Genomic DNA, 181,193 nt, shown 5'->3' with positions numbered 1-181,193 from the left:
GTTTAGAATTAGTATTCTAAATTTTGTTTGACAAGAAGCGGTTAATGATTTTAAATAATCAAACCGCTTTTTTTTACCCCTAAAAAACCTCAAGATTAAGTTCTTGAGGTTTTTTTGTTACTTTTAAATAGCTTTAATTTTTCTTTATATCTGGTGGAAATCTTGAAATAATTTCTTTTACAAAAAGCTTAATTCTTTCTTCTTTCTTTTCTCTATTTTGAATTTTTAAAGCCCCAGTTCCAACACCTTGCCAAACCAATTCTTTCTTTTCTTTATCTATAAAATCAACAAATAATGTTCCTTCTGTAAATTGAGATACGTTTACGTTATTATTCATTCCGCCCATCATCCAAGGATTCCATCCCCATCCCCAACCCCAGCCAAAACCAGCGTTATTTTGATTTACATTAACACGTTCTCTAGATTTTGTAAAAATACTAACCAAAATATCAGGATTTTCAGATTTTGTTAAACCTTGTGCTAAAAGTTCTGCCTCTATAGCTTTTAAAATACGTTTTTTATCTAAATCAGAAATATCTGCCTTATCTATTCCTGTTTTGTAAAATGCAAATGTTTTGTATTGAGTAAAATTGACTTCAGAATCATAATCTGTAACAACTTTTACAGAATTACAAGAAATTAAAGCGAATACTAATAAAATAAGAAGTGATTTAAATACTTTCATAATTTTAGATTTTAAGATTTTCAATTAAAGCATCATCAACAGTATTTGGGAGTGTAACTTTTAATTTTTTTTCAGATTTCATTGCTCTTTTAATTGCAAAAATTGCTTCATCATTTCTTGCCCAACTTCTTCTTGAAATTCCATTGTTTACATCCCAAAAAAGCATTGATTTTAAACGCTTTGATGCTGCTTTAGTACCATCAAGAAGCATGCCAAATCCTCCATTAATTACTTCTCCCCAACCAACTCCACCTCCATTATGAATAGATACCCAAGTTGCACCTCTAAAACTATCACCAATTACGTTATGTATGGCCATATCTGCTGTAAATTTAGAACCATCGTAAATGTTAGAAGTTTCTCTATAAGGAGAATCTGTTCCAGAAACATCATGATGATCTCTACCTAAAATTACTGGTCCAATTTTTTCTTTTTTAATTGCTTTATTAAACGCTTTTGCTATTTCTATTCTACCTTCTGCATCAGCATATAAAATTCTTGCTTGAGAACCCACAACCAATTTGTTTTCTTGAGCTCCTTTTATCCATTGAATATTATCAGCCATTTGCTGTTGGATTTCTTTAGGAGCATCCTTTTTCAATTTTTCTAAAACTTTACAAGCAATTTTATCAGTTTTAGCTAAATCTTTTGGTTTATTAGAAGCACAAACCCATCTAAATGGACCAAAACCATAATCGAAACACATAGGCCCCATAATATCTTGTACATAAGATGGATATTTAAAATCAATATTATTATCAGCCATAATAGCTGCTCCTGCTCTGCTTGCTTCTAATAAAAAGGCGTTTCCATAATCGAAAAAGTAGGTTCCTTTTGCAGTGTGTTTATTAATAGCAGAAGCATGTCTTTTTAATGTTTCTTGTACTTTTTCTTTAAATTTCTTCGGGTTTTCAGCCATCATTGTATTGGCCTCTTCAAAAGAAATATCAACAGGATAATACCCTCCAGCCCAAGGATTATGCAATGATGTTTGATCACTTCCTAAATCTACATAAATATTTTCTGTATCAAACTTTTCCCAAACATCAACAATGTTTCCTATATAAGCTATGGAAACAGTTTCTTTAGTTGATTTTGCCAATTTTACTCTTTCAACTAAAATATCTAAATCTGTTATTTTTTCATCTATCCAGCCTTGGTTTAAACGAACTTGAGCAATTTTTGGATTTACCTCTGCACAAACTGTAACACAACCTGCAATATTACCTGCTTTTGGTTGCGCTCCAGACATTCCTCCTAAACCAGAAGTCACAAATAAATTCCCTTTCGGTTCTTTTTTAATTTTTCTGAATCCATTTAAAACCGTAATTGTAGTTCCATGAACAATTCCTTGTGGGCCAATATACATATAGCTTCCTGCTGTCATTTGTCCATATTGCGAAACGCCTAAAGCATTCATTTTTTCCCAATCATCAGGTTTAGAATAATTAGGAATTACCATTCCATTGGTAACCACAACTCTTGGTGCATTTTTATTTGATGGAAATAATCCTAAAGGATGTCCAGAATACATGACCAACGTTTGTTTATCTGTCATTTCAGATAAGTATTGCATCGTTACCAAATACTGTGCCCAATTTTGAAAAACAGCACCATTTCCTCCATAAGTTATCAATTCATCAGGATGTTGTGCAACAGCATCATCCAAATTATTTTGAATCATCAACATAATTGATTTTGCCTGTAAAGATTTCCCTGGATATTCTTCTAAAGCTCTTGCATATATTTTATAATTAGGTTTAAATCTGTACATATAAATTCGCCCATATTTTTCAAGTTCATGTGCAAATTCTGGTAATAACTTTGCGTGATGTATATCATTAAAATAACGCAATGCATTTCTTAATGCTAACTTTTTCTCTTCGTTAGATAAAATTTCTTTACGTTTAGGAGCATGATTTCTTGAAACATCATAAGCTTTTGAGACAGGTAAAACATCTGGAATACCTTGAGATATTTGTTCTTTAAAAGTCATTTTTATTTGTCTTTGCTAACAAAAGTAAGTAATTTGGTAAGATATTTGTTTGATGATACAAAATGATTTTTATTTCAAAATTTATGGTTCCTAAAGGTTATACTGGTATTACACTATACCCTTTTATATTTCTAAAAAAGAAACATTATAAGAAAAATAAGATACTCATCAATCATGAAAAAATACATTTAAGACAACAACTAGAGTTACTTATTTTTCCATTTTACGTTATTTATGGATTAGATTATCTAGTAAAACTTATTGTTTACAAAAATCATTTAATTGCATATAAAAATATAAGTTTTGAAAGGGAAGCATATCAAAATGAATCTAATTTAAATTATCTGAAAAACAGAAAACTATGGGCATTTACAAAATACTTAAAACAGCAATTCTTTCTTTATTTTTTATTGTAACTGTTTTTAGTTGTAAACCCAAAAAGGCACAAAATGAAAATCTTTTACTATCTAAAAAAAATCAACTTAAGAAAGCGTTTAGATATCCAAATTATCTGAATAAAAATTATATTCTAGGAAAGTTTGATTACATGAATAGTAATAACTTTGTAATAGTACCTAAAGATTTATCGAACAAAAAAATCTATATCAGAAAAGAAGTTTTAGTAGCTTTTTTAAAAATGCAAACTGCTGCAAAAGAAGATGGAATCAGTTTTAAAATTATATCTGGAACAAGAAGTTTTGCACATCAAAAACGAATTTGGGACTACAAATGGAACAGTAAATATAAAGACTTGCCTCCATTAGAAAGAGTACAAAAAATACTTTTATTCAGTGCTATGCCAACAACTTCAAGGCATCATTGGGGAACTGATATCGATTTAAATAACCTAACTAATTCATATTTCACAAAAGGAAAAGGTTTGAACGAATACAACTGGCTCTTGAAAAATGCTTCAAAATTTGGATTTTATCAACCATATGCTTCAAAAAAGGAGGGTAGAACTGGTTATGAGGAAGAAAAATGGCATTGGTCTTATAAACCACTTTCTCAATTGTATTTAAAATATTATAATGAACATATTAGTATAGAAGATATTACTGGTTTTGATGGAAGTAAGTATTCAAAAAATCTTCAAATTATAAATAAATATGTGCATGGAATTAATTCAGAGTTAAAATAGTTAAGACTTCATTAAAATATATCATTATTTTTTAAGAATTCCGTAAATTGCAAGCCTAAAATCAAACATTTATTACGAATGGAACAAATTCCACCTTACAAACCGAAACACAAAGTACGAATTGTAACTGCTGCTTCACTTTTTGACGGACACGATGCTGCCATAAATATTATGCGTAGAATTATTCAATCTACAGGAGTTGAAGTCATACATTTAGGACATGATAGGTCTGTGGAAGAAGTTGTAAACTGTGCCATTCAAGAAGACGTAAATGCAATTGCAATGACTTCTTATCAAGGAGGACATAATGAGTACTTTAAATATATGTACGATTTATTGCAAGAAAAAGGTGCTGGACATATCAAAATTTTTGGTGGTGGAGGTGGTGTAATTCTTCCAGAAGAAATTAAAGATTTGATGGATTATGGAATTACAAGAATTTATTCTCCTGATGATGGACGTGAGTTAGGTTTACAAGGAATGATAAATGATTTGGTCAAAAAAGCTGAATCCCATCCTAACCTTCCCAAAGGGAAGGAACTCCAATCTGACTCTTTAAAAAAAGCAAAAGTTTGTAATGAAGATGGAGATTGGTTGTTGGATTTGGGAAGTGAAAAGGTTTTAGAGAATCTTAAAAATAAAGACGTAAATACTATTGCAAGATTAATTTCATTAGCAGAAAATAACCACACAGATTTCACACAGATTTTTTCCCCTTTGGGGAAATTAAAAGGGGATTCACCAGTTTTAGGAATTACAGGTACAGGTGGTGCAGGAAAATCTTCTTTGGTTGATGAATTGGTTCGCAGATTTTTAATTGATTTTCCAGAAAAAACCATTGGTTTAATTTCTGTTGATCCATCAAAAAGAAAAACAGGAGGCGCTCTTTTAGGAGATAGAATTCGTATGAATGCCATTAATAACGAACGTGTGTATATGCGTTCTTTGGCAACTCGTCAATCTAATTTGGCATTGTCTAAATATGTTAATGAAGCTGTACAAGTTTTAAAAGCTGCTGAATTCGATTTAATCATTTTAGAAACTTCTGGAATTGGACAATCTGACACCGAAATTATAGAACATTCTGATACTTCTTTATACGTAATGACACCAGAATTTGGTGCAGCAACACAGTTGGAAAAAATTGATATGCTTGATTTTGCTGATTTGGTTGCCATTAATAAATTTGATAAAAGAGGCGCTTTAGATGCAATTAGAGATGTAAAAAAACAATATATGCGCAATAACAATTTGTGGGATGTGCATATGAATGATATGCCTGTTTTTGGCACAATTGCCTCTCAATTTAACGATTCTGGAATGAATACGCTGTACAAACGTATTATGGATAAATTGGTTGAGAAAACTGATGCAGACTTACATTCTAAAATGGAAATTACCAAAGAAATGTCTGAAAAGATATTTGTAATTCCGCCAAAAAGAGTTCGTTATTTATCTGAAATTGCTGAAAGTAACAGAAGTTATGATGAGCAAGTTGATGCACAAGTTGTAGTTGCTCAAAAATTATATGGAATTTTCCAGACTATATTATCGCTTACGAATGTCATTTCGAGCGCAGTCGAGAAATCTCTATTAATAAAAACTGGGCTTGATAATGATGAGATTTTTCGACAAGCTCAAAATGACAGTGATAAAGAATTCATCAAACTACTTTTAGCTCAATTCGAAAAAGTAAAACTAAATCTAAATCCTTACAATTGGGAAATCATTTTAAATTGGGCAGAGAAAGTTCAGAAATATAAAGAACCAATTTATACATTCAAAGTTCGTGATAAAGAAATAAAAATACAAACCCATAGCGAGTCGCTGTCACATCAACAAATACCGAAAGTTGCGTTACCCAAATACCAAGCTTGGGGAGATTTATTACGTTGGAACTTGCAAGAAAATGTACCAGGAGAATTCCCATTTACAGCAGGTTTATACCCTTTTAAAAGAACTGGAGAAGACCCAACAAGAATGTTTGCTGGTGAAGGTGGCCCAGAAAGAACGAACAGAAGATTCCATTATGTGAGTTTAGGAATGGATGCAAAGCGTCTTTCTACAGCTTTTGATTCGGTTACTTTATATGGAAATGACCCTGGACACAGACCAGATATTTATGGTAAAATTGGAAATGCAGGTGTTTCTATCTGTTGTTTAGATGATGCTAAAAAACTCTATTCTGGTTTCGATTTGAGTCACAATATGACTTCAGTTTCTATGACAATTAATGGACCAGCACCAATGTTGTTAGGCTTCTTTATGAATGCAGCCATTGACCAAAATTGTGAGAAATATATCAAAGAAAATGGTTTAGAAGATAAAGTTGAAGCAAAATTCAAAGAAATCTATGATGACAAAGGTTTAGAAAGACCAAAATATCAAGGAAAATTACCAGAAGGAAATAATGGTTTAGGTTTGATGCTTTTGGGTTTAACTGGAGATTTAGTTTTACCATCAGAAGTTTATCAACAGATAAAAACAGACACTTTAGCGCAAGTTAGAGGAACTGTGCAAGCAGATATTTTAAAAGAAGATCAGGCTCAAAATACCTGTATTTTTTCTACTGAATTTGCCTTACGTTTAATGGGTGATGTGCAAGAATATTTTATCGAAAAACAAGTACGTAACTTTTATTCGGTTTCAATTTCTGGATATCATATTGCAGAAGCTGGTGCTAATCCAATTACGCAATTAGCGTTGACATTGTCTAATGGTTTTACATATGTAGAGTATTATTTATCACGTGGAATGGACATTAATAAATTTGGTCCAAACTTATCTTTTTTCTTTTCAAACGGAATTGACCCAGAATATTCAGTAATTGGTAGAGTTGCTCGTAAAATTTGGGCAAAAGCGATGAAAAACAAATACGGAGCCAACTCAAGAGCACAAATGTTAAAATATCATATTCAGACTTCTGGACGTTCTTTACACGCGCAGGAAATCGATTTTAACGATATTAGAACTACGTTACAAGCTTTGTATGCAATTAATGACAATTGTAACTCTTTACACACAAATGCGTATGATGAAGCCATTACAACTCCAACAGAAGAATCTGTTAGAAGAGCAATGGCTATTCAGCTGATTATCAACAAAGAACTTGGTTTATCTAAAAACGAAAATCCAATTCAAGGTGCTTTTATTATTGAAGAATTAACAGATTTAGTGGAAGAAGCTGTGTTAACAGAATTCGATAGAATTACAGAAAGAGGGGGTGTTTTAGGTGCTATGGAAACGATGTATCAACGTTCTAAAATACAAGAAGAAAGTTTGTATTATGAAACGTTGAAACACAATGGAGAATTCCCAATTATTGGTGTAAATACTTTTTTGAGTTCTAAAGGTTCTCCAACAGTTCAACCTGCAGAAGTTATTCGTGCAACTGAAGAAGAGAAGCAATATCAAATAAAAACTAAAGAATTGTTGAATAAAGCAAATCCTAATAAAGTTGTAGAGCAAATCGCAATTTTACAAGAAGCTGCCATTCAGAATGAAAACTTGTTTGATAAATTAATGGAAGCTACCAAAATTTGTTCTTTAGGACAAATTACAGAAGCTTTGTTTAAAGTTGGTGGGCAGTATCGTAGGAATATGTAACTTTAAATAAGATTTAAAATAGTACTTTTGTAAAAAGAAAATAAAAAATGAAAAAATATACCACCATTATAATCTTGTTATTGTTTGTAAGTTTTAAATACAATGCACAAAATATTACTATAAAAACAGTTGATGAAAATAATAAACCTGTAGTTGGTGCAGTTATTCTTTTTGATAATATCAAACAAAAAAGATGGACAAACTCTAAAGGTGTACTTAAAATTAGTTTTAAAGCTCAACCAAATGTTATAAGTGCATTTCATCAAAAAATAGGTATAACAAAAATAAATTACAAAGGTGAAAAAAAAATAACAATTAAAATCAAGAAGGGAAATGATAAAATTATCTCTAAAAACTCTCCTAAACAAAAACATCTAAATTCAAATCAATTCAATACTATTTATGATTACATAAGAGGTAATGTACCTGGTGTTAATATATCTACAAACAATATAATTACTATTAGAGGTGTAAACTCTATTAATGGTAATATTTCTCCTCTTTTTGTGTTAGATGGTAATTATATAACACAGGATGCTTTTGGGGTAATCCCAGTTTTAGAGATTAAATCTATTAGCGTGTTAAAAGGTCCGGAAACTGCAAGATATGGTGTAAGAGGTGCTAATGGAGTTATTATAGTCAAAACATTTTAGCATTTTCAGTGTGGCTTTTATCTATAACATTATTTTTTTGGAAAATATATAAAGTAATGCTTAAAAATAAATATTAATGGTTCTTAAGGCAAAACTTAATATTTAAAAACAAAATCATTCAAAACTGTTTATTAGCTGTAATTATTGATTTTTGACTAAAATATAACCCGCATAAAAATCATACTATTCTTATTAAATCAATTTTGAGATACTAATGTACTTAACCTAATAGCTACTGGTAAAAATGCAATGTAAACGATTGATTAATTCTAATGAAGTGTTCAATTTATTGATTTTAAAGTTCTTTTGTCATTTTTCCTAAATTGATTTTCTCCCCTCTAGTAAACTTAATTTCTCTAACCATACTCGTATCTTGCCATAAATATTTACTTCCTTTAAGCCTTTTCGTTTCCTAATTCTTCTTTGAAAAGTTCTGTATTCTTTTTCTGTTACATCTCTTTTAATGCTTAATTCTCCATATAATTTTATAGCTGGATAATCTGAAAATTTCATTTTAAATAATGATTTTACCTAAAACATTTATTACTATTCACTACTAAAACACAGATTTTTTTATTGATTTTAGAATTAGTATTTAACGTGAGTTCGATATAAAAAGTGAGGATTTTATTATGAAAAAAGCGAAAAATTCAGTAAATAAAGTTCTGATTTTCATTTTTATAACTAAATTTTTCACTATGATTTCCGATACTATAATTACACAAATTTTCTGTGCTATTGATGATTTTTGTAAAGAATTTACTTCTTTTTGGCAGAAAAGCCTCATTTCTAATTGTAAAAAACGAATTCGAAATTCTAAAATGTCCCTATCTGAAGTAATGACTATTCAAGTTTTATTTCATTTCTCTAGTATCACAAATTTTAAAGATTTTTATTTAGGGTAAGTATCTACAAAGTGGTTTTCCAAAAGTAGTTTCTTACAATAGCATGGTTGAACTAAAAAAGGAAAGTTTTTTGCCATTAGCCATTTATCTAAAATCTAAAGGATTATCTGATTGTTTAGGGATTAGCTTTATAGATTCTACTCCACTTCGCGTGTGTGATAAAAGGAGAATAAATCAACATAAAACTTTTAAAGATATTGCTAAAAGAGGTCAATGCTCTTTAGGTTGATTTTTTGGTTTTACGGATTTAAATTATACATCATCACTAATGATACAGGTGGAATCATTGATTTTATGATTACTAAAGGAAATGTTGATGATAGAAAGCGGCTACGTTTTAAAACATTTATTAAAAAATTATATGGAAAACTCTTTGGAGATAAAGGCTATATATCAAAATCACTTTTTACACACTATTCTCTAATGAAATTCATTTGATTACTAAATTTCGTAAGAATATGAAAACAAAATTAGTAACACCTATGATAGATACCTATCATTTGAGAAAAAGAGCAATTATAGAAACTATTTTTGACCAATTAAAAAACATTTGTCAAGTCGAACATTCTAGGCATAGATCTGTGGCCAATTACTTCAATAACATATTTTCTGCATTAATTGTATATAACTTTAGAGATAAAAAACCTTCTTTAAAAAAGAACTTTGTTGACACAAACAACTAATTCTTTTCTAAAGTTATATCGAACTAACGTTAGTTAACTTTGTTACAAATTTTTCAAAATAAAATCCTGTTTGATTATCATTTAAAAACAAAGAACCAATTGAAGTTATAGTTGGTTGATTATCTTTATTAACTGATGCAATTGAAACGTGCATATTTGCTCCAAAAGATTTCCTAAAATGAGTTCTGATTTTTTGCCAGTTTTCTACTAAACTAATGTTCATGATTTTTACTTTTTTATTGAAAATAAATCATTGTGAATAATATACTCATGTATATCCAAAAAATGGTAAACACTATGTGCATTACTGTTTCAAATTTTTTACCTTTCCAAAGTTTAGGAGAATAAATAAATAGTTGAAAAACCAATCTTATTAACCAAAATACTCCAAGACCAAAAGAGATTTTCTTGCCTAAATTAGTTTCTATTAATTCATTTGCTGAAGTTAAGCATAATAAACCAATCAAAAAGACTACCAAAGCAATAAAAAATGTATGCACAGTCATCATTTGTTGATTGATTAAACTCATCGATTTAAGCTCAATTTTCCAGTTAAAATATTTTGGAAAACCTATGTGGATAAAAGCTAGTATTGATAATAGAATTCCTATAATTTTAAGTTGTAGTTCCATTTTTATTTAATTATTAATTGCACTAAAAATTGACATAAAAGGGGTGAATTTTGTTTCTAAAATTGACTTAAATTCTGCTTTTCTAAAAACATTTTTCCAAGTTTTACTAGAAAAAAAATGAGTAAATCCCACAGAGAAAGCAAAGAAGTTTGGAATATCCCTTAAATGCTCTACCATAATTACTTTTCCACTTGGTTTACAAATTCTTTTGCATTCTTTTAAAAATTCTGCTTTTTCAGTGTAATTTCTAATTTCGTGAACTGCAGATAATAGAAAAACTACATCCACAGAATTCTCTTTCATAGGAATTGAATTATGCGTTATTTGTTTTGTTTCTGGATACACCAAACTTACTTTTCTTGCTCTTACAATTGCAGGTTCAGTATGTTTATCAGCATTATAAAAATCAAACACTTTTAAATCAGATTTTGGGAATTTATATTTTAGGATAAAACTTGTTTCATCAAAACCTGCATTAATATTTACAAAAACATTCTCTTTAGCATCTTTAATTTTAAATTGATCTAACCAATTAAAATGATAATATCCAGAAAAATCATATACATAAGCAGATACAATTAATGGCATTAAAAGTCCATACAGAAAAGCACTAACAATTATTGAGATTAATAAATTAGATAGATTAAAATGGAAACAAATTGCAATAATCAAAAATAAAACCAACAATCCAATCACATAAAAATGACTGTTAAAACTTAAAATATTTAAAACTCCCTGAAACTTTTTTCTCTCTATTCCCATACTTCTTTTTTTGCTTTTTTCCATTGATATGGAACATTTTCAATAATAAAACAATTCGCTAAAACACAATTCTCTAATTGTAAATCTTCTAGAAATTGAAAATAAAAACTTTCAACTTTTAACGGTTTTGGTTTCCAATTTGTAAGGACTCCTTGAATAATTAAAACTTCTTTTGTAATCTCATTATAAGTAAATGTAAATGGTAAGGGACCAGCAAATCTTCTGGCTTCTTTCCAATTTTCAAATGGAGATTTTATAGGGATTTCAACCTGATTATCACTTTTATTTACTTTGATATTAAAGTTTGATTTTTTAGAATATATATTCAATTCCTCTCCTACTTCTTTTATTTTTATATCTGTAGTTGTGTAATTGTAATGTGTAAAAATATTTCCTTTAAATGTCATTTTTAGCGAATCTGTTTCAGATTTTAAAATATACAATCCACGTAGTCTTTTTCCTTTATTATTTGTGTATCTAACAAAAACACGATATCCTATTAGAAAAAAGTTATTCCTCATAAATTTTGGAAAACCTTTAGGTCGTAAATCTTTTGTTTGTACCATAGCAACTGCAATAAATGCCCATTTGTCTTTAAAAAGATCTAATTCTAAACATTCTGGAATGAATTTTTCTAACTGTTCTTTAGGAATAGCAAATGTGAAAACGATAGAACTTTTAAAATGAGTTTCTACAGCAAAAGGATGATTTTTGAGTGATTTAAGCATAACATTTTTCTTTTAAAATGAATTCTTGATAGTTGATGATTCCGCAAAATAAAGTTGCAAATATTAAATTTAAGCTACCAAAAAGTAGTATCTCTTTTGCGAGAATAAACTCGATAATATTCATTGTAATTATGATAATAATTTGTGAAATTGCATTAAATTTTGATTTATAATTACTCAAAATCCAAACTACCATAAATACTTCTAAAACTCCGATTGTAAATGTAATTTCTCGTGCATATTCATCACTCAAAACTCTACTAACAATTTCTTGATGTCTTGGAACTTGGTTTAAGATTTTACAGTAGAATCCGTTTATAAACCAAACTACTAATATTAAAATAGTTAATAACCAATACCTTCTATTCTTATCCATCATTTTTTCCCTTATTAATTGATTTCAAAATGCTTATAAAGTACCAAGCAATACATAGAGGGATTAAACCTATACCTACTAAATATATAATCCAATCATTCAAAAATTTCCAATCAAATAAAAACCATAAGATGAAATAAACTATAACCATTTTCCAATATATAAAAATCTTTCTCTGATTTTCCTTTCCTATTCTTTTCCAAACAAATAACAAGCAAAATGAACTTAAAACCTGAATGAATCCTAATAGAATTTCAATTAAAAAACCCAAGTAAATTGTTATCATTAAACTAATAGTAATTACAAATACAACTAAATTAATGGTATATAGTTTTTTTGCTAATCTAATTTCCATAATATCTGTATTTAAAACTTTCAGAAATTTTTGAAAGTTTGTATTCAAATTTTTTTACTTTTTTACCATTTTTGTAAAGTTAGACAATAGCCAATGTTCATCAGCTTTTATAGCCTTATCTAAAATTCCATTTACAGTTGTGGTTACTTTAGATAAATCATTTAAAACTTTTTTAAAAGCTGTAGCTTCATCAGTAGTCTCTTCCACAATTTGTAAGTCAGCTAATATTTTTAACACAGGTTCAATCTCTCTTTTTTTACGTTCTTTAGTAATTTGCTTAAACAATTCCCACATATCTTTATTTGCAACAAAAAACTCTTTACGCTCACCTATTACCAATTCTTTTTGTACAATTCCCCAATCAATTAGTGCTCTAACATTCATATTTACATTTCCTCTAGAAATTTGTAATGTTTCCATAATATCTTCTGCAGATAATGGTTTTGTAGAAATAAGCAACAGAGCATGAACTTGAGCCATAGTTTTGTTAATTCCCCAAGAAGTAGCTAAACTTCCCCAAGTCTGAATGTATTTATTTTTTGCTTCATCTAATTTCATATGACAAATATACAATTATTTTCTAAACTTTCAATAATTATTGAAAATAAAATAATTTGATAGAATAGAGAAGTTATTTATCTTCCCTAAAAATTAAAATACTAAAATGAAATTATTAGGAATAGGCTCGAGAATTGAACATTCAGAATTTGGTAAAGGTGTAGTTACAAATGTTACTTCTAAACATTATTGGGTAACTTTTTTAGAAAATGGATTAGAAACCATTGATATTGGCAGTGATTTCGAAGTGATTGAAGCTGTTGAAGATGAAGTAGATACTGTTAGTTTTTATGAAGTGGAAAAATCATTAAAAGAGATTTTACAAAAATGGTCTGATGTTACTCAAATTACTCCAATAGCAGACAGATGGAAAAAAGGATCTTTAATTTTAAGACCTGCAGATTCTAATTTAGCAGATAAAGAAATTCCCATTGATACGTTTTTCCATAAAATTGTAATGGTTAGAGACAGAATTCGAGTGATGGAGCAAAAAATTAATTCTAGTAAAACTTTAGACGACCAAGATAAAATTGATTTACAGCAATATATCACAAGAATCTATGGTAGTTTAACCACTTTTAATGTGTTGTTTAAATTGAAATCAGATCAATTTGTGGGTTCTCGTTCAAAATAAAATACATATCCTTTGCATCTTTTTTAAATTTTGTTTGTCTATTATATGAACATTAAAACTAATAAAATGAAAAACTATAAAAATGAATGTACTTGTACTTGTGAAGCTTGTAAAATTGATAATTGTAAAAACTGTACTTGCATAAGTTGTACTTGTACAAATTGTAATTGTTAAGGATGACAACAAAACAAGTTTGGACATCATATTCTGACGATTTAAAATATTTTATCATCAGCAAAGTAAAAGATAAAACTATTTCTGATGATATTTTACAGGATACTTTCATTAAAATACACACCAAGCTGCATACTTTAAAAGATATTACCAAACTAAAATCTTGGTGTTTTAGTATTGCTCGAAATTCAATTATTGATTATTGGAATAAAACAAATAAAACATTTGAAATTGCTCATTTTGAAAGCGAAGAATCAATAACAGAAAACATTCATACAGAAAAAGATTGTTTAAGAGGCATCTTAAAAAACTTACCAAAAAAATATAGAGATCCTCTATTTTTATCAGATATAAAAGGATTAAAACAACAAGAAGTTGCTTTTCAGTTAAAACAAAGCTTATCAACTACAAAATCACAAATTCAACGTGCAAGAAAACTTATAGCTAAAGGATTTATGGATTGTTGTGGGTTTCAACTAAATTCTGATGGTAATTTAGTTGGAGAAATCAAAGAAAAAGAAGATTGTAAGGTTTGTAATTAATTTAAGAAAACGAATCATCAATTTTTAATTATATTAGAGGAATTAATAATTTATTATAACCTCAACAATGATTCAACTTAAAAAAGAAGATATAAGTCAAGAAGTATTTGATTTATACGATGACTATGCACACAATAAATTAACAAGAAAACAATTTCTTGAAAAACTCTCTTTATATGCTGTTGGTGCAATAACTTTACCTGCTTTGTTAAGTTTTATTTCTCCAAATTATATAGATTCTATCACTGTTCAAGATGATGATCCTAGAATAGATTCAGAAATGATTACTTACGATTCTCCTAAAGGAGGATTAAAAATTGATGGCTTATTATCTATTCCAAAAGATACTACTGGTAAACTCCCAGGAATTATTGTTGTTCATGAAAATAGAGGTTTGAATCCATATATAAAAGATGTAGGTAAAAGAGCCGCTTTAGAAGGTTTCATTTCTTTAGCACCAGATGCTTTAACTCCTTTAGGTGGTTATCCTGGAAATGATGATGAAGGAAGAACAATGCAAAGAAAAAGAGATCGTTTGGAAATGTTAGAAGACTTTATTGCTGCCTATAATTATGTAAAAAATCATAAAAACTGTACAGGTAAAGTTGGTGTAGTTGGTTTTTGTTTTGGTGGATGGATTTCTAATATGATGGCTGTTCAAGTATCAGGTTTAAGTGCAGCAGTTCCTTATTATGGAAGACAACCTAATGATGAAATGGCTGCACAAATTAAATCGCCTTTATTATTACAATATGGTGAATTAGATAAAAGAGTAAATGCAGGTTGGCCAGCTTTTGAAAAAGTATTAAAAGAGAATAAAATTGAGCATACTGCACATTTTTATCCGAATGCAAATCATGGTTTTCATAATAACACAACTCCAAGGTTTGATAAAGAAGCTGCAGATTTGTCTTGGGAAAGAACCATTGCTTTTTTTGATAAACATTTAAGAGGATAAAATTTAATTTATTATTTCTAAATAAATGAAGAGGTCTCATTAATACATAAAATGAAAAGAAAGCCACTTATCAGTAAAGAATTAGACGATTTTTACAACAAAGCTTCAGAAGAGACTCGTCTTGAGAAAGGAATGGGGATTTTTGAATTTGAACGAATAAAAGAACTCATTCAATTACATATATCTAAACCAAATTTAATTATAATTGATGTTGGTGGTGGTACAGGAAAATATAGTGAATGGCTTGCTAAAAATAATCATACTGTACATTTAATAGAACCTGTTGTAAAACATATAAAACTTGCTGAAAAAAGAGCTAATAAATTGAATAACCCATTTTCTGTAACGAAAGGAATTGCTCAAAAATTACCCTACAAAAATGAATTTGCTGACTTAATTATTCTGCATGGCCCTTTATATCATTTACAAAATAGAGAAGATAGAATTTCTGCTATTTTAGAAGCAAAAAGGGTTTTGAAAAAAGGAGGGATTATTTTAGGATTTGCCATAAATGCAACAGCATCAACAGTAGTAGGTTTAATGAATGGAATGATTCACGCCAATTCCTTTTTTGAAATGTGCAAACAAGAACTAACCACTGGAATTCACAATGCACCAAAAGATTTTCCTTTTTTATTAGCTGATGCTTTTTATCATAAACCACAAGAATTAAAAGAAGAGTTTTTAGAGCAAGATTTAGAGTTCATCAATTTATTTGCAGTAGAAGGTATGATTTGGTTAGACAACGAATATTTTGCAAATATGTTAGACAAGAAAAAGTCGAAAACCTTAAAAGCGTTACAAAATTTAACTCAAAACGATGAGTATTTGTTACCTTTTAGTCCTCATATGATGATTGCTGTTAAGAAATAGTTTAGCAAATTTTTATGCATAAACCTAAAAAACATTCCTATTTTTATTTAAGCTTTTCAACTATTTTTGTGCTATGGTAAAAGAGGTTCAATTTAGAGTAAAATTACAAGAAGAAACAAAAGCAAATATTCTAGAAATTAAAGCTGCACAGTTTTTAAGCATACCAAAATCGGATATTAGTGCTATTAAAGTTTTGCGTAAATCTATTGATGCTCGAAATCCGAAAATATACTTTAATTACAAAGTAGCTGTTTATATTAAAGAACCAGCTCCAGAAAATTCTGAATATCAATTTAATTATAAAGATGTAAGTAACAAACCTGAAATTCATATTGTAGGTTTTGGTCCTGCTGGAATGTATGCAGCTTTGCGATGTATAGAATTGGGCTACAAACCTATTGTTTTAGAACGTGGTAAAGATGTTAGAGCAAGACGTAGAGATTTGCGTGAAATTAATCAGTTTCATAACGTGAATGAAGATTCTAACTACTGCTTTGGTGAAGGTGGTGCAGGCACATATTCTGATGGTAAATTATATACTAGAAGTTTAAAACGTGGAGATGTGCGTAGAATTTTTGAAAACCTTGTTTATCATGGGGCTACAGAGCAAATATTAATTGATGCACACCCACATATAGGAACAAATAAATTACCGAAAATTATTGCAAAAATTAGAGAAAACATCATAAAATATGGTGGTGAAGTTCACTTTGAATCTAAAGTTGTTGATATTACTATCAAACAAAATAAAGTACAAGCTGTTGTATTAAAAGATGGTCGTGAGTTTTCTACAAAAGCTTTAATTCTTGCAACAGGCCATTCTGCAAGAGATATTTTTGAATTGTTACACAAAAAGAACATAGCACTACAAGCAAAATCATTTGCTATGGGAGTGCGTGTGGAACATCCTCAACAAATTATTGATAGCATTCAGTATCATTGTAAAGGAAATCGTCATGAATTATTACCTGCTGCAGCTTATAGTTGGGTTGAGCAAGTAAAAGATAGAGGCGTATACTCTTTCTGTATGTGTCCAGGAGGTTTTATAGTTCCTGCAGCTACTTCTAATGGAGAGGTTGTTGTTAATGGTATGTCACCTTCTAAAAGAAATAATGCATTTGCAAATTCTGGTATTGTAGTAGAAATTAATGCTGATAAAGATTTGTATAAATACGAAAAATTCGGGCCTTTGAAAGGGTTACAATATCAAAAGGATTTAGAGAGATTGGCATTTACAGCTGGTGGAAGATCACAAACTGCACCTGCACAAAGAGTTACCGACTTTATTAACGGAAAATTATCTCCAGAATTAAATCCAACTTCATACCAACCAGGCTTAAAATCGTCTCCTCTACACTCACTATTACCAAAAGCAATTGGAGGAAAACTACGTAAAGGATTTGCTCAAATTGGTGAAAAAATGCACGGATATAATACAAACGAAGCTAATATTATAGGTGTTGAATCTAGAACTTCATCACCAGTAAATATCCCTAGAAAAGAAAATTTAGAGCATCCAGAAATTAAAGGTTTATTTCCTTGTGGAGAAGGTGGTGGTTATGCAGGTGGTATTATTTCTGCAGCTATGGATGGCGAACGATGTGCAGAAGCAGCTATTGAAAATTTAAAAATATAAATGAATAGTTTTGTAGTTTTCATAAAAGTTTAAATAGTTGTTTTTAAAGGTAAGTATTTTTTTAAAACAAGAAATAGTTTGGTTTGTTTCTAAACTTAAAAAAATATAACTTCGCTAACTTCGAATATAAGTCATTAAAACGACACATATTCGTTAACACGTTGTAGCACATTAACCCAAAAACGAAAAACTATGAAAAAATTATTATTATTTGTTGGAATTATCACACTATTATCTTGCTCTTCAAACGAAGAAGAAACTAAAACTAAATTAGAAGTCATTTTGAATCCCCCTGCTTGGATAAACGGAACTTGGTATTCAGAATCTATTGGAAACAATGATTATGGTTGGATTTTTACAGATGGAAATGCAATTAGAATGAATCAAGGTAGTGAACAAGTAAATATAAAGGAAAGCACAACATCAAGTTTGAATGGTCGTGATTACTTGAATCAACAATCTGATTTTGTAAAAGAAATAATTCTTGACAATAGATATTCAATCGAAATAGAATATCATGATCCAGCACGTCCAAGTATTGACCACGAAGTTCTTTATGAATTTATAAAAATTTCAGACACAGAAATTGAATGGACTACAGCACCAACTTCAGTCAAGCCTTTAATAATGAAAAAACAGTAATATAATTATGAAAAAAGATTACTCTGAAAGAAGTGATTTAGAAAAAATTAAATCAAACTGGAATAAAGTAAATGGACTTTATGAAAGAAAAGAATGGTCTACTGTAATTTTACGTGCTTCAACATCAGTTGAATTGAGTGCAAACCTTGTAATTCGGAATGAGCTGCAAAACAATAAGAATAATGATTCAGACTTTGTCTCTCATCTATTAATTTGGGCAAATGGAATTAGAGGTAAATTTGATAAACTTCTAATTCCAATTTTTAAAGGTTCTGATTTTGAGAAAGAATTAAAAAAATTAAATACAAAAGCTCAAAACATAAATCAAGAAAGAAACAGTATTGCACACAGTGGTCAGTTTAAAGAGAAATCAACGGCTGAAAAAATAATCAAAGAAAGTCAATTAATAATTGAAACTTTAATTAAGCAATATCACAAAGATTTTGAACTAAAAAAAATATTAGAAAAATAACGTGCTACAACACCGTATATAATTTATTGCTGGCTTCTTGCCTACTTACGAAAGTCCTCGTGGACTTTCTTGGTCGGTAATTATTTACTAAATTAGGTGCTTGAAATACGCAACAAACCATATACATAAACGTTAGCGAAAAATTAAAATTACCTTCTTTTTTTTGGAGCTCTACTCACTTTTTTCTTTCTTCTATTAAAAGGAACAGCATCATCAAAAGTGTTTTTTGCCGCTTTTGCTTTTTTATTTTTCTGCCAAGATTTATTTTCTGGTAATAAAACTTTTAATAAATCTTGTCTTCCAACTTTGTTCAATGTTCTTTTAATCCAATCTTTGTTTTCTTTTTTATACCAAAAGAAAAATTTATGCTGGTCTTCTTTCTCCTTTTTTGTTTTTGGAGTTCTTGTAGGTTTTAACGTGTAAGGATGATATCCTGAATAATAAATCACAGTTGCAACTGTCATTGGAGTTGGTGTAAAACCTTGAACTTGTTCTAACTGAAAGCCCATATTTTTAGTTTCAGCTGCCAAATTTGCCATATCTTCTACTTCACTTGCAGGATGGCTTGATATAAAATAAGGAATCAACTGTAAGTTCAATTTTTTCTTTATGTTGATTCTGTCAAAACGCTCTTTAAACTTATGGAAATAGGTAAAAGAAGGCTTACGCATCAACTTTAAAACAGGATCAGACGTATGTTCTGGAGCCACTTTTAAACGCCCAGAAACGTGTTTGGTCATTACCTCTTCTGTATAAGCATCCAGTTCTTTTGCATCTGCATTTTTATTAAATTCAGGCACTAGCATATCGTGTCTAATTCCACTTCCAATAAAAGATTTTTTAATTTTTGGATGTTTATCTACTGCTTGATATAACTCTGTTAAAGGCTTGTGAGACGTGTCTAAATTAGAACAGATTACAGGCGAAATACAACTTGGTGCAACACATTTATCGCAAATAGATTGTACTTTACCTTTCATCTTGTACATATTTGCAGAAGGTCCACCAATATCAGACAAATAACCTTTAAAATCTGGCATATTTGCCACTTTATCAATCTCTTTTAAAACCGATTCTTGACTTCTACTTGCTATAAATTTTCCTTGATGTGCAGAAATGGTACAAAAGCTACAACCACCAAAACACCCTCTGTGAATATTTATAGAGAATTTTATCATTTCAAACGCAGGTATTGGCCCACGTTTGTTGTATTTTGGATGAGGAAGTCTTGTGTAAGGTAAATCAAAAGAACCATCAATTTCTGCTTCTGTCATTGTTGGAAAAGGTGGATTTATAACTAAAGTCCTCTCTCCTACTTCCTGAAAAATTCTTCTTGCTTTTAATTTATTTGATTCTTGTTCTATCGTTTTAAAATTCGATGCAAATGTTTTTTTATCAGCTAAACAAGCTTCATGAGAATTGATAGTTACATCATCCCAATTGTTCACAACAGGGATTTTTTCTTCTTTTTGATTGATTAAAACTGCAGTTTGTTTGATGTTTTTTAAACTTGAAAAAGGAACACCTTTTTGCAACAATTCTACAATTTCGCGCAAAGGTTGTTCACCCATTCCATAAACCAACATGTCTGCTTTCGAAGTCTCTAAAATGGTTGGCAAGAGCTTATCAGACCAATAATCATAGTGTGTTACACGTCTTAAAGAGGCTTCAATTCCACCAATTAAAACAGGTACATCTGGGAACTTTTCTTTTAATATTTTACTATAAACAGAAGTTGCATAATCTGGTCTAAAACCTTTGTCTCCATTTGGAGTGTATGCATCTTTATCTCGTCTTCTTTTACTGGCTGTATAATTGGAAACCATAGGATCCATACAGCCTCCAGTTGCTGCAAAAAATAATCTGGGTTTGCCTAATTTTTCAAAATCTTGCAAATTATCATTCACACTTGGTTGTGGTACAATTGCCACTTTTAAACCATAACTTTCTAAAATTCGTCCAATTACAGCAGGTCCGAATGATGGGTGATCCACATATGCATCTCCACTGAATAAAATAACATCTAATTGTTCCCATCCACGAATCTTTACTTCTTTCTTTGTGGTTGGTAACCAATCTGTTAATTGATGTTTTTTCGTTTCTTGCATAGTTTGCAAAAATAATAGTTTTAAAGTTGACTTTCACTTTTTTTTTAAATCAAAAAATAAGCTTGTATTTTCTGCCAAAGTTTTGTTAATTCCTATGGTACACCTTAAAAATCTAATACTTTTGCAAAAATTAAAATCAAAAAAATGAAAAAAATAATTGTTGCCATTATTACTATCGCTTTTTTAGGGAGCTGTGCTTCATCAAAAATAGCTGGCAAAAAAGATAGTATTGAAGTTGCTATCGACTTGAATACAGTTGTTGATGATAAAGTAAAAGTGGAAGTAAATCCAACAAAAATTAATGAACGAACTATTATATATCAGATTCCAGCAATTGTTCCAGGAACTTATGCTATGAGTGATTATGGTCAATTTGTCTCTGATATAAAAGCGTTTGATTATGATGGTAATGAAATGAAAGTAAGCAAATTAAATCCCAATTCTTGGTTAATTACTGATGCTACAAAAATGGATAAAATTACCTATTGGGTTGATGATACTTTTGATTCAGAAAAAAAACATGGAATTTATGTAATGGCTGGAACAAATATTGAAGAAGGAAAAAACTTCTTTTTAAATCTACCTGGTTTTGTAGGTTATTTTAAAGGAAAGAAAGAAATGCCTTATAATTTAACAATTTCTCATCCTGCAGATTTGTATGAAACTTCTTCATTAATCAATAAAAACACAACTAAAGAAGATAATACCAAAGATGTATTTTACGCTTCTAGATATGATGAGATTTCTGACAACCCAATTATGTATGCTCCATTAAATACTGTAAATTTTATAGTAAATGGTGTTGAAGTTTCTTTAGCTGTATATTCTCCAAATAATAAACATTCAGCAAAAGATATGGAGGCTGATTTAAAGAAAATGGTTGAAGCCCAAACTAATTTTCTAAAAGATTTTAAAACTACAAATGAATATAACATTCTAGTGTATTTATTTGATCCAACAGTTTATAAATGGAGAAGTTTTGGTGCTTTAGAGCATTTATCATCAACAACTGTGGTTTATCCAGAAACATATACAAAAGAGCAATTAGCAAATGGAATGATTAATGGAACCATTTCTCACGAGTTTTTTCATATTGTAACGCCTTTATCTGTGCATTCAGAAGAAATTCATTCGTTTAATTTTAGTGAACCAAATATGTCTAAACATTTATGGATGTATGAAGGTATTACAGAATATTTTGCAAATCTTTTTCAAGTAAATCAAGGTTTAATATCTGAACAAGAATTTATTGATAAAATGAAAGGTAAAATTGCAAATTCAATGCGTTTTAATGATACAATGTCTTTTACAAAAATGAGTAAAAACATATTGGAAGATAAGTATGCTAAAAATTATGGAAACGTATACCAGAAAGGAGCTTTAATAGGAATGTCTTTAGATATTTTATTAAGAGAAGAAAGCAAAGGTGCTTATGGTGTACGTAATTTAATGAAAGATTTATCAGATAAATTTGGTAGAAATATACCATTTAAAGATGATGAAATTTTAGCTCAAATTGTGGAGATGACCTATCCTTCTATAGGTACTTTTTTCGACAAACATTTAACAGGGAATGTTGCTATAAATTATGACGCATTGTTACAAAAGGTTGGGGTAGTTAAAAAAATTGAAACAGTTGATACTGGATATTTTTTAGATAGTAACAGACAAATATTTTTATCTGCTAACAGAAAACAAGAAATATTTTTTACGAAAAGAAAAAATACAGCTTTAGCAGCTTTAGGTGTTAAAAGTGGTGATGTTTTAAAATCTGTAAATGGACAAGAAGTAAACTTAAAAAATATTAGAAACTTTATAGGACAATCTATGCAGTGGAAAGCTGGAGATAAAATTTCTTTTGAAGTTTTAAGAAATGGAGAAAAACTAAAATTAGAAGGCGATTTTATGAAAGGTAAAACAGAAGTAGAAAAATTAGTGATTGAAGACTTACCTGATACAAATCCAAAGAAAAAATTAAGAGATGCTTGGTTAAAAGCTTTATAATATTCTTTATTAAATATTTTAAAAGACTCTCACTTTGAGGGTCTTTTTTGTTGAATTCATGTATCATTTCTAATGAAACGAAGTGGAATTGAGAAATCTCAAGTTTGGTTATAAAGATTTCTACACAAGGTCGAAATAACAAATTAACTTACCTGCTCAACAATTTTCACAGCCTCAACAGCTTCTTTTACATCATGTACACGTAAAATGTTTGCACCATTTAAAAGTGCAATTGTATTTGCAGATGTGGTTGCATTTAAAGCTTCTTGTGCAGAAATATCTAAAGTTTTATACAACATCGATTTTCTAGAGACACCAGCTAAAATTGGTGCTTCTAAACTTTTAAATAAAGACAAATCTTTTAATATTTGATAATTATGGGCAATGGTTTTTCCAAATCCAAAACCAACATCAATAATTACGTCGTTCAATTTTAGTTGATGTAATTCAAAGATTTGTTTCGCAAAAAATGAAATAATATCTTTTACAATATCATCATAAACAGGATTTTGTTGCATATTTTGTGGAGTCCCTAACATATGCATCAAAATGTATGGCACTTGCAAATTAGCAACTGTTTTAAACATATTTGCATCCATATTTCCTCCAGAAATATCATTTACAATAGCTGCTCCAGACTTTATCGTAACATCAGCAACTCTACTTCTAAAAGTATCTATAGAAAGTACAATTTCAGGAAAATTTTTAAGCAACAATTCAACTACAGGAACAATTCTTTTTAACTCTTCTTCTTCAGAAATATGTTTGGCTCCAGGTCTTGAAGAATAAGCTCCAACATCAATAAAAGTGGCACCTTCTGTCAACATTTTTTCAACTTGATTTAAAATAGCTTTTTCATTTTTATATTTTCCTCCATCATAAAAAGAATCTGGAGTAATATTTAAAATACCCATCACTTTTGGCGATGATAAATCAATCAATATTCCTTTACAATTTATAGTCATTTAACTTACTACTTTATGAATTACGTGACTTATTTCTGGTGCTTTATAATTATTCATTTTTTCTAATAAATCATCAACTGTATTCGCAACAATTAATAGTTTTTTGTTTGCTGGTTTTACATAACCTTCCTCAACCATTTTATCAATCTGAACTAAAATAGCATCAAAAAAACCATTGATATTTAACAACCCTACTGGTTTTTGCTCAATGTGAAGTTGATTTAAAGTGAGAGCTTCAAAAAGTTCATCTAAAGTTCCAAAACCTCCAGGCAACGTAATGTAACCATCTACTAATTTGCTCATTATTACTTTGCGTTCGCTCATTGTTTTGCAAACAATCATTTCCTCTACTCCAGAATGCACAACTTCTTCTTTCTCTAATAATTTAGGAATTACACCAATCACTTCTCCATTTTTAGCTAAAATTGAATCCGCTAAAACTCCCATCATTCCTATTTTTCCTCCACCATAAACCAATCCAATTTCTTTTTCTACAAATGCATTTCCTAACTCAATTGCAGCCTGTTTATACACAGGATTAAATCCTAAACTTGAACCACAGAAAACAACAATTCTTTTCATCTTATTCGTTGATAAATTCACAGTAAAAATAAATGAATTGCGTTTAAGTTTTACTATTTTTGAAGAAATAGTTTTACCAAAGAAATGCAAGACACCTCAAAACAATACGATGCTGTAATAGAAGATTGCAGAAGTTTATTTATCAAAAAAATGTCTGATTATGGCTCTGCTTGGCGTATTTTACGTTTACCTTCTTTAACAGATCAAATTTTTATTAAAGCACAAAGAATTCGTCAACTGCAAGAAAATGAGGTTCGAAAAGTAGATGAAGGCGAAAAATCTGAATTTATTGGGATTATAAACTACTCAATTATGGCTTTAATTCAATTAGAATTGGGTGTTGTTGAAAACCTTGATTTATCAACAGAAAAAGCCACTAAATTATATGATAAACATAGTCAAATCACCAAAGATTTAATGCTAAATAAAAATCACGATTATGGTGAAGCTTGGAGAGATATGCGTGTATCTAGTTTGACTGATTTGATTCTTCAAAAACTATTAAGAGTAAAGCAAATTGAAGATAATAAAGGAAAAACGTTAGTTTCTGAAGGTATTGATGCCAATTATCAAGATATGATTAATTATGCAGTTTTTGCGATGATACATTTGGAGTAATAAAATGAGCTTACCTCTTATCTAAAAATTTCTAAAAATGAAAAAATCAAAAAACAAACTTACATACAATTTAGTACAAATAGCAAGAATAATAGTAGGTGCCTTATTTATATTTTCGGGCTTTGTTAAATTGGTAGATCCTATTGGTTCTCAATATAAATTTGAAGAATACTTTTCTGAAGGTGTTTTAAATATGGAATTTTTAATTCCTTATGCTTTGCATTTTGCCATCTTTTTAATTATCGCAGAAATTGTTTTAGGTATTGCATTATTGGTAGGTTGGAAGGCGAAATTTACCATAAACAGTTTAAAATTAATAATTTTACTTTTCTTATTTTTAACTTGGTATTCTGCTTATTACAATAAAGTTACAGATTGTGGTTGTTTTGGCGATGCAATTAAACTAACACCTTGGCAAACCTTTACCAAAGATGTGATTCTAACGATTCTCATCTTTTTTATTGGTGCAAAAATTAAATATATTAAACCAATTACAAGCACAAGTTTGCCTAGTTTAATAGTATTTATAAGCTTACTTTTATCAAGTGGAATTACCTATTACGTTTTAAATCATTTACCAATTATAGACTTCAGAGCGTATGCTATTGGTAAAAGTATTCCTGAAGGAATGGAGTATAAAAATGATGGAGAATTGCCTCCTGTACACGATTTCTTTTTAGAAGATGCTCAAAATGATTTAGCTCCACAAATCTTAAAAATGGATAAAGTAATGCTTGTCATTATATCTAGTATTGATAAATCTGATTTTGAAGGGTTAAAAGAAATCGAGAAAATAAGTAAGAAAGCGATTAGCAAAGGCTACAAAGTTTATGGTGTTTCTGCTTCTTTTTCTGATCTTATTGATTTAACAAAAAAGAAATTTAATTTTCCATTTGAAGTTTTATTTTGTGATGAGACTACTTTAAAAACAATGATTAGAGCCAATCCAGGTTTTATGATTTTAAATAAAGGAGTTATAGTTGACAAAAAAAACTGGAAAGACGCTGATGATTTAGAACTAAAATGAAAAATTTAATTCTCGTTTTTATTGGTGGTGGTTTAGGAAGCGTTTTACGTTTTTTAGCTGGCAAATGGCTAAACAACTCTGAAAATGGAATTCCTTATGGAACTTTTGTTGCAAACATTTTAGGTAGTTTGTTAATTGGAATAATATTAGGATATGCTGCAAAAAGCGAAACCTTAAATCAAAGTCAAACATTGTTATTAGCAACAGGGTTTTGTGGTGGTTTTACTACATTTTCTACCTTTGCTTACGAAAATCATGTATTCTTAAAATCTGGAGATTTTACCTCTTTTGCTTTCTATACAATTGCTAGTTTTGTAGTTGGGTTTTTAGCGGTTTTTGCAGGGATCTATTTAGTTAAATTTATATAAATGTCAAGTTCTAGTATAATTAAGAACGAATTAAATTAAAGAAAATGAACGAATTTGTAACCTATAAATCAGAAGAAAATTATTCAATCATCACAATAAATAACGGAAAAGCAAATGCTATTTCCCATGAAGTAATTGATGGGATAAATAATGCTCTAGACCAAGCCAAAAAAGATCAAAATGTAGTTATAATAACAGGTACTCCAGGAATTTTATCTGGTGGTTTTGATTTAAAAGTGATGAAAACTTCACCAAAAGCTGCATTAGAATTGGTTACAAAAGGCTCGAAACTTTCTTTACGAATGTTGTCTTTTTCGATGCCAATAATTATGGCTTGTAATGGGCATGCTATTGCTAAAGGTGCATTTTTACTATTAAGTGCAGATTATAGAATTGGTACTCAAGGTGATTTTAAAATTGGTTTAAATGAAGTATTAATTGGCATGACCATGCATTATGCAGGTATTGCCATTGCAAAATCTCGTTTGTCTGAAGTTTATTTAAACAGAAGTGTAAACAATGGCGAGATTTTTAACCCAAAAGATGCAATAATAGCTGGCTTTTTAGATACTATTGTACCTGAAGATTTACTTTTACCAACTGCTATAAAAGTTGCTCAATTATTTAGCCAAGTTAATAAAAAAGCACATGCAGAAACAAAACTTAAAGTTAGAAAGCCTCATTTAGATAATTTAGAAAAAGCGATTGAATTAGATTTAGCTGGCAGTATTTCTTTAGATGTTTAAAATGATGTAAAATTCATAGTTTCTTTTTGAGTAAAATGAAACGAAATCAAGAAAGGTCTACAAATCCTCAAACCATTTCTGAAAAATAAAAAGAGATTTCTCAATACTACTGCGTTTCATTCGAAATGATACAAGTAAACTTTAATGCTTCTCAAAAACTTGAACCCCAGCTTTAACTTCGATATCTAAATGATTTTTTCTTGGTACTAATGGGCAAGAATATCGATCATTATAAGCACAATATGGGTTATAAGTATTATTAAAGTTTAAAAGTATTGTATTATTATCTTTAATATCTGTTGTCATTACATCCATATAACGTCCTCCACCATAAGATTCATTACCAGAAGTATTATCTGTAAAAGGCAAAAAGAGATAGTTTTTGTATTTTTCATCACGTAAATCATCTTGACTTTGATAAATAGTTAGCTCTAAATCTTTTCCTTTTAGATTAAATTTTAGCACTCCATATTCTTTATATAAAGGTTTTCTATCTGTTGAAGTTGCCATCTGAAAAGTTGGTGCATTTTCAGTTCTAATTAATGTTGCAGTTACCATAAAAGAACTATCAACAGGAAAAAAATCTAATCCTTTAAAGTTTTTTAAATCTTTCTTCTTTAAAGGCGATGTTGATGCGTCTTTATAACTTGCATTCAATTTTTGTTGATATTCAGTTTTACCAACTAATGGTCTTTTATCTTGTGAATTGCAAGATAATACCAATAAAAGGGTTAAGGAAATTATATTATTTTTCATGTAGTAAAAATACCGAATTAGTTTCTTTTTTTTAAAATCAAAAAATGATTATCCATTACATTCCCTGTAAAAATTAAATCGTTAAAAGGAGCTGCAACTGTTGAGCCAGACATTTCAGAACCATCTTCCATATAAACTTGTTGAATAGAATAATCACCTTTATTTTTGTATTGTATTTTAATAATTTCAGATGGCGAATATTGTTTCTTTCCTTTTGCATAACTTGCAAAATGCAGCAAATTAGGGTGAGCGCCAATCCAAAGTTGATTGTTTTCATCAAGTTCTATATTATCAACTCCTGTTCCACAATCTATATCTTCTATAAAATCTAAAGTTCCATCTTCATTTTTTTTATACACTTTTATTAGGAATTTTCGAGGAGAAGCAACAAAAAGTAAATTTCTATTTGTATCAAAATTAATTCCATTTGCATAAGCAATTCCGTCTGCGACTTCAATATAATTTTCACCATCAAAATAAACAACGTTAGACATTGGTAACCCCAAATAATCTTCAAAAAGTCTTCCTAGTCCTTTTTTATATTTATGGTCGTTGGTAAAATAAAAACGATTCTCATCAATTAAAACAATATCATTTGGACTAAAAATCAAATCGTTTTTTAATGTTTTTTGATGTGTTAGTTTTTCATTAATTAGAGTAAAAAACTCAATGAATTCTCCTTCTAATGTATGGCTGATACTTGCAATTGTAGTAACACCATCTTTTTGAAAAATAGAGATTCCATGAGGTGCAAATGGTCTTTTAAAATCTTTGGTAAGGTGAATTGGTTTAAACCCATCTTTTTTTAAATCTATCAGATATAAACCTCCTATTTCTTGTTTTTCATTTGGGAGATGATTTCTTACTGTTGAAGAAATAATAGCAAAACTATCTTTTCTACTGATGGTAATGTCTTCTGCTCCTGGAATCTTTATTTTTTGAAGGATTTCTCCTTCAAATTTATTTTCTATAGTTCTAAAATAACCAGTACTTATAAAAATGTTAGCAACAAATAGTAATAGTAGAATTAGGACTGCATAAAAAAATCGTTTTTTAAATTTCATTTTTTAAAAATACAACTTTCAATTATTTTATGTAGTTTTACAACGTAAATAAAAGAAAAATGAGAACTGTCTTAACATGTATTACCCAAATTTCGTGGAAAAACCACAAAAATCGGTCTGTAATTCTGTTTTGATATCATCAATATAACACTAAATAGTAGAAAAGTCCGACTCAAAAAGTCGGACTTTTTATTTTTTAAAATCATTATACCAATTAAAAATGAAAAAGTTATTCAATAATTACATCAATACCTTTAAAGGACTTTCTATAGAAGTTTGGTGGTTATCATTAATCACTTTTATTAATAGAGCAGGTACAATGGTAATTCCTTTTCTTACAATTTATTTAAATGAAAGTCTTGATTTTACATTTAAAGAAATTGGCTGGATTATGCCTTTTTGGGGATTAGGTTCTGTAGTTGGCACATGGCTTGGAGGAAAATTAACTGATAAAATTGGTTATTATAAAGTAATGTTTACAAGTTTAATATTAACAGGAGTTTTCTTTTTTCTTCTTCAATATGTAAACACTATTATTGGGTTTTGCACTGGTATATTTTTAGTGATGTTAGTTGCTGATACTTTTAGACCAGCTATGTTTGTGGCTTTAAGTGCTTACAGTAAACCAGAAAATAAAACACGTTCTGTAACCCTTATTCGTTTAGCGATTAATTTAGGTTTTTCTGCTGGACCTGCTATTGGTGGTATAATTATTACCAGTATTGGATACTTTGCATTATTTTGGATTGATGGAATTACTTGTGTTTTAGCAGCAATTTTACTACTACAAGTTTTACATCCGAAAAAAGCAAAAGTATTGGATACTGTTAAAGTTGAAAACCCTGTATCTGTTTACAAAGACAAGGCATTTTGGGTGTTTTTTATAGCCATGTTTATTTTTGGGTTTACTTTTATGCAATATTTTTCTACTATGCCTTTGTATTATAAAGACGCTCGTTTTTTAACTGAATTTGAAATTGGTTTATTAATGGGTTTTAATGGGTTTTTTATTTTTCTTTTTGAAATGCCCTTGACTAAATGGCTAGAAAATAATGTTAATTCTAAAATACGATTAGTTACAACCGGCTTATTTTTAATAGCTATTAGTTTTATTGTATTAAATTTCACAAATTGGATAGGTATTTTAGCAATTGGAATATTACTCATGACAATTGGAGAAATGATTGCATTTCCGTTTTCTAATTCTTTTGCGATTGAAAGAGGTAAAAAAGGAAACCAAGGTGAGTATATGGCTATGTATGCTATTTCGTTTTCTTTAGCTAATATTTTCTGTCACTATTTTGGGATGCATATGATAGATAAATACGGTTTTGAATTTACTTGGAATGCAATGACAGCTTTTGCTTTTGTAGGAGTATTTATTTTGCTGATTTTATTGCAAATTCTCAAAAGAGAAAAAGCTCAACAAAATCTATAATGTTAAGTAGATAAAAGAGCAGTATCCTATGAGTAATAAAACACCGTCTTTAAAACTCAAAACATTTTTTTTTGGTAAAAAAACTAAAGGCAAAATAATGAATGATATTGCCAACATCCAATAAATATCATTTGTTAGCAATCGCTCATCTGAAACAGAAACAGGAGTTATAATTGAGGTAATACCTAATACAGCTAGGATATTAAAGATATTGGAGCCGATTAAATTACCTAAAGATATTGCTTTCTCCTTTTTTATAACTGCAATAATTGATGCAGCTAATTCAGGAATACTTGTACCAATAGAAACTAAAGTTACAGCAATAACACGTTCTGTAACACCAAAATCTATGGCTAAAGCAGTAGCTCCTTTTATCAGTAATTCAGAACCACCCCAAAGCCCAAATGCTCCAAGAATTAAATACATAGTTATTTTTAAACCTCTAACTGGTACTTCATCATCCTCTAACTCATCTAAATCTACCTTACTTTGAGTTTTTAAGAGATAAATTAAAAATGCTACTAAAAAGCCAAATAATAATACCCCTTCTATTCTAGAAATAACTTTATTGTTTGATAAAAAAAGAAATAACATCAAAGAAGCTATAATCATTACTGGCCAGTTGATTTTAGAAAAAGAAGCTTCAACATTCATTTTTCCAAAAAGGAGTGTAATTCCTAAAACAAGTCCTAAATTCGCAATGTTAGAGCCAATTACATTACCTAATGCTAAATCTGAAGATTCATTTAATGCAGCATTAATGCTAACTATTAGTTCTGGTGCAGAAGTTGCAAAAGAAACAACAGTCATACCAATAACAACTTTAGAGATATCAAGTTTTAATGATAAAGCAACCGCAGATTTCAGCAACCAGTTTCCACCAAAAACTAATAAAATTAAACCGCCAATAATTAGCAAAAAATTCATTTATTTTCTTTTTTACGAAGATACATTTTTTATCACTTTTTATTGATACTGAAAAATGAAAACTGTGTTTTAATACATTACAAATAATCGATTTCCCTTTACAAAACAAAAATCAACAAAAACCATCCTTTACATACTAACAATATTTACAATAAATATAAAAATTAATATTAATATGAAACTAAATTAAAGTATTTAATATTACACATTAAAACTAAATTTACTTTTTTAATTATATATTATAAATCACTTTAAAAGATAATAACATTATTATTTGGTAGAGGCAGTTCAATCATCATATATTGACAAAATAATTACGTAATTCACTTAATTTACTAACATTTAAAAACTATTTTACTATGATTATTGTTGCTTTAAAATTTATTAAATTTATTTCAGAAATCATTTATATCATTCTATTTTAAAAATATAAATGGGAATTATTGCCATAACTATTCATTCAAAATTGGTTATTAACAATTGAAAAAGAAACTACCAACCACAACAACTCATTTGAAAAAGTGAGTTGTTATTTTTCATTAAATTTGACGACTAATCAAACCGTAATGAAAAAACAATTTTTTAAAACATTAGCAAAAGTTAATAAATTCATCTTACCCTCTTTTACAAAAAGAGAACTCGATATTTCTAAAGCCTCAAAATTTCAATTAGCCATTATTGGTTGGAGAGCTTTTGTAACTATAAATTCACTTGATTAAAAACAACAGCTTATGGAGACATCATATACCAAAGTCTTTACCAATAGTACTATAATTGTGAAAAGACTTCAAAATATTTTAAATGAACGTAATATTCACAGTAGAGTAAAATCAGATAAATTGCCTGGTTATGAAATTACAAATTTTATTGATGAACTGTTTGTTTTAAATGAAGATTTAAACAAAGTACAACCAATTATTGAGCAATATGAAAAAGAAATAAATTTATAAAACCTTTTATTTTATAAATTAAAAAAATGCTACTATATTTGCACCCGCTAAATGGCCATGTGGCGCAACTGAATAGCGCATCTGATTACGGCTCAGAAGGTTGCAGGTTTGAATCCTGCCATGGTCACAAAACTCATCTTGTAAGATGAGTTTTTTTATTGTAATAAAACGTCTAAAATTTTTCCCTTATATAATTTAATTTTGATAAAATCTACACTTAACTATATTATAACATAAAATTATAGTTTATTTATTGATATTTTCTTTATATTTGATATTCATTTATCTCTAAATATATAGATAATTAGTAATTAAGTAAATCCTATTTCCCCCAATGATGGATAAAATAAAAGCTAATATTGTTTTTTCTTGTGTTAAAAATTTCTTTTTTAACATAATCCCCAATTTATACTTCTTAATAGATATAAAGCATTTATTCAATGGTTTAATTATATTCTACCATATACCTTTTTTGTTTAACCCCCAAAATAAAAAAGTATGAAAAAGTTAAGTTTAAAATCCAAACAAATTCTTTTTACAGTTAGTAATTTAGAAAAAAAACATAAGATAATTACTTATGCTTCACTTTTATTTTTAACGGTATCTACTTACTTTTTAAGAACTGAAAATCAAGAAATAAAAATTGATTTTGCAACACTTCAACAAAGGAATGCTAATCTTAAAAACAACATGATTCTTTTCAATAGAAATTATGAAGGTTTTCCTTTACCTGTTTGGCAAAAAGTAAAAAGAGGTGATAAGTTTATTATACAATACATTAATCCTATTTATGTAGATTTTTTTGGACATGATTTTAAATACAGCCAATACGAAATAATTGGTAAAACTAATTTTGATTTGTTTCCACGTTCAATTGCACAAATCTATTATGAAAATGATGTTACTGTATCAATTACCGGTAAAAAACTAGAGAGTACTGAAAAATTTAAAGACAAATCTGGTAAAACTCTTGATTTAAAAGTAATAAAATGGAGAGAGATTAAAGACAATCAAGACACTTTAATATATGGTATGGTAAAAGAAGTTATATTTCCTAACAAAAATACTAACTAAAATGAAAGCGTTAGTCTTAAAATCGAAACAACTCTTACTTACATTTTCTAGTTTAGAAAAAAATCATAAACTATTAACTTATATTTCTTTATTGATTCTTACTACTTCAACTTATTTTTTAAGGAATAACAGCGAAATACTTAAAATTAAATTTGCAGCACTCAAAGAAAGAAACAGAGGAGTGAAGCAAAGTATGTTAATTTTTAATAAAAATTATGAAAGTTTTCCTTTACCTGTTTGGCAAAAAGTAAAAAGGGGTGAGCAATTTATCTTGCAATATGTTAATAATGCTTTTGTAGAACAATTTGGACATTCTTTTGATAATGACAGATATAATTTAATAGGTAAAAATAATTTTGAAGCTTTTCCAAAAAAAATTGCGCAAAAGTATTATGAAAATGATATAGTAGTTTCAATTTCTGGAGGTTCTGTAGAGAGTTTTCCTCAATTTGTTGACAAAAACGGAATTACCCAAAATATAAAAGTCTTAAAATGGAGAGAAATAATAAAGAATAAAGACACGTTAGTATATGGAATGGTAAAAGAGGTTTTACCATTAAAAACAAACCAATAGAAAAGACCTTGAATTTATATTCAAGGCCTTTTCGTCTAACCAAACTTAGTATAAAAACTAACTACTACTATCTTTTTCTTTTTCTAAACGTTTATAACTTTAAAGTTTTCTAAACTGATTTTTAGATTATTCTTTATTTTTTTATTGCTTCCTATTTATTTGACACAATTAAACTTAATAAGTCACATCTTTTTTAAAAAATAAAAAAACTCAAGAAATTTCTTGAGTTTAGTTTAAATATTGTTTGATTGCTAATCTATGTTCTGGAATACTTTTATCGTAATTTTCTATAAGCATCTCTAGAATTTCTGGTGGTTTTACACCAATAGCTTTTTTAGACTCATATTTAGAAACATATAAATTATACGTTTCTTCTTTTTTTTCGAAGATTAAAAAATGGGTAGTATTTAATTCAGCATAAGAAATTTCATTTCCTGAAAAAATATCAGAATTATCTATGAAAAATGATGAAAACTCGTAGTATTTTAATACATTTTCCATGTATTAGACCAATTCTGCTGATAAACCTAGCTCTAATAATTTAGAACATCTTGGTTCTAAATCTTTGTATTCTCCAGATTTTACAGTGCATTTGCCTTTATAATGCACAAGAATAGTGCATTGTTCTGCTTGTTCTAAAGTATGATCGCAAACATTAACTAATGAGTCTATGACAAAATCAAAAGTATTTACTTCATCATTATGTAACACTATTTCATGTTGATGAGTTTCTTGCTCAAGCACATCAACCTCTTCCTGAATTTTTTCTTTCGTACTCATACTACAAAAATAATGATTATTTTTTACTCTTACCATATTTTAAAGCTACCCAATTATTTCTTTCAATAATTAATAGTTGTGATAGATTATTTTTAACAGCTTCACTTTCAATTAACGAAATATCTTCTTGATAAAACCCACTTAAAAGTAAAATACCATTGTTATTCAAACATTTGGCAAATACATTAATATCTGCTATTAAAATGTTTCTGTTAATATTGGCTATAATTACATCATAATTTTTATTTTCCAATAAACCAACATCTCCCTCTAAAACAGTAATATGTTTACAATTATTTTTACCTACATTTTCTATAGAGTTTTGATAACACCAATTATCAATATCAATGGCATCTATAGGTTTTGCTCCTTTCATTTCAGCAAAAATTGCTAAAATTCCTGTACCACATCCCATATCTAGCACTTTTTTATCAGTTAAATCTAAATTTAGAAGATGTTGAATCATCATGTGTGTAGTTTCATGATGTCCTGTACCAAAACTCATTTTTGGTTCTATTACGATATCATATTTTAAGTTTGGATTGTCATGAAAAGGAGCTCTAACACTTACTAAATTATCAACTTGAATTGGAGAAAAATTCTTTTCCCATTCTGCATTCCAATTGGTTTGAGCTACTTCCTTTTTACTATATTTAATATCAAACTCGTCTGAATTTAAAACAAAAACATCCTCTAAAATTGAAGCATTCCAATCTTGTTTTTGAATATAAGCAGTAACTCCATTTTCATTTTCAACAAAGCTTTCAAAACCAACGACACCCAATTCTGCTATCAAAATTTCTGTAGCAGGTTCTTTGGGTAAAATTGTAAAGTTGTATTCTATATAAATATTATCCATAAAAAAAACATCAAGATTAAAACCTTGATGCAAATTTATATTTTTAAAAAAGAATAACCCTTTTAAATAGCTTTAATAATTGCAGTAAAATCTTCCGCTTTTAAAGAAGCCCCACCAACTAAACCACCATCAACGTCTGGTTGAGAAAAAATTTCTTTTGCATTAGCTGGTTTTACACTACCTCCATATAAAATAGATACGTTATCAGCAATTTCTTTACTATATCTTTTTGCAATAGCATTTCTTATAAAAGAATGCATTTCTTGAGCTTGCTCTGGTGTTGCTGTTTCACCTGTACCAATAGCCCAAACTGGTTCGTAAGCAATGATTATGTTTTGCCAGTCAGCATCTTTTATGTGAAATAATCCATTTCTTATTTGGCTACCAACTTCTAATAGATAGTTATCAAGTTTTCTTTCTTCTAGCTTTTCGCCAATACAGAAAATCACTTCCATGTCATTTGCTAAAGCTGTATTTAATTTTGTAGCTAATAATTCATCATCTTCACCAAAATATTCTCTTCTTTCAGAGTGTCCTAAAATTACAGTGTTTACATCAATAGATTTAAGCATATCAGCAGAAATTTCTCCTGTATATGCTCCACTTTTTTCTTGATGCATATTTTGTGCTACAACTTCAATTTTAGAGTTTTCTGCTGCTTCATTTGCTATTGTTAAATTAACATAAGAAGGAGAAACTATAACTCTTGTATTATCTAATGGTAAATCTTTGATTGATGATTTTAAGTCGTTGATAAGAGATTTTGTCTCATTCTTACCATTATTCATCTTCCAATTACCTGCAACTATTTTTTGTCTCATTTTAATTCGCTTTAATTATAATTGCTAAATTAAGAAATGAATTTTAAAAATACTTTCAAAATAAAAATACTTACTACAACGTTTTATTTACTTTTTTCTAAAGCTTTTAAAAGGTCTTTATCAGTCACTTTTGTGGCTTTAAAAAGTTCTATTCCTCCTTTTTCATCAACAACTAAATATCTTGGAATCCACCCTAAACTGATAAAATCTACAAAATCACCTTCGTTTTGACCTTTAGGAAAATTGTATTGATCTCCTATTAAATTGTATTTTTTTACAGCTCTTTTCCATGATGGATTACTTCTATCTACGGATAAAAAAACATATTTAATTTTTGGAAACTTTTTTTGTAATTCTTTGAGTTCTGGGAAACCAACAATGCAATCTTTACACCATGAAGCCCAAACATCAATCAGAATTTTTTCTCCTTTATGTTTATACAAAACCTCTCTAAATGTCATTTTAGCATCATCTATTGTAAGCACCATGTCTTTTAAAGCTTCTTCCGAAAATTGTTTTGGATTATCAGAACAGCTTATTAGTAAGAAAATAGATAATATTAAAAAGATTTTTCTCATAAAGATTTTGTCTGTATATAGATTGATTACTTACAAAGATTGCAAAAATGCTTCTTAAAAATAAGTACTTTTGTATAACTTTAACTTTTAATAATGACAACAACACAGTTAGTTACTCAAATAAAGCAAAAAAAATCTTTTTTATGTATTGGTTTAGATGTTGATTTAAATAAAATTCCATCTCATCTTTTAGAGTTAGATGACCCAATTTTTGAGTTTAACAAAGCCATAATTGATGCCACACATCACTTATGTGTTGCATACAAACCAAACACAGCTTTTTATGAAGCTTATGGTATAAAGGGTTGGCAATCTTTAGAAAAAACAATTACATATTTGAATACCAATTACCCAGAAATCTTTACGATTGCTGACGCTAAAAGAGGAGATATTGGCAATACATCTACAATGTATGCCAAAGCATTTTTTGAGGATTTAGCTTTTGATTCGGTGACAGTTGCACCTTATATGGGTAAAGATTCTGTAGAACCTTTTTTAGCTTTTAAAGATAAACATACTATTATGCTTGCTTTGACCTCTAATGAAGGTGCTTTTGATTTTCAAACAAAAAAAGTTGACAAAAAAGAATTGTACATACAAGTTTTAGAAACCTCTAAAAATTGGAAAAATTCAGAAAGCTTAATGTACGTAGTTGGTGCTACAAAAGCTGAATATTTTGCTGAAATCAGAAAAATTATACCTAATTCTTTTTTATTAGTTCCTGGAGTTGGAGCACAAGGTGGTAATTTGCAAGATGTTTGTAAATATGGGTTATCAGAAAATATTGGCTTGTTAATTAATTCTTCAAGAGGAATTATTTATGCATCAAAAAATAAAGACTATGCATTAGCTGCTACTCAACAAGCAAAAAAATTGCAAGTTGAAATGGAAACAATTCTAAATAAATGAAACTTATAGATCAGATAGGTAATGAACTTTTACTCGATACTATTCCTAAAAGGATTATTTGTCTTGTACCAAGTATTAGTGAGTTACTAGTTGATTTGGGTTTGCAAAATGCTATTGTTGGTGTTACTAAATTCTGTGTTCATCCAAAATCATTAAGAAAAGAAAAGACTGTTGTAGGTGGAACAAAGAACATTTCAGTTGATAAAATAGCAAAACTAAAACCAGATATAATCATCTGCAATAAAGAAGAAAACACCAAAGAAATTGTTGCCAAATGCAAAGAAATAACAACTACTTATGTTTCTGATATTTATACTATTGCAGATACTTTACAGTTAATTCATGATTTTGGAAGACTTTTTTCTTGTGATGTTAAGGCTAAAACATTGATTCTAGAAATTCAACAAAAAAACAATGACTTTCTAGAATTTATTAGAGATAAAAAACCTAAAAGAGTGGCATATTTTATCTGGAAAAATCCATGGATGATAGCCGCGAACAAAACATTTATCAATCATCTTTTAGAAAATAATAATTTTGAAAACGTTTTTAAAGAAAGAATACGTTACCCTGAAATACAATTATCAGAATTAAAAGAAATACAAGATTTAGATTGTATATTTTTATCCTCTGAACCATATCCTTTTAAAGAAAAAGACCTTACAAGTTTACAAGAAGAGTTTAAAAATGTAGAAATAATTTTGGTTGATGGCGAATATTTTTCTTGGTATGGTACTCGATTATTATATGCTTTTAATTATTTTAAACAATTACATACCAGTTTATTAAATAGTAACTTCTCTATCTAAATAACTAACTTTATTTAATTTTTGCATAAGCTTCATTGCTTTAAAAGCTGCTAAATCACTTAAAGGCTCATCTAAAAACTTGTAGCTTTCAGAGATTTCGATTAGTCTAGAATATTGATTTTGTAAACGGTTCTTTAGGGTAGCAAATTGCTTTTTGTAGTACATAATATTAGGGGTTTTATTATGATATAAATATATGGTATTTTATATTACCAGATAAAATTCATTTTCATAAAGTCTTCTTAAAAGAATAAAGTTAATAAAGCGTAACTTCTCTATTTAAATAGCTAACTTGATTCAATTTTTCTAAAAGTTTCATTGCTTTAAAAGCTGCTAAATCACTTTTAGCTTCATCTTCAAACTTATAATCGTTCGATTTTTCAATTAACTTAAGATATCTTTCTTTAAGATGCCTTTTATAATTGTCTAGTTGGTTAATTGTGTACATAATATTTGGGGTAGTTGCTTACAGTAAATATAATAAAAAAAACGAAACAAAAAGAGAGGAGATTAAATTAATCTCCTCTTATTCAAATAAATAAATGTAAACTTATTTTATCTTTTATCTTGTAAAGCAAAAACTTGTTTTAATAAAGCTGTATTTCGTAAACCTACTTTTTCACGAATTCCTTTTTCTTCAACTTCAATCATCGTAAAAACTCCTTTTAAAGCTTCTGTAGTAACATACTTCGTTAAATCAGTATCCACTTTATTTACAAACGGAATTCTATTATACCTGCTTATTAAATTACTCCATATTTTGTCTGCACCTACTTTAGCAAAAGATTGATCAATTACTGGGCTAAAACTTTCATATAGTTTTTGTTCAGTTTTAGTTTGTAAGTAACTTGTAGCTGCATTTTTATCACCTAATAAAATATTTTTAGCGTCATTAAACGTAATTTCTTTAACTGCATCTATAAAAATTGGTGTTGCAGTTTGTACTGCATCTTCTGCAGCTCTATTTAGTACTTTAATACCTTCATCTGCCATATTGCTTAAACCAATTTTACGAAGTCCCTTATCTACAGCCTGTAATTCTTTTGGTAATACTATTTTAACCAATTCGTTTCTGTAAAAGCCATCTTTAGAAGTTAATTTAGAAACTTGATTTTTTATTCCATTATCTAAAGCCTGTCTCAACCCATTACCAATTTGCTCTTGACTCAAACTCCCTCCATTTGGCAGTTGACTCACTACTTTTTGTAATTCTGCACAACCTGCAAACTGAACTGCTATTACTAAAACTAATATTCTTTTTATCATTTTTATCGATTTATTTTCTTCTTTTTTTTGACCCAAAATTTAATGAAAAGTCACGTTTATTTGAAACTATCTGTTTTTTTATCATATCCATAAGGGCAATGTTTGCAACCACTTTTACAGCAATAACCACGCTTTAAATGGTATTTTTCTGTAAAAACTTTATAACCTTGTTCATTCGTATAAAAATCTTCAGGTTTTAATTCTATTCTTGGTTTAAACATATTGCAAAAATACGTGATTTATAGCTTATTTGAACTCCAATCTTTTATCTTTTACAGAATTGATGCGTAAAACCTTGTAATCTAAAATATAATTTTGATACAATCTCCAAGGAAATTTATCACCTTGTTTTGGCAGAATATTCTTTGCTCTATGAATATACCCTGAATCTAAATTAATCAATGGTAATTCACCTAAATCCTCTTCGATTACTCTTGCTTTTATAGCTTGATATTTATTTTTCTCCATAAACTTTAAAACTCGTGAAATATATTCACTCGTTAAATCGCTTTTTAAAGTCCAAGAAGCATTTGTATAACCTGCAAAAACAAAGAAGTTTGGCAAACCACTTAACATTAAACCTTTGTAAATAAACTCTTTTGTAATATCAAAAGGGTTGCCATCTAAAGTAATTTTAGCACCACCAAAAGGCAGTAATTTTAATCCAGTAGCACTCACAATAATGTCAGCTTCTAAAATTTCTCCAGAAGTTAATTGAATTCCGTTTTCAACAAAAGTTTTGATTGTGTTTGTAACTACATCTGCTTTTCCTTTTTTAATTGCTTTAAAAAAATCACCATCTGGCACCAAACAAAAACGCTGATCCCAAGGTCTGTAATTTGGAGAAAAATGAGGCTCTAAAGGAAATTCATTACCCAATTCTTTTTTAATTCCTTTTAAGATGAATTTTTTCATCGTTTTTGGATATTTTCTGCACAAATTATAGAAAATCATATCTGCCAAGATATTTTTTGCTCTAACAATAGTGTGTGCTATTTTGCTAGGTAATACTTTCTTAATAAATTTCGCAACTTTATCTCTATTGGGCAAAGCAGCAATATAGGTTGGTGTTCTTTGTAGCATGGTAACTTTTGCAACCTCATCAGAAATTTTAGGTACAATTGTTACAGCAGTTGCTCCACTACCAATAACTACTACTTTTTTGTTTTTGTAATTGAGATTTCTGTCCCATTTCTGTGGATGAATAAACGTTCCTTTAAAATCTTTAAGTCCTTTGAATTCTGGAGTATAACCATTGTCATAATTGTAATACCCACTTGCATTAAAGATAAATTGAGAAATATAAGATTGCTCTTCTTTCGTTTTAGGATTGATGGTTTTAACTGTCCATAAATTTAGTTTCGTATCAAAATTATAAGAAATTACTTTTTGATTGAACGTAATTTTATCTTTTACTTGATACTCTTCTGAAGCTTCATTTAAATATTTTAAAATTGATGGAGCATCTGCAAAAGATTTATCATCATCCCAAGTTTTAAAAGAATACCCAAAGGTGTACATATCTGAATCTGAACGAATTCCTGGATATTTAAACAAACTCCAAGTACCTCCAATTTCTGCTCTAGCTTCTAATATTTTATACCTTTTATTTGGGTTCTTTCGTTGCAAATGACAAGCAGCACCTATACCAGATAAACCTGCTCCAATAATGATAATATCGTAACTCATCAATTTTTATTGTTTCTTAATTCGCTTCTTCTCATTGGCATTCCATCAATAATTGCAAATAATTTTTCTGCGGATAAAAGAGTAGTCTGTTTCATTTTTATTCCTCCATCAAGACCAATTAAAACGATTTTAAAATCTTCAGACTTCTTTTTATATTTTCTTATTTTTAAGGTTGATGAAAACCAAATTGTATTAAAGTTAGTTGTAAAAAATCCTTGAGAAAAACGATAAATAAGTAGCTTCATTTCTGCTAGTCCTTCTTTTTCTTTTGATAAAATATTAATTTGATTTTGTAACTTTTCATCATCTTTACTATCAGAAAAAATCAATACTACCCTATTTTTCCATCGATGCTTTTGCAAATCTTGACTGTAAGATTTAAAAAAAACCAAGAAGATACAGCACAAAAACAAACTATTTTTCAGCATTAAAAATGAATCTTCTTTAATCAATTGCTTTTTTAAACGCATCTACTCCACCAACAATCGGAATTGTAATTGTAGTACCTTCTAAATCTACTGTTAATTCAGTTCCTGGTTCTGGTAGTAATGTATAATTGTTATCACTAGAAAAAATCATTAAGCCTATTTGTTGTCCCTTTTTTATAATTTGGTCATCTGGTTGAAAATCGAAAGTCATTTCATAAAATTTTCCCACTTTTAAAGGTTTACTTTCTGTTAAAGATTTATAATTCTGTAAATCTGCCCAACCACGCGTAATTATATTATCTGTTATTTTTACTCGTCTTCCTTTGTTCCATGGTAATGAAACTAAATACACAGATAAATTTACAGCTTCTTTAGAACTTGCTGCTTTTATGGTAATTGTAGGAACCCCAGAAATATGCACATCTTCTTTTAAAATAGGAGAAACATACAAAAGACGATGATTGGTATGTTCAGCTTGAGCTAGAGCTTCTGAAGAAAAAGAATGATTGTCTACTAGAGTTTCTTTTCCTTTTGCGTTGTTATTTTCTAAAGATAAGCCTCCAATTTTAGGAGCTCCTGAATTTAAGAACATCGTAACATTTTGTGCTGCTGGATTTGGATAATTATCATAAGCAGTTGGCTCATTTCTTTTATCATTTTCTCTAACAATCCAAGCTTTTGCATCATTTTCTACGCCATTATCAATTCCGTGTAAATATTTTGTAAACCAGCGATTCATCATTTTTATTGGTGGTGGACCTCCATGACCATTTTGATGATAATACACTTGAGTTGGTAATCCCATTTCTGAAGCCTTTTTATAAATACGATAACTATGTTCTGGCATCACATTCCAGTCATTAAAACCATGAGACATTAATAATGCTGCTTTCATCGGTTTCATATCATTGATATAATCTCTACCTGCCCAAAAATCGTTATAATCTCCAGACGCTCTGTCCATTCCATTTGCCAATTCTGTATCTCTAACAACTTTATTATTTCTTGCTCTATTTTCTTCTTTTCCACTATGGATAAAATCATATAAAACATCAATATCTTCACCTAGATAACCTCCTGGAGAACGTACTAAACCATTTGAACGATAGTAATGGTAGTAAGATGTATTTGGTGCTACAGGAATAATTGCTTCTAACCCCTCAACACCTGTTGTTGCTGCAGCCAATGGAATTGTTCCATTGTAAGAAGTTCCTGTCATACCCACTTTTCCTGTAGCCCAAAATGCTTTTACTTCTTCAGTTCCTGTTCTTTCTTTATATCCTTTAGCTCTTCCATTTAACCAATCTATAACTGCTTTTGGTGCAAGAGACTCATTATCTCCACCAACAGTTGGTGCACCATCAGACAATCCTGTTCCTGGAGATGAAGAATGCACTACAATATAACCTCTAGGTACCCAAGTTTTTATTTGTGAATTCGAAATTATTGGGCGTTTTCCTCTTCTTTGTACATTAGATCTGGTAGGTTCTGCTACTTTTTCTCCTAATTCGTGCTTTACATTCCAAAATAATTCTTTACCTCCACTTGCAACTCCTGCATAATAAGGACTAGATTCATAAACAACTGGCAGTTTTAAACCATTTTCTGTTTGTGCTGGTCTAGTTACATCAACATGCATTCTATCCATTTTTCCATCTCCATCTGTATCGAAAGTAGTTTCTACCCATAAATCGTGACGAATCCATTTTGTTTTATCGCTAAACGCTTCTACTATTTGTGCTTCTCCGTCTTTAAAAACTGGTTTTGCATCTTGTGCATTGAATTGAAATGTAAATGCAACTAAAAATATGATAATTATTTTTTTCATTTTTTTTACTTTAATACTGAAAATTGAATTTTAGAATCTGTAAAAACCGTATGCGTTTGGGTTTTAAAATCTTTTTCATCTGCTTTATAGATATTATCTACATACGTTTGCGGATTTAAATCTATTAAAGGAAACCAAGTGCTTTGCACTTGAATTTGAAGCTTATGTCCTTTTTTGAACGTGTGAAAAACATCTTGTAATTTGATATTTACATCTGTTTTTCTGTTTGGTTTAAAAGGTTCTGGCTTTTCAAAACTATTTCTAAAACGCCCACGTAAAACTTCACTTCTAACCATTAAATGATAATTACTCATTTTTAAATGATCTTGCAAACCTTTGTTATCTTCAGCAATATCTGAAGGATGTACATCTATTACTTTTACAATCCAATCTGCTGCAGTTCCTGTTGTTGCCACTTTTAATTTGGCTAAAATATCGCCAGCCAATGTGTAATCTTCAGTTAAAACATCCGTTTCAAAAACCAAAACATCTGGTCTTCTTGCTGCAAAACGTTGATCGTCTGTCATATATTTACGAGGTGTAAAAACAGTTTTAATGTCTTCTGAATAAGGCACAGGTCTTTTAATATCACTTATAAATTGTATTCCTTTTGATGATTTTTTATCTGCAGTCAGTTCTTGATTTTCTGATAAAAACCAATCTTGTTTTACTATATTTTTTGGTGGCCAACTGTCATAAGATTTCCATTCTTTTTTACCTGAATCAAAAACATAAGCTTCTGGCAAGCCAGAGTTTTTATCGCCTTTTCCTTTTAAGAAATGATTAAAAAACTTTGTTTCAATATCAGACTGAAATTTTAGAGAAATTGAATCGCCAAAATAATAATTCCCAACAGTATTTTTCACAGTATTTCTTGCCCATTTTCCATGATCCCAAGGTCCAAAAACCATGGTATTGTAATTTCCTTTTCCATGTTTTTCTATGCCTTTGTAGGTTTCTAAAGGTCCATATAAATCTTCTGCATCAAACCAACCACCAACAATCATAGTTGCTACAGTGCTTGGTACTTTGTCCATGTGTTGTATAATCCCTTTACTTTTCCAAACTGAATCATAATTTGGATGTTCTACAATTTCTTTCCAGAAAAAATCGTCAATCTTCTCTTTTGATGCTGTTCCATTTACGTCTAATTTGTCATATTGAAAATACTCGTTCAAATTTTTTAAAGGTCCTTTATCTAAAAAGAATTGGTATTGATCTTGAGAATTCATCTTTGGAAAAGAGTACCAAGAAGTGTCAGTTGGTGTGTCTTTGTAAGTTCCGAACAAAGAAATCGCTCTAAAGTAACTCAACAAAAACGCTCCATTGTGATGAAAATCATCAAAAAAGAAATCGCCAATACAAGCTTGTGGCGAAGCTGCTTTTAGTGCTGGATGTGCTTCTATTGCAGAAACTGTTGCATAATGCCCTGGATACGAAATTCCCCAAGTACCAACATTCCCATTGTTATTTTCTACATTTTTCACCAACCAATCAATAGTATCATACGTATCTGAAACTTCATCAGATTCGTTTTCTTTTTTGTTTGGATTGTATGCTCGCATATTATCGTAAACTCCTTCACTCATCCATCTTCCTCTAACATCTTGATAAACAATGATATTCCCCTCTTTCATCAAATGCATATTAGGCCCAATTCTGGTTCGCATACCTTCTCCATAAGGTCTTGAACTGTAAGGTGTTCTTTGCATTAAAATAGGATATTCTTTAGAGGTATCTTTTGGAGAATAAATAGTTGTATGTAGTTTAGTTCCATCTCTCATAGTAATATCTACCTCTTTTTTTGTATAATTATCAGCTACATAGGTATCTTTTTTAGCTTCTTTTTCTTTAGGTACTTTACAAGCAGTTAAAAGAAAAAGGTTTGCTAACAAGAATAAAAATAGATTCTTCATAATTCAGTTTTGATAGTTTTTATAAAATTAAAATAATATCTGTTTAAAATAGCAATTTTAGATTATAAAAATACAATTTATTTACTCTGTTTATATTTAAATTAGATTTTTTGAAAAAAAATTATTTTTATTATTTTTGTGATTCCAATAATTTATTAAATAATTTATTATGAAAAATTACATTATTACAATTTTATCCGTATTTTTTTTATCAATTTCAAATTTTTCACAAACATCTAATTCTAATTTTAAAGTTGGTGATAAATTTTTAGTAGGAAAAACTGAAATGAACAATTACGAGCATATTAAATTTCCTAGAAAAAACTTTATTATCAAAAAAGGAGGTATTGCAACTTATAAAAATATAATTGGTAGAGAAGTAACAATCACATCTCTTAAAGAACACAAAAATGGAACTTTACTTGCTATTATAAAATTAACTTCTAACAAGAAGTTTTTTAATAGCCATAAGTTTATTAAGGTAAATATTAGAAAGGCAATTTCAGAAAAAGAGTTATTAAGGATTTAACAGCATAAGTTTTGTAAAATGCAAAAACTGCCTCAATTTTTATGAGGCAGTTTTTAGTTTTAATTATATTAATGAATAAATGACTAGTTAAAACCAAATTTATTTCATCATTTGTAGATTGTTAATCTCTAACTGTGTTAACTCTCTCCATCTACCTCTTGGTAAATTTTTCTTTGTTAACTCTGCAAAAATAACTCTATCTAACTTGATTACTTTATAACCTACGTGTTCAAAAATTTTACGAACGATTCTATTTCTACCAGAATGAATTTCTATACCAATTTCAGTTTTTGGTTGCCCATCTATGAAAGAAACTGCATCAATAAAAACCTTTCTACTTTCTATAATCACTTCTCCTCTTAACTTCTCTAAATCTTTTAAATCTAGCTTTCTATCTAAAGTTGCATGGTATAATTTACGAACATTATGTTTAGGGTGCGTTAATTTTTTTGCTAAATCTCCATCATTAGTAAATAACAATAAACCAGTTGTATTTCTATCTAATCTTCCAACAGGATAAATTCTTTCTTTTGAAGCATTCGCTACTAAATCCATTACAGTTTTACGACCACGATCATCATCCATAGTAGTAATGTAATTTTTGGGCTTATTTAAAAGGATGTATCTTTTTTGTTCTGGAGAAATAGTAGTACCATCAAACTTCACAACATCAGTTGGTTGTACTTTGTAGCCCATTGCTGTTACCAACTTTCCATTTACTTCTACACTACCATGTTCTATGTAAGTATCTGCTTCTCTACGTGAGCAAATTCCTGAATTAGCTATGTATTTATTTAAACGGATTCCTGCAGATTCATCTGCTTTTGGAGTTTGCTTTATTTTCTTAAAGTCTTTTTTGGAGTTTTTTCTGCTTTGAGGTTTGCTGTTTTTACCTTCTTGTCGTCTTCGCGACGAGTTTTTATTTGAATTCATTTTAAAAATTTTTGCAAAGTTAGTAATTTGAATTGCTAATTCAACCTATCAATAACTTTTTCTAGTAATAATGAAGTATCAATAAAAATTAAGCTAAAAACACCTACTAATAAAAGTATTTTAAGAATGTTGTGTAAATATCTATATTCTCTAATTTCTGTTGATTTCCATAGTTTATAACCAATATAAATCAAGATAAAAAGTGCTATATAAAAATAATATCTCATATAACTAATGTCTTTGTAGCTAAACAAAAAAACTGCTGGAAAAAAGGTAGATATTAATAAAACTGATGATAATTGTTTGGTTTTTCGCTCACCATACACCACAGGAAATGTTTTGTAATTATTAGCAATTGAACCTTTTAGACTCTCTAAACCCTTTAACAATTCTCTTACCATAATTACTAGAAATAAGAAAATTGCATGTACAAAAATTATTTTTGAGAAGTTTTTATAATATACAAAAACCGTAAAAAAAGGCAGTACTGTTAATACTGTTGCAGATATTAATCCTGTAAAAGGATATTTCTTTAATTTGTGTGAATAAAACCAAATACCAAATATATATAGAGAGAAAAAAACTGCTGCTCTCCAAGAAACTAAAAATCCAAAAAGTACTCCAAGAAAATTAAGTGAAAAATATATGGTAAGTTTTGTTTCTTGCTTTACATAGTTGTCTATACCAGTTTTTAATGGTCTGTTTATTCTATCAATTTTAACATCATAAAAATTATTAATAATATAACCAGCAGCTACTACACAAACCGAAGCTAAAATAATATAGTGTAAATGATAGTCAAATAGAATTGTCTTTAACGATTTTTCTGGAGAGAAAATAAATATAGATGCTAAATACTGTGCTAAAAGAAGCACTAAAATATTATAGCCTCTTACAACGGATAATAAACTGAATATTTTTTTTAATAAAGTCTTCGATTTTGAAGAACTCATAAGGGGGAATTTTAAAATCTATAAACCAACTCTAGTTTATAGTCTTTTAAACTTTCTTGGGCTTTTTTATAATCTTCAGTAAAACCAAGAATATAACCTCCACCTCCTGAACCACATAGCTTTAAGTAATAGTCATTTGATGCAATCCCTTTTTCCCATACTTTATGAAAAGCATCTGGTATCATTGGTTTAAAGTTCTTTAAAACAACTTTAGATAGTTTTTTAACGTTACCAAATAACGATTTTACATTGCCTTGCAAAAAATCTTCAATACAGGCATCTGTATGTGTTGCAAATTCTTTGCTTAACATATTTCTAAAACCTTCGTTTTTCATCTTATTCATAAAGATGTTAACCATGGGTTCTGTTTCGCCAATTTGTTCTGAATCTAATAAGAACACAGCTCCTTTTCCTTCTTTTTGAGATGGAATACCTGCTGGCTCAATATTTTCTTTTGAGTTAATTAAAATTGGTAAACTTAAGTAAGAGTTTAATGGATCTAAACCAGAGCTTTTACCATGAAAAAAAGATTCCATTAAAGAAAAAACAGCTTTTAGTTTCAATAATTTATCTCTTGTTAAATTCTCTAAAACTGTAATTTTATCATTTGCATATTTATCATAAATAGAAGCCACTAAAGCACCAGAACTACCAACTCCATAACCTTGTGGTATTGAAGAATCGAAATACATACCATTATCTAAATCAGTTTTGAATTCTTTTAAATTAAAAGAAACTAAATCTGAATCTAAATTGGAGATATATTTGTAAAATTGATATAAGTTTTCATTAGATTTTTTAGATGCATTATCCAAATTATCTGAAGTTTTTAATGCTCCTCTATACGCATTAAATGGTATGGCTAAACCTTTGGAATCTTTGATAATTCCATATTCTCCAAAGAGAAGAATTTTAGCATAAAATAATGGTCCTTTCATTTTCTGTACAATTGCTTTGCAAAGATACTGATTTTAATATTAAGCTGCTGTTAATAAACGTTTTTGTAGAATATCTTCCAAATACCAACCTTAACTCCTCTAGAATATTTTCCTCTTTTCTTTATTTTACCACTTTTATAGTATTCTTTCCAATTGCCTTCTCTTAATCCGTTTTTGTATTTACCTACTTCTCTTAATTCGCCAGTTTTGTAGTATTCAGAAAATTTTCCATTTAATTTTCCTTTGTTGTAAAATAATTTTCTGTAAACAGTTCTGTTTTTGTAAAAGATAGCAACATTACCCTCTAACTTTTTTCCTAGTTTGTAATATTTTGCTTGTGATTGAGTTGTCGTATTTAAGTTCTCATCTAGCCAAATAGTTTCTTGGATAGTAAAAGACATTCCTAAAAACCCAACAATTGCTACCAAAAGTAGCGCTGAATTTTTCATAAATTTAAGTAATTTTAAGTGCTGAAGATTTTAGATTTGTTTAGCTCCTAAACCTACAGTATCACAAATATACTGTTTTTTCTGACAGTAGTTAGATAATTCATTATCAATAAATTGAAGTACTTTTTCTTTTTCGTTTTCAGGGAACAGCACATGTACGTTTGCGCCAGCATCTAAAGTAAAACAGATATTACTTTTATTTTCTTTGCGATAACTCCAAATTTTATTAATAATTTCTAACGTGTTCGGTTTCATCAAAATAAAATAGGGGTTACTAGTAAGCATCATTGCATGCAATGTTAATGCTTCGCTTTCTACTAAATCGATAAATTCTTTGATGTTTCCATCTTGTAAAATTTTAGAAATCTTACTCAAATTTTCATTTGCCTGCTGAAAACGATTTTCTGCATAAGGATGATTGTGCATTAACCCATGACCAATTGTACTAGAAACTTGCTTTTCTCCTTTATCAACCAACAAAATTACATCTTGATAATTGTTAAAAATAGGATGCACTTTATTTGAAAATTTTACACCAAACAAATCAGAACTTCCTTCAATTTCTGGGTGATTTCCCCAAACAACTAAAGGGCCTTCTATACTTCTACTTGCACTCCCAGAACCTAATCTTGCTAAAAAAGAAGTTTTTTTATTGATAAATTCTGATGATAAATTTGGATTAATTTTACTTTCTAAACTCATTAAACATCTTGCAATAGCACTCAACCCACTTGCTGAAGAAGCTATACCACTAGAATGTGGAAAAGAGTTTTCTGAATTTATAGTCATTTTATATTCGAAAATGTACGGACAATATTCTTGAATTCTTTTAAAAAATGATGCAATTTTAGGCTTGAATTCCTCTTTTTCTTTTCCTTCGAAAAATAAATCAAAATCTACTTTTTTGGATTCTGAAAAACGTTTGCGTTCAAAATCGATAGTTGTAATTGTATGACAATTATTTAAGGTAAAACTGATTGATGCATTTTTAGGGATTTGAGGATTACTTTTACCCCAATATTTTACCAAAGCAATGTTGCTTGGAGTTTGCCAAGTATAAGAAACTTTATCTATGAATTTTAAATCGGATTTTACTAAAAATTGAGCTGTATTCAAAGTCTGAAAATTTTAAACAAAGATAAAACTATTCCTTTTTTAAATTATCATAAATTTGAATTGGATTTTGTTTTGTAAGTTAACAACAAATAAATACATCTTTTGAAATTTAAAATAGATACAGATACTTGGTTTATTTTTTGCCTTATTTTTTTTGGAATTTTATCCATATTTATTTTTTTATATGTGTATATTCCATACAGTACTAGAAAAAGAAATACCAAAAGAAGAAATAATAGAATTTCGCGTAAACTTGAAAATTTTGAACGAGTAGAAAAAAAATATATTCAGCATAAAATTATCGATTTAGAGAGTAAAAACGAACAATTAAAAGTTACTTTAAAAGAAGATATTACCAAAATTATAAACTCAAAACAGGATGCTGATTTTGAAGCTTTTTTCTCAAATTTTGAAAAATTATATCCCGATTTTAAAACATCAATTTATCAAATTGCTCCAAACTTAACATCAAACGAATTAAAACTTTCTGCATTTTTAAGGTTGAATTTATCTTCTAAAGAAATTAGTAATTTATTAAATATTACACCAGAAAGCGTAAACAAAGCAAGGTATAGATTAAGGAAAAAACTATATTTATCTGCAAATGAAGATTTATCAACCTTCATTTTAAAAATCTAATTCACAATCACTTACACCTCTGTCTATTATTTGTCCATTAGCATTTTTTGGGCTTTAGTCTACAATTAATTTCTTTTACCCTAAACTTTACAAACTGCTTAAACAAATGAGAACATTAGAAATTATTTTATTAGTATTTGCATTATTTTCTGTCATTTTTATTTCAATTCAAAATAACAAAAAATACAAGAAACCTCATCTAATAGTATTATTAGGTATTCTTATTATTCAGTTACTTTTTGAGGGTTATAGATGGCAAATGATACCTAATTACCTTCTTCTATCTGCAATTGCATTTTTTGTTTATAAAGAAAATTTACTTTTAAATGGTAGCTGGTTTTTTAAAATTTTTAAAATAATTGTTCTGGTTATTCTACTTTTTATTGGTTTTGTATTACCAACAGCTTTACCCATTTTTGAACTACCAAAACCAACAGGAAACTATAAAATTGGCTCAAATTATATCCATTTAAAAACAGAAAGAGACGAATTAATTACTCAAAATCCTAATGATAAAAGAGAATTGATGATAAAAGTTTGGTACCCTGCAATCATAAAAAATGAAAAAAAAGAACCGTATTTAAATAATGGAGATAGAATTGGTTTTGCTACAAAATATGGGTTGCCAAAATGGACTTTTAATTATTTAGATTTAGTAGAAACCAATACTTATATAAGTCCAAAAATTGCTGATGAAAAATTCCCTGTTTTAATTTTTTCTCACGGTTCGTATTCCAAAGCTTCTGGCTATTATGCCATTATTGAAGAAATTGTAAGTAAAGGTTATATCGTTTTAAATATTAACCACACTTATGAAAGTGCAGGTACTTTATTTCCTGATGGAAATTTAAAATTATACAATCAAGAATATGATAAAGAATACATAAACACTCCAAAAATGGCACAAATGGCTTGGAAAAGTCAACAAGATTTTAATAATGCTAAAACTGAAGAAGAACAACTTTTGATATCTAAAAATATTTTAAAAAATTACATTGCAGCAGATATTGCAAAAAGATGGTCTCAAGATATTTCGTCAGTGATTAACAAACTTGAAACTTGGAATACTTCCTCTTTTTTAGCAAATCATATAGATACCAATAAAATTGGTGTTTTTGGGCATTCGCAAGGAGCAACTTCAGCAGGGCAAGCACTTTTGGATGATAAAAGAATTACTGCTAGCGTTGGTTTAGATGGTGTTCAATGGGGGAATATGATTGATACCAGTTTAACCAAACCTTTTCTTATCATTTCGTCAGATTGGAAACCTCCACATCCAAATTTTAATAAATATGCTTTCAGAAATGGGAGTTCAACCGTTTTTTATGATGCAAAAATTAAAAATACAGGACATGCCAGTTTTATGGATATACCTTTAATGATAAATATTCCTCAATTAAACGAATCTGGAACCATAAATCCAAAAGAAGGATATCGAATTATAAACACAACTATACTTTCTTTTTTTGATAATCATTTGAAAAATAAACAAAATGATTTACTGAAATTGAAAGAAAAACATAGATTATTAGAAATAAAAATCAAAAACAATAACCACTAAATTTATACTGATGAGAATGCCAATTTTAGAGTTTTTAGCAAATGGAGATTTAAAATTCGTAATTATCTTTTACGCGTTATTAATCACAGCAATTATTTATTTTTTTAAAAAATTAAAAGCAAGAGAATGTCAAGAAACCTACAATTCAAAAATTAAAAAACTATTTTATTGGTGCATTTTATTAAGTATTTTTTCACTTTTATTAGGCTTACTACATAGTTTCTATTTTATTTCTAAAACCAATAATATAGCAAACAATTTACTTTTTAGAGGTTTCGCTAACATGCTAATAACACCCACTCATGGAGTTATAATTGCTATTATTATTATTAAGTTTTTTAATATTAATTTAAATTCGAAAGTAAAAAAATCAAAACTACAATCTTCATAAAAATTATCCTTCTTTATTAAAAATGAATAGCTATTTTTACATTCAATGAAAACAAAAAAAGTTTTTTTATTATTGAATGGAGCATTTCCAAAAAAGTTACCTAATTTAAGTAAATACGATCTAGTTTGTGCTACTGATGGTGCTTATAAATATTTAAAAAAACATAATATAGTTCCAGATTTTATTTCTGGTGATTTTGATTCATTAAAAAATATCCCAAAAGATATTGAAGTCATTAAAACTCCCAATCAAGATTTTACAGATTTTGATAAAGTACTCCAAATTTTATTTGATAAAGAGTTTACAACAATTGATGTTTGTGGAGCAAGTGGAAAAGAGCAAGATCATTTTTTAGGGAATTTACACACTGCCATTCAATGGAAAGAAAAATTAAAACTTACTTTCATCGATGATTATAGTTATTATTTTCTCGCTGATAAAAACACAAAAATTGCTGGTTGTAGAGACCAAATTGTTTCTTTAATTCCTTTTCCAGCAGCTAAAAACATTATTACAAAAGGACTACAATATCAATTAAATAAAGAAGATTTAGTTTTTGGATCAAGAATTGGCACACGAAATAAAGCGATTAAAAATGAAGTAAATATTACTTTTGAAAGTGGAGAATTATTCATATTTGTAAATTATTAAAAATGATTAGAAAAATTAAATTATTATGGGACTTTAGAGGCCCAGATGCTTTAGAAACTGCAAAACATCACACCATTCATTTAAAAGAATTTTCTACTTTAGAAAACTTAACATATCATCAGATTAACATTCACGAAAAAAACCCAATGTTATGCTCTGCATTTATAACTGTTGATGAAAAAGATATGAAAATATTCAGAGACTCGTTAAAACCTCATAGGGGAGAACTTGGGTAATTTAGTTTGTTTCTAAATTTAATTTCATCTAACTTCGTTAACGACGATTATAAGTCATTAAAACGCACATCATAATCGCGTAAAGTTGTGTGTCATTAGAAAAAATCCGTAAATGATTGAAAAACCAGTAATTGAAGAAATATTAAGAATATCCGATTCTGGTTATTTATTTCACAGAGAAGGACAAGAACTTGAGTTTAAAGAACAATTTAATTTTTCTTCTCTTGCTGACTATTTTAGAGACTTTTCAGCATTTTCAAACAATAAAGGTGGCTATTTAGTTTTTGGCGTTCAAGATTCACCAAGAATTCCAAATGGACTTTCTGCGAATGCTTTAGACCAATTTGAAAAAATAGACCCTGAAAAAATCACAGGGTTTTTACTGAATATATTTTCAGGAAATATAAATTGGGAACAAGCAGTATTTAAAATTGACAACAAAAATTTTGGAGTGTTTAGAATTTATAAAGCACAAACGAAACCAATAATTGCTAAAAAAGACGAAGGAAAAGACCAAATAATTAAAAATGGAGAAATCTATTTCAGATATGGAGGAAGAACGCAGAAAATTCAATTTCCTGAATTAGAGGCTATAATCAATAAAAGAGTTGAACAGAATAATAACCAATGGCTTGATTTAATGTCAAAAATAGGAAAAGCTGGACCAGAAAACGCAGCAATTTTGGATACTGAAAAGTCAGTTATAGAAAAAGAAAACTCTAAAATATTAGTCGTTGACGAAAAGTTAGCTTCACAATTAAAGTTCATAAAAGAAGGAGAATTTGTCGAGAAAAAAGGAGCAACTACATTGAAATTAGTTGGAAATGTAACACCAATTGACCACGTAGAAGTAGTTAAAAAAGTAAAAGAAGATTTAATAAAACAGTTTCCTTTTTCTGCTACTCAATTAGCATCAGAAGTTAAAAAAGTAATTCCATCAAGTAGCAAGCAAGATGTTTGGAGAATTATTAGAGAAAATGATTTGAAAAATAACTTTGATTATTCAGCATATAATTTTAGGAACAAACAACAGGAAGATAATTATAAAGAAAGTGGAATAATACCTTCCGGTTGTCCAAGCATATACAATAAAAATGCAATTGAATTTATTGCTAATATTTTAAGAATAGAAATGAAATAACGAAAGCATAATAACGTATAAAATTAATTGCTAGTAAAAGCCTACTTACGAAAATCCTCGCGGACTTTCTAACTGTGATATATTTGCTAAATTTAGTGCTAAAACACGCAACGAAATCATACACAAACACGTTAACGAAAGTCCAAAATTTACTTCCATTTAATACCACAACCAACACTTGGTTTTTGGTTTTCTAAAGCTGGTTTATTATCCAGTAAATTGTCTAAAGCATTTCTAATATCCTCACCTGTAATTGGTTTTCCATTTCCAGGTCTAGAACTATCTAATTGCCCATGATAAACAGATTTTAAATTGGCATCAAAAACATAAAAATCTGGAGTACAAGCAGCATCATACGCTTTGGCTATTGCTTGGGTTTCATCATACAAATAAGGGAAAGGATATTGATTTTCTTCTGCAACTTTTTTCATTAAATGTGGAGCATCTTGTGGATAATTTTCAATATCATTTGCGCTTATGGCAATACAATTTATTTCTTTCAATTTGTAATCATTAGCTAATCTTACCAATTGTTCGTTTACATGAATTACAAACGGACAATGATTACAAATAAATAGTATTATTGTTCCTTTTTCTCCTTTTAAATCAGTCAAAGTATAGTGTTTATTATCAACTGTATTCAGTAGATTAAAATCAGGAGCTTTTGTGCCTATTTTAAATTCGTTTGATTCTGTTCTTGCCATGTTTTATATTTTTTGTTTGCGTCTTTGCGAATGAGAAACGAATGAAGCAATCTGTCTTTTTATAAAGAGATTGCTTCGTAAACTCGCAATGACACTTTAATTATTTTTTATTTTCTGCCAAAGCTTTAGCACAAATATAACCTCCTGTCCACGCATTCTGGAAATTAAATCCTCCAGTAACTGCATCAATGTTTAAAACTTCACCTACAAAAAAGAGGTTTTTATGCTGTTTACTTTCAAAACGCTTAAAGTTTATTTCTTTTAAATCAACACCACCTGCAGTTACAAATTCATCTTTAAAAGTAGTTCTTCCATTTGCATTATACACTCCTTTTGTGAGTTGATTGGCTAAATTTTGCAATTGTCTAGTATTCAAATCTGCCCAATTTTGATTTTTAGAAATATTTGAAAACAGTACAAATCGTTCCCAAAGTCTTTTGGAAATTTCTGTAAAAGGCGATTTTAAAATCACCGTTTTTCGAGGTTCTTTCTTTTTTAAATTCAGTAAAACATTCAACACTTTATCAGTGGGTCTAAACAACCAATTTACCTCAATATTATATTGATAATTTTTATCAGCTAAAATTCGAGCACCAAAAGCAGACAGTTTTAAAACTGCTGGCCCACTCATTCCCCAATGTGTAATTAACAAAGGCCCAGAAGCTTCTAATTTTGTATTTACAATTTTTATAGTTGCATTTGGTACAGAAATTCCGAGTAAATTTGTGATTCGTTTATCATTAATATTAAACGTAAATAACGAAGGCACAGGTTTTATAATAGAATGATTTAGTGTTTTACACAACTCCCATACTTTTTTAGAGCTTCCTGCTGCAACAACCACTTTATCTGCTTCAAAGTCTTGATTCTTTGTGTTGATAACCCATTTATTTTCTTGTTGATAAACAGAATTCACACCACAGTTTGTGAACACTTTTATACCAAGGTTATCAACAGCATTTTGAAAACAATCTATAATAGCTTGACTTGTATTTGCTTCTGGAAAAACACGGTTATCAGATTCAATTTTTAGCGGAACTCCTCTATCATCAAACCATTCAAAAGTATCACCAGTCATAAAGGTGTGGAAAGGACCTAGCAATTCTTTTTCTCCTCTTGGATAAAACTTCACCAATTCTTTAGGCTCAAAACAAGCGTGTGTTACGTTACATCTTCCACCACCAGAAATTTTTACTTTTTGTAAAACGTCTTTACCTTTTTCAAGAATGGTAATATCTAAATCAGGATTTTTTTCTTTTGCATTTATAGCTGTAAAAAAACCTGCAGCTCCTCCCCCTATAATTATTATTTTTTTCATATTTCTTCGTCAAACTGAACTTGTTTCAGTTTCTCATTCTAATTCTTATGTGATTCTGAAACAAGTTCAGAATGACGTTCTATAAAATCATATCTGAATAAGAAAAAATTGTTTCATACCCTTTTTCTTTGAAATAGTTTGGTGTTTGTTCGTTTCCTGTTGCTAAAACAAAATCTCCTCCCCAAGCTCCAAGGCTTTTTATTGCTCCAATATAATCTGAAAACAAGTTTTCTTTGACTGGTTTTAGTTTGATGATTTCACTAATAATCTGTTCGTGTTCTTCTATTAATTCTTCAAATTTTGATAATGATTTTGCTGTTAAAAACTCATCAGAAATTTCTGAAATTCTTTTTATTTCTCTATCAAAATTATTTCTACTTTCTCTAAATTTAGCTATTCCTTCTTTAGAATCTTGTTTTTGATTTAGAAATACAAAAAATAAATTTTCTTTAAAACTAGGATTAAATGCTGCTTTTTCAACTTTCGGCGTCATTTCGAGTACAGTCGAGAAATCTCGTTCAATTTTATAGAAAATAGGCGAATTATTTTGAGCACAAGCAATATCATAACCACTTCCCTTAAAAGAGTTCCAAAGTAATTGAAACGCATCTACATTAGCCCAATTTGCAATTGAATTTATTAAGGTTGATGAACTTCCTAATCCCCAATTTCTGGGAAAAGTCAATTTTGTTTTTACTACAAAACCTCCATTAGTTTTTAAAAATTCTGAATTTAATCTTTTAGTTTCTCTTAAAATATTAAATAACGTTTCTGCAATCATTTCTGCACTGCCTTCTTTATCAGAATTAAAAGTCGCTGACTTTAATCGAAACTTTGGCAATTCAAAAATAGCTTCAAACCAACATTCACCTGTATTTGTAAAACTACCCCAAATCAATTCTTTTTGTTTGATCGGCGTTACTATTAAATCCTGTCCAAATTTTGTTGGTACTGCTAATGCTTTGGCTCCATCTAAAACCAAATATTCTCCTGTTAATAATAATTTTCCATTTGAATAAAAATTCATTACAACAAATTAAATTGTTTAAAATGATGTGTAAAATGCTTCACTTGAAACTTTTTCCAATAGTCAAAATCTAATTCTCCAAAAAATGGATGAACTACAGCTCTATCTGAATCTTTTTGAAATTTTTCAACAAAATATTTTACTTGATATGTCAAATCTTCAATAGCCTCATCTATAGAGTTAAATTTAAAGTCATTTGGCTCTTCAGATAAAAAAGAAGGCCTAAAGCCCTGTGTTAACTCATTTCTAGTATCTAAAAAAGGTTTTCTTCTAGCAGTTTTATCATCAGAAACATATGCATTTACTTTCCAATTACCATTAGCAATTTGTGTAACTGCACTTAAATGCTCTATCATTTGTTGAGCATTCATTTTACCAAAAACTGGAACTGAATTTTCATCCAGTTGAGCTAGTTTTTCACGCACTAAATCTTCATCTAAAAAATCAATCCAGTTGATAGTTGATTTTCTAATCGAGTTTAATTTTTCTACAACAGCAGAATGTGTTACTGTTACATTTTTAAAGTATGTTTCTATTTGTTTTTTTTCAGTTTTAGTAGCATTATACTGATTTAAAATATTTTGCAGGTGCATTTTCATATGCCCATGTTGAATACCTTTGGTAGTTAAAGCTCGTAAAGCTGCAAAGTTTTGCGCTAAACCTGCTGCTGCTATAATCTGCATTAATTCTCTTGCAGTTGGTTTTTGCAATAATTCTAAAGATAATTTTGCAAGAGGATGTAGAGCTGTTAAACCGCCTACAGTTCCTAAAGCAAGTGGAATCTCTATCCAAAATTTAAAAACTCCATTATCTATTGAACAATAAGACAAACTTGAATACTCACCATTTCTGGATGCATAAGCATGTGCACCAGCTTCGACCGCTCTAAAGTCGTTTCCAGTTGCTAAAACTACAGCATCAATTCCGTTCATAATACCTTTATTATGCGTTACAGCTCTATAAGGTTCTACTTTGGCAATTTGTACTGCTTGGTAAAATTTCTCTGCAAATCTTTGAGGATTTTCTCCTCCTAATTCATCAATCTTACAACTTACTTCTGCTCTTACTATACATTCTGGAACATAGTTAGAAAGTATGCTCATTACAATTTCTATCTCATCATTCTTAAATTGATTAGCAATAGCTTCTAAACAAGAATTGATGAAATTTGCACCCATTGAGTCTTTGGTTTCAAAAGTAACGTGCAATTGATAATAATTGGCTAGTTTATCAGTTTTATCAACCAAAACAATATCTAAAATACCTCCACCACGTTTTTCCATATTTTTTGTTATGGATGCAGTTGCAGCTAATAATTCAGTTTTATTTGTATTAAAATAGTTTTCAAGATTAGTTTTTTCTCCAGCAAACATAAAATGAACTTGCCCTATTTTTGTTGTTCCTAAAACTTCGGTTTTAAAACCACCTCTTGTACTCCAAAATTTTGCAACCAAAGAAGCAGCTGCTACCACAGAACTTTCTTCAATAACCATAGGAATAGTGTAATACTTATCGTTGATGATAAAATTGGGTGCTACACCAAAAGGTAAATAAAAGTTAGTGATGGTATTTTCTATAAAATCATCATGAAGTTTTTGCAATGTTTTATCATCATTCCAGTATTGATGAATGATTTTTTTTACTTCTTTAGGGTTTTGAAAAAAATTATTAGTAAGCCAATCTATTTTTTCTTGTTTGGTAAACTTTGAAAACCCCGATATAATTTTGCTCATCTATTTGCTTAAAATCTATAAAACAAAGATACATCAAAGTAATAAAATGTATATAAATAACATTAACTATATAAGAAATTTTCATCAAAAGATAAAGAAAAAAAGATATTAAGTTCTAATCTATTGATAAGAAATCTCAATTTAGAAAAACAAAATATGGCATTGATATTGTTGTTAATATTTTTATAAAATAACCTACAAAACCATTATAATTATGAAAAAACTATTTACACTATCATCGTTAATTTTATTATGTGCAAGCTGTGCTGTAATTAGACCAGGAGAAGTTGGTATTAAACAAACTTTAGGTAAATTCTCTAGTGATGTAAAAACTCAAGGAACAGTTTTCTACAACCCTATAACAAGTAAAGTTGTAAAAGAATCTACTCAAACAAAAAACATTAGGTTAGTTTTAAGCTTACCTAGTAAAGAGGGTTTGAGCGTAAATTCAGAAATATCAATATTACATAGATTAGATGGTTCTAAAATTGCTTCAGTTCTACAAAATTTAGGCCCTAATTATGAAAATGTAATTACTAGTGTGTTTAGATCTGCTGCTTCTGATGTTTGTGCACAATTTTTTGCGAAGGATATGCACTCTGGAATGAGAGCGAAAATTGAAAGCGAGATTTTAGACAAGATGAAAATTAATTTAGAGAAACAAGCAGAAGGTATTGAATTGATTGCTGTTTTAATGAAAAGGATTCAATTACCAAGAGGTTTAGCAAGTTCTGTTGAAAGAAAACTACAAGCAGAGCAAGATGCTATGCGTATGGAATTTGTTTTAAAACAAGAAAAACTAGAAGCACAAAGAAAAATTATTAACGCAAAGGGAGAAAGAGATGCTCAAATAATTATTTCTGAAGGTTTAACTGATGGCATTATTAGAATTAAAGCAATAGAAGCTTTTAAATCTCTGTCTAATTCGCCAAATGCAAAAATTATTATTACAGATGGTAAAACGCCTTTAATGGTAAATGAAGATACTAAAACATCCTCTAAAAAAGAAACAAAAAAAGAAAAGACAAAAAACAAATAAAAAATTCTTTTCTTAAAATATAGTAAGCCTAGCATGAAAATTGCTAGGCTTTTTTGATATAATTTACACCAGTAAAATTTATGGTAAATACTTTTTTTATATTATCAGAATCTTTTTTTAACCTTTTTTTTGACAATAATTTCGTAAACTTGACAAAGTTTTACGAAAATCTGAATATATATGAAAAAAACACTTCTTTTATTAATAATCTTAACAATTAGTTTATGTAAAAAAGCTTATGCACAAACTTCAAATATAGACTCACAAAATAAAGAAATAACTTTACAAAAAATTTGGAATGGTACATTTTCTTCTGATAGAATGAATGCCTTAAATTCCATGAATGGCGATTTTTATTCGCTTTTAAATAGAGATAACCAAGGTAATACAACTGTTGATAAGTATAGTTATGCTACACTAGAAAAAGTAGAAACAATTGTAAATAGTAAAGATTTATCAAAAATACGTTACTTTCAAACCTACAGTTTCAATAATGATGAAACTAAAATAATTCTAGGATTAAATTTCAAAAAAATCTACAGACGTTCTTATAAAGGTACTTTTTATGCATATGATGTTGCATCAAAAAAAATATCTTTAATTGGTGAGGATATTCAGGAACCCATTTTTTCTCCTGATAATAAAAAAGTAGCCTATGCTAAAGACAATAATTTATTTATAAAAGATTTTTCTAAAAATACGGTTACTCAAATTACCAAAGATGGAGAAAAAAACAGCATTATAAACGGAATTACAGATTGGGTTTACGAAGAAGAGTTTGCTTTTGTAAGAGCTTTTGAGTGGAGTAATAACAGTAAATATTTAGCTTTTTTACGTTTTGATGAAAGTGAAGTACCAACATTTTCTATGGACATAGTTGGTAAAGATTTATACCCAAATCAACAAGTTTTTAAATATCCAAAAGCAGGAGAAAAAAATGCTGATGTAACATTACACATGTATTCGGTTTCTTCAAAAAATAGTAAGAAAATTTCTTTGGGTAACTATGAATATATTCCTAGAATTAAATGGTCTAATAACAATAATGTATTGGTTGCTACAACATTAAATCGTCATCAAAATGATTTAAAATTACACAAAGTAAATGCGTTAAATAATTCATCATCCTTACTATTAAAAGAAACTGATAAAGCATATATAGATATTACAGACAACCTTACTTTTTTAGCAGATAATTCTTTTATTTGGACAAGCGAAAAAGATGGATTCAATCATATTTATCACTATGATTTTAATGGAAAACTCATCAACCAAATTACTAATGGAAAATGGGAAGTAACAAATTATTATGGTTTTAATGATAAAAAGAAAACTATTTATTACCAATCTGTAGAAAATGGATCTATTAATAGAGGTGTCTACTCTATTGGTTTAAATGGAGAAAATAAAAAGCTATTAAGCAATAAAAAGGGTCAAAATAGTGCGTCTTTTAGTACGAATTTAAACTACTTTATCAATACATTTTCTTCTTCTGAAATTCCACCAATTTACTCTTTATACAATGCAGAAGGCAAAATGTTGAAAATAATCAAAGACAATGCAGCACTAAAAGAAGAATTAGCAGATTACAAAATGAGTCCTAAAGAGTTCTCCACCATTAATATCAATGGAAACGACTTGAATATGTGGATGATAAAACCAATGGATTTTGATGAAAATAAAAAATATCCAATGTTACTATTTCAATATTCTGGTCCAGGTTCACAACAAGTTGCAAACAGATGGAATGGTGCTAATGACTATTGGCATAATATGCTAGCACAAAAAGGAATGATTGTAGTTTGTGTTGATGGACGTGGAACCGGTTTTAAAGGAGCATATTTTAAAAAATCTACCTATTTAAATTTAGTAAAATATGAAACCGAAGACCAAATTGCTGCTGCAAAAAAATTAGCTGAACGTTCTTATATTGATAAAGATAATATTGGTATTTGGGGATGGAGTTTTGGAGGACATATGAGTACAAATTCATTATTGAAAGGAAGTGATATTTTTACCACAGCAATTGCTGTTGCACCTGTTACTTCTTGGCGTTTTTACGATACAGTTTACACAGAACGTTTTTTAAGAACTCCACAAGAAAATCCTGCTGGTTATGATGATAATTCTCCTGTAAATTATGCAGATAAGTTACAAGGAAATTACTTGTTAGTTCATGGTACAGGAGATGATAATGTACACGTTCAAAACAGTTATAGAATGATAAATTCTTTAATAGAAGCCAATAAGCAATTTGATATGTTTATTGTACCAGACAGAACTCATGGAATTTACAAAGGAAAAAATACCCGATTAAATTTATATACAAAAATGACAAATTTTGTAGAAGAGCATTTAATTAATAACTAAAATTTTAATTTAAAGAAATTCAAATATAATTATGAATACTATATCTAAATTACCACATCAAAAAGAGTTATTTGGACATCCAGTAGGTCTGTTTGTTTTATTTTTTACAGAAATGTGGGAACGCTTCTCCTATTATGGAATGAGAGCACTTTTAGTATTATACCTAACCTCAAAAACTACTGATATAAATCCTGGTGTTGGATGGAGTCAAGGAGAAGCATTAGCACTTTATGGTTGGTACACTGCTTTAGTATATATTGCTTCTATTCCTGGTGGAATTCTAGCTGATAGAGTTTTAGGACAAAAGAAAGCTGTAATTCTTGGTGCAATTTTATTAGTTATAGGTCATAGTGTTTTAGCTATTGAAGCAATGTGGGCTTTTTATACTGGATTAGGTTTCATTATTGCTGGAGTTGGTTGTTTAAAACCAAATATTTCTACAATGGTTGGTGGTTTGTATAAAAAAGGAGATGTTAGAAGAGATAAAGGTTTCACAATTTTCTATATTGGAATTAATGTTGGTGCTTTTTTATCTGGATTAGTTGTGGGTTATGTTGGAGAAGTTCACGGTTGGCATTATGGTTTTGGGCTTGCAGGCATTTTAATGGTTTTAGGTTTAATTCAGTTTTTAGCAGGACAAAAATATCTAGTTCATGTTGGAAATTATTTAGGAAAATCTGAAAACAAGGAAGATCAAGAAGAATATAAAAGACCTTTAAATAAAATTGAAAAAGATAGAGTTGTTGTTTTACTGATTTCTTTTTTATTGATTATTGCATTTTTTGCAGCTTTTGAACAAGCAGGAGGATTGATGAATATTTACGCAAGTGAAAAAACAGATAGAATGCTGATGGGTTGGGAAGTTCCTGCAACTTGGTTTCAATCTTTAAACTCATTTTTCATAATTACGTTAGGAGTAGCTGTTGCTGCTTATTGGGCAAAAAGAAAGATAAAAGGAAAAGAAGCTTCATCTTTATTTAAGATGATAATAGGTTTAGGAATTACTGGACTTGGTTTTTTCTTTATGTCTGCTGCTGCTAATGAATATGATTCTACTGGAAGCTCAATGATGCTTTGGTTAGTTTTAGCGTACTTATTTCACACAGTTGGTGAACTATGTTTATCTCCTGTTTCATTATCATTTGTTACAAAATTAGCACCTGCAAAGTATGCATCAATAATGATGGGAATTTACTTTGCAACTACAGGTTTAGGTAATAAATTTGCGGGTTTATTAGGTGAATCTTCTTCTGTTTACGGAGAATTTACCGTATTTACGGGTATTGCTATCTTCTGTGTAGCTTTCTCACTTTTAGTATATTTATTTTTTAATAAACTAAAAAAACTAACTCATGGAGCTGAAGACAATGAAACTGATTTAAGAACTAAAGAAACAGAAGGTTTTGAATTGGCAAATGAAGATTTAGTAAATTAAAAGTATTATAATATCAACCTCATAAATCAAAATTTATGAGGTTTTTTATTTTATAAAAAATACCAATTATGAGTACAGCAACATCTAAAGAATTTAGTTTACTAAATCATAAACCAGCCCTATTTGTTTTATTTTTTACAGAAATGTGGGAACGTTTTTCGTATTATGGAATGCGAGCTATTTTTGTACTTTTCTTAACAGATTCATTTGCTGATGGTGGTTGGGAATGGTCTAGAGAAAGAGCTTTAGGCTTATTGGCAATCTATACAAGTTCCGTTTACATAACACCTCTAATTGGTGGAATTTTAGCTGATAAATTATTAGGCTATCAAAAGGCAGTGGCTTTAGGTGCTTTAGTGATGACATTAGGTCACGCCTCAATGGCTTTGGAAACTGAAACTACGTTGTATTTAGGAATTGTTTTTTTAATTATTGGTAATGGATTATTTAAACCCAATGTAACTTCTATGGTTAGTGGTTTGTATGATAAATATCCTGAACGTAAAGACGGTGCTTTTACTATTTTTTATATGGGTGTGAATTCTGGCGGATTTTTAGGGGTTTTGTTATGTGGCTTTTTAGCTAATAATTTAAGTTATTCTTGGGGATTTGGTTTGGCAGGAATTTTTATGTTTTTAGGAACAATGCAATTTTGGTTTGGAAGAACTATTTTTGAGAATGTTGGAGTTGCTCCGTCCAAAAAAGTAGATTTGACTGATGCTGTTGCTAGAGTCGAAATTAATGCTGATAAAACCCCTGATAAAATTCAGAAAGACAGATATATTGTTGTTGCATTGTTAGCTTTTTTTACAGTTTTCTTTTGGTGGGCTTTTGAGCAAGCCAGTGGTTCTATGAACATTTTTGCTAGAGATTACACCCAAAGAGCTTTAACAGGTAACTCTGCATTAACTTTTAAAATTGTTGATGTTTTAGTATCCACAGTTCCATTATTGATTATTTCTTGGGTTTTAATAAAATTATTTAAGCAAACAATTTCTAAAATTACATTATCTAATATTGTTTTAGGAATTAGTTTTTTAAGTATTTGGGGATTTGTAATTTGGAAACTATCTATTATTTTTTCTTCAGAATCTGCAGAAATAGAAGCTTCTTGGTTTTTAATTTTAAACTCATTGTTTATCATCTTTTTAGCACCTTTATTTTCTAAATGGTGGGAAAGTAAATTCAATCCTTCAGCTGCTGTAAAATTTGGAATTGGAATGATTCTTTTAGGAATTGGTTTTGGAGCTTTAGCATATGGCTCAAGTAATATTCCACAAGGTGCAAAAACAGCTTCTGTTAGTTTAATATGGTTGGTTTTAGCTTATCTATTTCATACAATGGGAGAGCTTTGTGTATCTCCAGTAGGCTTATCTTATGTTTCAAAATTAGTGCCTGCAAAAAAGATAGGAATGATGTTTGGTATTTGGTATTTGGTAAATGCAGTTGGTAACTATATGGCTGGTAAAACAGGAGGCTACATTGATCTAATTGTTGAAAAATACTCAATGTCTTTCTTCTTTTTAATTTTTACAATTATACCTGTAGCAGTTGGTTTGATATTTTTTATACTAAACCCATTAATTAAAAAATTGATGCACGGTATTAGATAATTCGTAAATTTGGCACATCATTTGTAAGAAAATAAATATGAAAAAAACATTATTATCACTTATACTTATTGCATTTTTTGGTATATCACTAAATGCACAAAAAATCAATTGGCTTACTTTAAATAAGGCTTTAGAGCTTCAGAAAACTAATCCAAAAAAGATAATGGTTGATGTCTATACAAATTGGTGTGGCCCTTGTAAAATGTTAGATAAACAAACTTTTCAAAACAAAGATGTTGCTAAATATGTAAATGAAAACTTTTATGCTGTAAAGTTTAATGGCGAAGGCAATGAAACTATTACTTATAAAGAAAATAAATTTAGCAATCCTAACTATGATCCTTCTAAAGCGAAAAGAAGAAATAGCCCTCATCAGTTTGCAGATTATTTAGGTTTAAGAGGTTATCCGACTATTGCTTTTTTTGATGAAGATGCTAATTTTTTATATCCTCTAACAGGTTTCTACAAACCAAATCAGCTTGAATTTTATTTAAAATTATTTGTAGCTGACAAGCACAAAGAACTAAAAACGAAAGAGCAGTTTCAGGAATATTATAATAGTTTTAAGCCAGAGTTTAAAGTGAAGTAATTTAATCCAATCAATATTTAAAAGCTCCATCTTCTCCTGTATAATGAAATGGAGTTTTTTGTTTTTTGGCTATTTCTTGCCATCTTTTCACATAACTTTTATAGTTAGAACCATCTGCAACAATTTTTTTAGGTTGAATGGTTTTTATCATTCTCTCTAAATTGATTTTAGGTGAATATTGTAAAATAACTATTGATGATTTAACATTGTTAAGTTGATATACACCTAGACTATCAATAACTAAAATGTTTTCATTTTTAAATCTATAAATATTTTGATGTTGTCTTTTGTAAGATTGATGGACATTTTCGTCAATTCTATAAGATTGAATAGCATTTAGTTTTACTATTTTTGGTGTATCAATATCGTGTAAAATCAATTGATTTTTACCAAATCTTTGACCCAATATTGAACTACGGCTTTTATGAAAAACAATAAATTCTTCTACAGAATTCCTTTGATGATTTTCATATAAAACTACACTTTGTACTATCACAAATGCTACAAGAAAATACAGTAATCTTTTAGCTGTTTTTTTGATGAAGAAAGAAATACTAAAAATGATGAGCACATACAATGAAATCAGCATTAAAAAAGAAAGTGAAATCTCTGAAAATAAAAACTGTTCTTGTTTAGAAATCCAAGCTATAAAATTATTCATGGTAGCAATTACAAATCCATAAGCACTAGCTAAAAATTGTGGTAAAAACCCAATTAAGGATAAAGAAATAATTACAATTCCACCAATTAAAATAGCCGATAAAAAAGGAATAATAAATAAATTAGCAAGAAAAAATAAACCTGGAAATTGATGAAAATAATACAAACTTAATGGCAAAACACCAATTTGAGCGGCACAAGAAACACATATAATTTCCCAAGCTTTTTTATCTATAAAAAAACGAGATTTGTAGAGTTGATGTATGCTTGGATACACCCAAATAATACCAAACACAGCTAAATAACTTAATTGAAAACCAATATCAAACAAAAACATAGGTTTACAAATCAAAAGTAAAAACATTGATGAAATTAATGAAAACTCATTTACTTTTTTCTTTTTAAAACTAGCCCCTAAAGCAATAAAAGTAAACATGGTAACAGCCCTAACTACAGAAGCAGAAAGCCCAGCAATAAAAGCGAAACTCCATAATAAGATTATAATAAGAATTGCCTTAAAAACCTTGCCATATTTTATTCTTTCTAAAGGTTTAAGAAGTTGAGTTAAAATCAACAAAATAATACCAACATGTAAACCTGAAACTGCCAAAATATGAATCGCTCCTGCCTTTGAGTAATTAGAGATTAATTCTTTAGAAGCTTCTTGTCTTTGCCCTAATAATAAAGCATTTATTATGGCAAATTCATCTTTTGAAAACCGATGTTCTTGTAAAGATAATTGTATCTTGCTTCTAAATTTTGCTGATAATCCAGACAAAGAAAAACCGTTATTGTTTATCCTTTTAAATTCATTTGATTGAATATATATTTGTTGATATATCCCTCTCTTTTTCAAATACAATTTATAATCAAATTGATGAGGATTTAACGATTTAGGCACTTCACTAAAATTTGTTTTTAAGAATATAAACTCATCAACTTGCAAAGGTTTTTTTATGCTATCTTTTGCTACGTTTAATAAAACTTTACCTCTCGTTTTTTGTTGATTTATTTGTCTGACTTCTACTTCATATTTATAATGATAATTCCCTGTTTTTAATACTTTATTAACCTGTAGAACAAGAACATTATTATCGCTTGAAAAATTTTGGTAGTAATCTTTATAATTTGAATCATTATTGATGTAAACACTAGATATACCAATGAAAAAGAAAATAATAAAAGCTAGAATTGTTCTTATAATTTTTTTACTAGTCAGTAATAAAACTGATATAAGTAATACAACTAATACTAGTAGTTCTAAAAATCCAAAATGCCAAAATTGAAAAGAAAATTGGGTGTAAATTCCTAAAATAAGATATACCACAAAGTGGAGAGGTAAGTAGTTTTGTAACCTTTTCATAGCGAAATAAAGTTACAAAAAAATACAATACTAAAGTACTTTAGTTGCTTTTACATAAGATTTATACCAATATTTTTCTGATAAAGAAGATATTATAACACCTCTAGAAGTTGTAGAGTGTATAAATCTAATCTGCCCTTTTTTAGTAGAAACAATCAAACCAACATGATTAATTCTTCTACTATTTTTATCTGTTTTAAAAAATAACAAGTCACCTTTTTGAGCTTTTTTTAAAGAAATTTTAGTTCCTTTTTTTGCCATATCTCTAGAAACTCTTGGCAATGAAAAGTTCTCTTGACCAAATGCCACATATATAACTCCAGAACAATCCATACCTCTTCTAGTAGTGCCTCCAAACTTGTATTTAACACCTTTGTATCTTAAAGCATTTGCCACAATTTTATCTGCCTTTGTAATAGATTTATTAGAAGAGACTACTTTTTTAGATGAAGAACAAGACAATATTAATACTGAAAAAAAGATACAAAACAGTGTTCTTTTCATCAATTTAAGTGTTTAAATTTTCGATAATTAATTTAGCCGTTTTTTCTGAAGCTCCTTTACCTCCTAATTTTTTTTCTAAATCGAAATAGGCTAAAAACAATTCTTGACGATGTTTATCGTCTAAAATTTTAGTCAATTCTTTTTTTAGATTTGATCTGGTAAAATCATTCTGAATTAACTCTGTTACCACTTGTTTATCCATAATTAAATTAACAAGTGAAATGTATTTTAAAGTAATAATTCTCTTCGCTATTTGGTATGATATAAAACCTCCTTTATAACAAACAACTTGAGGTATTTTAAACAGTGATGTTTCTAAAGTTGCAGTACCTGAAGCGACTAAAGCTGCTGTTGATATGGATAGTAAATCATATGTCTCATTATTAATAAAACGAACAGATGCATTGCCAATAATTTGTTTGTAAAAAGAAAAATCTTGGCTTGGTGCACCTGCAATGACAAAAGTATAATCAGAAAAATCTTGTGCTAAAGATACCATCACAGATAGCATTTTGGTAATTTCTTGCTTTCTACTTCCTGGTAATAAAGCAATAATAGGCTTAATACCTAAATTATGTTCTTTTCTAAATTTTTCATCATCAACAAGTGTTCTATCTGCAATTGCATCAATTAAAGGATGTCCTACAAAATCAACATTATAATTGTATTTTTTATAGAATTCTTTTTCAAAAGGCAGTATTACAAACATTTTATCAATATCTCTTTTAATACCTTTAACTCTACTTGCTCTACTCGCCCAAACTTGTGGAGAAATATAATAATTAGTTCTAAAGCCTTGTTGTTTTGCCCATTTTGCAACTCGTAAATTAAAACCAGAATTATCAATAAAAACGATGACATCTGGTTGAAATTGTTCTATATCTTTTTTACAAAATTTAATAAATACTAAAACCTTATTCAGGTTTTTAATCACTTCAAAAAAGCCCATAAAAGCTCTTTCTTTATAATGACTTACTAAAGTACCACCAACAGCTTTCATTAAATCTCCACCCCAAAAACGAATAGTTGCATCAGCATCATTTTTAAATAAGGCTTTCATTAAATTTGAACCATGTAAATCTCCAGAAGCTTCACCAGCAATAATGTAGTACTTCATTAGAAAAATTTTAAAATTAACGTGGTTAAAGCTATAACAATTGTTGTTAATAAGACTCCTCTAGCTCTATAATCTTGTTTCTTTTTAATAAAAACAAAAAACACAAATAAGTTTGGTATGGCTGCAATAGATAGTACTTTACCATATAAATCTCCTTCTTTTATAAGTTGTAAAGTTTCTGTAAAACCTACTTTAGAAAAATATTCTATATAGATAAATCCACCAGCAAGAGTTGCAATAATTGAAATTAAAATTCCAAAAAATATTTCTTTATTTATAGCTCCCAAGAATTCAGTTTTTGAATCATATGATGTGCAGTTAAATCAAACTGAACTGGTACAATTGAAACATATCCATTTTCTAATGCGTAAACATCAGTATCTTGACCTTTATCTTTATTTACAAACTCGCCAGAAAGCCAATAATATTCTTTTCCAAAAGGACTTTTTCGTTTATCGAAATCTTCTTTCCAAACCCCCATTGCTTGTCTACAAATTTTAGTTCCTTTAATTTCTTCTTTCTTTAAATTTGGGATATTTACGTTCAATACAACTCCTTCAGGCAATCCATTTAATAATGTATTTAATGTAATATTTTTTACAAAATCTTCACAAGGCTTAAAATCTGCATGCCATTTAAAATCTAACAATGAAAAACCAATTGCAGGTATGCCTTCTATACCAGCTTCTATAGCTGCACTCATTGTACCAGAATAAATGACATTTATTGATGAATTAGGTCCATGATTAATACCAGAAACACACAAATCTGGTTTTTTATTTAAAATCTCACTCACAGCCATTTTAACACAATCTGCAGGTGTACCAGAACAAGTATATTCTAATTGAGGCCCATCATCAATAGTTATAGGATTACAAGTCAAAACATTATCAACGGTAATAGCATGCCCCATTCCACTTTGAGGGCTATCTGGTGCAACAACAACAACTTCGCCAATCTTATTCATTATTCGTATTAAAGCCCTGATACCTGGTGCAGTAATTCCATCATCATTTGTAACTAAAATTAAAGGTTTTTCTTGCATAATTAGATGTAAAGTTTGCGATTTAAAATTCAGAATTAAAAGTTAATTTCATCATATTTTTAACTTTTAAGTTCAAATTTTTAAATCTTGAATTTCTATAACAAATGTAATCGATTTTAATCATTTTCTTTTTAACATTTTGTAAAGAATAATCCAGTTGATTTTTGAGTATTATTGTATAACTTAAAATACTGTTGTACAATGCGTTTTATTTTCTATTTGATAGCATATTTAATGCTATTTTTTTCATCGATTCTAAAAGCTCAAACTACGCAAAAACAACCTTGTTCTGGTGAAAAATATAGTCAATTCGATTTTTGGCAAGGATCTTGGAAAGTGTATGATACCAAAGGAAAGTTAATAGGTACTAACAAATTGATAAAGATGCAAAGCAACTGTGTAATGCAAGAAAACTGGGAATCTAAAACCAGTTCAAATAAAGGTACTAGTTATAATTATTACAACAAAACAGATGATTCATGGAATCAAGTTTGGGTAGATAATACCGGGTTTTCTTTAGTATTAATAGGTAATTTAATTGATGGTAAAATGGTTTTAAAGAGTGAGTTAATCAAAACTAAAAAAGGAAACTATTATAATAGAGTAATTTGGTCTAAAAACACAGATGGTTCTGTAACTCAAGTTTGGGATTATTTAAATGAAAAAGGTAAAGTAATTTCCGAAGCATTTAGAGGCATTTACAAAAAAAGTTAATAAAATTTTTGGCACTATTTTAGCAGTTTAGTAAACAGAAGTAATTAGTAAAATAAAATAACGACACTAGATATATGAAGACGAATTTAAGAATTAGTACATTTTTTTTAGCATTTATAGTATTTATAAATACCATTTCTGTAAATGCAAATGAAAAAAATAATTATATAGATCCAGATCCAGAAAAGGATAAAGTATTAATCTATGTTTTAAAAAATATTTTAACACGTGGGCATTTTGTGGTTAAAGATATGAATGATGATTTTTCTGAATTGGTGTTTAATGGCTTTGTTGATGGTTTAGACCCTAGCAAACGCTATTTTACCCAAGAAGATATTAAAGAATTTTCTCAATATAAATATCAAATTGATAATCAACTTTTACAAGATGATTTAACATTTTATAATCTAGTTTATGGACGGTTTTTAGACAAAATTAAAAATGCAAAATCATTTTATGGTGATTTGCTAGCACAACCTTTCAATTTTAAAAAGAACGAAAGCATTGATTTAGACTACGATAAAATGCCATTTGCAAAAAATGATAATCAATTAATAGATTATTGGAGAAAGCAACTAAAATTACAAACCTTAAGCAGAATTCAAGAACAAACAGATATACAAGAAGACAAACTAAAAAAAGATAAGAACTTTAAAACGAAGTCATTTAAAACTCTAGAAAAAGAAGCAAGAGCAGAAGTGTTAAAAAACATGGAAGAATTGTACATAAGAATTGAAGAGCTTGAGCATGATGATTGGTTTTCTACGTTTTTAAACTCTGTAGTTGGTGCTTTTGATCCACATACAACCTATATGGATCCTAGTATTAAAGAACGTTTTGATCAAACCATGTCTGGTAAATTAGAGGGTATAGGTGCTCGTTTGCAAAAAAAAGGAATTTACACCCATGTTTTTGAACTTGTGGCTGGTGGACCAGCGTCAAAACAAGGAGAATTAGAACCAGGAGATATTATTTTAAAAGTAGCACAAGCAGATGAAGAACCTCTAGATATAGTTGGGATGCGTTTAGATGATGCTATAAAATTTATAAAAGGAAAAAAAGGAACAGAAGTAAGACTTACTGTTAAGAAAAAATTAGATGGTTCTATAAAAGTAATTTCAATTATTAGAGATGTAGTTCAATTAGATGAAACTTTTGTAAAATCTAGTATCGTAGAAAAAGAAGGTAAAAAATATGCCATTATAGATTTACCAAGTTTTTACATTGATTTTTCTGATAATAATTACAGAGATTCTGCAAAAGACATGGAAAAGGAAATTGAAAGACTAAAGGCTGAAGGTGTTTCTGGTTTAATTGTAGATTTAAGAAATAATGGTGGTGGTTCTTTAAAAACTGCTATTGAAATATCTGGTTTGTTTATTGACAAAGGACCAATAGTACAAGTTAAGTATAGAGGAGAAAGCCCAATTGTAAAAAGCGATATTGACCCAAAAGTACAATGGGATAAATCTGTAGTAGTTTTAGTAAATGAGTTTTCTGCATCTGCATCAGAGATATTCGCGGCTGCCATGCAAGATTATAAAAGAGCTGTTATTTTAGGTGGAAACCAAACCTATGGAAAAGGAACTGTACAGAATATACTACCTATAAACCAATTTTATCCAAAGTATAAAAAAGATTTAGGTTTCTTAAAAATGACCATTCAAAAATTCTACAGGGTAAATGGTGGTTCAACCCAAAAAGAAGGTGTGTATTCTGATGTTGCTATGCCAAGTAGGTATAGTTATATGAAATTTGGTGAGCGTGATTTAGATGGTGCTTTAGCATGGGATAAAGTTGCTCAAGCAAATTACTCACAAACTAATACGTATTCAAATTTTGCTGATGTAGTTTACAATAGCAAAGAAAGAATTGCCAATGATAAAAACTTTAAATTGGTAAACGAATATGCAAAATGGTTAAAGAAAAATCAAGATGACTCCACATACTCTTTAAACTATAAAAAGTTTTTTAAAGAAAATAATGAGAAAGACAAAGAAGCAGAAAAATTTAAATCTGTTTTTGATTATAAATCTAGTTTAACGTTTAAATCACCTAAATATGAAGTTTCACTTTTTAACAATAATCAAGACTTAAAAGATAAAAGAGTGGCTTGGCATAAAAACTTATCTAAAGACATGTATATTTCTGAAGCTTTAAATGTTTTAAATGAATTAAAACTGAAAGAAAAAACAGAAATTGTAAAGAATTAACTTTTTTCTTTTATAAAAAAATCATAACTTCATCAATAAATTAATGAATATCAAAAACAGCATCTTAAATTTTATAGGATTATTTACTATTGTTTTCGTAATTACAAGTATAATTAGGAAAATTAACAGGAAAACCGAAACTAAAATTATCTCTGAAAATGCTTTAAAAGTAATTAGTGACAAACATAAAGCAGAAAAAATAAGAGAATCTATTGAGCAATATCATAAAAATAATAAGTGGGACGAAACGAAAATAAATACTTATTTATAAATGGAAGTTACAATAGGCTTCATAAGTATTTTCATAAGTATTATAATACCAGGTCTTCTTTTTAGAAGATTTTTTTATTTTGGGGAATTCTCAAAGCAATTCAGTACTAAAGAAACAGTATACCAATCAATATTTTATAGTATAATTCCTGGAATTGTAATACAAATTACGGGAGGTGTTTTGTATTTTATACTTCGAAATACAAATCTTCAAGTAAGTTCAATATATATTATCTATACTGATATTTTAAACGGAAATATTATTTTAAACGCAAACACTACAAAGTTCATGAATTCAAACTTTGTGTACTTTTTAATACACATATTTAACACTTATGTTCTTTCTATATTATTGGGAGTTATAACTTCAAAACTCATAAGATATTTCAAGTTAGATATTAAAAATAAAATTTTTAGATTTAAAAATCAATGGTATTATATATTTAGTGGCGAGATTCTCCAAATGAAAAAATTTAAATCCACCATAAACTTTACTGGTAATCTATATGGAGAAAAGAACTCGATAACCTCTACTACTTATGCTGATATTCTAATCGAAACTTCTTCAGGTATAAGAGAACTTTATACCGGTTTCGTAATAGATTATGATTTAAATAATCAAGATATAAGTATTCTTGAAAGAATTTATTTAAAGAATACTATTCGATACAAAAAAACAATTAATAATAAAAAAGGAAAAAATAAAACAAAAACTAAAAAAGTAGAGATCCCAGGAGAAATATTTATTTTAAGTGGTAAAGATATAATAAATATAAACTTAACTTATTTACCCAAAACTAAAGACTTGGTTCCCAGTTGGTATGACAAAAAACAAAAAATATACAAGAAGGTCTTAAATATATTTTCAATTTCAATCTTTTTAATTTTACCTCTAGTTTTCATTATTAAGAAAGATTACATAATAAATTTTTCAGATTTGTTATTTTCTTCTAACCTCAAACCTGAAAATTTCAATTTTTTGACAAGACTTTTAACTTATATTATCTTTACACAATTTCTATCTCTTTTTCTACCTAACAAAACTGAAACTAAACTTACCTACAAATTAAGATTTTTTCTTTTTAAACTATTGATTTTTATAATTTTAATACTTATTTATTATTTCATTTTTTATTTTTAAATATGTCATTTATAATTTGCTTTAACACAAAATGGTCTGATTTTGATCCAAACAGACACATGCGCCATACAGCATACAATGAATATGCTGCAGAAGTAAGAATACGTTATTTTGCTGCACAAAACTTTTCAATTGATGAATTTACCAAACATAATATTGGTCCTATTCTATTTGAAGAATACACATCTTTTAGAAAAGAAATTCATTTAGGTGAAAACATAAGTGTGAATTTGAAGTTATCAGGACTTTCAAAAAATAATAAACGCTGGAAAATTACTCATGAAGTTTTTAACCAAACTGGGCAATTATCAGCAATCATAAAAGTATATGGTGCTTGGATAGATTTAACCAAGCGTAAATTAACCACCCCTCCAAAAGAAGCCAACCACTTATTTTTAAATGCTGATAAAACAGATGATTTTAAAGATATTACTTAAATAAAAAAGCTTCTCAATTTCTTGAAAAGCTTTTAAAAGTACAGGCGGAGAGACTCGAACTCTCACACCTCGCGGCACTAGATCCTAAGTCTAGCGTGTCTACCAATTCCACCACGCCTGCATTTTGGTTTGCAAATATAAACAATCAATAGAAAATACAAAGTGCTTCAGTATTATTTTTCTATTTTTGATTTAAGATTAAAACGCTAAAAAATGAATAATATAAAATCATATTTAAAAGAGAACAAAAAACAATTCTTACATGAATTAATAGAACTTTTAAAAATCCCTTCTATAAGTGCAGATTCTGCTTATAAAAAAGAGGTTTTAAACACTGCTGATTTTATTTTAAAAAGTTTAAAAAAAGCTGGATGTAGTCACGTTGAATTGTGTGAGACTCCAGGTTACCCAATAGTTTATGGAGAAAAAATAATTGATAAAAATTTACCAACTATTTTGGTTTATGGTCATTATGATGTTCAACCAGCTGATCCAATAGATTTATGGCACTCCCCTCCTTTTGAACCTATAATTAAAGAAACAGAAATTCATCCAGATGGAGCAATTTTTGCAAGAGGAGCTTGTGATGATAAAGGGCAAATGTATATGCACGTTAAAGCATTAGAATATATGACATCTACTGGTAATTTACCTTGTAATGTTAAGTTTATGATTGAAGGTGAAGAAGAAATTGGATCTGAAAGCTTATCTTGGTTTGTACCTCGAAATAAAGAAAAGTTAGCCAATGATGTGATTCTAATTTCTGATACAGGAATGATTGCAAATGACATTCCATCAATAACAACAGGTTTACGTGGTTTAAGCTATGTAGAAGTAGAAGTTACTGGACCTAATAGAGATTTGCACTCTGGTTTATATGGAGGTGCTGTAGCGAATCCTATCAATATTTTAACCAAAATGATAGCTTCTTTGCATGATGAAAATAATCATATTACTATTCCTAGTTTTTATGATAAAGTTGAAGATTTATCCATAGAAGAAAGAGTTGAAATGGCAAAAGCACCATTTTCTTTAGAAGAATACCAATCTGCTTTAGATATTAATGATGTTTATGGTGAAAAAGGATACTCTACAAACGAAAGAAATTCAATTCGTCCAACATTAGATGTCAATGGAATTTGGGGAGGTTACACAGGTGAAGGAGCAAAAACGGTTATAGCAAGCAAAGCTTATGCAAAAATTTCTATGCGTTTGGTACCTAATCAAGATTGGAAAGAAATAACAGAATTATTTAAGAATCACTTTGAAAGCATTGCACCAAAATCTGTAAAAGTAAAAGTTACCCCACATCATGGAGGCCAAGGCTATGTAACACCAATAGATACTATCGCATATAAAGCTGCTAGTAAAGCTTATGAAACTACTTTTGGTAAAACTCCTATTCCTCAAAGAAGTGGAGGTAGTATTCCAATAGTTTCTTTATTTGAAAAAGAGCTAAAAAGTAAGACTATATTAATGGGGTTTGGTTTAAATTCTGATGCGATTCATTCTCCGAATGAACATTTTGGAGTTTGGAACTACCTAAAAGGAATAGAAACTATACCTTATTTCTATAAATATTTTACTGAATTATATATCTTAGAACTTAATACCAAAAGATTTAACTATTAAAATGAACAATTGAACGAAGATTAATAACACTTTACAAATTATTCAAGGATAAGTTAAAATAATTCTTAAATTTGCATATCATTAATAAAAAAAATCATTGGGGGATGAAAATTTTAAAAAATACTTTATTATCAACTGCATTGTTATTTATGACATTTTGTATCAATGCGCAAGAATACAACAAATGGTCATTAGATTTCGGACTAGGAGTGCATGATGTAATATATCCATTAAGCCCTGGCTTAAGGACTAGTTCACCAGGTTTTGGACAAGTAAATCTAGGAATTAGACATATGTTTAATGATAAATTTGGATTAAGGCTTGGTTTGGGTTACCAAGAATTTAGCGAAGCAGATGGCACACAAGCATTTAAATCTAATTACTACAGAACTTCTATTGAAGCTGTTGTAAACGCAGGTAATATTTTAAAGTTTGGTAATTGGACAGAAAGATTCAACTTATTAATGTATGGAGGTACTGGTTTTTCAATGCTAAAGGTTATCTCACCAACAGCTGTTGATGATCCTATGTTAAACTTTATTTTTGGTTTCACACCACAGTATAAACTATCTAACAGAATTTCTTTATTTGCAGATGTTTCAACAATTTTTCATCATTTTCAACATAATACTTATGATGGAGCAATAAGCCCAGGTTTAAAACAAACTAATGTAAGTTTATATAATATTTCTTTAGGTGTTAATGTTTCTCTAGGTAACAAAAGAGCTAATGCAGATTTCTGGAGAGAAGAGTTAGAAGATGATGCCCTAATTGACACTGAATTAGAATCTTTGAAAAATCGTTTAGCGACAGCTGAAAAAGAAATTGCAGCACTTAAAGATAATACTTCGTCTCCTAATAAGGAATTAATAATGACAGAGCTAGATAACAGATATGTTAAAAAAGAAGATTTAAAATCTAATAAATACGCAAGTACAGTTACTGCTTCTAATGTTGATTTTATAAAAGAATTATTAAATAGAGGCTATGTAAATGTTTATTTTGATTTAAATAAAACTAGAATTCAAAAAGAATCTTTACATGCTGTAAACTATATTAAACAATTTATGATGGATAATCCTTATGTAAGAGCTTCTTTAATTGGTTTCACTGATGAAACAGGAAAAGAGGGTTATAACAAAGATTTATCTATAAAAAGAGCCAAAATGGTATATGATGTTCTTGTTTCTGCTGGAATTAGCCCAGGAAGATTATCTTATGGAGGTGTTGGAGAAGACAAATCTATGGGTAAAGAAGCTAGACAATTGGCTAGAAAAGTTGCTTTTAGAATAGAGTAATATTATTAAACAAAATATTTTAAACCGCTAACTTTTTTAAGTTAGCGGTTTTTTTATAAAGAAATATACCAAGTTACTCTGAACCAAATATCATTTTCAATTGGGTTATTTATTGTATTTCCAATTCTGTAATCTAGCCCAAATTCAATTCTATCTTTTTTTGATGCTCTATAACCTAAATAAGGTGTCAATCTGATTTCTAAATCTTCGAAATCATATAAATATTCATTTCCTAATTTTATATAAAATTCTTTCACGTCCGTTTTTTCTCCATTTAATGGTTTTTCAAAACTTACTCTGTATCTTGTTCTGAAGGTGGTTTGCTTATTCGATTGATAAAACTGTTCAAACGCAAAACGTTGTCCCATTTTTAAACTGGAAAACTGATTTACAAAATTATAGTGCTGAAAAGTTCTGTGTATCGTTTCTTCATTTCTAAATCGTAAAATATAGCCAAAATTAAAAGATTGATTTAAGTCTGTTTTGAAAGATAATATTGATGAAATATCCACCAAGCTATGTGTAAACTGATATTCTTCATCATAAAAAATAGTTCTAGATTCAAGACTATTTACCCATTTTATTTGGTTTGATAGTTTTTTTGATAGTACAACTTTTGGTAAAAAACCTGCATCAAAATTCTTTTGACTAAAGACAATTAATGATGTAAAAAAGAAAAATATTAATAGATATGTTTTCATTAAAATTCAAGATTTAAAGAATTACTAGATTTGAATTTTAATTCCTTTAAAAAATTTCCTTTCTCATCAAAAGTCATTTCATATAATGCATGCTGCTTATCTTTTTTACCTTTTACAATAATTTCGTAAAAAACTCTTACTTTAATTTGATCTCTAGATATATTCTGAAAAACCTTATTAACTTCACTTTTTAATCCTTTATATTGAATTTGAATTTTCTTAAACTTAAATTTTTTAAATCTTTTCGAAATCTCTTTTTTAAGTTTTTGTTGAACTTCTTTGCTTAATTCTTGTAAACGAACTTTCTTTTCAACATCAATTAAATTCCCTTGTTCATTAAACTCAATACTATAGAAATATTTTAAATGACATGTTTTTGCTTCGAAAGATTTACCATCATTACTTTCTTCTACATACCATTTTATTTTGTTTTTAAAATTGATATTATTTATAAAATCTATAGAATTTTGAGGTGCTTCATTTTGTTTTATTCTGTATTCCTTTTCAAATTTTTGTTGAGAAGTTGCTAATCCAGAAAAAATCAACAATAAAATTAAAAGTATTTTTTTCATATAAAATCTATCTAAATGTTACTATTCTGTATTATTTCTACAATCTTTTTTGCAGGTTCTCTAATTTCTAAAGCTTTGCTATTTAAATAACCTTCTGTATCTTTCTCTAAAATTGCTTTGATAGCTACATAATAAGGAGCTAGAATAATATCAAAATCATTTTCTTTAAGAATTTCTAACAACCATTTTCCAAAGCCTTGTTTTAAGGTTACACCTGCAAAACGAAACCAATCATCTTGAGTGTTTGTTGGTAATTTATTATTTATAATATTTAATGCTTTTAATAAAAATTCTGATGCTGTTCCTTGGTTCTTTTTATAGAGTTCAAATAGAGATTTATTTAGCCAATAAGAATCCTTTAAATCTTTATTTATAATTAAAGTACTAAATAGTTCTTCTGCCTCTTTTTGTTTATTCATTTTATCTCTATACAGAAAAACTAAATTATATTTTACACTATAAATTTCTGTATCATTAATTTGTAATGCTATCTTATATGCTTTTTCAGACTTACTATATTCTCTTAAATAATCTTGGTACAAATTACCCAAAACATTGAAAAGACTACTTGTTCGAGTACCTAAATCAATAGCTTTTAAAAATGCTTTTTCTGCTTTAGCATATTCATATAAATTATACAGGTAATTTATACCGATATTAATATAAGTCATTCCATTATTTCGATTAATATTGATAGCTTTTTCCAAACATTCCTTTGCTTTTTCTCCATTTCCTTCATTAGTGTAAATAATACCTAGGTTATTCCAAGTTGCATCAATATTATTATCTAATTCACTACTTTTGATAAAAGCAATTTTTGCCTTTTCTATTTCTCCTTTTTCGTGATAAAAGTACCCTAATCTAAACCAGTTAAAATAATTTTCTGCATCATTTTTTATTTTTTCCAAATACTCTTCTTCTATCCTAGAAATCTTATTTCCTTTGTTTTTATTTGATATTTGGGTTATATATTTTCCAAAATCTTCAAAAACTATTGGATTCGTTTTAGCCTGCTCTCTTATATCTATATCACAAGAATCATAAAGTTTTCTCTTCAACTCCTCATCAGTAGTTACTTCAGCTAAAGCTAACTTGTATGTAATTTGATTTACATTTTTACTCTTTAAACTAATACTTTTTTTAGCCACATCATTAATATCATCTCCATAAAAAGTCTCTAAAAATTTAGACAAGCAATAGAGTTCTTTTTTCTGTCTTCTGCTACTTCTTCGCATTAAAAACCAAATGTTAAAAAAACGTTCACTTATTTGATATGCATTTCCTTTGGCTTTATAGGCATCTAATTTTTCTAACCAACCTAATTCTACTAATCTTTTTAATTGTGGAGAAAGTTGCCCATTGCTTAATTTAGTTTCGTTTCTTAATTGTTCTAAATTTATAGGATCCCAATTTAAAGCAACAGCATCTACAATTATTTGCAGTTGTGTAGATAATTCCTCAAAACGTGCTTTATATAAAGGAGTAATTTCATCAAGCAAAGCTTCTAAATCGTCATTTATTTCTTTAGAAAAACCTTTTACAATTATTTTAAACAACATTACTGCTGTTCTTGGATTTCCTCCCGTTAATTGATGTATGGTTTTTAGTCTTGCAATTTCGTCATGAATGTTATCTAAAACCTCTTTTGCATTGGTTAATCTGGCTAAATTATTTAACACTTCAATTAACTCTTGGAATGTTAACTTTTTTAAATGACTTACCTGAAAAGCATCATAAAAAGGTGCTTCATAATTAAAAGTTTCTTCAATCTCTACTGCACTTGCACCAACAACTATTGGAGCTTTGTTTTCCATTAACCAAGAACGTAAAGTATGTTGTTCGCTTTTATCCAATCTATCAAAAACAAAGTTCATATTATCAATCAACAATACAGGTCGTAACTTTAATTGTTGAGACATTTTAATCAAAAACTGATAAGCACTTCTTGCTAAATCATCTTCATCAGAAATGGTTTGTAGTTCTTTTATTTTTGAGTCAATTAACTTTACTTCTTCAGTTTTTTGTTCAACCTCTAGAGCATCAGCCATAGCATCTAAACTATTTAACCAAAATTCTGATAATTTGTTTAAGTTATATTGTTCTTCTGGAAAAAGTAGAGGAATAAATTTAGAGGCTTCTTTTCTGAATTCCACCTCAATTCTTTTCAGCAAAGTGCTTTTACCCATTCCTCTTTGCCCAATAACTAAATAATGTTGAGGAATACTATTTGGAGTTTCTTTATTAATTTTTTTAATTAAAAATTCAAAAAACTTTTGCCTTACCACAAACAAACGTTCAACAGTATCATCATCTAATCTTTGTGGATTGTAAACGCCTAACTGACTTAAAGTGATGTATTTTTCTTTATCCATTATTTCACAAATCTATTAAACCAAAAATCTCTTAAAAGCGGAGATCTAAATGCATATTTACTTTTAATCTCTATAAGATAGCCATCATTTTTTAGCATATATAAAAGTTTGCTTACTATTTCTTCTGTTTTATCAGTATCATTTATATTCGTATTTAAGTAAGAAAAAATTGTTTTTCTAGAAGCTCCTTTTTTATTTTCTGATAATTTTTTAAGCAACTTACGTGCATAATTCTCATAAAGATTATACTCTTTTAACCTTTCTTCCCAAGTATTCAAATACCTCTGACTAATTAATTTACCATAAGCTTCATCTATTGTTTTTGTTGATGTTGGTTTTTCATCAACTTGAATAAGTTGTAAAAATTCTGAATATAACACCTGAATAAAATAAGGCAACAACCAACCAATTTTATTTAACATATAGTTGATAGTATCATCAGGCAAAGAAATATTATCAGATTTTGAAAGTTCTATAATTAAGTTTTTTGCAGTCTCATTTTTAAATTCGTCTATTTGATATGGCTTTACATCATTAAAAGTGTAACTTAAATTATATTGACTCAAAAAATTATCTATACCTATAGAACTACAAAATATCCATCGTATTTTTGTGCCACTTGTTTGTCTAAAACTACGTAACCAGTTTAAAAAGAATTCTACATCTTTTCTTCCTTTTTCAGTATCGTTTTCAATAAAGCTATTCAGTAAAACTGTTAATTCATCAACCATAATTAAAGTTTCTTTATTATGGTTTAGTAATTTTTTTAATTGATCATATACATCTGCTTTATTCGATTTCCATTCAAAAGAAGTTTTAACACCTTCAAACTCTACAGTTGGCTTTAAACTTTCTAAAATTTGAGATACTTTTTTATTTGAGTCATCTTTTAGTTTGCTCCACCAACTTTGACTGGTAATTTTCTCAACAAAAATTTTAACAAAACCCTCTTCTGTTTTTATTTCTTCAAGATTGATTTCTAAAACATTCCAATCTTTTCTTTTAGCCTTGTTTAAAATCTTTTTCGCAAGTGAAGATTTACCAACTCTTCTTGGTGCAGATAAAATTAATGAGTTTCCTTTTTGAATATGATTCCAAGCGAAAATTAATTCTTTTTCTCTACCGAAAAAATCCTTCCCTTCTACTGGTGGTCCTGTTATATTTCTTATCATAGTTAATTATTTTAACAAAACAAATATATATACAAAGTTACATATATGCAAATTTGTATATATAATTAAAAATTAAGTTAATTAATTGTGACTAATAAAATATTTAGTAAGAAATTATTTTAGAATATATGCTTTAATAATATAATCAACCTTTGGGTAATTCTCTTTTAAATATGCATTTCCCCCTTTAGCAATTTCTCCTTGTTTTCTGCCCAATTTATCTCCATAACCATCATAAAATTTCATTACATTTTCTTCTCCTTTTATAACTTTAGCTATCACAGGGAATCCTGTTACTCCAGAATAAGCTAATTTATCTAATCTATAATTATCTTTAAGGTTGATAAATATTTGATTAGATCTCGTGTTTACTCCTCCTCTTGCAAAAGAAATGGTCATTTTTGCGTTTTTTTCAGTTACAGGTTCATCTTTAATTCCTCTTTTTTGCCAAGCATTGTTGATTAAAGTATCATTATGAATCCCAAATTGTGCCACAAAATTAGGTACTACTCTAAATATGGCAACGTCTTGATAATATTCATTTTTTATCAACTGATACAATCTATCTACACCATTTGGAGACCATTCTCTAACTGCTTCAATATCAAAATTACCTTGTGTAGTTTCAAAGCGTGCTTTAAAAGTTTCTGGTGCTTGTTTCTCTAACCATTTTTCTTTAAACTTTTTTGTAGCACAAGATGACAGCAAAACCACCAAACTCAATAAAATTATTTTCTTCATTTATTTTAATTTATAAATACAAAAATAGTTAAATCTGAAATAAACTTTCACTCTACATTTGTAGAATTAAAATTTTTATTCTATGTTTGTAGAGTAAAATATAATTCTATGCAGTTATCAAAAACAGAAGAACAATTAATGCAATATTTATGGAAACGTAAAAAAGCTTTTTTAAAAGATTTATTAGAAGATTTTCCTGAACCTAAACCAGCAACAACAACAGTTGCAACACTATTAAAAAGAATAAAGGATAAAGGTTTTATTGACTATAAATTATTTGGAAAATCAAGAGAATACTACCCAATTATTAAAAAATCTGATTATTTCTCTAATCATGTAAATGGATTGATTAAAAACTTCTTTAATGATTCTGCTAGCCAATTTGCATCTTTTTTTACTAAAGAAACCAACTTAACTACAAAAGAATTGGAAGAATTAAAAAAAGTAATTGATAATCAAATAAAAAAGCAACAAAGATGATTATTTACTTATTAAAATCTACAGCCTGTTTAGCTTTTTTACTTGCATTTTATCATTTTATATTAGAAAAAGAGAAGATGCATATTTTTAATCGCTTTTACCTATTAGGCAGTCTTTTATTCTCATTTATTGCTCCCTTAATCATTTTTAAAACGATTGTTCCTGTTGAAAAACTTGAATCTGTTATGTATTTTACAGAACCTACCAATATTAATCATACTCAATATACACTTGTTGAAAATTCATTTGACTATACTCAATTAGCTATTATAGCATACTCTTTTATCGCTTTAATATTCTTGTTTAGGTTTACAAGAAACATTTACATTATAGTTGATAAAATCAAAAGAAATAAAAAAATTTCTTACAAAAGTGCAGTTTTGGTTTTAGTAGAAGATAAAATTCTACCTCATACTTTTTGGAATTATATTTTTATAAATAAAAGGGATTATGAGACAGAAAATATAGAACAAGAACTATTTACACACGAACTGTCTCATGCTTCACAAAAACACACATTTGATGTGCTATTTATAGAATTTTTACAAGCAGTTTTTTGGATAAATCCTCTTTTTATTTTTCTTAAAAAAGCGATACAGCTAAATCATGAGTATCTAGCAGACGAAACCGTAATTAATCAACATAAAAACGTATTCCAATATCAGCATTTATTAGTAAATAAAGCCGCTTGGAAAAACGAATATTACTTGGCCAGTAATTTAAATTATTTAGTAACTAAAAAAAGATTAAAAATGATGACAACAAAAAGTTCACCGACAAAAATCTTACTAAAAAAACTGGCGGTAATTCCGTTATTAGCAGGATTTATTTTCCTCTTTGCAGAAAGAGTTGAAGCACAAGAAGTTATAATTGAAGAAAAGGAAGAACCTATATATGAAAAGGGTTCAAATAATCAATTAGATTATTCAAAAGATGAGTTATATAAAGAATATGTTTATAATAAAGGGCATTTTACTTTTAAAGATAAAAACGGTAAAAAAGTTTTAAAAAAATACAATGAGTTGACAGATGAAGAAAAGAAAAAATTAATTCCTCCTCCGCCTTTAAAATCAAGAAAGAAAGTCCCAAATAAAAAATTAATTGAAGATTTAAAAAATAGTAAAAAATATGCTCTTTGGATTGATGGAAAAGTAGTAAAAAATAGGACTTTGGTTAATTATTCTAATTCTGATTTTTCTGATTATTATGTAAGTTTTACACATAAAAATGCCAGAAGCAAAAAGTTTCCTCAAGAATATCAAGCAAATTTATCTACTCATAAATATTTTAAAAAACAAAATAAAAAGAGAGTAGATAATTTTCTAAAATACTTAAAAGAAAAACACAACATTGAAGAAATTAAAGAGCAAGTAAAACCAAAAATAATCGAGATTAAAGAAAAGAAAAAGTATAATACTCCTAGTAGTAATGGTTCTAAACAGCATATTACAAAAAAACTATCAAAAGTTAATTTTAAAAATTTAAATACTAAAGTTAATACAGGTTTTAAGAGAATTAACGGAACTGTATTTTACTTTGTAACTATAAATGATAAAACCCAATACTATAATAAAGAAGGAAAATTATCAAACAAAAACGGAATCCAAATTTCAACTAAAAAAGCAAATGCAAGTGAAATAGTCCCAGAAATCTACGTCAAAAAAGTATATCATAAAGGAAGTATTTTTTGCGAGTTTATTGATGATAAACCAAAATCTCATATTAAAAATGATGATAATGTAAGGGAAATGATGAAAGAATTAGGAGAACAACATGGTTTAAAATCATATATAGATTTAAATAAAGAATATGAAAATAAAAGAAACAAAAAACCTCATTTTGTAAAAAGTTCTAAAAAAAGGCAACAAGAATTAAACGAAATATTCTCAAAGCTTGGCAGTATGTATTTTAATCTTTCAAAAGAAAGTAAAAGAAAAGCTAAAAGACCAATTCATCCGTTTAAACCTTATGTACGTCTTAAAAAAAATGGAGAGATTTTTTATAAACTAAAAGAAGATTTAACTGAAGATGATAAAATGTTATTGCCTCCAAGACCTCTTATGTCAAATGCAAGTGATAAAGAAAAAAAGAAATTTCTTAAAGAACTTGAAAAATGGGAAGTAAGAACAGGCAAAATACCTCATGGTAATAATCAAACTTTAAAGTTAATTGAAAAACTAGCTAAAAAAGATGCAAAATTCTATTTTGAAAACAAGCATATATCTGCTTTTAAAGCTTTGAAACTAGCAGAGAACTATAAAATAAGAGTTGAGTCAGAAAGCACAAACAATGGTAATTATATTGCAACCCTTTATAAAAATAATGATAAGAAATTAAAACAAAAAAAGACTGCAGAAAATGAACAAGAACAACAAAAAAGAAACCAACTAGATTTAATTATTGATATGGCTAAAAACGATGCCCTATTTTATTATGAAAAACAGGTTATCAGTTCTGATAAAGCCATTGAACTTCTAAAAAAGAATAAGAATTTAAATGTCCATTCAGAAGTTACAGATTTTAATAGCTATAAAGTTTGGATATCAAAAAAAAGAAAATCTGAATCAAAATTAAAAAATAAATATTAACAAAACGTTTAAAATTTTAAATTATGAAAACAACAAAAAATCTATTATCAATTATTGCGTGTTTATTTTTAATGAACTGCTCTACTAAAGAAGAAAATGAGGTAATAATGAATTCTAAAAATGAGAATTTAGAAGAAATCTTTGAAGAAAAAAAGTCAAATGCTAACGAAATTATAGAGCAAGACGTAAAATTAGTCTTTGAAAATAGCAAAAACCAATTAAGGTCAAACATCGATAAAAAAACTTTAGAGGAACTTGAAGAGATTGTGGAAGAAGGAACTAAAATCTCTGGAGGAATAATAGAACAAAAAGAAGCCTTAATTGAAATAAAAGAAATCGTTAGTAAAAAGAACTAATATTTAGAAAAAATAATCTTATAAAACCTTGAATTTAAATACTAATTCAAGGTTTTATAATGTAACAAAATCAATTTTAAAGCGTTGTATTTAAAGAAATAAATACAAAACTGTGCTCAAAAAATTTTTCCTTACCTGTTCTGGAGTAGATAAAAACTTAATTAATGAATGTTCTAACGGTGAACAAAACAAATATGTAGGTATTGGTGCCACTGTATTTTTTACAGCAGTTATGGCAACCATTGCAGGTTCTTATGCTTTATATACTGTTTTCGATAATAAATATGCAGCTATTTTCTTTGGATTAATTTGGGGCTTGCTAATCTTTAATTTAGATAGATTTATAGTTTCTACTATAAAAAAATCTGATTCAAAACTAAAAGAAGTATTACAAGCCACTCCTAGAATTATTCTAGCGATTATCATTGCTGTGGTTATTTCTAAACCTTTAGAACTAAAATTATTTGAGAAGGAAATCAATCAAGTTTTATTGACCAAGAAAAACCAGATGACTTTGGATAATAAAACACAAATTGCACAACAATTTACACCAGAAGTTGCAAAAATTAATTCAGAAATTGAAGTATTAAAACAAGAGATTGTAACTAAAGAAACAGAAACTAATGCTTTATATCAAACTTATATCTCTGAAGCAGAAGGCACAGCAGGAACAAAAAAACTAGGAAAAGGACCTGTTTATGAAGAAAAAAGAGCAAAACATGATGCTTCTTTATTAGCCTTAAACAAACTGGAAATAGATAATTCAGAAAAAATAAAAAACAAAGAAACTGCAATTGCTACTTTAGTTGAAAAACAAAAGTCAGCAGAAACAAAATCGCAACCCATTATTTCGAATTTTGATGGTTTAATGGCAAGAATAAATGCTTTGGGAGAATTGCCATTCTTTACTTCATTCTTTATTTTCTTGTTGTTTTTAGCAATTGAAACTTCACCAATTATTGCAAAATTATTAGCTCCAAAAGGCGAATATGATTTTAAATTAGAAGAAAAAGAATCTGCCATAAAAACTTGGGCAACTCAACAAATGCAGCAAAGAGAACAAATGTTGCAAGCCGATATTTCCATAGACAATAAAGTATATAAAGATATTACTGCTGATGAAGAACTTTTCAATTATAAACAAAAAATGGCAAGAGAATTGATGAAGTTACAAGCTGATTCGTTTTATAAGAAACAACAGAAAATGCTTTAAAAATAATAGGTTTACAATAAGTAATTGTTTTTCAAACAAGTTTAGCCCAGATTGAATGGCATGTTTGAGCTCTTTTTGAGGTACGAAAAAAAGCGAGTAATGAAAGCTGGAAATGGCTTCTAAAAAATACAGAAACAAATTGCTTAAAACAAAAAAAGCGTCCCAAAACTGGGAAGCTTTCCATTGGTTAACAAAACCATAACACTTTTACGAAAGTGTCAAAACAACACAACTATTATCACTCTAACAAAAAGTGATGTGCAAATATACATTCTTTTTGAAAATCTTGAAATAATTATCGCTTTTTTTACATTTATCTGAATTGTCTATTAGAGCATTACTTGTATCTTTACGAACTTTAATAAACACAAGAAATTAGACAGAAAATGCAATTATCAGAACAAGAAGTTGTACGTAGAGAAAAGTTAGCAAAATTAAGAGATTTGGGTATCAATCCTTATCCTGCAGATTTATTTCCTTTAAATTCTAATTCAAAGGAAATTAAAGAAAATTTTGCTGAAGATAAACAGGTTACAATTGCTGGTCGTTTAATGTCTAGAAGAATTCAAGGAAAAGCTTCTTTTGCTGAATTGCAAGATGGAGAAGGTAGAATTCAAGTATATTTTAATAGAGACGAAATTTGTACTGGAGAAGACAAAACCTTGTACAATGATGTATACAAAAAATTACTCGATATTGGTGATTTTATTGGGATTGAAGGTACTTTATTTACTACAAAAGTAGGCGAAAAAACAGTAATGGTAAAAGATTTTAAATTGCTTTCTAAAGCCTTAAAACCTTTACCATTACCAAAAGTTGATGCAGAAGGAAATACATATGACGCTTTTAACGATCCAGAAATGCGTTACAGACAACGTTATGCAGATTTGGTGGTAAATCCGCATGTAAAAGAAGTGTTTATAAAACGTACAAAATTGTTTAATGCCATGCGTTCTTTTTTTAATAATGCTGGGTATTTTGAAGTAGAAACTCCAGTATTACAACCAATTCCTGGAGGTGCAGCTGCAAGACCTTTTATTACACATCACAATTCTTTGGATATTCCTTTGTATATGAGAATTGCCAATGAATTGTATCTAAAAAGATTAATTGTTGGTGGTTTTGATGGTGTGTATGAATTCTCTAAAAACTTCAGAAATGAAGGAATGGATAGAACTCATAATCCTGAATTTACAGCCATGGAAATCTATGTTTCTTACAAAGATTACAACTGGATGATGGATTTTTGCGAGCAATTGTTAGAGCATTGTGCAATTGCTGTAAATGGAACTTCTGAAGCTACTTTTGGCGAGCATCACATCAATTTTAAAGCACCTTATAAGAGAATTACAATGCGTGATTCTATTTTAGAGTTCACAGGTTTTGATATTTATGATAAAACTGAAGATGAAATAAGAGCTGCTGCAAAAGAAATGCATATTGAGGTAGATGAAACTATGGGTAAAGGAAAATTAATTGATGAAATTTTCGGAGAAAAATGTGAAGGCAATTACATTCAGCCAACTTTTATTACAGATTATCCAAAGGAAATGTCTCCACTTTGTAAAGAACACAGAACAAACCCAGAACTTACAGAACGTTTTGAGTTGATGGTTTGTGGTAAAGAAATTGCAAATGCATATTCTGAATTGAATGACCCCATTGACCAACGTGAACGTTTTGAGCATCAATTAAAATTAGCTGCAAAAGGAGATGATGAAGCCACAGAATTTATAGATCAAGATTTCTTGAGAGCTTTAGAATATGGAATGCCTCCAACTTCTGGAATGGGAATTGGTATGGACAGGTTAATTATGTTTTTAACCAATAACCAATCTATTCAAGAAGTATTGTTTTTTCCGCAAATGAGACCAGAGAAAAAAGCTCCAACTGTAGAATTGAATGACGATGAAAAAGCAGTTTTAGAACTATTAACAAAAGTAGAGAAAATTGAATTGACAACTCTAAAAACGCAATCTGGTTTATCTAACAAAAAATGGGATAAAACCATTAAGGGTTTAACCAAAAAAGAAGTTGCCAAAGTTTCTAAAACTGATGATGGTTTGTTTGTAGAAGCTCTATAAATATTTAAAACATAAAAAAATCTTACTTACCTTTGGGAAGTAAAGCAATCTTTTTTAAAGGTTGATTATTAATTTAAATATAACTAAATGAAAAATTTAAAATCAATTACCATCAAACTACTATTTACATTTTTTATCATAACAGGAGGTCTTTTTTTAATTTCTTCTCATTCGTCAGAAAAAGTTGAAAAAGAAACACTTTCTCAATTAAATTCTGAAATTGCTAAATTGAAAAAAGAAATACAAAATGTAAAATCAATTAAAAAAAATGAAATATTTTCAAATGATCCATTTTTAGGAGAAGTAATACTTTTTGCAGGAAATTACGCTCCAAGAGGTTGGGCTTTTTGTAAGGGTCAATTACTACCAATTTCTAAAAATAATGCTCTATTTGCCATATTAGGTAATACTTATGGAGGTGATGGAAGAACTACATTTGCACTTCCAAACTTAAGTAAAAACAAACCTAATGGAGTTAATTATATTATAGCCTTACAAGGTACATACCCTTCAAGAAGCTAAAACAAATGCTTATAAATTGAAAAAATGAGCATTACTTTCTCAATAATTATAAAAAGGAATTACAGAATGTGATTCCTTTTTTATTTCATTATTTTCCAATAATTTTAATAAAACTAAAATATATCGATGAAAAGCTATCATGAAATAATAGAAACTACTTATAAAGAGGTAAAAAAAACAAAAGATAAAGGTAAAATTGCTACATACATTCCTGAACTTGGCAACGTTTCTTCTGATAATTTTGGAGCTAGTATTTCTACAATAGATGACAAAACTTTTGGTGTTGGTAATTGTGATGAAAAATTTTCTATTCAGAGTATTTCTAAAATTTTGACGCTAACACTAGCCTACAAACTTGAAGGTGAAAAACTTTGGGAAAGAGTAGATGTTGAACCTTCTGGAAATCCATTCAATTCTTTACAACAGTTAGATGCTGATAAGGGGAAACCAAGAAATCCCTTTATAAATGCTGGTGCAATCGTTATTTGTGATGTATTAGTAAGCCGTTTAGAAAATCCAAAAGAAGATTTTTTAAAATTTTGCAGAGAAGTTGCAGACAATGATACTATAAATTATTGTGAGAAAGTAGCTCAATCAGAAAAAGAAACTGGTTTTAGAAATTTTGCATTGTGTAATTTTATCAAGTCTTTTGATAATATAAAAAATGATGTTGATAAAGTGTTAGATTTTTATTTTTACACATGTTCACTAGAAATGAGTTGTAAAGAACTTTCAGAAACCTTTTTATACCTAACAGAAGATAATTTTTCAACTTGTAAAGGCAACAGAGTTTTATCAAAATCGGAAGCAAAAAGAGTAAATGCAATTATGCTAACCTGTGGTTTTTATGACGAGTCTGGAGAGTTTGCTTTTAGAGTTGGTTTACCTGGAAAAAGCGGTGTTGGTGGTGGAATTATTGCAATTCATCCAAATGAATATTGCATTGCAGTTTGGAGTCCAAAATTAAACCCGAAAGGAAACTCTTACAAAGGAATGTTATTTTTAGAAAAATTTACTTCTGCAACAACTTCTTCTATTTTTTAAAACTTATTTGGTAGGTTATTAAAAATTGATGAACTTTCTGCTTTCAATCAAAACCAAATGACATGAAAGTTCATAAAGTTTTACCTTTTTTATTTTTACTGATGCTGATGATTTCTTGCTCTAAAAGACAAACTGTTTTTTCATCTTTTGATGATTATCCAACTACTGATAAAAATTTATGGTTAACATATTCTAAAGATGCTACAACTTTTAAAATTTGGTCTCCTAAAGCCACAGCTGTAAAACTAAATTTATACAAAACAGGCAATAATTCTACTGTTTTTGAAACACATGTTTTACAAGATGATACTAATGGTGTTTGGTCGAAAACTATCAACAAAGATTTAAACGGAATTTACTACACATATCAAACTTACATTAATGAGAATTGGAATGCAGAAACTCCAGGAATTTATGCAAAAGCAGTTGGCGTAAATGGAAACAGAGCTATGGTTTTAGATTTTGAAACTACCAACCCTACTGGATGGAAAGAAGATAAACATGTGAAACTAAAATCACCAAATGATGCTATTATTTATGAATTGCATATTAGAGATATTACCATTCAACAACAAGCAAATTCTAGTTTTGCTGGCAAATATTTAGGTTTAGTTGAAAAAGGAACAAAAAGTAGCTTAAATGTAGCAACTGCAATAGATCACATTAAAGAACTAGGAATCACTCACGTTCATTTATTACCCACTTTTGACCATTATTCCATTGATGAAACCAATTTAGACAAACCACAATTCAATTGGGGTTATGACCCAAAAAACTATAATGTTCCAGAAGGTTCATTTTCCACAAATCCTTTTGATGCAGAAGTACGAATTAAAGAATTTAAAACGATGGTAAAAGCGTTTCACGATGCTAATATTGGTGTAATTTTAGATGTAGTTTACAATCATACAGGAAGAACTGAAACCTCGAACTTCAATTTAGAGAATCCTGAATATTATTATAGATTTAAAGAAAATGGTACTTATTCTGATGCTGCTGCTTGTGGTAATGAAACAGCTTCAGAGCGTAAAATGATGCGAAAATTTATGATTGAATCTGTTAAATATTGGTTAGAAGAATATCATTTAGATGGTTTTCGATTTGATTTGATGGGCATTCATGATGTTGAAACTATGAATTTATTGGCTTATGAAGTCAAACAAATCAACCCAAATGCACTTATTTACGGAGAAGGTTGGACTGCAGGAGATTCGCCACTTCCTGAACCAAAAAGAGCTTTAAAAAAACACACCAAACAGATGCTAAAAATTGCAGCTTTTTCTGATGATATTAGAGATGCAATCAAAGGTTCTGTTTTTGAGGATAAAAGTACAGGTTTTGTAAGTGGTGCAAAAGATACGTCAGCATCTATCAAATTCGGAATAGTAGGTTCAATACAACATCCACAAATAAATTACAAAAACGTAAATTATTCTAATGAACCATGGGCGAACGAACCTTGGCAAGCCATAAATTATGTTTCTTGTCACGATAATCACACATTGTTTGACAAACTTAAAATTTCGCAACCAAAAGCATCAGCAAAGAAACTAAAAGCGATGCATAAGTTGGCAACAGCTATTGTTTTAACATCACAAGGAACACCTTTTTTGCATGCAGGTTCAGAAATGATGCGTACCAAATTTGGCGAACATAATTCATATAAATCTCCTGATTCTATTAATCAAATTGATTGGAGTTTAAAAGTAAAAAATGCTGATGTAGTTACATATTACCAAAATCTCATTAAGTTAAGAAAACAACATCCTGCATTTAGAATGCCCACTGCAAAAATGGTTCAAGAAAATTTGGAGTTCTTAAAATCAGAAAATAGATTAGTAGCTTATCAGCTTAAAAATAATACCAATAATGATTCGTGGAAAAATATTTTTGTTATTTACAATTCGAATACAAAACCTATAAATTACAAATTAAATACAACTTGGAATATCGCAGTTTTACATGATGATTTTTCTTTTGATGAAGAAAAATCAATCTCAAATCAAATAAAGATTCCTGCTGTTTCTATGGCTATTTTATATCAAAAATAAATTGTAATATTAAACAGTTAAATCAACAAGATCTATGTACACCCGAAAAGTCTTTAAGGTAAAGGATATGATAAAATGGACACGTTTTGAGACCATTTTGTTTTTTATCATTATAACCATAACAGTTGCTATTTATTTTCTCTTTGATTTGCATTGGTTTAAAATTCCATGGACACCTATTGCTTTAATTGGTACAGCAGTTGCATTTGTTATTGGTTTTCAGAATAATTCTGCTTATGGGCGAATTTGGGAGGCTAGAAAAATTTGGGGTGGTATCGTAAATACATCTAGAACTTTTGGAATGTTTGTACAAGATATGGTTACCAATGAACATGCTTTCGAAAAACAAACTGAAAAGAAGTTGAATAAAGAGATACAAATCCTAACTTACAGACATATTGCTTGGATGACAGCTTTACGTCATTCTATGAGAACCAATAAACCTTGGGAAACCATAATGAATGAAAAAGCGAACCAAGATTGGAGTAAAATGATTAAACCTCCAGAATGGAAAACTACTTTAGAAAAAGATTTAGAACCGTATTTATCAAAATCTGATATGGAATATGTATTGAGTAAAAACAACAAGCAAACTGCATTGCTATACTTACAATCTCATCACTTAAGAAACTTGAAAGAAAAAGGATTAATATGGGAATTTTCATTTTTAAATTTAGAAACTGTTGTTCAAGAATTATTTACACTTCAAGGAAAATCAGAACGAATTAAAAACTTTCCTTATCCTAGACACTTTGCAACCTTAAATCACTATTTTATGTGGGTTTTTGTGTTGGTTTTACCATTAGCAATAGTTCCTCAATTTGCAGAAATTGGTCAAGAAATCAATAAATTTAATAGCTTTATTGGTAGTTTTTTTGTTTGGCTAGCTGTTCCTTTTTACGTAACAGTGGCTTGGATTTTTCATACTATGGAAAAAATTGGTAGAACAGGAGAAAATCCGTTTGAAGGTTCTGCAAATGATGTTCCTATATCTACTATTGCAAGAGGTATTGAAATTGATTTACGCCAAAATTTAGGAGAAACTGCAGATGAAATTCCAGCTCAATTCCCTGTAGTTTATGATACACAGATGTAAATTCTACATATAACTTACTATTTGGTTTCTTATCTTTGGCATCATGAATTGTAAAAACTGCAACCAACCTTTAAGTAAAGAAGCCCATTTTTGTAATAATTGTGGTGCAAAAGTAGTTTTGAATAGAATCGATTTTAAAAATTTACTTTTAGATTTCTTTATTGTAAATTTTGGAGTAGACAGTCGTTTTTTCTTAACTATAAGAAAAATGGCAACACACCCAGAAGATGTTCTTAATGAATATTTAGAAGGAGTTAGAAGACGTTATGTAAATCCGTTTGCTTTTTTGGCTGTTGGTGCTGCCTTGTCTCTTATTATCTTTAATTATTTTGCTGATGATTTTATTGCGATTCAAAGTAATGTAAATTCAGAAAATATTGAACATTTAAAAAAAGCTGCTGAAAAAGATGTTGAGAAAACTGAAGGTTTATCTGAAAAAGAAGTAAAAAAATTGAAAATTGAAAAAAAGACTGCTCAATTTCAATTAGATTTAATGGAAAGCATGTGGGATTTTATGCTACGTTATTTTAACTTATTAACCTTTGTATTTTTATTAATCTACGCAGTTTTAAGTAAATGGACTTTTTGGAAACCTCATAATTTTGGAGAACATATTGTAATGAATGGTTATATCTATGGTTTTACAACCTACATAACATTAATAGCTTTTTTCTTTGCGATAGTTATTCACCCAACAATATATATTGCAACTTTTTTTATATCAATAGTTTACTACATGTATGCTTTTGGTAGATTTTACAAACTCTCTATTGGTAGAAATATTATAAAGTTGTTTAGATTTTTTATTGGTCTAATTATTTTATTTATTTTGTTTGTAATTATTACTGTTGTATTAGGTATTATTGCTGGTGCTACAGGTTTAATTAAGTTTTAAAAAATTTATCCCTTAAATTTCATAGGCAAATGCACCACTTTTTTAGTTTCAAAAAAAGGCTCGTCAAAATAGTTAGGTAAATCATAAATTGTTGCTGAAGTATATTTTTTAAGTTCTTCTGATAAATCTCCACCTTTTAAATACAAAATTCCATTTTTTAAATCGTGATTTTGCTTTTTAGCGATTTTACCTTTGTTCCACCTAACAAAAGTCTCCATTTGTGCTACTGCCCTACTCACAATAAAATCGTAAGTATCTTTAACGTCTTCTACTCTACAATGTGAAGTTTTTACATTCTCTAACCCTAAACCCTTAATAACTTCATTTACTACTTTTATCTTTTTGCCAATAGAATCTACCAAATGAAACTGGGTTTCTGGAAATAAAATTGCTAATGGAATTCCAGGGAAACCACCACCTGTACCAACATCCATCACTTTTGCATTCGGTTTAAATTGAATCACTTTTGCAATCCCTAAAGAATGTAAAACATGTCGTAAATACAACTCATCTATATCTTTTCTTGAAACTACGTTTATTTTTAAATTCCAATCTTGATACAAATCCTGTAATTTATTTAGCTGTTCAGTTTGTTCTTTTGATAAATTTTTAAAATATTTGTGAATAATGTCCATCAATAGTAAAAGTTAGAATTGCAAAAATAGTTATTTGAGGTTTACAATTCTTCACAAAGTTTAGCGTTTATTATTTACATCAATTTTAAATAGCTTATTTTTGTAATCTTTACATCATTATATGAAAACAATAAACTTCTCTAGAGTAGATAAAGCAAAGTTCTTTAGAACTTTAAATAAAAGAGTAAATACTTACTTTAAAGAGAATAATATTAAACGAACTGGTAACTGGAAATTATATAGCAAAGCTATATTAATGTTTTCCCTGTTTTTAATTCCGTTTATTTTGGTACTTACTATTTCTATGCCTCAATGGACCATGGTTTTATTGATGATACTTACTGGTATAGGAATGGCTGGTGTTGGAATGAATGTAATGCATGATGCCAACCACGAATCTTTTTCTAAAAGAAAATGGGTAAATAAATTGATGGGGAGTAGCATTTACATTTTAGCAGGGAATGTATATAACTGGAAAGTACAACACAATGTGCTTCATCATACATTTACCAATGTAAAAGATCATGATGAAGATATTGATGCTGGTAGAATCATCCGTTTTTCTTTGCATTCAAAATGGTTGAAAATTCATAAAATACAGAAATATTATTCTATTTTTTTATATGGTTTGCTAACTATAAATTGGGCAATAACTACAGATATTAAACAAATGCGTAGGTATTTAAAAAGAAAGCTTTCTTATGGAACGTTTCCTAATCCAACAACAGAATGGACAAAATTAGTCATTTCAAAAATTGCCTATTATGCACTTTGGATTGTACTACCCATTGCAGTTTTAGATGTTGCTTGGTGGAAAGTTTTAATTGGTTTTTTTGTGATGCATTATACTGCTGGTATGATTTTAAGTTTAGTTTTTCAGCTGGCACATATTGTACCCAATACAGAAATGCCTATTCCAGATAAAGAAGGAAATTTAGAACATACTTGGGCAGTCCATCAATTATATACCACAAGTAACTTTGCACCAAGCAATTGGCTCGTAAATTTTTATACAGGAGGGTTAAATCATCAAGTTGAACATCATATTTTTCCACATATTTCTCATGTGCATTATGGTAAATTAGCTAAAATTGTAAAAGAAACAGCTAAAGAGTTTAATTTACCTTATAATGAATACAAAACTACTAGAAAAGCAATTATAGAGCATTTTAAACATTTGGGTGTTTTGGGTAAAAAACCTGAATTAGTATAACAAAAACTAAACAACTTACAGTAAAATGTCACATCCATTATCGGACAGAATTAACAGCCTACCAACCTCACAGACTTTGGCAATGGCAGCAAAAGCAAGAGAATTAAGAGCAGAAGGTAAAGATATTATTGGTTTAAGTTTAGGAGAACCAGATTTTAATACGCCAGATTTTATTAAAGATGCTGCAATTGAAGCCATTAATCAAAACTACAATTCTTATACTCCTGTTGATGGGTATTTAGAATTAAAAGAAGCAATTTGCACCAAATTTAAACGTGATAATGATTTAGAATACAAACCCAATCAAATTGTGGTTTCCACTGGAGCAAAGCAATCTATTGCTAATGTAGCTCAAGTTTTATTAAATAAAGGAGATGAAGTTTTATTACCTGCTCCTTATTGGGTAAGTTATTCTGCAATAGCTACATTGAGTGAAGCTACTTATGTAGAAATTCCTTCTTCTATTGAAAGTGATTTTAAAATTACACCAGCACAACTAGAAGCAGCAATTACGCCAAAAACTAAAATGATTTTCTTTAACTCGCCAAACAATCCTAGTGGAACTATTTATAGTGAAGCAGAATATAGAGCATTGGCTGCTGTTTTAGAAAAATATCCGCAGATTTATATTTTATCTGATGAAATCTACGAACATATTAATTATGACTCAAAACCATTTAGTTTTGCTGCCATAAAAAGTATGTATGATAGAACAATTACTGTAAATGGTTTAGCAAAAGCATTTGCGATGACAGGTTGGAGAATTGGTTACATAGGTGCTCCACAATGGATTGCAAAGGCTTGTAACAAAATGCAAGGTCAGGTTACTTCTGGTGCAAATTGTATTGCTCAAAGAGCAGCAATAACAGCAGTTTTAGCACCTGTTTCTAAAATACAATATATGGTAGATGAGTTTAAAACTCGTAGAGATATTGTTATTAATTTATTGAGAGAAATTAATGGATTTAAGGTAAATGTACCTGATGGTGCTTTTTATGTTTTTCCAGACGTTTCTGACTTTTTTGGTAAAACCATAAATGGAGTTACAATAAATAACGCAAGCGATTTTTCTTTATTCTTATTAGAAAAAGCAAATGTTGCTACTGTTACAGGTGATGCTTTTGGAACACCAAATTGTATTAGATTATCTTATGCTGCATCAGAATTACAAATTCGTGAAGCTATTAAAAGAATTAAAGAAGCTTTAAAATAGTACTTAAATATTTTTATTATATTTAAGGGGCTGTCTGAAAAGAGTTAAATTTTGTCATTTAGAGCGAAATGTAATGAAATCGAAAAATCTATTCAATTAAAATTCAGTAGTTTAGATTTCTCCACAAGGTCTAAATGACAGGTTTAAAGACTCTTTAGACAGCTCTTTTTTTGTATCATTTATTTTTCTGATAGCCCTAAATTTTTAAGGTGCATCTTATATGTATAAGTCTATAACATTTTTAGTGCATAATTTTAATACTGCTACTTATATACAACTCCCAGAAAGTGTTGTTACACTAAAAAACAATACAGATTTACCAAGTTTAATTTTAGGTGTCTTCTTTGGTTTAATGATAGTTATGGCTATTTACAATCTGTTAATTTATTTTTCATTAAGAGATAAAGCATATTTATTATATGTAGCCACCACACTTTTTTCTATTCTTACAGCAGTGTCAACTAACAAATTAGGAGATCAATTTTTATGGCCAAATTATAAAGGTTTAGATTCTTGGATTTATATCACTTTTGCAGGAATAAGTATGTTTTTTTCGAGCAGATTTGCGTCAGTTTTTTTAAAACTTAATGAAAATTACAAACGTTTGGATAAATTTATGTGGGTAATTGCTGGCTTAAGCATTTTACTCTCATTTTTAAGTATTTTTTTAACATTAGAGCAAGTAACCCCTTTTGGTAGGTGGCTTGTTCTGCTATCATTTCCATCTTATATTGGGGTAGCAATATATGTTTATTCTAAAGGATTTAAATTTGCTAAATATTATATTATTGCTTGGATACCTTATGTTTTAGGGCTTGTATTAATGACTATGTTAGGGGCAGGTTGGCTACCAATTAATCCTTTTATATACTATTCTATGGAAATTGGTGGAGCATTAGAAATAATGCTATTGTCTTTTGCACTTGCCTACAGAATTAAAGGAATGCGTATAGAAATCGCAGAAAAAGAACTCGAAAAACAACAGTTTAAAACCAAACTTTTAGAAGAACAAAAAATTATACTTGAGCAAAAAGTAGAGGAAAGAACTGCAGAATTGTCTGAAGCAAATGCCACAAAAGATAAGTTTTTCTCCATTATTGCACACGATTTAAGAAGCCCAATGATTGGTTTGCAAGGTGTAGGTAAAAAATTAGATTATTTTATCAAAAAAGACAAGCGAGAAAAATTGCTAGAAATGGGAAGTCAGATTGATAAATCTATAGATCAACTAAATCATCTTTTAAATAATTTATTAAACTGGGCTTCATCACAAACGAATAGAATACCATATAATCCAAAAAATATTGACGTAACTCAACTAGTTATAGAAAATATAGCTTTGTACAAATCTCTAGCAGATGCAAAAAATGTTGAGATTAAAAATAAAATTACTTCTGGAAAGTTGTTTGCAGATAGCAATGCTGTTTCCACAATCTTAAGAAATTTGTTAAGTAATGCTATTAAATTTACCAAAGAAAACAGTTGTATTAAAGTAACTTCTGAAGAAACAACTACTAGTTTTTCTATTTCTGTAAGTGATCAAGGAGATGGAATTCCGTTAAATAAAATAGAGCGTTTCTTTGAAAAAACAAATTTTAAAAGTACTTCTGGCACAAGTGGTGAAAAAGGTTTTGGACTAGGTTTACAATTGTGTAAAGAATTTACAGAAATGAATTTAGGTACCATAACTGTACAAAGTGAACTCGAAAAAGGCACAGTATTTACAATTAATTTTCCGAAGAACAATAAATAGTATTTTGTGGACAAAATTCAGTCGTTTGCGATTTTTATGATTTAAAAAACATTATTTTATCGAACTTTATGCATAATAACAAACAAAAAGAAAGGCAATTGAAAATTTTAATCGTTGAAGATGAGCAAAATTATGCAGACACTCTAGAAATGTTTGTAGATGAATTGGGGTATGAAACAGCAGGCTTAGCTGACAATGGTAAAAAAGCATTAACCCTTTTTGATGAAAAAAACCCTGATTTAGTGTTGATGGATATTCATTTAAAAGGAGATTTGACAGGTATAGATTTGGCAAGAATATTTCAAGGAAAACGCGAAACACCTATTATTTTTATCACTTCTTTTGATGACAAAGTAACCTTTGCTAAAGCAAAACAAACGGGCCCTTTTGCTTATTTAATAAAACCTTTTGATCCAAAAACTTTACAGCGAAGCATAGAATTGGCTTTTCAGCATACTTTTGCTGATGGGGAACAAGTATTTGAAAGTCAAGAAGAAGTAGTTTTAGCTAGCGATTCTTTTTTTGTAAAAGAACGTAGTAAACTTATAAAAATTACTATTGAAGATATTTTATGGATTGAAGTAGAAGATAAATACTGTATGTTACACACCTCTGCTAAAAAATTTGCTCTAAGAACCTCTTTAAAAGAAATGGCTAATAAACTAGATACAAGTATGTTTGTGCAAACACATAGATCATTCATTGTAAATGCTACTGCTATTGAAAACATAGATTTAGGGCTTTTTGTAGTAAGGGTTAATGGAAAGGAAGTTCCTTTGGGAAGAGCTCATAAAGATGAATTTTTAAAAAGATTACAAATGCTTTAAAATATTAGTATGAAAAAACTACAAGAATCAGATTTACAAATTGGTGATATCCTAATCTTTGAAGATTTTGATTTTAATCCCGAAAAAAAAGAGAAATTAGAACAAGATATTCAAGATATTTTAGATGATTCGAACTTGAGTTATTTGGAAAAACTTAACAAAATTTACTCCACTACATTTAATTCACTTTTACACTACTTAATTGCATGGTTTGATCCTGGTAAAGAAGGTAATAACTATAGAAATATTTATCATGCAGGAATTTGGGGAAATGTCAATATAAATAGAGATAAAAAATTGCCCCCAAAATTCGAAAATTGTATTGTACAAGCAGGTGGAAATGGTATTAGTTGTTCTAGTTTAAGAAATAATTTAGAACATCAACAAGTAATGAAAATTTATGTTTGTAGATTAAAAGAAAAGGGTGACGATTTTGAAAATAAAATAACAGCTTCTATAAGAGATTTTTATAAAAATAAAGGGCATTATTCCAATACTACAGCATGGTTGTTAGCGTTAATTTGTTCTTTACGTTACTCAAAAGGAACTTTACACACACTTCTTGAACAAAAATTTGGGTTACTGAAAGCTGATCTTTTAGTCTATGGAATTTTAAACCTAATCAATAGTTACAATAATAATCATCAAAGAAACATGATTGCCTGTAGTACACTTGTAGCCATGATGTATAAAAATGCAGGTTACGAACTACCTGTTGATGTATTTCAAGGACATTTACTACAAAATGAACTACCAAAACCAAATTTTGATTTAAAAAATATTACTTTTGATGAAAATATGGTAACTTCAGATAGTTCTGATAAATGGCCTCAACTAAAAGAGATTATTGTTACTCCAAGACAATTAATGGAATCTGAAGATGTTAAGGTTGTAGGTTATTTTGAACATATCGATTCATAGATATCAGAATGTAAAATCATCATTAAATTGTATTTATTCACTACTAAAACATAAATTTTTTAACGTTCTTTTTTGAGAAACAAGATTCCATATTTATTTTTTTCTTTGATTAGTGTATTACTTTTTATAAGCTGTAATAATACATCACAAAATTTTATAAAAGACATCTCATTCTATCAAGATGAATTTAAGAACCTTACTATTGAAGATGTTTCTCAAAAAAACTTTAAAGATTTAAAAAAGAATTCACTTGGTTCTAATAATGGCAATTACTGGTTTAAATTAAAACTTGAACAAAAAGCATTAAACGAAAAAATTATCATTCAGCTAAAAGAAGCGTATTTAAAAGAATTAATAATTTATAATAGTCAACTAGAAAAAATACAACGTTTTAATGACTATGAAAATGCTACGTTTTACATTAATTTAGAAGCACATAAACCTATTTTTTATTTTAAAGTTAAATTTGATAGAAATCCTTATTTAATTATTAATTCCTTTAGCGAAAAAAATCTCGCAAACGTAAAAAAAAGTGAAGCATTTAAAAGTACTGGCTATTATATTTTTGTAATTTTAGTACTAATTATCAATTTAATTTTAGCCTATTTTTTTAAAAACACTATTTTTTTATGGTATGTATTTTTTGCGGCCTCAATAAACGTTCTTATCGCTTTATACGATAATACGCTTACAGGTTTTATAACAAATACTAAAGCTTTAAATACTTTTATTGGTATTGTTTACTTAATTGTGCCTTTAAGCACAACAATATTTTGCGTAAAACTTTTAAAAGTAAACCTATTTTACCCAAAATTGACTCATTTCTTAAAATTGTTATTTGTTCCTGTTATCATTTTAAATATCTCATTTCATATCACTCATAATTTTGAAATACTTGCTTATCAAGATTTATTTAGCTCCATTTTTTATATAATTACCTTAACACTTGGTTTTCTACTAATTAGAAAAAGTATGTATGCAAAGTATTATGTAATTGGGTATTCCATTTTATTTACAGTAGGCATTTTATATTCTATAATCATAAATTTTGGGCTTACCTACATTCCTGTAAGCATGAATATTTTAAAATTAGGAGTTATCGCAGAAATTACGTTGCTAACATTTGCTGCTATACTTAAAGCAAAAGAAGTATTTAGAGAAAATGAAAAAATAAAACAGGAATTAGTTTTACAATCAAAAAATATCGACTTTTTAAAGCAAAAGAATCAAAATAAAAAGATTTCTGATGAAAAATTAGATTTTATCTCAAAAAAATATCAATTTACTAAAAGAGAAAAAGAAGTTTTTCCAATGATTTTAAAAGGGAATAATAATCAGCAAATTGCAGACGAACTCTTTATTTCTATCAATACTGTAAAATATCATTCGAAAAATATTTACGAAAAATTACATGTAAAATCTAGATTAGAATTAACGGCGCTATTTGTAAAAAAAGACCTGTAAATTCCTATAGTTACTTAAATACTACCCACAAGGATAGGATAAACATCAAGACACTTCTATAATTTTGTTATCCGATTACTGGAAATTTAACTTTTGAGGAAATTACTTTTTTTACTGCTTATTATTTGCTTTGGTTGTTCTTCAATACATAAAAATATTGATTCAGTTTTTTACTTAAAAAACGACAGTAAAAACGTCAATAGCATTAAAAATAAAAAATTTACACTTTTAAAAGATGATAGAATATCTTACAAAAATGGCGTATACTGGTTTAAAGTATTATTAACAGATAAAACAAAAGGTGAAGAAGAATTAATTTTTCAAGTAGAAGAACCTTCAATAGCAACTGTAGCTGTTTACAATAAAAATGAATTATTAACATCAGAAAAAAGTACTCAAGGAAATACAGTAATTATCTTAAAATTAAAAAACCCAAAAGAATCCCTTTATTATGTAAGAGTTCATTTTAAACGCCAAGTTCATTTTCCGTTAAACGTTTACACAACAAGTCAATTTTATAAAACAGAAGAAAAAAAGAATTTAGGTTTTGGCTTATACTATGGTATTGCTATCATGGTCTTTATCTTAAATATTATTTTTTATATTTCTCTAAAGGACAATACTTTTTTATACTACTCCATTTTTATGGGCTGTATCAACATCTCTTTTACTGCTTTTGATGGTGTAGCTTATTTGTACTTTTCACAAGTTTTCTTTGATGATTACATTGCTGTTTTTCATATTTTAATTCAAATTTTTGGAGCTTTGTTTGCTTCCAACTTTTTAGGACTTAAATTTTTCTATCCTAAATTAGATCTTTTTGGCAAGCTATTTATTGTTGTACCTACTACTTTTTATGCCATTTATTATTTTACAAATAACTTCTTATATTTTGCAATTGCAGACTTTTTAGGGCTTTTGGTTTTAGCTTATTATTGGTTTATGGGAATACTAATGTATAAGAAAGAAGAATTTGCTAAATTTTTTGTGATTGGCTATTGCATGGCACTTTTTGCGGCTATCTTTTATTTGACTCCATTAAATTTTGGTCTTACATCTATTACAGCCACTTTTAATCAATTAAAATTTGGTAATATTATAGAAATGTTGGTCTTAACTTATGCTATTACCTATAGAGTTAAAAAATTACAAGAAGAAAACAATAGTTATAGAAATGAATTGCAATTGTATTTAAATGAACTTTATGGTTTAAAGGAGCAATTAAAAAATGCGACTACAACAGAGAAAGAAAATTCGTTAAACGCAAAAATAGAAGAAATAAAAATCTCCTATAACTTAACAGAGCGTGAAGTAGATATTCTTATAAAAATTACAGAAGGTTTTACAAATAAACAAATTGCAGAAAACTTATTTATTTCTGTAAATACTGTAAAATATCATACTAGAAATCTGTACGAAAAATTAGATATAAAAAAACGCACAGAAATCTCATCTAAAATTATTTTCGACAAATAATTTTTTGAATATCTGTAATAAGTAAAAGTCTTAACGTCAACCTGAACTTGTTTCAGGTTCTCATCCAAATTATTGCTTATCAGCATAATGAGATTCTGAAATAAATTCAGAATGACGCAAGTAGATATCATTATTACATAAAAACGGACAAACAGTAATAATTTTCTAAAAAACTTAAAAAAATCGATATAAAATGACACATACTATACCTTTAGGTGGGCAAAACTACCCAAAAGGGTGGGGTAATTTTTTACAATATCTACTACTATTGCAAAGAAATTAATAGCAAATGATTAAAAACATTCATAAAGCTTCTTTGCAAACTTCGTTAGAAGAACATCAGCTAAAAATAAATAACAGCATTCAAAAAATAATACTACTATCTTTTATTTTAAGTGTGGTTTTACTTGTGGTTTGTGCTGTAGCAACACAAAAAATATTTCTCATTATTGCGCTCCCATTAAGTATGTATTGTTGTTATACCTGCTATCAGTTTATTTATTTAAATAAAATTAAAAAACAGATTAAAAATAAAATCAACACGAATTAGTATAGCTATGTTAGAAAATTAACAAATTTCAGCAGTTTACGACACCATTTAGTTGTTTACGCACATTTTAATTTTACTACAAGGAAAAGCACCTAATTTTAAAATGATAAAATAAAAATTAAACAAGAAGAATTCGGCTACCTAATAGAAAACAAAAAAGCAACCCAAAAATTACTAAATGAATACTGGAATAAACTTTGGGAATATTCCAAAAGAACCGTATACAAACCATAATATCACTTTTTAAAACAAATATTTATGAAAAAAATTATAATTTTTTGCTTCTTACTTATGAGCATAACTACCTTTTCTCAAGCACCAGATGTTGTATTCGTTTCAGGAGCTGGAAGCACTAATGTAAACGGACTTTATACAAAACAAGGATTAAATGGTGGAGTAAATTACTACTCAAAAGGTTCATATTTTATATATAGAAGATCTGATTTTGCTACAGCATGGTATATAGGAACTGTATTAAATAGTATTGATGCAGGTGATATTTATTATAATGATCATTCAACTTCTAATACTCCAGTAGGAGTTAATTTTGGTAAAAGTAGTAATAATTTTCAAGGAAGTTCACCATTTCCAACAGTTTCTTTAGCAACAGCTTCTATCGCTACAAATACTGCAACAAACATTACCACCAATTCTGTTGAGTTAGCAGGAAATGTTATTTCAGATAGTGGTCTTACAGTTACAGAAAGAGGTATTGTGTATTCAACCACAAACCAAACTCCAGAAATTGGAAAAACAGGCGTTATAAAAGACACTAATGGCACAGGTTTAGGTGTTTTCTCTGAAACTATTAGTAGTTTAAACCCTGAAACAACTTACTATTATAGAGCGTATGCCATAAATAGTGCAGGTACAGGTTATGGTGTAGTTAGAAGTTTTACCACTTTAGGTGTTTCCATAAGTAGCATTACAAGACAAAACCCATCAATAGAAGATTTATTTGATACTTCTGCTACTTATCAAGTAACCTTTACCAAACCTGTAAAAGATGTAGATATTACCGATTTTACCAGTAATAGTACAGGAGCTACTGTAAATAGTGTAACATCAGTTTCTAATACGGTTTATAACGTAGCACTAAATAACATAAACACAAATGGAGATGTTTTTCTACAAACCAAAGGTGTAGCTGGTGTTGCTGGCTCAAATGATATTACTACGTTAGCAGTACCTACAGAAACCACAACTGTTGACCAACAAAATACTAATGACTGGTTAGGCCAAGCAGAAATAGGGCAAACATTTACTGCGAGTACTTCTGGAATTATAAAATCGGTAACGTTTTATCCAAATGATGGAAATCACACTTTCTCTGGAACTGCAGATTTAAAATTATATTCAGGAGTTTCAAATGATGGAGGTACTGAAATTGATAGTGAAAGTGTAACCGTAACAAATTCATCAACAAGTGCAGGACAAACATTTACATTTGCATCACCTGTAACCCTATCATCTGGTCAAACCTATACCATTACCTTATCTAACTTTTCAGGATCTGGTTCTCATGCTTTAAACGCTAACACTTCAAATGTTTATAATGGTGGTCATGTCATATTTGCAGGAATGAACAGCTCCTCTCATTTAAATTTCGATTTAAAAATAAAAATTGTAGAAGAAGCAACTCTTGTTGGCGATGTTGCCTTATCTACAACAGCACCTGCAACCAATGAAAAGTTTATTAAAAAATCACCACCTGCATTTCCTGTATTAACAACTGCTGATGCTTCTACTGTTTCAGAAACTAACGCCACTTTAGGAGGAACCATTGTTTTATCTGGAGCAAGTGCTATTACAGAAAGAGGTATTGTGTATAGTACTACAGATAGCTACCCAAAAATTGGGGAAACTGGTGTTACAAAAGTAGTAAGTGCTGTTAACACAAATACATTTAGTGATGTTGTAAGTAGTTTAAATACCAAAAATATTTACTTCTATAGAGCGTATGCAATTAATAGTAATAGCACTGGTTATGGAGCAGTAAAGCGTTTTTCGTTAAACAATGCTTTTCATTTTGATGGGGTACATTCTGCATCAGTACCTAACCATAACTACACCAACGGTTTTTCTATGGATGTTTTGCTAAAGCCAGATCAATTTAGTGGAAGTCAATGTTTTTTAGCGCGTTTTGTGGGTGGTAAAGTATTTGCTTTTATAATAAAATCTGATGGTACTGTAGAATCTACAATAAGTACTGATGGTGCTGCTGAAACTTATTTTACAACAGTGAATTCTTTAACAGAAGATGTTTGGCAACATGTCGCATTTACTTATAATAATGCAGATGGTGCCATGAAACTTTATATTAATGGTGTAGATGCTGGTGGTAGTGGTTCTGTTACAAACCCTACGTCAGGAGCTTTATTTCATGAGAGTTCAAATCAAATAAGTATTGGATCCAGAAATGGCAGTCCTAGATACGAAGGAGCAGTAGATGAATTACGTATTTGGAATAAAACATTATCATCTACAACTATTAACCAAATAAAAAATAAAACAGTACCCTCTAATGCTGATGGTTTATTGGCTTATTATCAATTTAATCAAGGTGTGGCAGGAAATGATAACACAAGTATTTCACAACTATTTAATTCCAAATCAAATAGCTTTGAAAGTTTATTAAACAATTTTACCAGAAATGGTTCAACCTCTAATTTTATAGCGGGTGCTTCAGGAGATTTTGATAACAATACTATTGCCAAAAATGCTTTTATGGCTTCTGGTAATTGGTCAGACCCTACAAAATGGAGTTTAGGAAAAGTACCAACACAAATAGAAAATGCTATCATAGCAGAAAATCAAACGGTTACTATAGATGTAGATGATTTAGAAATCGATGATTTTGAGTTAGAAACTGGTGCAACCTTAAATATTCCAAATGATAAGGAAATAACTATCAATAATACCTTTACTTCTAGTGGTAACTTATCACTAGCTTCTGATAAAAATGATAGTGGTGTTTTACTTGTTAATGGTTCAATTTCTGGAAATGTTACTTATGTTAGAGGTGGCTTATTAGCCAACAAATGGAGTATAGTAACACCACCAGTTTCTGGGCAAACCATAAAGTCTTTTGCAGAAAACAATGCAAATGATATTCGTCAAAATACAGGAATATCTCCAGTTCGTTATGCAATAGCTTATTATGATGATACCAAAGCTGTAGGTAGTAAATGGGTCTATTATGACACTACTGTAAATGCTACTGATACTTTTACAGCTGGCACAAGTTATTCTATGAGCAGAGCAACTGATGGTAGTGTAACTTTTGTGGGTACTTTAGCCGTTGATGATATCAACAAAACACTAAATGCTGATGAATGGCAAGCTATTGGAAATCCGTTTACGACTTATTATCCAGCAAATAAAAACAGCAACAACAGTTTCTTAAATGAAAACTTTGATGCGTTAGATGATAGTTTTAAAAGTTTATATGTTTGGGATGCTATACAGGAAAAGTACGTAGCTGTTAGTGAAGTGGATGCTAATGATCGTTCTTTACCTCCAGGACAAGGATTTTTTATTAAAATGAAAACAGGGCAAACCAATGTAAGTTTTAACAAAGCAAAAAGAACGACAAAACCTGCAAGTGGAATAACCACTTTTGAGAAAGGAAATGTTACTCCAAATATTGTGGTAAATGTTTCAAAAGGAAAAACTACAGTAAAAACACGTATTAAGTTTTTTGATAATACAACCAATGGTTTTGATACTGGTTTTGATATTGGAAATTTTGATAGCCATTCATTAGACATCTATTCAAGAATTGTTGACAATAGTGTTGCCACAAACTTGACGATACAGTCTTTACCAAAAGACAATTATGAAAATATAATAATTCCTTTAGGTATTGTTGCTAAAAAAGGTGATAATATTACCATTGATGGGATTTTAGAAAATCTTCCACAAAGTGTATATGTCTATTTAGAAGATAGATTACAAAACAGCTTTACCGATTTAAAAACAAGTAAAAAACAATGGACTGTTGAAAATGATATTTCTGGTGTTGGTCGTTTTTATTTGCGCCTTTCAGGAAAAGCTTTAAGCACAGCAACCAATGAATTAACAGGTGTTAGTCTATTTGAAAGCAACCATCAACTCCATATTTATGGTTTACAGAATGATGCTTCATTGCGTTTGTATTCAATCTCTGGAAAAGCCATTTTATCATCAAAAGTAGAAGGAATTATCAAAACAACTATTGATTTACCTGAATTGGCTACTGGTGTTTACATTGCTAATCTGCAAACTGAACAAGGCACTATTTCTAAAAAAATCATTATCAAATAAATGAATTGCAATGAAAAATAAAACTCAAAATAATCTTACAAGAAAAGAAGCCATTAAAAAACTAGGAAATTATGGTAAATATGCTGCATTAACTGCTTTGGGTACGTACTTAATTTTGAATCCAAAAACGGCTCAAGCACAAAGTCCCGAATCTCCAGGAACTGGTTTTTAAAAGTGTCTCAAAACTCGAAGTTAATAGCTTCGAGTTTTTTTAAGATTCTTTGAGGCAAAGAAGGGAAAATTTTAATATAATTTTTGATAAATACCAGAAAAAAACCACAATTTAAAGCAAAACTACCCAAAAGGGTGGGCTACTTTTTTACAATATCTACTACTATTGTAAAGAAATTAATAGCAAATGATTAAAAACATTCATAAAGCTTCTTTGCAAACATCGCTAAAAGAACACCAACAGAAAATAAATAACAGTATTCAAAAAATAATACTGCTATCTTTTATTTTAAGTGTGTTTTTACTTGTGGTTTGTGCTATAACAACACAAAAAATATTTCTCATTATTGCGCTCCCATTAAGTATATATTGCTGTTATACCTGCTATCAGTTTATACACTTAAATAAAATTAAAAAACAAATTAAAAATAAAATCAACACGAATTAGTATAGCTATGTTAGAACATTACCAAAAATCAATGGTTTACACCTATCAAATTGTTGTTCACGCACATTTATAAAAACCACATCAATTATTAAAAGAATTTTACACAAAATAATTCTACAATTATGAAAAAAACAAAACTATTATTCGCATTACTACTCATTTGTTCCTTACCTATATTTTCTCAAGTTAGCTTTATAGAAGTTACCACACCTTTTGATGATGTTGATGATTCTTCAGTTGCGTTTGCAGATATTGACGGAGATGGTGATAAAGATGTATTAATTACTGGAAAAAATAATTCTTTTTCTGAAATTACTAGACTTTACACAAATGATGGTAATGGAAACTTTGCTTTGGTTAACGGTACTCCTTTTGATAATGTTACCAGCTCTTCAGTCGCATTTGCAGATATTGACGGAGATAACGACCAAGATGTGTTAATTAGTGGTAATAATGGTTCTACACAAATAAGTAAATTGTATAAAAACGATGGTACTGGAAACTTTACGTTAGTTACTGGTACTCCTTTTGATGGTGTTTTACTTGGCTCTATCGCTTTTGCAGATGTTGATGGAGATAACGATCAAGATGTTCTAATTACTGGTCATGATAGTTCTTCTTCAAAAATAAGCAAACTCTATACAAATAATGGTAGTGGAACCTTTACTCTAGTTTCAGGTACTCCATTTGATGGTGCATCAGACTCTTCAGTAGCGTTTGCAGATATTGATGGAGACAATGACCAAGATGTATTAATTACTGGTAATAACGGTTCCTCATTTGAAAGTAAACTTTATACAAATAATGGTAGTGGAACATTTACTCTAGTTTCAGGCACTCCTTTTGTTAATATTCGTAAAGGCTCAGTAGCGTTTACAGATATAGATGGAGACAACGATCAAGACTTGTTAATTACTGGTCAAAGTAATGGTTTTGGAAGAAATACTGAACTCTATAAAAATAACGGAAGTGGAAGCTTTACCTTGGTTACTGGCGTTCCTTTTGATCGTGTTGATAATTCTTCAGTCGCTTTTGCAGATGTTGATGGTGATAATGACCAGGATGTATTAATTACTGGTTTAGTTGGTTCTTCTGCTATAAGTAAACTTTATATAAACGATGGTAATGGAGACTTTACTTTGGTTACAGGTACTCCTTTTGATGGTGTCAATAGAGGTTCAATCGCTTTTGAAGATATTAATGGTGATAACAAACAAGATGTACTAATTACAGGAAATAATAATTCGTTTTCAAAAACAAGTAAACTTTATAAGAATACTACTTCTTATGCCCCTACAACTATAACAACTGCAGCAACATCTATAACACAAAACACTGTACTTATAGGTGGTGATATTACTAAAAACAATGGTTTAACTGTAACTGAACGTGGTATTGTGTATTCTACTACAGACCAAACCCCAGAAATTGGAGAAACTGGGGTAATTAAAGATACTAATGGTGCAGGTTTGGGTATGTATTCTAAAACCATTAGTGGTTTAAATTCTGAAACCATCTATTATTACAGAGCTTATTCCATAAATAGTGATGGTATTGGTTATGGTAATGTTATGGCATTTGCTACTTTAGGGCTTTCTATAAGCAGTATCAGTAGGCTAAATCCAACAGCTCAAGATTTATACGACACTTCTGCTACATACCAAATTATCTTTTCTAAACCTGTAAAAGATGTAGATGTTAGCGATTTTATAACCAATAGTCTAGGAGTAACTATAAATAGTGTGACTGCTATTTCCAATACCACCTATAATGTAGCCCTAACTAACATTACCACAAGTGGTGATGTTTTGTTACAAACCAAAGGTGTTGCTGGTGTTACTGGCTCTAATGACATTACTACATTAGCAGGACCTGCACAAACAACCACAGTTGACCAGCAATCTAAAGATGATTATTTAAACCAATCAACTTTAGGGCAAACCTTTACTGCAAGCACTTTTGGCAGTATTAAGTCTGTAACATTTTATTTAGAACCTGGGCAACATACTTTTTCTGGAACAGCAGATTTAAAATTATATTCAGGAGTTTCAAATAATGGCGGTACAGAAATAGATAGTGAAAGTGTTACTATAACTTCTTCAACAGATAGTGCTGGGCAAACGTTTACTTTTTCAACGCCAATGACTTTATCCGCAGGTATAACTCATACCATTACTTTAGAAAACTTTAGTGGTTCAGGTAGTCACGCACTTTCTTCTAATAGAAACGGTGGTTATAATGGAGGTCATATTATTTTTTCTGGAATGAATAATTCTTCACATTTAGATTTCGATTTAAAAATAAAAATAATTGAAGAGGAAACAACTATTGGTGATATTGCTTTAAGTACTGTAGCTCCAATAACGAATGAAAAATATATAAAACGCTCTAAAACTCCTGAAACCGCTACTGTAGATGCCACTATTGTAAATAATACAAACATAACTTTAAATGGAGATATATCTTTTCAAGGGTTGAGTACTGTTACAGAAAGAGGCTTTTTATATTCGACTACAGATACCAATCCAAAAATAGGAGACACAGATGTAACTAGAGATATTAATGGTGCTGGTACTGGTGTATTTTCTAAAACGTTTTCAGGCTTAACACCAAATACCACCTATTTTTACAGAGCTTATGCTATAAATACACAAGGTGTGGGTTATGGAGAGGTAAAAAAGGTGTTTTTTAATCACGCTTTGCATTTTGACAAATCTAATGACTATATAACTATTCCAGACAATGCTGCTTTCGATTTTTCCAATGGTTTTAGTATAGAAGCTTGGGTTAGAGTAACCTCATTTTCTGGTAATCCAGTAATTTTTAGTCAATATGCTAGCAATCAAAAAGCGTTTGCTACAATCGTAAAAACAGATGGTTCTATAGAAAACACCATTTCAACTGATGGAAGTTCAGATACATATTACACAACAGCTAACAAAATAACACCTCATATTTGGCAGCACGTTGCTTTTACATACGATGGCACTACTATGAAGTTCTATATTAACGGAACTGAAGCAGGTATAGATGGATCAGTCACAGGAAGCACAGGAACAGTATTCAACAGTACTGCACCTATAGAATTAGGTGCTAGAAATGGTAGTTTATTTTATGGTGGTGATATGGATGAAGTACGTATTTGGACTAAAACATTAACAAATACAGAAATTAATAATCAAAAAGATAGTCGAATTGACCCAAGTACAGCAAATTTAGTAGCGTATTATAATTTTAATAATGGCGTATTATTTGGTGATAATACCTCAATAACTGAAATTAAAGATGTAACAAGTAATAATTTAGTCGGAACACTAAATGGTTTCAATAGAATTGGTGCTACTTCAAACTTTGTGGAAGGAGTTACTAGCGGAAGTTTTGGAACTAATGGCATAAAAACGAATTTTTTTAATACCACAGGTAATTGGAGTGCAGCAAGTAATTGGAGTTTAGGTACAGTACCTACTCAAATAGAAAAAGCTATAATTTCTTCAGGTAATACAGTAACCATTGATGTAGATGATTTAGTTATTGATGATTTTACTTTAGAAAATAATGCTACACTTTCTATTCCTGCAGACAAAGAAATTACTATTCAAAATGAATTTTCTACTTCTGGGAATTTAGAATTACTATCAGATAAAAATAATTCAGGTGTTTTGTTTTTAGATGGTACAACTTCAGGAAATGTAACCTATACTAGAGGAGGTTTATTAGCCAATGAATGGTATATTATTACCCCACCAGTTTCTGGGCAAACTATAAAATCTTTTGCAGAAAATGTATCTAATGATATTAGAACTAACACTTCTGTATCACCCACCAGATATGCCATAGCTACTTATGACGATTCTAAAGCTACAGGAACAAGATGGGTATATTTTGATGCCAATGTAAATGCAACAGATACCTTTACTGCTGGGCAAAGCTACTCCATGTCTAGAGCTACAAATGGTGGTGTTTCTTTTACAGGTACTTTAACTGTAAATGATTTAAACAAAACCTTAACTGCTGGTGCTTGGAACGCGATTGGAAATCCTTTTACCACCTATTACCCAGCCAACAAAAATAGCAGTACTAGTTTCTTAAATGATAATTTAAGCAAGTTAGATATAAATTTCCCAAGTTTATACATTTGGGATGATACACAAAATAAATATGTTGCAGTAACCGAATTAGATGCAACTGCAAGATCTTTACCTCCTGGACAAGGCTTCTTTATTAAAATGAAAGCTGGTGAAACAGAAATTCTTTTCAACGAAGAAAAAAGAACTCTAAAGCCTGCAACTGGCACAACAGATTTCTCTAAAACTGAAACAACACCAAATATAACGTTAACAGTAACCCAAGGAAAAACTGCTGTACATACCAGTATTAAGTTTTTTGATAACACCACTGCTGGTTTTGATGCTGGTTATGACATTGGAAATTTTGATAGCGGTTCTTTAGACATTTACTCGCATTTAGTTGATAATAGTAATACAAATAATTACACCATTCAATCCTTGTCAAATAGTAATTTTGACGGTGTTGTAATTCCTATTTCTATTAATGCTAAAAAAGGAGATCAAATTACGCTTTCTGGAGTTTTTACAAATATCCCAAGTGAAATTAACGTGTATTTAGAAGATAGAAATACCAACTCATTTACAGAATTAACAGCAACTTCTCAAAAAGAAATTGTCATTGAAAATGAGGGTGCAACAAAAGACCGTTTTTACATCCATCTTTCTCAAAAAGCATTGAACACCAATACTACTTTATTAACAGATGTTGCTTTATACAGCAACCATAAAACAGTGTTTATTCACAATATAAAAGAAGCTGGAACCTTCACATTACACTCCATGTTAGGTTCACAAGTGTATCAACAAAAAGTATCTGTAAGTGCTAAAACTGAAATTCCTCTAAAAGATTTATCAATAGGAATTTATTTAGCCACTCTAAAAACTAATAGTGGAACCATTACAAAAAAAATCATATTAGAATAATTTAATGCAATTACAAATGAAGCTTGAATAGGAATCTCATCAGTTTGAGATTTCTTTTCACTCATTTCTCAAACTTTCTAAATCGATAAAATTAACTCAAAATATTATGCAAAAAAATAAAAATAATACTCAAGAAATCAACAGAAAAGAAGCTCTAAAAAAAATTGGTAATTATGGCAAATATGCTGCTTTAACTGCTTTAGGTACGTACTTAATTTTGAATCCTCAAAAAGCCCAAGCACAATCACCTGATATAGATGGTGGTGGAGAAGGTTTTTAAATATAAACGGCTCTTTTAATAGTCTTTTATTAACATCCAAATTATTAGATTTCTCCATTTCAGTCGAAATGACAGCAAAATTTACTTTTTAGGCAGTTTTAGTTTTTATAAAACTATTAATACGATTGCTATAGCAAACAAGGAAACCTGTATAATAGTACCTGTTTGGCTCTGTACTTTTGCGTGATGGTTTTCTATTCTAGATTTAATGTTTGATAATGTTGCTCTTTTAGAAGTTGCAATATTTTGCCTAATTTCTCTTTTGTAAGATGATGTTAAAATTCCTCTTTCTAATGTGTTTGTGTATGTAGTTTTCATAATGTTTAATTTGATTTGATTACACTAGATAGACGAGAAATAAAATATTTTGTTACATCCTAAACAGCTTCATATCAGCACTAAATATTCATTTTTCTAGCATTGATGGTTTACGACAATCGGTAAAAAAAATTAAAAAAAGTTTAAAAAAATAAAAAATCGCATCATTTCTGATGCGATTTTTAATACTAATCTGAGGAAAACTTAATCTACATTATCATGAAAAAAAGAATTATTTGATCTTAAATTTAAATCATCATTCTCTTTTTTAATTACAACCTCTTTTTTACTAATAACTCCACCTTTCTTTAAATCTACACCTTGTCTTTTATAAGCGGGTTGTTTTTCTATTTCATCTATATTTTTATTTAAGTTTTCGTTAAAACTATAGTTGAACTTTTTCATGTTCTTACGTCTTTCTTCTGCTCTTTTTTGCAACTCATTAATCGTTAAATCTAGAGGAGATATTTCTTCGCTAGTAGTTGGTATCTCATTAATTTCTGATTGAGGTGTAGTCGTTTTTAACTCGAACTCTATCTCTTCTTCAATTACATTTTTTTCAATAATTTTAGAACTTTTGTTTATTGTAGGTTCAACATCAAAATCTTCTAAAACATATCTAGTTTCTTTTTTAGATACAATTTCTTTAGCTTCAAAAACTTCTATTTCATTTACTTTTTTGTCGTTTTTGTTCTCAAAAGTTACTTCTTCATCTTTTTTAACTTCAGAATAAGAGTTTAGAGGTAAATCAAATAATAAATCTGCTTGCATTTGATTTTCTGAATTATCAACTTGCTCTTCAACTTTTTTTATTTCTGTGATAATAAAATCTTCTTCTACAGTATTTTGCAAAGTAACTTCTTCATATTGAACAGGAATATTTGCAATAATTTCATTAGTTGATACTAAATCCATTTTTGGCAAACTATCTTCAGTATCATCTTCTAGCACATGAATAACTTTTTGTGCTGCTTTTGGTTCATTTTTAGTATTGTTATCTATAATTGATGTTTTCTGTATTCCTCCTTGATTTCCAAAATTGTAGGTAGCTTTTTGTTCATCCTCAAGAGTATGGATAATTTTTTTTACCTCTGTATTTGTGATTGTACTTTGTTGATCTGCTGCAAAGCCTGTAGCAACAATTGTAACAGCAATAGCATCACCTAAGTCTTCATCTTCACCTATACCCATAATAATGTTTGCATCATAACCAGCCTCATCTTGAATATAATCGTTTATTTCTCCTATTTCATCTAAAGTTACTTCACTTGTACCAGATACAATTAATAACAATACATTTTTAGCTCCTGTAATTTTATTATCATTTAACAATGGAGAATCTAATGCTTTTACAATTGCATTTTTAGCTCTACTTGTACCTTCTTCTTTAGCAGAACCCATAATTGCTGTTCCACTATTAGATAATACAGTTTTAGCATCATGTAAATCTATATTTTGTTTATAGTGATGTGTAATTACTTCTGCTATACCACGTGCAGCTGTAGATAAAACTTCATCTGCTTTAGAGAAACCAGCTTTAAAACCAAGATTTCCATAAACTTCACGCAGTTTGTTATTATTAATTACAATTAAAGAATCTACATTTTGACGTAATTGATCTATACCTAATTGAGCTTGTTTGGTACGTCTTTTTCCTTCAAAAGCAAAAGGCATAGTAACAATACCAACAGTTAACACATCCATATCTTTTGCAATCTTTGCAATTATTGGGGCTGCTCCTGTACCTGTTCCACCTCCCATACCTGCAGTAATAAATACCATTTTTGTTTGGGTATTTAGCATCTGCTGAATTTCTTGCATACTTTCTTTGGCTGCTTGGGCTCCAACTTCAGGATTTGCTCCTGCACCTAAACCTGATGTTAAATTTGCTCCTAATTGAATTTTATTGGGTATAGGACTGTTTTCTAGTGCCTGTGCATCTGTATTGCAAATAACAAAATCTACTCCCTTAATTTGTTCAGTAAACATGTGATTTACAGCATTGCTTCCTCCACCACCAACACCAATTACTTTTATGGTATTAGATTGTGTTTTTGGCATGTCAAATAAAATGTTATCAAATTCTGCGCTCATAATAACGTTTATATTTTTAGTGATTGTTTATTTTTATTCTAATTTTTAACTTCTATTTTTTCTTCACACTTCCTCCAGCTTCATACTTCATACTTCTTACCTCCAACTCTAAATTTCTTATTCAGCATTGTCTAAAAACTCTTTTAAGCTTTCAGTAAATTTTTCAAAGAAAGATTTCTTTTTCGGTTTTGGTTTTTCTTCAATAATTGGTTGTGGTTCTTCTTGTAAACCTTCATCGACAACTTCATTAACTTGCTCAACAATTTCCTCAACTTTTATTTCTCTTTCTAAACCTTCCATTAACAATCCAACTGCAGTTGCATAAGATGGGCTTGATAAAACTTCATCAGAATCGCCAGCTAAATGTTCATTTGGATAACCAATTCTAGCATCCATACCTGTAATATATTCTACCAATTGGCGTAAATGTTTTAATTGAGAACCACCACCTGTAAGCACAATTCCTGCAATTAGTTTCCCTTTTGCAGTTTCATGTCCGTAATTTTTAATTTCTAAATACACATGCTCAATAATTTCTTGTACTCTAGCATGTATTATTTTCGATAGATTTTTTAGTGTAATTTCTTTTGGTTCTCTTCCTCTTAACCCAGGAATTGATACAATTTCTGTTTCTTTATTTTCTCCAGGCCAAGCAGAACCAAATTTTATTTTCAGCAATTCCGCTTGTTTTTCTATAATAGAACATCCTTCTTTAATATCATCTGTAATAACATTTCCTCCAAAAGGAATCACAGCTGTATGCCTTATAATGCCGTCTTTAAAAATGGCTAAATCTGTTGTACCACCTCCAATATCAATTAAAGCTACACCTGCTTCTTTTTCTTCTTGGCTCAATACTGCTGATGCTGATGCTAAAGGTTCTAACGTAATTTCATTTAAGTCTAGACCTGCACTTTTTACACAACGTCCAATATTTCTAATCGATGAAACTTGCCCAACTACCACATGAAAATTCGCTTCTAAACGACCACCATACATCCCAATGGGTTCTTTAATATCTGCTTGAGAATCAACTTTAAATTCTTGTGGTAAAACATGAATTATTTCTTCTCCTGGCAACATTACCAATTTGTGTACTTGGTTTACTAAATTTTCGATATCATTTTCATCGATAACTTCATCTGCATTATTTCTGGTGATATAATCACTATGATGTAAACTTCTAATATGCTGCCCAGCTATACCTACAACTACTTCTTCTATCTTAACCCCAGAAACACTTTCTGCTTCATCAACAGCTTGTTGAATAGACTGTATAGTTTGCGTAATATTACTTACTACCCCTCTTTTTACACCCAAGCTTTTTGCCTTACCAATACCTATAACCTCAATTTTGTCGTACTCGTTTTTACGACCAATCATGGCTACAATTTTTGTTGTACCAATATCTAAACCAACAGCTATTTTATTGTCTTCCATTTTAGTTTATTTAGCGCACACAACTTGGTTGTGATATTTTATATTAATTGTTTTATAATTTTGAATGGTTTGGTCTTCAAATGTCTTATTATAAAACGCTTTTAATTTTTTAAATTTTATATCCATTCTAGTTTTTTTACCAAAATCGATTTTGTAATCTCCACTTCTTACCGCAAATTGATACTCATCTGTGTTAGATTTTTCGATTCCGATAATCTCTTTTTTTAGAAAACCATCACTTAAAATTTTTTTTACAAGAGGTAAAATTTCTTTTATTTCTTCTTTTTTGATACCTGAAATCAATAATACTCTTGCAGAATAATTTGTTGACAATGGCACAACAACTCCCTCTTTATCAAAATAATAAGAATCTTTACCACTTATAACTCTAGCAATAGGTGTGCGTTGTTTTATAATTGTTTTTAGCCTACCACCTACTGTTAAAAAAACAGATGCTTTTTCTACATAAGGATTTTTTAAAACCTTATTTTCTAAACTGTATAAATCTATTACAGATTTTGTTAGGTTTTGTACGCTATCAGTATTTTGTATTAACAATTTATCAACCATTGCATGCGTTAAAAAACCATTATCTCCTTCTTCAAAATTTATAACTGGTGCACCAACTATTTTAGTACTATTTCTTTTTAAAGTAAAGCTATACAAAAACGCTAAACTCCCTATTAATAAAAGGAATGTTATATATTTTAGTACCTTTTTAAACTTCATAAGCTGTAGTTTTTAAAAGTTCTTTAGTTACCTTATTTATCAATACTCCAATGTCTCCTGCACCTAACATTACCACTATTTTAGATGACGAATTCTTAATATCTTTTATAATATTATTTTTTTGTGTCATTTTTTTCTCTGGATGTGATATTTTATCCAACAACCATTCAGAAGTAACTCCTTTTATTGGTAATTCTCTAGCAGGATAAATATCTAACAACAATACTTCATCAAATTTTGATAAAGCTCTAGCAAAATCTTCTACAAAATCTTGTGTTCTAGAAAACAAATGAGGTTGAAAAACCACAAGTACTTTTTCATTAGGATACATTTCTCTAACAGAATTTTCTACTGCATTTATTTCAGTTGGATGATGTGCATAATCATCAATCAAAACAAAATCATCTGTTTTAATTTTGTATGAAAATCTGCGTTTTACACCTTTGAAAGTTGATAATCGATTTTTTATAACTTGTAATGAAATACCATAAACATCTGCCATAGCAAATGCAGCTAAAGCGTTCATTACATTATGTTTTCCTGGTAAATGAAACTCAATATTTTTAATTTCTGATGAGGGTGTTTGCACATCAAAAATGTATATTCCTTTATCAATTTTAAGATTAAAAGCCTTGTAATCAGCTTCATCATTAATAGCATAAGTTAAGCCTTTTAATGGCAAACCTTTAGCCACAATTAAAGTATTAGATACTTTATTTGCAAATGCAAAAAAGGATTCTTCTAGTGCTTCTGCTTTTCCATATATATCTAAATGATCTGCATCCATAGAAGTTACACAAGCAATATTTGGACTTAACTGTAAAAAAGATCTATCAAACTCATCTGCCTCAACTACAGCAATTTTATCTTCTCCTAGAATTAAATTTGAATTGTAATTTTCAGCAATTCCTCCTAAAAAGGATGTTGCTTTTTCTTTAGCCATAATATGACCTAAAATAGATGATGTTGTGGTTTTGCCATGTGTACCTGCAACTGCTAAACAAAAAGTTGTCTCTGTGATTTTACCTAAAATTTCAGCTCTTTTTAAAATGATAAAATTATTGTCTAGAAAATAATTGAATTGCGTATGATTTTTAGGAATTGCAGGTGTATAAACTACTAATGTTTTTTCTTTATTTAAAAAAGAAATAGGAATTTTCTTTAAGGCGTCTTCAAAATGAATCTCAATATCTAATCCTTGTAAATCTTCAGTAATTTTAGAAGGTGTTTTATCATAACCAGCAACAATTTTACCATTGGCAGCAAAATAACGTGCTATTGCACTCATTCCTATGCCTCCAATACCAATAAAATAGACGTTATGTATATTTTTTAAATTCACTGATTTAATAGTTTTTCTACTTCATTTACAATATTTATTGTTGCACTTGGTAAAGCCAATTCTTTAATATTTTCAGATAAATGCTCTTGTTTGCCTCTGTCTTTTATTAATGTTTCAAATACAATTGGAAAAGTATCTAAATCTGATTCTGGCAATAAAATTGCTCCATGTTGATCTGCTATAGATTTTGCATTTTTAGTTTGATGATCTTCTGCAACATTAGGTGATGGTATAAAAATAACAGGTTTGCCAACGATACATAATTCTGATACTGAACTTGCACCTGCTCTTGAAATTGTAATATTTGTGGCTGCATACGCTAAATCCATTTTATTGATAAATTCATGTACTTGTACATGAGTTAACTCATCGTATTTTTTATATTCATCAAAATATAATTTTCCACATTGCCAAATTACTTGCACATTTTGATTCTTGAAAAAATCTAAATTGCTTTCTACTAATTGGTTTATTTTTCTCGCTCCAAGACTCCCTCCTAAAATTAAAATCGTTTGTTTTTTTATATCTAAATTAAAATGTTCAATAGCTTCATCAACTTTATTATGGATTAATAATAAATCTTCACGAACAGGGTTGCCTGTTTTTACAATTTTCTCTTTAGGAAAAAATCGCTCTAGATTATCATAAGCTACACATATCTTTTGCACTCTTTTTCCTAATAATTTATTAGTGATTCCTGGGAAAGAATTTTGCTCTTGAATTAATGTTGGAACACCTCTTTTATTTGCCATAATTAATGTTGGCCCACTTGCAAAACCTCCTGTACCAATTGCGATATCTGGCTTAAATTGTTTTATAATTCTTCTAGCTTTTAACAAGCTATCAATCATTTTAAAAGGAAAATTAAAATTTTTCGCCAACTGTTTTCTTTGGATTCCAGATATCCATAACCCTTCAATTTCATACCCAGCTTTAGGTACTTTTTCCATTTCCATTTTATCTTTTGCACCAACAAACAGAAATTTAGCATTTGGATAACGCAACTTAATTTCATTAGCGATAGCTATTGCAGGATAGATATGACCTCCTGTACCTCCTCCAGAAATAAGAATATTATATTGTTTCATGCAAAATATCTAAAGGGTTATCATCTAAAATATCTTCTTCTGTTTCTTCTTTTGATGCACTTACACTCAAAATCATACCCAAAGCAAAACAAGTCATCCAAATAGATGTTCCTCCACTACTAATTAGTGGTAAGGTTTGCCCAGTTACTGGAAACAAATTTGTTGCTACTGCCATGTTTATTGTAGCTTGAAAAACAATTGGCACACCAACTCCTAAAACTAATAAAGTTCCAAATATGGTGGTGGTTTTTCTTACAACTACAAAAATTCTAAATAGTAATAAAAAATAGATTAATACAATTAAAACTGCTCCAAATAAACCATATTCTTCGATGATAATTGCAAAAATAAAGTCTGATGTAGATTGAGGTAAAAAGTTCTTTTGTACACTTTTCCCTGGACCAACACCTGCAATCCCTCCAGTTGCAATCGCAATTTTTGCCTTCTCTACTTGATAAGCTTCTTTTTGGTTTTTATCAGAAAAATTCTCTATTCTATTTTGCCAAGTTTGTACTCTGTTTGGCATTATATCTGGGAAAGCTTTTGCTACCAAAACAAAAAATGCGAGTGCTAAAATACCAGCTCCTAAAATTAATCCAATGTATTTTAATGGATAACCTCCTAAAAATGTCATCATTAAAACCATTACAAAAATGATGGCTGTAGTAGAGAAATTGGCTGGTAATATCAATATTAAAACTGTAGCTACTGGTAACCACAATTGCCATAAACTTTCTTTAAAATTGATTTGTTTTTCCTTATTTTTTGCCAGATATCTAGCAACGTATGTCATTAACACTAAACCTGCTAAAGTAGAAGTTTGAAAACCTATGCCTCCAATTCTAATCCATCTACTTGCATTAGCTCCTCCTATTGTTGTACCTTGTGATAAGGTAACTATCAATAAAACGATAACTATTGGAAGCATTAAAACTGAACCTCCAGAAAAATATCGGTAAGGTATTTTATGAACTCCATAAATAATTCCAAAACCCATTAACAATAGCATAATATGCTTGGCTAAATGCCCTAAAGTTGAACCAGAACCCACAACATATACCAAATTTGTGCTTGCACTATACACAGGCATAAATGAGAGTATTGCCAAAATAGCAACAATTGCCCAAATGGTTTTATCTCCTTTTATATGTTGAAAAATGGTTTTCATAAGCCTCCGTTAATCCTTCTAAACAAGGGAAACATTCTTGTGTTTATCTTTACTTTTTCACATTACTCTTTTTACTATACTATATTGTAATTCAACCTCAAACCTGCTAACTTCTTCACATTGGAAAGGTTGGGATGGGTTTTTCTTAAAGATTCCTAACCGCATTTTTAAACTGACGACCTCTATCTTCATAATTATCAAATAAATCAAAACTTGCGCATGCAGGAGACAATAAAACAACTTCTCCTCTTTCTGCTAATTTATAAGATACTTTTACTGCTTCTTCTGCACCTGCAGTTTCAACAATAATATCAACCACATTTCCAAATGTGCTTTTTATTTTTTCATTATCCACTCCTAAACAAACAATTGCTTTTACTTTTTCTCTTACCAAAGGCAACAAATCTGTATAATCATTACCTTTATCTACACCACCAACTATCCAAACAGTTTGTTTATCCATACATTCTAGAGCATAGAAAGTAGCATTTACATTTGTAGCTTTTGAGTCATTTATATAATGTACATCTTTAATTTTAGCAACATTTTCTAATCGATGTTCTGCACCTTCAAAGCTTGACAAACTCTCTTTAATAGATTGCTTTCTAACTTTTAATAATTGCGCTGCCATTGTTGCAGCCATTGCGTTTTTTGTATTGTGTTTTCCTTTGATGGATAGTGCTGATAATGGCATTTGTATAGTATCTTTATTTAGGTTGATTATTATATTTTTATCTTTTATATACGCTCCATATTTCAACTCTTTTTCTAGTGAAAAAGGAACTAATTTTGCTTTTGTTTTATTCTTTTTTAACCAATTATTAATTACTTCATCGTCTGCATCATAGATTAGATAATCGGTTTCAGTTTGGTTCTTTGTAATTCTAAATTTTGAGGCGATATAATTTTCAAATTTGTAATCATATCTATCTAAATGATCTGGAGTAATATTGGTTAAAATGGCTATATGACTATTAAAACTTTCTATTCCATCTAATTGAAAACTACTGATTTCTAATACGTAATTTTCATAGTCGTTTTCTGCAACTTGCAGTGCAAAACTATCCCCAATATTACCTGCAATGCCAGCATTTAAATCTGCATTTTTTAAAATGTGATGTGTTAATAATGTTGTTGTTGTTTTTCCATTTGAACCTGTAATACCAACAATGGTTGCATCTGTGTATTGAGCTGCAAATTCAATTTCTGAAATAACAGGTATATTTTGCTTTTTCAACTTTAGAATTAAATCAACTTTATCAGGAATACCAGGACTTTTCATTACTACATCAGCATTTAAAATTTTGCTTTCTGTATGTTGATTTTCCTCAAAATCTATATTATTACTTATAAGAACTTTTTTATACTTTTCCTTTATATTTCCTTTATCAGACACAAATACATTATAGCCTTTTTGCAAACCTAAAACTGCTGTTCCTACACCACTTTCTCCTCCACCAAGAATTACGAGTTTTTGTTCCATTATCTTAACTTTAGAGTAACAATTGTAAATACAGCTAGTAAAATTCCTACAATCCAAAAACGCACTACAATTTTACTTTCATGGTATTTTAATTTTTGATAATGATGATGCAAAGGAGACATCTTAAAAATTCGTCTTCCTGTACCATATTTTTTCCTTGTGTATTTAAACCAAGACACTTGTAAAATCACAGATAAATTTTCTACCACAAAAATCCCTGCTAAAATTGGTAGTAATAATTCTTTTCTAATAGATATTGCAATTACTGCTATAATTCCACCAATAGTTAAACTCCCTGTATCACCCATAAACACTTGAGCAGGAAACGTATTGTACCATAAAAAGCCTATCAACGCTCCAGCAAATGCGAGTATAAAAACTGTCATTTCTCCAGAGTTTGGGATATACATCACATCTAAATAATCTGCAAAAATGATATTACCAGAAACCCAAGCAAAAACTGCTAGTGTGATGACCATTATTGCTGATGAACCTGCTGCTAAACCATCGATTCCGTCTGTTAAATTAGCTCCATTAGAAATTCCAGTTACAATAAATACTGTAATAAAAATAAAAGTTATCCAACCATATTTTTTGTAATCATCACCCAAAAAACGTAAGGCTTTTGAATAATCTAACTCATTGTTTTTAAAGAACGGAACCGTTGTTTTTGTTGATTTGTGTGCTTCTCCAAAAACTTTTTTTCTACCATTTTTTTGAACCACTTGTTCTGCTATTGGGAGTTGCTCTTTAATTGTTACATTATCATTAAAGTATAACATAGCTCCTACAAAAACTCCTAAACCAATTTGGCCTAATACTTTAAACTTACCTTTTAAGCCTCCTTTGTCTTTTTTAAATACTTTTATATAATCGTCTAAAAAACCAATTAAACCCATCCAAACTGTAGTCACTAATAGAATAATGATGTAAATATTATCTAGTTTTGCTAGAAGTATTACAGGAATTAAAGTAGCCATTATTATAATTAATCCTCCCATTGTTGGAGTTCCTGATTTTTGTTTTTGACCTTCTAAACCTAAATCTCTAACAGTTTCTCCAACTTGCTGTTTTCTTAAAAAATTGATAATTCTCTTACCATAAATAGCAGATATTAATAAGGATAATATAAAAGCTGATGCTGCTCTAAATGTGATAAACTGAAACACACTTGCCCCAGGAAAACTAAACTGACTTTCTAAATATTCGAATAAATAATACAGCATTCTAGTTCTTTTTTAGTTGATTAAAACAATTGGTAACTTCCTCTAAATCATCAAAATGAGAACGAACTCCATTTATTTCTTGATAATTTTCATGCCCTTTTCCTGCAATCAAAATAATATCTCCAGTTTCTGACAGCTTACATGCTGTTTTTATAGCTTGTCTTCTATTTAAAACAGTTAATGTTTTTCGATAATTTTCTGGTGAAACCCCAATTTCCATTTCATCTAAAATGGTTTGTGGATTTTCTGTTCTTGGGTTATCTGAAGTAAAAATAGCTTGGTTGCTTAACTGTGAAGCTATATGTGCCATTTTTGGTCTTTTGGTTTTATCTCTATCACCTCCACAACCTACAACTGTGATTACTTTTTCGTTACCAGTTCTAATATCATTAACAGTTTCTAACACATTTTTTAAAGCATCTGGAGTGTGTGCATAATCAATAATAGCAGTAATTCCATCATCTGAAATAGTGTATTGAAAACGACCACTCACGCTTTCTAATTGACTTACAATAGTTAAAACTTCTAACTTTTCTAACCCTAATAATTCTGCTGTGGCTACTATTGCTGTTAAATTATAAATATTAAATACTCCTATTAACTTCGTCCAAACTTCAGTTCTGCCAATAGAAATTAACGTCCCTGAAATTTGTTTCTCTAAAATTCTAGATTTGAAGTCAGCTAGTGTTTTTAGGGCATAAGAATATTTTTTTGCTTTGGTATTCTGCAACATGTAGTTGCCATTTTTGTCATCTATATTTGTTAACGCGAAAGCTGATTTTGGTAAACCATCAAAAAACTCCTTTTTAACATTTCTATATTCTGCAAATGTTTTGTGATAATCTAAATGATCGTGAGAAAGGTTTGTAAAAATTCCACCAGCAAAGGTTAACCCTTGTGTTCTTTTTTGATGAATTCCATGAGAACTCACCTCCATAAAACAATACTCAACACCAGCTTCTAACATCATATCTAAATACTTATTGATAGCGATAGAATCTGGAGTAGTATGTGTAGCTTTATATTCAGTTTCATCAACCAGAATTTTAACTGTTGACAATAAGCCAACCTTGTATCCTGCTTTTGTAAATAATTGATATAATAGTGATGCAATTGTAGTTTTTCCATTTGTACCAGTTACACCAACTACAGGAAATTTAGCTGAAGGATTATTATAAAAATTAGAAGCCATTATTGCCAAAGCTGTATTTGCATTATCAACTTTTATGTAAGTAACTTCTTCTTTCTTATCGAAAGAAAAATCTTCACAAATTATAGCTTTAGCTCCCAAAGAGATAGCTTTATCAACATATGAATGACCGTTAACATTAACTCCTTTTTGAGCTATAAAAACATCATTCTTTGAAACTTTTCTAGAATCAAAAACAAGTTGATTTATAGCAATATTTGTATGACCAAATACTTCTTTTATGGCAACTTTATATAATATGTCTTGTAAATTCTTCAGTTTAAGATAATTTTAAAATAATAGTAGATCCTTTTATTAGTTTTTCTCCTTTTTCTATAGATTGATGCTCTACTTTACCAACACCAGAAAACTTTACTTTTAAACCTATATTTTCTAATAAAGACACAGCATCCATTCCATTCATTCCTTTTACATTAGGTATTTTACTATATTCTTTGTTTATAATATTTTGATACTTTTTGTACTGATTATCAATCTTTGTAAATTCAGTTTTATCATCTACAGATTGGTTATCAACAGGAGTGGTTGTGTAAATTTTTTGAGCAATTTCTTTAAATACAGGTGCAGCAACAGTTGCTCCATAATATCCTTTCTTTTTATCTGGATTATGAATAACCACAATACACGAATATTTTGGTTTATCAGCAGGAAAAAAACCTGCAAAAGAAGCTACATACTTTTTATTAGAGTAGTAACCACCTTCCCATTCTCCTTTTTTATTCTTTGTTCTAGGAATATATTTTTTTGCTGTACCAGTTTTACCAGCCATAGAGAAATTAGAAGAGTAAATATTATCTGCAGTTCCTTTAATTACTACATTTTCCATTACTTCTCTTATTTTACTTAGTGTTTCTTCTGATGCAATTCTTGGGTTTATAACTTCAGTTTCAAACACTTTTTCAGTATTATTTTGTCTTCTCAATTCTTTTACAAAACGAGGTTTTATCATCACCCCATTATTGGCTACAGCATTATAAAACATAAGCGTTTGCATTGGCGTAACAGAAATTCCATAACCCCAAGACATCCATTCTAAAGAAATTTTATTCCAGCTTTTATCAGATGGTTTTGGTACAATTGGTTTCCCTTCTCCTTTTATTTTAAACCCAACTGGTTTTGTAAAACCGTATTTTGCTATTTTATTGATGAATTTTTCTGGTTGATGATCGTAATGTTTTTTAATCAACTTAACAATACCCACGTTTGATGAAACTTCAAAAACTCTTGCTGCAGAAATTTTACCATAACCTCCTCGTCTAGAATCTTCAACTTTTCTATTATGAATAAATATTTTTCCTTTTTCAGTATCTACAACAGTAGATGTATCTATTACTTTATCGTCTAAAGCTGCCATTAAACTTGCTAGTTTAAATGTAGAACCTGGCTCATGACTCTCCCAAACTGCGTAGTTTCTTTTTTCGTAATATTTTCCTTTTGTTGTTCTTCCTAAATTAGAAATTGCTTTTATCTCTCCAGTTGATGTCTCCATTACTACTGCACATCCATGATCTGCTTCAAAAGTTTCTAACTGACGTAGTAAAGCATGGTGTGTAATATCTTGAATATTTACATCTATGGTAGTTATTACATCATGACCATCAATTGGCTCTTTTTCATTAACATCAGAAATTGGTTTCCATTGATTTTTTGCAATTTTCTGTTTCCATCGCAAACCATTTTCACCTTGCATAAAATCTGCAAAAGCACCTTCAATACCTGCTTCACCTCTAAAATCATCATAACCTATTGTGCGTTCTGCAATTTTGCCTATCGGATGTTCGCGTACAGTTTTATGTTCTGCTATAAAACCACCTCTATAAACCCCTAAATTGAATATTGGGAATTTTTTCATTTTTAGATAATCATTATAACCTACATTTCTAGCTATTAACAGATATCTATTCTTACGTTTTTTGGCGTTTCTTAATTTATTTTGATAATAGTTTTTAGATTTACCTAGCATTTGAGACAATGCTTTTGACAAGCCTGCTATGTTTTTTTCAAACACTTTACTATCAACAGCTACAACATCCATTCTAATAGTATATTTAGACATTGATGTTGCCAGTAAGTTACCATCAGCTGCATAAACATTTCCTTTATTAGCAAAAATGGTATCTTGCTTTATAGTTAATTCTGTTGCTAGTTTTTTGTATTTTTCTCCTTGTACGTATTGAATGTTGACAACTCTAAAAATTATAGCCAACAAAAAAAGTGCAAGTAAAGCAGCTACTAGGTAAAATTTGTTAAGTATGCTCTTTTTATGAGTTGCCAATTGATTAATCTTTATACGTTATTTTTATTTTTTTTGGGGGATTTTCTGAAGGTTTCAACCCTCTATTTATTGCTTTTTCTCTAATATTAGATTCCATTTTCATTCGCATTAAAATGGTACCTGTATCAACATATTCTGCCCTTAACTCTCTTTTCTTTTTATTAAGTTCTGCAATAGTTATTACTTTTTTATCTGCACTGTGTGCACTTGTTATCATTATTAATAGCAATAAAACCACAAATAGAATTATTCGCCAGTTTTTGTAGGAAGATTCATTTGTTAGAAAACTCCCTTTTAAAATATCATAAACCCCTTGTTTAACTTTTGCCATTATCCAATTACTTTAAAGTTGCAATTCTTAATTTTGCACTTCTAGCTCTGTTATTTATTTTGATTTCTTCTTGCGATGGAATTATCAACTTACCTACTTTTTTTAAAGGTTCATTAGAATTACCAAACACATCTTTTTCTGGTTCGCCTTCAAACAAACCGGTTCTTATAAATCTTTTTACTAACCTATCTTCTAAAGAGTGATAAGAAATGACACTTAATCTTCCTTCATCATTTAACAAATTTGGAATTTGTTGTAAAAACTCTTTTAACACATCTAACTCTTCATTTACCTCAATTCTAATAGCTTGAAAAATTTGAGCTAATATTTTATGTTCTCTATTTTTAGGTAAATAAGCTCTCAAAACTTCTTTTAATTGAAAACTAGTCGCTATTAGATTACTAGATCGTTCATGAACAATAGTTCTTGCTAATTTTCTTGAGTTTCTCAACTCTCCATATAAAAAAAAGATTTCAGCAAGCTTCTCTTCAGAATATTCGTTAATGATTTTTTTAGCAGATTTTTTCGACTTCTGATTCATTCTCATATCTAAATCTGCATCAAAACGAATTGAAAACCCTCTTTCTGCTTCATCAAATTGATGTGAAGACACACCTAAATCAGCTAAAACTCCATCTACTTTTCTAACTCCGTTAAATCTTAAAAACCTAGTGATGTACCTAAAATTTTCAGGAATTAATGTAAACCTATCATCCTTAATGATATTATCTAAAGCATCAGGATCTTGATCAAACCCAAATAGCTTTCCATTCTTACCCAGCCTTTTTAAAATTTCTTTTGAATGACCTCCTCCTCCAAAAGTTACATCAACATAAACGCCATCTTCTTTTACAGCCAATGCATCAATACTCTCTTTAAGTAAAACAGAATCGTGATAACTACTCATCATCGTCATCTTTACCCATTACATCTTCAGCTAACGCTGCAAAATTTTCAGATACAGCTTGCACAGCTTTATGATACTTGTCTTTATCCCAAATTTCAATAATATTTACAGAGGCAACCATTATCACTTCTTTGCTAATCCCTGAATGAGTGCAAAGTGATTTTGGCAATAAAACTCTACCTGTACCATCTAATTCTACTAACTTTGCTCCAGCAGTAAAACCTCTTATAAAATCGTTATTCTTTTTTATGAACTTATTCTTTTTATTAACCTTTGCCATTGCTACATTCCATTCTTGCATAGGATACAACTCTAGACAGGGTTCGAAAATTGATTTTTTTAAGACAAAACCTTCTTGTAAGATTGAGGCAAGCTGCTTTTTAAGAGCTGATGGAAACATCACTCTGCCTTTAGCATCTGCTTTACAATCATATTCGCCAATTAAACTTATCACTTAAAAATATTTATTGAAATCAAAAATATGTAAATTTTACCACTTTTTACCACTTTTTACCACATTGTTAATAAAAACAAAGATTTCTCTTTGTTTCAAAGGAATTTAACCTGTTAACAACCCTTATTTACTGTTTTTTAAAAGTATTTATATGTAATAAAAAAGAATTACATTTGCCCTTTGAGTACAATCAAACTAAAAATCAATGACTGACAAGTTAAAAACTGAAGGTAAGTTTACGTATGCAGAAGCTGGAGAAGGACCTGCAATCATTGTTTTGCATGGTTTAATGGGAGCTTTAAGTAATTTTGGTGATACTTTTGAGCATTTTTCAAAAAATGGTTATACTGTGTTAATTCCTGAACTACCTCTATATACCTTGCCACTTATTAAAACTAATGTCAAGAATTTAGCAGCCTACTTAAAGGATTTTTTAAATTATAAAAAAATTGATAGTGCTATTCTTTTGGGAAACTCTTTAGGGGGTCATATTTCTTTATATTTTACCAAACACTATCCAGAAAAAGTAAGTGCTTTAGTACTTACAGGAAGTTCTGGTCTGTATGAAAATGCGATGGGTGGTAGTTTTCCTAAAAGAGGAAATTATGAGTATATTGAACAAAAAGCGAAAGACGTCTTCTACGACCCAAAAATTGCCACAAAAGAATTGGTTGACGATGTATATGCTACTGTAAATGATAGAATGAAAGCTTTAAAAACCTTATCTATTGCCAAAAGTGCAATAAGGCACAATATGGCTAATGATTTACCAAACATGAAACAACCTAGTTGTCTTATTTGGGGAAAACAAGATGGAGTTACACCTCCTGAAGTTGCTGAAGACTTTCATAAATTATTACCAAATTCTAAATTGTTTTGGATTGATAAATGTGGGCATGCTGCAATGATGGAAAGACCTAAAGAATTTAATACAATTCTGCATGATTGGTTAATTTCTAATAAAATTTAAAAACTCTTTTTCGTGAAAATTACCTCTGCTGAATTTGTAATGAGTAACAGCAATGTTATTAATGCTCCAAAAGATAGAATACCTGAATATGCCTTTATTGGGCGTTCTAATGTTGGAAAATCTTCATTGATAAATATGTTAATGGAGCGTAAAGATTTAGCAAAAATTTCTGGAAAACCTGGTAAAACACAGTTAATCAATCACTTTAAAATAAATGATTCTTGGTTTTTAGTAGATTTACCTGGTTATGGTTATGCAAAGGTTTCTAAAAAGAAACGTCAAATTTTTCAATATTTTATTGAGAACTACTTTAAAGAGAGAGAACAGCTGGTTTGCACATTTGTTTTGATTGATTCTAGACACGATCCTCAAAAAATAGATTTAGAGTTCATGCGTTTTTTAGGAGAGAATCAACTTCCTTTTTGCATTGTTTTTACCAAAGCAGATAAACTGGGTAGCTCAAAACTCAACAAACAAATTACTTCTTACAAAAAGAAACTTTTAAATCATTGGGAATCTTTACCTACTTCTTTTATTACCTCTTCTTCAACAGGAATGGGTAGAGATGAGTTTTTGAATTTTATTGATGATGTAAACGAAGATGTAGCTAAAGATTTTAAATAGTCTTAAGATGCACTCAAACAAACAGAACTTACAAGTTTTACATGAAGATAATCACATTATCATTGTTGACAAACGCTCTGGAGATATTACACAAGGTGATAAAACTGGTGATACACCTTTAAGTGATGTTGTAAAAGAATACATTAAAGAAAAGTATAAGAAAACTGGCAATGTTTATTTAGGTGTTGTACATAGATTAGACAGACCAACTTCTGGTGTGATTATTTTTGCACGAACCTCAAAGGCTTTAGAGCGTTTAAATAAAATGTTACGTGATAAAAAAATCAACAAAACCTATTGGGCTATTGTAAAAGGAACTCCAAAAAAAGAAAAAGATACTTTAATTAATTTCTTAAAAAAGAATCCAAAAAATAATAAATCTTCAGTTTATCAACATGAAATTTCGGGTTCTAAAAGAGCAGTTTTACATTATCAAATAATACAAAAATTAGATAATTATTCTTTGCTAGAAATAGATTTAAAAACAGGCAGACATCATCAAATAAGAACACAATTATCTGCTATTGGATATCCGATAAAAGGAGATTTAAAATATGGATTCAATAGAAGTAATAAAGATGGAAGTATTCATTTACATGCTAGAAAAATTGAATTTATTCATCCTGTTTCAAAAGAAAATATTTCTATTGTTGCTCCAACTCCAAATGATGTAATTTGGAACGCTTGTAACTAATTCCTATCTTTAGAACTCAATTTTAGTTAGGTTTATGAAAGCTTTTAAATATTTTTCAATTCTAATTCTGCCAATTGTGGTATATATCTCCTTTACAAGCAAGGGCTGGCTAACTCATTTACCTGCTATTGTATTTTTTGGGCTGGTTCCTTTTCTAGAGTTTTTTATAAAACCAAACAAAGAAAATTTTACAAAAGATCAAGAAAAAATTGAGAAAGAAAACAAATTATATACATACCTTTTGTATTTAACCTTACCTATTCAAATTATTTTTTTGATTTTCTTTTTTTATATAATTCAAGAGCCTAACTTAACAGGTGGAGAGCTTGCAGGAAGAATTTTTGGAATGGGAATTATGTGTGGAGTTATTGGTATAAATGTTGGTCATGAATTAGGACATAGAAATAATAGATTTGATGAACTCATTGGAGAAATATTATTGCTAACTTCATTAAATACACATTTTTTACCTTATCATAATGGAGGCCATCATTATAATGTAGCCACACCAAAAGATGCTGCAACTGCTAGAAAAAATGAATGGATTTTCTTTTTCTGGATTCGCTCTCATTTTACTAGTTACATTCAAGCTTGGAAGTTAGAAAATAAGAGAATGAAAGAAGCCAATCGTTATTGGTTTCATCACCAAAACAGAATGGTTATTTATACAATTTGTAATATCATTTTACTAACGAGTATTTATTTTATTTTTGGTCAGTTTGTGCTTTTAGCATTTTTGGGCGCAGCAATTTCTGGTATCATTTTGCTAGAAACCGTAAACTACATAGAACATTATGGTTTATTAAGAAAACAAAATGATCATGGGCGTTATGAACGTGTTAAAAGAAATCACTCTTGGAATTCAGACCATCAAGTAGGGCAAGTACTATTGTTCAATTTATCTCGCCATTCAGATCATCATTACAATGGAAGTAAACACTATCAACTTTTAAAAACATTGCCTGAAAGTCCACAAATGCCTACAGGTTATCCAGGTATGATGCTACTTTCACTTTTCCCTCCTATTTGGTTTTGGGTGATGAATAAAAAACTAAAAAACTTATCATAGATATTTATGTTAAAAGAAAAAACAGTATCTGAAGCTATTAATTATAGGCGTTCAGTAAGAGTTTATGATGCAGAAAAACCAATTGAAACTAAAATTGTAAAAAGATGTATTGAACAAGCTTCTTTAGCACCAAATAGTAGCAATATGCAATTGTGGGAGTTTTATCATATTACTTCAAAAGAGACTATTGCTAAACTAGCACCTTTTTGTTTTAACCAAAATGCTGCAAGAACTGCACAACAGCTAGTAGTTTTTGTAACCAGAAAAGATTTATGGAAACAGAGAGCTAAAGCCAATTTAAAATTTATTGATGGTAATTTTGGTGCAAACAATCCAAAATCTAAACAAAGCAACAGGGAAAAAGTAGCTCGTAATTATTATGGAAAAATTATTCCTTTTGCATATGCTGATTTTCTAGGTATTTTAGGTTTTTTAAAATACATTATGGTTTCTATTATCGGACTTTTTAAACCTATTTATAGACAAGTTAGGCAATCTGATATGAGAATTGTAGCTCATAAAACTTGTGGTTTAGCAGCACAAAATTTTATGTTATCGATGGCTGCAGAAGGTTATGATACTTGCCCTATGGAAGGTTCTGATACGTTTAGAGTAAAACGATTATTAGATTTATCTTCTGGAGCAGAAATAAATATGATAGTTTCTTGTGGCATCAAAAAACCAGAAGGTGTTTATGGTAAACGTTTTCGAATTCCTTTTGAGGATGTTTATAAAGAAGTTTAGCTGTGGGTGATTTTTTTGGTTATGAATTGTTTTATTTAATTTGTAATATTATTGGTGGTACATTAAGGTGGATTTATGGCTCAATTTGGAGAACTATTTTTAAAAAACCTAAATTCAAATATAAAGAGTAAGTTTTTGGTATAGAAAAATCAAAAGACTATTTTGACATACATGGACATCATTTTAATAATATGCTTATTACAATAATATTTATAATTTTAATTGTCAATATTTTATCTTAATACTATCTTCTTGGTTTCAAAACCAAAACATTTTCACTTTGTTTTATATCTGCCTCATTGAGGCTCATCTTTACAAACTCACCATCTACAAATTTTTGAGCTTGGTCTTTGTAATATGGACTAAATACTCTACCAGATTGTCCTGTAGGTAAAATAGATAGAGAATTTTCTATATCAGAAAAATCAATAATTCTTCTTGTAGAAGGACCAGCTGTAATTTTATAAATACCTGTGCTATTTAATTTAAAAATCTGATTATTTATGACTTCATTACCTCCAATAGTTTCGAAAGGACCTACATTAAATAATTTTCTTAAAACACCACCAGCTTTTCCAATAGCATGCTCATGCTCTAGAGAGATTACTCTTTTCCATAGCCAATTATCAACATTTGCACCTAACTGGTTTTCTAAAAAAACATAAGCACTTTTAAATGATTTGGTCATAATTTCCTCTCTACTTTCAGTTTTTTCTTCTGTTGAAATATCATCCCACCAAACAGAATTTTCTCTTTCAATTTGACTTGGTAAAGCTTGATCTTGTAATTGTGAGTTGATAAATAAATCAAAACCCTCACCTAATTCGTCTTTGTAAGTATTCACTAAAAATTCATATAAAAATCGATTGTAAATTGTAGCACCAACTGCATCTTTAGCATATTTTCCATCCCAATTATTTAACATTTCAAATGCTTTCTTTTCTGAAGGATTAAAATCAGTTTTGTTTATATACTTCAACATATTATTTGCTATTTCTGGTACTTTTGATGAAGTAACATCATAAATCATTTTTGCTACATCTTCTTTTGTAAAATCATTTTTAGCTTCTAATAAATCTACAATTCTTTGAGATCTATCTTGTGGCTGATAATAGCCAGGATATAATTTTCCTCTTACAGAATCTGGTTGATGATTTGCAGAATACACATAATTTTGCTTTGGATTAATGGCTTGTGGATTCTCATCAAAAGGTAAAATCTCTAAAATATCATCTTTTCCAGAAGCACCATCTAAATACGTTTTAGAAGACACACTATCTCTTAATTGATATAATTTGGCTGCAGCAAACCAAGCAATATTATCTTTAGCATCACCATACATTACATTTAAACCTGGAGCATGAATTTTAGATACAGATTGTTTAAAATCAGCTAAAGATTTTGCATGCGAAATTCCATGAGAAACTTGTAACATTTGGTTTTCTAATTGCGTATAAATCCAATTCATTGCTATTGGTCTGTCATTTGCTATATTTTTATTAATCCCATTCATAATAGGACCATGGTTACTTACTTTCACTTGAAAAGTGGTGTCTTGTGCATCTTTTATTTTTATAGTTTTGGTTTTTATTTCGTAGTTTTTAAATCCTTCAGGGGTTGTATATTGGTTTTCGTTTTCAGGATTATTTTCTTCGATATAAAAGTTTAAATCATCGTTAGCTAACATTGTTAATCCGTAAGCGTATTCTTTATTATGACCTAAAAGTGGAAAAGGCATCAAAGCAATATTGTAACCGTAAATTTCATAATCTGGTGTTTTAATATGGTTTTGATACCAAACAGATGGTTGTGCAAAACCAATATGTGGGTCATTTGCAAAAATAACTTTACCATTTTTTGTCTTTTCTGGAGCTATCACCCAAGAGTTGCTACCTATTAAAGTTGGTACAGGTAATTTATCCATCAAACTAGAAACTGCTTTTGAGTATTCAGCTTTTATGGGTTGAATATCTGTTTTATTTATTGTTAGATTTTTAGTAAAAGCATTCATTAATTCATTAAGATAAGAAGCTCCTAAATTTTCTTTAATTTCTGTTAATAACGGGTCTGTTTTATGAGCAACAGCAAAGCTAAAAGACATATAACCAAACACATTGTAAATATCCTTTAAAGTGTAGTTTTCTTTTTCAATACCTATTAATGTAAACTCTAAAGGTGTTGCACCTTCATTAATATATTCATTGACACCTTTTAGATAAGCGATGCTCATTCTATATGCATCGCTAGTTACATCTAACTTCTCAATTGTTTTTTTTGCAGCATCTTCGATACCTAAACCAGCAAAAAAGACATCAGTTTTAATTAAATCTTTTCCAAAAATCTCTGACAATCTTCCAGGAGCAATTCTGCGAATCAATTCCATTTGCCACAATCTATCTTGAGCATGTACATAGCCCAAAGCTTTGTATGCATCTTCCTGATTATTTGCATTGATGTGTGGTACTCCATTATCATCAAAATAAACAGTAACTTCTTCAGATATAATAGCTAAATCAATTTCTCCAGAATAATTAGGCTTTAAAGTATAAGAATATAACCAAGCTCCAATTAATACTAAAACCATCAGCAATAAAACAAATTTTAAAAGTTTTTTTAGAAATTTCATTTGAAAATATTTAGACTTACCAAAGATAACAGATTTATATTGTATTTTTGAAGTCTTAATATTTATGCTTTTATGAAAAAAATACAAATGGTTGATTTAAAAAATCAATACGAAAAAATCCAAGAAGAAGTTGATTCGGCTGTTTTAAATGTTATTAGATCTACACAATACATTAACGGTCCAGAAGTACAAGAATTTAAAAAAGAACTTGAAGCATATTTAGATGTAAAGCATGTAATACCCTGTGCAAATGGAACAGATGCTCTGCAAATAGCTATGATGGCTTTAGATTTACAACCAGATGATGAAGTAATTACTGCAAACTTTACCTATGTTGCAACTGCTGAAGTTATTGCTTTATTAAAGTTAAAACCAGTTTTAGTAGATGTATACCCTGATACTTTTGATATTGATGTAGAAGCTATTGAAAGAGCTATTACACCTAAAACAAAAGCTATTGTACCTGTACATTTATTTGGGCAAGCTGCTAACATGGAAGCTATTATGGAAGTTGCCAAAAAACATAATCTTTATGTGGTAGAAGATACTGCACAAGCTATAGGTTGTGACTATACTTTTAAAGATGGAAGCAGTCAAAAAGTTGGTACTATTGGCACTATCGGATGTACTTCTTTCTTCCCTTCAAAAAATCTAGGATGTTATGGTGATGGTGGTGCAATTTTCACAAATGATGATGAATTGGCTATCAAACTAAAACAAACTGCAAATCATGGTCAATCTAGACAATATATACATGATAGAGTTGGTGTTAATAGTCGTTTAGATTCTATACAAGCAGCAATTTTAAGAATAAAACTACGTCATTTAGACGATTATTCCGTTGCAAGAAATAGAGCTGCAGATTTTTATGATAATGCTTTTGCTAACCATCCAAAAGTAAAAACACCAAAAAGAGTTGCTTTTTCTAATCATGTCTTTCATCAATATACGCTTCAATTAATTGGTGTTAATAGAGATGAAATGAGAGCATATTTATCAGATAAAGGGGTACCTGCAATGATATATTACCCAATTCCCTTACATTTACAAGAAGCTTATACAGATCCTCGTTATTCTAAAGGAGATTTCCCAATAACTGAAAAATTATGTTCTAGTGTTATGTCTTTACCCATGCAGACAGAGCTAGATGATGAACAACTTAATTTTATTACACGAAATGTTTTAGATTACTTAAATAATTAACCCTTAAACAAACAACAATTAAATAATGAAAAAAATTTTAGTAACAGGAGGTCTTGGTTTTATAGGATCACATACAGTTGTAGAGCTACAAAATGAAGGTTTTGAAGTAGTAATTATTGATGATTTATCAAACACTACTATTTCTGTTTTGGATAATATTACCGAAATTACAGGAATAAAACCTACTTTTCATAAAGTAGATGTTCGTGTAAAAAGTGAAGTGAAAAGTGTTTTTGACGCTCATCATATTGATGGAATTATACATTTTGCAGCCTTTAAAGCTGTAGGAGAAAGTATGAGTAAGCCTTTAGATTATTATGAAAATAATTTAGGAAGCCTAGTATATTTATTACAAGAAATAAGAAACAGAAAATTAGATAATTTTATATTCTCATCTTCATGTACAGTTTATGGACAAGCTGATGAGTTACCAATAACAGAAAAAGCACCTGTAAAAACAGCAGAATCTGTATATGGTAATACAAAACAAATTGGAGAAGAGATTATTAGAGATGCAAGTAATGCTCATAATATTAATACAATTGCCTTACGTTATTTTAACCCAATAGGCGCTCATCCATCTGTAAAAATTGGAGAATTACCTTTAGGAGTTCCTGCTAATTTAATTCCTTTTGTTACACAAACTGCTGCTGGAATTCGTAAGGAATTATCTGTTTTTGGAGATGACTACCCAACAGAAGATGGAACAGCTGTCCGAGATTACATTCATGTAGTTGATTTGGCAAAAGCTCATATTGCAGCTTTAAAAAGACTAATAAATAAAGATAATAAAAAAGCTTTTGAATTTTTTAATGTTGGTACAGGTAGAGGCAGCTCTGTTTTAGAAGTTATTAATACTTTTGAAAAAGTAAACGGTATAAAACTAAACTATAAAATTGTAGGTAGACGTGAAGGTGATATTACTGCTGCTTTTGCTGATACTACAATTGCAAATAAAGAACTAAAGTGGAAAACTGAAAAAACTCTAGAAGAAGCTTTAGAAGCTGCTTGGAAATGGCAATTAAAACAGAAGTAAAAGATTAATTTTAAAATAAAAAAAACTTCAAAAAATATTTTTTGAGGCTTTTTTTATTATATTTTTCTATATTATTTTTTAGCAACAGGGACACTAATTATAGTATTTGCCCACCCCAAATGCATTGTAGCTTCATCTTCTTCTCCAGTAAAAACTATTGAAAAAGATTCAAGAGATTTTTTAGATTTTGACACTTTACCAGTAACCCTAACTACATCTTCATCTTTTTTGTAAAAATAAGATCCCCAAACATTTTTTTGGTTACTTAAAATTATTGTCCATTCACCATCAGCTGGGATAGTAAATAGTGTATAAGTACCTTTTTTTACTTTGCTACCTCCAAAAATAACATCATTATAAAAAGTAATTTCTGCAGCTTCGTTTGCACCTGTTCTCCAGACTTTTCCTTTTGGTGCTAATTTGTCTAAATCTCTTCCTTTTAGTTGTGGTCTGCTATAGATTACTTTTACTAGCTTGTCTGCATTTCTCCAATTTACTGGGTAAGAAGCTGCATCCATAGGGCTTACATCCATTTTAGGAAAATCTTGAGCTGTTACTTCTGTAGATGTCGTTAAAGTGATTGCAAAAATTGCAATTGATAAGATAGCTTTTTTCATATTTCTAAAAATTATTGTAATAATTTGTGTGTCATCAAAATTAAAAAACCTTACTTTCAGAAATCTTAATGTTGTGTTAAGGTTTTAGTGACAGTTGCAATCTGAATTACAATTTTTATCACTTTTTGATGGAAAAATATATTTTTTAATAAAAAAAATTATTGCTAGCAAAACTAAAACATATACGATTATTTCTTGCATTAGCTTAATATTTGATATGTAATTAATGATGATATATAGGCTAGCAAACCCATTCCAAACAATTGAATAATAGGCCATTTCCATGATTTGGTTTCTCGTTTTACAATGGCTAAAGTTGCCATACATTGCATTGCAAAAGCATAGAAAATTAATAGTGACATTCCAACTGGAAAATTAAAACGTTTAGCTCCAGTATCTGGATTCATTTCAGATGCCATTTTTTGTTTTATGGTTGTTGTGTCTTCATCATCAGCTTCAACACTGTAAATAGTTGCTAAAGTACCAACAAAAACTTCACGAGCTGCGAAAGAAGTAATTAAAGCAATACCAATTTTCCAATCATAACCTAATGGTTTTATTACAGGTTCTATAGTCTTGCCAAGCATACCAATGTAAGATTTCTCCAATTTTTTAGATGCTACTTTTTGTTGTAATTCATCATCATTCAAATTTTGATTAGCAACATTTTCAACAACTATTTTTTCAGCATTTTTAAAATCACTGCCTCCATTAGAAGCTAAAAACCAAAGTACTATTGAGAGTGCTAAAATTATTTTACCTGCACCAAATACAAAGGCTTTTGTTTTTTCTACGACTTCAAAAAATACATTTTTAAAAGAAGGTACTTTGTAGTTAGGCATCTCTACCACAAAAAATGATTTTGAGTTTATTTTGAGCGTTTTGTGTAAAATATAAGCTGCTAAAATAGCTGTTAAAAAGCCTAAAGCATACAATAACAATAAAACCAATCCTTGTAAATTTAAAAAACCTAATACCTTTTTATTAGGAATCACTAACGCAATAAGAATAGCGTAAACTGGTAAACGTGCTGAACAAGTGGCGAATGGGGTTACTAAAATTGTAATTAAACGTTCTTTCCAACTGGCAATGGTTCTTGTTGCCATAATTGCTGGAATTGCACAAGCAGTTCCCGAAATTAAAGGAATTACACTTTTACCATTCATCCCAAAACGTCTCATAATTTTATCCATCAAAAAAACTACTCTACTCATATAGCCAGTTTCTTCTAAAACAGCAATAAATAAAAATAAGATTGCTATTTGTGGAATAAATATAATTACTCCTCCTATTCCAGGAATTATACCTTCTGTTAATAAGTCAGTCAGTACTCCATTTGGTAAATTTGATTTTGCAAAGTTTGATAGTGATGCAAAAGTATTGTCAATAAAATCCATTGGGTAAGAAGCCCAGTCAAAAATAGATTGAAAAATGACTAATAAAATCAAGAAAAACAACACATAACCGAATATTTTATGTGTAAATATTTTATCTAATTTACTTCGTAAATCTGTAGCTTTAGATTTATCAATACTATAGGTTTTATTGAGTATTTTATTTATTTCTTGATAGCGATAAATAGTCTCTTTGTGCTGATACTTTTTGAGTTTAGAAATATCTTGTTGAAAAGCTAATAGTTTATCCTTTTCCTTTTTTGTTATTTCATCAGGAAAATTATTTTGAGTTACCATCAACCACAATTTGTATAAAGAGTAGTTTGGGCTTATCTTTTTTAGCTCATCAAAATACTCTGGGTCTACTTTATAATTTATTCCACATAAAGGAGAAGATTTAGCAGCTAGATGACAGCATATTAAAGCTTCTTTTAATTCATTAATACCTTCATTTTTACGAGCACTTATTAAAACAACTTTAGTATTTAATTCTTTTTCTAACAAGGAGATATTTATTGAAATCCCTTTTTTAGCCATTTGATCTGCCATGTTTATTGCTAAAACTGTAGGTATTTCTAAATCTTTTATCTGTGAAAAAAGCAGTAAATTTCTTTTTAAATTCTCTACATCAGCTACAACTAAAATTACATCTGGAGATTCTTTTATATCTTTTTTTAAAAGCGTTTTTAAAACAATACTTTCGTCTAAAGATGTTGGGTTAATAGAGTAAGTGCCTGGTAAATCAGTAATAATTGCGTTTTGAGTTGCTGATAATTTGCTAATCCCTTGTTTTTTATCGACAGTAACTCCTGGATAATTTCCTACCTTTTGGTTTAAACCTGTAAGTTGATTAAATAATGATGTTTTACCAGTATTTGGATTTCCTATTAAAGCAACCTTTATCGTATTTTTCGACATTTATAAATTGCTTTTTAGGATTTGAATTTGAGAAGCAGTTTCTTTTCTAATTGCCAAATGACTACCATTAACACAGATGTAAAGTGGGTCTTTTAATGGTGCAATCTGTATTAATTCAATTTCTGCACCTGGCAAACAACCCATTTCTAATAATTTTAAAGGAATAAAATCTAAAGATTCTTCAGAGATATATCCTGTTTCACCAACTTGTAAAGAAGCAATTGTACTCAATTAATTTATATAAAAATATTCCTGCTTTAGTGAGTTAAGTTCAACATAAATTACAGGAATAAAAGTTTTAACAAATATAAGAATTTAGAATGATTCTAAACAAATTATTCACTTGTATATTCGTCTTTTAACAAAGCAACATCTTTCTTTAACTTTTCCATATCTTCTTTATCAGTGCCATCGTAAAAGCCACGAATTCTTCTTTCTTTATCAACTAAAATAAACTGTTCTGTGTGGATAAAATCATCTTCACCCCCATCACCTTCTTCAATTACAGCCATATAGCTTTTTCTAGCTAACTCGTATATATGTTTTTTAGAGCCAGTAGTTACATTCCATTTACCATCAATTACTCCCTTATTAATTGCATATTCTTTTAATACAGAAACACTATCCATTTTAGGGGTTACTGAATGAGATAAAAATAGAATATCATCATCACTTTTATAAAACTCTTGTAACTCACTCATGTTGTATGCCATGGCTATACAAATATTGGTACATCTTGTAAAGAAGAAATCAGCTATATAAATCTTATTTTTATAATCTTTGTTAGTTATAAATTCTCCATTTTGGTTGATGAGTTTAAAATCTGCAATTTTATGGTCTTTAGTGATATGTTTTATAGATTGATGCACTAAACTAGGGTTAACATCTGCTGGGTTATAAATTTTCAATTTTTTATCAACCTTTAATAAATGATAAAAAACAGGTATTGAAATTGCAGAAAAAACAATTAAAAACAGTATTGTTGATTTACTTTTTTTGAAGAATTTAAAATCCATTAAACAATTAATTTTTGCAAATTTAAAGCTTATAAAAATTGTAAAGAAGTTTATCATAGCTAAAATGCTCTAAAATCTTTGTTAAAATAAAAAACGAACTTATTTAGTTCTTTTTAAACTCTTTGTAAAAACGTACATTTGTGCGTTTAAAAATTATTTGATTTAACGCTGAATGGAAATACTAATAAGAGCATCACAATTTATTTTAAGTTTATCTTTATTAATTGTATTACATGAGTTGGGGCATTTTATCCCTGCAAAACTATTTAAAACAAGAGTAGAAAAATTCTACTTATTCTTCGATTATAAATTCTCTATTCTAAAGAAAAAAGTTGGTGAAACTGTTTACGGAATTGGTTGGATTCCTTTAGGAGGCTATGTAAAAATAGCAGGTATGATAGATGAAAGTATGGATAAAGAACAACTAAAACAACCTATACAACCTTGGGAGTTTAGGGCAAAACCAGCTTGGCAACGTTTAATAATAATGTTAGGTGGTGTTTTTGTAAACTTTGTACTCGGTATTTTTATTTACATCATGTTAATGTGGGCTTATGGTGAGCAATTTTTACCAAACGAAAATGTGAAAGATGGAGTTTGGGTACAAGATTCTTTGGCTGTAAATTTAGGGTTGCAAACTGGTGATAAAATTTTATCAGTAGATGGAGAAAGTGTAAAACAATTTTCTAGTTTATCTCTTGAATTTGTGAATGGCGATAAGTATCAAATAGAAAGAAATGGGCAAATAATTGATAAAAAAATACCAACTAACTTCATATCTCAATTAATGGATAGAGGTAAAGATGCTGGTCCTTTTTTATACCCAAGATATCCTTTTACAATCGGTAAAATTTCTGATGATTCTCCTAATGTTGATTCAAAATTAAAGGTAAAAGACATACTAACTAGTGTTAATGGAGAATCTATAAAATATTATGATGAAGCCAAAACTATTCTAGGAAAATATAAAGGACAAAAAGTTAGTGCTACAGTTTTAAGAGGCAAAGAAACAAAAAATATTGATTTACAAATAACTGAAAAAGGTACACTTGGTGTTGTATTTACAACTGTAACTTTCAAAAATTTAGAAAAGTTAGGGTATTATCAATTGGCTAATAATAAATATTCTTTTGGAGAGGCAATACCAGCAGGATTAAATAAAGCATGGGAAACACTTACCAACTATGTAAAGCAATTAAAGAAAATCTTTAATCCAAGTACAGGTGCTTACAAAGGTTTAGGTGGATTTAAAGCTATTATGGATATTTTTCCAAATACTTGGAGTTGGCAAGCTTTTTGGGAAATAACAGCTTTATTATCTATAATGTTAGGTTTTATGAATTTATTACCAATACCTGCTTTAGATGGTGGGCATGTAGTTTTTACCCTTTGGGAAATGATTACTGGTAAAAAGCCTGGAGATAAATTTTTAGAATATGCCCAAGTAACTGGTTTTATCATTCTAGTTGCATTACTTCTCTTTGCTAATGGTAATGATTTATATAGATGGATAAAGACGTTATAAAAACGTTAGTACTTAATAATAATCAAAAATCCTCGCAAAATGCGAGGATTTTTTTAAACTCTTAAAGAACGATTGATAAAAGAAAACCAAGTGTATTGTGTGTTACACTTATCACAAGCATAAGATTTTGTACCTGGTATTAATTTAACAACTGCCTTTCTTTTCATTCTGTGCCTAGACACAGATTTACATCTTGGACAGGCTTTCATAGTTAGAATAGTTTGTTTGACGATGCAATATACTCAAAATCAACTATCTATTATAAAAAATGTTAAATTTATTTAATTGCCTGCTCATTTTTCCAGTCAATCCATTTTTGACCTCTTATTCTTCTCATAATATTATCTATAGTCCTCATTACAAAAACATTATACACAGCTTTGCCAAGATTTTTAGGATTTCTAGCTATGGCTCTTAAACTCATAGAAAAACCAGGTGTTAAGTATTTCATATAATGCCAATAACCTTCAGGCATATATAAGGTGTTTCCATGTTCTAAATTTGCAATATACCCTTTTGCGTTTTTTAATGTTGGCCATTTCTCAAAATCTGGGTTTGAAAAATCGATATCTTCTCTTGTAATTAATGAAAAAGGAATTTTATAAAGATGTTTATTCTGTTTTTGATCAAATAAAATTACCTCTTTTTTTCCTTCAAAATGGAAGTGGAAAATATTTGCTAAATCAATATCATAATGCATAAACGTGTAGGAATCTGTACCCCCAAAAAACAACATAGGTAAACCTTTCATCAAACGTAAACCAAAATCTGGATACTTAAAATCTTTTTGTAAAATAGGCACTTCTTTTAAGATATTCCAAAGAAAAATTCTAAATTTTGTTGGCTCTTTTTTTAATAAATCTACATAATCAGCCATTTTCATTGTGGCATGAGGCTCATTAAAACCATCTTTGTAATCTACAGGTCTATCATCATATAAAGGCACAACTTTTTCACCTGCTACTTCCTTCATATAAGCTAAACTCCATTTTTTATATGCTGGCCAATCTTCAATAAAATTCTCAATAACTACAGGTTTTTGAGGTTTGAAGTAGTTGTTAATAAAATCTTCTTTCGTTATTGTTTTTACACGATCTATTTGAGATAAATCTAAACTCATTGATTGAAAAATTAAAATACAAAGTTAACAAATTGTAAGAAAAAAGTTACAAAAAAAAGAAAACCATCCTCTAAAAATTAGACGATGGTTATCATATAAAAGTTGTATCTTTTTAGATCTTTACTGCTTTCCCTTTTTGTTTAGCAGCTTCGTTTCTTTCAATTTTATAGTCTGGTCTTGTCCATTTGGGTTTTTCTCCTAACGCTTCAAGTTGAGAATCTTTAGCTTCTACAGTTTGTGGTTGTACCTTTTTAGTAAAGGGTTTCTGCGGATTTAAGCCAAGTAACTCAAACATTTTCATATCCTCATTTACATCAGGATTTGGAGTTGTCAATAATTTATCTCCTGCAAAAATAGAATTTGCTCCTGCAAAGAAACACATCGCTTGTCCTTCTCTACTCATTTGCGTTCTTCCTGCTGATAAACGAACTTGTGTTTCTGGCAATACAATTCTAGTTGTAGCTACCATTCTAATCATATCCCAAATTTCTACAGGTTTTTCATCTTCTAAAGGTGTTCCTTCAACTGCAACTAAAGCATTAATTGGTGTAGATTCTGGTTGCGGATTTAAAGTCGATAAAGCCACCAACATTCCTGCTCTATCTTCAGCAGATTCTCCCATTCCAATAATTCCACCTGAACAAACAGTTACGTTTGTTTTACGCACATTATCAATAGTATCTAAACGATCTTGATAACCTCTTGTAGAAATGACTTCTTTATAATATTCTTCTGATGAATCTAAATTATGATTGTATGCATACAAACCTGCTTCTGCCAATCTTTGAGCCTGATTTTCAGTAACCATACCAAGTGTACAACAAACTTCCATTTCTAGTTTATTGATACTTCTTACCATTTCTAAAACTTGATCAAACTCTGGCCCATCTTTCACATTTCTCCAAGCTGCACCCATACAAACTCTAGAACTTCCAGATTCTTTGGCACGTAAAGCTTGAGCTTTTACCTGATTAACAGTCATTAAATCATTACCTTCAACATTGGTATGATATCTTGCTGCTTGTGGACAATACCCACAATCTTCAGAACAACCTCCTGTTTTTATTGATAATAAAGTAGATACTTGAACAACATTTGGGTCGTGTTGTTTTCTATGAATTGTTGCTGCATCATACAGCAATTCCATTAAAGGTTTATTGTAAATTTCTAATATTTCTTCTTTCGTCCAGTTGTGTCTTACTTCGCTCATAAATATTGTCTAATTGATAAATCAAAAATACATTATTTCGTTTATTTCTCTAATCCTTTTCGTAAAACTTCTTGAATTCCCTCCAAATTTTCGCTAAACTGCATCATCTGTGCTAAAACTTGAGCCATTTCATTGGCATTACCAAAACCTTTTAATTTGTTGTTTTTTACAAAAGTAGCTTTAATGTTTTCCCAACGTTGTTTTTCATCTGAAGTTAATAAACCACCCAATTCTTTGTATTTCAATAAATTGGATTCAGCTGCACTAGTTAAGGTTTGCGATTCGTTTTCATAATGAGATAACAATAAAATTTCCAGCTCTTTGTTGTTCATAATCGGAACAATTTTTGCCACCAATTTATTCATATCTCTATAAGATCCTTGTAATTTAAAGGCTGGTTCTGTTCTGTTTTGCTCATCCATTGCAGCCGATTTTATATACGCTGCATTCACTTCCATTACTCTATCTCTTACAATCATTACTTTTTCTAAAACAGACAAGTAATCATTCAATTCTTGTTTGGTATAATTGCCTTTTAACTCAATTCCTTCTCGATTTCCTGTTTCTACAATTTTCATCAATTGATAAATATCCTCAAAATGCGTATTGGATATCTGATTTAAAATAGGATTTGAAGTCAACGAGTTTTCAATCAAACTCATTTTAAATAAAGATTCAGTATCACCAATAATATCTCCCAAATTGTAAATATCTGCTCTGTTGGCTAACATATCTGGAATTTGAAACTTATCTCCACTTTCTGTGTATGGATTTCCAGCCATAATTACACAGAACTTTTTATCTCTAAAATCGTATGTTTTAGGTTGCCCATTATAAACACCTTCAATTTTACGTGTTCCGTCTGCTAAAGAAATAAATTTTTGTAAAAACTCTGGATTACAATGCTGAATATCATCTAAATACAACATCACATTATTCCCCATTTCAAAAGCAAGATTCAGTTTTTTTAACTCTTCACGAGCAGCAATATTGTTGGCAGACATTGGATCTACAGAAGTAACTTCGTGACCAATTGCTGGCCCATTTATCTTCATAAAAATAAAACCTAATCTGTTTGCCAAATATTCCATCAACGTAGTTTTACCATAACCTGGAGGCGAAATCAACAACAACATACCCATTCTGTCTGTACGTTTATTGCTACCTACACTTCCCAATTGTTTGGATAAATTATCGCCAAAAAGTGGCAAATACACTTGATCTATCAATTGATTTCTCACAAAAGAAGTCAAAACTCTTGGCTTGAATTCTTCAAGCTTTAAAGCTTCTTTTAAATCTTCTGTAACTTGGTGTTTTTCTTTTTTATATTGATTGAATCCTGCAATTTCCACAATAGCAAAATGCTCTAATTGTTGTACAAATTGATGATAATCAAACAATAATTCTTGATTTTTTATAGAAGGATGACTTCCTGATAAATTTGTAATGATTTCTTCTGCTTCAACATTTACAATATTTCTGGCAGATTTATCTTCATATAAAAACAAACAAACCACTTCATACAAATAGTTGATGTCTTCTGGATGTTCAGCTTTTATAAATGATGAAACCCATTCTGTTGCTAAATCAATTTTATATGATTCATTTTCAATCAATTGAATTTCGGTTCTTAAATTTTGAACATTCTTCTTGTCATTAATTACTTTGGTAAATTCATCAAATAAAGAGATGGACTTCTGACTTACAGAAAATGAAACTTCATCACTCAATTCTTTAAATAAATAGGTAGCAATTTCAGTTTGATTTGAAGCCTCGTATTCAGAAATATTTTTCAAATGTTCTTTAAAAACTTTATGAATGGATTTCCCTAAATCTTCTACTAATTGTAAATGACTTTTACTTTTCATAAACACACGCAACACTTCCGCAGAAGCTTTGATTTTGTCTCCATAAAATGTGCTTTTTTCTTCTGATAAACAATGCCAAAATAATTGTGCAAAAGCTCTTGTTTTCGGAGAGAATTTCAACAAACCTAAAGAGGTTTCTTTAACAATAAACGTCTTTAAAACCTTATAAGCATCTAAATCGTGAACTCCTTTTGTGTAACCTTCTGTATAACTTTTAGAAGCTACACTTTTCACCAATTCCAGTAAGGCTTCATCAGAAGTGTTATACAGTTTTTCGATGGAATTTTCTTGGGTAATTCTGTAAGCTAAATACGAAGCTCTGTATATATTTTCATTTTCTGAAACAAAAGATTGATTCCAGTATTTTTCTGATTTTAGTAAGATTTCATTGTCAATTTCTTGGTAAAAATCAGTTCCTGTTAAATGATAAAAAAGTGATTTATCTTTATAAACAATCGTTAAATCTAAAACCTGTTTGTTGACTCCAAATTTATGTTTTCCAAACTTAATTACATTCTCTCCATCTTCATATAAATCTTGCTTGTCTTTAAGCTTTCTTGTAGCATCTTCTTTGGCGGTTTTTAAACCAGTTTCAATCATTTCTGCTTTTCCACCATCATCTAAATCATACAATTGTTTGATGATGTCTCGCAGTTTATTAATCATTAAATCTGATGCGAAATACCCATTGATTTCATTCTGAAATTTAAAGCTTTCTGCCTTTTTTACAACTCCGTTTAAAATTCGTTTTGCAGCCGTTTCTAAAGCAATCGCTTTTTTATTTCTAGCTTCAATAATGCTACTTTTCTTTGCCTGAAATGCATTGTAAACTTCTTCTCTTTTTTCAAGAATATCTGCAATAAATTGGTCATAATCTGCAAACCTACCTTCCAAATCTTCTAATTGGATTGCCACTTTATTCAGTAGTTCATCTGTTTTTTCTGGAGTAGTTGCAATATCTAAATAGTTGACGATACTTTGGTCTATCAACTTAATTTTGGCAGCAAAATCGGCATTGGCTTCTTCTGCACTTAGCGACTTTATTTTATTTTTAATGCCCGATTTTAACTGATTTATAGTTGAAAAAATCAACGAAATGGCATCAATAATTTTGGTAGAATGTGATGTATCCTCAATTTCTAAATTAGAAACAATATCAATCAGCAATTCTAAATCTGCCACAATCTGATTTACCTCATCTTCTAAAGCTTTACCTGCAATTACTTTTTGAATATTTTCTAATGCAGTTTCCTTTTCTGCTACTCTTTTATGATAAGGCAACAAGGCTTTTTCATCTAACAGAAAAGCAACACATCTTTGCGAAATAGTGTCTGATTGTGCTGTAAGTTCTTCTTCTAGTTTTTCTAAATAATCAACATCTACATAACGTACTTCTTTAAAACCAATGATTTCTCCTCTCAAGGTTCTTAACTCTGATAAGGCTTGTACAAAATCATCAATTATTTTAAAAGAGGTACTTTTTATTTTACTGAAAAAACGATTGGTTTTACTCGAAATTTCTTCGGTAATTTTTGCTGCATTTTTTCGCAGTTGTACTACTTTATCAAACTCATCAATTGCAGCATTTGCAGCTTCATTTATGCCTGATAAAGGGATTGATAATTCGTAGGTTTTTGGTTCTTTAATCCAATAATAACTATCAATAATATCTAAAGAAGTCTTGGCAATATCTTCATACAAACCATCATAATTATCTTCTTTATTTAACAATGTAATCAGCACTTGACATTCTGCCATTGCTTTTACAATATCCTTATTTCCAACTTTATAAAGGAATGAATCTTTATGTTCTGATGGAACTTCTGCCCCTTGAATAAAGGGAGTTTGCCAAATTTGAATTACGTGATGTCTGGTTTGATCTTCGCCATCTTTAAAATAACACAATTCGCCATTTTTTAAGAACGTGAATCCGTTACAAATGATTGGCGTTTTTACTTCTTGCTCAATCACATTGTAAGACATCAGTACATATAATCCGGTTTTTTCTTGATAAAAAACATAGAAAAAATCTTCGCCATTTTGCGAAGTAATTTTGTCTTGAAATTTTAAATCTGACAACTGATTGTCGAAGATTTTAAACGCTCCAGATTGCAAATAATATCCGTTAGAAAAAATAATTCCTTGATCATTTGGCAACAAAACAGCTGCATCTTTAACAGTATCAATCTTTTTAACCTCTTGAATTTTATGATTGTACACAAAATAACGAGCATCTTCTTGAAAAGGTTTGATTTCTAAAACAATCAGATTTCCTAAATCTGCAAATCTATATTGTCCATCATCTAAAGTTTGATCTGGGTGCGTAACTGGCTCATCATAAATTCCTTTACCTTCTTCTGTATTATTCTCAATTTTAATGGTTAAATCGCCTCCAACAGTTTCTACAAAAACCTTGTCTAAAATACCAATATGAGGATGTTTTCCGTAAAAATGCATCTCTCTTGTAACTTCTTGCCATTTGAATTCGTGCTGATTTGGAAACACGTATTCGTGTTCGCTTCTATTATCAACATAGGTTAAATTACTGTCAGCAATTAACCATTTAAAGGTTTTAATATCACTTGGACTTTCACTCAACTGAAAAACCATATGCAAATAATTGCCAACAATGGCGAACTTGCTAAAAATAGTATTTCTGTAATATTTGTAAAGATTAGTAAAATCTGTAATGAAGGTTTCGTTTTGTAAAAGGTCTAATTTTTTATTGACAAATTGAGAACCATCATAAGAATATATACTGAAAACATCATCTAATTTCACTTCGGTTCTTAACCCAAAATGTACATTGTACCCAAAAACACTAACCTCTCCAATCGTAATAATGTCTCTAGCAATGCAGTTATTTTCTGTATTGATTCTGTTGTTTGCAATCAGCTTGGTTTCTACACTACCAAATACTTTTGCACGTTCTTGGTTTAGCTGCCCAAGTCTATTTTGAAGTGCTTCTTTTTGTTTTTGAAGACGCCCTTGAATGATTTCGTAGGTGCCTTCTTCGAGAATAGTATTGTTATTTTTTTCTTCTTTTTGCATTTGAATATTATTACTAGGTTTAGCTTTTTCCTGCAAGGTTTCTAAAACCTTGTAGGTATACATCTGAATTCTTATAAATACCTACAAGGTCAAGAAAAGACCTTGCAGGATATTTTGTGAGATTAGAATTAACCTAGTTTCTTATTATCCAAACCTAAACCTTTTGCCAAGTTTAATAAGTTAGAAAACAAATTGCTTTCATCTTTACTAGCGGTTTTCGATTTTAAATCCATTAAAATACTTGCTACAGAAAGATTCTTTAAGTCTTCTGATGAAACATTATATTTATCAGCAAAATCTCTTACTTTTTCAAGTAGATTCCCTTTTACATCATTGCTTCCTAAAATGGCATCTTTTACTTCTTGGATATTATCAGAATGATTTACCAATCTATCAAAGCCTTTTGCCTTGGTAATTTGCCCAATAATTTGATCAAAGAACATCGTTTCTCCACCAACAATATCAATATTAGCAGCTTTTAAAGCTTCTGCAATTACACTTGCTTGCGCATCTGCAATTTCTTTCTGAATATTAATTTCTGCTAAATCAACTTTTAATTCTTTGTCTAAACGCAACTTGAATTCTTCGTGCTCTTTACCAACACCATCTAATTTCTTCATTGCATTTGCTTTTTCTTCAATTCCTACAGCATCAGCCATTGCTTTTTCTTTGATAACAGCTGCTTCAGCCATTCCTTCTTTTTCAATTGCTGCTGCTTTGGCTTCAATTCCTAATGCTTCTGCTTTCGCTTTTTTCTCAATGATTAATGCTTCAACCAAGCCTTCACGTTCGTGAGCATCTGCTTTTGCGTGCATTACTTGTGCTTCAGACATACCAATAGTCGCTTCTTCTTTTGCTGTTGCTTCTGCTAATATTTTACGAGCTTCAGCCTCTTTTTCACTGGCTTGCTTTTTCGCTAAAGCTTCAATATTAATTTCTTCAGCTTGCTGAATTGCAGCTTGTTTCTGTGCTTCTGCTGCTTTGGTAGTTTTAATTAATGCTTCTTCTGCTTCTGCTTCTGCAATAGTTATTTTTACTTGTTTTTCTCTATCTGCAGTTTTAAAAGCCTCAATATCTTTCATATTTTCTTGCTCTTGCACTACTCCTTTTTCTAAAACAACACGATCACGAATTACATCTTGAATGTTCTTTTTCTCTACCTCAACAACTTTCTCTTTTTCTATTTGTGCCAATGTTACAATTCGCTCTCTTTCAGTAGCTTCTAACATTCTGTCTTTCTCAACTCTTTCTGTTTCAACAGCATCTGTTCTTTGCTTATTTTTAGCAGCCACTATTACTTGACGTTGCATATTTTCTTCGGCTACTTGCAATTTTTCTTCTGTTGAAATTCTTGCTGTTTCAGATTTCAATCTTTCTTCTTCTGAAACTTTTAAAATATTGGCTTCTTCTCTAGATTTGATATTCGCAACTTCTCTTTTCTGTTGCTCTTCTTTTTCAGCTAATTGCTTGTCCAATTCTAAAATAGCCTCACGTGCTTCTACATCTTGTTTGCGGATCGTTTTTTCTTCATCACGCATTATTAAGTTCGACTTTACGTTTTGAGCCGCAGTTAATTCTGTAATTTTCTTGATTCCTTCTGAATCTAAAATATTATCAGGTTTTAAGAAAGAAACTGGAGTTTGTTCTAAATAATCAATAGCACAATCCTCTAAAGTATAGCCATTTAAATCTGTACCAATAATATCTACAATTTCGTCTCTAAATTCTCTTCTAGCTTCATAAAGTTCCGTGAATTCAAACTTTTTACCAACAGTTTTTAAGGCTTCAGAAAATTTTGCTTCAAATAAATCTTCTAACGTTTTAATGTCTGACGCTCTTGCACAACCAATAGTTTGTGCCACTTTTTTGATGTATTCAATTTCGTTATTTACCCGTACAAAAAAGGCAACCTTAATATCTGCACGCATATTGTCTTTACAAATCAATCCTTCATTACCTAATCTTTCAATTTGGATTTTCTTCACAGAAATATCCATAATTTCTACTCTGTGAAAAACTGGTACCACATACAATCCTTTGTCTGTTGCCACTTTAGTTCCTCCAAATCCTGTTCTTACAAGAGCTTCTCCTTGAGGAATTTTCTTGTAAAACATCGCAATAATTGCGAAATAAACAATAACAAGGAATAGAATTAATCCTAAACTGATTCCTATAATTGGTAATAATCCTTCTGCCATAATTTTTTTTATTTTTAGTTAGTTTTGTATGATTGTACGTAGTAATAATTCTTGTCTTTACTCTGTTTGATGATGAGAATTGGCTCTCTAAATTCAATTAAATTTCCATGCATTGATTTTACATAAATGGATAATGGTGTGCTATCCACAACTACTTCTGCAGAACCCATCTTATCATCTTTAATTTTTGATAAACAAATACCTCTTCTTCCAATAATTTCTATTGGAGCATCTCCATCTTTATTTAAATTCTTAAAAAATCCTTTAAATGGAGTTGTAAAAATTTTGGTTAAAATTAGTGCTGGAAAAAATCCAACTAACATAATAATGTACCCAAAAGTGTTTTCATAACTTACTGTTAATGTAGTTGTAATGGTAGTTATCATCCACCAGAGAAAAATCCAACAGGTAAATGTGAACATAAATGGTAAGCCTACAAAATTGAAATAAATCAACACCACTTGCCACCATTTTAAAGGCTTTTTTCTACTTTTTACAACGTCGTCTTTAGTAAGTTCTGTACTAGACATATCCTCAAAATCAAGGTTTCCACCTTCTATATTGGTATCAAAATCAGCATCAATGTCAGCATCAATATCAATATCCACATCTACATCAATGTCAACGTCAAAATCTACTCCAGAAACCATTGTTACTAGCCAATACAACACCAATATCAACATTAAAATAGTTAATGTGATGTTTACTGGAGAGAATAATATGTCTATTAAATTGCTCAATATTATGATTTTAATTCGTTAGGGAATCCTAACTGTTGTTTTAATTTTATTAATTCGTTTTCTGCTGTATCTTTTGTAAAATCGATGGCTTTATCAATTTCAAAATCGATAGTGGTTTTATTGTTCGCGATATTTCCATACGCTTCTGCCAAGGCTTCTTCTTGACTCACTTTTTGCTTCATTCTTTCTAGCATGTCTACTGTGCTAGAAGCATCTACACCAGCCATTTGTCTGTTCATTTTTTTTGTTGCATTCGAAACTTTTACACGAGCTTTAAGCGTTTTTAGTTCGTTTTCCCACCTGCTAATGTTTCTTTTGATTTCGGTAACATTTGCTTCCATTTCTATAACTGAACTCTCATATTTAACAGCTTCTTCTTTGGCTTTTTCAGCAGCTTTTACATTTTCTTCTTTTTTAATTAAAGCCGCTTTTGCCAAACGTTCTGCTTCGTCTAAATCTAAATTACCATTTTTAGCCTTATTTAGTAATAACAATGCCTTTTCTTGATAATTTTCTATGTTTGTTAAAAACTCTTTATGTTCGGTTTTAGAACGAATTTCTAATGCTTTTACTTGAGCCAAAGACGCTACACTTTCTTTGAGTTCTTCTTTTAAATCTCTAATGCCTTGTTCTGTAATTTTAATTGGATCTTCCATACTATCTAAAGTAGCATTGGCTTCAGCCTGACCCATTTTGTACAATCGTTTGAAAAAATTCATACTCTAATATTTTGAAAAGTTTATAATCTGTTCTGAATATTCGCTTAATAACAAGCTCAACGAATTTAAAGAAGCCTCTAACTCATTTAAATCTAGATTTTCTATCTGCAAAGTATCTCTGAAAATTACTTTTTGACCAGTTTCATCTAACACAAAAGCACCATGAATAATATCTCTATTTTTTTGCAATAATTTCTTAAAAACTTCTTCGTTTCTATTTTTTATATTGAAGATATGTTGTTCCATTATTAAAATAGGAGGTGCAATACCTAAAATCAAATTTTTAATACCTTCTGTTTCTTTACTTATCATTAAAACACCGTCTTTTACACTTTCGTAAACGATATTAAAATCAAGCTCCATTAAGTAATTTTTGATTTTTTTATTGTGATTTTTCATAGTTAAATTGATTGCCTTTTTGAGTATTTATTTTAAAAACACAAACATTCAATATTACAAAAAGTTACACAGAATTACTACAAGTTTTAATGTAAAAATAACAGCTCTAGATATAAATAAAATCATATTTTTAGGTTTAAGTTGGTTGATACTTTGCTAACAATATTAGTTTTAAAATAAATTTATGTAAAAACACTAAAGAAAAAACTAAATAAATTAGCATAAACAAAAACTATTTGCTAATATTGTTAGCGTAAATATACAAATAAAATTCAATATTGCAAATATAATTAGCAAAATATGTCGTTTTTTGGTAAAAACATAAAAAAGATAAGAACCGTAAAAGGATTAAGTCAATCAGCTTTTGCTGAACTTTTTGGCTTAAAACGTGCCACTTTAGGTGCTTATGAAGAACACAGAAGTGAACCAAAGATTGAAACTATTATTAAAATTGCTAATTATTTTAGCATAAAAATTGACACTTTGCTAACGAGCGAAATTACAGTAAATGAATTACTTCAATTTAAAGAGAGTTTAACCACGCTTTCTGATGAAATTCAAAAAGAGCAATTTGCAAAAGTGCCTTGTATTACAGAAAATAATACTATTGATTATGTAGCACATTTTAAGAATGATATTTTTGTAGATGAAATGCCTTATTTACAACTCCCAATAAACCCAACAAAAAATTTTAGAGCGTTTACTGTTTCTAATTTAGAAATGACCAATCAAGACAAAGGTTTTTACCCAAAAGACATTGTTATTGGAGAACAAACTCCTATAAATGTTATTCCTAAATTAACAAATGGCACTTTGGTTTTTGCGATTATTAATGATGCTATTATTTTTAGAAGATTATACATCACTCAAAAAATTGTGATATTTAGAGCTGATCATAAAAACATAGAAGACGCCATTTTTAAAATTACTGATGTAAAAGAATTATGGAAAGTGCGTTATGTTTTTTGTAGAAGAATCCCTGATTTTTCTACTTCTTTTGAAGATAAACTTCTTACAATGGAACAAGAAATTTTAAAAATGAAGGCTAAATTTGAGTAAAAAAACTCACAAATAAGCGAAAGCGAAAAGAAATTTTAAAACTCTGTAACTTTGCGTGATTTATTATTTACTCAATAGAATAGAAACTGCATTTCCACCAAAACCAACCGCATTTACTAATACTTTTTTAATTTTAGCAGGGTGTTTTTGCTTTTTAGCAAAAGGCACTTCAATTACTTGCTGATGTTGCAACATTAAAATTGCCAATTCTAAATTTAGCATTCCAGATGCTCCAAAAGTATGTCCTAATTTCCACTTGTTTGTAGTTAAAAAAGGTTGATGATTCTCAAAAACTTTTTCGATAGCATTTACTTCTGATAAATCGCCTTTTATTGTGCCTGGAGCGTGCATTACAATTGCATCAATTCCATTAGGATTGATTTCTCCTAGTGCCATTTTCATTGATTTTTGAAAACAGATTGCATTTGTAGAAATAGAAGTATTGTGTTTTAGCACTTCAGTTGCGTAACCTATTCCTGAAATAAATGCCAACGCATTTTTTATTAAACCTTTCTCCAAACAAATTGCTGATGCCCCCTCACCCAAGACCATAGTATTTTGTTTTTTGTTTACGTCGAAAGATTTGCAGGGATATTTTTCAATAGTATGAGATTCTGAAACAAGTTCAGAATGATGCTTCGCGTACACTTTTAAAGCCTGCATTTGTGCAATGGTAAAATTGGTTAAAACAGCTTCGCTCCCACCAACTAAAAATTTATCAGCCATTCCTGAACTTATCCAAGCAACTCCATTTAACAGAGAATGTAAAGCTGTAGAACATGTTATGGAATGTGATATTTCTGGCCCACTTGTTTGTAAATCGTGAGCCACCCAAGAGGAAATATTTCCTAAAGTTGTGGTGGGCGAACTTAAGGTTGATGACTTTTGAGTTTCTAAAAATTCTTGATGGTATTTTTCAAATAAAGCAGTAGCACCTCTTGACGAACCAAAATTAATTCCGAAGTTTTTTTCTGAATTCCAATTTGCATTTTTTATAGCTTTTCTTGAAACATAGATTGCAAATAGAACAGTATCATCAAGATTTTTGTACTTGGAATCTGACTTTCTTAATTCGTTAATTTTTTGTTTATTTTCTTTTGATAGTTGTCCTACAAAAACACTTTTTTTGTCATTTCGACCTTGTGAAGAAATCTCTTTTTCAGACAAAAAATGCTTGTCTAACAAATAGTTTTCCCAAATTTCTTTGGGTTTACTCCCCAATGCTGAAATAGAGGCTAAAGCTGTTATTGATATAGGTTGATTCAAAAAAAATATTTTTAGCAAAAGTAAAACTCTTCATTTTAATTAATGACTTATCTTGCTAAAAAAACAAGAATGGAAGAAATTAAAGAAAAAAGCTGGTTTCAAAGAAATTGGAAATGGGCAGTACCTGTGGGAGGTTGTGGATGTGGGTGTATTGTTCTAATACTAATTTTTGTTTTTGGAATTGGCACTGCTTTTTTTGGAGTTTCAAAAATGTTTAATGAATCTACACCAATAAAGTATGCTACAGAACAAGCGTTTAACCACCCTAGAGTACTCGAACAACTGGGAAATGATTTAGAGAAAACAGGAATTCCTTCAGGTAATATCTCATTAAGTAATAATGATGGTGAGATAGACATGTCTTTTTCTATTAAAGGTTTAAAAGGAAGAGGAACTGTTATTGTAAAAGGGATAAAAACCAATGGAATTTGGGCTTATGAAGATTTATATGTATTAATTAAAGATACACAAGAACAAATTAACTTATTAGAAAAAACTACTGAAGGTTTTTAGTTTTTAAAAAATTCTAATTCTCATTAATTTTTAAACAATTTCTAAAGATTCCTCAATTGTACTGTACACTTTTTGCAACTGTTCTTGAGTAATTACAAAGGGAGGTTGAATATAAATTGTGTTGCCTAAAGGACGTAAAAAAACACCTCTCTTCATAAAAAAATTAAGTAATTTGTCTCGCAAACTTCCATAACGTTGCATTTTTGTATCTAAATCTAGAGCAAAAATTACGCCTTGAAAACGTGCTGTTTTTACTTTTGGATGTTTGCTAATCTTATCTTTAAACTGTTGATGCGAAGCTGAAATTAATTTGATATTTTGTTGAATTTCATCGGTTTGTAATAATTGGATTGTAGCATTTGCTGCTGTACAAGCAATTGGATTTCCTGAATAGGTATGACAATGAAAAAAACCTTTCGCCATTTCGTTGCTCAAAAAAGCTTCATAAATTTTTTCTGTACAACTTGTAATTGCCAAAGGCACTAAACCGCCTGTTAATGCTTTGCTCAAACAAATAATATCTGGTTTTGTCTCGATAAAATCGGATGCAAAATTGCGACCTGTTTTGCCAAAACCTGTCATTACTTCGTCTGCAATTGTTAAAATATTATGATTCTTACAGAATTTTAAAATCTCATTCAGGCCTTCTGTGTCGTGAATTTTCATTCCTGCAGCTCCTTGCACTAAAGGTTCATAAATAAAACCGGCAACGTTATTTTCTGAAACAATCTTTTTTAATTGCTCTAAAATTTCTTGATGATTCTCTCCATTTGGAACTGAAATTCTTTCTACTTGCATTAAAAAATCTTCGAAAGGACCATTGTAAACAGATAATCCAGAAACAGACATTGCTCCAAATGTATCTCCATGAAATCCATTTTCGAAAGCAATAAATGTGCTGCGTTTTTCACCCAAATTAAAGTAGTATTGTAATGCCATTTTAATGCCTGCTTCTACTGCTGTGGATCCATTATCATTAAAAAATATTCGATTTTGATTATTGGGCAATATTTTAATCAGATTTTCTGATAATTCTATAGCAGGTTTGTGCGTAAAATCGCTAAACATTACTTGATCTAACGTTTGCATTTGCTCGTAAACTTTACTTGTAATAAAATCATTACAATGCCCAAACATACAGGTGTACCAAGAAGAAATCGTATCTATATATTCGTTGCCATTTTCATCGGTTAAAATGCATCCTTTTGCTTTTACAATCGCTAAACTTTCTGGATGCGTTTTATGTTGTTTTAATGGATGCCAAAGGTGTTTTTTATCTCTTTCTTGGAGTGTCATTTCTGTTCTTTTCGTCATTTATTTTACAACCAAAACTTCATTAATATTTGTGGTAAATTTAGGTGACAATCTTTCTTGCTTCATTTTCCAAGTGCGTTTTAAATCTTGATTTCCTAACTTTATTTTATCTGCTTTGTACTTTCTGTTCAAATGATCTATTGCAGACATTAAAGGTTTGTGTTTTGGGTTTTCGTGCTCGAATAAATTGAGTTGAAAGTTATCATTAGGTACTAAACCAGAAATAATGACTCCTGCTTTTTTATATTCTACACCTTTTTGAAAAATAGTTTCTACTGCAGTAACAGCAGCTTTAGCGATTGTTAATGTAGAATCTGTTGGATAGGATAGAATAACTGTTCTATTTTCTTTTTGATATTGTTGACTTTTATCAAAACGATTGCTTCGTAGAAAAACATAAATAACGTGACAATTAGAGTTTTGTTCACGTAATTTTTGAGCACAGCTTGATGCAAAAGTTGAAATCCGTTCTTTAATATTATCTAAATCAGAATAAGTGTTTTCAAAACTTCTTGTTGTAGCAATCATCTTTTTTGATGAAAGTTCTTCTAACGGAATTTTAGAAATCCCCTGCAAATCTTTTTGCAATCGCCAACCCACTATAGATAGTTCTTTTAGAACCCAATCACTTGAAATTTGTGTAAAATCATAAGCAGTTGTACAGCATTTAGTTTTTAATCTTTTTTGTAAACCACTACCTATTCCCCAGACTTTTTCAATAGCTGTTTTTTTTAGTAACTCAATTCTTTTTTCATCAGAATCGATTATACAAACTCCTTTTGTCTCTTTGAGGTTTTTTCTTGCAATTTTATTGGCAACTTTACTCAACCCTTTTGTTGGGGCAATTCCCACACAAGTTGGTATACCTGTCCATTTTAGAATTCGATTTCTAATTTTAGTTGCATATTCTTCAAAATTATAATTATCAAAACCTTTAAATTCCAAAAATGATTCATCGATAGAATATATTTCTATATCTGGAGAAAAATCTGCTAAAATACTCATCACTCTTGCACTCATGTCTCCATATAATGGATAATTAGAGGATAAAATAGTGATATTTTTTTCTTTACAAAACTGTTCCCATTTAAAGATTGGAGCACCAAAAGGCAAACCAATTTTCTTGGCTTCATCACTCATAGAAATAACGCAACCATCATTATTGCTTAAAATAGCAACAGGTTTATTTTGTAAATTCGGGTTAAAAACCCGTTCACAAGACGCATAAAAATTATTACAATCTACTAATGCAAACATCAATGTAAAGGTATATAATTTTGTTATTTTTGTAATGATGAATTTGCCAAAGAAGTTAACAAATCAATTAAAATCTCGTAAAGAGCAGAATGCTTTGCGTGGCTTAAAGTCATCATCAAATTTGATTGATTTTTCTTCTAATGATTATTTAGGGTTTGCCAAATCTGAAATTATTTTTGATAAAACACATCAATTTTTAGTTGATAAAGGCATCAAACAGAATGGAGCAACAGGCAGTAGATTATTGTCAGGAAATCATCAATTATATTCTGAAATTGAGTCCTTTTTAAGTACCTTTCATCAAACTGAATCTACAACTATTTTCAATTCAGGTTATGATGCCAATATTGGTTTTTTCTCATCAGTTCCACAACGTGGAGATATTATTTTGTATGATGAGTTTATTCATGCATCTATAAGAGATGGAATTAAATTAAGTAATGCCAAAGCGTTTAAGTTTTTGCATAATGATTTGGAGGATTTGGAAAAGAGATTGCTAAATTTTATTGATAAGAATGAGATTTTTCGACAAGCTCAAAGTGACAAAGAGCGTGATTCTGAACTTGATTCAGAATCACATCAAACAATATACGTTGTCACAGAATCTGTTTTTTCTATGGATGGAGATTCTCCAGATTTAGTTGCAGTTACTAAAATCTGTAAGAAACACAACGCTTTTTTAATTGTTGATGAAGCACATGCAGTTGGTGTTTTTGCAGCTGGTTTGATTCAGAAACTCAACTTACAACATGAAGTTTTTGCAAGAATCATCACTTTTGGGAAAGCTTTAGGTTGCCATGGAGCAGCTATTTTAGGAAGTACAGCTTTGCAAACCTATTTAGTGAATTTTGCACGGAGTTTTATTTACACAACAGGACTTTCTCCTCATTCTTTGGCTACAATTAAAGTTTCTTATGATGAATTACAAACACCTTTCGACTGTAATCAAGATGACAGTCAGAATACGACTAAACTTCAACAAAATATTCATCATTTTATAAAAGAAGTAAAAAGATTAAACTTTCCGACTTTTCTTTTTGGGGAAATGTCTGAAAGACAATGGGGATTTATTCCAAGTTGTTCTGCCATTCATTGTTGTATAATTCCTAGGAATGAAAAAGTGAAAGCAATTGCTGAAAAACTACAACAAAACCATTATGATGTAAAAGCCATTTTATCACCTACAGTTCCTCAAAATAAAGAACGTTTGCGTTTTTGTTTGCATGGTTATAATTCTAAAAAAGAAATTAGCGAAGTTTTAGAGTTCTTAAGTATTTTTGTAAACCAACATTTGTTTATGAATGATAATTATAAAATTTTAGCTGTTTTTGAATATTCAGCAGAAGCCCACGTTACAAAATCTAGATTGGATGCTGATGGTTTTGATACAATGTTAATGGATGAAACTACTATAGATTCTGATCCTTTAATTAGCGGTGCTATTGGTGGTGTAAAATTGTTAGTTCATAAAAATGATTTTGAAAAAGCAGTTGAAGTTTATAATGAAATAAGAACCTATCAAAAAGATAAAAACGGAAATGATATTTATTGCCCTAAATGCAATTCTAATAAAATTTTAGTAGCACCTCTTCACAGAAAAAATTTCTTTTATATGTTATTTCCTTTTTTTGAAGGTAGAAAACTAATCTGTAATCATTGTAAAACGCTTTTTAAAAATTAAAATGATAAAAATAATGAGATGCTGAAATACTGAAACAAGTTTAGCATATCAAAACAGAATTTTAAAATGAAAACATATTTTATAACAGGCATATCTACAGAAGTTGGCAAAACAGTAGCTGCAGCAATTGTAACAGAAGCTTTAGAGGCAGATTATTGGAAACCTGTGCAAGCAGGAGATTTAGAAAATTCTGATACCCATAAAGTACAACGCTTTATTTCGAATAAAAAATCAATATTTTACCCAAATTCATATGCCTTACAAACACCTATGAGTCCTCATGCAGCTGCAGCAATTGATGGAATTAAGATTGACATAAATAAGATAAAAATTCCAAAAACTAATAATAATTTAGTAATTGAAGGTGCAGGAGGTTTGTTAGTTCCTTTAAATGATACAGATACAATTTTAGATTTAATACAACCCGATTATAAAGTTATTGTAGTTTCTCGTCATTATTTAGGAAGTATCAATCATACCCTATTAACTGTAAAATTATTACAAGAAAAAGGATTTGATGTATCAATTATTTTTTCTGGTGATGAGCATCCTACTACAGAAAGCATTATCAAAAAAATGACAAATGTAAACGTGATTGGTAGAATTGATGAAGAGCCTTACTTTGATAAAAATGTAATTAAAGAATATGCAGAAAAGTTCAGAGAAAAATTGTAATTTGCAGTATGATAGCTTCTAAAACTCTTACTTTTTTTACACCAAAAACATCTTCTGGAATTGGAGCAATTTTAGTTGATGTTGGAATTTCAGCTGGTTTCCCATCACCTGCAGATGATTTTAGAGAAACCCGAATTTCTTTAGATGATGAACTCATCAGAAATAAAGATGCCACTTTTTTTGCCAAAGTAAAAGGACAATCTATGATTAATGCTGGTTTAGATGATAACGATTTATTAGTAATTGACAGAAGTTTAGAGCCTGCCAATAATAAAATAGCAGTCTGCTTTTTAGATGGTGAATTTACTGTAAAACGTTTACGAGTAGAAAAAAATGAAGTTTGGTTACAACCAGAAAATCCTAATTATCCAATTATCAATATTACAGAAGATAATGATTTTGTAATTTGGGGAATTGTAACTAATGTAATTAAAAAAGTATAACTATACTTAACAAATATTTTATTAAATAGATACTGAAACAAGTTCAGTATAAAATTAAAACCTATGGAAAACACTTTTGAAAACAAAACCTTATTAATTGAATCTACAGATCAAGTTCGTGTAGAATTTTATAAAAAAACCTACAAACATGTTGCAGGTGGCGTTTTATTATTTGTTCTTTTTGAATACCTCCTTTTACAAAGTGATACAATTGTAAACTTTATGATGTCTATGACACAAGGTTGGCGTTGGCTAATAATGCTGGGAGGTTTTATGTTGATTACCAACTATGCAGAAAGTACAGTTTTAAAAACAGCTGATAAGAACATACAATATATGGCGTATGCACTATACGTTTTTGCACAAGCTATTATTTTTATACCTCTTTTAGCAATTGCAATGATTTATACTGAAAGTGGAGAATTAGTTCAGCAAGCTGCTATAGTTACTTTGGCATTATTTACAGGAATTTCGGCAATTGTATTTATCACAAAAAAAGATTTTTCATTTTTAAAAGCTGGTTTAACTATTGGTTTTTTTATTGCAATTGGTTTAATTATAGCAGGAGCTTTATTTGGTTTTAATTTAGGTTTATGGTTTTCTGTAGCAATGTGCTTGTTAGCAGGAGGCTCTATTTTATACCAAACCTCAAACTTGATTAATAAATACGGAACAGAAGATTATATTCCTGCTTCTTTAGGTTTATTTGCTTCTTTAATGTTATTATTTTGGTATGTTTTACAGATATTTATGTCTAGAGATTAGATTAGGTAAAAAACATCATATTTTACAAAAAATCAGAAGTAAGTTACTTCTGATTTTTTTTTGCTCAAAACTTAAAATATTACTAATTTTTGATAATTTATTATTGATAAACAATAATTTTAATATATTTGTAGTGTCAAAATATATTAAAATATGCGAAAAATTCACATCTTAAAAGCCATCATAGATTTAGTATGGATTATTTCTATGCCTGCTATACTTTTAGTGATAGGTTTAGTTTTAGCTGTATTATTTAGAGATTTAAGTGGTCTTGATATAAAGATAAATTCAGTTAATTTTAATGCAAATGATTGGCTTTCTAAAACACTTTTAATCATTTCTGCTTTGAATTATTTACTAATTCTTGCAGCCTTATATTTTTTTAGAAAAACATTACGCTACTTTATAAATACTAAAATATTTGATATTATAGTAATATCTTCTTTTAAAAAAATTGGAAATTTATTAAGTATCTCTGGTATTGTTTCTATAAGTATCTCCTTTATTATTAGGATATACTATCAACAGAAAATAAGCTTTGAACTTGGTTTAAATGAACATATTGTACTTATATGTTTGGGCTTATTCTTTTTGATTTTAAGCGAAGTTTTTAAAATAGCGAAAGCTCATAAACAAGAAAACGATTTAACTATATAATTATGAAAAAAATAATAGTATCAAGTCTATTTTTAATCTTTTTATGTATTACTGGTATTGTTGGTATGAGTCTTTTCAATAAAATGATGACCAATAAATTTGATAATGCTGAACCAAAAGAATATGCAATTGAAAAAGCAAAAAATAATGATGAATTAAAAGAAATTATAGGTAACAATATTGTAATTGAAAAAAATTCTGATAAACAGAAAAAGAAAGGCAGTTTTACATTTAGTTTAGGAGGAAATGGTCTTAACATCAATCAAAATTCTGTTGATTTAAAAATTGGCTTGATAGGAGAAAAAGGTTCTGCTATATTAAATGTAGTAGCATTTAAAGAAAATTCAAAGTGGATTTATAAAAATATATATGTTACTATACCAAATTCAAATAAAAAAATTAAACTCCTAAATAACAAAAAGATATGAAAAAAATAGCTTATCTATCATCAAAGATTTTCTTCTGGGGCTTTGCCTTGTTTGCAAGTTTTGTGTTGTTATTCTCTATTTTATCTTTTTTTGAATATTTTTTCGAATGGAATATTCCAATGGTTGAAATTTCTAAAAAAGGAGAAGATAGTTATGCGTCATTAAAAGTACCTTTCATTCAACTTTTTGTAAAGTTTTTACTTTCTTATACAGTAATTCTACTATGGTTTACTATGATTTTTTATGCCATATACTTTTATGTTTTACAAACTTTTTTTCAAATTTTTATTGCAGAAAAAACATTTACTCAAAATTCAATAAAAAAACTAACTCTGTTTTACAAGCTAAATTTTATACCAGTAATCATAGGCTTTTTAGGTGTCATTTTGAGATATATTATTTATGGAAATTTATATTTTGATGAACCTCATTTCTTTGTTTTAATTCATTTAATAGTCGCATTCTTTTTATACCTGTATTTAGATTTGATTAAAAAAGGTAACAGTATTCAACAAGAAAACGATTTAACAATATAATATGGCAATCATTGTAAACCTTGATGTAATGCTTGCCAAACGCAAAATGCGGAGTAAAGAATTGGCAGAAATTATTGGCATTACCACAGCAAACTTATCCATCTTAAAATCGGGTAAAGCAAAAGCCATTCGCTTTTCCACTTTAGAAGCAATTTGTAAAGCTTTAGATTGCCAACCTGCAGATATTTTAGAATACCAAGAAGATTAATTATCAATTTAAAAATCAATATTATGAAAACAATTTTATCTACCTTTTTACTCTTGTGCACAATCTCTATTTTTTCTCAAGAGATTTCTTCAAATATAAAATATGCTTTGAAAGATGATGATGCTACATCCTTAAAAAAATTAATTACGAATGATAATAAAAATACTTGTTTTGAAGCAGGAAACTCAAACTACACTTTACTAAATCTAACTATAAAATTTAACGCTTTATCTTGTTTTAAAATGCTTATATCAAAGAACATAGATGTAAATAAAGCATGTACAGGCAAAACACCTTTATTATATACAGCTAAATATGGACGTTTAGAAATGGCAAAATTATTAATTAAAAATAAAGCCGATATTAATAAAACTTATAAAGGACGCTCTGCTTTAGATTATGCAAAAAAATATAAAAAAGAAGATGTCTATAAGTATTTAAAATCCTTATAGTTAAACTATTACTTTTTATTAACCTATAATCATACCTGCTATTGTTGCAGACATTAAAGATGCAATTGTACCACCTATTAAAGCTTTAATTCCAAATTCTGATAACGTTTTACGTTGACCAGGAGCTAAAGAACCTATACCTCCTATTTGTATTCCTATAGATGCAAAATTTGCAAAACCACATAACATATAAGTAGCCATAATTATAGATTTATTATACGTTAAATGTGTTGCACTTGCTATATTTTTTAATTCAGCCAATTGTATATAGCCTACAAATTCACTTGCAGCTAATTTAATACCTAATAGTTGCCCCATTAACGCCATATCTGTTGTTGGCACACCTATTAACCACATTAAAGGTGCAAAAATATATCCTAAAATAAATTCTAAAGATAATTTTTCATAACCAGTATTTGATGAGATAATCTCGTTTAATGAAGTAACACTACCTATTAAATCTAAACCGCCATTAATCATTGCAATTACTGCAACAAAAACCAACAACATTGCTCCTACATTAACCGCTAAACGTAAACCTTCTGTGGTACCATTAGCAATTGCGTCTAAAACATTAGAACCAATTTTTTCTTGAGATACAGTTACATCTGTATTTACTTTTTCAGTTTGTGGATATAGTATTTTTGAAATTACAATAGCACCTGGAGCTGCCATTACTGAAGCTGCTAATAAATGTTTTGCAAAAACCAATTCTAATTCTTTATCTCCACCACCTAAAAAGCCTATGTAAGCCGCTAAAACAGCACCTGCAACAGTAGCCATTCCACCAATCATTACTAATAGCATTTCAGATTTATTCATTTTTTCTAAATATGCCTTTATTAATAATGGAGCTTCGGTTTGACCTAAAAAGATATTACCTGCTACTGATAAACTTTCCATACCTGAAATTCCTAAAAACTTTGATAAACCTATGGCTAAAATTTTAACAATCCATTGAATAATGCCTAAATAAAATAGTAGTGATGTTAAGGCTGAAAAGAAAATAATTGTTGGCAATACTTGAAAGGCAAATATGTACCCAAATTTATCCATATCACCCACAAAACCAGCAAATAAAAATTCACTCCCAGCTTTAGTAAACTCAAGAATTTGAATAAAAAGTTTACCTACTAATTCAAATCCTTTTTGAATAAAACCAACTTTTAAAACACCAATTGCAATAACTAATTGCAAAGACAAACCAATACCTACTTTTTTCCAATCTATAGCCATTCTATTTGCACTAAACAAAAATGCAATGATAATCAGTGAAATCATTCCTAAAACACCTCTCCACAAAGTAGTTATAGAAAAACCCTTACTTTCAATTATTTTATCATTTTTTTTAATAATGTCGTCTTTAACAACATCTACATTTGTTGTTTCTGGTGTTCTATCATTTTTAAAAGCATATAGAACATCGTTTTCAGAAAAAACTAAATTATTTTCTGTTAAAGAAACTATATTATAATATCTAATAGTATCTTTTGGCGTTTTGTAATTAAATATTAATAAATTGTTTTGTCTTATGTAGTTTCCTGATGCTTTTAAATCATTTTTATTTTTAAGAGAATATGAAAATTTTCCTTCTTTTAGAGAAAAACTATCAGTAGAATCAATTTCAAATAATACTGTTCCATCTGCTTTTTTTATTGATGAAAATTTCCAATCTTGCTTTAATTCTTGCGAAAAAAAAGTTGTTGAAAAAAGTAAAAACAGAAATATAAATAGTTTTTTCATGAAAATATTTTAGGAACGTTTGCTTATTTCGTCTCGTATTTTTGCTGCTAACTCATAATTTTCATTGGTAACAGCATTGTTAAGTTTATTGTGTAATTCTTGTAACGTTAAGCTAGAAAAATTAGTGCTAGTTTTCTTCTTTTCATCAGAAATCTCAATGGGTACAATATCTGTATCCATATTACTTTCTAGAGCCATTTCTTCTTCCGCTTTCAGATAAATTCCTGCTTTATCTAAAATATTTTCATACGTAAAGATTGGAGCATTAAAACGTACAGCAATAGCAATGGCGTCAGATGTTCTAGTATCGATAACCTCTTCATTACCATCTTTTTCACAAATTAAACTAGAAAAGAAAACACCATCTACTAATTTATGGATAATTACTTCTTTTACACTAATGTTAAAAGTATCTGAAAAAGTTTTGAATAAATCGTGCGTTAAAGGTCTTGGAGGTCTTATTTCTGTTTCTAGAGCAATTGCAATAGATTGTGCTTCGAAAGCTCCAATAATAATAGGTAATGTTCTTGTGCCTTCGATCTCACTCAAAACTAAAGCATACGCTCCACTTTGAGTTTGACTGTAAGAAATACCTTTAATGGTTAGTTGTATTAAACTCATATATCTTTCTACAAAAAAGAAAAAACATCACAAAAATTTGTAAAATAGAGATGTTTTTAAAAACGCACAATTTACTAAAAAAATAGTTTATAGCTTTTTATTTATTAGTTTTTGATAAAAGAAAAACCTATTAGTGTTTAAACTAATAGGTTTTCATTTTAAAAATAATATTTGAATTAGGCTTGTTTAAACGCTTTCAGTTTTTCAATTAATGTTGGTACAACTTCAAAAGCATCACCAACAACCCCATAATCTGCAGCTTTAAAGAAAGGTGCTTCAGCATCTGTATTGATTACTACTTTAACTTTAGATGCATTAATACCTGCTAAATGTTGAATTGCTCCAGAAATTCCGATAGCAATGTATAGGTTTGATGCAACTGGCTTACCTGTTTGACCAACATGCTCTCCATGAGGTCTCCAACCTAAATCTGAAACTGGTTTAGAACACGCAGTTGCAGCTCCTAAAACATCTGCCAATTCTTCAATCATTCCCCAATTTTCTGGTCCTTTTAGTCCTCTACCAGCAGAAACTACAGTATCTGCATCTGCAATAGTTACCTTACCTGTAACTCTTTCTACTTTTTCTGATGATACTCCAGAATCAGCAATTGTGGCATTAAAGACTTCTGTTACTCCAGACACTTCATTTTCGTGAATACCGAAAGAATTCTTTGCTAAACCAATTACTTTTTTATCTGTAGAAATTACTGTATTTGAAAATGCTTTGTTCGAAAATGCTTTTCTTTTTACTGTAAATGGATTTGTACTTGTTGGCAAAGCAACTACATTAGAAGCATAACCTGCATCTAAACCAACTGCTACAATTGGTGCTAAATATAAACCGTCTATACTAGAATCTATAATTATAATATCTGAACTTTCTGCATCTACAACCTGGTTTACAATTGATGCATATTTTTTTGCATTAAATGTATCTAAAGAATCATTAGTTACTGTTACAACTTTTTCAGCTCCATAAGTATATAATTCTGAAAGCTCATTGGCATTTATTGTCAGTACTACTAAATTAGTACTCAATTGTTCTGCTACTTTTTTTCCGTAAGAAACAACTTCAAAAGCAGTTTTTTTAAACTTTCCTTCTGTTGAATCTGCAAAAACTAAAACTGACATATTTTTGTTTTGTTTAATTATTTATTTGATTATTCGTGTAATTGTAGAATTGTAAGTTTAACAATTCAACCTTTAGACAGTTACACCTTATTTAAATCACTTTTGCTTCTGTATGCAATAAATTTATTAATTCATCTATGTTGTCTGCATCAACTAATTTCACAGCTCCTTTAGGTGCTGGTTTTTCGAATGATTCTGTAGACGTTGCAACTACAGTTGATTGTGCCTCAACAACATTTAATGGTTTTTTACGAGCCATCATTATTCCTCGCATATTTGGTATTCGTAAATCTTTCTCTTCAACAATTCCTTTTTGCCCACCAACAACTATTGGCAAGTTAGAAGAAAGTGTTTCATTTCCTCCATCAATTTCTCTAACAGCAGTTACGTTAGTTCCATCAATTTCTAAACCAACACAACCATTTACAAAATTAAAATCAGTTAAAGTTGCTAACATTCCTGGCACCATTTGACCATTATAATCAGCGGATTCTTTTCCAGCTAATACCAAATCATAACCACCTTCTTTCACTATACTAGCTAACTCTTTTGCTACTTGCATACCATCTTTGGCATCAGTATTAACTCTAATTGCATTATCTGCACCTATAGCTAATGCTTTTCTCAATGTAGGTTCTGTAGAAGATTCACCAACATTTACAACAGTTACAGATGCACCTTGCTTTTCTTTAAACCACATGGCTCTAGTTAAGCAAAATTCATCATAAGGATTAATTACAAACTGAACTCCATTTATATCAAATTTTGTATCGCTATCTGTGAAGTTAATTTTTGATGTAGTATCTGGAACGTGACTAATACATACCAATATTTTCATAAAATCTTAATTTTTATACTTATTTGTTACCACAAAATTACGTCTTTTTTTTAAAAAATACTATGCACGCATAATAAATTTTCAAGAATTTAACATTTTCTCGAAAACGATTGCGTTTAAAGTTCTACAAAAAGTTATTGTTTCTGAAAGTAGTATTTAATTAATGACAATTAATTCCTTATTTTTGCTCTGCAAAATTAACAACTAGATTAAAATACATGAAAACAGTTCAATTCAGAGAAGCTATATGTGAAGCCATGAGCGAGGAAATGCGCAGAGATGAAAGCATTTATTTAATGGGTGAAGAAGTTGCAGAATATAATGGTGCTTACAAGGCCAGTAAAGGAATGCTTGACGAATTTGGTGAAAAGAGAGTAATAGACACACCTATTGCTGAACTTGGTTTTGCTGGTGTAGCTATTGGATCTGCTATGAATGGTAATAGACCAATTGTTGAGTATATGACATTTAACTTCTCTTTGGTAGGTATAGATCAAATTATAAACAATGCTGCTAAAATTAGACAAATGTCTGGTGGACAATTTAATTGTCCAATCGTTTTTAGAGGACCAACTGCTTCTGCAGGACAATTAGGTGCAACACACTCTCAAGCATTTGAGAATTGGTTTGCAAACACGCCTGGTTTAAAAGTAATTGTTCCTTCAAATCCTTATGACGCAAAAGGTTTATTAAAAGCGGCTATTAGAGATGATGACCCAGTAATTTTTATGGAGTCTGAACAAATGTATGGTGATAAAATGGAAATTCCAGAAGGAGAATACATTATACCAATTGGAGTTGCTGATATTAAAAGAGAAGGTACAGATGTAACTATAGTTTCATTTGGTAAGATTATTAAAGAAGCTTATAAAGCTGCTGATGAATTAGCAAAAGAAAATATTTCTGTTGAAATTATCGATTTAAGAACTGTAAGACCTATGGATCATGCTGCAATTTTAACATCAGTAAAGAAAACAAACAGATTGGTAGTTTTAGAAGAAGCTTGGCCATTTGCTAGTGTTGCATCAGAAATTACGTATAGAATACAAGATGAAGCTTTTGATTATTTAGATGCTCCAATAAAAAGAATTACAACTGCAGATACTCCTGCTCCCTATTCTCCTGTTTTATTAGAAAAATGGATTCCAAATTCTAATGATGTTATTAAGGCTGTGAAAGAAGTAATGTATATATAAATACGAATCAAATACTTAAAGAATCCTTCTTGATAAACTTCATGAAGGATTTTTTATTTTATGATAGTTTAAAAATCGAAAACCATTGCGTAAATTATTTATTGAATCTTTCACTAGAGCTAATCTATTCATTATTTTTGTACAATAACTAAAAGAAATTTTATATGGTTGGAAAAGATGAATTAACCTTCGATGTTTTAATAGAAATACCAAAAGGGAGTAGAAATAAATATGAATACGATTTTGATTTAAACAAAATTCGTTTCGACCGAATGTTGTTTTCTTCTATGATGTATCCAGCAGATTATGGTTTTGTACCAGAAACTTTGGCATTAGATGATGATCCTCTAGATGTTTTAGTTTTAGGACACGAACCAACTTTCCCTATGTGTGTTAGCGAGGTAAAACCAATTGGGGTTTTTCATATGACTGATGAAAAAGGACCTGATGAAAAAATAATTTGTGTACCAGTTTCCGATCCTATTTGGAATGATAAAAAGGATATTTTCGATTTAAACCCTCACAGACTTAAAGAAATAGAGCATTTTTTTCAGGTATATAAAGATTTAGAAAAGAAAAAAGTTGATGTAGGTGGTTGGGGAGATGCTTCAGAAGCAATTAAGATTTATAAAGACTGTGTAAAAAGATATCATAAAAGTGACTATAAAAAGACTGGTAAATTTAAGATTTAATAAAATATAGATTATCAAATTATCAACCTCTTAAAATTAAACGTTTTAAGAGGTTTTTTATTTCTATTGATTTTCTTACTTTTGCATCCGTTTTAAACTAATCTAAATAAGAGAATTATATGGAATCATTAATGATTTACATGCCAATTGCTTTGGCAGTTTTAGGTTTAATCTACATGTGGATTAAACAATCTTGGGTAATGAAACAAGATGCTGGAGATGGTAAAATGAAAGAAATTTCAGATTATATATACGAAGGTGCTTTGGCTTTTTTAAGTGCTGAATATAAACTATTAGCAATATTTGTTGTTATAGTAAGTGTTGCTTTAGCTGCAGTTTCGTTTATTGTACCTACAACACATATTTTAATTGTAGTTGCATTTATTTTTGGAGCTGTTTTTTCTGCTTTTGCAGGAAATATAGGAATGAAAATCGCAACCAAAACAAATGTAAGAACTACACAAGCAGCAAGAACTAGCTTACCAAATGCTTTAAAAATCTCTTTTGGAGGTGGAACAGTAATGGGATTAGGAGTTGCTGGTTTAGCTGTGTTAGGATTAACTGCTTTCTTTATTTTCTTCTTCCACTTTTTTATGGGAGGAGAATGGACAAACACAATGGACATGACAATTGTTTTAGAAACATTAGCAGGTTTTTCTTTAGGTGCTGAATCTATTGCTTTATTTGCAAGAGTTGGTGGTGGTATTTATACAAAAGCTGCTGATGTTGGTGCAGATTTAGTAGGTAAAGTTGAGGCTGGTATTCCTGAAGACGATCCAAGAAACCCTGCTACTATTGCAGATAATGTAGGTGATAATGTAGGTGATGTTGCAGGAATGGGTGCTGATTTATTTGGTTCTTATGTAGCAACTGTATTAGCAGCAATGGTTTTAGGAAACTATGTAATTAATGATATGGGAGGAAGCATTTCTGATGCTTTTGGTGGAATAGGTCCAATATTATTGCCAATGGCAATTGCTGGTGCAGGAATTATTATTTCTATCATAGGTACAATGTTGGTAAAAATTAGCTCTAATGATGCTAAAGAAGACCAAGTAATGGGCGCTTTAAATAAAGGAAACTGGACATCTATTGTTTTAGTTGGTTTATCTTGTTTTGGTTTGGTTACTTGGATGTTACCAGAAACTATGAAAATGGAATTCTTTGGAGAAGGCTTACAAGAAATCTCTTCAATGAGAGTGTTCTATGCAACTTTAGTTGGTTTAGTTGTTGGTGCAGTAATTTCATCAGTAACTGAATATTATACAGGATTAGGTAAATCTCCAATCTTAAAAATAGTTCAACAATCTTCCACAGGAGCAGGTACAAATATAATTGCAGGTTTGGCAACAGGTATGATTTCTACTTTTCCATCAGTATTATTATTTGCTGGTGCAATTTGGGCTTCTTATGCTTTTGCTGGTTTTTATGGTGTAGCTTTAGCAGCTTCAGCAATGATGGCTACAACTGCTATGCAATTAGCTATTGATGCTTTTGGTCCAATTTCTGATAATGCAGGTGGAATTGCTGAAATGAGCGAACAAGAACCAATTGTAAGAGAACGTACAGATATTTTAGATTCAGTAGGAAACACGACTGCTGCAACTGGAAAAGGTTTTGCAATTGCTTCTGCAGCCTTAACATCTTTAGCTTTATTTGCTGCTTATGTAACATTTACTGGTATAGATGGAATTAACATTTTTAAAGCACCTGTTTTAGCAATGCTATTTGTTGGTGGAATGGTTCCTGTAGTATTTTCTGCTTTAGCAATGAATGCTGTTGGAAAAGCGGCTATGGAAATGGTACAAGAAGTTAGAAGACAATTTAGAGATATTCCAGGAATTATGGAAGGAACAGGGAAACCTGAATATGATAAATGTGTTGCAATTTCTACACAAGCTTCTTTAAGAGAAATGATGTTACCTGGTTTGTTAACCATTGGATTTCCTTTAGTTATTGCATTCTTACCATTAGCTTTTGGTATGGATAGATTAGCAATCGCAGAAATGTTAGGTGGTTATATGGCTGGGGTTACAGTTTCTGGAGTTTTATGGGCTATCTTCCAAAATAATGCTGGTGGAGCTTGGGATAATGCTAAAAAATCTTTTGAAGCTGGAGTGGAAATTAATGGAGAAATGACTTACAAAGGTTCAGACGCACATAAAGCTGCTGTAACAGGAGATACTGTTGGAGACCCTTTTAAAGATACTTCTGGACCATCTATGAACATTTTAATTAAACTAACCTGTTTAATTGGTTTGGTAATTGCGCCAATTTTGGGTGGACATTCAGATGAAGGAACTGCAAAAGCAAAAGAAACTAAAAAAGAGATTAAAGTTGCTACTAAAAAAGTGGACAATAAATTAGCTACAAAAACAAAAGTAGTTCCTTTAAAATAGTAGCACTTTTTTAAAAAAATTAAAACCTATTAAGCTAGTAACTTAATAGGTTTTTTGCTTTTTAGAGTTTTTTTTAGAATAAAAAATTGATTTTACAATTGTTGTAAAAAAGTTACCTTTACAAGATAACAGTAAAACAAAAAAAGCATATCAAGTTAAATTTAAGGGATATGCGTAATAAAAGTTGTTATATAAGGAGTTGTAGGCAATTAAAACGAACCACATCCAAGAAATGAAAATTTGCATTGCACAAACAAAATCTGAAAAAGGAAAAGTTCAAGAGAACATTCAGAATCACTTGCGAATAATTGAACTTGGAGTCAAATCAAATGCTGACTTAATCATCTTTCCAGAATTATCAATAACTAATTATGAACCTGATTTAGCTAAAGAACTTGCAACAGAAATTGAAAATAGTATTTTTAATCCATTTCAAGAACTTTCCAACAAGAAAGGAGTGACAATTGGAATTGGAATGCCGACAAAAGCGAGTGACGGAATAAATATCAGTATGCTGATTTTTCAACCGAATAAAAAGAGAGTTGTATATTCCAAACAAATGCTACATTCTGACGAGCAACCTTATTTTGCTTGTGGAAATAACCAAGTAATTCTGAACATTAAAGGAAAGAGAATTGCAATTGGTATTTGTTATGAAACTCTACAACGTAAACACTTTTTGAATAGTATTCACAAAGGTACAGACATTTACATTGCAAGTGTTGCGAAACCAAAAGACGGAATTGAGAAAGCATACAAACACTTTCCAAAAATCGCAAAAGAATTTAATACACCAATTTTAATGTCAAATTGTGTCGGTAATTGCGACAATTTTGTAAGTGTTGGTCAAAGTGCAGTTTGGAACGAAAATGGAGAGCTAATTGAACAACTTGACAGCGAAAATCAAGGAATTATAATTTATGATACAGAAAATGAATTAGTAGATATTAATCAATTGAAAATAGAAAAAGGGCAACTTTTTGATTTAGAAAAATTATTTCAAATTTATCTAAATGGTAAAATCGATTTAGAAAATAATGGAATTTATCAATGGACAGATAATTATCCAACTATATCAATCATTGAGGATGATTTAAAAAAAGATATTCTTTACACATTAAAAAACAATGAAAAAATTATCGGAGCAATTAACATAAGTGAAGAACAAGAAACAGAATATAGCTCGATAAAATGGGAATTTGACAACTCAAAAATTTTAGTCATTCATAGACTTGTAATCGACCCAAAATATCAGAAAAAAGGATACGCACAAAAACTAATGGATTTTGCCGAAAAATTTGCGAAAGAGAATAATTACACTTGTATAAGATTAGATGCTTATAGCCAAAATTTGAGAGTAATTGAATTCTATAAGAAACGAAATTATGTAATACGTGGAACTGTCAATTTTCCAGAAAGAGAACACGAATTTTATTGTATGGAAAAGGAGATAATAACTGCCTACAACACCGGTAATCGTTGCACAACCCTCTAAAAAATCAAAAAAATATTTTTATTGAGCT

168 protein-coding genes, 2 tRNA genes and 2 pseudogenes are annotated in these 181,193 nt (G+C 29.4%); 88 read left to right on the top strand and 84 right to left on the bottom strand.

The features are described from left to right. Positions 1 to 133: 133 nt before the first annotated feature. Together BTO18_RS17365 and hutU are read right to left on the bottom strand one after the other, a co-directional pair. A complete protein-coding gene (locus BTO18_RS17365; protein ID WP_105017624.1) occupies positions 134 to 685 on the bottom strand; it encodes a DUF4136 domain-containing protein in 552 nt (183 codons plus the stop codon). Positions 686 to 689: 4 nt separating this feature from the next. Next, positions 690 to 2,681: a urocanate hydratase gene (hutU, locus tag BTO18_RS17360; protein WP_105017443.1), complete on the bottom strand. Its 1,992-nt coding sequence runs from the start codon at positions 2,679 to 2,681 to the stop codon at positions 690 to 692. Between the two features lie 62 nt (positions 2,682 to 2,743). On the opposite strand from hutU, the gene BTO18_RS18090 reads away from it, so the two are divergent. From BTO18_RS18090 to BTO18_RS17340, 4 genes are all read left to right on the top strand, one after another. Continuing rightward, positions 2,744 to 3,097, top strand: coding sequence for a hypothetical protein (locus BTO18_RS18090; protein ID WP_105017442.1), 354 nt, complete (start codon positions 2,744 to 2,746; stop codon positions 3,095 to 3,097). Continuing rightward, on the top strand, positions 3,043 to 3,822 hold the full coding sequence (locus tag BTO18_RS17350) for a M15 family metallopeptidase (protein ID WP_105017441.1): 780 nt from the start codon (positions 3,043 to 3,045) through the stop codon (positions 3,820 to 3,822). The genes BTO18_RS18090 and BTO18_RS17350 overlap by 55 nt, the downstream gene beginning before the upstream one ends. 78 nt (positions 3,823 to 3,900) lie before the next feature. Continuing rightward, positions 3,901 to 7,428 carry a methylmalonyl-CoA mutase family protein gene (locus tag BTO18_RS17345; RefSeq protein WP_105017440.1) on the top strand — a complete coding sequence of 1,176 codons (3,528 nt, stop codon included), beginning with the start codon at positions 3,901 to 3,903 and terminating at the stop codon, positions 7,426 to 7,428. 47 nt (positions 7,429 to 7,475) lie between these two features. Next, positions 7,476 to 8,081, top strand: a complete 606-nt coding sequence (locus BTO18_RS17340; RefSeq protein WP_105017439.1) for a TonB-dependent receptor plug domain-containing protein — start codon at positions 7,476 to 7,478, stop codon at positions 8,079 to 8,081. A gap of 318 nt (positions 8,082 to 8,399) precedes the next feature. Here the strand turns inward: BTO18_RS17340 and BTO18_RS17335 are convergent, their stop codons facing one another. Next, a complete protein-coding gene (locus tag BTO18_RS17335; RefSeq protein ID WP_105017438.1) occupies positions 8,400 to 8,594 on the bottom strand; it encodes a hypothetical protein in 195 nt (64 codons plus the stop codon). A 185-nt stretch (positions 8,595 to 8,779) separates the two neighbouring features. On the opposite strand from BTO18_RS17335, the pseudogene BTO18_RS18230 reads away from it, so the two are divergent. Further along, positions 8,780 to 9,669: pseudogene (locus BTO18_RS18230) on the top strand (IS982 family transposase). 13 nt (positions 9,670 to 9,682) lie between these two features. Here the strand turns inward: BTO18_RS18230 and BTO18_RS17325 are convergent. Genes BTO18_RS17325 through BTO18_RS17295 form a run of 7 tightly spaced genes read right to left on the bottom strand, consistent with a single transcriptional unit; the run spans position 9,683 to position 13,080 of the window. After that, the gene (locus BTO18_RS17325) at positions 9,683 to 9,892 is read right to left on the bottom strand and encodes a hypothetical protein (protein WP_105017437.1); all 210 of its coding nucleotides are present in this window, start codon (positions 9,890 to 9,892) and stop codon (positions 9,683 to 9,685) included. Between the two features lie 13 nt (positions 9,893 to 9,905). After that, positions 9,906 to 10,301, bottom strand: a complete 396-nt coding sequence (locus BTO18_RS17320; protein ID WP_105017436.1) for a hypothetical protein — start codon at positions 10,299 to 10,301, stop codon at positions 9,906 to 9,908. A gap of 6 nt (positions 10,302 to 10,307) precedes the next feature. Further along, positions 10,308 to 11,087: a class I SAM-dependent methyltransferase gene (locus BTO18_RS17315; protein ID WP_244905145.1), complete on the bottom strand. Its 780-nt coding sequence runs from the start codon at positions 11,085 to 11,087 to the stop codon at positions 10,308 to 10,310. Next, a complete protein-coding gene (locus BTO18_RS17310; RefSeq protein WP_105017435.1) occupies positions 11,054 to 11,791 on the bottom strand; it encodes a DUF2071 domain-containing protein in 738 nt (245 codons plus the stop codon). Before BTO18_RS17310 ends, BTO18_RS17315 begins: the two co-directional genes overlap by 34 nt. Continuing rightward, on the bottom strand, positions 11,784 to 12,170 hold the full coding sequence (locus BTO18_RS17305; protein WP_226789053.1) for a DoxX-like family protein: 387 nt from the start codon (positions 12,168 to 12,170) through the stop codon (positions 11,784 to 11,786). The genes BTO18_RS17310 and BTO18_RS17305 overlap by 8 nt, the downstream gene beginning before the upstream one ends. Further along, positions 12,160 to 12,522, bottom strand: coding sequence for a hypothetical protein (locus tag BTO18_RS17300; protein ID WP_146106976.1), 363 nt, complete (start codon positions 12,520 to 12,522; stop codon positions 12,160 to 12,162). Before BTO18_RS17300 ends, BTO18_RS17305 begins: the two co-directional genes overlap by 11 nt. Before the next feature lie 54 nt (positions 12,523 to 12,576). After that, positions 12,577 to 13,080, bottom strand: coding sequence for a GbsR/MarR family transcriptional regulator (locus tag BTO18_RS17295; RefSeq protein ID WP_105017432.1), 504 nt, complete (start codon positions 13,078 to 13,080; stop codon positions 12,577 to 12,579). A gap of 106 nt (positions 13,081 to 13,186) precedes the next feature. Between BTO18_RS17295 and BTO18_RS17290 the strand changes: the two genes are divergently transcribed. The 7 genes from BTO18_RS17290 (at position 13,187) to BTO18_RS17260 (ending at position 19,011) form a co-directional block, all read left to right on the top strand. Next, the gene (locus tag BTO18_RS17290) at positions 13,187 to 13,714 is read left to right on the top strand and encodes a DUF8685 domain-containing protein (protein WP_105017431.1); all 528 of its coding nucleotides are present in this window, start codon (positions 13,187 to 13,189) and stop codon (positions 13,712 to 13,714) included. Positions 13,715 to 13,890: 176 nt separating this feature from the next. Continuing rightward, entirely contained in the window at positions 13,891 to 14,430 is a 540-nt protein-coding gene (locus BTO18_RS17285) for a sigma-70 family RNA polymerase sigma factor (RefSeq protein WP_105017430.1), read from the top strand. Positions 14,431 to 14,497: 67 nt separating this feature from the next. Further along, the gene (locus BTO18_RS17280; RefSeq protein ID WP_105017429.1) at positions 14,498 to 15,388 is read left to right on the top strand and encodes a dienelactone hydrolase family protein; all 891 of its coding nucleotides are present in this window, start codon (positions 14,498 to 14,500) and stop codon (positions 15,386 to 15,388) included. 51 nt (positions 15,389 to 15,439) lie between these two features. Further along, complete coding sequence (locus BTO18_RS17275; RefSeq protein WP_105017428.1) at positions 15,440 to 16,261, top strand: class I SAM-dependent methyltransferase; 822 nt, start codon at positions 15,440 to 15,442, stop codon at positions 16,259 to 16,261. A 73-nt stretch (positions 16,262 to 16,334) separates the two neighbouring features. Then, entirely contained in the window at positions 16,335 to 17,897 is a 1,563-nt protein-coding gene (locus BTO18_RS17270; RefSeq protein WP_105017427.1) for an NAD(P)/FAD-dependent oxidoreductase, read from the top strand. A 192-nt stretch (positions 17,898 to 18,089) separates the two neighbouring features. Next, complete coding sequence (locus tag BTO18_RS17265; protein ID WP_105017426.1) at positions 18,090 to 18,539, top strand: hypothetical protein; 450 nt, start codon at positions 18,090 to 18,092, stop codon at positions 18,537 to 18,539. 7 nt (positions 18,540 to 18,546) lie between these two features. Beyond that, entirely contained in the window at positions 18,547 to 19,011 is a 465-nt protein-coding gene (locus tag BTO18_RS17260) for a hypothetical protein (RefSeq protein ID WP_105017425.1), read from the top strand. A 149-nt stretch (positions 19,012 to 19,160) separates the two neighbouring features. On the opposite strand, the gene BTO18_RS17255 is transcribed toward BTO18_RS17260, so the two are convergent. Then, positions 19,161 to 21,119 carry a YgiQ family radical SAM protein gene (locus tag BTO18_RS17255; RefSeq protein WP_105017424.1) on the bottom strand — a complete coding sequence of 653 codons (1,959 nt, stop codon included), beginning with the start codon at positions 21,117 to 21,119 and terminating at the stop codon, positions 19,161 to 19,163. 144 nt (positions 21,120 to 21,263) lie between these two features. On the opposite strand from BTO18_RS17255, the gene BTO18_RS17250 reads away from it, so the two are divergent. Further along, positions 21,264 to 23,123 (top strand): M61 family metallopeptidase, encoded by a 1,860-nt coding sequence (locus tag BTO18_RS17250; RefSeq protein WP_105017423.1) that lies wholly within the window; start codon positions 21,264 to 21,266, stop codon positions 23,121 to 23,123. Between the two features lie 143 nt (positions 23,124 to 23,266). On the opposite strand, the gene folP is transcribed toward BTO18_RS17250, so the two are convergent. Further along, the gene (gene folP / locus BTO18_RS17245) at positions 23,267 to 24,088 is read right to left on the bottom strand and encodes a dihydropteroate synthase (RefSeq protein ID WP_105017422.1); all 822 of its coding nucleotides are present in this window, start codon (positions 24,086 to 24,088) and stop codon (positions 23,267 to 23,269) included. Next, positions 24,089 to 24,670 (bottom strand): LOG family protein, encoded by a 582-nt coding sequence (locus BTO18_RS17240; protein ID WP_105017421.1) that lies wholly within the window; start codon positions 24,668 to 24,670, stop codon positions 24,089 to 24,091. It lies immediately after the preceding gene. Between the two features lie 84 nt (positions 24,671 to 24,754). Between BTO18_RS17240 and BTO18_RS17235 the strand changes: the two genes are divergently transcribed. Genes BTO18_RS17235 through BTO18_RS17220 form a run of 4 tightly spaced genes read left to right on the top strand, consistent with a single transcriptional unit; the run spans position 24,755 to position 27,429 of the window. Continuing rightward, positions 24,755 to 25,288, top strand: a complete 534-nt coding sequence (locus tag BTO18_RS17235) for a DUF1599 domain-containing protein (protein WP_105017420.1) — start codon at positions 24,755 to 24,757, stop codon at positions 25,286 to 25,288. 37 nt (positions 25,289 to 25,325) lie between these two features. Further along, positions 25,326 to 26,315 carry a DoxX family protein gene (locus tag BTO18_RS17230; protein WP_105017419.1) on the top strand — a complete coding sequence of 330 codons (990 nt, stop codon included), beginning with the start codon at positions 25,326 to 25,328 and terminating at the stop codon, positions 26,313 to 26,315. Further along, positions 26,312 to 26,683: a fluoride efflux transporter CrcB gene (crcB, locus tag BTO18_RS17225; protein ID WP_105017418.1), complete on the top strand. Its 372-nt coding sequence runs from the start codon at positions 26,312 to 26,314 to the stop codon at positions 26,681 to 26,683. Before BTO18_RS17230 ends, crcB begins: the two co-directional genes overlap by 4 nt. A 44-nt stretch (positions 26,684 to 26,727) precedes the next feature. Continuing rightward, entirely contained in the window at positions 26,728 to 27,429 is a 702-nt protein-coding gene (locus tag BTO18_RS17220; RefSeq protein ID WP_105017417.1) for a crotonase/enoyl-CoA hydratase family protein, read from the top strand. 141 nt (positions 27,430 to 27,570) lie between these two features. Here the strand turns inward: BTO18_RS17220 and BTO18_RS17215 are convergent, their stop codons facing one another. Together BTO18_RS17215 and BTO18_RS17210 are read right to left on the bottom strand one after the other, a co-directional pair. Then, positions 27,571 to 28,185: a DUF1684 domain-containing protein gene (locus BTO18_RS17215; RefSeq protein WP_105017416.1), complete on the bottom strand. Its 615-nt coding sequence runs from the start codon at positions 28,183 to 28,185 to the stop codon at positions 27,571 to 27,573. A 17-nt stretch (positions 28,186 to 28,202) separates the two neighbouring features. Further along, a complete protein-coding gene (locus BTO18_RS17210; RefSeq protein ID WP_105017415.1) occupies positions 28,203 to 29,249 on the bottom strand; it encodes an SMP-30/gluconolactonase/LRE family protein in 1,047 nt (348 codons plus the stop codon). Between the two features lie 220 nt (positions 29,250 to 29,469). On the opposite strand from BTO18_RS17210, the gene BTO18_RS17205 reads away from it, so the two are divergent. Beyond that, a complete protein-coding gene (locus BTO18_RS17205) occupies positions 29,470 to 30,687 on the top strand; it encodes an MFS transporter (RefSeq protein WP_105017414.1) in 1,218 nt (405 codons plus the stop codon). Here the strand turns inward: BTO18_RS17205 and BTO18_RS17200 are convergent. Further along, positions 30,682 to 31,614, bottom strand: a complete 933-nt coding sequence (locus BTO18_RS17200; protein WP_105017413.1) for a calcium/sodium antiporter — start codon at positions 31,612 to 31,614, stop codon at positions 30,682 to 30,684. The two genes, BTO18_RS17205 and BTO18_RS17200, sit on opposite strands and share 6 nt — an antisense overlap. Before the next feature lie 566 nt (positions 31,615 to 32,180). Here BTO18_RS17200 and BTO18_RS17195 point away from each other — a divergent pair. The 5 genes from BTO18_RS17195 (at position 32,181) to BTO18_RS17175 (ending at position 34,212) form a co-directional block, all read left to right on the top strand. Beyond that, positions 32,181 to 32,333, top strand: a complete 153-nt coding sequence (locus tag BTO18_RS17195; protein ID WP_105017412.1) for an SsrA-binding protein — start codon at positions 32,181 to 32,183, stop codon at positions 32,331 to 32,333. Positions 32,334 to 32,345: 12 nt separating this feature from the next. Next, positions 32,346 to 32,564 carry a DUF2007 domain-containing protein gene (locus BTO18_RS17190; protein ID WP_105017411.1) on the top strand — a complete coding sequence of 73 codons (219 nt, stop codon included), beginning with the start codon at positions 32,346 to 32,348 and terminating at the stop codon, positions 32,562 to 32,564. Positions 32,565 to 32,617: 53 nt separating this feature from the next. After that, positions 32,618 to 32,691: transfer RNA gene (locus tag BTO18_RS17185), tRNA-Arg, on the top strand. 371 nt (positions 32,692 to 33,062) lie between these two features. After that, positions 33,063 to 33,638, top strand: a complete 576-nt coding sequence (locus tag BTO18_RS17180) for a hypothetical protein (RefSeq protein ID WP_105017410.1) — start codon at positions 33,063 to 33,065, stop codon at positions 33,636 to 33,638. 1 nt (position 33,639) lies between these two features. Continuing rightward, positions 33,640 to 34,212, top strand: coding sequence for a hypothetical protein (locus BTO18_RS17175; RefSeq protein ID WP_105017409.1), 573 nt, complete (start codon positions 33,640 to 33,642; stop codon positions 34,210 to 34,212). 228 nt (positions 34,213 to 34,440) lie between these two features. On the opposite strand, the gene BTO18_RS17170 is transcribed toward BTO18_RS17175, so the two are convergent. From BTO18_RS17170 to BTO18_RS17150, 5 genes are all read right to left on the bottom strand, one after another. Beyond that, on the bottom strand, positions 34,441 to 34,713 hold the full coding sequence (locus BTO18_RS17170) for a hypothetical protein (protein WP_105017408.1): 273 nt from the start codon (positions 34,711 to 34,713) through the stop codon (positions 34,441 to 34,443). A 3-nt stretch (positions 34,714 to 34,716) separates the two neighbouring features. Next, positions 34,717 to 34,992, bottom strand: coding sequence for an ATP-dependent Clp protease adaptor ClpS (locus tag BTO18_RS17165; RefSeq protein ID WP_105017622.1), 276 nt, complete (start codon positions 34,990 to 34,992; stop codon positions 34,717 to 34,719). Positions 34,993 to 35,008: 16 nt separating this feature from the next. After that, positions 35,009 to 35,851, bottom strand: coding sequence for a 50S ribosomal protein L11 methyltransferase (gene prmA, locus BTO18_RS17160; protein ID WP_105017407.1), 843 nt, complete (start codon positions 35,849 to 35,851; stop codon positions 35,009 to 35,011). 62 nt (positions 35,852 to 35,913) lie between these two features. Then, positions 35,914 to 36,672 (bottom strand): triose-phosphate isomerase, encoded by a 759-nt coding sequence (tpiA, locus tag BTO18_RS17155; protein WP_105017406.1) that lies wholly within the window; start codon positions 36,670 to 36,672, stop codon positions 35,914 to 35,916. A gap of 83 nt (positions 36,673 to 36,755) precedes the next feature. Next, positions 36,756 to 37,250 carry a TlpA family protein disulfide reductase gene (locus BTO18_RS17150; protein ID WP_105017405.1) on the bottom strand — a complete coding sequence of 165 codons (495 nt, stop codon included), beginning with the start codon at positions 37,248 to 37,250 and terminating at the stop codon, positions 36,756 to 36,758. A 93-nt stretch (positions 37,251 to 37,343) separates the two neighbouring features. Between BTO18_RS17150 and pyrF the strand changes: the two genes are divergently transcribed. Then, positions 37,344 to 38,159, top strand: a complete 816-nt coding sequence (gene pyrF / locus BTO18_RS17145; protein WP_105017404.1) for an orotidine-5'-phosphate decarboxylase — start codon at positions 37,344 to 37,346, stop codon at positions 38,157 to 38,159. Beyond that, the gene (locus BTO18_RS17140; protein ID WP_105017403.1) at positions 38,156 to 38,968 is read left to right on the top strand and encodes an ABC transporter substrate-binding protein; all 813 of its coding nucleotides are present in this window, start codon (positions 38,156 to 38,158) and stop codon (positions 38,966 to 38,968) included. The genes pyrF and BTO18_RS17140 overlap by 4 nt, the downstream gene beginning before the upstream one ends. On the opposite strand, the gene BTO18_RS17135 is transcribed toward BTO18_RS17140, so the two are convergent. The 8 genes from BTO18_RS17135 to BTO18_RS17105 form a co-directional block, all read right to left on the bottom strand. After that, positions 38,945 to 39,133, bottom strand: coding sequence for a hypothetical protein (locus BTO18_RS17135; RefSeq protein ID WP_105017402.1), 189 nt, complete (start codon positions 39,131 to 39,133; stop codon positions 38,945 to 38,947). The two genes, BTO18_RS17140 and BTO18_RS17135, sit on opposite strands and share 24 nt — an antisense overlap. Positions 39,134 to 39,224: 91 nt before the next feature. Next, the gene (locus tag BTO18_RS17130) at positions 39,225 to 39,416 is read right to left on the bottom strand and encodes a hypothetical protein (RefSeq protein WP_105017401.1); all 192 of its coding nucleotides are present in this window, start codon (positions 39,414 to 39,416) and stop codon (positions 39,225 to 39,227) included. Between the two features lie 107 nt (positions 39,417 to 39,523). Further along, entirely contained in the window at positions 39,524 to 40,234 is a 711-nt protein-coding gene (locus tag BTO18_RS17125; RefSeq protein WP_105017621.1) for a DUF4197 domain-containing protein, read from the bottom strand. Between the two features lie 56 nt (positions 40,235 to 40,290). After that, positions 40,291 to 40,455 (bottom strand): C1orf53 family protein, encoded by a 165-nt coding sequence (locus BTO18_RS17775; protein WP_170063311.1) that lies wholly within the window; start codon positions 40,453 to 40,455, stop codon positions 40,291 to 40,293. 25 nt (positions 40,456 to 40,480) lie between these two features. After that, entirely contained in the window at positions 40,481 to 41,923 is a 1,443-nt protein-coding gene (locus BTO18_RS17120; protein WP_105017400.1) for a flavin-containing monooxygenase, read from the bottom strand. After that, on the bottom strand, positions 41,923 to 42,285 hold the full coding sequence (locus tag BTO18_RS17115; protein WP_170063310.1) for a DUF4174 domain-containing protein: 363 nt from the start codon (positions 42,283 to 42,285) through the stop codon (positions 41,923 to 41,925). The genes BTO18_RS17120 and BTO18_RS17115 overlap by 1 nt, the downstream gene beginning before the upstream one ends. Before the next feature lie 82 nt (positions 42,286 to 42,367). Continuing rightward, entirely contained in the window at positions 42,368 to 44,179 is a 1,812-nt protein-coding gene (locus BTO18_RS17110) for a Xaa-Pro dipeptidyl-peptidase (protein WP_105017398.1), read from the bottom strand. A 5-nt stretch (positions 44,180 to 44,184) separates the two neighbouring features. Beyond that, positions 44,185 to 46,095, bottom strand: coding sequence for a CocE/NonD family hydrolase (locus tag BTO18_RS17105; protein WP_105017397.1), 1,911 nt, complete (start codon positions 46,093 to 46,095; stop codon positions 44,185 to 44,187). Between the two features lie 169 nt (positions 46,096 to 46,264). Between BTO18_RS17105 and BTO18_RS17100 the strand changes: the two genes are divergently transcribed. Further along, positions 46,265 to 46,624, top strand: coding sequence for a dihydroorotase (locus BTO18_RS17100; protein ID WP_105017396.1), 360 nt, complete (start codon positions 46,265 to 46,267; stop codon positions 46,622 to 46,624). 99 nt (positions 46,625 to 46,723) lie between these two features. Here the strand turns inward: BTO18_RS17100 and BTO18_RS17095 are convergent, their stop codons facing one another. Genes BTO18_RS17095 through BTO18_RS17075 form a run of 5 tightly spaced genes read right to left on the bottom strand, consistent with a single transcriptional unit; the run spans position 46,724 to position 51,013 of the window. Continuing rightward, positions 46,724 to 47,557, bottom strand: a complete 834-nt coding sequence (locus BTO18_RS17095) for a pseudouridine synthase (RefSeq protein WP_105017395.1) — start codon at positions 47,555 to 47,557, stop codon at positions 46,724 to 46,726. A gap of 35 nt (positions 47,558 to 47,592) precedes the next feature. Then, positions 47,593 to 48,510, bottom strand: coding sequence for a geranylgeranylglycerol-phosphate geranylgeranyltransferase (locus tag BTO18_RS17090; protein ID WP_105017394.1), 918 nt, complete (start codon positions 48,508 to 48,510; stop codon positions 47,593 to 47,595). 11 nt (positions 48,511 to 48,521) lie between these two features. Beyond that, complete coding sequence (locus BTO18_RS17085; protein WP_105017393.1) at positions 48,522 to 49,448, bottom strand: mevalonate kinase family protein; 927 nt, start codon at positions 49,446 to 49,448, stop codon at positions 48,522 to 48,524. Between the two features lie 50 nt (positions 49,449 to 49,498). Continuing rightward, on the bottom strand, positions 49,499 to 49,897 hold the full coding sequence (locus BTO18_RS17080; RefSeq protein ID WP_105017392.1) for a toxin-antitoxin system YwqK family antitoxin: 399 nt from the start codon (positions 49,895 to 49,897) through the stop codon (positions 49,499 to 49,501). Positions 49,898 to 49,927: 30 nt separating this feature from the next. Beyond that, positions 49,928 to 51,013 carry a diphosphomevalonate decarboxylase gene (locus tag BTO18_RS17075; RefSeq protein ID WP_105017391.1) on the bottom strand — a complete coding sequence of 362 codons (1,086 nt, stop codon included), beginning with the start codon at positions 51,011 to 51,013 and terminating at the stop codon, positions 49,928 to 49,930. 102 nt (positions 51,014 to 51,115) lie between these two features. On the opposite strand from BTO18_RS17075, the gene BTO18_RS17070 reads away from it, so the two are divergent. The 6 genes from BTO18_RS17070 (at position 51,116) to BTO18_RS17045 (ending at position 55,632) form a co-directional block, all read left to right on the top strand. After that, the gene (locus tag BTO18_RS17070) at positions 51,116 to 51,652 is read left to right on the top strand and encodes a helix-turn-helix transcriptional regulator (protein ID WP_105017390.1); all 537 of its coding nucleotides are present in this window, start codon (positions 51,116 to 51,118) and stop codon (positions 51,650 to 51,652) included. Between the two features lie 106 nt (positions 51,653 to 51,758). Further along, positions 51,759 to 53,213 (top strand): alpha/beta hydrolase family protein, encoded by a 1,455-nt coding sequence (locus BTO18_RS17065; RefSeq protein WP_105017389.1) that lies wholly within the window; start codon positions 51,759 to 51,761, stop codon positions 53,211 to 53,213. A gap of 10 nt (positions 53,214 to 53,223) precedes the next feature. After that, positions 53,224 to 53,604 carry a hypothetical protein gene (locus BTO18_RS17060; protein ID WP_105017388.1) on the top strand — a complete coding sequence of 127 codons (381 nt, stop codon included), beginning with the start codon at positions 53,224 to 53,226 and terminating at the stop codon, positions 53,602 to 53,604. Positions 53,605 to 53,649: 45 nt separating this feature from the next. Further along, positions 53,650 to 54,255, top strand: coding sequence for a thiamine diphosphokinase (locus BTO18_RS17055; RefSeq protein ID WP_105017387.1), 606 nt, complete (start codon positions 53,650 to 53,652; stop codon positions 54,253 to 54,255). Positions 54,256 to 54,257: 2 nt separating this feature from the next. Continuing rightward, on the top strand, positions 54,258 to 54,491 hold the full coding sequence (locus BTO18_RS17050; protein WP_105017386.1) for a hypothetical protein: 234 nt from the start codon (positions 54,258 to 54,260) through the stop codon (positions 54,489 to 54,491). 112 nt (positions 54,492 to 54,603) lie between these two features. Then, the gene (locus tag BTO18_RS17045) at positions 54,604 to 55,632 is read left to right on the top strand and encodes an ATP-binding protein (RefSeq protein ID WP_105017385.1); all 1,029 of its coding nucleotides are present in this window, start codon (positions 54,604 to 54,606) and stop codon (positions 55,630 to 55,632) included. A gap of 149 nt (positions 55,633 to 55,781) precedes the next feature. Here BTO18_RS17045 and BTO18_RS17040 read toward each other — a convergent pair whose 3' ends face one another. The 4 genes from BTO18_RS17040 to BTO18_RS17025 form a co-directional block, all read right to left on the bottom strand. Beyond that, entirely contained in the window at positions 55,782 to 56,336 is a 555-nt protein-coding gene (locus tag BTO18_RS17040; RefSeq protein WP_105017384.1) for a thioredoxin family protein, read from the bottom strand. Positions 56,337 to 56,436: 100 nt separating this feature from the next. Next, the gene (locus tag BTO18_RS17035; protein WP_105017383.1) at positions 56,437 to 57,654 is read right to left on the bottom strand and encodes a BaiN/RdsA family NAD(P)/FAD-dependent oxidoreductase; all 1,218 of its coding nucleotides are present in this window, start codon (positions 57,652 to 57,654) and stop codon (positions 56,437 to 56,439) included. Positions 57,655 to 57,733: 79 nt separating this feature from the next. Further along, complete coding sequence (locus tag BTO18_RS17030) at positions 57,734 to 58,681, bottom strand: GYDIA family GHMP kinase (protein ID WP_105017382.1); 948 nt, start codon at positions 58,679 to 58,681, stop codon at positions 57,734 to 57,736. Further along, positions 58,681 to 60,414 carry a hydroxymethylglutaryl-CoA reductase, degradative gene (locus BTO18_RS17025; RefSeq protein ID WP_105017381.1) on the bottom strand — a complete coding sequence of 578 codons (1,734 nt, stop codon included), beginning with the start codon at positions 60,412 to 60,414 and terminating at the stop codon, positions 58,681 to 58,683. The genes BTO18_RS17030 and BTO18_RS17025 overlap by 1 nt, the downstream gene beginning before the upstream one ends. 214 nt (positions 60,415 to 60,628) lie before the next feature. On the opposite strand from BTO18_RS17025, the gene BTO18_RS17020 reads away from it, so the two are divergent. The 5 genes from BTO18_RS17020 (at position 60,629) to BTO18_RS17000 (ending at position 67,460) form a co-directional block, all read left to right on the top strand. Continuing rightward, entirely contained in the window at positions 60,629 to 61,453 is an 825-nt protein-coding gene (locus BTO18_RS17020; RefSeq protein WP_105017380.1) for a prohibitin family protein, read from the top strand. 180 nt (positions 61,454 to 61,633) lie between these two features. Next, positions 61,634 to 63,823, top strand: a complete 2,190-nt coding sequence (locus BTO18_RS17015) for a S9 family peptidase (RefSeq protein WP_105017379.1) — start codon at positions 61,634 to 61,636, stop codon at positions 63,821 to 63,823. Between the two features lie 31 nt (positions 63,824 to 63,854). Further along, entirely contained in the window at positions 63,855 to 65,258 is a 1,404-nt protein-coding gene (locus BTO18_RS17010) for a peptide MFS transporter (RefSeq protein WP_105017378.1), read from the top strand. Positions 65,259 to 65,326: 68 nt separating this feature from the next. Then, positions 65,327 to 66,871: a peptide MFS transporter gene (locus BTO18_RS17005; protein ID WP_105017377.1), complete on the top strand. Its 1,545-nt coding sequence runs from the start codon at positions 65,327 to 65,329 to the stop codon at positions 66,869 to 66,871. A gap of 37 nt (positions 66,872 to 66,908) precedes the next feature. After that, positions 66,909 to 67,460, top strand: coding sequence for a thioredoxin family protein (locus tag BTO18_RS17000; RefSeq protein ID WP_105017376.1), 552 nt, complete (start codon positions 66,909 to 66,911; stop codon positions 67,458 to 67,460). 10 nt (positions 67,461 to 67,470) lie between these two features. On the opposite strand, the gene BTO18_RS16995 is transcribed toward BTO18_RS17000, so the two are convergent. From BTO18_RS16995 to surE, 5 genes are read right to left on the bottom strand one after another with little or no spacing between them, the layout of a single operon-like run. Beyond that, positions 67,471 to 69,483, bottom strand: coding sequence for a ComEC/Rec2 family competence protein (locus BTO18_RS16995; RefSeq protein ID WP_105017375.1), 2,013 nt, complete (start codon positions 69,481 to 69,483; stop codon positions 67,471 to 67,473). A 30-nt stretch (positions 69,484 to 69,513) separates the two neighbouring features. Continuing rightward, the gene (locus tag BTO18_RS16990; protein ID WP_105017374.1) at positions 69,514 to 69,987 is read right to left on the bottom strand and encodes a C40 family peptidase; all 474 of its coding nucleotides are present in this window, start codon (positions 69,985 to 69,987) and stop codon (positions 69,514 to 69,516) included. A 4-nt stretch (positions 69,988 to 69,991) separates the two neighbouring features. Further along, the gene (gene lpxB / locus BTO18_RS16985) at positions 69,992 to 71,104 is read right to left on the bottom strand and encodes a lipid-A-disaccharide synthase (RefSeq protein ID WP_105017373.1); all 1,113 of its coding nucleotides are present in this window, start codon (positions 71,102 to 71,104) and stop codon (positions 69,992 to 69,994) included. Beyond that, on the bottom strand, positions 71,104 to 71,391 hold the full coding sequence (locus BTO18_RS16980) for a hypothetical protein (RefSeq protein ID WP_105017372.1): 288 nt from the start codon (positions 71,389 to 71,391) through the stop codon (positions 71,104 to 71,106). The genes lpxB and BTO18_RS16980 overlap by 1 nt, the downstream gene beginning before the upstream one ends. After that, positions 71,379 to 72,149 (bottom strand): 5'/3'-nucleotidase SurE, encoded by a 771-nt coding sequence (gene surE, locus BTO18_RS16975; protein WP_105017371.1) that lies wholly within the window; start codon positions 72,147 to 72,149, stop codon positions 71,379 to 71,381. Before surE ends, BTO18_RS16980 begins: the two co-directional genes overlap by 13 nt. A 201-nt stretch (positions 72,150 to 72,350) precedes the next feature. On the opposite strand from surE, the gene BTO18_RS16970 reads away from it, so the two are divergent. From BTO18_RS16970 to BTO18_RS16950, 5 genes are all read left to right on the top strand, one after another. Then, the gene (locus BTO18_RS16970; protein ID WP_105017370.1) at positions 72,351 to 72,863 is read left to right on the top strand and encodes a hypothetical protein; all 513 of its coding nucleotides are present in this window, start codon (positions 72,351 to 72,353) and stop codon (positions 72,861 to 72,863) included. A 74-nt stretch (positions 72,864 to 72,937) separates the two neighbouring features. Further along, complete coding sequence (locus tag BTO18_RS16965) at positions 72,938 to 75,076, top strand: carboxy terminal-processing peptidase (RefSeq protein WP_105017369.1); 2,139 nt, start codon at positions 72,938 to 72,940, stop codon at positions 75,074 to 75,076. 43 nt (positions 75,077 to 75,119) lie between these two features. After that, complete coding sequence (locus BTO18_RS16960) at positions 75,120 to 75,347, top strand: hypothetical protein (RefSeq protein WP_105017368.1); 228 nt, start codon at positions 75,120 to 75,122, stop codon at positions 75,345 to 75,347. Then, positions 75,348 to 76,487 (top strand): hypothetical protein, encoded by a 1,140-nt coding sequence (locus BTO18_RS16955; protein WP_105017367.1) that lies wholly within the window; start codon positions 75,348 to 75,350, stop codon positions 76,485 to 76,487. A gap of 2 nt (positions 76,488 to 76,489) precedes the next feature. Then, positions 76,490 to 76,924 (top strand): acyl-CoA thioesterase, encoded by a 435-nt coding sequence (locus BTO18_RS16950; protein WP_105017366.1) that lies wholly within the window; start codon positions 76,490 to 76,492, stop codon positions 76,922 to 76,924. Positions 76,925 to 76,963: 39 nt separating this feature from the next. On the opposite strand, the gene BTO18_RS16945 is transcribed toward BTO18_RS16950, so the two are convergent. Beyond that, positions 76,964 to 77,045, bottom strand: a tRNA-Leu gene (locus BTO18_RS16945). Between the two features lie 92 nt (positions 77,046 to 77,137). On the opposite strand from BTO18_RS16945, the gene BTO18_RS16940 reads away from it, so the two are divergent. Together BTO18_RS16940 and BTO18_RS16935 are read left to right on the top strand one after the other, a co-directional pair. Further along, the gene (locus BTO18_RS16940; RefSeq protein WP_105017365.1) at positions 77,138 to 78,556 is read left to right on the top strand and encodes a dipeptidase; all 1,419 of its coding nucleotides are present in this window, start codon (positions 77,138 to 77,140) and stop codon (positions 78,554 to 78,556) included. Between the two features lie 104 nt (positions 78,557 to 78,660). Continuing rightward, complete coding sequence (locus BTO18_RS16935; RefSeq protein ID WP_105017364.1) at positions 78,661 to 79,854, top strand: OmpA family protein; 1,194 nt, start codon at positions 78,661 to 78,663, stop codon at positions 79,852 to 79,854. A gap of 53 nt (positions 79,855 to 79,907) precedes the next feature. On the opposite strand, the gene BTO18_RS16930 is transcribed toward BTO18_RS16935, so the two are convergent. The 5 genes from BTO18_RS16930 to BTO18_RS16910 all read right to left on the bottom strand — a co-directional run bounded on the left by BTO18_RS16930 (position 79,908) and on the right by BTO18_RS16910 (position 85,412). Next, a complete protein-coding gene (locus BTO18_RS16930; RefSeq protein ID WP_105017363.1) occupies positions 79,908 to 80,555 on the bottom strand; it encodes a DUF2490 domain-containing protein in 648 nt (215 codons plus the stop codon). Continuing rightward, the gene (locus BTO18_RS16925; protein WP_105017362.1) at positions 80,555 to 81,127 is read right to left on the bottom strand and encodes a hypothetical protein; all 573 of its coding nucleotides are present in this window, start codon (positions 81,125 to 81,127) and stop codon (positions 80,555 to 80,557) included. The genes BTO18_RS16930 and BTO18_RS16925 overlap by 1 nt, the downstream gene beginning before the upstream one ends. An 11-nt stretch (positions 81,128 to 81,138) precedes the next feature. After that, complete coding sequence (locus BTO18_RS16920) at positions 81,139 to 83,499, bottom strand: tetratricopeptide repeat protein (RefSeq protein ID WP_105017361.1); 2,361 nt, start codon at positions 83,497 to 83,499, stop codon at positions 81,139 to 81,141. Further along, positions 83,499 to 84,671, bottom strand: coding sequence for an AAA family ATPase (locus BTO18_RS16915; RefSeq protein ID WP_105017360.1), 1,173 nt, complete (start codon positions 84,669 to 84,671; stop codon positions 83,499 to 83,501). The genes BTO18_RS16920 and BTO18_RS16915 overlap by 1 nt, the downstream gene beginning before the upstream one ends. 114 nt (positions 84,672 to 84,785) lie before the next feature. Then, a complete protein-coding gene (locus tag BTO18_RS16910) occupies positions 84,786 to 85,412 on the bottom strand; it encodes a peptidylprolyl isomerase (protein ID WP_105017359.1) in 627 nt (208 codons plus the stop codon). A 108-nt stretch (positions 85,413 to 85,520) separates the two neighbouring features. On the opposite strand from BTO18_RS16910, the gene BTO18_RS16905 reads away from it, so the two are divergent. From BTO18_RS16905 to BTO18_RS16860, 10 genes and pseudogenes are all read left to right on the top strand, one after another. Further along, positions 85,521 to 85,892, top strand: a complete 372-nt coding sequence (locus tag BTO18_RS16905) for a BlaI/MecI/CopY family transcriptional regulator (protein ID WP_105017358.1) — start codon at positions 85,521 to 85,523, stop codon at positions 85,890 to 85,892. After that, on the top strand, positions 85,889 to 88,480 hold the full coding sequence (locus BTO18_RS16900; RefSeq protein WP_105017357.1) for a M56 family metallopeptidase: 2,592 nt from the start codon (positions 85,889 to 85,891) through the stop codon (positions 88,478 to 88,480). Before BTO18_RS16905 ends, BTO18_RS16900 begins: the two co-directional genes overlap by 4 nt. A 23-nt stretch (positions 88,481 to 88,503) precedes the next feature. Next, positions 88,504 to 88,836: a hypothetical protein gene (locus BTO18_RS16895; RefSeq protein ID WP_105017356.1), complete on the top strand. Its 333-nt coding sequence runs from the start codon at positions 88,504 to 88,506 to the stop codon at positions 88,834 to 88,836. Between the two features lie 112 nt (positions 88,837 to 88,948). Continuing rightward, on the top strand, positions 88,949 to 90,049 hold the full coding sequence (locus BTO18_RS16890; protein ID WP_105017355.1) for a DUF4407 domain-containing protein: 1,101 nt from the start codon (positions 88,949 to 88,951) through the stop codon (positions 90,047 to 90,049). A gap of 386 nt (positions 90,050 to 90,435) precedes the next feature. Further along, entirely contained in the window at positions 90,436 to 92,133 is a 1,698-nt protein-coding gene (lysS, locus tag BTO18_RS16885; RefSeq protein WP_105017354.1) for a lysine--tRNA ligase, read from the top strand. Positions 92,134 to 92,406: 273 nt separating this feature from the next. Next, positions 92,407 to 92,586: pseudogene (locus BTO18_RS16880) on the top strand (phage tail protein); the annotation flags it as partial. Positions 92,587 to 92,781: 195 nt separating this feature from the next. Beyond that, complete coding sequence (locus BTO18_RS16875; protein WP_105017353.1) at positions 92,782 to 93,699, top strand: glutaminase; 918 nt, start codon at positions 92,782 to 92,784, stop codon at positions 93,697 to 93,699. 62 nt (positions 93,700 to 93,761) lie between these two features. Further along, positions 93,762 to 95,750 carry a type I pullulanase gene (gene pulA, locus BTO18_RS16870; protein WP_105017352.1) on the top strand — a complete coding sequence of 663 codons (1,989 nt, stop codon included), beginning with the start codon at positions 93,762 to 93,764 and terminating at the stop codon, positions 95,748 to 95,750. Positions 95,751 to 95,784: 34 nt separating this feature from the next. After that, positions 95,785 to 96,846, top strand: coding sequence for a bestrophin family protein (locus tag BTO18_RS16865; RefSeq protein WP_105017351.1), 1,062 nt, complete (start codon positions 95,785 to 95,787; stop codon positions 96,844 to 96,846). 43 nt (positions 96,847 to 96,889) lie between these two features. Beyond that, positions 96,890 to 97,741, top strand: a complete 852-nt coding sequence (locus BTO18_RS16860) for a DUF3667 domain-containing protein (RefSeq protein ID WP_105017350.1) — start codon at positions 96,890 to 96,892, stop codon at positions 97,739 to 97,741. Between the two features lie 5 nt (positions 97,742 to 97,746). On the opposite strand, the gene rsmG is transcribed toward BTO18_RS16860, so the two are convergent. Continuing rightward, the gene (gene rsmG / locus BTO18_RS16855) at positions 97,747 to 98,376 is read right to left on the bottom strand and encodes a 16S rRNA (guanine(527)-N(7))-methyltransferase RsmG (protein WP_105017349.1); all 630 of its coding nucleotides are present in this window, start codon (positions 98,374 to 98,376) and stop codon (positions 97,747 to 97,749) included. A gap of 121 nt (positions 98,377 to 98,497) precedes the next feature. On the opposite strand from rsmG, the gene BTO18_RS16850 reads away from it, so the two are divergent. The 11 genes from BTO18_RS16850 (at position 98,498) to BTO18_RS17765 (ending at position 117,988) form a co-directional block, all read left to right on the top strand. Beyond that, positions 98,498 to 99,589, top strand: coding sequence for a fatty acid desaturase family protein (locus BTO18_RS16850; RefSeq protein ID WP_105017348.1), 1,092 nt, complete (start codon positions 98,498 to 98,500; stop codon positions 99,587 to 99,589). A gap of 25 nt (positions 99,590 to 99,614) precedes the next feature. Next, positions 99,615 to 100,802 carry a pyridoxal phosphate-dependent aminotransferase gene (locus BTO18_RS16845; RefSeq protein ID WP_211295619.1) on the top strand — a complete coding sequence of 396 codons (1,188 nt, stop codon included), beginning with the start codon at positions 99,615 to 99,617 and terminating at the stop codon, positions 100,800 to 100,802. A gap of 220 nt (positions 100,803 to 101,022) precedes the next feature. Continuing rightward, positions 101,023 to 102,555 carry a sensor histidine kinase gene (locus BTO18_RS16840; RefSeq protein WP_105017346.1) on the top strand — a complete coding sequence of 511 codons (1,533 nt, stop codon included), beginning with the start codon at positions 101,023 to 101,025 and terminating at the stop codon, positions 102,553 to 102,555. A 98-nt stretch (positions 102,556 to 102,653) separates the two neighbouring features. Beyond that, the gene (locus BTO18_RS16835) at positions 102,654 to 103,382 is read left to right on the top strand and encodes a LytR/AlgR family response regulator transcription factor (protein ID WP_170063309.1); all 729 of its coding nucleotides are present in this window, start codon (positions 102,654 to 102,656) and stop codon (positions 103,380 to 103,382) included. A gap of 9 nt (positions 103,383 to 103,391) precedes the next feature. Continuing rightward, on the top strand, positions 103,392 to 104,303 hold the full coding sequence (locus BTO18_RS16830; protein WP_105017344.1) for a hypothetical protein: 912 nt from the start codon (positions 103,392 to 103,394) through the stop codon (positions 104,301 to 104,303). A 72-nt stretch (positions 104,304 to 104,375) separates the two neighbouring features. Further along, complete coding sequence (locus BTO18_RS16825; protein ID WP_105017343.1) at positions 104,376 to 105,767, top strand: LuxR C-terminal-related transcriptional regulator; 1,392 nt, start codon at positions 104,376 to 104,378, stop codon at positions 105,765 to 105,767. Between the two features lie 93 nt (positions 105,768 to 105,860). Further along, positions 105,861 to 107,243: a 7TM diverse intracellular signaling domain-containing protein gene (locus tag BTO18_RS16820; RefSeq protein WP_105017342.1), complete on the top strand. Its 1,383-nt coding sequence runs from the start codon at positions 105,861 to 105,863 to the stop codon at positions 107,241 to 107,243. 841 nt (positions 107,244 to 108,084) lie between these two features. Continuing rightward, positions 108,085 to 112,098: a LamG-like jellyroll fold domain-containing protein gene (locus BTO18_RS16810; protein WP_211295618.1), complete on the top strand. Its 4,014-nt coding sequence runs from the start codon at positions 108,085 to 108,087 to the stop codon at positions 112,096 to 112,098. A 10-nt stretch (positions 112,099 to 112,108) separates the two neighbouring features. Then, positions 112,109 to 112,270 (top strand): hypothetical protein, encoded by a 162-nt coding sequence (locus BTO18_RS17770; RefSeq protein WP_170063308.1) that lies wholly within the window; start codon positions 112,109 to 112,111, stop codon positions 112,268 to 112,270. Between the two features lie 569 nt (positions 112,271 to 112,839). Then, positions 112,840 to 117,708, top strand: a complete 4,869-nt coding sequence (locus BTO18_RS16805) for an FG-GAP-like repeat-containing protein (protein ID WP_105017339.1) — start codon at positions 112,840 to 112,842, stop codon at positions 117,706 to 117,708. A gap of 106 nt (positions 117,709 to 117,814) precedes the next feature. Continuing rightward, positions 117,815 to 117,988, top strand: coding sequence for a hypothetical protein (locus BTO18_RS17765; RefSeq protein WP_170063307.1), 174 nt, complete (start codon positions 117,815 to 117,817; stop codon positions 117,986 to 117,988). A 105-nt stretch (positions 117,989 to 118,093) separates the two neighbouring features. On the opposite strand, the gene BTO18_RS16800 is transcribed toward BTO18_RS17765, so the two are convergent. From BTO18_RS16800 to mraZ, 14 genes are all read right to left on the bottom strand, one after another. Next, complete coding sequence (locus BTO18_RS16800; RefSeq protein WP_105017338.1) at positions 118,094 to 118,306, bottom strand: hypothetical protein; 213 nt, start codon at positions 118,304 to 118,306, stop codon at positions 118,094 to 118,096. A 204-nt stretch (positions 118,307 to 118,510) separates the two neighbouring features. Further along, positions 118,511 to 120,400: a cell division protein FtsZ gene (gene ftsZ, locus BTO18_RS16795; RefSeq protein ID WP_105017337.1), complete on the bottom strand. Its 1,890-nt coding sequence runs from the start codon at positions 120,398 to 120,400 to the stop codon at positions 118,511 to 118,513. A 117-nt stretch (positions 120,401 to 120,517) separates the two neighbouring features. Continuing rightward, a complete protein-coding gene (gene ftsA / locus BTO18_RS16790; protein WP_105017336.1) occupies positions 120,518 to 121,840 on the bottom strand; it encodes a cell division protein FtsA in 1,323 nt (440 codons plus the stop codon). Between the two features lie 6 nt (positions 121,841 to 121,846). After that, positions 121,847 to 122,569 (bottom strand): cell division protein FtsQ/DivIB, encoded by a 723-nt coding sequence (locus tag BTO18_RS16785; protein WP_105017335.1) that lies wholly within the window; start codon positions 122,567 to 122,569, stop codon positions 121,847 to 121,849. After that, the gene (murC, locus tag BTO18_RS16780) at positions 122,559 to 123,911 is read right to left on the bottom strand and encodes a UDP-N-acetylmuramate--L-alanine ligase (protein ID WP_105017334.1); all 1,353 of its coding nucleotides are present in this window, start codon (positions 123,909 to 123,911) and stop codon (positions 122,559 to 122,561) included. The genes BTO18_RS16785 and murC overlap by 11 nt, the downstream gene beginning before the upstream one ends. Beyond that, positions 123,908 to 124,999, bottom strand: a complete 1,092-nt coding sequence (gene murG, locus BTO18_RS16775) for an undecaprenyldiphospho-muramoylpentapeptide beta-N-acetylglucosaminyltransferase (RefSeq protein WP_105017333.1) — start codon at positions 124,997 to 124,999, stop codon at positions 123,908 to 123,910. The genes murC and murG overlap by 4 nt, the downstream gene beginning before the upstream one ends. Continuing rightward, positions 124,986 to 126,167 carry an FtsW/RodA/SpoVE family cell cycle protein gene (locus BTO18_RS16770; protein WP_105017332.1) on the bottom strand — a complete coding sequence of 394 codons (1,182 nt, stop codon included), beginning with the start codon at positions 126,165 to 126,167 and terminating at the stop codon, positions 124,986 to 124,988. Before BTO18_RS16770 ends, murG begins: the two co-directional genes overlap by 14 nt. 145 nt (positions 126,168 to 126,312) lie before the next feature. Beyond that, entirely contained in the window at positions 126,313 to 127,650 is a 1,338-nt protein-coding gene (gene murD, locus BTO18_RS16765; protein WP_105017331.1) for a UDP-N-acetylmuramoyl-L-alanine--D-glutamate ligase, read from the bottom strand. After that, on the bottom strand, positions 127,650 to 128,876 hold the full coding sequence (mraY, locus tag BTO18_RS16760; RefSeq protein ID WP_105017330.1) for a phospho-N-acetylmuramoyl-pentapeptide-transferase: 1,227 nt from the start codon (positions 128,874 to 128,876) through the stop codon (positions 127,650 to 127,652). Before mraY ends, murD begins: the two co-directional genes overlap by 1 nt. A gap of 1 nt (position 128,877) precedes the next feature. Beyond that, positions 128,878 to 130,344, bottom strand: a complete 1,467-nt coding sequence (locus BTO18_RS16755) for a UDP-N-acetylmuramoyl-L-alanyl-D-glutamate--2,6-diaminopimelate ligase (protein WP_105017329.1) — start codon at positions 130,342 to 130,344, stop codon at positions 128,878 to 128,880. A gap of 1 nt (position 130,345) precedes the next feature. After that, positions 130,346 to 132,361 carry a penicillin-binding protein gene (locus BTO18_RS16750; RefSeq protein ID WP_105017328.1) on the bottom strand — a complete coding sequence of 672 codons (2,016 nt, stop codon included), beginning with the start codon at positions 132,359 to 132,361 and terminating at the stop codon, positions 130,346 to 130,348. A gap of 4 nt (positions 132,362 to 132,365) precedes the next feature. Next, positions 132,366 to 132,692 carry an FtsL-like putative cell division protein gene (locus tag BTO18_RS16745; RefSeq protein WP_105017327.1) on the bottom strand — a complete coding sequence of 109 codons (327 nt, stop codon included), beginning with the start codon at positions 132,690 to 132,692 and terminating at the stop codon, positions 132,366 to 132,368. 7 nt (positions 132,693 to 132,699) lie between these two features. Next, positions 132,700 to 133,602 (bottom strand): 16S rRNA (cytosine(1402)-N(4))-methyltransferase RsmH, encoded by a 903-nt coding sequence (rsmH, locus tag BTO18_RS16740; protein ID WP_170063306.1) that lies wholly within the window; start codon positions 133,600 to 133,602, stop codon positions 132,700 to 132,702. Next, positions 133,592 to 134,053 carry a division/cell wall cluster transcriptional repressor MraZ gene (gene mraZ / locus BTO18_RS16735; protein ID WP_105017326.1) on the bottom strand — a complete coding sequence of 154 codons (462 nt, stop codon included), beginning with the start codon at positions 134,051 to 134,053 and terminating at the stop codon, positions 133,592 to 133,594. Before mraZ ends, rsmH begins: the two co-directional genes overlap by 11 nt. 205 nt (positions 134,054 to 134,258) lie before the next feature. Here mraZ and BTO18_RS16730 point away from each other — a divergent pair, with 205 nt between their 5' ends. From BTO18_RS16730 to BTO18_RS16710, 5 genes are read left to right on the top strand one after another with little or no spacing between them, the layout of a single operon-like run. Continuing rightward, entirely contained in the window at positions 134,259 to 135,023 is a 765-nt protein-coding gene (locus BTO18_RS16730; protein WP_105017325.1) for an alpha/beta fold hydrolase, read from the top strand. A 12-nt stretch (positions 135,024 to 135,035) separates the two neighbouring features. Continuing rightward, a complete protein-coding gene (gene yihA / locus BTO18_RS16725; RefSeq protein WP_105017324.1) occupies positions 135,036 to 135,647 on the top strand; it encodes a ribosome biogenesis GTP-binding protein YihA/YsxC in 612 nt (203 codons plus the stop codon). 7 nt (positions 135,648 to 135,654) lie between these two features. Continuing rightward, positions 135,655 to 136,341 (top strand): RluA family pseudouridine synthase, encoded by a 687-nt coding sequence (locus BTO18_RS16720; protein WP_105017323.1) that lies wholly within the window; start codon positions 135,655 to 135,657, stop codon positions 136,339 to 136,341. A gap of 34 nt (positions 136,342 to 136,375) precedes the next feature. Further along, positions 136,376 to 137,410, top strand: a complete 1,035-nt coding sequence (locus BTO18_RS16715) for an alkane 1-monooxygenase (RefSeq protein WP_105017322.1) — start codon at positions 136,376 to 136,378, stop codon at positions 137,408 to 137,410. 6 nt (positions 137,411 to 137,416) lie between these two features. Further along, positions 137,417 to 138,154 carry a nitroreductase family protein gene (locus tag BTO18_RS16710; RefSeq protein ID WP_105017321.1) on the top strand — a complete coding sequence of 246 codons (738 nt, stop codon included), beginning with the start codon at positions 137,417 to 137,419 and terminating at the stop codon, positions 138,152 to 138,154. A 244-nt stretch (positions 138,155 to 138,398) separates the two neighbouring features. Here BTO18_RS16710 and BTO18_RS16705 read toward each other — a convergent pair whose 3' ends face one another. Further along, positions 138,399 to 140,780: a penicillin acylase family protein gene (locus tag BTO18_RS16705; protein ID WP_105017618.1), complete on the bottom strand. Its 2,382-nt coding sequence runs from the start codon at positions 140,778 to 140,780 to the stop codon at positions 138,399 to 138,401. 72 nt (positions 140,781 to 140,852) lie between these two features. Between BTO18_RS16705 and BTO18_RS16700 the strand changes: the two genes are divergently transcribed. Both BTO18_RS16700 and galE read left to right on the top strand, forming a co-directional pair. Further along, positions 140,853 to 141,983 carry a DegT/DnrJ/EryC1/StrS family aminotransferase gene (locus BTO18_RS16700; protein ID WP_105017320.1) on the top strand — a complete coding sequence of 377 codons (1,131 nt, stop codon included), beginning with the start codon at positions 140,853 to 140,855 and terminating at the stop codon, positions 141,981 to 141,983. Positions 141,984 to 142,008: 25 nt separating this feature from the next. Beyond that, positions 142,009 to 143,019, top strand: a complete 1,011-nt coding sequence (galE, locus tag BTO18_RS16695) for a UDP-glucose 4-epimerase GalE (RefSeq protein ID WP_105017319.1) — start codon at positions 142,009 to 142,011, stop codon at positions 143,017 to 143,019. 71 nt (positions 143,020 to 143,090) lie between these two features. Here the strand turns inward: galE and BTO18_RS16690 are convergent, their stop codons facing one another. The 4 genes from BTO18_RS16690 to BTO18_RS16670 all read right to left on the bottom strand — a co-directional run bounded on the left by BTO18_RS16690 (position 143,091) and on the right by BTO18_RS16670 (position 146,964). Continuing rightward, positions 143,091 to 143,636, bottom strand: coding sequence for a DUF2911 domain-containing protein (locus BTO18_RS16690; protein ID WP_105017318.1), 546 nt, complete (start codon positions 143,634 to 143,636; stop codon positions 143,091 to 143,093). 200 nt (positions 143,637 to 143,836) lie between these two features. Beyond that, positions 143,837 to 145,948: a ferrous iron transport protein B gene (gene feoB, locus BTO18_RS16680; RefSeq protein WP_105017316.1), complete on the bottom strand. Its 2,112-nt coding sequence runs from the start codon at positions 145,946 to 145,948 to the stop codon at positions 143,837 to 143,839. After that, a complete protein-coding gene (locus BTO18_RS16675) occupies positions 145,949 to 146,179 on the bottom strand; it encodes a FeoA family protein (RefSeq protein WP_105017315.1) in 231 nt (76 codons plus the stop codon). 104 nt (positions 146,180 to 146,283) lie between these two features. Then, positions 146,284 to 146,964, bottom strand: a complete 681-nt coding sequence (locus BTO18_RS16670) for an SCO family protein (protein WP_105017314.1) — start codon at positions 146,962 to 146,964, stop codon at positions 146,284 to 146,286. Between the two features lie 172 nt (positions 146,965 to 147,136). On the opposite strand from BTO18_RS16670, the gene rseP reads away from it, so the two are divergent. Further along, positions 147,137 to 148,489 (top strand): RIP metalloprotease RseP, encoded by a 1,353-nt coding sequence (gene rseP / locus BTO18_RS16665; protein ID WP_105017313.1) that lies wholly within the window; start codon positions 147,137 to 147,139, stop codon positions 148,487 to 148,489. 53 nt (positions 148,490 to 148,542) lie between these two features. Here the strand turns inward: rseP and BTO18_RS17760 are convergent, their stop codons facing one another. The 8 genes from BTO18_RS17760 to BTO18_RS16630 all read right to left on the bottom strand — a co-directional run bounded on the left by BTO18_RS17760 (position 148,543) and on the right by BTO18_RS16630 (position 159,794). Then, entirely contained in the window at positions 148,543 to 148,698 is a 156-nt protein-coding gene (locus tag BTO18_RS17760) for a hypothetical protein (RefSeq protein WP_170063305.1), read from the bottom strand. A 68-nt stretch (positions 148,699 to 148,766) separates the two neighbouring features. Next, complete coding sequence (locus BTO18_RS16660; RefSeq protein ID WP_105017312.1) at positions 148,767 to 149,609, bottom strand: cupin-like domain-containing protein; 843 nt, start codon at positions 149,607 to 149,609, stop codon at positions 148,767 to 148,769. A 112-nt stretch (positions 149,610 to 149,721) separates the two neighbouring features. Next, entirely contained in the window at positions 149,722 to 150,819 is a 1,098-nt protein-coding gene (bioB, locus tag BTO18_RS16655) for a biotin synthase BioB (protein ID WP_105017311.1), read from the bottom strand. Between the two features lie 41 nt (positions 150,820 to 150,860). Next, on the bottom strand, positions 150,861 to 155,738 hold the full coding sequence (locus tag BTO18_RS16650; RefSeq protein WP_105017617.1) for a DNA repair ATPase: 4,878 nt from the start codon (positions 155,736 to 155,738) through the stop codon (positions 150,861 to 150,863). A gap of 128 nt (positions 155,739 to 155,866) precedes the next feature. Next, complete coding sequence (locus BTO18_RS16645) at positions 155,867 to 157,936, bottom strand: SPFH domain-containing protein (protein ID WP_105017310.1); 2,070 nt, start codon at positions 157,934 to 157,936, stop codon at positions 155,867 to 155,869. 14 nt (positions 157,937 to 157,950) lie between these two features. Then, on the bottom strand, positions 157,951 to 158,676 hold the full coding sequence (locus tag BTO18_RS16640) for a hypothetical protein (protein WP_105017309.1): 726 nt from the start codon (positions 158,674 to 158,676) through the stop codon (positions 157,951 to 157,953). A 2-nt stretch (positions 158,677 to 158,678) separates the two neighbouring features. Continuing rightward, complete coding sequence (locus BTO18_RS16635) at positions 158,679 to 159,395, bottom strand: PspA/IM30 family protein (protein WP_105017308.1); 717 nt, start codon at positions 159,393 to 159,395, stop codon at positions 158,679 to 158,681. A gap of 3 nt (positions 159,396 to 159,398) precedes the next feature. Beyond that, the gene (locus tag BTO18_RS16630; RefSeq protein WP_105017307.1) at positions 159,399 to 159,794 is read right to left on the bottom strand and encodes a CesT family type III secretion system chaperone; all 396 of its coding nucleotides are present in this window, start codon (positions 159,792 to 159,794) and stop codon (positions 159,399 to 159,401) included. A gap of 300 nt (positions 159,795 to 160,094) precedes the next feature. Between BTO18_RS16630 and BTO18_RS16625 the strand changes: the two genes are divergently transcribed. Continuing rightward, the gene (locus BTO18_RS16625) at positions 160,095 to 160,853 is read left to right on the top strand and encodes an XRE family transcriptional regulator (RefSeq protein ID WP_105017306.1); all 759 of its coding nucleotides are present in this window, start codon (positions 160,095 to 160,097) and stop codon (positions 160,851 to 160,853) included. A 63-nt stretch (positions 160,854 to 160,916) separates the two neighbouring features. Here the strand turns inward: BTO18_RS16625 and BTO18_RS16620 are convergent, their stop codons facing one another. Continuing rightward, positions 160,917 to 162,119, bottom strand: a complete 1,203-nt coding sequence (locus BTO18_RS16620) for a beta-ketoacyl synthase N-terminal-like domain-containing protein (protein ID WP_105017305.1) — start codon at positions 162,117 to 162,119, stop codon at positions 160,917 to 160,919. Between the two features lie 69 nt (positions 162,120 to 162,188). Here BTO18_RS16620 and BTO18_RS16615 point away from each other — a divergent pair, with 69 nt between their 5' ends. Next, positions 162,189 to 162,632 carry a cytochrome c oxidase assembly factor Coa1 family protein gene (locus BTO18_RS16615; protein WP_170063304.1) on the top strand — a complete coding sequence of 148 codons (444 nt, stop codon included), beginning with the start codon at positions 162,189 to 162,191 and terminating at the stop codon, positions 162,630 to 162,632. A gap of 30 nt (positions 162,633 to 162,662) precedes the next feature. Here the strand turns inward: BTO18_RS16615 and bioA are convergent, their stop codons facing one another. Both bioA and BTO18_RS16605 read right to left on the bottom strand, forming a co-directional pair. After that, positions 162,663 to 163,928: an adenosylmethionine--8-amino-7-oxononanoate transaminase gene (gene bioA / locus BTO18_RS16610; RefSeq protein WP_105017616.1), complete on the bottom strand. Its 1,266-nt coding sequence runs from the start codon at positions 163,926 to 163,928 to the stop codon at positions 162,663 to 162,665. A gap of 18 nt (positions 163,929 to 163,946) precedes the next feature. Continuing rightward, entirely contained in the window at positions 163,947 to 165,203 is a 1,257-nt protein-coding gene (locus BTO18_RS16605) for a Y-family DNA polymerase (RefSeq protein WP_105017303.1), read from the bottom strand. 34 nt (positions 165,204 to 165,237) lie between these two features. On the opposite strand from BTO18_RS16605, the gene BTO18_RS16600 reads away from it, so the two are divergent. From BTO18_RS16600 to BTO18_RS16560, 9 genes are all read left to right on the top strand, one after another. Beyond that, entirely contained in the window at positions 165,238 to 166,884 is a 1,647-nt protein-coding gene (locus tag BTO18_RS16600) for an aminotransferase class I/II-fold pyridoxal phosphate-dependent enzyme (protein WP_105017302.1), read from the top strand. Between the two features lie 66 nt (positions 166,885 to 166,950). After that, positions 166,951 to 167,559: a dethiobiotin synthase gene (gene bioD / locus BTO18_RS16595; RefSeq protein WP_105017301.1), complete on the top strand. Its 609-nt coding sequence runs from the start codon at positions 166,951 to 166,953 to the stop codon at positions 167,557 to 167,559. 8 nt (positions 167,560 to 167,567) lie between these two features. Further along, entirely contained in the window at positions 167,568 to 168,002 is a 435-nt protein-coding gene (locus tag BTO18_RS16590) for a LexA family protein (RefSeq protein WP_105017300.1), read from the top strand. A 63-nt stretch (positions 168,003 to 168,065) separates the two neighbouring features. Next, entirely contained in the window at positions 168,066 to 168,767 is a 702-nt protein-coding gene (locus tag BTO18_RS16585) for a Bax inhibitor-1/YccA family protein (RefSeq protein ID WP_105017299.1), read from the top strand. Between the two features lie 153 nt (positions 168,768 to 168,920). After that, positions 168,921 to 169,424: a DUF2975 domain-containing protein gene (locus BTO18_RS16580; protein ID WP_105017298.1), complete on the top strand. Its 504-nt coding sequence runs from the start codon at positions 168,921 to 168,923 to the stop codon at positions 169,422 to 169,424. Between the two features lie 2 nt (positions 169,425 to 169,426). Then, positions 169,427 to 169,852: a cytochrome c oxidase assembly factor Coa1 family protein gene (locus tag BTO18_RS16575; protein WP_105017297.1), complete on the top strand. Its 426-nt coding sequence runs from the start codon at positions 169,427 to 169,429 to the stop codon at positions 169,850 to 169,852. Continuing rightward, entirely contained in the window at positions 169,849 to 170,388 is a 540-nt protein-coding gene (locus BTO18_RS16570; protein WP_146106975.1) for a hypothetical protein, read from the top strand. Before BTO18_RS16575 ends, BTO18_RS16570 begins: the two co-directional genes overlap by 4 nt. Position 170,389: 1 nt before the next feature. After that, complete coding sequence (locus BTO18_RS16565; RefSeq protein WP_105017295.1) at positions 170,390 to 170,596, top strand: helix-turn-helix domain-containing protein; 207 nt, start codon at positions 170,390 to 170,392, stop codon at positions 170,594 to 170,596. Between the two features lie 23 nt (positions 170,597 to 170,619). After that, positions 170,620 to 171,048 carry an ankyrin repeat domain-containing protein gene (locus BTO18_RS16560; protein WP_105017294.1) on the top strand — a complete coding sequence of 143 codons (429 nt, stop codon included), beginning with the start codon at positions 170,620 to 170,622 and terminating at the stop codon, positions 171,046 to 171,048. An 18-nt stretch (positions 171,049 to 171,066) separates the two neighbouring features. On the opposite strand, the gene BTO18_RS16555 is transcribed toward BTO18_RS16560, so the two are convergent. The 4 genes from BTO18_RS16555 to BTO18_RS16540 all read right to left on the bottom strand — a co-directional run bounded on the left by BTO18_RS16555 (position 171,067) and on the right by BTO18_RS16540 (position 175,383). After that, positions 171,067 to 172,791: a NupC/NupG family nucleoside CNT transporter gene (locus tag BTO18_RS16555; RefSeq protein WP_105017293.1), complete on the bottom strand. Its 1,725-nt coding sequence runs from the start codon at positions 172,789 to 172,791 to the stop codon at positions 171,067 to 171,069. Positions 172,792 to 172,800: 9 nt separating this feature from the next. Further along, positions 172,801 to 173,412 carry a bifunctional nuclease family protein gene (locus BTO18_RS16550; RefSeq protein ID WP_105017292.1) on the bottom strand — a complete coding sequence of 204 codons (612 nt, stop codon included), beginning with the start codon at positions 173,410 to 173,412 and terminating at the stop codon, positions 172,801 to 172,803. 176 nt (positions 173,413 to 173,588) lie between these two features. Further along, positions 173,589 to 174,545 carry an electron transfer flavoprotein subunit alpha/FixB family protein gene (locus tag BTO18_RS16545; RefSeq protein WP_105017291.1) on the bottom strand — a complete coding sequence of 319 codons (957 nt, stop codon included), beginning with the start codon at positions 174,543 to 174,545 and terminating at the stop codon, positions 173,589 to 173,591. Between the two features lie 91 nt (positions 174,546 to 174,636). Further along, positions 174,637 to 175,383, bottom strand: a complete 747-nt coding sequence (locus tag BTO18_RS16540; protein ID WP_105017290.1) for an electron transfer flavoprotein subunit beta/FixA family protein — start codon at positions 175,381 to 175,383, stop codon at positions 174,637 to 174,639. Between the two features lie 218 nt (positions 175,384 to 175,601). On the opposite strand from BTO18_RS16540, the gene BTO18_RS16535 reads away from it, so the two are divergent. From BTO18_RS16535 to BTO18_RS16520, 4 genes are all read left to right on the top strand, one after another. Further along, on the top strand, positions 175,602 to 176,579 hold the full coding sequence (locus BTO18_RS16535; protein ID WP_105017289.1) for a pyruvate dehydrogenase complex E1 component subunit beta: 978 nt from the start codon (positions 175,602 to 175,604) through the stop codon (positions 176,577 to 176,579). Between the two features lie 164 nt (positions 176,580 to 176,743). Then, complete coding sequence (locus BTO18_RS16530) at positions 176,744 to 177,271, top strand: inorganic diphosphatase (RefSeq protein ID WP_105017288.1); 528 nt, start codon at positions 176,744 to 176,746, stop codon at positions 177,269 to 177,271. A gap of 119 nt (positions 177,272 to 177,390) precedes the next feature. After that, a complete protein-coding gene (locus tag BTO18_RS16525; protein ID WP_105017287.1) occupies positions 177,391 to 179,670 on the top strand; it encodes a sodium-translocating pyrophosphatase in 2,280 nt (759 codons plus the stop codon). A gap of 232 nt (positions 179,671 to 179,902) precedes the next feature. After that, positions 179,903 to 181,165 (top strand): GNAT family N-acetyltransferase, encoded by a 1,263-nt coding sequence (locus BTO18_RS16520; protein ID WP_105017286.1) that lies wholly within the window; start codon positions 179,903 to 179,905, stop codon positions 181,163 to 181,165. The last annotated feature ends 28 nt before the right edge of the window (positions 181,166 to 181,193 follow it).

This window comes from Polaribacter porphyrae (assembly GCF_002954685.1).
Taxonomy (GTDB): Bacteria; Bacteroidota; Bacteroidia; order Flavobacteriales; family Flavobacteriaceae; genus Polaribacter; species Polaribacter porphyrae.
Note: the sequence above shows the minus strand (reverse complement) of the source record. Positions and strands in the feature narration are given on the sequence as shown.

Coding starts and splice junctions, on each gene's coding strand:
- BTO18_RS17065 (WP_105017389.1), top strand. CDS start 51,759: ATGAGAACATTAGAAATTATTTTATTAGTATTTGCATTATTTTCTGTC.
- BTO18_RS16840 (WP_105017346.1), top strand. CDS start 101,023: ATGTATAAGTCTATAACATTTTTAGTGCATAATTTTAATACTGCTACT.
- BTO18_RS16545 (WP_105017291.1), bottom strand. CDS start 174,545: ATGTCAGTTTTAGTTTTTGCAGATTCAACAGAAGGAAAGTTTAAAAAA.
- BTO18_RS17030 (WP_105017382.1), bottom strand. CDS start 58,681: ATGAATTTTTATTCAAATGGAAAATTATTATTAACAGGAGAATATTTG.
- BTO18_RS17275 (WP_105017428.1), top strand. CDS start 15,440: ATGAAAAGAAAGCCACTTATCAGTAAAGAATTAGACGATTTTTACAAC.
- BTO18_RS17775 (WP_170063311.1), bottom strand. CDS start 40,455: ATGTTTAAACCAAGAATAGAATTAAAACCTGAAGATTTTTATACGAAT.
- BTO18_RS16580 (WP_105017298.1), top strand. CDS start 168,921: ATGCGAAAAATTCACATCTTAAAAGCCATCATAGATTTAGTATGGATT.
- BTO18_RS16525 (WP_105017287.1), top strand. CDS start 177,391: ATGGAATCATTAATGATTTACATGCCAATTGCTTTGGCAGTTTTAGGT.
- BTO18_RS16700 (WP_105017320.1), top strand. CDS start 140,853: ATGAAAAAAATACAAATGGTTGATTTAAAAAATCAATACGAAAAAATC.
- BTO18_RS17765 (WP_170063307.1), top strand. CDS start 117,815: ATGCAAAAAAATAAAAATAATACTCAAGAAATCAACAGAAAAGAAGCT.
- ftsA (WP_105017336.1), bottom strand. CDS start 121,840: ATGGAAGACAATAAAATAGCTGTTGGTTTAGATATTGGTACAACAAAA.
- bioB (WP_105017311.1), bottom strand. CDS start 150,819: ATGAGCGAAGTAAGACACAACTGGACGAAAGAAGAAATATTAGAAATT.
- BTO18_RS16720 (WP_105017323.1), top strand. CDS start 135,655: ATGCACTCAAACAAACAGAACTTACAAGTTTTACATGAAGATAATCAC.
- BTO18_RS16860 (WP_105017350.1), top strand. CDS start 96,890: ATGAATTGTAAAAACTGCAACCAACCTTTAAGTAAAGAAGCCCATTTT.
- BTO18_RS17205 (WP_105017414.1), top strand. CDS start 29,470: ATGAAAAAGTTATTCAATAATTACATCAATACCTTTAAAGGACTTTCT.
- BTO18_RS16905 (WP_105017358.1), top strand. CDS start 85,521: ATGCAGTTATCAAAAACAGAAGAACAATTAATGCAATATTTATGGAAA.
- BTO18_RS16955 (WP_105017367.1), top strand. CDS start 75,348: ATGGAAGTTACAATAGGCTTCATAAGTATTTTCATAAGTATTATAATA.
- BTO18_RS17320 (WP_105017436.1), bottom strand. CDS start 10,301: ATGGAACTACAACTTAAAATTATAGGAATTCTATTATCAATACTAGCT.
- BTO18_RS17100 (WP_105017396.1), top strand. CDS start 46,265: ATGAAAAATTACATTATTACAATTTTATCCGTATTTTTTTTATCAATT.
- tpiA (WP_105017406.1), bottom strand. CDS start 36,672: ATGAGACAAAAAATAGTTGCAGGTAATTGGAAGATGAATAATGGTAAG.
- BTO18_RS17060 (WP_105017388.1), top strand. CDS start 53,224: ATGAGAATGCCAATTTTAGAGTTTTTAGCAAATGGAGATTTAAAATTC.
- BTO18_RS16585 (WP_105017299.1), top strand. CDS start 168,066: ATGGAAAACACTTTTGAAAACAAAACCTTATTAATTGAATCTACAGAT.
- BTO18_RS16900 (WP_105017357.1), top strand. CDS start 85,889: ATGATTATTTACTTATTAAAATCTACAGCCTGTTTAGCTTTTTTACTT.
- BTO18_RS17130 (WP_105017401.1), bottom strand. CDS start 39,416: ATGTACACAATTAACCAACTAGACAATTATAAAAGGCATCTTAAAGAA.
- BTO18_RS16930 (WP_105017363.1), bottom strand. CDS start 80,555: ATGAAAACATATCTATTAATATTTTTCTTTTTTACATCATTAATTGTC.
- BTO18_RS16785 (WP_105017335.1), bottom strand. CDS start 122,569: ATGAAGTTTAAAAAGGTACTAAAATATATAACATTCCTTTTATTAATA.
- BTO18_RS16565 (WP_105017295.1), top strand. CDS start 170,390: ATGGCAATCATTGTAAACCTTGATGTAATGCTTGCCAAACGCAAAATG.
- surE (WP_105017371.1), bottom strand. CDS start 72,149: ATGCAAGAAAAACCTTTAATTTTAGTTACAAATGATGATGGAATTACT.
- BTO18_RS17215 (WP_105017416.1), bottom strand. CDS start 28,185: ATGAAAAATAATATAATTTCCTTAACCCTTTTATTGGTATTATCTTGC.
- BTO18_RS16805 (WP_105017339.1), top strand. CDS start 112,840: ATGAAAAAAACAAAACTATTATTCGCATTACTACTCATTTGTTCCTTA.
- BTO18_RS16895 (WP_105017356.1), top strand. CDS start 88,504: ATGAAAACAACAAAAAATCTATTATCAATTATTGCGTGTTTATTTTTA.
- BTO18_RS17365 (WP_105017624.1), bottom strand. CDS start 685: ATGAAAGTATTTAAATCACTTCTTATTTTATTAGTATTCGCTTTAATT.
- BTO18_RS16550 (WP_105017292.1), bottom strand. CDS start 173,412: ATGAGTTTAATACAACTAACCATTAAAGGTATTTCTTACAGTCAAACT.
- BTO18_RS17760 (WP_170063305.1), bottom strand. CDS start 148,698: ATGAAAGCCTGTCCAAGATGTAAATCTGTGTCTAGGCACAGAATGAAA.
- BTO18_RS17240 (WP_105017421.1), bottom strand. CDS start 24,670: ATGAAAAGAATTGTTGTTTTCTGTGGTTCAAGTTTAGGATTTAATCCT.
- BTO18_RS16710 (WP_105017321.1), top strand. CDS start 137,417: ATGTTAAAAGAAAAAACAGTATCTGAAGCTATTAATTATAGGCGTTCA.
- BTO18_RS16865 (WP_105017351.1), top strand. CDS start 95,785: ATGTACACCCGAAAAGTCTTTAAGGTAAAGGATATGATAAAATGGACA.
- mraY (WP_105017330.1), bottom strand. CDS start 128,876: ATGCTGTATTATTTATTCGAATATTTAGAAAGTCAGTTTAGTTTTCCT.
- BTO18_RS17315 (WP_244905145.1), bottom strand. CDS start 11,087: ATGGAAAAAAGCAAAAAAAGAAGTATGGGAATAGAGAGAAAAAAGTTT.
- BTO18_RS17290 (WP_105017431.1), top strand. CDS start 13,187: ATGAAATTATTAGGAATAGGCTCGAGAATTGAACATTCAGAATTTGGT.
- murG (WP_105017333.1), bottom strand. CDS start 124,999: ATGAAACAATATAATATTCTTATTTCTGGAGGAGGTACAGGAGGTCAT.
- ftsZ (WP_105017337.1), bottom strand. CDS start 120,400: ATGAGCGCAGAATTTGATAACATTTTATTTGACATGCCAAAAACACAA.
- BTO18_RS17250 (WP_105017423.1), top strand. CDS start 21,264: ATGAAAAAAATAATTGTTGCCATTATTACTATCGCTTTTTTAGGGAGC.
- BTO18_RS16690 (WP_105017318.1), bottom strand. CDS start 143,636: ATGAAAAAAGCTATCTTATCAATTGCAATTTTTGCAATCACTTTAACG.
- BTO18_RS17310 (WP_105017435.1), bottom strand. CDS start 11,791: ATGCTTAAATCACTCAAAAATCATCCTTTTGCTGTAGAAACTCATTTT.
- BTO18_RS17300 (WP_146106976.1), bottom strand. CDS start 12,522: ATGGAAATTAGATTAGCAAAAAAACTATATACCATTAATTTAGTTGTA.
- BTO18_RS17170 (WP_105017408.1), bottom strand. CDS start 34,713: ATGGAAAATGTATTAAAATACTACGAGTTTTCATCATTTTTCATAGAT.
- BTO18_RS17020 (WP_105017380.1), top strand. CDS start 60,629: ATGAAAAAACTATTTACACTATCATCGTTAATTTTATTATGTGCAAGC.
- BTO18_RS16935 (WP_105017364.1), top strand. CDS start 78,661: ATGAAAATTTTAAAAAATACTTTATTATCAACTGCATTGTTATTTATG.
- hutU (WP_105017443.1), bottom strand. CDS start 2,681: ATGACTTTTAAAGAACAAATATCTCAAGGTATTCCAGATGTTTTACCT.
- BTO18_RS17015 (WP_105017379.1), top strand. CDS start 61,634: ATGAAAAAAACACTTCTTTTATTAATAATCTTAACAATTAGTTTATGT.
- BTO18_RS16645 (WP_105017310.1), bottom strand. CDS start 157,936: ATGGCAGAAGGATTATTACCAATTATAGGAATCAGTTTAGGATTAATT.
- BTO18_RS16650 (WP_105017617.1), bottom strand. CDS start 155,738: ATGCAAAAAGAAGAAAAAAATAACAATACTATTCTCGAAGAAGGCACC.
- BTO18_RS16600 (WP_105017302.1), top strand. CDS start 165,238: ATGATGAATTTGCCAAAGAAGTTAACAAATCAATTAAAATCTCGTAAA.
- BTO18_RS17090 (WP_105017394.1), bottom strand. CDS start 48,510: ATGAGTTCTTCAAAATCGAAGACTTTATTAAAAAAAATATTCAGTTTA.
- BTO18_RS16540 (WP_105017290.1), bottom strand. CDS start 175,383: ATGAAAATATTGGTATGTATTAGTCACGTTCCAGATACTACATCAAAA.
- BTO18_RS17055 (WP_105017387.1), top strand. CDS start 53,650: ATGAAAACAAAAAAAGTTTTTTTATTATTGAATGGAGCATTTCCAAAA.
- BTO18_RS16800 (WP_105017338.1), bottom strand. CDS start 118,306: ATGAAAACTACATACACAAACACATTAGAAAGAGGAATTTTAACATCA.
- BTO18_RS17345 (WP_105017440.1), top strand. CDS start 3,901: ATGGAACAAATTCCACCTTACAAACCGAAACACAAAGTACGAATTGTA.
- BTO18_RS17080 (WP_105017392.1), bottom strand. CDS start 49,897: ATGAAAAATTCAGCGCTACTTTTGGTAGCAATTGTTGGGTTTTTAGGA.
- BTO18_RS17200 (WP_105017413.1), bottom strand. CDS start 31,614: ATGAATTTTTTGCTAATTATTGGCGGTTTAATTTTATTAGTTTTTGGT.
- BTO18_RS16570 (WP_146106975.1), top strand. CDS start 169,849: ATGAAAAAAATAGCTTATCTATCATCAAAGATTTTCTTCTGGGGCTTT.
- BTO18_RS17260 (WP_105017425.1), top strand. CDS start 18,547: ATGAAAAAAGATTACTCTGAAAGAAGTGATTTAGAAAAAATTAAATCA.
- BTO18_RS16715 (WP_105017322.1), top strand. CDS start 136,376: ATGAAAGCTTTTAAATATTTTTCAATTCTAATTCTGCCAATTGTGGTA.
- BTO18_RS16830 (WP_105017344.1), top strand. CDS start 103,392: ATGAAAAAACTACAAGAATCAGATTTACAAATTGGTGATATCCTAATC.
- BTO18_RS17000 (WP_105017376.1), top strand. CDS start 66,909: ATGAAAAAAACATTATTATCACTTATACTTATTGCATTTTTTGGTATA.
- BTO18_RS16960 (WP_105017368.1), top strand. CDS start 75,120: ATGAATATCAAAAACAGCATCTTAAATTTTATAGGATTATTTACTATT.
- lysS (WP_105017354.1), top strand. CDS start 90,436: ATGCAATTATCAGAACAAGAAGTTGTACGTAGAGAAAAGTTAGCAAAA.
- rsmG (WP_105017349.1), bottom strand. CDS start 98,376: ATGGACATTATTCACAAATATTTTAAAAATTTATCAAAAGAACAAACT.
- BTO18_RS16730 (WP_105017325.1), top strand. CDS start 134,259: ATGACTGACAAGTTAAAAACTGAAGGTAAGTTTACGTATGCAGAAGCT.
- BTO18_RS17085 (WP_105017393.1), bottom strand. CDS start 49,448: ATGAAAGGACCATTATTTTATGCTAAAATTCTTCTCTTTGGAGAATAT.
- BTO18_RS16575 (WP_105017297.1), top strand. CDS start 169,427: ATGAAAAAAATAATAGTATCAAGTCTATTTTTAATCTTTTTATGTATT.
- BTO18_RS17190 (WP_105017411.1), top strand. CDS start 32,346: ATGGAGACATCATATACCAAAGTCTTTACCAATAGTACTATAATTGTG.
- BTO18_RS16990 (WP_105017374.1), bottom strand. CDS start 69,987: ATGAAAAGAACACTGTTTTGTATCTTTTTTTCAGTATTAATATTGTCT.
- BTO18_RS16950 (WP_105017366.1), top strand. CDS start 76,490: ATGTCATTTATAATTTGCTTTAACACAAAATGGTCTGATTTTGATCCA.
- BTO18_RS16970 (WP_105017370.1), top strand. CDS start 72,351: ATGCGTTTTATTTTCTATTTGATAGCATATTTAATGCTATTTTTTTCA.
- BTO18_RS17255 (WP_105017424.1), bottom strand. CDS start 21,119: ATGCAAGAAACGAAAAAACATCAATTAACAGATTGGTTACCAACCACA.
- BTO18_RS17105 (WP_105017397.1), bottom strand. CDS start 46,095: ATGAAGAATCTATTTTTATTCTTGTTAGCAAACCTTTTTCTTTTAACT.
- BTO18_RS16745 (WP_105017327.1), bottom strand. CDS start 132,692: ATGGCAAAAGTTAAACAAGGGGTTTATGATATTTTAAAAGGGAGTTTT.
- BTO18_RS17235 (WP_105017420.1), top strand. CDS start 24,755: ATGCAAGACACCTCAAAACAATACGATGCTGTAATAGAAGATTGCAGA.
- BTO18_RS17045 (WP_105017385.1), top strand. CDS start 54,604: ATGATTGAAAAACCAGTAATTGAAGAAATATTAAGAATATCCGATTCT.
- BTO18_RS17210 (WP_105017415.1), bottom strand. CDS start 29,249: ATGAAATTTAAAAAACGATTTTTTTATGCAGTCCTAATTCTACTATTA.
- BTO18_RS16605 (WP_105017303.1), bottom strand. CDS start 165,203: ATGTTTGCATTAGTAGATTGTAATAATTTTTATGCGTCTTGTGAACGG.
- BTO18_RS17325 (WP_105017437.1), bottom strand. CDS start 9,892: ATGAACATTAGTTTAGTAGAAAACTGGCAAAAAATCAGAACTCATTTT.
- BTO18_RS16630 (WP_105017307.1), bottom strand. CDS start 159,794: ATGAAAAATCACAATAAAAAAATCAAAAATTACTTAATGGAGCTTGAT.
- crcB (WP_105017418.1), top strand. CDS start 26,312: ATGAAAAATTTAATTCTCGTTTTTATTGGTGGTGGTTTAGGAAGCGTT.
- BTO18_RS17270 (WP_105017427.1), top strand. CDS start 16,335: ATGGTAAAAGAGGTTCAATTTAGAGTAAAATTACAAGAAGAAACAAAA.
- BTO18_RS17050 (WP_105017386.1), top strand. CDS start 54,258: ATGATTAGAAAAATTAAATTATTATGGGACTTTAGAGGCCCAGATGCT.
- rseP (WP_105017313.1), top strand. CDS start 147,137: ATGGAAATACTAATAAGAGCATCACAATTTATTTTAAGTTTATCTTTA.
- BTO18_RS16925 (WP_105017362.1), bottom strand. CDS start 81,127: ATGAAAAAAATACTTTTAATTTTATTGTTGATTTTTTCTGGATTAGCA.
- BTO18_RS17150 (WP_105017405.1), bottom strand. CDS start 37,250: ATGAGAAAAATCTTTTTAATATTATCTATTTTCTTACTAATAAGCTGT.
- BTO18_RS16670 (WP_105017314.1), bottom strand. CDS start 146,964: ATGGATTTTAAATTCTTCAAAAAAAGTAAATCAACAATACTGTTTTTA.
- BTO18_RS17350 (WP_105017441.1), top strand. CDS start 3,043: ATGGGCATTTACAAAATACTTAAAACAGCAATTCTTTCTTTATTTTTT.
- BTO18_RS17165 (WP_105017622.1), bottom strand. CDS start 34,992: ATGAGTACGAAAGAAAAAATTCAGGAAGAGGTTGATGTGCTTGAGCAA.
- BTO18_RS17035 (WP_105017383.1), bottom strand. CDS start 57,654: ATGAAAAAAATAATAATTATAGGGGGAGGAGCTGCAGGTTTTTTTACA.
- BTO18_RS16770 (WP_105017332.1), bottom strand. CDS start 126,167: ATGAAAACCATTTTTCAACATATAAAAGGAGATAAAACCATTTGGGCA.
- BTO18_RS17010 (WP_105017378.1), top strand. CDS start 63,855: ATGAATACTATATCTAAATTACCACATCAAAAAGAGTTATTTGGACAT.
- BTO18_RS16555 (WP_105017293.1), bottom strand. CDS start 172,791: ATGAAAAAACTATTTATATTTCTGTTTTTACTTTTTTCAACAACTTTT.
- BTO18_RS17135 (WP_105017402.1), bottom strand. CDS start 39,133: ATGTACTACAAAAAGCAATTTGCTACCCTAAAGAACCGTTTACAAAAT.
- BTO18_RS17025 (WP_105017381.1), bottom strand. CDS start 60,414: ATGAGCAAAATTATATCGGGGTTTTCAAAGTTTACCAAACAAGAAAAA.
- BTO18_RS17120 (WP_105017400.1), bottom strand. CDS start 41,923: ATGAGTTACGATATTATCATTATTGGAGCAGGTTTATCTGGTATAGGT.
- lpxB (WP_105017373.1), bottom strand. CDS start 71,104: ATGAAGTACTACATTATTGCTGGTGAAGCTTCTGGAGATTTACATGGT.
- BTO18_RS16920 (WP_105017361.1), bottom strand. CDS start 83,499: ATGGATAAAGAAAAATACATCACTTTAAGTCAGTTAGGCGTTTACAAT.
- BTO18_RS17220 (WP_105017417.1), top strand. CDS start 26,728: ATGAACGAATTTGTAACCTATAAATCAGAAGAAAATTATTCAATCATC.
- murD (WP_105017331.1), bottom strand. CDS start 127,650: ATGGAACAAAAACTCGTAATTCTTGGTGGAGGAGAAAGTGGTGTAGGA.
- BTO18_RS17040 (WP_105017384.1), bottom strand. CDS start 56,336: ATGGCAAGAACAGAATCAAACGAATTTAAAATAGGCACAAAAGCTCCT.
- BTO18_RS16810 (WP_211295618.1), top strand. CDS start 108,085: ATGAGCATAACTACCTTTTCTCAAGCACCAGATGTTGTATTCGTTTCA.
- BTO18_RS17295 (WP_105017432.1), bottom strand. CDS start 13,080: ATGAAATTAGATGAAGCAAAAAATAAATACATTCAGACTTGGGGAAGT.
- BTO18_RS16535 (WP_105017289.1), top strand. CDS start 175,602: ATGAAAACAGTTCAATTCAGAGAAGCTATATGTGAAGCCATGAGCGAG.
- BTO18_RS16995 (WP_105017375.1), bottom strand. CDS start 69,483: ATGAAAAGGTTACAAAACTACTTACCTCTCCACTTTGTGGTATATCTT.
- BTO18_RS16520 (WP_105017286.1), top strand. CDS start 179,903: ATGAAAATTTGCATTGCACAAACAAAATCTGAAAAAGGAAAAGTTCAA.
- BTO18_RS16965 (WP_105017369.1), top strand. CDS start 72,938: ATGAAGACGAATTTAAGAATTAGTACATTTTTTTTAGCATTTATAGTA.
- BTO18_RS17005 (WP_105017377.1), top strand. CDS start 65,327: ATGAGTACAGCAACATCTAAAGAATTTAGTTTACTAAATCATAAACCA.
- BTO18_RS18090 (WP_105017442.1), top strand. CDS start 2,744: ATGATTTTTATTTCAAAATTTATGGTTCCTAAAGGTTATACTGGTATT.
- BTO18_RS16875 (WP_105017353.1), top strand. CDS start 92,782: ATGAAAAGCTATCATGAAATAATAGAAACTACTTATAAAGAGGTAAAA.
- BTO18_RS17180 (WP_105017410.1), top strand. CDS start 33,063: ATGAAAAAGTTAAGTTTAAAATCCAAACAAATTCTTTTTACAGTTAGT.
- BTO18_RS16560 (WP_105017294.1), top strand. CDS start 170,620: ATGAAAACAATTTTATCTACCTTTTTACTCTTGTGCACAATCTCTATT.
- BTO18_RS17230 (WP_105017419.1), top strand. CDS start 25,326: ATGAAAAAATCAAAAAACAAACTTACATACAATTTAGTACAAATAGCA.
- BTO18_RS17125 (WP_105017621.1), bottom strand. CDS start 40,234: ATGATAAAAAGAATATTAGTTTTAGTAATAGCAGTTCAGTTTGCAGGT.
- pulA (WP_105017352.1), top strand. CDS start 93,762: ATGAAAGTTCATAAAGTTTTACCTTTTTTATTTTTACTGATGCTGATG.
- BTO18_RS17285 (WP_105017430.1), top strand. CDS start 13,891: ATGACAACAAAACAAGTTTGGACATCATATTCTGACGATTTAAAATAT.
- BTO18_RS16635 (WP_105017308.1), bottom strand. CDS start 159,395: ATGAATTTTTTCAAACGATTGTACAAAATGGGTCAGGCTGAAGCCAAT.
- BTO18_RS17095 (WP_105017395.1), bottom strand. CDS start 47,557: ATGAATTCAAATAAAAACTCGTCGCGAAGACGACAAGAAGGTAAAAAC.
- BTO18_RS17265 (WP_105017426.1), top strand. CDS start 18,090: ATGAAAAAATTATTATTATTTGTTGGAATTATCACACTATTATCTTGC.
- folP (WP_105017422.1), bottom strand. CDS start 24,088: ATGACTATAAATTGTAAAGGAATATTGATTGATTTATCATCGCCAAAA.
- BTO18_RS17140 (WP_105017403.1), top strand. CDS start 38,156: ATGAAACTTATAGATCAGATAGGTAATGAACTTTTACTCGATACTATT.
- BTO18_RS16915 (WP_105017360.1), bottom strand. CDS start 84,671: ATGATAAGAAATATAACAGGACCACCAGTAGAAGGGAAGGATTTTTTC.
- feoB (WP_105017316.1), bottom strand. CDS start 145,948: ATGTCGAAAAATACGATAAAGGTTGCTTTAATAGGAAATCCAAATACT.
- BTO18_RS16625 (WP_105017306.1), top strand. CDS start 160,095: ATGTCGTTTTTTGGTAAAAACATAAAAAAGATAAGAACCGTAAAAGGA.
- BTO18_RS16705 (WP_105017618.1), bottom strand. CDS start 140,780: ATGAAATTTCTAAAAAAACTTTTAAAATTTGTTTTATTGCTGATGGTT.
- prmA (WP_105017407.1), bottom strand. CDS start 35,851: ATGGATAATATTTATATAGAATACAACTTTACAATTTTACCCAAAGAA.
- rsmH (WP_170063306.1), bottom strand. CDS start 133,602: ATGATGAGTAGTTATCACGATTCTGTTTTACTTAAAGAGAGTATTGAT.
- BTO18_RS17335 (WP_105017438.1), bottom strand. CDS start 8,594: ATGAAATTTTCAGATTATCCAGCTATAAAATTATATGGAGAATTAAGC.
- pyrF (WP_105017404.1), top strand. CDS start 37,344: ATGACAACAACACAGTTAGTTACTCAAATAAAGCAAAAAAAATCTTTT.
- BTO18_RS16850 (WP_105017348.1), top strand. CDS start 98,498: ATGAAAACAATAAACTTCTCTAGAGTAGATAAAGCAAAGTTCTTTAGA.
- BTO18_RS17340 (WP_105017439.1), top strand. CDS start 7,476: ATGAAAAAATATACCACCATTATAATCTTGTTATTGTTTGTAAGTTTT.
- bioD (WP_105017301.1), top strand. CDS start 166,951: ATGAAAACATATTTTATAACAGGCATATCTACAGAAGTTGGCAAAACA.
- BTO18_RS17770 (WP_170063308.1), top strand. CDS start 112,109: ATGAAAAATAAAACTCAAAATAATCTTACAAGAAAAGAAGCCATTAAA.
- BTO18_RS17280 (WP_105017429.1), top strand. CDS start 14,498: ATGATTCAACTTAAAAAAGAAGATATAAGTCAAGAAGTATTTGATTTA.
- BTO18_RS17110 (WP_105017398.1), bottom strand. CDS start 44,179: ATGAAAAAAATAATTATCATATTTTTAGTTGCATTTACATTTCAATTC.
- bioA (WP_105017616.1), bottom strand. CDS start 163,928: ATGACACTCCAAGAAAGAGATAAAAAACACCTTTGGCATCCATTAAAA.
- BTO18_RS17195 (WP_105017412.1), top strand. CDS start 32,181: ATGAAAAAACAATTTTTTAAAACATTAGCAAAAGTTAATAAATTCATC.
- BTO18_RS16910 (WP_105017359.1), bottom strand. CDS start 85,412: ATGAAGAAAATAATTTTATTGAGTTTGGTGGTTTTGCTGTCATCTTGT.
- BTO18_RS16530 (WP_105017288.1), top strand. CDS start 176,744: ATGGTTGGAAAAGATGAATTAACCTTCGATGTTTTAATAGAAATACCA.
- BTO18_RS16590 (WP_105017300.1), top strand. CDS start 167,568: ATGATAGCTTCTAAAACTCTTACTTTTTTTACACCAAAAACATCTTCT.
- BTO18_RS16660 (WP_105017312.1), bottom strand. CDS start 149,609: ATGAGTTTAGATTTATCTCAAATAGATCGTGTAAAAACAATAACGAAA.
- BTO18_RS16845 (WP_211295619.1), top strand. CDS start 99,615: ATGTCACATCCATTATCGGACAGAATTAACAGCCTACCAACCTCACAG.
- BTO18_RS16940 (WP_105017365.1), top strand. CDS start 77,138: ATGAATAATATAAAATCATATTTAAAAGAGAACAAAAAACAATTCTTA.
- BTO18_RS16615 (WP_170063304.1), top strand. CDS start 162,189: ATGGAAGAAATTAAAGAAAAAAGCTGGTTTCAAAGAAATTGGAAATGG.
- BTO18_RS17305 (WP_226789053.1), bottom strand. CDS start 12,170: ATGATGGATAAGAATAGAAGGTATTGGTTATTAACTATTTTAATATTA.
- galE (WP_105017319.1), top strand. CDS start 142,009: ATGAAAAAAATTTTAGTAACAGGAGGTCTTGGTTTTATAGGATCACAT.
- BTO18_RS17175 (WP_105017409.1), top strand. CDS start 33,640: ATGAAAGCGTTAGTCTTAAAATCGAAACAACTCTTACTTACATTTTCT.